Source organism: Streptomyces sp. NPDC056061 (assembly GCF_042266885.1).
In the GTDB taxonomy this organism is placed as follows: Bacteria; Actinomycetota; Actinomycetes; order Streptomycetales; family Streptomycetaceae; genus Streptomyces.
The window spans coordinates 1-209,541 of the sequence record NZ_JBHJWQ010000003.1 but is presented as its reverse complement, the minus strand read 5'-3'; the positions used below and the strand labels follow the sequence as shown (position 1 = coordinate 209,541).

The 209,541-nt window shown below is 70.3% G+C and carries 174 protein-coding genes, 3 tRNA genes, 4 pseudogenes and 1 CRISPR repeat array; of the genes and pseudogenes, 87 read left to right on the top strand and 94 right to left on the bottom strand.

The genetic code is table 11. From position 1 onward, the window contains the following. Positions 1 to 172 precede the first annotated feature (172 nt). Positions 173 to 1,615, bottom strand: coding sequence for a CCA tRNA nucleotidyltransferase (locus ACFC79_RS06985; RefSeq protein ID WP_376236236.1), 1,443 nt, complete (start codon positions 1,613 to 1,615; stop codon positions 173 to 175). A 182-nt stretch (positions 1,616 to 1,797) separates the two neighbouring features. On the opposite strand from ACFC79_RS06985, the gene ACFC79_RS06980 reads away from it, so the two are divergent. The 7 genes from ACFC79_RS06980 to trxA all read left to right on the top strand — a co-directional run bounded on the left by ACFC79_RS06980 (position 1,798) and on the right by trxA (position 11,769). Then, the gene (locus ACFC79_RS06980) at positions 1,798 to 4,107 is read left to right on the top strand and encodes a DUF6049 family protein (protein WP_376236233.1); all 2,310 of its coding nucleotides are present in this window, start codon (positions 1,798 to 1,800) and stop codon (positions 4,105 to 4,107) included. Positions 4,108 to 4,156: 49 nt separating this feature from the next. Beyond that, positions 4,157 to 6,316, top strand: coding sequence for a murein biosynthesis integral membrane protein MurJ (gene murJ, locus ACFC79_RS06975; RefSeq protein WP_376236231.1), 2,160 nt, complete (start codon positions 4,157 to 4,159; stop codon positions 6,314 to 6,316). Positions 6,317 to 6,442: 126 nt separating this feature from the next. Next, on the top strand, positions 6,443 to 8,164 hold the full coding sequence (locus ACFC79_RS06970; protein ID WP_376236229.1) for a protein kinase family protein: 1,722 nt from the start codon (positions 6,443 to 6,445) through the stop codon (positions 8,162 to 8,164). Positions 8,165 to 8,605: 441 nt separating this feature from the next. Then, positions 8,606 to 9,349: an RNA polymerase sigma factor SigM gene (gene sigM / locus ACFC79_RS06965; RefSeq protein WP_376236227.1), complete on the top strand. Its 744-nt coding sequence runs from the start codon at positions 8,606 to 8,608 to the stop codon at positions 9,347 to 9,349. After that, the gene (locus ACFC79_RS06960) at positions 9,346 to 10,293 is read left to right on the top strand and encodes a hypothetical protein (RefSeq protein ID WP_376236224.1); all 948 of its coding nucleotides are present in this window, start codon (positions 9,346 to 9,348) and stop codon (positions 10,291 to 10,293) included. Before sigM ends, ACFC79_RS06960 begins: the two co-directional genes overlap by 4 nt. A gap of 132 nt (positions 10,294 to 10,425) precedes the next feature. Continuing rightward, positions 10,426 to 11,388, top strand: coding sequence for a thioredoxin-disulfide reductase (gene trxB / locus ACFC79_RS06955; protein WP_376236222.1), 963 nt, complete (start codon positions 10,426 to 10,428; stop codon positions 11,386 to 11,388). A gap of 48 nt (positions 11,389 to 11,436) precedes the next feature. After that, positions 11,437 to 11,769: a thioredoxin gene (gene trxA / locus ACFC79_RS06950; RefSeq protein ID WP_376236220.1), complete on the top strand. Its 333-nt coding sequence runs from the start codon at positions 11,437 to 11,439 to the stop codon at positions 11,767 to 11,769. 90 nt (positions 11,770 to 11,859) lie between these two features. Here the strand turns inward: trxA and ACFC79_RS06945 are convergent, their stop codons facing one another. The 9 genes from ACFC79_RS06945 to rpmH all read right to left on the bottom strand — a co-directional run bounded on the left by ACFC79_RS06945 (position 11,860) and on the right by rpmH (position 18,783). Beyond that, entirely contained in the window at positions 11,860 to 12,477 is a 618-nt protein-coding gene (locus tag ACFC79_RS06945; RefSeq protein WP_376236217.1) for a GNAT family N-acetyltransferase, read from the bottom strand. Between the two features lie 296 nt (positions 12,478 to 12,773). Beyond that, on the bottom strand, positions 12,774 to 13,874 hold the full coding sequence (locus ACFC79_RS06940; RefSeq protein ID WP_376236215.1) for a ParB/RepB/Spo0J family partition protein: 1,101 nt from the start codon (positions 13,872 to 13,874) through the stop codon (positions 12,774 to 12,776). Next, positions 13,871 to 14,947: a ParA family protein gene (locus ACFC79_RS06935; RefSeq protein ID WP_376236212.1), complete on the bottom strand. Its 1,077-nt coding sequence runs from the start codon at positions 14,945 to 14,947 to the stop codon at positions 13,871 to 13,873. Before ACFC79_RS06935 ends, ACFC79_RS06940 begins: the two co-directional genes overlap by 4 nt. 298 nt (positions 14,948 to 15,245) lie before the next feature. Further along, positions 15,246 to 15,962 carry a 16S rRNA (guanine(527)-N(7))-methyltransferase RsmG gene (rsmG, locus tag ACFC79_RS06930; RefSeq protein WP_376236209.1) on the bottom strand — a complete coding sequence of 239 codons (717 nt, stop codon included), beginning with the start codon at positions 15,960 to 15,962 and terminating at the stop codon, positions 15,246 to 15,248. Positions 15,963 to 16,070: 108 nt separating this feature from the next. After that, positions 16,071 to 16,580, bottom strand: coding sequence for a protein jag (locus tag ACFC79_RS06925; protein WP_376236206.1), 510 nt, complete (start codon positions 16,578 to 16,580; stop codon positions 16,071 to 16,073). Positions 16,581 to 16,594: 14 nt separating this feature from the next. Beyond that, on the bottom strand, positions 16,595 to 17,896 hold the full coding sequence (gene yidC / locus ACFC79_RS06920; protein ID WP_376236204.1) for a membrane protein insertase YidC: 1,302 nt from the start codon (positions 17,894 to 17,896) through the stop codon (positions 16,595 to 16,597). 3 nt (positions 17,897 to 17,899) lie between these two features. Beyond that, positions 17,900 to 18,259: a membrane protein insertion efficiency factor YidD gene (gene yidD, locus ACFC79_RS06915; RefSeq protein ID WP_376236202.1), complete on the bottom strand. Its 360-nt coding sequence runs from the start codon at positions 18,257 to 18,259 to the stop codon at positions 17,900 to 17,902. Beyond that, positions 18,256 to 18,627, bottom strand: a complete 372-nt coding sequence (rnpA, locus tag ACFC79_RS06910) for a ribonuclease P protein component (protein ID WP_376236200.1) — start codon at positions 18,625 to 18,627, stop codon at positions 18,256 to 18,258. Before rnpA ends, yidD begins: the two co-directional genes overlap by 4 nt. An 18-nt stretch (positions 18,628 to 18,645) precedes the next feature. After that, positions 18,646 to 18,783, bottom strand: coding sequence for a 50S ribosomal protein L34 (gene rpmH / locus ACFC79_RS06905; protein ID WP_073790753.1), 138 nt, complete (start codon positions 18,781 to 18,783; stop codon positions 18,646 to 18,648). Between the two features lie 379 nt (positions 18,784 to 19,162). Between rpmH and dnaA the strand changes: the two genes are divergently transcribed. From dnaA to ACFC79_RS06855, 10 genes are all read left to right on the top strand, one after another. Further along, entirely contained in the window at positions 19,163 to 20,962 is a 1,800-nt protein-coding gene (gene dnaA / locus ACFC79_RS06900) for a chromosomal replication initiator protein DnaA (RefSeq protein WP_376236198.1), read from the top strand. Positions 20,963 to 21,987: 1,025 nt separating this feature from the next. Beyond that, positions 21,988 to 23,118: a DNA polymerase III subunit beta gene (dnaN, locus tag ACFC79_RS06895; RefSeq protein WP_376236195.1), complete on the top strand. Its 1,131-nt coding sequence runs from the start codon at positions 21,988 to 21,990 to the stop codon at positions 23,116 to 23,118. Positions 23,119 to 23,318: 200 nt separating this feature from the next. Next, positions 23,319 to 24,197 carry a phosphogluconate dehydrogenase (NAD(+)-dependent, decarboxylating) gene (gene gnd / locus ACFC79_RS06890; RefSeq protein WP_376236192.1) on the top strand — a complete coding sequence of 293 codons (879 nt, stop codon included), beginning with the start codon at positions 23,319 to 23,321 and terminating at the stop codon, positions 24,195 to 24,197. Between the two features lie 78 nt (positions 24,198 to 24,275). Further along, positions 24,276 to 25,415 (top strand): DNA replication/repair protein RecF, encoded by a 1,140-nt coding sequence (recF, locus tag ACFC79_RS06885; RefSeq protein ID WP_376236190.1) that lies wholly within the window; start codon positions 24,276 to 24,278, stop codon positions 25,413 to 25,415. Beyond that, the gene (locus ACFC79_RS06880; protein ID WP_376236187.1) at positions 25,412 to 25,999 is read left to right on the top strand and encodes a DUF721 domain-containing protein; all 588 of its coding nucleotides are present in this window, start codon (positions 25,412 to 25,414) and stop codon (positions 25,997 to 25,999) included. The genes recF and ACFC79_RS06880 overlap by 4 nt, the downstream gene beginning before the upstream one ends. A 450-nt stretch (positions 26,000 to 26,449) precedes the next feature. Further along, positions 26,450 to 28,564, top strand: a complete 2,115-nt coding sequence (gyrB, locus tag ACFC79_RS06875) for a DNA topoisomerase (ATP-hydrolyzing) subunit B (protein WP_376236185.1) — start codon at positions 26,450 to 26,452, stop codon at positions 28,562 to 28,564. 46 nt (positions 28,565 to 28,610) lie between these two features. Next, positions 28,611 to 31,244, top strand: coding sequence for a DNA gyrase subunit A (gene gyrA, locus ACFC79_RS06870; RefSeq protein ID WP_376236182.1), 2,634 nt, complete (start codon positions 28,611 to 28,613; stop codon positions 31,242 to 31,244). A 93-nt stretch (positions 31,245 to 31,337) separates the two neighbouring features. Next, entirely contained in the window at positions 31,338 to 31,946 is a 609-nt protein-coding gene (locus ACFC79_RS06865; RefSeq protein ID WP_376236179.1) for a DUF3566 domain-containing protein, read from the top strand. 70 nt (positions 31,947 to 32,016) lie between these two features. Continuing rightward, a tRNA-Ile gene (locus ACFC79_RS06860) sits at positions 32,017 to 32,093 on the top strand. A gap of 260 nt (positions 32,094 to 32,353) precedes the next feature. After that, positions 32,354 to 32,734, top strand: coding sequence for a hypothetical protein (locus tag ACFC79_RS06855; RefSeq protein ID WP_376236176.1), 381 nt, complete (start codon positions 32,354 to 32,356; stop codon positions 32,732 to 32,734). Positions 32,735 to 32,857: 123 nt separating this feature from the next. Here the strand turns inward: ACFC79_RS06855 and ACFC79_RS06850 are convergent, their stop codons facing one another. After that, the gene (locus ACFC79_RS06850; RefSeq protein ID WP_376236174.1) at positions 32,858 to 33,247 is read right to left on the bottom strand and encodes a DUF6344 domain-containing protein; all 390 of its coding nucleotides are present in this window, start codon (positions 33,245 to 33,247) and stop codon (positions 32,858 to 32,860) included. A 371-nt stretch (positions 33,248 to 33,618) separates the two neighbouring features. On the opposite strand from ACFC79_RS06850, the gene ACFC79_RS06845 reads away from it, so the two are divergent. After that, a complete protein-coding gene (locus ACFC79_RS06845; protein WP_003958712.1) occupies positions 33,619 to 33,753 on the top strand; it encodes a DLW-39 family protein in 135 nt (44 codons plus the stop codon). 415 nt (positions 33,754 to 34,168) lie between these two features. Beyond that, positions 34,169 to 35,518 (top strand): hypothetical protein, encoded by a 1,350-nt coding sequence (locus tag ACFC79_RS06840; RefSeq protein WP_376236171.1) that lies wholly within the window; start codon positions 34,169 to 34,171, stop codon positions 35,516 to 35,518. Positions 35,519 to 35,707: 189 nt separating this feature from the next. On the opposite strand, the gene ACFC79_RS06835 is transcribed toward ACFC79_RS06840, so the two are convergent. Next, the gene (locus ACFC79_RS06835; RefSeq protein ID WP_376236169.1) at positions 35,708 to 37,093 is read right to left on the bottom strand and encodes a serine/threonine-protein kinase; all 1,386 of its coding nucleotides are present in this window, start codon (positions 37,091 to 37,093) and stop codon (positions 35,708 to 35,710) included. Between the two features lie 162 nt (positions 37,094 to 37,255). Next, the gene (locus ACFC79_RS06830) at positions 37,256 to 37,804 is read right to left on the bottom strand and encodes a helix-turn-helix domain-containing protein (protein ID WP_376236167.1); all 549 of its coding nucleotides are present in this window, start codon (positions 37,802 to 37,804) and stop codon (positions 37,256 to 37,258) included. Positions 37,805 to 37,977: 173 nt separating this feature from the next. On the opposite strand from ACFC79_RS06830, the gene ACFC79_RS06825 reads away from it, so the two are divergent. Continuing rightward, positions 37,978 to 38,050: transfer RNA gene (locus tag ACFC79_RS06825), tRNA-Ala, on the top strand. Positions 38,051 to 38,187: 137 nt separating this feature from the next. Here the strand turns inward: ACFC79_RS06825 and ACFC79_RS06820 are convergent. Beyond that, the gene (locus tag ACFC79_RS06820; RefSeq protein WP_376236165.1) at positions 38,188 to 38,883 is read right to left on the bottom strand and encodes a DUF5324 family protein; all 696 of its coding nucleotides are present in this window, start codon (positions 38,881 to 38,883) and stop codon (positions 38,188 to 38,190) included. A 300-nt stretch (positions 38,884 to 39,183) separates the two neighbouring features. Here ACFC79_RS06820 and ACFC79_RS06815 point away from each other — a divergent pair, with 300 nt between their 5' ends. Together ACFC79_RS06815 and ACFC79_RS06810 are read left to right on the top strand one after the other, a co-directional pair. Continuing rightward, a complete protein-coding gene (locus ACFC79_RS06815) occupies positions 39,184 to 39,711 on the top strand; it encodes a peptidylprolyl isomerase (RefSeq protein WP_376236164.1) in 528 nt (175 codons plus the stop codon). 154 nt (positions 39,712 to 39,865) lie between these two features. Further along, positions 39,866 to 40,756, top strand: coding sequence for a rhomboid family intramembrane serine protease (locus tag ACFC79_RS06810; RefSeq protein WP_376236680.1), 891 nt, complete (start codon positions 39,866 to 39,868; stop codon positions 40,754 to 40,756). A gap of 495 nt (positions 40,757 to 41,251) precedes the next feature. Here the strand turns inward: ACFC79_RS06810 and crgA are convergent, their stop codons facing one another. After that, positions 41,252 to 41,506 carry a cell division protein CrgA gene (gene crgA, locus ACFC79_RS06805; protein ID WP_376236161.1) on the bottom strand — a complete coding sequence of 85 codons (255 nt, stop codon included), beginning with the start codon at positions 41,504 to 41,506 and terminating at the stop codon, positions 41,252 to 41,254. A 140-nt stretch (positions 41,507 to 41,646) separates the two neighbouring features. Between crgA and ACFC79_RS06800 the strand changes: the two genes are divergently transcribed. The 6 genes from ACFC79_RS06800 to ACFC79_RS06775 are packed head-to-tail and all read left to right on the top strand — an operon-like array spanning position 41,647 to position 46,304. Further along, positions 41,647 to 42,414: a DUF881 domain-containing protein gene (locus ACFC79_RS06800; protein WP_376236158.1), complete on the top strand. Its 768-nt coding sequence runs from the start codon at positions 41,647 to 41,649 to the stop codon at positions 42,412 to 42,414. Positions 42,415 to 42,440: 26 nt separating this feature from the next. Further along, the gene (locus ACFC79_RS06795) at positions 42,441 to 43,163 is read left to right on the top strand and encodes a class E sortase (RefSeq protein ID WP_376236156.1); all 723 of its coding nucleotides are present in this window, start codon (positions 42,441 to 42,443) and stop codon (positions 43,161 to 43,163) included. A gap of 56 nt (positions 43,164 to 43,219) precedes the next feature. Further along, positions 43,220 to 43,402 carry a hypothetical protein gene (locus tag ACFC79_RS06790; RefSeq protein WP_376236153.1) on the top strand — a complete coding sequence of 61 codons (183 nt, stop codon included), beginning with the start codon at positions 43,220 to 43,222 and terminating at the stop codon, positions 43,400 to 43,402. Next, positions 43,399 to 44,037 (top strand): aminodeoxychorismate/anthranilate synthase component II, encoded by a 639-nt coding sequence (locus tag ACFC79_RS06785; protein WP_376236151.1) that lies wholly within the window; start codon positions 43,399 to 43,401, stop codon positions 44,035 to 44,037. Before ACFC79_RS06790 ends, ACFC79_RS06785 begins: the two co-directional genes overlap by 4 nt. Then, positions 44,034 to 45,548, top strand: a complete 1,515-nt coding sequence (locus ACFC79_RS06780; protein ID WP_376236149.1) for a class E sortase — start codon at positions 44,034 to 44,036, stop codon at positions 45,546 to 45,548. The genes ACFC79_RS06785 and ACFC79_RS06780 overlap by 4 nt, the downstream gene beginning before the upstream one ends. A 27-nt stretch (positions 45,549 to 45,575) precedes the next feature. After that, a complete protein-coding gene (locus ACFC79_RS06775) occupies positions 45,576 to 46,304 on the top strand; it encodes a class E sortase (protein WP_376236147.1) in 729 nt (242 codons plus the stop codon). A gap of 105 nt (positions 46,305 to 46,409) precedes the next feature. On the opposite strand, the gene pknB is transcribed toward ACFC79_RS06775, so the two are convergent. From pknB to ACFC79_RS06745, 6 genes are all read right to left on the bottom strand, one after another. Further along, positions 46,410 to 48,392 (bottom strand): Stk1 family PASTA domain-containing Ser/Thr kinase, encoded by a 1,983-nt coding sequence (gene pknB, locus ACFC79_RS06770; protein WP_376236144.1) that lies wholly within the window; start codon positions 48,390 to 48,392, stop codon positions 46,410 to 46,412. A 166-nt stretch (positions 48,393 to 48,558) separates the two neighbouring features. Next, positions 48,559 to 50,013: a peptidoglycan D,D-transpeptidase FtsI family protein gene (locus ACFC79_RS06765; protein ID WP_376236141.1), complete on the bottom strand. Its 1,455-nt coding sequence runs from the start codon at positions 50,011 to 50,013 to the stop codon at positions 48,559 to 48,561. Continuing rightward, positions 50,010 to 51,419: an FtsW/RodA/SpoVE family cell cycle protein gene (locus ACFC79_RS06760; RefSeq protein ID WP_376236138.1), complete on the bottom strand. Its 1,410-nt coding sequence runs from the start codon at positions 51,417 to 51,419 to the stop codon at positions 50,010 to 50,012. Before ACFC79_RS06760 ends, ACFC79_RS06765 begins: the two co-directional genes overlap by 4 nt. A gap of 22 nt (positions 51,420 to 51,441) precedes the next feature. After that, the gene (locus ACFC79_RS06755; RefSeq protein ID WP_376236135.1) at positions 51,442 to 52,938 is read right to left on the bottom strand and encodes a PP2C family protein-serine/threonine phosphatase; all 1,497 of its coding nucleotides are present in this window, start codon (positions 52,936 to 52,938) and stop codon (positions 51,442 to 51,444) included. 129 nt (positions 52,939 to 53,067) lie between these two features. Beyond that, on the bottom strand, positions 53,068 to 53,583 hold the full coding sequence (locus ACFC79_RS06750) for an FHA domain-containing protein (protein ID WP_376236133.1): 516 nt from the start codon (positions 53,581 to 53,583) through the stop codon (positions 53,068 to 53,070). A 10-nt stretch (positions 53,584 to 53,593) separates the two neighbouring features. Beyond that, the gene (locus ACFC79_RS06745) at positions 53,594 to 54,475 is read right to left on the bottom strand and encodes an FhaA domain-containing protein (RefSeq protein WP_376236130.1); all 882 of its coding nucleotides are present in this window, start codon (positions 54,473 to 54,475) and stop codon (positions 53,594 to 53,596) included. A gap of 316 nt (positions 54,476 to 54,791) precedes the next feature. Here ACFC79_RS06745 and ACFC79_RS06740 point away from each other — a divergent pair. From ACFC79_RS06740 to ACFC79_RS06715, 6 genes and pseudogenes are all read left to right on the top strand, one after another. Then, a tRNA-Leu gene (locus ACFC79_RS06740) sits at positions 54,792 to 54,874 on the top strand. A gap of 213 nt (positions 54,875 to 55,087) precedes the next feature. Then, positions 55,088 to 56,809 (top strand): sensor histidine kinase, encoded by a 1,722-nt coding sequence (locus ACFC79_RS06735; RefSeq protein WP_376236128.1) that lies wholly within the window; start codon positions 55,088 to 55,090, stop codon positions 56,807 to 56,809. Between the two features lie 16 nt (positions 56,810 to 56,825). Further along, a pseudogene (locus tag ACFC79_RS06730) lies at positions 56,826 to 57,501 on the top strand (response regulator). Between the two features lie 734 nt (positions 57,502 to 58,235). Further along, positions 58,236 to 59,717, top strand: coding sequence for a DUF2252 domain-containing protein (locus ACFC79_RS06725; protein WP_376236125.1), 1,482 nt, complete (start codon positions 58,236 to 58,238; stop codon positions 59,715 to 59,717). 80 nt (positions 59,718 to 59,797) lie between these two features. After that, positions 59,798 to 60,763 carry a hypothetical protein gene (locus tag ACFC79_RS06720; RefSeq protein ID WP_376236122.1) on the top strand — a complete coding sequence of 322 codons (966 nt, stop codon included), beginning with the start codon at positions 59,798 to 59,800 and terminating at the stop codon, positions 60,761 to 60,763. 46 nt (positions 60,764 to 60,809) lie between these two features. Beyond that, on the top strand, positions 60,810 to 61,154 hold the full coding sequence (locus ACFC79_RS06715) for a rhodanese-like domain-containing protein (RefSeq protein WP_376236120.1): 345 nt from the start codon (positions 60,810 to 60,812) through the stop codon (positions 61,152 to 61,154). A gap of 124 nt (positions 61,155 to 61,278) precedes the next feature. On the opposite strand, the gene ACFC79_RS06710 is transcribed toward ACFC79_RS06715, so the two are convergent. The 6 genes from ACFC79_RS06710 to paaA form a co-directional block, all read right to left on the bottom strand. Next, a complete protein-coding gene (locus ACFC79_RS06710; protein WP_376236118.1) occupies positions 61,279 to 62,448 on the bottom strand; it encodes an acyl-CoA dehydrogenase family protein in 1,170 nt (389 codons plus the stop codon). Between the two features lie 135 nt (positions 62,449 to 62,583). Continuing rightward, a complete protein-coding gene (locus tag ACFC79_RS06705) occupies positions 62,584 to 63,639 on the bottom strand; it encodes a 2Fe-2S iron-sulfur cluster-binding protein (protein WP_376236115.1) in 1,056 nt (351 codons plus the stop codon). Continuing rightward, positions 63,640 to 64,155 (bottom strand): 1,2-phenylacetyl-CoA epoxidase subunit PaaD, encoded by a 516-nt coding sequence (gene paaD, locus ACFC79_RS06700; RefSeq protein ID WP_376236112.1) that lies wholly within the window; start codon positions 64,153 to 64,155, stop codon positions 63,640 to 63,642. After that, positions 64,149 to 64,850, bottom strand: coding sequence for a 1,2-phenylacetyl-CoA epoxidase subunit PaaC (gene paaC, locus ACFC79_RS06695; protein WP_376236109.1), 702 nt, complete (start codon positions 64,848 to 64,850; stop codon positions 64,149 to 64,151). The genes paaD and paaC overlap by 7 nt, the downstream gene beginning before the upstream one ends. After that, positions 64,847 to 65,137, bottom strand: coding sequence for a 1,2-phenylacetyl-CoA epoxidase subunit PaaB (gene paaB, locus ACFC79_RS06690; RefSeq protein ID WP_350979482.1), 291 nt, complete (start codon positions 65,135 to 65,137; stop codon positions 64,847 to 64,849). The genes paaC and paaB overlap by 4 nt, the downstream gene beginning before the upstream one ends. Further along, positions 65,134 to 66,138: a 1,2-phenylacetyl-CoA epoxidase subunit PaaA gene (paaA, locus tag ACFC79_RS06685; protein ID WP_376236106.1), complete on the bottom strand. Its 1,005-nt coding sequence runs from the start codon at positions 66,136 to 66,138 to the stop codon at positions 65,134 to 65,136. Before paaA ends, paaB begins: the two co-directional genes overlap by 4 nt. A 118-nt stretch (positions 66,139 to 66,256) precedes the next feature. On the opposite strand from paaA, the gene ACFC79_RS06680 reads away from it, so the two are divergent. From ACFC79_RS06680 to ACFC79_RS06670, 3 genes are all read left to right on the top strand, one after another. Then, positions 66,257 to 67,237: a DUF5819 family protein gene (locus ACFC79_RS06680; RefSeq protein ID WP_376236103.1), complete on the top strand. Its 981-nt coding sequence runs from the start codon at positions 66,257 to 66,259 to the stop codon at positions 67,235 to 67,237. Continuing rightward, complete coding sequence (locus ACFC79_RS06675; protein ID WP_376236101.1) at positions 67,234 to 68,556, top strand: HTTM domain-containing protein; 1,323 nt, start codon at positions 67,234 to 67,236, stop codon at positions 68,554 to 68,556. The genes ACFC79_RS06680 and ACFC79_RS06675 overlap by 4 nt, the downstream gene beginning before the upstream one ends. Positions 68,557 to 68,756: 200 nt before the next feature. After that, the gene (locus ACFC79_RS06670; protein ID WP_376236677.1) at positions 68,757 to 69,440 is read left to right on the top strand and encodes a TrmH family RNA methyltransferase; all 684 of its coding nucleotides are present in this window, start codon (positions 68,757 to 68,759) and stop codon (positions 69,438 to 69,440) included. A gap of 204 nt (positions 69,441 to 69,644) precedes the next feature. Here ACFC79_RS06670 and paaN read toward each other — a convergent pair whose 3' ends face one another. After that, positions 69,645 to 71,345: a phenylacetic acid degradation protein PaaN gene (paaN, locus tag ACFC79_RS06665; RefSeq protein WP_376236099.1), complete on the bottom strand. Its 1,701-nt coding sequence runs from the start codon at positions 71,343 to 71,345 to the stop codon at positions 69,645 to 69,647. Between the two features lie 123 nt (positions 71,346 to 71,468). Here paaN and ACFC79_RS06660 point away from each other — a divergent pair, with 123 nt between their 5' ends. Next, positions 71,469 to 72,062, top strand: a complete 594-nt coding sequence (locus ACFC79_RS06660) for a TetR/AcrR family transcriptional regulator (protein ID WP_376236096.1) — start codon at positions 71,469 to 71,471, stop codon at positions 72,060 to 72,062. 175 nt (positions 72,063 to 72,237) lie between these two features. Here ACFC79_RS06660 and ACFC79_RS06655 read toward each other — a convergent pair whose 3' ends face one another. Further along, the gene (locus ACFC79_RS06655; protein ID WP_376236674.1) at positions 72,238 to 72,744 is read right to left on the bottom strand and encodes an Lrp/AsnC family transcriptional regulator; all 507 of its coding nucleotides are present in this window, start codon (positions 72,742 to 72,744) and stop codon (positions 72,238 to 72,240) included. 263 nt (positions 72,745 to 73,007) lie between these two features. Here ACFC79_RS06655 and pdhA (ACFC79_RS06650) point away from each other — a divergent pair, with 263 nt between their 5' ends. The 7 genes from pdhA (ACFC79_RS06650) (at position 73,008) to ACFC79_RS06620 (ending at position 81,898) form a co-directional block, all read left to right on the top strand. Beyond that, positions 73,008 to 74,168, top strand: coding sequence for a pyruvate dehydrogenase (acetyl-transferring) E1 component subunit alpha (gene pdhA, locus ACFC79_RS06650; protein ID WP_376236094.1), 1,161 nt, complete (start codon positions 73,008 to 73,010; stop codon positions 74,166 to 74,168). Beyond that, on the top strand, positions 74,165 to 75,196 hold the full coding sequence (locus ACFC79_RS06645; RefSeq protein WP_376236092.1) for an alpha-ketoacid dehydrogenase subunit beta: 1,032 nt from the start codon (positions 74,165 to 74,167) through the stop codon (positions 75,194 to 75,196). Before pdhA (ACFC79_RS06650) ends, ACFC79_RS06645 begins: the two co-directional genes overlap by 4 nt. Then, positions 75,196 to 76,716 (top strand): dihydrolipoamide acetyltransferase family protein, encoded by a 1,521-nt coding sequence (locus ACFC79_RS06640; RefSeq protein WP_376236090.1) that lies wholly within the window; start codon positions 75,196 to 75,198, stop codon positions 76,714 to 76,716. Before ACFC79_RS06645 ends, ACFC79_RS06640 begins: the two co-directional genes overlap by 1 nt. A gap of 103 nt (positions 76,717 to 76,819) precedes the next feature. Next, positions 76,820 to 77,668: an NTP transferase domain-containing protein gene (locus ACFC79_RS06635; RefSeq protein WP_376236088.1), complete on the top strand. Its 849-nt coding sequence runs from the start codon at positions 76,820 to 76,822 to the stop codon at positions 77,666 to 77,668. After that, positions 77,665 to 79,578, top strand: a complete 1,914-nt coding sequence (locus ACFC79_RS06630; protein ID WP_376236086.1) for a molybdopterin-binding protein — start codon at positions 77,665 to 77,667, stop codon at positions 79,576 to 79,578. Before ACFC79_RS06635 ends, ACFC79_RS06630 begins: the two co-directional genes overlap by 4 nt. Next, entirely contained in the window at positions 79,536 to 80,672 is a 1,137-nt protein-coding gene (locus ACFC79_RS06625; protein WP_376236083.1) for a potassium channel family protein, read from the top strand. Before ACFC79_RS06630 ends, ACFC79_RS06625 begins: the two co-directional genes overlap by 43 nt. 239 nt (positions 80,673 to 80,911) lie before the next feature. Further along, positions 80,912 to 81,898 carry an NAD(P)H-quinone oxidoreductase gene (locus ACFC79_RS06620; RefSeq protein WP_376236081.1) on the top strand — a complete coding sequence of 329 codons (987 nt, stop codon included), beginning with the start codon at positions 80,912 to 80,914 and terminating at the stop codon, positions 81,896 to 81,898. Positions 81,899 to 82,294: 396 nt separating this feature from the next. On the opposite strand, the gene ACFC79_RS06615 is transcribed toward ACFC79_RS06620, so the two are convergent. From ACFC79_RS06615 to ACFC79_RS06595, 5 genes are all read right to left on the bottom strand, one after another. After that, entirely contained in the window at positions 82,295 to 82,843 is a 549-nt protein-coding gene (locus tag ACFC79_RS06615) for a bacterial proteasome activator family protein (RefSeq protein ID WP_376236080.1), read from the bottom strand. Between the two features lie 227 nt (positions 82,844 to 83,070). Beyond that, the gene (locus ACFC79_RS06610) at positions 83,071 to 85,917 is read right to left on the bottom strand and encodes an FtsX-like permease family protein (RefSeq protein ID WP_376236078.1); all 2,847 of its coding nucleotides are present in this window, start codon (positions 85,915 to 85,917) and stop codon (positions 83,071 to 83,073) included. Beyond that, on the bottom strand, positions 85,914 to 86,693 hold the full coding sequence (locus ACFC79_RS06605) for an ABC transporter ATP-binding protein (protein WP_376236075.1): 780 nt from the start codon (positions 86,691 to 86,693) through the stop codon (positions 85,914 to 85,916). The genes ACFC79_RS06610 and ACFC79_RS06605 overlap by 4 nt, the downstream gene beginning before the upstream one ends. A gap of 265 nt (positions 86,694 to 86,958) precedes the next feature. Continuing rightward, a complete protein-coding gene (locus ACFC79_RS06600; RefSeq protein WP_376236072.1) occupies positions 86,959 to 87,597 on the bottom strand; it encodes a PadR family transcriptional regulator in 639 nt (212 codons plus the stop codon). Between the two features lie 1,518 nt (positions 87,598 to 89,115). Further along, positions 89,116 to 90,765 carry a protein kinase gene (locus ACFC79_RS06595; RefSeq protein ID WP_376236070.1) on the bottom strand — a complete coding sequence of 550 codons (1,650 nt, stop codon included), beginning with the start codon at positions 90,763 to 90,765 and terminating at the stop codon, positions 89,116 to 89,118. Positions 90,766 to 91,073: 308 nt separating this feature from the next. Here ACFC79_RS06595 and ACFC79_RS06590 point away from each other — a divergent pair, with 308 nt between their 5' ends. Then, positions 91,074 to 92,726, top strand: a complete 1,653-nt coding sequence (locus ACFC79_RS06590; RefSeq protein WP_376236067.1) for a protein kinase — start codon at positions 91,074 to 91,076, stop codon at positions 92,724 to 92,726. An 81-nt stretch (positions 92,727 to 92,807) separates the two neighbouring features. On the opposite strand, the gene ACFC79_RS06585 is transcribed toward ACFC79_RS06590, so the two are convergent. From ACFC79_RS06585 to ACFC79_RS06575, 3 genes are all read right to left on the bottom strand, one after another. Further along, positions 92,808 to 93,800 carry a phosphotransferase gene (locus ACFC79_RS06585; protein ID WP_376236671.1) on the bottom strand — a complete coding sequence of 331 codons (993 nt, stop codon included), beginning with the start codon at positions 93,798 to 93,800 and terminating at the stop codon, positions 92,808 to 92,810. Between the two features lie 67 nt (positions 93,801 to 93,867). Next, a complete protein-coding gene (locus tag ACFC79_RS06580; RefSeq protein ID WP_376236065.1) occupies positions 93,868 to 94,320 on the bottom strand; it encodes a pyridoxamine 5'-phosphate oxidase family protein in 453 nt (150 codons plus the stop codon). A 113-nt stretch (positions 94,321 to 94,433) separates the two neighbouring features. Continuing rightward, on the bottom strand, positions 94,434 to 95,093 hold the full coding sequence (locus ACFC79_RS06575; RefSeq protein WP_376236670.1) for a response regulator: 660 nt from the start codon (positions 95,091 to 95,093) through the stop codon (positions 94,434 to 94,436). A gap of 341 nt (positions 95,094 to 95,434) precedes the next feature. Here ACFC79_RS06575 and pdhA (ACFC79_RS06570) point away from each other — a divergent pair, with 341 nt between their 5' ends. From pdhA (ACFC79_RS06570) to ACFC79_RS06560, 3 genes are read left to right on the top strand one after another with little or no spacing between them, the layout of a single operon-like run. Then, positions 95,435 to 96,628, top strand: a complete 1,194-nt coding sequence (gene pdhA, locus ACFC79_RS06570) for a pyruvate dehydrogenase (acetyl-transferring) E1 component subunit alpha (protein WP_376236062.1) — start codon at positions 95,435 to 95,437, stop codon at positions 96,626 to 96,628. Positions 96,629 to 96,630: 2 nt separating this feature from the next. Then, a complete protein-coding gene (locus ACFC79_RS06565; RefSeq protein WP_376236060.1) occupies positions 96,631 to 97,611 on the top strand; it encodes an alpha-ketoacid dehydrogenase subunit beta in 981 nt (326 codons plus the stop codon). Between the two features lie 10 nt (positions 97,612 to 97,621). After that, positions 97,622 to 99,067: a dihydrolipoamide acetyltransferase family protein gene (locus tag ACFC79_RS06560; protein WP_376236057.1), complete on the top strand. Its 1,446-nt coding sequence runs from the start codon at positions 97,622 to 97,624 to the stop codon at positions 99,065 to 99,067. 37 nt (positions 99,068 to 99,104) lie between these two features. On the opposite strand, the gene ACFC79_RS06555 is transcribed toward ACFC79_RS06560, so the two are convergent. Beyond that, positions 99,105 to 99,611, bottom strand: coding sequence for an ATP-binding protein (locus ACFC79_RS06555; RefSeq protein WP_376236054.1), 507 nt, complete (start codon positions 99,609 to 99,611; stop codon positions 99,105 to 99,107). Between the two features lie 275 nt (positions 99,612 to 99,886). On the opposite strand from ACFC79_RS06555, the gene ACFC79_RS06550 reads away from it, so the two are divergent. The 4 genes from ACFC79_RS06550 to ACFC79_RS06535 all read left to right on the top strand — a co-directional run bounded on the left by ACFC79_RS06550 (position 99,887) and on the right by ACFC79_RS06535 (position 102,312). Continuing rightward, the gene (locus ACFC79_RS06550; RefSeq protein WP_376236051.1) at positions 99,887 to 100,732 is read left to right on the top strand and encodes a helix-turn-helix domain-containing protein; all 846 of its coding nucleotides are present in this window, start codon (positions 99,887 to 99,889) and stop codon (positions 100,730 to 100,732) included. Further along, positions 100,729 to 100,917 (top strand): DUF397 domain-containing protein, encoded by a 189-nt coding sequence (locus ACFC79_RS06545; protein WP_376236049.1) that lies wholly within the window; start codon positions 100,729 to 100,731, stop codon positions 100,915 to 100,917. The genes ACFC79_RS06550 and ACFC79_RS06545 overlap by 4 nt, the downstream gene beginning before the upstream one ends. 317 nt (positions 100,918 to 101,234) lie before the next feature. Then, positions 101,235 to 101,624: a VOC family protein gene (locus ACFC79_RS06540; protein WP_376236046.1), complete on the top strand. Its 390-nt coding sequence runs from the start codon at positions 101,235 to 101,237 to the stop codon at positions 101,622 to 101,624. Between the two features lie 49 nt (positions 101,625 to 101,673). Next, entirely contained in the window at positions 101,674 to 102,312 is a 639-nt protein-coding gene (locus ACFC79_RS06535) for a hypothetical protein (RefSeq protein WP_376236044.1), read from the top strand. Positions 102,313 to 102,466: 154 nt separating this feature from the next. On the opposite strand, the gene ACFC79_RS06530 is transcribed toward ACFC79_RS06535, so the two are convergent. Further along, the gene (locus tag ACFC79_RS06530) at positions 102,467 to 103,366 is read right to left on the bottom strand and encodes a D-alanyl-D-alanine carboxypeptidase family protein (RefSeq protein WP_376236041.1); all 900 of its coding nucleotides are present in this window, start codon (positions 103,364 to 103,366) and stop codon (positions 102,467 to 102,469) included. Positions 103,367 to 103,744: 378 nt separating this feature from the next. Here ACFC79_RS06530 and ACFC79_RS06525 point away from each other — a divergent pair, with 378 nt between their 5' ends. After that, entirely contained in the window at positions 103,745 to 104,437 is a 693-nt protein-coding gene (locus tag ACFC79_RS06525; protein WP_376236038.1) for a GntR family transcriptional regulator, read from the top strand. Then, positions 104,434 to 105,744 (top strand): nitrate/nitrite transporter, encoded by a 1,311-nt coding sequence (locus ACFC79_RS06520; RefSeq protein WP_376236036.1) that lies wholly within the window; start codon positions 104,434 to 104,436, stop codon positions 105,742 to 105,744. The genes ACFC79_RS06525 and ACFC79_RS06520 overlap by 4 nt, the downstream gene beginning before the upstream one ends. A gap of 286 nt (positions 105,745 to 106,030) precedes the next feature. Here ACFC79_RS06520 and ACFC79_RS06515 read toward each other — a convergent pair whose 3' ends face one another. Further along, positions 106,031 to 106,855 carry a maleylpyruvate isomerase family mycothiol-dependent enzyme gene (locus ACFC79_RS06515; protein WP_376236033.1) on the bottom strand — a complete coding sequence of 275 codons (825 nt, stop codon included), beginning with the start codon at positions 106,853 to 106,855 and terminating at the stop codon, positions 106,031 to 106,033. Between the two features lie 187 nt (positions 106,856 to 107,042). Between ACFC79_RS06515 and ACFC79_RS06510 the strand changes: the two genes are divergently transcribed. Further along, positions 107,043 to 107,843, top strand: coding sequence for a carbon-nitrogen family hydrolase (locus tag ACFC79_RS06510; RefSeq protein ID WP_376236030.1), 801 nt, complete (start codon positions 107,043 to 107,045; stop codon positions 107,841 to 107,843). A 162-nt stretch (positions 107,844 to 108,005) separates the two neighbouring features. Here the strand turns inward: ACFC79_RS06510 and ACFC79_RS06505 are convergent, their stop codons facing one another. After that, complete coding sequence (locus tag ACFC79_RS06505; protein ID WP_376236028.1) at positions 108,006 to 108,500, bottom strand: LURP-one-related/scramblase family protein; 495 nt, start codon at positions 108,498 to 108,500, stop codon at positions 108,006 to 108,008. A gap of 64 nt (positions 108,501 to 108,564) precedes the next feature. Between ACFC79_RS06505 and ACFC79_RS06500 the strand changes: the two genes are divergently transcribed. Then, positions 108,565 to 110,391 (top strand): NHL domain-containing thioredoxin family protein, encoded by a 1,827-nt coding sequence (locus ACFC79_RS06500; RefSeq protein ID WP_376236025.1) that lies wholly within the window; start codon positions 108,565 to 108,567, stop codon positions 110,389 to 110,391. A gap of 109 nt (positions 110,392 to 110,500) precedes the next feature. Here ACFC79_RS06500 and ACFC79_RS06495 read toward each other — a convergent pair whose 3' ends face one another. The 4 genes from ACFC79_RS06495 to ACFC79_RS06480 all read right to left on the bottom strand — a co-directional run bounded on the left by ACFC79_RS06495 (position 110,501) and on the right by ACFC79_RS06480 (position 118,017). Next, positions 110,501 to 111,250 (bottom strand): DUF4232 domain-containing protein, encoded by a 750-nt coding sequence (locus ACFC79_RS06495; RefSeq protein WP_376236023.1) that lies wholly within the window; start codon positions 111,248 to 111,250, stop codon positions 110,501 to 110,503. Between the two features lie 211 nt (positions 111,251 to 111,461). Further along, positions 111,462 to 114,377 carry a BTAD domain-containing putative transcriptional regulator gene (locus ACFC79_RS06490; protein ID WP_376236021.1) on the bottom strand — a complete coding sequence of 972 codons (2,916 nt, stop codon included), beginning with the start codon at positions 114,375 to 114,377 and terminating at the stop codon, positions 111,462 to 111,464. A 326-nt stretch (positions 114,378 to 114,703) separates the two neighbouring features. Next, positions 114,704 to 116,002: a M18 family aminopeptidase gene (locus ACFC79_RS06485; protein WP_376236019.1), complete on the bottom strand. Its 1,299-nt coding sequence runs from the start codon at positions 116,000 to 116,002 to the stop codon at positions 114,704 to 114,706. A 188-nt stretch (positions 116,003 to 116,190) separates the two neighbouring features. Then, positions 116,191 to 118,017: an acyl-CoA dehydrogenase gene (locus tag ACFC79_RS06480; RefSeq protein ID WP_376236017.1), complete on the bottom strand. Its 1,827-nt coding sequence runs from the start codon at positions 118,015 to 118,017 to the stop codon at positions 116,191 to 116,193. Between the two features lie 172 nt (positions 118,018 to 118,189). On the opposite strand from ACFC79_RS06480, the gene ACFC79_RS06475 reads away from it, so the two are divergent. The 3 genes from ACFC79_RS06475 to ACFC79_RS06465 all read left to right on the top strand — a co-directional run bounded on the left by ACFC79_RS06475 (position 118,190) and on the right by ACFC79_RS06465 (position 120,961). Then, a complete protein-coding gene (locus ACFC79_RS06475; protein WP_148836880.1) occupies positions 118,190 to 118,630 on the top strand; it encodes an SseB family protein in 441 nt (146 codons plus the stop codon). A 195-nt stretch (positions 118,631 to 118,825) separates the two neighbouring features. Then, a complete protein-coding gene (locus ACFC79_RS06470; RefSeq protein ID WP_376236014.1) occupies positions 118,826 to 119,782 on the top strand; it encodes a pirin family protein in 957 nt (318 codons plus the stop codon). A 123-nt stretch (positions 119,783 to 119,905) separates the two neighbouring features. Beyond that, the gene (locus ACFC79_RS06465; RefSeq protein WP_376236011.1) at positions 119,906 to 120,961 is read left to right on the top strand and encodes an AI-2E family transporter; all 1,056 of its coding nucleotides are present in this window, start codon (positions 119,906 to 119,908) and stop codon (positions 120,959 to 120,961) included. Positions 120,962 to 120,963: 2 nt separating this feature from the next. Here the strand turns inward: ACFC79_RS06465 and ACFC79_RS06460 are convergent, their stop codons facing one another. Beyond that, complete coding sequence (locus ACFC79_RS06460) at positions 120,964 to 123,174, bottom strand: SpoIIE family protein phosphatase (RefSeq protein ID WP_376236008.1); 2,211 nt, start codon at positions 123,172 to 123,174, stop codon at positions 120,964 to 120,966. A 226-nt stretch (positions 123,175 to 123,400) separates the two neighbouring features. On the opposite strand from ACFC79_RS06460, the gene aspS reads away from it, so the two are divergent. The 5 genes from aspS (at position 123,401) to ACFC79_RS06435 (ending at position 130,081) form a co-directional block, all read left to right on the top strand. Then, on the top strand, positions 123,401 to 125,203 hold the full coding sequence (gene aspS / locus ACFC79_RS06455; RefSeq protein ID WP_376236005.1) for an aspartate--tRNA ligase: 1,803 nt from the start codon (positions 123,401 to 123,403) through the stop codon (positions 125,201 to 125,203). A 576-nt stretch (positions 125,204 to 125,779) separates the two neighbouring features. Continuing rightward, the gene (locus tag ACFC79_RS06450) at positions 125,780 to 125,950 is read left to right on the top strand and encodes a hypothetical protein (protein WP_376236003.1); all 171 of its coding nucleotides are present in this window, start codon (positions 125,780 to 125,782) and stop codon (positions 125,948 to 125,950) included. Positions 125,951 to 126,035: 85 nt separating this feature from the next. Then, complete coding sequence (locus ACFC79_RS06445; protein ID WP_376236714.1) at positions 126,036 to 126,188, top strand: hypothetical protein; 153 nt, start codon at positions 126,036 to 126,038, stop codon at positions 126,186 to 126,188. A 762-nt stretch (positions 126,189 to 126,950) separates the two neighbouring features. After that, positions 126,951 to 128,077: direct repeats of the CRISPR family, unit length 29 nt; unit sequence GGGACCACCCCCGCACGCGCGGGGACCAT. A 469-nt stretch (positions 128,078 to 128,546) separates the two neighbouring features. Beyond that, complete coding sequence (locus ACFC79_RS06440) at positions 128,547 to 129,389, top strand: L,D-transpeptidase family protein (protein ID WP_376236668.1); 843 nt, start codon at positions 128,547 to 128,549, stop codon at positions 129,387 to 129,389. Between the two features lie 110 nt (positions 129,390 to 129,499). Beyond that, positions 129,500 to 130,081 carry a Uma2 family endonuclease gene (locus ACFC79_RS06435; protein WP_376236000.1) on the top strand — a complete coding sequence of 194 codons (582 nt, stop codon included), beginning with the start codon at positions 129,500 to 129,502 and terminating at the stop codon, positions 130,079 to 130,081. 161 nt (positions 130,082 to 130,242) lie between these two features. Here the strand turns inward: ACFC79_RS06435 and metG are convergent, their stop codons facing one another. Then, the gene (gene metG / locus ACFC79_RS06430) at positions 130,243 to 131,847 is read right to left on the bottom strand and encodes a methionine--tRNA ligase (RefSeq protein WP_376235998.1); all 1,605 of its coding nucleotides are present in this window, start codon (positions 131,845 to 131,847) and stop codon (positions 130,243 to 130,245) included. A gap of 334 nt (positions 131,848 to 132,181) precedes the next feature. Here metG and ACFC79_RS06425 point away from each other — a divergent pair, with 334 nt between their 5' ends. After that, the gene (locus ACFC79_RS06425) at positions 132,182 to 132,874 is read left to right on the top strand and encodes a response regulator transcription factor (protein ID WP_376236665.1); all 693 of its coding nucleotides are present in this window, start codon (positions 132,182 to 132,184) and stop codon (positions 132,872 to 132,874) included. Between the two features lie 218 nt (positions 132,875 to 133,092). Beyond that, on the top strand, positions 133,093 to 134,307 hold the full coding sequence (locus tag ACFC79_RS06420) for a sensor histidine kinase (RefSeq protein ID WP_376235995.1): 1,215 nt from the start codon (positions 133,093 to 133,095) through the stop codon (positions 134,305 to 134,307). Here ACFC79_RS06420 and ACFC79_RS06415 read toward each other — a convergent pair. Continuing rightward, the gene (locus tag ACFC79_RS06415; RefSeq protein WP_376235992.1) at positions 134,241 to 136,073 is read right to left on the bottom strand and encodes a VWA domain-containing protein; all 1,833 of its coding nucleotides are present in this window, start codon (positions 136,071 to 136,073) and stop codon (positions 134,241 to 134,243) included. The two genes, ACFC79_RS06420 and ACFC79_RS06415, sit on opposite strands and share 67 nt — an antisense overlap. 570 nt (positions 136,074 to 136,643) lie before the next feature. On the opposite strand from ACFC79_RS06415, the gene ACFC79_RS06410 reads away from it, so the two are divergent. Together ACFC79_RS06410 and ACFC79_RS06405 are read left to right on the top strand one after the other, a co-directional pair. Continuing rightward, on the top strand, positions 136,644 to 138,161 hold the full coding sequence (locus ACFC79_RS06410) for a hypothetical protein (protein ID WP_376235989.1): 1,518 nt from the start codon (positions 136,644 to 136,646) through the stop codon (positions 138,159 to 138,161). Between the two features lie 187 nt (positions 138,162 to 138,348). Next, positions 138,349 to 138,750: an RNA-binding S4 domain-containing protein gene (locus tag ACFC79_RS06405; protein WP_376235986.1), complete on the top strand. Its 402-nt coding sequence runs from the start codon at positions 138,349 to 138,351 to the stop codon at positions 138,748 to 138,750. An 86-nt stretch (positions 138,751 to 138,836) separates the two neighbouring features. Here ACFC79_RS06405 and ACFC79_RS06400 read toward each other — a convergent pair whose 3' ends face one another. From ACFC79_RS06400 to ACFC79_RS06390, 3 genes are all read right to left on the bottom strand, one after another. After that, the gene (locus ACFC79_RS06400; RefSeq protein ID WP_376236663.1) at positions 138,837 to 140,849 is read right to left on the bottom strand and encodes an FUSC family protein; all 2,013 of its coding nucleotides are present in this window, start codon (positions 140,847 to 140,849) and stop codon (positions 138,837 to 138,839) included. 320 nt (positions 140,850 to 141,169) lie between these two features. Continuing rightward, complete coding sequence (locus tag ACFC79_RS06395) at positions 141,170 to 142,120, bottom strand: NADP-dependent oxidoreductase (protein WP_376235985.1); 951 nt, start codon at positions 142,118 to 142,120, stop codon at positions 141,170 to 141,172. Positions 142,121 to 142,132: 12 nt separating this feature from the next. Beyond that, positions 142,133 to 143,101: a hypothetical protein gene (locus ACFC79_RS06390; protein WP_376235983.1), complete on the bottom strand. Its 969-nt coding sequence runs from the start codon at positions 143,099 to 143,101 to the stop codon at positions 142,133 to 142,135. A gap of 118 nt (positions 143,102 to 143,219) precedes the next feature. On the opposite strand from ACFC79_RS06390, the gene ACFC79_RS06385 reads away from it, so the two are divergent. Beyond that, positions 143,220 to 143,636, top strand: coding sequence for a hypothetical protein (locus tag ACFC79_RS06385; protein ID WP_376235981.1), 417 nt, complete (start codon positions 143,220 to 143,222; stop codon positions 143,634 to 143,636). Positions 143,637 to 143,883: 247 nt separating this feature from the next. On the opposite strand, the gene ACFC79_RS06380 is transcribed toward ACFC79_RS06385, so the two are convergent. From ACFC79_RS06380 to ACFC79_RS06370, 3 genes are all read right to left on the bottom strand, one after another. Beyond that, positions 143,884 to 144,306, bottom strand: a complete 423-nt coding sequence (locus ACFC79_RS06380; protein WP_376235978.1) for a universal stress protein — start codon at positions 144,304 to 144,306, stop codon at positions 143,884 to 143,886. Positions 144,307 to 144,469: 163 nt separating this feature from the next. Further along, positions 144,470 to 145,141, bottom strand: a complete 672-nt coding sequence (locus ACFC79_RS06375) for an FMN reductase (RefSeq protein WP_376235976.1) — start codon at positions 145,139 to 145,141, stop codon at positions 144,470 to 144,472. Positions 145,142 to 145,146: 5 nt separating this feature from the next. Beyond that, on the bottom strand, positions 145,147 to 146,238 hold the full coding sequence (locus ACFC79_RS06370) for an LLM class flavin-dependent oxidoreductase (protein WP_376235974.1): 1,092 nt from the start codon (positions 146,236 to 146,238) through the stop codon (positions 145,147 to 145,149). A 186-nt stretch (positions 146,239 to 146,424) separates the two neighbouring features. Between ACFC79_RS06370 and ACFC79_RS06365 the strand changes: the two genes are divergently transcribed. From ACFC79_RS06365 to trpS, 4 genes are all read left to right on the top strand, one after another. Beyond that, entirely contained in the window at positions 146,425 to 146,571 is a 147-nt protein-coding gene (locus ACFC79_RS06365; protein ID WP_376235972.1) for a DUF6126 family protein, read from the top strand. Positions 146,572 to 146,990: 419 nt separating this feature from the next. Next, positions 146,991 to 147,377, top strand: coding sequence for a type II toxin-antitoxin system RelE/ParE family toxin (locus ACFC79_RS06360; RefSeq protein ID WP_376235970.1), 387 nt, complete (start codon positions 146,991 to 146,993; stop codon positions 147,375 to 147,377). Further along, positions 147,374 to 147,937, top strand: coding sequence for a helix-turn-helix domain-containing protein (locus ACFC79_RS06355; RefSeq protein WP_376235967.1), 564 nt, complete (start codon positions 147,374 to 147,376; stop codon positions 147,935 to 147,937). Before ACFC79_RS06360 ends, ACFC79_RS06355 begins: the two co-directional genes overlap by 4 nt. Before the next feature lie 268 nt (positions 147,938 to 148,205). After that, a complete protein-coding gene (trpS, locus tag ACFC79_RS06350) occupies positions 148,206 to 149,309 on the top strand; it encodes a tryptophan--tRNA ligase (RefSeq protein ID WP_376235964.1) in 1,104 nt (367 codons plus the stop codon). A gap of 188 nt (positions 149,310 to 149,497) precedes the next feature. On the opposite strand, the gene ACFC79_RS06345 is transcribed toward trpS, so the two are convergent. The 7 genes from ACFC79_RS06345 to ACFC79_RS06315 all read right to left on the bottom strand — a co-directional run bounded on the left by ACFC79_RS06345 (position 149,498) and on the right by ACFC79_RS06315 (position 163,697). Continuing rightward, positions 149,498 to 150,103, bottom strand: a complete 606-nt coding sequence (locus ACFC79_RS06345) for an exonuclease domain-containing protein (RefSeq protein WP_376235962.1) — start codon at positions 150,101 to 150,103, stop codon at positions 149,498 to 149,500. Between the two features lie 69 nt (positions 150,104 to 150,172). Next, complete coding sequence (locus ACFC79_RS06340; protein ID WP_376235960.1) at positions 150,173 to 151,369, bottom strand: serine hydrolase domain-containing protein; 1,197 nt, start codon at positions 151,367 to 151,369, stop codon at positions 150,173 to 150,175. A 421-nt stretch (positions 151,370 to 151,790) separates the two neighbouring features. Then, on the bottom strand, positions 151,791 to 153,005 hold the full coding sequence (locus tag ACFC79_RS06335; RefSeq protein WP_376235958.1) for an IS110 family transposase: 1,215 nt from the start codon (positions 153,003 to 153,005) through the stop codon (positions 151,791 to 151,793). A 370-nt stretch (positions 153,006 to 153,375) separates the two neighbouring features. Beyond that, positions 153,376 to 155,397 (bottom strand): NAD-binding protein, encoded by a 2,022-nt coding sequence (locus ACFC79_RS06330; RefSeq protein ID WP_376235955.1) that lies wholly within the window; start codon positions 155,395 to 155,397, stop codon positions 153,376 to 153,378. A gap of 38 nt (positions 155,398 to 155,435) precedes the next feature. After that, on the bottom strand, positions 155,436 to 160,409 hold the full coding sequence (locus ACFC79_RS06325; protein WP_376235952.1) for a DNA repair ATPase: 4,974 nt from the start codon (positions 160,407 to 160,409) through the stop codon (positions 155,436 to 155,438). Between the two features lie 191 nt (positions 160,410 to 160,600). Further along, a complete protein-coding gene (locus tag ACFC79_RS06320) occupies positions 160,601 to 162,784 on the bottom strand; it encodes a flotillin family protein (RefSeq protein WP_376235950.1) in 2,184 nt (727 codons plus the stop codon). A gap of 229 nt (positions 162,785 to 163,013) precedes the next feature. After that, positions 163,014 to 163,697 (bottom strand): hypothetical protein, encoded by a 684-nt coding sequence (locus ACFC79_RS06315; protein ID WP_376235947.1) that lies wholly within the window; start codon positions 163,695 to 163,697, stop codon positions 163,014 to 163,016. Positions 163,698 to 163,992: 295 nt separating this feature from the next. Here ACFC79_RS06315 and ACFC79_RS06310 point away from each other — a divergent pair, with 295 nt between their 5' ends. Next, positions 163,993 to 165,063 carry a PucR family transcriptional regulator gene (locus tag ACFC79_RS06310; protein WP_376235945.1) on the top strand — a complete coding sequence of 357 codons (1,071 nt, stop codon included), beginning with the start codon at positions 163,993 to 163,995 and terminating at the stop codon, positions 165,061 to 165,063. 220 nt (positions 165,064 to 165,283) lie between these two features. Here ACFC79_RS06310 and ACFC79_RS06305 read toward each other — a convergent pair whose 3' ends face one another. From ACFC79_RS06305 to ACFC79_RS06285, 5 genes are all read right to left on the bottom strand, one after another. Further along, complete coding sequence (locus tag ACFC79_RS06305; RefSeq protein WP_376235942.1) at positions 165,284 to 165,739, bottom strand: tellurite resistance TerB family protein; 456 nt, start codon at positions 165,737 to 165,739, stop codon at positions 165,284 to 165,286. Positions 165,740 to 166,093: 354 nt separating this feature from the next. After that, positions 166,094 to 167,359 (bottom strand): cation:proton antiporter, encoded by a 1,266-nt coding sequence (locus tag ACFC79_RS06300; RefSeq protein WP_376235939.1) that lies wholly within the window; start codon positions 167,357 to 167,359, stop codon positions 166,094 to 166,096. Positions 167,360 to 167,361: 2 nt separating this feature from the next. Beyond that, entirely contained in the window at positions 167,362 to 167,832 is a 471-nt protein-coding gene (locus ACFC79_RS06295) for a cation:proton antiporter regulatory subunit (RefSeq protein ID WP_376235937.1), read from the bottom strand. A 785-nt stretch (positions 167,833 to 168,617) separates the two neighbouring features. Continuing rightward, complete coding sequence (locus ACFC79_RS06290) at positions 168,618 to 168,935, bottom strand: 4a-hydroxytetrahydrobiopterin dehydratase (RefSeq protein WP_376235935.1); 318 nt, start codon at positions 168,933 to 168,935, stop codon at positions 168,618 to 168,620. A 1-nt stretch (position 168,936) separates the two neighbouring features. Further along, entirely contained in the window at positions 168,937 to 170,178 is a 1,242-nt protein-coding gene (locus ACFC79_RS06285) for a Twin-arginine translocation pathway signal (RefSeq protein ID WP_376235933.1), read from the bottom strand. 361 nt (positions 170,179 to 170,539) lie between these two features. Between ACFC79_RS06285 and ACFC79_RS06280 the strand changes: the two genes are divergently transcribed. From ACFC79_RS06280 to ACFC79_RS06265, 4 genes are all read left to right on the top strand, one after another. After that, entirely contained in the window at positions 170,540 to 170,743 is a 204-nt protein-coding gene (locus ACFC79_RS06280) for a hypothetical protein (RefSeq protein WP_376235931.1), read from the top strand. Beyond that, positions 170,740 to 171,399 carry a hypothetical protein gene (locus tag ACFC79_RS06275; RefSeq protein WP_376235929.1) on the top strand — a complete coding sequence of 220 codons (660 nt, stop codon included), beginning with the start codon at positions 170,740 to 170,742 and terminating at the stop codon, positions 171,397 to 171,399. The genes ACFC79_RS06280 and ACFC79_RS06275 overlap by 4 nt, the downstream gene beginning before the upstream one ends. Before the next feature lie 7 nt (positions 171,400 to 171,406). Next, entirely contained in the window at positions 171,407 to 171,583 is a 177-nt protein-coding gene (locus ACFC79_RS06270; RefSeq protein ID WP_376235928.1) for a hypothetical protein, read from the top strand. A gap of 367 nt (positions 171,584 to 171,950) precedes the next feature. After that, positions 171,951 to 172,346 (top strand): nitroreductase/quinone reductase family protein, encoded by a 396-nt coding sequence (locus tag ACFC79_RS06265; RefSeq protein ID WP_376235925.1) that lies wholly within the window; start codon positions 171,951 to 171,953, stop codon positions 172,344 to 172,346. 63 nt (positions 172,347 to 172,409) lie between these two features. On the opposite strand, the gene ACFC79_RS06260 is transcribed toward ACFC79_RS06265, so the two are convergent. Together ACFC79_RS06260 and ACFC79_RS06255 are read right to left on the bottom strand one after the other, a co-directional pair. Further along, positions 172,410 to 173,867 carry a flotillin family protein gene (locus tag ACFC79_RS06260; protein WP_376236662.1) on the bottom strand — a complete coding sequence of 486 codons (1,458 nt, stop codon included), beginning with the start codon at positions 173,865 to 173,867 and terminating at the stop codon, positions 172,410 to 172,412. A 135-nt stretch (positions 173,868 to 174,002) separates the two neighbouring features. Next, positions 174,003 to 174,512, bottom strand: a complete 510-nt coding sequence (locus ACFC79_RS06255) for an NfeD family protein (RefSeq protein WP_376235923.1) — start codon at positions 174,510 to 174,512, stop codon at positions 174,003 to 174,005. Positions 174,513 to 174,988: 476 nt separating this feature from the next. Here ACFC79_RS06255 and ACFC79_RS06250 point away from each other — a divergent pair, with 476 nt between their 5' ends. Beyond that, positions 174,989 to 175,801, top strand: coding sequence for an alpha/beta hydrolase (locus ACFC79_RS06250; protein ID WP_376235921.1), 813 nt, complete (start codon positions 174,989 to 174,991; stop codon positions 175,799 to 175,801). Between the two features lie 194 nt (positions 175,802 to 175,995). Then, positions 175,996 to 176,268 (top strand): DUF1876 domain-containing protein, encoded by a 273-nt coding sequence (locus ACFC79_RS06245; RefSeq protein ID WP_376235918.1) that lies wholly within the window; start codon positions 175,996 to 175,998, stop codon positions 176,266 to 176,268. A gap of 214 nt (positions 176,269 to 176,482) precedes the next feature. Here ACFC79_RS06245 and ACFC79_RS06240 read toward each other — a convergent pair whose 3' ends face one another. Together ACFC79_RS06240 and ACFC79_RS06235 are read right to left on the bottom strand one after the other, a co-directional pair. Beyond that, complete coding sequence (locus ACFC79_RS06240) at positions 176,483 to 177,331, bottom strand: GNAT family N-acetyltransferase (protein ID WP_376235916.1); 849 nt, start codon at positions 177,329 to 177,331, stop codon at positions 176,483 to 176,485. Positions 177,332 to 177,519: 188 nt separating this feature from the next. After that, positions 177,520 to 178,284: an SDR family oxidoreductase gene (locus ACFC79_RS06235; RefSeq protein WP_376235914.1), complete on the bottom strand. Its 765-nt coding sequence runs from the start codon at positions 178,282 to 178,284 to the stop codon at positions 177,520 to 177,522. A gap of 512 nt (positions 178,285 to 178,796) precedes the next feature. On the opposite strand from ACFC79_RS06235, the gene ACFC79_RS06230 reads away from it, so the two are divergent. Next, positions 178,797 to 180,311: an alpha/beta hydrolase gene (locus tag ACFC79_RS06230; protein ID WP_376235911.1), complete on the top strand. Its 1,515-nt coding sequence runs from the start codon at positions 178,797 to 178,799 to the stop codon at positions 180,309 to 180,311. 332 nt (positions 180,312 to 180,643) lie between these two features. On the opposite strand, the pseudogene ACFC79_RS06225 reads toward ACFC79_RS06230, so the two are convergent. Together ACFC79_RS06225 and ACFC79_RS06220 are read right to left on the bottom strand one after the other, a co-directional pair. Further along, positions 180,644 to 181,270: pseudogene (locus tag ACFC79_RS06225) on the bottom strand (phosphoribosyltransferase); the annotation flags it as partial. Between the two features lie 219 nt (positions 181,271 to 181,489). Beyond that, positions 181,490 to 182,287 carry a VOC family protein gene (locus ACFC79_RS06220; protein ID WP_376235909.1) on the bottom strand — a complete coding sequence of 266 codons (798 nt, stop codon included), beginning with the start codon at positions 182,285 to 182,287 and terminating at the stop codon, positions 181,490 to 181,492. Positions 182,288 to 182,385: 98 nt separating this feature from the next. Here ACFC79_RS06220 and ACFC79_RS06215 point away from each other — a divergent pair. After that, positions 182,386 to 182,475 (top strand): annotated as a pseudogene (locus ACFC79_RS06215) (IS630 family transposase); the annotation flags it as partial. A gap of 99 nt (positions 182,476 to 182,574) precedes the next feature. Here ACFC79_RS06215 and ACFC79_RS06210 read toward each other — a convergent pair. Together ACFC79_RS06210 and ACFC79_RS06205 are read right to left on the bottom strand one after the other, a co-directional pair. Further along, positions 182,575 to 183,048 carry a GNAT family N-acetyltransferase gene (locus ACFC79_RS06210; protein ID WP_376235907.1) on the bottom strand — a complete coding sequence of 158 codons (474 nt, stop codon included), beginning with the start codon at positions 183,046 to 183,048 and terminating at the stop codon, positions 182,575 to 182,577. Beyond that, positions 183,045 to 183,557: a GNAT family N-acetyltransferase gene (locus tag ACFC79_RS06205; protein ID WP_376235904.1), complete on the bottom strand. Its 513-nt coding sequence runs from the start codon at positions 183,555 to 183,557 to the stop codon at positions 183,045 to 183,047. The genes ACFC79_RS06210 and ACFC79_RS06205 overlap by 4 nt, the downstream gene beginning before the upstream one ends. Before the next feature lie 131 nt (positions 183,558 to 183,688). Between ACFC79_RS06205 and ACFC79_RS06200 the strand changes: the two genes are divergently transcribed. After that, positions 183,689 to 184,126 carry a GNAT family N-acetyltransferase gene (locus ACFC79_RS06200; protein WP_376235902.1) on the top strand — a complete coding sequence of 146 codons (438 nt, stop codon included), beginning with the start codon at positions 183,689 to 183,691 and terminating at the stop codon, positions 184,124 to 184,126. On the opposite strand, the gene ACFC79_RS06195 is transcribed toward ACFC79_RS06200, so the two are convergent. Further along, a complete protein-coding gene (locus tag ACFC79_RS06195) occupies positions 184,102 to 184,242 on the bottom strand; it encodes a hypothetical protein (protein WP_376235899.1) in 141 nt (46 codons plus the stop codon). The two genes, ACFC79_RS06200 and ACFC79_RS06195, sit on opposite strands and share 25 nt — an antisense overlap. A gap of 176 nt (positions 184,243 to 184,418) precedes the next feature. Then, positions 184,419 to 184,796, bottom strand: a pseudogene (locus tag ACFC79_RS06190) (helix-turn-helix domain-containing protein); the annotation flags it as partial. 197 nt (positions 184,797 to 184,993) lie between these two features. Here ACFC79_RS06190 and ACFC79_RS06185 point away from each other — a divergent pair. After that, a complete protein-coding gene (locus tag ACFC79_RS06185) occupies positions 184,994 to 186,052 on the top strand; it encodes an ion transporter (RefSeq protein ID WP_376235897.1) in 1,059 nt (352 codons plus the stop codon). A gap of 226 nt (positions 186,053 to 186,278) precedes the next feature. Here ACFC79_RS06185 and ACFC79_RS06180 read toward each other — a convergent pair whose 3' ends face one another. From ACFC79_RS06180 to ACFC79_RS06130, 11 genes are all read right to left on the bottom strand, one after another. Beyond that, entirely contained in the window at positions 186,279 to 186,962 is a 684-nt protein-coding gene (locus tag ACFC79_RS06180; protein WP_376235894.1) for a response regulator, read from the bottom strand. After that, positions 186,934 to 188,292 carry a sensor histidine kinase gene (locus tag ACFC79_RS06175; protein ID WP_376235892.1) on the bottom strand — a complete coding sequence of 453 codons (1,359 nt, stop codon included), beginning with the start codon at positions 188,290 to 188,292 and terminating at the stop codon, positions 186,934 to 186,936. The genes ACFC79_RS06180 and ACFC79_RS06175 overlap by 29 nt, the downstream gene beginning before the upstream one ends. Positions 188,293 to 188,474: 182 nt before the next feature. Beyond that, positions 188,475 to 190,712 carry an MMPL family transporter gene (locus ACFC79_RS06170; RefSeq protein ID WP_376235890.1) on the bottom strand — a complete coding sequence of 746 codons (2,238 nt, stop codon included), beginning with the start codon at positions 190,710 to 190,712 and terminating at the stop codon, positions 188,475 to 188,477. A gap of 494 nt (positions 190,713 to 191,206) precedes the next feature. Further along, the gene (locus ACFC79_RS06165; protein ID WP_376235888.1) at positions 191,207 to 191,518 is read right to left on the bottom strand and encodes an RNA polymerase sigma factor; all 312 of its coding nucleotides are present in this window, start codon (positions 191,516 to 191,518) and stop codon (positions 191,207 to 191,209) included. Between the two features lie 416 nt (positions 191,519 to 191,934). Continuing rightward, positions 191,935 to 192,756, bottom strand: a complete 822-nt coding sequence (locus ACFC79_RS06160) for an enoyl-CoA hydratase/isomerase family protein (RefSeq protein WP_376235885.1) — start codon at positions 192,754 to 192,756, stop codon at positions 191,935 to 191,937. Further along, a complete protein-coding gene (locus ACFC79_RS06155) occupies positions 192,753 to 193,883 on the bottom strand; it encodes a cytochrome P450 (protein ID WP_376236659.1) in 1,131 nt (376 codons plus the stop codon). The genes ACFC79_RS06160 and ACFC79_RS06155 overlap by 4 nt, the downstream gene beginning before the upstream one ends. A gap of 362 nt (positions 193,884 to 194,245) precedes the next feature. After that, positions 194,246 to 195,649, bottom strand: coding sequence for a cytochrome P450 (locus ACFC79_RS06150; protein WP_376235883.1), 1,404 nt, complete (start codon positions 195,647 to 195,649; stop codon positions 194,246 to 194,248). Positions 195,650 to 195,930: 281 nt separating this feature from the next. After that, the gene (locus ACFC79_RS06145; protein ID WP_376235881.1) at positions 195,931 to 196,521 is read right to left on the bottom strand and encodes an ATP/GTP-binding protein; all 591 of its coding nucleotides are present in this window, start codon (positions 196,519 to 196,521) and stop codon (positions 195,931 to 195,933) included. Further along, positions 196,496 to 196,870, bottom strand: a complete 375-nt coding sequence (locus ACFC79_RS06140) for a DUF742 domain-containing protein (protein WP_376235879.1) — start codon at positions 196,868 to 196,870, stop codon at positions 196,496 to 196,498. The genes ACFC79_RS06145 and ACFC79_RS06140 overlap by 26 nt, the downstream gene beginning before the upstream one ends. Beyond that, entirely contained in the window at positions 196,867 to 197,271 is a 405-nt protein-coding gene (locus ACFC79_RS06135) for a roadblock/LC7 domain-containing protein (protein WP_376235877.1), read from the bottom strand. Before ACFC79_RS06135 ends, ACFC79_RS06140 begins: the two co-directional genes overlap by 4 nt. Further along, positions 197,268 to 198,500 (bottom strand): ATP-binding protein, encoded by a 1,233-nt coding sequence (locus tag ACFC79_RS06130; protein ID WP_376235874.1) that lies wholly within the window; start codon positions 198,498 to 198,500, stop codon positions 197,268 to 197,270. Before ACFC79_RS06130 ends, ACFC79_RS06135 begins: the two co-directional genes overlap by 4 nt. A gap of 1,860 nt (positions 198,501 to 200,360) precedes the next feature. Here ACFC79_RS06130 and ACFC79_RS06125 point away from each other — a divergent pair. After that, the gene (locus ACFC79_RS06125) at positions 200,361 to 200,951 is read left to right on the top strand and encodes an isochorismatase family protein (RefSeq protein ID WP_376235871.1); all 591 of its coding nucleotides are present in this window, start codon (positions 200,361 to 200,363) and stop codon (positions 200,949 to 200,951) included. A gap of 429 nt (positions 200,952 to 201,380) precedes the next feature. Here the strand turns inward: ACFC79_RS06125 and ACFC79_RS06120 are convergent, their stop codons facing one another. Next, positions 201,381 to 202,520, bottom strand: a complete 1,140-nt coding sequence (locus ACFC79_RS06120) for a hypothetical protein (RefSeq protein WP_376235869.1) — start codon at positions 202,518 to 202,520, stop codon at positions 201,381 to 201,383. Between the two features lie 262 nt (positions 202,521 to 202,782). Between ACFC79_RS06120 and ACFC79_RS06115 the strand changes: the two genes are divergently transcribed. After that, complete coding sequence (locus ACFC79_RS06115; RefSeq protein WP_376235866.1) at positions 202,783 to 203,565, top strand: polysaccharide deacetylase family protein; 783 nt, start codon at positions 202,783 to 202,785, stop codon at positions 203,563 to 203,565. 515 nt (positions 203,566 to 204,080) lie between these two features. Here the strand turns inward: ACFC79_RS06115 and ACFC79_RS06110 are convergent. The 6 genes from ACFC79_RS06110 to ACFC79_RS06085 form a co-directional block, all read right to left on the bottom strand. Further along, positions 204,081 to 204,710: a sigma-70 family RNA polymerase sigma factor gene (locus ACFC79_RS06110; RefSeq protein ID WP_376235863.1), complete on the bottom strand. Its 630-nt coding sequence runs from the start codon at positions 204,708 to 204,710 to the stop codon at positions 204,081 to 204,083. Between the two features lie 249 nt (positions 204,711 to 204,959). Continuing rightward, complete coding sequence (locus ACFC79_RS06105) at positions 204,960 to 205,844, bottom strand: hypothetical protein (protein WP_376235860.1); 885 nt, start codon at positions 205,842 to 205,844, stop codon at positions 204,960 to 204,962. Between the two features lie 136 nt (positions 205,845 to 205,980). Further along, complete coding sequence (locus tag ACFC79_RS06100) at positions 205,981 to 206,499, bottom strand: copper chaperone PCu(A)C (RefSeq protein WP_376235857.1); 519 nt, start codon at positions 206,497 to 206,499, stop codon at positions 205,981 to 205,983. Then, positions 206,499 to 208,787 (bottom strand): heavy metal translocating P-type ATPase, encoded by a 2,289-nt coding sequence (locus ACFC79_RS06095; RefSeq protein ID WP_376235854.1) that lies wholly within the window; start codon positions 208,785 to 208,787, stop codon positions 206,499 to 206,501. The genes ACFC79_RS06100 and ACFC79_RS06095 overlap by 1 nt, the downstream gene beginning before the upstream one ends. Continuing rightward, a complete protein-coding gene (locus tag ACFC79_RS06090) occupies positions 208,787 to 209,014 on the bottom strand; it encodes a hypothetical protein (protein WP_376235852.1) in 228 nt (75 codons plus the stop codon). Before ACFC79_RS06090 ends, ACFC79_RS06095 begins: the two co-directional genes overlap by 1 nt. A 203-nt stretch (positions 209,015 to 209,217) precedes the next feature. Beyond that, positions 209,218 to 209,382 carry a hypothetical protein gene (locus ACFC79_RS06085; protein ID WP_376235850.1) on the bottom strand — a complete coding sequence of 55 codons (165 nt, stop codon included), beginning with the start codon at positions 209,380 to 209,382 and terminating at the stop codon, positions 209,218 to 209,220. Between the last annotated feature and the right edge of the window lie 159 nt (positions 209,383 to 209,541).

The window sequence follows — 209,541 nt, the reverse complement described above, 5'->3', positions numbered from 1 at the left end:
GTTGTGTTTTTTTTTTTTTATACCCCACGGCCCGGGCCCCCTCGCGGGTTGGGGGGGGGGGGGGGGGTTTGTTCCCCTAAAAACACCCCCCCCCACCCACACCAACCACCCTCACGTTTCACGTGAAACAAGGCAGCACACCCCGGTCAGCGGCAAGCCGGGGTCCAATGACTCATCCCTGAGCGGCCCACCACGCCTTGAGCCGGTCGACGGCCATGTCATGCCCCATCGGCCCGTGCTCGAGCCGCAGATCCAGCAGAAACGCGTACGCCTTGCCGACCACCGGCCCGGGACCGACGCCCAGGGTCTTCATGATCTCGTTGCCGTCCAGGTCGGGCCGGATCGCATCCAGTTCTTCCTGCTGCTGCAACTGCGCGATGCGTTCCTCAAGACCGTCATAGGTCCGGGAGAGTGCGGCGGCCTTGCGTTTGTTCCTGGTGGTGCAGTCCGAACGGGTCAGCTTGTGCAGCCGCTCCAGCAAGGGCCCGGCGTCACGGACGTACCGACGCACTGCGGAGTCGGTCCATTCGCCGTCGCCGTAGCCGTGGAAGCGCAGGTGGAGCTCCACCAGCTTGGACACATCCTTGACCATGTCATTGGAGTACTTGAGGGCGGTCATGCGCTTCTTGGTCATCTTGGCGCCCACCACCTCGTGGTGGTGGAACGAGACCCGCCCGTCCTTCTCGAACCGTCGCGTCCTCGGCTTACCGATGTCATGGAGAAGCGCGGCAAGCCGCAGAACCAGGTCGGGCCCGTCCTCCTCCAGGTCGATCGCCTGCTCCAGCACGGTCAGCGAGTGCTCGTAGACATCCTTGTGGCGGTGATGCTCATCACTCTCCAGCCGCAGGGCGGGCAGCTCCGGCAACACCCACTGCGCCAGCCCCGTATCGACGAGCAGCGCCAGGCCCTTGCGCGGGTTGCCGGACAGGAGCAGCTTGTTGAGCTCCTCCCTGATGCGTTCCGAGGAAACAATCTCGATACGTCCGGCCATTTCCGTCATCGCCGCGACCACGTCGGGGGCCACGTCGAAGTCCAGCTGTGCGGCGAAGCGGGCAGCGCGCAGCATCCGCAGCGGGTCGTCGGAGAAGGACTCCTCGGGGGTGCCCGGGGTTCGCAGCACATGCCGGGACAAGTCCTCGAGTCCACCGTGGGGGTCGATGAATTCCTTCCGGGGCAGCGCCACGGCCATCGCATTGACCGTGAAGTCACGACGGACGAGGTCCTCCTCGATGGAGTCTCCGTAGGAGACCTCCGGCTTGCGCGAGGTCCTGTCGTACGCCTCCGACCGGTAGGTGGTGACTTCGATCTGGTAGCCGTCCTTCTGGGCGCCCACCGTGCCGAAGGCGATACCGACCTCCCAGACCGAGTCGGCCCAGGGACGCACGATCTTCAGCACGGCTTCGGGGCGGGCGTCCGTCGTGAAGTCGAGGTCGTTCCCGAGCCTGCCCAGAAGGGCGTCCCGGACCGAACCGCCGACCAGAGCGAGACCGAATCCGGCATCCTGGAAACGGCGGGCGAGGTCGTCGGCGACCGGTGACACCCGCAGCAGTTCACTGACTGCGCGGTGCTGCACCTGGGTAAGGGCGCTGGGGCTGTCTTCGTTGGCGTTCGACACAACAGAAAAGGGTACGTGCCCGGACCGGCCCGGTCGTCCGAGTTCCGCCCCGCCCCATGAGGCTTTCCGATCTTGTGGCCCACTCCGCAGCACTGGGCACCCGCGTACATCGTTACCATGCGTGGACGCAACAACCGACAACCATCGACACCAGCTGACAACGACGAGGGACGGGCAGGCGCGTGGCCGAGGCGGCAGACAATCAGGGAATCAGTCCCTCTCCTGCCCGCCGCTGGCTGCGGCGCACAGCATCCCTGATCGTCGGGGCCCCGCTCGTCGCGGCGCTGCTGACCGCGCCGACCGCCCCCTCAGCCCACGCCGACCCGGCCGCGAAGGCACCCTCCGGCTCCGAGACGGTGAAAGTGTCCTTGGACACCATCGCTCCCAGCGCTCCGGTGAAGGGGGACACACTGACCGTCGCCGGCACGGTGACGAACCGGGGCAAGGCAACGGTCACCGATGCGACGGTGGATCTGCGGGTGGGACCAAGGCTCACCGGCCGGACGATGATCGATGCCGCCTCCAAGCGCACCGGATACGTTCCGGGCGGTGATCCCGCCCCGCTCGGTGGCAAGTACACGGTGAAGCTGCCGAAGCTCCGCTCGGGGATCAGCCAGGACTTCACGCTGTCCGTCCCGGTCTCCAAGCTGGACCTCGGCGACGACGGCGTCTACCAGATCGGTGTCTCCCTGTCCGGGCAGACCTCCCGGGCGCAGTACGACCACGTGCTGGGGATCCAGCGCACCTTCCTGCCCTGGCAGGAGGAGGAACGCGACACCCGGACGAAGTTCACCTACCTCTGGCCTCTCATCGCGCCGGCCCACGTCACCGCCGAGACCGGAGCCGACGACGAGCAGACGGCGGTATTCGCCGACGACGGCCTGGCCGCCGAGCTCGCCCCGGGCGGACGCCTTGAGCAGATGGTCGCGCTCGGCAGCCAGCTGCCGGTGACCTGGGTCATCGATCCCGACCTGCTGGCCAGTGTCGACGCGATGGCACGGGGTTACCGGGTCAAGTCCGGAGACACCACCGTCGCCGGGCAGAACCAGGCCGTCGCGAAGAAGTGGCTCGCCGCCCTGGAGGCCGCGGTGTCCGACGGCAAGGTGGTCGCGCTGCCTTTCGCCGACCCCGATCTGGCGGCCATCGCGCACCGCGGCAAGAGCGTGTCGGGAACCCTCAGCCATCTGCAGACTGCCACGGAGGCGGCCGGGTCGACCGTGCAGACCGTCCTGCACGTGACGCCGTCGACGGACTTCGCCTGGCCCGTCAACGGAGCGATCGACCCGGCGATCGTCGATGTCGCCACCTCGGCCGGCGCCCACAAGGTGATCGCCCGCAGCGACAGCCTGGAGGAGAGCGACAACCTGTCGTACACGCCGACCGCGGCCCGTCCGATCGGTGGCGGCACCACGGCGGTGGTCTCCGACGCCCGGCTCTCCACGGCGTTCCAGGGCGACATGTCGAAGGCGGGGAGCTCCACTCTCGCGGTGCAGAAGTTCCTCGCCCAGACCCTGGCCCTGACTGAACAGGACACGGGGACGGACGCGGAACGCAGCATCGTCGTCGCGCCGCAGCGCATGCCGACGGTCGCCCAGGCCCACTCGATGGCGACCGCCCTGCACGCACTCGACGACGGGCGCTGGACCCAGCCCCTGGGGCTCGTGGACGCGGCCGAGGCGAAGCCCGACGCCGACGCGACGACCAGCGTTCCCGGCGCGTCCCACTACCCGAAGAAGCTGCGCAGCCAGGAACTGCCCACCCAGGCATTCCAGGACATCAAGTCCACGCAGGTCTCGCTCAACAAGTTCCAGGTCATCCTCACCCTGCCCGAGCGTGTGGTCACCCCCTTCGGCAACGCCGTGAACCGGTCCATGTCGACGTCGTGGCGAGGCAAGCCCCTGGAGGCCCAGCAGTACCGGGACTCCGTTCGCACCTATCTCCAGGGCCTCATCAACGAGGTGCAGCTGATCTCGAAGTCCGACGTCACCCTGTCCGGCCGCAGCGCCACGATCCCGGTGACCGTGCAGAACAGGCTCCTGCAGGGCGTGGACAATCTGGTCCTGCGCCTGAAGTCGGACAACGCGACCCGGCTGAAGCTGAACGACGGCGGAGCCGTGGCGGAACAGCCGATCCGGATCGCCGGCGGCCACAGCCAGTCCGTGAAGTTCGACGCCGCGGCCAACATCAACGGCCAGGTGCAGATGACGGCCCAGCTCTACACCGAGGACGGCACACCGTACGGCGAGGAGATGACCTTCACCGTGAAGGTCTCGGAGCTCACCCCGACCGTGCTGCTCGTCATCGCCGGCGGACTGCTGCTGCTGGTCCTCGCGGGCATCAGGATGTACACCCAGCGCAAGCGGGCCGCCGCGGTCGGCGCGGATGCGGACGGAGACGACGGCGAGGAACCCGAGCACCCGAGTGACCCCGCGCCGGACACCGGTCCGGAAAGCCGGGAGGCGTCGGGCTCGGGTGAGAAAGTGGAACGTTGAGCGATGTCTGTCGTGGCCGGTCGGCCGGGGACGATGAGGTGGGGTTTCGATGAACGCGCCGTACGACGGTGACCGCGGTCAGGGTGCGGGCGGAGCCGGGCCTTCCGACGGTCCGCCGATGCCTCCCGGACCGGGCGGGGTTCCATCGACGCCCGATCCGTACCTGCAGACCGCGTACGGCCACGATCCCTACCGGGCTCAGGACCTGTCGTCCCAGGACCCGGTGGCCGAGGCGCTCTACGACCGCGCCGCGCACCCGCCGCCGCCCCCCGGCACGTACGAGCAGCCCCAGCCGATGTACCAGCAGCCGTCCCCGGCGCAGTACCCGCCGGATCCGCGTGTCTGGGCCCAGACGCCGCCTCCCGAGCCCGACGGTCCGTCGCGGTATCTGCCGTACGGCGACAGCGCGGCGACCACCCAGTACGTCGGGGTGGACGACCTCGTCGGCCAGGCGTCGCAGGGCCAGGAGCAGCCGGATGCCTTCGCGCACCTGTACCGCGACCAGGAAGGTCCGGCGAGCACCTCGCCCGTTCCGGCCGAGCCCGAGCCCGCACCGGCGCCCGCGCCCGCCAAATCGGGTGGCCGGGCCTCCGGCCTGCTGAAGTCCAGTGCGCTGATGGCCGCCGGCACCCTCGTGTCCCGGCTCACCGGCTTCGTCCGCACACTCGTGATGACCGCCGCACTCGGAGCGGCCCTGCTCGGCGACAGTTTCACCATCGCGTACACCCTGCCGACGATGATCTACATCCTCACTGTGGGCGGCGGCCTCAACTCGGTGTTCGTGCCCCAGCTCGTCCGTTCCATGAAGGACGACGAGGACGGCGGCGAGGCATACGCCAACCGGCTACTGACTCTGGTGATGGTCGCGCTCGGTGTGATCGTCGCGATCGTCGTCCTCGCCGCCCCGTGGCTGGTCCACGCGATGTCGCCGACCATCGCACGGGATCCGGCGGCCAACAGCGTCGCCGTGACGTTCGCCCGGTACTGCCTGCCCACCATCTTCTTCATGGGCATCCACGTCGTGATGGGGCAGATCCTCAACGCCCGCGGCAGGTTCGGCGCGATGATGTGGACCCCGGTCCTCAACAACATCGTCATGATCTTCACGTTCGGCATGTTCATCTGGGTCTACGGCACCTCCGCCGAATCCCGGATGGGGGTCCAGACGATCCCGCCGGACGGCATCCGGCTCCTGGGCATCGGCACCCTTCTCGGCCTCGTCGTCCAGGCACTGGCCATGATCCCGTACCTGCGCGAGGCAGGCTTCCGGTTCCGTCCGCGCTTCGACTGGCGGGGGCACGGCCTCGGCAAGACGATCAAGCTGGCCAAGTGGACCGTGCTGTTCGTCCTGGCCAACCAGGCGGGCGTGCTCGTCGTGACCCAGCTGGCGACCTCGGCGGGCAAGCTGTCCGGAAAGGACGGCGCGGGGTTCCTCGCCTACTCCAACGCCCAGCTGATCTGGGGCATGCCGCAGGCGATCATCACGGTGTCGGTCATGGCGGCCCTGCTGCCCCGCATCTCCCGAGCCGCCCACGACGGCGACCCGGGTGCCGTCCGTGACGACATCTCCCACGGCCTGCGCAACTCGGCGGTCGCCATCGTGCCGGTCGCCTTCATGTTCCTCGCCCTCGGTCTGCCGATGTGCACCCTCATGTACTCGTCGGCCGGCAACGAGGCAGCGCGTTCCATGGGATACATCCTCATGGCATTCGGGCTCGGCCTCATCCCGTACTCCGTCCAGTACGTGGTGCTGCGAGGCTTCTACGCCTACGAGGACACCCGGACGCCCTTCTACAACACGGTCATCGTCGCCGCCGTCAACGCGGCCGCCTCGGCCCTCTGCTACGTGATCCTGCCGGCCCAGTGGGCCGTGGTCGGCATGGCCGCCGCATACGGGCTCGCCTACGCGGTGGGCGTGGGAGTCGCCTGGCGACGGCTGCGCAACCGGCTGGGCGGTGACCTGGACGGTGCGAACGTCGTACGCACCTACGCCCGGCTGTGCCTGGCGGCCGTCCCGGCGGCCGTGCTCGGCGGCGGAATCGGCTTCGCCGTTCTCCAGGGTCTCGGTGAGGGCGCCTTCGGTTCCCTGGTCGCGCTGATCTGCGGGGGAGCCGTTCTGATGGGCGTCTTCGTGGTCGCGGGCAAGCGGATGCGCATCGAGGAGATCAACGGCATGGTCGGCATGGTCCGCGGGCGACTCGGACGCTGAGGATCACCGGTGCACAACCATCACCGCCCCTTGCGTGTCGTGCATTGCGTCGGAGTGTGGGCACAATTGGCGTGACTGTGCAGAGCTGGCTGGCATCGCGCAACGGATGGGGAGGCAGGAACGACGGTGGCGGAACGTAGCACGGCTGCCGTCGACGTGGCCGACAACAGCGGTGACGAACCGCTGACCGCCAAGGCGGATGAGACCACGGCCGACGGTACGGCAGAAGTTCAGGACTCGACGGGCCCGAAGTCGCAGGACAAGGACGACGAGCGTCACCGTTCCGAAACCACCCTGCCTGCCCCCGACCTGCACAGCGGGCACAAACTCGCGAAACGCTACCGGCTGGAGGAGTGCGTCACCCGGCTGGACGGGTTCAGCAGCTGGCGTGCCGTCGACGAGAAGCTGCGCCGCGCGGTGGGCGTTCACCTGCTCCCCGCCGACCACCCTCGCGCCCGCTCCGTGCTGGCCGCCGCACGGTCCGCAGCGTTGTTGGGCGACCCGCGTTTCGTGCAGGTGCTCGACGCGGTGGAGGAGGACGACCTCGTCTACGTCGTCCACGAATGGCTCCCCGACGCCACCGAGCTCACCTCCCTGCTGGCCTCGGGGCCGATGGAGGCGCACGACGCGTACCAGCTCGTCAGTCAGGTCTCCCAGGCCATGGCGGCGGCCCACCGGGAGGGGCTCGCCCATCTGAGGCTGACGCCGGGGGCAGTCCTGCGGAGCTCCACGGGCCAGTACCGGATCCGCGGCCTCGCGGTGAACGCCGCCCTGCGCGGCATCACCTCCGACGGACCGCAGCGGGCGGACACCGAGGCGATCGGGGCCCTGCTCTACGCCGCACTCACTCGGCGCTGGCCGTACGAAACCGATGCCTACGGTCTGTCCGGTCTGCCCAAGGGCGTGGGCCTGATCGCTCCGGACCAGGTGCGGGCCGGAGTGCACCGTGGTCTTTCCGAGCTCTCCATGCGTGCCCTCGCCAATGACGGCGCCACTGCCTCCCGGCAGGAAAAACCGTGCACCACCCCGGACGAACTTGCCAAGGCCGTCGCGGCGATGCCTCGCATCCGCCCGCCGGAGCCCGTCTTCACCGCGCCCCCGGAGTACCAGCGCACCACCTACCAGCAGGGAAACTATCGGCGTCCGGCCGCCGGGCCCGGCGTCGCCGCGACCGCACCCGTGATCGCCGTGCCGCCGCCTCCGCTGCAGAGCCGCACCGGCAAGGCTCTGAAGTGGGCGGTCTCCGCCCTGCTCATCGCCGCGCTGGGACTTGGCAGCTGGCAGCTGGCAGACGCCCTGCTGCACCACGACAAGGGGTCCGACGACCAGCAGACGACGCAGACCACCGACGACGGCGGCAAGCCGAAGGCGCCCGCCCCGGTCAAGATCACGGAAGCGCGGGAGTACGCCCCGGACGGATTCCCGCAGGCGCCGGGCGAGGTCGACAAGACGTACGACGGCAAGAGTTCGACCTTCTGGCGGTCCAAGACCTACATGGACGGCCCCGAACTCGCCCCGTACAAGAAGGGCGTCGGCATCGTCTACGACCTCGGCTCGGAGAAGAATGTCTCCAACGCGTCCATAGGACTCCTGTACAGCGGGAATCACACCACGGTTTCGCTGTACGCGGAGGACGGCATGTCGCCGAGCGCCCCCGTCGAGTCGCTGAAGCCGTTCGCGACACAGAGCACGAACGGCGTGTCGGTCCAGCTGAAGGCCGGAACACCGACAAAGACGCGTTATGTACTCGTCTGGATCACTGCCGCACCGTATGCGTCGGGTGATTCCTACACCCAATCCGGCTACAAGCAGGCCATCACGGACGTCACCTTCTCCGCCGCGGAGTAATCACATCGGCCTTGTCCGCCACGGCGTGGAAAGCCGGGCCCGCCAGGAACGAAAGCTCCGGCGGCCCCGGCTTCTTCGATCGGCGCGAAGGCGTCTTCGAGCGCGGGCACAAATCCTCAGGAATTCCATGCAGGAAAGGCATGCGCAACCGCCACCCTTCCCATCCGAATTGCCCACGATGCGCGCCCGCGCGGCATGGCTCCCCACGGATTCCCGCAACTCAGCGGCTTCCAACACCCAGCACGACAACAAGAGTTGGGCAGGCAAAGGTGACAACGCCGCATGGCACGCTCACCCATACGAACATTTCTCTTCATTGGTGATCAGATATCCCATTACGGGGCAGGCGGACTCTCAGCCTTTTTGGTGAAGGATGTTTCTCACCATCCTTACCTGTGCGATTGATCCTCATCATTTACTTTCCGGGACGGATCGGTTTCAATGCACGCATGGCGTCGGCCGAGGAGGGAACCCGTGAGTCCTGGGGCGGACACCCCCCACACGGCAAGCGACCAGGACCTCCTCCACCGTCATGTCGCCGGCGACGCCGACGCCTTCGGCGAGCTCGTACGACGGCACCGTGACCGGTTGTGGGCGGTGGCCCTGCGAACCCTTGGCGACCGCGAAGAAGCCGCCGACGCGGTTCAGGACGCCCTGGTCTCCGCCTTTCGTGCGGCTCACACCTTCCGCGGGCAGTCCGCCGTCACCACCTGGTTGCACCGCATCACCGTCAATGCCTGCCTCGACCGGGTCCGTAAGGCGGCCACCCGCAAAACCTCACCCATCGACGACAACGAGAGGTTCGAGCAACTCCTCGAACCTCATGAATCCGCTGAAGCACCGGCGGAGCGTCAGGACCTCCATCGCGAACTCCTGGCCGCGCTCTCCACCCTTCCCGCCGAACAGCGTGCGGCACTCGTCCTCGTGGACATGCAGGGATACCCGGTGGCCGAAGCGGCGCTCATCCTCGACGTGCCGACAGGCACCGTGAAAAGCCGCTGTGCACGGGGCCGGGCGCGGCTCGCTCCCTTGCTCAGACATCTGCGCCATGAAGGCATGAGAGTCGATGAATCCGAGAGGGAAAGGAACCGGACGTCACATGCATCCGTCCCACCCGCATCGGGACCGAAAGATACGGGCACGAGTGATCCCGCTGCGGTGAAGGGCGGAGGTGGACACGCATGACATCAACGACCGACACGAGCAGCCATCCCGACGTTTCGGAGATCTCCGATTTCACGGAGGGTCTTCTCCCGTCGGCAAGAGCGGACACGGTACGCGGCCATGTGGACGACTGCACGCTGTGCAGTGATGTCCACGCCTCGCTCATCGGGATTCGCCAACTGCTCGGTACTGTGCCTGTGCCGCAACGCATGCCCACCGATGTCGCTGACCGGATCGATGCCGCTCTCACCGCTGCGGCCCTCCACGACACGATCACCGACGACGTGGCACATGTTTCACGTGAAACAGAGCCGCTCCCAGCGTCGAAGTCCGATGTCCCCCTCACCACCGACCGCCCGGCAGGACGCCCCAGCGCTGCCACCGGGCCCGGCCGTCGCCCCACACGCCGCCGCCGTCGCACGGCTGTTCTGGGCACCGCTCTCGGCGCGGCCCTCGTCGGCGCAAGCTTCCTCATGTTGCAGGGCGTCCACACGACGCAGGACACTGCCACCGGTCCCAAGACCACGACCCGTGATACCGGCTCCGCGGCGAACGACGCGTCGACGTTCTCGGAGTCCACGCTGGAGAACCAGGTCCGAAGCCTCCTGCATGCCGAGTCGGAACCGTCGCCCCCGGACGGGGTCACCACCGAGAAGCGGGCACCGTCGCTCAAGATGCAGTCGACGCCCGAGAACGAGCCTCCCGTTTCCGGGTCGTCCCCATCCCCACTCCGGGCACCCATCGTGTCCGTTCCATCCTGCGTACAGCGAGGAACCGGCCGCGATGCCGCGGCCCTCGCTATGGAGAAGGGCAGCTACGAAGGGACGGACGCTTTCCTCGTCGTCCTGCCTCATCCCTCCGACTCTTCCCGGGTGCAGGCCTACGTCGTGGACGCGGCCTGCACCCGGGAAGAGGGCACGACCACGGGAAAGCTCCTGCTCACCCACGTCTACGCACGCCCCTGAGAACCGGACCGGATGCCGTCCGGCACGTCGGGAATGCATCCCCCGTAGGATCCGTTGGGTGGGGTGAGAGTCGTTGAACCGCCCCCGGTAGGCGTGGACAGTAGGCAGTCTGCAGAAACGAGGAAGAGACCCGTGAGCGACGTCCGTAATGTGATCATCATCGGCTCCGGCCCCGCGGGCTACACGGCCGCCCTTTACACAGCACGTGCCTCGCTGACGCCGCTGGTGTTCGAGGGCGCCGTCACCGCCGGTGGCGCACTGATGAACACCACAGACGTGGAGAACTTCCCCGGCTTCCAGGACGGGATCATGGGTCCCGAGCTCATGGACAACATGCGTGCCCAGGCCGAGCGCTTCGGTGCCGAACTCGTCCCGGACGACATCGTCTCCGTAGACCTCACGGGCGACATCAAAACGGTCACCGACACCGCCGGTACGGTGCACCGTGCCAAGGCCGTCATCGTGACGACCGGATCCCAGCACCGCAAGCTCGGCCTGCCCAACGAGGATGCACTCTCCGGACGCGGTGTCTCCTGGTGCGCCACCTGCGATGGCTTCTTCTTCAAGGATCAGGACATCGCCGTGGTCGGTGGTGGCGACACTGCGATGGAGGAGGCCACCTTCCTTTCCCGCTTCGCCAAGTCGGTCACCATCGTCCACCGCCGTGACACGCTGCGTGCCTCGAAGGCGATGCAGGACCGCGCCTTCGCCGACCCGAAGATCAAGTTCGCTTGGGACAGCGAGGTTGCCGGGGTGCACGGCGAGCAGAAGCTCTCCGGCCTGACCCTTCGCAACACCAAGACCGGCGAGACTTCGGAACTCGCGGTGACCGGCCTCTTCATCGCGGTGGGGCATGACCCGCGCACCGAGCTCTTCAAGGGACAGCTCGACCTGGACGACGAGGGCTACCTGAAGGTCGACGCCCCCTCCACCCGCACCAACCTGACCGGTGTCTTCGCCGCCGGTGACGTCGTCGACCACACCTACCGGCAGGCAATCACCGCAGCCGGCACAGGTTGCTCGGCCGCTCTGGACGCAGAGCGCTTCCTCGCCGCGTTGGCGGACGAGGAGAAGGCCACCGCTGCCACCGTCTGATCTTTCTTTCCCACCTCACACCCCAGTAGCTGAATGAAGGAGGCCGCCGTGGCCGGCGCCCTGACAAACGTGACCGACGAAACCTTCGACGAGGTCGTCCTCAAGAGCGGAAAGCCTGTCCTGGTGGACTTCTGGGCTGCCTGGTGCGGGCCGTGCCGCCAGATCGCGCCCTCCCTGGAGGCCATCGCCGCTGAGCACGGCGACCAGATCGAGATCGTCAAGCTCAACATCGACGAGAACCCTGCCACAGCAGCCAAGTACGGCGTCATGTCCATCCCGACCCTGAACGTCTACCAGGGTGGCGAGGTTGCCAAGACCATCGTGGGTGCCAAGCCGAAGGCCGCGATCCTCCGTGACCTCGAAAGCTTCATCGGCGCATAGAACCGCTGTCCGCTGTTTCACGTGAAACGGTCCGTCCTCATCAGGAGGACGGACCGTTTCTCATTGCCCGGACCGGAGCGAGCGGCTGAATCACAGTGGCCGCAGAGCCGGTTCCTTCTGGACGACGCCGAGCAACCGGTCCAGCGCCAGCTCGACGTCTTCCTTCCAGGAGAGTGTCGTCCGGAGTTCCAGTCTCAGCCGGGGATGCACAGGGTGCGGCCGCACCGTCTTGAAGCCGACCGCAAGAAGGTGATCAGCGGGAAGTACACAGGCGGGCTGCTTCCACCGGGCATCCCCGAAAGCCTCGATCGCCCTGAAGCCACGACGCAGCAGGTCCTTGGCGACGGTCTGCACCATCACCCGGCCCAGTCCTTGCCCCTGGTATCCGGGCGAGATCCAGGCAGTCATCAGCTGAACGGCATCAGGAGCCACGGGGCTGGTGGGAAAGGCCGTCGAACGTGGCACATACGCCGGCGGCGCATACAGAACGAAGCCCACCGGTGCGTCATCGACGTAGACGACCCGGCCACATGATCCCCACTCCAGGAGAACGGCCGAGATCCACGCCTCCTTCTCCAATTCGGGCGTGCCAGCCTTTACCGCAGCTTCTCCGCTGACCGGATCGAGCTCCCAGAAGACACACGAGCGGCAGCGTCTGGGAAGGTCGGAAAGGTTGTCCAGTGTGAGCGGTACGAGCCGACGCCCCATAAAGGCTGTTCCTCGCTTCCTTCGCCCGTCGCATCGCGTATGACACTCACTGCGCGCCGTTCAGGTGCGGGAGCCGATGGCTCCCGAGCACTCCTGAGTCCGGTCACACCGCCACCGGTCGCCTGCGGCTCCACCACCGCATGGTCGCCCTCAACCCAGGTGGCTCAAGCAGTATGTGCCATACCAGAACGCATCGTATCCACCCGGACATCAAATCGGCACCGAGAGAAAGCAATGGGCGGGCTGTGTTCCGGTCGACACCGGAGCACAGCCCGCCCATTGCTCGTCCCGGAGGATCAGCCTTCGCTGTCCTTGGCCTCGTCCTCGGGCGGAGCCCCGTCGAGAACCCGGCCCTCGCCCGGTGCCAGGCTGCCGAGAATACGGTCGAGATCCTCCATCGACGCGAACTCGACGACGATCTTCCCCTTCTTCTGCCCGAGGTCGACCTTCACCCTGGTCTCGAAGCGATCCGAAAGACGGGAAGCGAGATCCGACAGGGCCGGTGAAACTCGGCCGCCGGCCCGCGGCCCCTTGGGCTTCGCGGAGCTCGTGGAATCGGAGCCCATCAGCTTCACGATCTCTTCGGCCGCACGCACCGAAAGACCCTCCGCCACAATGCGATGCGCCAGCTTGTCCTGCTCCTCCGAGTCCTCCACCGAGAGCAACGCCCGCGCATGACCGGCTGACAGCACTCCGGCCGCTACCCTCCGCTGAACCTGTGGCGACAGCTTCAGCAAGCGCAAGGTGTTCGACACCTGCGGGCGGGAGCGCCCGATCCGATCGGCAAGCTGGTCGTGCGTGCAGCTGAAGTCCTTGAGCAGCTGGTCGTACGCGGCCGCCTCTTCCAAGGGGTTCAGCTGAGCCCTGTGAAGGTTCTCCAGGAGAGCGTCCAGGAGAAGCTTCTCGTCCTCGGTGGCCCGGACAATGGCCGGGATCCGGTCCAGGCCCGCCACGCGACAGGCCCTCCACCGCCGCTCACCCATGATGAGCTCATAGCGATCCGGTCCCGCCTTCCGTACGACGACGGGTTGCAGGAGGCCGACTTCCTTGATCGAGGTCACCAGCTCGTCCAGCGCATCCTCGTCGAACACATCACGAGGCTGCCGCGGATTGGGAGTGATGGCATCGAGAGGAATCTCGGCGAAGTACGCCCCGGCGACCCCCGTCGGTTCTGCGGCTGCCACGGGCTCCGCAACCGGGCTACTGGGCTCCGGCACCACCGGAGTGGAGACAAGGCCGGCCACCTTGGCGGCTGCCACTCCGCGCCCCGATGCCATGACCGGCCCCGCACCGGCAGAGGCCGTGCCCGGTCCTGCGGACGGCACCTGCTTCTCCTGCGGAGCGGCGGGGATCAAGGCACCCAGCCCACGCCCCAACCCTCTTCGACGCTCGCTCACTGAATCCCCTCCGAAATGTTCTGCTGGCTGATCCCACTGCCCGTATGGGCATGCTGGGCGTCGTATTGCACCCCGACACCTCGCAGGGCGATCTCACGCGCCGCTTCGAGGTAAGACAGCGACCCGCTCGAACCGGGGTCGTAGGTCAGCACGGTCTGCCCGTAACTCGGCGCCTCCGAAATGCGCACCGACCGCGGAATGCTGGTCCGCAGGACTTCCTTGCCGAAGTGACTGCGCACCTCCTCCGCGACCTGCGAAGCGAGCCTGGTCCTGCCGTCGTACATGGTGAGCAGAATCGTCGATACATGAAGATCGGGGTTGAGATGCCCCCGGACCAGTTCCACATTGCGCAGCAACTGTCCAAGCCCTTCCAGCGCGTAGTACTCGCACTGGATGGGAATCAACACCTCTGCACCGGCGACCATGGCATTGACGGTCAGCAGACCGAGCGACGGCGGGCAGTCGATCAGGATGTAGTCCAACGGCTGCTCATACGCCTGGATCGCCCGCTGGAGACGGCTCTCCCGCGCCACCAACGACACCAGTTCGATCTCGGCACCGGCGAGATCGATGGTGGCGGGAGCGCAGAAGAGTCCTTCGACGTCCGGGACCGGCTGAACCACTTCCGAGAGCGGCCTGCTCTCCACCAGGACGTCATAGATGGAGGGAACTTCGGCATGGTGGTCGATGCCCAGGGCCGTGGACGCATTGCCCTGAGGATCGAGGTCGACTACGAGAACGCGCGCGCCGTGGAGCGCAAGCGAAGCGGCAAGATTGACCGTCGTGGTCGTCTTGCCCACTCCACCCTTCTGGTTGGCCACCACCATGACGCGCGTACGGTCAGGACGGGGCATGCCCTCGCCGGCGCGGCCGATGGCCTCGACCGCCAGTTGGGCCGCACGACCGATGGGGGTGTCGTCCATCGGCGGCGGTGTTTCACGTGAAACACCCTCCCCCGCCGATTCGGTTCGGGGACCGGGGACCGGATCGGTCATCGGTCCCGCAATGTTGGCGTCGGACCGCAAGGATTCACTCTCCTCGACTTCAGGCTCGCAATGAACAGAGCCTGCCATGCTTTCAGGGTCGTGAACCAGCGAGGCCCGCTCTTCTGTGGACGAATCCATTTCTGTGGACAACTCCGTAGCCCTAACGGGCCTGCTACGCCTCGGTGTGCCGGCGGCGCGACCACGGCTGATGATTCCATGCAGCAGAGAGCGACGTTTCACGTGAAACACGATGCCTCCGCAACGTTGCTACGGAGGCACGACACTCCGCATCGTGTACGCACGGCAGCGCTCCAGGAACATCATCTGGAAGCGGCCGAAGCAGACCGCGCAAGGCAGATCGCCTCTGCGCGTGCGCTCAAGCGGATCAGCGGCGGCGCCTCGTACGACTCGTCCGCGCGGCCTTGGCCCTCTTCGCCGCGAACCGCACGCCCCCGGGGCTCTCTCCGACCACCACACGCACCACCGTGGACATCGGATCGACAATGCCTTCTCCGACATGCAGCACTTCGGTCTCCACCACCCCGAGCTTGCTCAGCGCAGCCCGCGCACCGGCAAGCTCCTCCTCGGCGGTGTCCCCCTTGAGAGCCAGCATTTCTCCGTACGGCCGCAGGAGTGGAACCCCCCAACCGGCCAGTCGATCGAGCGGCGCCACGGCGCGAGCCGTCACCACATGGACGGGCTGGACCGTCCCCAGAACCTCCTCGGCCCTGCCACGCACCACCGTCACATGGTCCAGCCCGAGCAGTTCGACGACCTCTTGAAGGAAGTTGGTGCGCCGCAACAGCGGCTCCAGCAGAGTGATCTTGAGGTCGGGACGCACCAGCGCCAGCGGGATGCCCGGCAGACCCGCGCCGGAACCCACATCGCAGACCGTGACCCCCTCCGGCACGACCTCGGAGAGCACCGCACAGTTCAGCAGATGCCGCTCCCAGAGCCGAGGCACTTCACGCGGACCGATCAGCCCCCGTGTCACCCCGGCATCGGCCAGCAGTTCCGCGTACCGGACAGCTTCCGGGAAGAAGTCACCGAAAACTGCCTGCGCGCCCTCGGGCGCCTGGGGAAGCTCTACTTCCGCCGTCACGGGAACCGTCCTTCCATACCGCACGACCGCACTGTGGCGGCTGACTATCAGGCTGACAAAGATCGGCCCCGCCTGTGAACAGACGGGGCCGACAGAACAAGGGTCCGGTCAGGCCGGGAGAACGACGACGAAGCGCTGCGGCTCCTCGCCCTCGGACTCGCTGCGCAGGCCCGCGGCTGCCACCGCATCGTGCACGACCTTGCGCTCGAACGGTGTCATCGGGTCCAGCTTCACCGGCTCACCGGTGCTCTTGACCTCATCCGCGGCCTTGGCGCCCAGCTCGGCGAGCTGGGCCCGCTTCTTGGCCCGGAAGCCGGCGATGTCCAGCATCAGCCGACTGCGGTCCCCGGTCTCCCGGTGCACGGCGAGCCGCGTCAGCTCCTGGAGCGCCTCCAACACCTCACCGTCACGGCCCACGAGCTTCTGCAGATCACGTGCCGAGTCGCTGATGATCGAGACCGCGGCCCGGTCCGCCTCGACGTCCATGTCGATGTCGCCGTCGAGATCGGCGATGTCGAGCAGGCCCTCGAGGTAGTCCGCTGCGATCTCGCCCTCCTGCTCAAGGCGGGTCAAGGTGTCGCTGCCCTCAACGGCCGTGGAGGTGGTGCCTTCCGTCACGGATGGACTCCTTCTTACTTCTTGGACGGGTGCTTGGGCCGCTGCGGACCCTTGCGCTGTCCGGACTTGGCTTGGCGTGAGGAGCCGGACGCGGCCTTGCCCGCCGGCTTGTCGTCCTGCGAGGCGTCCGACGTCTTGGCCCGCGCCTGGGAACCGCCGGTGGCCTTCGAACGCGTCGGGGTCGTACCGCCGGTCTTGGTACCGGCCTGCTGCGTCGTACCGGCGCCGGTCCCGGTGGCGGCACCGGTCTGGCGCTGGGACTTCGTCTGGCGCTTGGGCTGCTGGCGTCGCTGCGCGGCGCCGCTCTCGGCCTCGGCGAGGGCGGTGTCGCTCTTGACCACCGAGCCGTCCTCCTGGGCCGCGAAGCCCTGCTTGGCCAGGCCGGTGATGAACTTCCGCTCGATGTCGTTGCGGTCCGGGCCCTTGGACACGATGCGCTTGACCATGTTCCGCCTGGTCCGGCCGCGCACCTCGCCATGAGCCATGACGCTCTTCAGCAGACGTCCCAGGTACTGGTCCTGCGCCTTGCTGCCCGGCGTCGGGTTCTGGTTGATCACGTACATCTGCTGACCCATGGTCCAGACGTTGGTGGTCAGCCAGTAGACGAGGACACCGACGGGGAAGTTGATACCCATGACGGCGAAGATCACCGGGAAGATGTACATCAGCATCTTCTGCTGCTGCATGTACGGCGTCTTGACCGTCAGGTCGACGTTCTTCGTCATCAGCTGGCGCTGGGTGAAGAACTGCGAGGCCGACATCATCACGATCATGACCGCGGTGACGACCCGGACGTCGGTCAGAGAGGCTCCGAGAGCCTGGACCTTCTCCTCGCTGTCCATGAACTTGGCAGCGAGCGGCGCGCCGAAGATGTGTGCCTGACGGGCGCTGTCGAGCAGCGACTGGTCGATGACACCGATCTTCTTGTTCGACGCGATGGCCGAGAGCACGTGATACAGGGCGAAGAAGAACGGCGACTGCGCCAGGATGGGAAGGCACGAGGAGAGCGGGTTGGTACCCGTCTCCTTGTACAGCTTCATCATCTCTTCGGACTGACGCTGCTTGTCGTTCTTGTAGCGCTCCTGGATCGCCTTCATCTTCGGCTGGAGCACCTGCATGTTGCGGGTCGACTTGATCTGCTTGACGAACAGCGGGATCAGGCAGATCCGGATCAGCACCACCAGGGACACGATGGACAGGCCCCAGGCCCAGCCGGTGTCATTGCCGAAGATCGCTCCGTACAACCTGTGGAACTGGACAATGACCCATGAAACAGGCCAGGTGATAAAGCTGAACAGACTGGCAATCGTGTCCACTAATCAGGCTCCTTGAGCATTGGGCGAAGTCTCTGCGGCCGGGCTCGGGGGCTCGGAAACCGACCCTCCGGGAGGCACATCAGCGGTGGAGTCCCCGCCCTTGCCGCCGCGCATGGCATGGCGCAGCAGTTCGTGCCAACGCGGACGTTTGCGTGGTGGAACATGGTCCACGCCACCGGGTGACCACGGATTGCACCGCAGGATGCGCCAGGCCGTCAGCGCTGTTCCCTTGATCGCTCCGTGCCGGTCGATCGCCGTATATCCATAGTGGGAACACGACGGGTAGTAGCGGCAGACGGGTCCCAGAAGCGGGCTGATCGTCCACTGATAGAGCTTGATGAGAGCCAGCAGCGGGTACTTCATCGCGCGCCCCCTCCCAGCAGCCGCTGGAGTGCGGCGTCCAGGTCTCGGGCCAGTTGTGCGTGGTCGGCGTCACCCGCTCCGGGCAACGCTCGTACGACAACCAGGCTACCGGGGGGCAGCAGGGCCAGCCGTTCTCGGACCAGGTGGCGAAGCCTGCGCTTCACCGCAGTACGCACAACCGCTCCACCCACGGCTTTGCTGACAACGAAACCCGCACGTGTCGGGGGAGCGTTCTCCCCAGTCACGTGCGGGTCCGTGGCACCGCTGCGTAGATGAACGACGAGAAGCGGGCGGCCGGCCCGGCGTCCTCGGCGTACTGCGGTCGCGAAGTCCTCGCGCCGCCTCAGCCGATTCTCGGTAGGCAGCACGTCATGACCTGTAAGCGATCAGGCGGAAAGGTTGGCGCGACCCTTGGCACGGCGGGACGCGAGAATCGCGCGGCCGGCACGGGTGCGCATCCGCAGCCGGAAGCCGTGGGTCTTCGCGCGACGACGGTTGTTCGGCTGGAAGGTGCGCTTGCTCACTCGGGGGCTCCAGAAATGACTCGGGTTTTGGCGGGACATCGTCTGGCTGTCACCGTGCGCCCACGAGAGACTCGGTAAACGCTCAAGTGCACCGCTTCACGACCACAGATCGTGATCTTTGCCCATCGGAGGCAGGCGGCAGCAGCCATCGACAACTCGACCTGGTCACGGTACGCGCGGCTACGCCATCCGGTCAAACCGGCTCCGTGACGCCCGCACTGTGCACAGGCTGTGGACAACAACTTGAACCGTGCGGGTCGCCCTGGCTACCGTGGCTGAACCCCGGTTCTTTTTCTTCCTGCCTGCCGGTCCTCACCCATCCCGACCCACCCCGTCCCGAGAACCACACATTCGTGGGACCAGCGAGAGAGCGTGCCCTGTGGCTGACGTACCTGCCGATCTTGCCGCAGTGTGGCCACGCGTGCTGGAGCACCTCCTCGGGGAGGGGCAGCAGGGCATCGAGCCGAAGGACAAGCAGTGGGTCGAGCGCTGCCAGCCGCTCGCGCTGGTCGCCGACACCGCGCTGCTCGCCGTCCCCAACGAATGGGGAAAGCGGGTGCTGGAAGGCCGGCTGGCGCCGCTCATCAGCGAGACGCTGAGCCGTGAGTGCGGCCGTCCGATCCGCATCGCGATCACCGTCGACGACTCCGCGGGGGAGCCCCCGAGCCCGCCCGCGCCCCCGATACACCAGTCCCCGCAGGCCCAACAGCAGCGCTACCCGGAACCGCCGCACGACGAGCGCCGGCACAACGACGCGTACGACGGATACGGGCACCGGCCCTCGGACGACGGCATGCCGACCGCCCGGCCCGCCTACCCCGACTACCAGCAGCAGCGTCCCGAACCCGGTGCGTGGCCGCGCACCCAGGAGGATCTTTCCTGGCAGCAGCCCAGGCTCGGGGGATTCCAGGACCGCGACTCGTCCGTGGACCAGTGGCGGGAGCCCTATGCGGGTGGGCACTCCTCGCACGACTACCGGCCGCAGCCGCCCGAGCGCCAGGCGTACGAACAGCAGCGTCCCGAGCGCCACGACCTGCCGGGCCCCCAGGCCCAGCACCGTCCCCCGGCCGCCGGAACCGGCAGGCCCGGGGGTCCGGGCGGGCCGATGGGCGGGCAGCCGTCGTCGACGCCCGGTCCCGGGGAGCCGGCGGCCAGGCTGAATCCGAAGTACCTCTTCGACACCTTCGTCATCGGGGCGTCCAATCGGTTCGCGCACGCCGCCGCGGTCGCGGTCGCCGAGGCGCCCGCCAAGGCGTACAACCCGCTCTTCATCTACGGGGAGTCCGGGCTCGGCAAGACGCACCTGCTGCATGCCATCGGGCACTACGCCCGCAGCCTCTATCCGGGCACCCGGGTGCGGTACGTGAGCTCCGAGGAATTCACCAACGAGTTCATCAACTCGATCCGCGACGGCAAGGGCGACACCTTCCGCAAGCGCTACCGCGATGTGGACATCCTGCTGGTCGACGACATCCAGTTCCTGGCGAGCAAGGAGTCGACGCAGGAGGAGTTCTTCCACACCTTCAACACGCTGCACAACGCCAACAAGCAGATCGTGCTCTCCTCGGACCGGCCGCCCAAGCAGCTGGTGACGTTGGAGGACCGGTTGCGCAACCGCTTCGAGTGGGGGCTGACCACCGATGTGCAGCCGCCGGAGCTGGAGACGCGGATCGCGATCCTCCGCAAGAAGGCGGTGCAGGAGCAGCTCAACGCCCCGCCGGAGGTCCTGGAGTTCATCGCCTCCCGTATTTCCCGGAACATCAGGGAGCTGGAGGGTGCACTGATCCGGGTCACCGCGTTCGCCAGCCTCAACCGCCAGCCGGTGGACCTCGGGCTGACCGAGCACGTACTGAAGGATCTGATCCCCGGTGGTGAGGACTCGGCACCGGAGATCACGGCGACGGCCATCATGACGTCGACCGCGGACTACTTCGGTCTGACCGTGGACGATCTGTGCGGAACCTCGCGCAGCCGCGTACTGGTGACGGCCCGGCAGATCGCCATGTACCTCTGCCGCGAACTCACCGATCTCTCGCTGCCCAAGATCGGGCAGCACTTCGGCGGCCGTGACCATACGACGGTGATGCACGCGGACCGGAAGATCCGCGCGCTGATGGCGGAGCGACGTTCCATCTACAACCAGGTCACCGAGCTCACCAACCGCATCAAGAACGGCTGACGCGGCGCCGACGCCGCTCCGCGTCCACAGCAGGGGCGCCGGTGGAACTTCGACGGGTTCCACCGGCGCCCTTGTGCGTGGCCGCGGTCGGCCGACGACGGCCCGGAACGCGCCGCAGCCCCCAACAACCGCCTCCTGCTCCTGGACGGCCCCGTCGTGGGCTGCCGGACGGCCTTCGGGCGGGCCGATGCCTCCGCCCGCCCCGTCCGGGGACCGTTCCGGGCCCGCCTCCGCCGCTGCGGCACGGCTGCGCTGTTCGAATACCTGCCGTCGGCAGCCTGTTCTCCACAGATCTGGGGAGTTTTCCCCTTCCACAGCCTGGGGATCCGGAAGTTGTCCATACTGCTTCCACAGGCATGGCTCCCGACATGCCATCAGGCCAGGTCATGAGTCTGGGGATTTGTGGCAAACCTTGATCCACAGCCTGTGGAAAAAATCTTCGTCCACAAGACACTGCTGATGTTGTCCACTGGCAACCCACAGCTACGCACGTGTTGTCCCCAGCTGGGCCGGGCTTCTCCACACCGCTGTCCACTGTTCGGCAACGTGACACCACTCTTCACTGCGCCGAGTGAAAGGCGTCACACCAGAAGGGGCGGTTGGGCTGTGGGGAACGTGGGTAAAACTGGGGACAGCCCTGGGGAGAAACCCCCCTGTCCTGTGTATCGGGTGTGCAGAACTTTCATGTGTCCACAGAGACACCAGGTTGTCCACTGCTGTCGCCCACAGGGCCGGTGGACAAAAAATCGGGCCTGAGCTGGGAAAACAGCGTTATCCACGGTTTCCACAGGCCCTACTACTACTGCCACATAGAGTTAGCTCAGGATTCGGTTTGAAGTGGGGGCTGTGCACAACTTGGGCCCGGCGCCGACCGAGCCTCTTGGCACGACTTGACCCCGAGCCGCACCGAGTGTCGGTGCCGTACGTCAGACTGGTCCCCGGCGTCCTCCCGCCGTCATGGGAGGGGACGCAGTCAGAAGACGAAGGCCGGCAGGGCGAGCGAGCAACAGCAGGAGGCGGTTCCGGTGAAGATCCGGGTGGAGCGCGATGTACTCGCGGAGGCGGTGGCCTGGGTGGCCCGCAGCCTCCCGGCCCGTCCGCCGGCGCCCGTTCTCGCGGGCCTTCTGCTGAAGGCGGAGGACGGTGCCCTCAGCTTCTCCAGCTTCGACTACGAGGTCTCGGCGCGGGTCTCGGTGGACGCCGAGGTGGACGAGGACGGCACGGTCCTGGTCTCCGGTCGGCTGCTCGCCGACATCTGCCGCGCGCTTCCCAACCGGCCGGTGGAGATCTCCACCGACGGTGTACGGGCGACCGTGGTCTGCGGCTCCTCGCGGTTCACACTCCACACCCTTCCTGTGGAGGAGTACCCGGCGCTCCCGGAGATGCCGACCGCGACCGGGACCGTCCCCGGTGAGGTCTTCGCCTCCGCCGCCGCCCAGGTGGCCATCGCCGCAGGCCGCGACGACACGCTCCCGGTGCTGACCGGTGTGCGGATCGAGATCGAGGGCGACACCGTCACCCTCGCCTCCACCGACCGTTACCGCTTCGCGGTCCGCGAGTTCCTGTGGAAGCCGGAGAACCCCGACGCCTCCGCCGTGGCCCTGGTCCCCGCCAAGACGCTGCTCGACACCGCCAAGGCCCTGACCAGCGGTGACACGGTCACGCTGGCGCTCTCGGGCTCGGGTGCCGGTGAGGGCCTGATCGGTTTCGAGGGCGCGGGCCGCCGGACCACCACGCGGCTGCTCGAGGGCGATCTGCCGAAGTACCGCACACTGTTCCCCACCGAGTTCAACTCGGTCGCGGTCATCGAGACCGCCCCGTTCGTCGAGGCCGTCAAGCGCGTGGCCCTGGTCGCCGAGCGGAACACCCCGGTGCGGCTCAGCTTCGAGCAGGGCGTGCTGATCCTGGAAGCGGGTTCCAGCGACGACGCACAGGCTGTGGAAAGGGTCGACGCGGTGCTGGAGGGCGACGACATCTCGATCGCCTTCAACCCGACCTTCCTGCTGGACGGCCTGAGCGCGATCGACTCCCCGGTCGCCCAGCTGTCCTTCACGACGTCGACCAAGCCCGCGCTGCTGAGCGGTCGTCCGGCCGTGGACGCCGAGGCCGACGAGGCGTACAAGTACCTGATCATGCCGGTCCGCCTGTCCGGCTGACCCGGGCAGACCGACCCGGCACGGACCGGCCCGGGGCGGCCCGCCGGCCGGTGGACGAAACCGGTTGGCAGACCGCTGCCGGACCGGCCGGGACCGCCGCGGCGGTCACGTTCGTCGACGGGTGTGACCGCGGCTCCGTCCGCCGCCGGGCGTAGGCTCGGTCCCGGGTACGCATCGGCACAACGCTTAAGGATTCTCTGATGGAGCTCGGTCTCGTCGGCCTCGGCAAGATGGGCGGCAACATGCGCGAGCGCATCCGCCGCGCAGGCCACACCGTCATCGGTTACGACCGCAACCCGGACGTCTCCGATGTCCACAGCCTCGAAGAGCTTGTGGGCAAGCTGAAGGGCCCGCGGGTCGTCTGGGTGATGGTGCCGGCCGGTGCCCCGACCCAGGCCACGGTCGACGAGCTGGCCGGGCTCCTCTCCCCCGGCGACATCGTCGTGGACGGCGGGAACTCCCGCTGGACCGACGACGAGAAGCACGCGGTCGAGCTGGGCATCAAGGGCATCGGCTTCGTGGACTGCGGAGTCTCCGGCGGCGTCTGGGGCCTGGAGAACGGCTACGCGCTGATGTACGGCGGTGACGCCGAGCACGTGGCGAAGGTCCAGCCGATCTTCGACGCGCTGAAGCCCGCAGGTGAGTTCGGTTCGGTCCACGCGGGCAAGGTCGGCGCCGGTCACTTCGCGAAGATGGTCCACAACGGCATCGAGTACGCCATGATGCAGGCCTACGCCGAGGGCTGGGAGCTGCTGGAGAAGGTCGACTCCGTCACCGATGTGCGCGAGGTCTTCCGGTCCTGGCAGGAGGGCACGGTCATCCGGTCCTGGCTGCTGGACCTGGCGGTCAACGCGCTGAACGAGGACGAGCACCTCGACGAGCTCCGCGGTTTCGCCGCCGACTCCGGCGAGGGACGCTGGACGGTGGAGGCCGCCATCGACAACGCGGTGCCGCTGCCCGCGATCACGGCGTCGCTCTTCGCGCGTTTCGCCTCGCGCCAGGAGGACTCCCCGCAGATGAAGATGATCGCCGCGCTGCGCAATCAGTTCGGCGGCCACGCGGTCGAGAACAAGAAGTAACGCACCGGGGAGCGGGCCGGGAGACCGGTCCGCCACCGCGGAGCACGGAGCAGGAAGCCGGGAAGGTCGGCGCACACCATGCATGTCACGCATCTCTCGCTGGCCGACTTCCGCTCGTACGCCCGGGTCGAGGTACCTCTCGATCCGGGCGTCACCGCTTTCGTGGGGGCCAACGGCCAGGGCAAGACGAATCTGGTGGAGGCCGTCGGATATCTGGCGACGCTCGGCAGCCACCGGGTCTCCTCCGACGCACCGCTGGTGCGCATGGGCGCGGACCGGGCCGTGATCCGGGCGGCCGTCACCCAGGGCGAACGGTCGCAGCTCGTCGAGCTGGAGCTCAATCCGGGCAAGGCCAACCGCGCAAGGATCAACAGATCGTCGCAGGTCAGACCGCGTGACGTGCTGGGGATCGTGCGCACGGTGCTGTTCGCGCCGGAGGATCTGGCGCTGGTGAAGGGCGATCCGGGGGAGCGCCGACGGTTCCTCGACGAGCTGATCACGGCGCGTTCGCCGAGGATGGCGGGCGTGCGGTCCGACTACGAGCGGGTGCTGAAGCAGCGCAACACCCTGCTGAAGTCGGCGGCGATGGCGCGTCGGCACGGCGGTCGGTCGATGGATCTGTCCACGCTCGACGTATGGGACCAGCATCTGGCCCGGGTGGGCGCGGAGCTGCTGGCGCAACGGCTGGACCTGCTCACGACCTTGCAGCCGCTGGCCGACAAGGCGTACGGGGACGTCGCGCCGGGCGGTGGGCCGGTGACGTTGGAGTACCGCGGTTCGGCGGGTGCGGCGGTCGGTGCCGCCGGTTCGGCGGGGACGCGCGAGGAGCTGTACGAGCAGGTGATCGCGGCTCTGGCGGAGGTCCGCAAGCAGGAGATCGAACGGGGCGTGACGCTGGTCGGGCCGCACCGGGACGAGCTGCTGCTGGGACTGCGCGGGATGCCGGCCAAGGGGTACGCGAGTCACGGCGAGTCCTGGTCGTACGCCTTGGCGCTGCGGCTCGCCTCGTACGAGTTGCTGCGCGGCGAGGGCAACGAGCCGGTGCTGGTGCTGGACGACGTCTTCGCCGAGCTGGACGCCCGCCGACGCGAGCGGCTGGCGGAACTTGTCGCTCCGGCCGAGCAGGTCCTGGTGACGGCCGCGGTGGACGACGACGTGCCCGGTGTGCTGGCGGGCACGAGGTTCGCGGTGTCCGCGGGTGAGGTGGAGCGGCTGTGAGCGGACGGGACGAGGCGGCCGCGACTCCCGGTGCCGGACGGACATCCGCGGACCGGCCGTCGGGTGCGGGGCAGCCGGAGCCGACGGGTGTCGATCTGGCGCGGGTGGCGTTGCGCGCGGCGAAGGAGCAGGCCCGGGCGCGTGGTGCCGCGGCGCAGCAGAAGAAGCAGGCGAGGCGGGGCGGGGGGCTGCGTTCCGGGGCGCGGGCCGACGGGCGGGATCCGTTGCCGCTGGGCGCCGCGATCCATCGTCTGATCGCCGAGCGCGGCTGGGAGACGCCTGCCGCGGTGGGCGGGGTGATGGGGCGCTGGCCGCAGATCGTGGGTGACGATCTGGCCAATCACTGTGTGCCGTTGCGGTACGACGAGGACCCGGACGAGCGGGTGCTGACGGTGCAGTGCGACTCGACGGCGTGGGCGACGCAGCTGCGGTTGCTGGCGCCTCAGCTGGTGGCCCGGCTCAACGCGGATCTGGGGGCGGGCACGGTGCGGATGATCAAGGTGCTGGGGCCGGGTGGTCCGCAGCGCAGGTTCGGTCCGCTGCGGGCGCCCGGAAGTACGGGCTCCGGTGACACCTACGGCTGATGCCGGGGCGGTCGATGCCTTCAGCTGACACGTGCCGACCTGGAGTTTTCCCGGTTCTCGGGTGAAGCGGGGCGATTTTTCGGCAGGCGGCGGGCGGAGTTCCGGGCCGGTGCGCGGTGCTGCGGGGCGTGCCGGGGAGCGACCCCGTCCACCTGTGTCGAACGGGTGCGCAGTGGTCGAAACCGTGAAGCGGAAGGGGAGCGTCCCTCACGGTAGCGGGAGGTTGACAGCCCGAAGCGCACAATGCCGGTGTGGGGCTCTTGAGGGGCCTTCCTGAATATGGGGAGTCGTCAGCCGCTTATTCAGGGCGGCACATGCGTACTCAGGTGCCCGCAAACCCCCATGAGTGTCTGCGCTACCGGTAGACTGGTGCACAATCCCGCATCTCGCGGGAGTCGTCGATTACAAGCCGAACGACGCAGCCGTTCCGGACTGTCCGGAGGACGGCCTGTGCTGTGCCAGAAAGGGCGCTTCGTGGCCGAATCCGGCAACCCCAACGAGAACATTCCGTCCACCTCGGGTGAGGGCGGCGACGCCGCCGTCCCGGCCGGGGCGCCCACCTCCGGCGAGACCGTCGCCCCGGCCGAGGCATCGGCCTCGTACGACGCCAGTGCGATCACCGTCCTGGAGGGCCTGGACGCGGTCCGTAAGCGACCTGGCATGTACATCGGTTCGACCGGTGAGCGCGGCCTGCACCACCTCGTGTACGAGGTCGTCGACAACTCGGTCGACGAGGCCCTGGCCGGGCACGCGGACACCATCGACGTCACGGTCCTCGCCGACGGCGGCGTCCGCGTGATCGACAACGGCCGCGGCATCCCGGTCGACATCGTCCCGTCGGAGAAGAAGCCGGCGGTCGAGGTCGTGCTGACGGTGCTGCACGCCGGCGGCAAGTTCGGCGGCGGCGGCTACGCGGTCTCCGGCGGTCTGCACGGTGTCGGCGTCTCCGTGGTGAACGCCCTGTCGTCGCGGGTCTCCGTGGAGGTCAAGCGGGACGGTTACCGCTGGACCCAGGACTACAAGCTCGGCGTCCCCACCGCGCCGCTGGCCCGCAACGAGGCCACCGACGAGTCCGGCACCTCGGTCACCTTCTGGGCCGACGGGGACATCTTCGAGACCACCGATTACTCCTTCGAGACCCTGTCGCGCCGCTTCCAGGAGATGGCGTTCCTCAACAAGGGCCTCACGATCAGGCTCACCGACGAGCGCGAGTCGGCGAAGGCCACCAGCGGCGCCGACGAGGCGGGGGCGGACGAGAAGGCCGAGGTCAAGTCGGTCACGTACCACTACGAGGGCGGCATCGTCGACTTCGTGAAGTACCTCAACTCCCGCAAGGGCGACGTCATTCACCAGTCGGTGATCGACATCGAGGCCGAGGACAAGGAGCGCATGCTCTCGGCCGAGATCGCGATGCAGTGGAACACGCAGTACAGCGAGGGCGTCTACTCCTTCGCGAACACGATCCACACGCATGAGGGCGGTACGCACGAGGAGGGCTTCCGTGCGGCGCTGACGACGCTGGTCAACAAGTACGCGCGGGACAAGAAGCTGCTCCGCGAGAAGGACGACAACCTCACGGGCGACGACATCCGCGAGGGCCTGACGGCGATCATCTCGGTGAAGCTGGGCGAGCCGCAGTTCGAGGGCCAGACCAAGACCAAGCTGGGCAACACGGAGGCGAAGACCTTCGTCCAGAAGGTGGTCCACGAGCACCTCACGGACTGGTTCGACCGCAACCCGAACGAGGCCGCCGACATCGTCCGCAAGGGCATCGCGGCGGCCACCGCCCGTGTCGCGGCCCGCAAGGCGCGCGACCTGACCCGCCGCAAGGGGCTGCTGGAGAGTGCCTCGCTGCCGGGCAAGCTCAGCGACTGCCAGTCCAACGACCCGACGAAGTGCGAGATCTTCATCGTCGAGGGCGACTCCGCCGGTGGTTCGGCGAAGTCCGGCCGCAACCCGATGTACCAGGCGATCCTGCCGATCCGCGGCAAGATCCTGAACGTCGAGAAGGCCCGGGTCGACAAGATCCTCCAGAACACCGAGGTCCAGGCACTGATCTCGGCCTTCGGCACCGGGGTCCACGAGGACTTCGACATCGAGAAGCTCCGCTACCACAAGATCATTCTGATGGCGGACGCCGACGTCGACGGCCAGCACATCAACACCCTGCTGCTGACGTTCCTCTTCCGCTTCATGCGTCCGCTGGTCGAGGCCGGGCACGTCTTCCTCTCGCGTCCGCCGCTCTACAAGATCAAGTGGGGCCGGGACGACTTCGAGTACGCGTACTCGGACCGTGAGCGCGACGCCCTGGTCGAGCTGGGCAAGCAGAACGGGAAGCGGATCAAGGAGGACTCGATCCAGCGCTTCAAGGGTCTCGGCGAGATGAACGCCGAGGAGCTGCGCGTCACCACGATGGACGTCGACCACCGGGTCCTCGGCCAGGTCACGCTCGACGACGCGGCGCAGGCCGACGACCTCTTCTCGGTGCTCATGGGCGAGGACGTCGAGGCACGGCGCTCGTTCATCCAGCGCAACGCCAAGGACGTCCGCTTCCTCGACATCTGAGTCGGCCGCACCAGCCAGCCGCCGCTCGAAAGGACTTTGACCAGCAATGGCCGACGAGAACACCCCTGCCCCCGTGACACCCGAAGAGGAGCCCGCCACCGCCGGTGTGGGCATGCGTGTCGAGCCCGTCGGGCTCGAGACGGAGATGCAGCGCTCCTACCTCGACTACGCGATGTCCGTGATCGTCTCGCGTGCGCTGCCGGACGTGCGGGACGGCCTCAAGCCCGTCCACCGCCGGGTGCTGTACGCGATGTACGACGGCGGCTACCGGCCCGAGAAGGGCTTCTACAAGTGCGCCCGCGTCGTCGGTGACGTCATGGGCACGTACCACCCGCACGGCGACTCCTCGATCTACGACGCCCTGGTCCGCCTGGCGCAGCCGTGGTCGATGCGGATGCCGCTGGTGGACTCCAACGGCAACTTCGGTTCCCCGGGCAACGACCCGGCCGCCGCCATGCGGTACACCGAGTGCAAGATGATGCCGCTGTCCATGGAGATGGTCCGGGACATCGACGAGGAGACCGTCGACTTCCAGGACAACTACGACGGCCGCAACCAGGAGCCGACGGTCCTGCCGGCGCGCTTCCCGAACCTGCTGGTCAACGGTTCCGCGGGGATCGCGGTCGGCATGGCGACCAACATCCCGCCGCACAACCTGCGCGAGGTCGCGGACGGCGCGCAGTGGTATCTGGAGCACCCGGAGGCCTCGCAGGAGGAGCTCCTGGAGGCGCTGATCGAGCGCATCAAGGGCCCGGACTTCCCGACCGGCGCCCTGGTCGTGGGCCGCAAGGGCATCGAGGAGGCGTACCGCACCGGCCGCGGTTCGATCACGATGCGCGCGGTCGTCGCCGTCGAGGAGATCCAGAACCGCCAGTGCCTGGTGGTCACGGAGCTTCCGTACCAGACCAACCCCGACAACCTGGCGCAGAAGATCGCCGACCTGGTGAAGGACGGCAAGATCGGCGGCATCGCCGACGTCCGCGACGAGACCTCCTCGCGCACCGGCCAGCGGCTCGTCGTCGTGCTGAAGCGGGACGCGGTCGCCAAGGTTGTGCTGAACAACCTGTACAAGCACACCGATCTCCAGTCCAACTTCGGTGCCAACATGCTGGCGCTGGTCGACGGCGTGCCGCGCACCCTGTCGATCGACGCGTTCATCCGCCACTGGGTGACGCACCAGATCGAGGTCATCGTCCGGCGCACCCGCTTCCGGCTGCGCAAAGCCGAGGAGCGGGCGCACATCCTGCGCGGCCTGCTCAAGGCCCTGGACGCGATCGACGAGGTCATCGCCCTCATCCGCAGCAGCCAGACGGTCGACGTGGCGCGCGAGGGCCTGATGGGCCTGCTGGAGATCGACGAGATCCAGGCGAACGCGATCCTGGAGATGCAGCTGCGCCGGCTCGCCGCGCTGGAGCACCAGAAGATCACCGCCGAGCACGACGAGCTCCAGGCGAAGATCAACGAGTACAACGCGATCCTGGTGTCGCCGGAGCGGCAGCGGAAGATCGTCAGCGAGGAACTGGCGGCGATCGTCGAGAAGTTCGGCGACGACCGGCGTTCCAAGCTGGTGCCCTTCGAGGGCGACATGTCCATCGAGGACCTGATCGCCGAGGAGGACATCGTCGTCACGATCACGCGCGGCGGCTATGTGAAGCGCACGAAGACGGACGACTACCGCTCGCAGAAGCGCGGCGGCAAGGGCGTGCGCGGGACGAAGCTCAAGGAAGACGACATCGTCGACCACTTCTTCGTCTCGACGACGCACCACTGGCTGCTGTTCTTCACCAACAAGGGCCGGGTGTACCGGGCGAAGGCGTACGAGCTGCCGGACGCCGGACGGGACGCGCGCGGTCAGCACGTCGCCAACCTGCTCGCCTTCCAGCCGGACGAGCGGATCGCTCAGATCCTGGCGGTCCGCGACTACGAGGCCGCGCCGTACCTGATCCTGGCCACGAAGGGCGGCCTGGTGAAGAAGACCGCGCTGAAGGACTACGACTCGCCCCGTTCCGGCGGCGTCATCGCCATCAACCTGCGTGAGACGGCGGACGGTTCGGACGACGAGTTGATCGGCGCGGAGCTGGTGTCGGCCGAGGACGACCTGCTGCTCATCAGCAAGAAGGCCCAGTCGATCAGGTTCACCGCGACGGACGAGGCGCTGCGGCCGATGGGCCGTGCCACCTCGGGCGTCAAGGGCATGAGCTTCCGCGAGGACGACGAACTGCTCTCGATGAATGTGGTCCGGCCCGGTACGTTCGTGTTCACCGCCACCGACGGCGGGTACGCCAAGCGGACGGCCGTCGACGAGTACCGCGTCCAGGGTCGTGGCGGCCTCGGCATCAAGGCTGCGAAGATCGTGGAGGACCGGGGTTCGCTGGTCGGCGCGCTGGTGGTGGAGGAATCGGACGAGATTCTCGCCATCACGCTCGGCGGCGGTGTGATTCGTACGCGAGTCAATGAAGTCAGGGAGACGGGCCGTGACACCATGGGCGTCCAACTGATCAATCTGGGCAAGCGCGATGCCGTCGTCGGTATCGCACGCAACGCCGAAGCCGGCCATGAGGCCGAAGAGGTCGAGGGGTCCGAGGAGGACGCCGCGGCTGCGACGGCGGAGGCTGCCGAGAGCACGGTCGACGCCAATGTCGAAGGCACGTCGCCTTCGGCCGGGGAGCACGAGGAGTAGAGCGTGAGTGGAGCCACGGGCGCCGGTTCGGCCGCTTCCGGAGCTGGAGCGCACGGTGCCCGTGGCCCCGCCACGGACTCCCAAGGGGGCACAGTGACGGACACCCGGGGGCCTCAGCCCCAGTACGAGGGTTACGCGACCGGGCCGTTGCCCGGTGAGCGCGAGCCCGCACCGGGGAAGGCGAGCGGGCCGTACCACCCGCCGCAGGCGTACCCCTCGCCCGCGGGCGGGACCGAGGGCGGCCGATCGCACGGCACGCAGGGTGGTGCACAGGGCGCCGGAGCCGCGCAGGCGGCCCGGTTGCCGCGTACGGGCGCGCGGACGACCCCGCGTACCCGCAAGGCGCGTCTGCGGGTGGCGAAGGCCGACCCGTGGTCGGTGATGAAGGTGAGCTTCCTGCTCTCGATCGCCCTCGGCATCTGCACCGTGGTGGCGTCCGCGGTGCTGTGGATGGTGATGGACGCGATGGGCGTCTTCGAGACGGTGGGCGGCACGATAAGCGAGGCCACCGGCTCGAACGACAACAACGGCTTCGATCTGGAGTCGTTCCTGTCGCTGCCGAGGGTCCTCATCTTCACGTCGGTCATCGCCGCGATCGACGTGGTGCTCGCGACCGCGCTCGCGACGCTGGGTTCGTTCATCTACAACATCTCGGCGGGTTTCGTGGGCGGCGTCGAGCTCACGCTCGCCGAGGACGAGTAGGTCGCGCGGTATCGATTTTGGGACTGGCCCCGACGTGCGCTAATCTTCAGAGGTCAGCGCGCAGCGCGGCGGGGCTATAGCTCAGTTGGTTAGAGCGCATCCCTGATAAGGATGAGGCCACAGGTTCAAATCCTGTTAGCCCCACCAGCACGAAGGCCCCCACTGGAAACGGTGGGGGCCTTCGGCGTTTTCGGGGGCGGTGGGGTCCTCGATCGTTCGTGCCGTGGCCGCTGACGTCCGATTGCCATGCGCGCGGCAGGCCGCCGCGCGTCCGGCGCGCACATGGTCCGGAGCCGGACCGATCCCGGACCGATCCCGGGGCGATCCCGGGGCGGGACGCAGGATGCGTGCGGTGGGGTGGGCCGCGATGTCAAGCGCTGCGTGCGGCCCTGGAACAGGGCAAGTTCGTGGAGTACCACGAGGTGCTGTACGCCAATCAGCCCGACGAGGAGGCCGACGGCTGCACCGACGACTTCCTGCTGAAGATCGCCGAGCAGGTGGAGGGGCTGCGCGGTCCGGAGTTCGACGCGGCGGTCAGGACCATGAAGTACCGCTCCTTCGGTACCGCTTCCCAGAAGGCGTACGAGCGGGCCGGCGGCGAGGAGGAGCCAGAGGGCCCCGGCACGCCCACCGCGGTCATCAACGGCAAACGGATCCCGGTGGAGCACACCGAGTTCCTGATGGACCGCCGGGGATTCGGCGGCGTGTTCAAGCTGATACACGGCACTCCCGCGGGATGGGACACCGTGCAGCTGGGAGAACCCACGACCGGGATCGTCAGCCGGTAGGGGCCGTCCCGCGATCCCGGCAGGCGCACGCTGTCCGAGGTGCGCGGCCGCTCCCCGGCGCACGAAGAAGCCCCCGTCCGGTGCGAACCGGCCCGGGGGCTCTGGGTGTCAGCCGTGCCGCTCTCAGGGCGGGAGGAGGGACGCGTCTCCGGCCGGGGCCCGGTGGAGGGTGTGGGCGGAGCCGCCGGTGTTCGCGGCGTTCGAGGCATGCGCGGTGTTCAGGGGCACGTGCCGGGTGGCCGGCGAGGAGCCGTGCGCCTCCGCGTGGATGCGCTGCTTCATCGTGGGCGGCAGTGCTCTGTCCCGCGGAAGGGTCCACCGCACGGACGGGGCGCTCGCGGTTGCGGAGGTCGTGGTGGCCGGGGCCGTCTGCTCCTGGTTCGTGGTGGCCGGCTCCATGGCGCTCTGCTCCGTGGCCGCCGCCGGGGTGCTCATGAATCCCAGGGCGGCGAGGAGGGCGAAGAAGGCGGTGACGAAGGCGGTCCAGATGTTCTTGGCCTTGGAGCTGCTCATGGCCCCTCGCTTTCGGGTGGTCCGGTTTGCTTACCTTTCCGATGATGTGGAAGCGCCCCGAGATTTCGTGGACCGACGCCTCGAATTCGGCGATCTTCAGATGAACACCACTCGTATGGTTCAACCGGTCTTGACGGGCCCGTGCGGGGCGATCGAGGGCGATGTGTCCCCTGGGGCCGGGTCGTCGCCCGGAGCGCCTCACAGGGCCGTTCCCGGGGTGATTCCCGAAAGCCGTGTCCGGGGCGGTACCGCGGGTGATCGCTATTCCTGTGGCCCCAGTTGGGTTGCCGGTAGGTCACCGATCGATATCGGCCGGTGTGTATAGTCGGGCGGCAGAAGTCCCCTACGTCAAGGAAAGACGAGGTCGCGCGGTGAAGAAGCTTCTCCTGGTCGCACTGGCCGCCATCGGCGGGCTCCTCGTGTACCGCCAGATCCAGGCGGATCGCGCCGAGCAGGATCTGTGGACGGAGGCGACTGACTCCGTGCCCGCAGGTTCGGGTGTGTGAGACAGAACAGTCTGATTGCGAGCCCCGGTCGTCGAGCGACCGGGGCTTCGTGCTGTTGCGGGGCGGTGGCGCGTGTGCTCGGTTCGATTCGGGTGGACCGGTCGGGGCGGGCAGGGGCACGGCGGCCGGGGGCTCCGGTCGGCCCCGGGGACGTTCCGGTTGGTGCTCCGTCGGGAGGCAAGTCCGGCGTCCCGTCGGCGTCCCGTGCCCCGTCGGTGGGAAAGTGCCATGTCCCGTCGGTGGGAAAGCGAAGAACCGGGGCAATCCGGTCGGCGTCCGGGACAGCGGTGGCGCGGTCGGGGCAGGATGGACCGGCATCGTGGCCGCCGCCCGGCGGACGCCGTGCCGGTGACGCGGGGCCGCGGCCGTGCGCCGGTGTCGCGGGCGGGCCGCAGGGACGACGAGGGGGTAGCGCGTGATGAGGCAGCGCAACAGTGGCTGGGTGACGCTGGCCGCGGTCGTGGCGATGTGCGCGGTGGCGGCGCTGCCGGGGCAGGCGCATGCGGCCGGGGAGGACACCGCGTACGCCTTCGATCCCGGGGCGAAGAAGGTCGACGGCGCGGAGGTCAGCACCGAGGCGCCGCCGCTCACGCCCGGGTCCGTCTACCGGAGCTCGATCGGGCGGGGCGAGAAGCTCTACTACCGCCTGAACCTCGACGCGGGCACCAACGCCTACGTGTCGGCGGTCGTCGTGCCCGAGGGCGGCGGCAAGGTCGCCTACGGGGACGGCATCACGGTCAGCATCCGTGACAGCACGGACCGGCAGTGCAGTTCCGAGAGCGCCCGGTTCCAGTCGGCGGAATTCCCGCGTCCGATCGCCGCGTACGCCCACCGCATCGTCGAGAAGGACAGCAGTTCCTGCCAGGAGGCCGGAACGTACAACGTTCTGATCGAGCGGGAGAGCAAGGCGACGTCGTCGCCCGGGGCATGGGGCCTGGAACTGCGCTACGCCGCGGAGCCCCGGACGAAGCCGGGCGGCGCGATGCCGACCGAGGCGCCGGAGAACTGGCCGTCGGAGTCGCCCGCGCCGCCGACGGCCGAACCGCGAAAGCGGTCGGGCGGCACCAGCTACCACGACGCCGCCGGTCTGGAGACCGGTGAGTGGCACGACGACATCGCCCCGGGCCAGACCCGTTTCTACCGGATTCCGGTGGACTGGGGGCAGCAGATCTTCGCGAGCGCGGACCTGGGGAACAGCAACGCCTCCACCGAGTACATCAGCGGCGCGCTCACGATGTCCCTGGACAATCCGGCGCTCGGCCACGTCGACAGCGCCTCCCCGCTCTCGTACTCGGGCAAGCCCACGTCCGTGTCGTTGGACCCGCTGCCCCCGGTGGCGTACGAGAACCGGTACGACTCCTCAGGCCGCGTCGGCGCCATGAGGTTCGCCGGCTGGTACTACCTGTCGGTGTCGCTCAGCCCCGAGATCGCGAAGGCGTACGGCGACAAGGCGATTCCGCTCAGCCTCAAGGTCACGGTGAAGGGGACGGCGGAGAAGTCGCCGTACGAGGGGAACGCCGGGCTCTTCTCCGTCACCCAGAACGACAAGGACATGGCGAGCAGCGGCAGGAGCGCCTCCGAGGCGGCCCGGAGCAGCACCATGAAGACGGTCGGTGTGGCCGGGATCAGCGCGGGTGCCGTGCTGGTGATCGGGCTCGGGGTGTGGACGCTGCTGGCACGGCGCCGTGCCGCGGCGGTTCCGGCCGGTGGGCCCACGGTTGGGGACGGCCGGGCGCCGTACGGAGGGCCGCCGCAGAGCTGGTAGGCCGGGTCGGCGGACGGCGCACCCTTGCGGGGGCCGAAGCCCCGCCGTGCGGGTACGGGCGCCCCGATACGACCGCGCGGGCCGGGCCCATCGCCCCCTGTCTGTGTACGGACGGGGCTTACGGGCGGGGCTTCTGCGTATGGGCGGGGCTTCGGGTCTCTTCCGGGTCTCTTCCGGGTCAGCTCTGGGTCAGCTCTGGGTCAGGGCCCAGATGCCCACGGCGAAGCAGATCAGCGCCACCACCAGGATCGCGGCCGCCATCTTCGGGGGCGGTCCCGGACGGCTCCGCGGCGCCACTGCCGGAACCGCGGCCGGGACGGGCTCCGGCCCCGCCGCCCCGGGGCCGGAGAACTGCGGCTGCCCGGCGGTGTACGCGCGAGTGAGGGCCGGGTCGCGCGGTACCGCGGACGTGGGGAGCTGCGAGAGGTCCGGGGCGGGTGCGACCGGCGGGAAGGGGGCGTCCGTGTGCGAGGGGTGAGGTGCGGGCGGAGCGACCGCGTGCTCCTGCCGGGGCGGCGTCGCGGGCTGCCGAGGCGGCGGCGGAAGATGGAAACTGCCGGTCTCCGACATCGAGACCGGGGGCTGTGGCTGAGGCTGGGGCGACGGAGTGGAGTGCTGCGTCGAGGGGCCTTCGTCCGTACGCCCCTGGTCCGGCTGTCCGGGCCGGGCGGCGTCCTGTTCGGCCGGCGACGCCGCCGACGGGCCTTCGGGGCCGAACCCGGCCGGCAGCGGGCCGATCTGGTCGAAGACCTCCACCGGCTCGTCGTCGCCGCCGGACTCCGGCAGCATCTCGACCGCGGCGGACAGCGCCTTGCGCGCCCCCGTCGCCGTACGGAACCTGGCCTGCGGGTCCGGTTGCAGCAGACCGGCGAGGACCTGCCACAGCGGCTCGGGAATGCCCTCCGGGGCGCCGGGGGTGCCGTGCAGGGCGAAGTACTCGACGAGGGCCTGGGAGTCCGGCTTCTTCCCCTGGAGCAGATACAGCGCGACGAGGCCGACCGCGAACAGGTCCGCGGGGAAGTCGGGTTCCGCGCCCATCATCTGCTCGGGCGCGAAATAACCCGGCGTGCCCACCACGTAGTTGGTCTCGGTGAGACGCGGCTCGCCCTTCCGCATGGAGATCCCGAAGTCGGACAGCCGCAGATGCGGTCGTCCGGTGCCGGTGGCCTCCAGCAGGATGTTGGCGGGCTTGATGTCCCGGTGGACCACACCCTCCGCGTGCACCGTGGAGAGCCCGGACAGCAACTGGTCGAGCAGCACGCAGACGAAGCGCGGCGGCAACGGGCCGTAGTCGCCGATGAGATGGGCGAGCGAGCCGCCGCTCACCAGGTCCATGGTGAACAGGACCTTGTCGTCGTCCGCGGCCCAACTGGCAGGGGCGAGCACGTGCGGATGCTCGATCCGCAGCGCCTGCTCGCGGACGAAGCGCAGCAGGGTGTGGGCGTCGCTCTGCTGGAGGACCTTGGCCGCCACATAGCGGCGTCGTCGGTGGTCCCAGGCGCGCCAGACGGCGCCGACCCCACCACGTCCGATCGGATCGATCAGTTCGTACCGACCGGCGAAGACCTCACCCATGGTGTTGCGCCCGCTCCCCGTTCCTGGTCTCGGCTCGTTCCCGGTTTCGGCTCGTTCCCGGTTTCGGCTCGTGCCCGGCTTCCGCGGGGCGGTGCCCCGGGAACTGCCGGACCGCCCCCGGCCGTGCGGTTCCCCGTTCCCGGGGATCCCGCTACGGCGTCGTCAGTTCTGGTGTCCTTCGTAGTGCGCCACCGCGTCCGCGGTGCGCCCCGCGCCGTACACCTTGAGGAACTCTGCCAGTTCCGGATGGGTCGGGGCGAGGGAGTCCGCGGCATCGATGATGTCGCCGGCGGCCGCGACCGACCTCAGCAGCGACTGGATCTCGCGGACCACGCGCCGGACGGTGGGGGCGCCGCCGGTGTGGGTGGTCTGGCTGGTAGCGGTGAGGACGGAGCCGCCCTGGGACTTCTTGATCTCCTCCATGCGGTTGGTGGCCTCGCCCGCGCTGACACTGCCGTCGGCCACCTGACCGGACAGCTCCTGCAGTGCCTGGACGCGCTGGACGACCGCGGGATTGCCGATCTTCGCCCGCTGGCCGCTCATCAGCTGGGAGAGCATGGGGGCAGACAGCCCGAGGACTGCGGCGAGCCGGGCCTGGTTCAGGCCGAGATCATCGATCAGTCGACGGAACAGCGCTCCGAGGGGCTCTCCGTACCAACTGCGCTGAAGTTCCCTGGCTCTTGCCGTAGCCTCTTGCTGCGCTGCATCCATGGCGTCTCCCCTTCGCTGCCGCTTCGCTGCTGCGAACCTCGTCGTGCATCTTACGGAGAGTGGTCGCCGACCGGGAGTCCCCATCTTTTTTGCAGGATTTCCGGGAGTACCCGGTACTCTGGTTCCCGGCGGTGGCCGAGGCGCTGAAACGTCCGGTGTTGTCCGCCCTTTTAGGGGCCTTAGCTCAGTTGGTAGAGCGCTGCCTTTGCAAGGCAGATGTCAGGAGTTCGAATCTCCTAGGCTCCACAACGGACGAAGCGGGCTCCGGAGGATCTCAGGATCCTCCGGAGCCCGCTTCGTCGTACGGGGCGGGGTGTGCGTGCGCGGACGGCTCGGACGCGGGTGGCTCGGTCGCGCCGGTGCGGTCGGTGCTCCCCAGGTCGTCAGCGGTTCTCCCCGTCCTCCTCGTTCGGCGGGGTCCTGGGCTCGGTGTCCGGGGCGGGCGAGGACGGGCCGGAGCCGTCGACCGAGGACAGCGGGGTGTGCTCGGAGACCTCCGTGGGGGCGGACGGTTCGACCAGCCAGTCCGGATTGGCCTGCTTGTCCCACCACCTCCAGGCGGCGTAGGCGGCGCCCGCCACGACGCCGGCCACGAGGAAGCCCTTGCACAGCCGCCCGGCCCTCGCCCGCCGCTCGTGCTTCCTGGCCAACTGCCTGATCTCCGCCGCGGTGACCTGACCGCGCAGAGCGGCCAGCGCCGCGGCGCTGCGGGCCGATGCCTCCTCGGCCACGGGCTGGGCCACGGCCATCGCGTGTTCCACGCGCGGAACGGTGTACTCCGCCGCAGTACGGGCGGCCCGGCGGGTCTGGTGTGCGGTGCGCCGGGCGGCCTCGTCGATCCTGAGCGGTACATGGGCCCGGGCGAGTTCGATGCGCGGCGCGACGTGTGCTCCGTACTGGACACGGGCCTGATGGGCTGCCTTCGACACCTTCGGCGCCAGCCGTGTGCGGGCCTCGTACGCGAGGTGCGCGGCCTGGACCCTGGCGGTGTCGGCGTAGGGCGCCACCACGTCCGCGGCGTGCTGCACGCTGTCCTTGGCCGAGTCGGTTGCGGCACGCACGCTGTCGATGCGGGTCACGGGATCCTCCTCCTTGGTGGCGGGTGGTTGGTCCGCCTTTCCACCCACTGAGAGATCATGCCTGCCGGAGACGGGTCCGGCATGTGGGGCGGGCATACGGGTCATCCGGACAGCGGGGTGATGCGCGCGGTCGGCGGAACGGCAGTGCCGGGTGGCACCCGCGGCCGGGCGGTTGTCGGGCAACGAGGTGAGCCCGGCGTGTACGGAGCGGCAGCCGCGCGCCACCCGGCGCGGGCCGTGCGAGGATCGATGGACGTCACTGAAGACTTGACGTCATCGAGGACTTACGGAAGGCAGATCGTGGCTGAGCAGCTTTACGCCACCTTGAAGACCAACCAGGGCGACATCGAGATCCGGCTCCTGCCGAACCACGCGCCCAAGACGGTCAAGAACTTCGTCGAACTCGCCAACGGCGAGCGCGAGTGGACGCACCCCGAGACCGGCAAGAAGTCCACGGACAGGCTGTACGACGGCACGGTCTTCCACCGCGTCATCAGCGGTTTCATGATCCAGGGCGGTGACCCGCTGGGCAACGGCACCGGTGGCCCGGGGTACGAGTTCGGTGACGAGTTCCACCCCGACCTCGGCTTCAACAAGCCCTACCTGCTGGCCATGGCCAATGCCGGCCCGGGCACCAACGGCTCGCAGTTCTTCGTGACCGTCGCGCCGACCGCCTGGCTGACCGGCAAGCACACCATCTTCGGCGAGGTCGTCGACCCCGCCAGCCAGAAGGTCGTGGACGCCATCGCGTCCACCCAGACCAACCCCCGCACCGACCGTCCGCTGAAGGACGTCGTGATCGAGTCGGTCGTCGTCGAGACGCGCTGATCACCGATGGTCAATGGATGATCACGTTCTGATCGTCCTTTCGGGAACCAACCGCCCTGCCCGTCCGTACTTGTTACATAGCGGACGAGCAGGGCTGCGTTGTGCGTGCTGCCGCCACGACGAGGACCGAAGGGACCGGAAAGCCATGGGACCGATGGACCAGCAGCCGCCGGGAGATCACGCCACGGACGGTGCGACCGGCTGCTACCGCCATCCCGACCGCGGTACGCACATCCACTGCACGCGCTGCGACCGCCCGATCTGCCCCGACTGCATGGTCAGTGCCTCGGTCGGTTTCCAGTGCCCGGACTGCGTCCGCCGGGCGACGGGCACGGGGCACGACCCGGCCGCCGGCCGGCCGCGCACCGTCGCGGGCGGCACCATCACGGCCGATCCCCGGCTCGTCACCAAGATCCTTCTGGGGATCAACGTCGCCGTGTACATCGCCGTCCTGGCGAAGGGCAACGAGCTGGTCAACGAGCTGCTGCTGCTCGGCCGCGCCACCACCCACTACGGCGGCCCGCTGGAGGGCGTCGCCGAGGGGCAGTGGTACCGCCTGGTGACGTCGATGTTCCTGCACCAGGAGATGTGGCACATCCTCTTCAACATGCTGGGGCTCTGGTGGCTCGGCGGCCCGCTGGAGGCGGCGCTCGGCCGCGCCCGCTACCTCACGCTCTACCTGCTCTCCGGCCTCGCGGGCGGTGCTCTCACCTACTGGCTCTCCGCGCCGGTGCAGGGATCGCTCGGTGCCTCCGGGGCGATCTTCGGCCTGCTCGGCGCCACCGCCGTGCTGATGCGCAGGCTCAACTACGACATGCGCCCGGTCTTCGTGCTGCTCGCCGTGAACCTGGTCATCACCTTCAATCCGTGGGGCGGCATCGCCTGGCAGGCGCACGTCGGGGGTCTGATCGCGGGCACGCTGATCGCGATCGGCATGGTGCACGCGCCACGTGAGCGCCGTGCGCTGGTGCAGTACGGCACCTGCGCCCTGGTCCTGCTCGCCGTCGTCGCCGTCGTCGTGGCCAGAACGGCCGCGCTGACCTGACCCGCCCGGTGATGTGTCCGGGGCACGCCCCGGTGACGTGTCCGGTGTGGTGTCCGTGATGCGCCCGCCGACGCGCCCGCCGACGCGTCCGCCGACGCGTCCGGTGACGCGGCGCGGGACGACGCGTCGGGCGCGCGCGGGAAGTGCGGTGCGCGTTCGGCAGCGGGTTCAGTTCCGGCAGCGGGTTCAGTTGTCCACAGCATGTACCGGATCTTGTGCGTTCTGTGGGAACAACTGAGCCCCTTGTCGCTGAGCTGGGTTTTTCCAGGAGGGACAAGGGGCGTTCCCTCTGGCGAGGAGGGGGGATGTAGTCACATCGGCGTCAACCGACAGTGAGTTATCCACAGATCTTCTGACCTTTTCCCCTGGCTGTGGATAACGCTGTGGGTAACTAGGGGCAAGGGTTGCGGAACCCGGGCGCGCTGTGGGATGGGCGCACCGCCCACCGGGCCCGCCACGGGCCTGGCCCGGTGGGGGATCAGACCCCTGGCGCGACTACTTCCACTGGGTGGAGACGCCGAAGCCACCGGCGATGAAGCCGAAGCCGACGACGATGTTCCAGTTCTCCAGCGACTTGATCGGCAGATCGCCGTCGGTCACGTAGAAAACGACGATCCAGGCCAGACCGATCAGGAAGAGCGCCAGCATCACCGGCGCCACCCAGCTGCGGTTGGTCAGCTTTATGTTGGTCGTCTGCTTCGCCGGAGGGGGCGTGAAGTCGGCCTTCTTGCGGATACGTGACTTCGGCACGAGGAACTCTCCTGTCGATGCGCTGCGTGACCGCGCAGGTACTGTGGCTGGCGCCGGGGCAAGGCGCGAGGGGGAATGCTGCCTCCCCCGGGCGTCCGTTAGCGTAGTGCTTCCGTGGCGCCGAAGGAGATAAGGGTACGTTGAGCAATTCTGCCGACTCCTCCTCAGGACCGGGCCGACGCCTCTTCCGGCACCCGGCCCGGGTGCTCACCGCTGCGGTCTTCGCGCTCGCCGGACTGATCTTCGTCACCAGCGCCAACACCGCCAAGGGCACCAACCTCCGTACGGATTCCTCGCTGCTGAAGCTCTCCGACCTCATCCAGCAGCGCAGCGGCAAGAACGCCGACATGGAGGGGACCAACGCCGCCGCGCGCAAGGACGTCGACGCCCTCGTCCGGCGCGACGACGGCAGCACCGAGGCGGAGAACGCCCGGCTCAAGGCACTGGAGCAGGCCGCGGGCACCGCGAAGCTCTCCGGCCGTGCGGTCTCCGTCACCCTCGACGACGCCCCGCCGGACGCCACCGCCAACCCCGGCTACCCCGACCCGCAGCCCAACGACCTGGTCATCCACCAGCAGGATCTCCAGGCCGTCGTCAACGCCCTCTGGCAGGGCGGTGCCCGCGGCATCCAGGTCATGGACCAGCGGCTGATCTCCACCAGCGCCGTCCGCTGCGTCGGCAACACCCTGATCCTCCAGGGCCGGGTCTACTCACCGCCGTACAAGATCACCGCGGTCGGTGACCCGGCCGGTCTCAAGCAGGCGCTCGACGACTCCCCGGCGATCAGCAACTACCTCCTCTACGTGAAGGCGTACGGGCTCGGCTGGAAAGTCGACCAGCACCGGGCGGTGACTCTTCCCGGGTACTCCGGCACAGTGGAGCTCCACCAGGCGGAGCCGGTGAAGTAGCGAACAGCTGTGGGGAGGCCCACGAGGTGTCGGTGCGACTGATCGTGCGGACGTTCAGCGAACTGTGCATCACCGTCGGTGCCCTGATCGTGCTCTTCGTGGTGTACGTGCTGTTCTGGACCGGGGTGAGGGCCACCGACGAGGCCGCGGGTCAGCTCGACACCCTGCGCGGCCGGTGGGCGCGCGGAACGGCCGCCCCTGCACCGCCGGTGCCCTCCGCGTCCGCCGCGCCGTCCGCGCACCCGTCACCGGCGCCGCCGCCCGCCCCGACGGCGTACCGGGACGGCAAGCCCTTCGCGATGCTGTACATCCCTCGCTTCGGCAAGGACTGGGAGTGGCCCGTCCTGGAGAACACCGAGGTCAGGACCTTGCAGAAGGGAATCGGTCACTACGCGGGGACCGCCCGCCTCGGCGCACGGGGCAACTTCGCCCTGGCCGGCCACCGCCGCACCTACGGAGACCCGTTCAAGGACTTCCCGAAACTCCGTCCGGGTGACGAGGTGCTGCTCACGGACGGGACGACATGGTTCACGTACCGGATCGACAGGAAGCCCTACCGGACGGTGCCGACCGACGTCGGGGTCATCGACCCCGTGCCCCGCAAGTCCGGTTTCGACGGGCCGGGCCGCTATCTGACGCTGACCACCTGCGAGCCCGAATGGGGCAGCAGCCACCGGCTGATCGCCTGGGCGCACCTCGATGCGACCCGGCCGGTGACCGACGGTGAGCGGGCAGCTTTCCACAGCTGACCCACGTCCCTGCCTTGGCCCTTTAGTCTGGTCCCGTACCGAATGGAGGGGACTGCATGTACGGCTGGATCTGGCGGCATCTGCCGGGCAACGCGTGGGTGCGTGCGCTCATCTCGCTCGTGCTGGTGCTGGCCGTCGTCTACGCGCTTTTCCAGTACGTCTTCCCATGGGCCGAACCACTGCTCCCGTTCGGAGACGTGACGGTCGACGGCGCGAGCGGATCGGGGGCCGGACGATGAGTGCCCGCATTCTCGTCGTGGACAACTACGACAGCTTTGTCTTCAACCTCGTCCAGTACCTCTACCAGCTCGGTGCCGAATGCGAGGTGCTGCGGAACGACGAGGTGACCACGGCGCACGCCCAGGACGGCTTCGACGGGGTCCTGCTGTCCCCCGGCCCCGGCACCCCCGAGCAGGCGGGCGTCTGTGTCGAGATGGTCCGCCACTGCGCGGCGACGGGTGTCCCGGTCTTCGGGGTCTGCCTCGGCATGCAGTCGATGGTGGTGGCGTACGGCGGGGTGGTGGGCCGTGCCCCCGAGCTGCTGCACGGCAAGACCTCACTGGTCACTCATGAGGGCACCGGCGTCTTCACCGGCCTGCCGTCCCCCTTCACCGCCACCCGATACCACTCGCTCGCCGCCGAGCCGGACACGGTCCCGGCGGAGCTGGAGGTGACGGCCCGTACCGCCGACGGCATCATCATGGGGCTGCGCCACCGCGAACTGCCGGTGGAGGGTGTCCAGTTCCATCCGGAATCGGTGCTGACCGAGCACGGTCACCTGATGCTGGCCAACTGGCTGGTGCGGTGTGGAGACAGCGGGGCCGTCGCGAGGTCGGCCGGACTCGCACCGGTGGTGGGCAAGGCCGTCGCGTGACCGGGCTCCGTCCCGGGCCCGACGCCGGAGGGGACGGCCCCCACGAGCGGAACGGGTACGGGGCCGCGGGCCCGGACGAGGCGACGGGCGCGTTCGAAGCAGCTGTCGACCGGCTGGCGGATCCGCTGAACGATCCGCTCCCGGGGCGGCACGCCTCGCCGTGGTTCCGCGCGGACAACCTGCCCCCGGACGGCCCGGGAACGGGGCACGGACGGGGACGGGGACAGCACCGGGCCCCGGACAGCCCGGACGGGCGGACGCGGGAACCGGGGCCGCAGGCGCCGCCGGGAGCGCACGGCCGCCAGGAGGCCCCGCAGGAGTGGTACGACCCCGAGGGGTTCGAACGGGACTGGTACGGGCCGCGGAGCCCCGTGCCGACGCCCGACGGCCGGCCTGCCGCCCCGCCCGCCCCCGCCCCGGTCGCCCCGGTCGCCCCGGAGAACGAGGTCGCCGTACCGGGCACGGCTCTCCCCGGCCGTCCGGATTTCCCCGGCCGTCCGGACGAGGACGGTGCGCCGACGCGGCTGTTGGACCCGATCTCCGTCTCCACCCCTGCCCCGGGGCCGGAAGCGGTGTTCGCACGCCACCGGGCTGCGGGTGTCGACGACGGCCCCGCCGAGCCCGGTACGGCTGCGGACACGCATGCGCGTACCGGCCCGGAGCGGCCGGAAGCCGAGCCGGGACCGACCACCGGCGGTCGCGCCGAGCGTCGGCGCGCGGCGAAGGGGCGGGGCCGTCGGAGGGGCGAACCGCGGCCGGGGCCCGCGCACCCCACGTCCGCGGCGCCGGGGAAGCCGATGTCGCGTGTCGAGGCCCGGCGTGCGGCACGCGCGGCCAAGGACAGCCCGGCCGTGGTCGCGAGCCGCGTCGTCGGAGAGCTGTTCATCACGCTCGGCGTGCTGATGCTGCTGTTCGTCACGTATCAGCTGTGGTGGACGAACGTGCGCGCCGATCTGTACGCCGGCAAGGAGGCGCACAAGATCCAGGACAACTGGGCGAAGGGCGACCGCAATCCCGGCACGTTCGAAGCGGGTCAGGGCTTCGCGATCATCCACATCCCCAAACTGGATGTGGTCGCTCCGATCGCCGAGGGCATCAGCAAGGAGAAGGTCCTCGACCGGGGCATGGTCGGGCACTACAGCGAGGGCACGCTGCGCACCGCGATGCCGTCCGCCGCGCAGGGCAACTTCGCGCTGGCCGGCCACCGCAACACACACGGTGAACCCTTCCGGTACATCAACCGGCTGAACCCCGGCGACCCGATCGTGGTCGAGACGCAGGACGCGTACTACACGTACGAGATGACGAAGATCCTTCCGCAGACCACACCGTCGAACGTCTCGGTCATCGGTCCCGTGCCGCCCGAATCGGGGTTCACCGAACCCGGGCGGTACATCACGCTGACGACCTGTACACCGGAATTCACGAGTACGTACCGTTTGATCGTCTGGGGCAAGATGGTCGACGAACGACCGCGCAGCAAGGGGAAGCCCGACGCGCTCGTCGGCTGAGGCATCATCACGACAGGGACGGGTGCGGTGACATCGAGGACCGAGCACGAACAGCCGACCGGCGAGTCCGCGCCCCCGCGGCGCAGTGGCGGCCGGCATCCCGTCGCCGCCGTCGTCAGCGTCTTCGGTGAACTCCTGATCACCGCGGGCCTGGTCCTGGGCCTCTTCGTCGCGTACTCCCTGTGGTGGACGAACGTGCTCGCCGATCGTGAGGCGACGAAGCAGGGCCACACCGTCCGCGACCGCTGGGCGGGCGGGCCGGGTGCGCTGGACACCAAGGACGGCATCGGCTTTTTGCACGTTCCGTCGATGAAGAACGGCGAAGTGCTGGTCAAGAAGGGCACCGACACCGACAACCTGAACGACGGCATCGCGGGTTACTACACGGAACCGGTGAAGTCGGCCCTGCCGTGGGACGAGAAGGGCAATTTCACCCTTGCCGCGCACCGCGACGGCCACGGCGCCAAGTTCCACAACATCGACAAGATGAGGACGGGCGACGCGATCGTCTTCGAGACCAAGGACACCTGGTACGTCTACAAGGTCTTCAAGGAACTCCCCGAGACGTCGAAGTACGACGTGGACGTGTTGCAGCCGGTGCCGAAGGGATCGGGCGCGAAGAAGCCGGGCCGGTACATCACGCTGACGACCTGCACCCCGGTCTACACGTCCAAGTACCGCTACATCGTGTGGGGCGAGCTGGTGCGTACGGAAAAGGTGGACGGCGACCGTACGAAGCCGGCGGAGCTGCGCTGAGGCGACTTTGCGGCCCCGCCGGGCACCCTCACGACGGCGACGACAAAGGACCCCGGTCGCCCGTTGGCGGGTGACCGGGGTCCGATGGTGTCGGTACGGCGGGGATCAGTGCTGGTGTGAGCCGGACGGGCCGCCGAACATGTTGCCGTCGCCCCCACCCGGAATCGTCTTCACGTTGACCGCACTGTCCTTGGCGACCTGCTGGCCCGTTCCGGGTTCGAAGACGACGATCCTCGCGTTGTCGTCGTTGGGCCCCTGCACCTGTCCGAGCTGCAGTCCCGCGCCGCCGAGCAGGTTCTTCGCTTCCCCGATGGTCTTGCCCATCAGGTCCGGAACCGTGGTCTGCTCAGGCTGCTGAGGCCCCTTGGAGACCTTCAGGACGATCTGTGCGTCCTTGGGCTGCTTTCCGGCCCCCGGGCTCTGCTCGATCACGGTGTTCGCCGGCTCGTTCGAGTCGACGTCCATGCGCGAGATGTTCGTGAACCCGATGTTCTTGAGCTGGGTCTCGGCGTCGTTCCACGAGCGGCTGACCACGTTGGGGAGGTCGAGGGATGCCTTCTTGGCGACCGTGATGGTGACCTCGGAGTTCTTCTCGGCCTTGGAGTTGCCCGGAGGGTTCTGGTTGATGACCGTACCCTCGTTGCTCTCGGACTCCTCCGTGGTGACCTTGACCGTGAAGCCCTTCTCCTCAAGGTACTTGCGGGCGTTCTCCTCGGACTTCTCGGTGACGTCCGGGACCTCGACCTTCGGCGCGCCGGTGGAGACGACGACCGTGACGGTCTCCTTCTCCGCCATCTGGTCGCCGGCGCTCGGAGTCTGACTGCAGATCTTGTCCTTGGGCTGTTCCTCGCAGGGCTCGCGCGAGCCGACCTTGAGGATGACACCCGCGCTGTCCGCGAGTTTCTGTGCCTCCTCCATGGTCGAGCCGACCAAGTTGGGTGCGTCGATCTTGCCGTTGTCGCTGTTGTCCTTGAACAGCGACTGGCCGATCAGGACCGCACCTATCAGCACCAGGACGCCCGCGACGACCAGCAGGATCGTCGAGGTGTTGTTCTTCTTCTGGCGGCGCCGGTCGGGGCGGTCGTCGTAGCCGTAGCCGCCGTCGTCCGGGTTGACCGGGGGAAGCATGGAGGTGGCGGCGCCGTTCGGGTCGGCGGGGCGCAGCGCGGTGGTGGGCTGGTCGTTGCCGTACCCGCCGTCGTAGCCGCCGTAACCGGGCGCGCCCATCGCCGCGGTGGCGGCGACCGGCTGCCCGTCGAGGCACGCCTCGATGTCGGCCCGCATCTCGTCGGCCGACTGGTAGCGGTAGTCGGGGTCCTTGACCAGGGCCTTCAACACGATCGCGTCCATGGCGGGCGTGATCTCGGGGTCGAAGTTGCTGGGAGGCTGCGGCTCCTCCCGTACGTGCTGGTAGGCGACCGCGACGGGGGAGTCCCCGACGAACGGCGGCCGGACCGTCAGCAGTTCGTACAGCAGGCAGCCGGTCGAGTACAGGTCGGAGCGCGCGTCCACCTGCTCGCCCTTCGCCTGTTCCGGGGAGAGGTACTGGGCGGTTCCGATGACGGCCGCGGTCTGGGTCATGGTCATGCCGGAGTCGCCCATGGCACGGGCGATGCCGAAGTCCATGACCTTGACCTGACCGGTGCGCGTCAGCATGACGTTCGCCGGCTTGATGTCACGGTGGACGATGCCCGCCCGGTGCGAGTACTCCAGCGCCTGGAGGATGCCGACGGTCATCTCCAGTGTGCGCTCGGGCAGCAGCTTGCGGCCGGAGTGCAGAAGCTCCCGGAGCGTCGAGCCGTCGACGTACTCCATCACGATGTACGGGATGGAGACGCTGTCGACGTAGTCCTCGCCGGTGTCGTAGACAGCGACGATCGCCGGGTGGTTGAGCGAGGCGGCGGACTGGGCCTCACGGCGGAACCGGGCCTGGAAGGACGGGTCGCGGGCCAGATCGGCCCGCAGCGTCTTCACCGCCACGGTGCGGCCGAGCCGGGTGTCGTGTGCGAGGTAGACCTCGGCCATGCCACCACGGCCGAGCACCGAGCCCAGCTCGTACCGGCCGCCGAGGCGACGCGGCTCTTCCATAACTGTTCCAGCCCTCTCCGTCAGTCCCGACCGCACCGGTGTGCGGTCCGGCGGTGTGCTGCTCGCGCATACGCTACCGGCCCCGCACTGCCCGGTCGGCCCGGAATTCGGACCTGATACCCGACCGGTATCGAAGGCGCAGGTATGGCACCGGGTGTGATGGTCATCACCTCTTGTCGATGACCGCCTTCATGACCGCCTTGGCGATCGGGGCGGCCAGCCCGCCACCGGAGATGTCCTCACGGTTGACGTCGCCGCCCTCGACGACCACGGCCACGGCCACCGGGGAGCCCTTGTCGGTCTTGGCGTACGAGATGAACCAGGCGTACGGCTTCTTGCTGTTGTTGAGACCGTGCTGGGCCGTACCGGTCTTGCCGCCGACGGTGACGCCCTGGATCTGGGCGTTCTTCCCGGTGCCGTCCTGGACGACGGTCTCCATCATCTTCTGGACCTTCTGGGCGTTCTCGCCCGAGAGGGGCTGGCTGAACTGCTCCTTCTTGTGGGTGTAGAACGTGTCCAGGTTGGGTGCCTGACGCTTCTCGACCATGTACGGCTGCATCAGCTTGCCGTCGTTGGCGATCGCGGCGGCGACCATGGCCATCTGGAGCGGGGTGGCGCGGTTGGACGCCTGGCCGATGCCGGCCATGGCGTTCTGCGGCCGGTTGTCCTTGGGGTAGGCGCTGGCGTCGGCCCGTACCGGGGTGAAGATCTCCTTGTTGAAGCCGAACTTTCCGGCCTCGTCCATCATCTTCTCGTTGCCGAGATCGTCGCTGATCTTGCCGAAGACGGTGTTGCAGGACCACCGCAGCGCTTCCCGGAGCGAGGCGTTCTGGCACGGGATGTTGCCCTCGTTGTCCAGGTTCATGGTCGACTGGGGCAGCCGCCAGGGCAGCGGGGAGTCCGTCTTCGCGTCGATGTCGGTGTACAGCCCGTTCTCCAGGGCTGCGGCGGCGGTGACGACCTTGAACGTCGAGCCGGGCGGGTAGGTCTCGCGCAATGCCCGGTTGAGCATCGGCTTGTCCTTGTCCTTCAGGAGCGCCTGCCGGGCCTCCTCGTCCTTCTTGGAGTTGCCGGCGAAGGTCGAGGGGTCGTACGAGGGGGTGCTGACGAGGGCCAGGATGGCGCCGGTCTGCGGGTCGATCGCCGCGACGGCGCCCTTCCTGTTCCCGAGCCCCTTGAACGCGGCCTTCTGGGCGGCGGAGCTGAGGGTGGTGACGATGTTGCCGCCCTGCTTCTTCTCACCGGTGAACATCGACAGCGTCCGGTCGAAGAAGAGCTGGTCGTCGTTGCCGGTGAGGATGCCGTCCTCGATCTTCTCGATCTGGGACGCGTCGAAGGCCTGCGAGGAGTACCCGGTCACGGGGGCCCACATGGGGCCGTCCTTCCAGACCCGCTTGTACTTGAAGTCGCCCGACTTGGTCTCCACCGAGCCGGTCACCGGGTTGCCGTCGACGATGATGTCGCCGCGCTCGTGCGCGTAGCGCTCGATGCGGACGCGGCGGTTCTCGTCCCGGCTGTTCAGCTCGTCGGCCCGCACGTACTGGAGGTAGTTGGTGCGGACGAGCAGGGCGAGGACGAGGACGCCGCAGAAGATCGCGATCCGGCGCAGGGGCTTGTTCACGGTCGGACCACCTGGGTCATCTCGGCGTCGGGTGAGGGTGCGGGGGCCGGGGCGGGGCGGCGGGCGGTATCGCTGATCCGGATCAGGATGGCGATCAGTGCCCAGTTGGCGAGCACGGACGAACCACCGTAGGCGAGGAACGGCATCGTCATACCGCTGAGGGGGATGAGCCCCATGACGCCGCCGGCGACCACGAAGATCTGGATCGCGAAGGCGCCCGACAGGCCGATGGCGAGCAGCTTGCCGAAGGGGTCCCGGGCGGCGAGCGCCGTGCGCACGCCCCGCTCGACGATCAGGCCGTAGATCAGCAGCACGGCCATCATCCCGGCCAGGCCCAGCTCCTCGCCGACGGTGGCGAGGATGAAGTCGGCGTTGGCGGCGAACATGATCAGGTCGGAGTGGCCCTGGCCGAGCCCGGTGCCGAGCGTGCCGCCGGACCCGAAGGCCATCAGCGACTGCGCGAGCTGGTCGCTCTGGGCCAAGGTCGCCTTGGCGAACGGGTCGAGCCAGGCGTTCACACGGGACTGCACATGGGGCTCGAAGGACGCGACGCCCACCGCACCGACCGCGGACATCAGCAGACCGAAGACGATCCAGCTGGTCCGCTCGGTGGCGACGTACAGCATCACCACGAAGAGGCCGAAGAACAGCAGCGAGGTACCGAGGTCGGTCTCGAAGACCAGGATCAGGATGGACACGGCCCAGATCGTGATGATCGGCCCGAGGTCGCGCCCACGCGGCAGGTACATCCCCATGAAGCGGCGGCTGGCCAGCGCCAGCGCGTCACGCTTCACCATGAGGTAGCCGGAGAAGAACACCGCGATCAGGATCTTGGCGAACTCACCGGGCTGGATCGTGAACGGGCCGAGGCTGATCCAGATCTTCGCGCCGTTCACCGGCTTGAAGAACATCGGCAGGATCAGCAGGACCAGGGCCACGGCCATCGAGATGTACGTGTAGCGCTGAAGGATGCGGTGATCCTTGAGGATCATCAGCACCGCGACGAAGAAGGCGACCCCGATCGCCGAGTACAACAGCTGCTTGGGAGCGTCCGGGCTGTACTCCCCGTACAGGTACTCCGCACGCTGGATCAGTCTCTGCGACTGGTCCAGGCGCCAGATCAGCACCAGCCCGAGACCGTTGAGCAGGGTCGCCAGCGGCAGGAGCAGCGGGTCCGCGTACGGCGCGAACTTGCGCACCACCAAGTGGGCGACGCCGCCGAGCAGGATGAGCCCGGCGCCGTAGCCGAACATGCCGGACGGCAGCTTGCCGTCGATGGCGAGTCCGACGTTGGCGTAGGCGAAGACCGAGATGCCGATGGCGAAGACCATCATCATCAACTCGGTGTTGCGGCGGCTCGGTGCGTCGATCGCGCCGATCGTGGTCGTATTGGTGACTACGCTCATGGTGCTGAAGGCCCCCTACGGCTTACTGCTTACCGCACTGCGGGACCAGCTTTTTCTCTTCCGCCGAGAGGCTGGGACCAGGAGTGGGAGTCGTTTCGGTCGACTTGGTCTTGGGATCGCGCGGCTTGTCGGTCGTCTTGGCGGCGTCCGCGTCCGTGCTGCCGGCCTGGCTCTCGTCCGAGTGGTTCTTCTCGGCCGCGCGTCGCTGCTCGTCCTTCTTGCAGGCGGAGGCCTGGACGGCGAGCTCGTCGATCTTCTCGCGGGCGGAGACGAGGTCGCCCTCGGCGATGGTCGACTCGACCTGCTTGCGCTGGTAGGCCGGGAGGTACTTGAGTTCGATCTCGGGATGGTCGGTCTCGACCTCCGAGAGCGAGACCCATCCCAGGTTCTGGCTGATGCCCCGGAACAGCGCGACGTTCTTGTTGTTCGCGCCGACGTAGAACTGGTTCTGCGTCCAGCGGTATCCGCCGTAGACGCCGCCGCCGATGACGGCGAGGGCGAGGACCGTGTAGAGGGACCTCTTGAGCCACTTGCGACCGCCACCGGGCTTGACGAAGTCGTCGTCGGTGTAGCTGTCGAAGGAGCCCTCCGGCATGCCGCCGTAGCCGCTGTCGTCGCCGCTGCCGGGCGGGCCGAATCCACCTGCGGGCGGGGGCACCGGACGCCCGAGCCCGGCCGCTCGTCCGGCAGGGGTCTGCATGGCGCCGCCGTCGTTCAGCTGGGCGGCCTGGTTCTCGGCGACCGCGCCGACGACGACCGGGGTGTCGTTGAGCTGGGCGGCGAGGGTGTCGTTGTTGTCGACGTCTAGGACATCGGCGACGATGCACGTGATGTTGTCCGGACCGCCCCCGCGCAGGGCGAGCTGGATCAGTTCCTGGATGGTCTCCTGGGGCCCCTGGTAGCTGGCGAGGGTCTCCTCCATCGTCTGGTGGGAGACGACACCGGAGAGCCCGTCGGAGCAGATCAGGTAGCGGTCGCCGACCCGTACCTCGCGGATGGAGAGGTCGGGTTCGACGTGGTCGCCGCTGCCCAGCGCACGCATCAGGAGAGCGCGCTGCGGGTGGGTGGTGGCCTCTTCCTCGGTGATCCGGCCCTCGTCGACGAGGCGCTGCACCCAGGTGTGGTCCTGGGTGATCTGGGTGAGCACTCCGTCGCGCAGCAGGTACGCGCGGGAGTCGCCGACGTGGACGAGGCCGAGGCGCTGTCCGGTCCAGAGCAGGGCGGTGAGCGTGGTGCCCATGCCCTCCAGCTGGGGGTCCTCCTCGACCATCAGGCGCAACTGCTCATTGGCGCGCTGGACCGCCGTGCCGAGCGAGGTGAGGATGTCCGAGCCAGGGACGTCGTCGTCGAGCTGGACGAGCGTGGAGATCACCTCGGAGCTGGCGACCTCGCCGGCCGCCTGGCCGCCCATGCCGTCGGCGATGGCGAGAAGGCGCGGGCCGGCGTAGCCGGAGTCCTCGTTCCCCTCCCGGATCATGCCCTTGTGCGATCCGGCGGCGAAGCGCAGGGAAAGACTCATGCGCACCTCGCCCGTCGGCTCGGGGTACAGCCGGTCTCGAGCCACACTGCCCACCCTCCGGTCGGGAGCCGGGCCGGGTCCGTTGCCCGGGCCGTCGCGGCTCGCTCGCTCCGCTCGCTCATTGTCGTACTACTTCCGCAGCTCGATGACGGTCTTGCCGATACGAATCGGCGCGCCCAGCGGAACAGGCGTCGGGGTGGTGAGCCGGGCCCGGTCGAGGTACGTGCCGTTGGTGGATCCGAGATCCTCGACGATCCACTGGCCGTCACGGTCGGGGTAGATCCTGGCATGCCTGCTGGACGCGTAGTCGTCGTCCAGCACGATCGTCGAGTCGTGCGCCCGGCCCAGCGTGATGGTCTGCCCCTGGAGCGCCACCGTGGTGCCGGTGAGGGAGCCCTCGGAGACGACCAGCTTTGTGGGCGCTCCCCGGCGCTGGCGGCCGGGCTGCTGGCGCTGCTGCGGGGGAGCCGCGGCATTCTGGCGTCCCTGCGGCGGTCGTGCGTCGGTCGCGGTGCGGCGTGAGCCGCGCTGCGTGACACGCGTTCCGAACAGGTCGCTGCGGATGACCTGGACGGCCACGATCACGAACAGCCACAGAACGGCCAGGAAACCCAGCCGCATGACCGTCAGGGTCAGCTCTGACATTGCCCCCGCTTCACCCTTCGGCTTGCCGGTAAACGATGGTGGTGCTGCCCACGACGATCCGCGAGCCGTCGCGGAGCGTAGCGCGGGTGGTGTGCTGCCCGTCCACCACGATCCCGTTGGTGGAACCGAGGTCCTGGATCGTCGAGGGCGTTCCGGTCCGGATCTCGCAGTGCCGACGCGATACGCCGGGGTCGTCGATCCGTACGTCGGCGTCGGTGCTGCGTCCCAGCACCAGTGTCGGGCGGGAGATCTGATGGCGGGTGCCGTTGATCTCGATCCAGCGTCGCACCTGCGCGTTCGGCAGGGGGCTGGGGCCGGCCGGCGGGTGCCGGTCGGCATTGGGTGCTCCGGGCCTGCCGGCGCCCGGCGGCGGTGCCGAAGGCCTGGGCGGGGCGGAGCTGGGCGGGTAGCCGTAGCCGCCGGTGGGCTGCGGAGGCCGTCCCTGGCCCGGGTGGGGGGACTGTCCGTGCTGTTCCGGGTGGTCCGGCGCTCCCTGGAAGTCCTGCTGCTGTGACGAACTCGACGCCATGGTGCGGCTGCGTACGCGGTAGAGCCCGGTGTCGAGGTCGTCGGCCTTCTCCAGATGGACCTTGATGGGGCCCATGAAGGTGTACCGCTGCTGCTTGGCGTAGTCGCGGACCAGACCGGAGAGCTCGTCTCCCAACTGGCCGGAGTACGGGCTGAGTCGCTCGTAGTCGGGAGTGCTCAGTTCGACGATGAAGTCGTTGGGGACGACGGTCCGCTCGCGGTTCCAGATCGTCGCGTTGTTGTCGCACTCGCGCTGGAGGGCTCCCGCGATCTCCACCGGTTGGACCTCGGACTTGAAGACCTTGGCGAAGGTGCCGTTGACCAGACCCTCGAGACGCTGCTCGAAACGCTTCATGACTCCCATGGGGCACCTCCTCCGTCGTAGTCGTCCCGGTACTGCTTACTGATCGTATCCACGCGTCGGGAAATCGGCTGGTTCCCCTTGTCTGCCCAGCGGATGAGTGTCACCTCTCACACGGATCGTAGAGGCGGCCTCTCCTCACAGTGTCCCGCACCGGGGGCGTACTGAGGAGGAGTGGGGGCGGCCGCTCGGCGTTCCCGGTTCCCGCCGGGCGTTCGGTCAAACAACGGATGTGAATCCACCCTGTCCAGCGTGCTAATCTTCCGGTGTCGCCAGGCGCTCCCACCGAAAAGTGAGAGAGTCTGGAAACACCGCTCATGCGCGAGTGGCGGAACGGCAGACGCGCTGGCTTCAGGTGCCAGTGTCCTTAGGGACGTGGGGGTTCAAATCCCCCCTCGCGCACAGGAGAGAAGCCCCACAGGTCAACGATCTGTGGGGCTTCTTCGTTCCCTGATGTCCTGCGAGATTTTCGGGCGTGGCCCGAGCTCCTCCCGGATCTTCTCGATTCCTTCGTGCCGGTCTTCTCGATGCCTCGTTCCGGGACGACTTTCGTCGCGGGCGGATGCGACGAAAGTGGGGCGTCACGTACATGTGGGGCTGTCTAGGGTGCAGGACGTGTACGCGATATCGAGGCTTCGTGCCGGGTGGCGGTGGTGGGTGGCGCCGGAGCTGTGGTCCCGGCGCAGGACGGCCGGAGAGGCCGTTCTGGCCGCGGTACTGGGCCTGCTGGCGGCCGGGACGGAAGAACTGCTGAGGGGCGGGCAGCTGCGGCTGTGGGCCGTGTCGGCCGCGGTCGTGGTGCTGTCGCTGATGAGGCGCCGACTGCCGGTGACCGTGCTGGTGGTGACATCCGCCCTGGCCGGTCTCTCCGGCGGCTTCGCGTTGTTGCTCATGGTCGTCGCGTGGAGCTCGGGTCGCCGGATCGCCGGAGCGGGACGGGCCCTGGGTGCCTTCACCGCCTCGTACGCGCTCTACACGGGGCTGACGGTCGCGGTGAACTGGTCGTCGATGTCGCCCCTGACCCAAGTGCTGTTCACCACTCTCTACTTCTTGGCGACGACCCTCGTGCCCGGCCTCGCCAGCCGGTACTGGACGCAGCGCAGGACCCTGTTGCACGCCCTGCAGGAGCGCAATGCGCGGCTGATCAGGGAACGGGCCATGATCGTGGATCAGGCGCGCCTCATGGAGCGCCAGCGGATCGCTCAGGACATGCACGACAGCCTCGGTCACCAGCTGGCACTCATCTCCGTCCACACGGGGGCGCTGGAGGTCGACCGCGGACTGACGGAGCGGCAGCGGGAAGTGGTCGGGGTGCTGCGGGATGCCTCGGTCCACGCGATGCACGAGCTGCGGGAGGTCGTCGGCCTGCTCCGGGACGGTGTCGAGGCACCGGCGAACGGCGCCGAGGGGGCACAGCCGACGGCGCGCGGGACGGCGGGCATCGAGGAGCTGACGGCGGAGGCACGGGGTGCCGGGAGCACGGCGGAATTCCGTCGCACCGGGGAGGTGCGGGCGCTCTCGGGACCGGCGGACCGTGCGGCGTACCGCATCGTCCAGGAGTCGCTGACCAATGCGTACAAGCATGCGCCCGGTGCGGCGATCACGGTGGAGCTGCGCTACGAACCGGATTCCCTCGTCGTCGAGATCGTCAACGGGCCGCCGAGCCACGCGAGGCCCGCGGTGGAGGTCGTCAGCGGAGGGCAGGGGCTTCCCGGTCTGCACGAGCGGGCCCGGCTGGCCGGCGGGATGGTGCACACCGGACGGACCGGGGACGGCGGCTTCCGGGTGGCCGGGGTACTCCCGTACGGCGCCGAGAGCCCGGCCGGGGGCACGGCGGGCGCACCGATGGTTGATGTCGAGGACGACTTTCGGCAGCAGTCCCAGAACACCCCGTGGGGGAACGGTGGTCCGGTCACGGACTGGACGGTTTCGGAACGGGAGTTGGCTGTGGGCGGCAACAGGAGAAGCACGAGCGGTGGGATCGTGCTGGGCTGCGGCCTAGGAGCGGGAGTACTGCTCCTGCTGGCGCTGGCCTGCGGCTTCGGCCTGTACTTTCTGGTGAAGGAACTGGACAAGGCGGCGATCGACCCGAGCGAGTACCAGTCGATCGAGCTCGGTACGCCCGAGGACGAGGTGCGGGAGCAACTGCCCGACGGGGATACATTCGTTGCGGCCGGGCTGGACAAGGAAGGGCCCGAGAGGCCGGCCGGGGCGCGGTGTCTGGTCCTGATGTCCTCCGAGCTGGGCGAGAAGTTCAACACCGAGCCGGTGTTCCGGTTCTGTTTCCGGGACGGCAAGCTGATCGAGAAGAAGTCCTACGAGGTCGCCGCGAGATGAGGCGCCCGGGACGAGCATGGGGTGCAGTGAAGTGACGGGGCAGGCGATCAGAGTCGTCATCGCCGACGACGAGCCCCTCATTCGGGCCGGTATACGGATGATTCTCACCTCCGACCCCTCCATCGAGGTGGTCGCGGAGGCGGCGAACGGGCGCGAGGCCGTCGAGCTGGTCCGCGCCCACGCCGTGGCTGTGGTGCTGCTCGACATCCAGATGCCGGTGATGGACGGGCTCTCGGCGCTGGCGGAACTGCGCGTGGCGGCACCGAAAGACGCGGGTGATCGTGCTCACGACGTTCGGCGAGCGGGAGAACGTTCTGCGGGCCCTGGAACAGGGCGGGGCCGGATTCCTGCTCAAGGACACCGCCCCGGCCGAGCTGATCCAGGCCGTGCGCGCGGCGGCGGCCGGAGACGCCTATCTCTCCCCCGGGGCCACTCGGCATGTGGTGGACCAGTTGACCCTGGGTGGGGCTGCGGCGCGGGGCGAGAAGGCGCGGCAGCGGGTGGCTGCGCTCAGCGAGCGGGAGCGTGACGTGCTGGCACTGCTCGGTGAGGGGCTCTCCAATGCGGACGCGGGCCGTCGCCTGCACATGAGCGAGGCGACGGTGAAGACGTACGTGAGCCGGATTCTGGCGAAGCTGGGGTGCGAGAACCGGGTGCAGGCCGCGTTGCTGGCGAGGGACGCGGGGCTGTAGCGGAGCGCCTCGCCGACATGGGGGTGGTGAGGCGGAGCGCGGAGGCTCGTGCGGCGGGGCCGTAGGCCGGGTCCATAGGCCGTCCGTGGGTTGCTCGGGTCCATACCGTCCGTGGGTTGCTCGGGTCCATAGGCCGTCCGTGGGTTGCTTTCGAGGGCCGGGGTTGTGGGTCGTGTTCGTGGGGCGCTTTCGGGGGTCGGAGGGCGGGGGCCGTCGGGCGTGTCCGTGCCGGTGGGCCGTGTTTCACGTGAAACACCCGCATTGGGGCGATCTGGTGCGTACGCCTGAGGGGCAGCGGAATCACGCGCAAGGCGCCGAACCGGTGGGATCGACTGACGGTGACGGGGCCGACCGGCCTGGCCGAGGCCACACGGCGGAAGGCGGCAGTGGTGGGCGGAGCGGTGGCCGCCGGATCGGTCGGGGCCGGGGGATCGCGCGGACACGGGTGGCACGCGAGGGCTGGGAACCGGGCCGGTGTGGGCAGCGGGGAGTTGGAGGAAGAACTGGCGGAGGCCGTCGGTGTCCGAGCCGGCTCCGGTGCCCGTTCCGGGCCGGATCCCGAGAGAATCCGGCCCCGCACATCCGGGGCCCACACAGGGGAAGGCGGGTTTTCCACAGCGTTTTCCACAGGGGGAGACGGTTTTGGGGCGTCGGTTGTAGCGTCGTCGTACTTGATCTGCGACAGGGCGGTAGGGGCCGGGTGCGCAGGACGATGCCGGGGGAGGCTGCGCGCCATGCGTGACACCGAAGTGACAGTGCCGGTTCAGCGGAGCGGGACGGGGCCGGGTCGACGGGGTGGGGCGGACGGACCGCGCATTCCGGTCGTGCCCGGGTTCGCCGTCCGGGCGGGCGGGGCGGCTGCGGCGGGCGGCGGGGCCCGGTCGCCCAAGGCTGTGGGCAAGGCGCTGCGGGACAGAGTGCCGAGGGCCTCCCACTCCTCCTTGGTCCTGCCTGCCGGGCGACCCGACGCCGTGCGCGCCGTCGAGGAGTCGAGCCTGGGCAGGGTGTCCGCTCTCGCCCCGATCCGGGTGGGGCGGATGGCGGCCACCCCGTTCGCCTTTCTGCGGGGCTCGGCGGGACTGATGGCGCATGATCTCGTGGGAACGCCGGTCAGCGGGGTAGGTGCTCAGCTCTGCGGTGATGCGCACGCCGCCAATTTCGGGCTGTACGGCGACGCGCGGGGCAGCCTCGTCATCGACCTGAACGATTTCGACGAGACGGTTTTCGGCCCCTGGGAATGGGACCTCAAGCGCCTTGTCACCTCGCTGGTGCTGGCCGGTCGGGAGGCCGGGGCGGATGAGGCGACCTGCCGCCGGGGCGCGTACGACACGGTCGGTGCGTATCGGCGGACCATGCGGTTGCTGGCCCGACTGCCCGCGCTCGACGCCTGGAACGCCATCGCGGACGAGGAACTGGTCTCGCACACGGACGCGCGAGATCTGCTCGGCACGCTGGAACGTGTCTCGGAGAAGGCCCGCAACAACACCAGCGCCCGTTTCGCGGCCAGGTCCACCGAGGATTCCGGCGACGGCGGGCGCCGTTTCGTCGACGCGCCCCCGGTGCTGCGGCGGGTTCCGGACGCCGAGGCTGCGGCGGTGGCCGCCGGGCTCGGCGACTACCTGGGCACGATCTCGGAGGACCTGGTTCCTCTCCTGGGCCGGTACGCGATCCACGACGTGGCGTTCCGGGTGGTCGGCACGGGGAGCGTCGGCACCAGGTCGTACGTGGTGCTCCTGCTCGATCACCGGGGCAAGCCGCTGGTGCTGCAGGTGAAGGAGGCGCGGCCCTCGGTACTGGCGCCGTACCTGCCGGTCGTCGGGTTCGATGTGCCGGACGTGGCGCACGAGGGGCGCAGAGTGGTGCTCGGGCAGAAGCGGATGCAGGTCGTCAGCGACATTCTGCTGGGCTGGGCCACGGTGGACGGACGCCCTTTCCAGGTGCGGCAGTTCAGGAACCGGAAGGGCAGCGTGGATCCGGCGGGCCTGGCGGCCGACCAGGTGGACGACTACGGCCGGATGACCGGTGCGCTGCTGGCGCGGGCCCATGCGCACACCGCGGACCCGAGACTGATCGCGGGCTACTGCGGCAAGAACGATGAGCTGGACGAGGCGATGGCCGCGTTCGCGGTGACCTATGCGGACCGCACGGAGGCGGATCACGCGGAGTTGGTGCGGGCCATCGGTTCGGGGCGGATAGCCGCCGAACCGGGCGTGTGAGGGCGCCGTTCGGCCACCGCGTGTCCGGCGACTCCGCCACCGCGTGTTCTACGACCGGGAGAGGGCCATACGCTGGACAGGTGACCCACGAAGCCGCCGGGGTGCCGACCACCCGGAACGACGAAGACCGGCAGGACAACGACCGGCAGGACGAACAGCACGCACACCCCGAGCAGCCCGAGCCTGACGGGCGGGGCGGGGCGGCCGGTGGTGCTTCGGGGGCGGCTGCCGCCGCCGGGACCGACGGGGGCGCGGGCGGAGCCGATGAAGAAGCCCGGCCCGAGGCTCGGCTCGCCAGGGCCGTGAAGGTGGCGGAGCAGGCGCTGATCGAGTTCGAGATCGCGGTGGAGACCTTCCGGGTCGAGGTCGAGAACTTCTCCCGGTTGCACCACCAGAAGCTTGGGCCCATGTACACCCGTCTCGACGAACTCGACGCACAGATCGCCGAGGCCAGGGCTGCCAGGACAGGTGATCCCGAGGACCTTCGCAAGGCGCAGGAGGCACGGGCAGTAGTCATGCCTATGCCGGGGGTCGACGAGTTGTTCCACGACTGGATCGACTCCGACGGGCTGTCCCCGGAGGCGGCGGCGATGCTGACCGATCAGCCGGTCCGACCGCCCAAGCGCGTCCGGCCGACCGAGGAGGTCCGCAAGCTCTACCGCGAGCTGGCACGCAAGGCCCACCCGGACCTGGCCCAGGACGAGACGGAGCGGGAACGCCGGGAGGAGTTCATCACCCGTGTCAACGCCGCCTACGGGCTCGGGGACGAGGCGATGCTGAGGGAGCTCGCGCAGGAGTGGGCTTCCGGGCCGTCGGTGCCGGAGACGGAGCTGAACGAGAGCGAGCAGCTCTACGCCCGGCTGAACTGGCTGACCCAGCGCAAGGAACTGTTGACGGTATTGGCGCGGGAGCTTGAGGAGAGCGCGATCGGGGCCATGCTGAGGATGGCTCCCGACGATCCGGACCGGCTGCTCGACGAGATCGCCGAGCAGTTGCTGGGCGAGGTCGCCCGGCGCGAGGAGGAGCTGGCCGGGCTGGTGCAGTAGCGTTTCCGGTGTCCCAGGAGCGTACGTACGAGAGAAGGCATGTCCCATGAATTTCGCCCCGCTGCCCTCGGTGGACGTCGCGGCGGTTCCGTCGGACGGCCTTGTGCTGGACGTCCGGGAGGACGACGAATGGGCGGCCGGTCATGCCGAGGGCGCCCTGCATATTCCGATGAGCGACTTCGTGGGGCGCTTCGGTGAGCTGACCGAGGCCGTCGAGGACGGTCGGCGCGTGCATGTGATGTGCCGGGTCGGCGGACGTTCGGCGCAGGTCACCCAGTATCTGGTGGGGCACGGGATCGACGCCGTGAACATCGACGGAGGGATGGTCGCCTGGGAAGGTGCCGGACGTCCGATGGTCGCGGAGAACGGCAGCCAGGCGTTCGTGCTCTGACACGATCCGCCATTCCGCGCCCGGGGCGGCGACTCGTGCGGCTGTCCGGCGATGCGCCGAGGCCCCTGCCGCGGGGCAGGGGCCGGGCACGAGGCAGGGGCGGGCGAGGTACGGGCGGGCCGGGTCAGCCGAGTGGGTACGCGGCCAGGAGATCCCCCAGGGCCTCCTCGTGCGCGGCGGCCGGGCCGAGGGAGAGCTCGACCTGTTTCGCCCAGGCGTGGAAGCGGTGCAGGGGATAGTCGGTGTCCGCGCCGAGGCCACCGTGCAGATGCTGTGCCGTCTGCACGACCCGGCGCACACCCTCCGAGGCCCAGATCTTCGCCACGGCGATGTCCGCCTCGACGGGCAGGGCACCACCGGCTCCGGCGGAGAGCCGCCAGGCCGCCTGCCAGAGCGTGACCTCCATGGCCCGGAGGTCGATGTAGCGGTCCGCGGCCTGTACGGCGACGGCCTGAAAGGTCGCGATCGGAAAGCCGAACTGTTCGCGCTTGCCGGTGTATTCACTCGTCATCGCGAGCACGGCCTCGCCCAGACCCAGCGCGCGTGCACATGTCCCGGTGGTGAGCAGGGACCGTAGCCACTCCCAGGCCCCGGCCTCCTCGATCAGCGTGCTGCTGCCCGTACATACGGAATCGAGACGGACCTCGGCGAACGGTTCGCCGTTCGTGGAGACCTGCTCGGCCAGGGTGACGCCTTCGAGGGAGGGCCGGACGAGTGCGATGACGGCTCGGCCGTCCTCCGTGGCGGCGGGCACGGCGATCCAGTCCGCGGCCCGTGCCCATGGCACGCCCGACTGCACCCCGTCGAGCACCCAACCGCCGGGACCGTTTTCCCACTGGCCGGGGCCGGCCGCGTGGCTTGCCCGGCGGGCGGTGACGGCGAGTTCGGCCGGATCATGACCGGAGCGGCCGTTGGCCCCGACGGTGAGGACCGACTCGCCGCGACCGACCAGCGGTAGCAGCTCGGCGGCGAACTCCGGGGCGCCGTAGCGCCCGATGGCCATCGCGACCGCGCACGTCTCCAGCAGCGGCACCCGTGCGAGCATCTTGGCCGATTCCCGCAGCACCAGGCAGAGCGCGACGAGATCGAGTCCCGCCCCACCGTGCTCCGGCGGCAGCGTCAGGTTCAGCAGATCTCCTGCGGCGAGTCGTGCCCACAGCGGCCGGTCGATGTCCTGCGCCACCGCACCCCGCACCAGAGCGGGACTGGGAACGCCGTCGGGCGCGATGTCCGAGAAGATCGCCCTTGCCGCTTCCACGGCCGCCTGTTGTTCCTCGGTGAAGGTGAAGTCCATTGCTTCGGCCTCCCGTGAACGGTTGCCCCGCACCTGTATCTGACGGACCGTCAAGATAGAACAGGTTCTACGAGAAGGGAACAGGCTGGGGCGGGGCGTCGGCACGGACGGCGGGAGGTCGGGGGAGGGACGTGATCAGCGGTCGAAGTCCAGCTCCACCTCCGGGGTCGCTGGATGCGACTGGCATGCCAGCACGTACCCGGCGTCCGTCTCCTCGGGTTCCAGCGCGAAGTTGCGGTCCATCCGGACCTCGCCCGACACCAGGAACGCCCGGCAGGTTCCGCACACTCCGCCCTTGCACGCGTACGGCGCGTCGGAGCGGCTGCGCAGGACGGTCTCCAGCAGTGATTCGCCCTCCTGCACCGGCCAGGTGCCGGAGCGGCCGTCCAGGGTTGCCGTGAGCCTGCTGTGAGCGGGAGCTTCGGGCCGGGGACGGGCGGGTGCGACGTCGTCCACATGGAAGATTTCCTGGTGGATACGTGTCCGGTCGACGCCGAGGCCGCGCAGTGCACCCTCGGCCGCACGCACCAGCCCGAATGGTCCGCACAGGAACCAACCGTCCATCTCCGCCACCGGGAGCAGCGCCGGCAGAAGCTCGTCGAGCCGGGCACGGTCCAGTCGGCCCGAGGGCAGACCTGCCTGCTGCTCCTCCCGGGAGAGCACCGTGACCAGCTGGAACCGGTCCGGGTAGCGGTCCTTCAGGTCGGCGACCTCGTCCAGGAACATGGTCGACCCCGCTGTCCGGTCGCTCCGGATCAGGCAGAACGTCGCGTCGGGCTCCCGTTCCAGCAAGGTCGACGCGATCGACAGCACCGGGGTGATCCCGCTGCCGCCGACGATCGCGGCGAAGCGTCCGGCACGCGGCACGAGCACGAAGCGGCCCATGGGCGGCATGGCCTCGACCAGGTCGTCGACGGCGAGTTCCTTCAGCGCATAGGTGGAGAACGCGCCGCCGTCGACGAACCGGATCCCGATCCGCAGTGCTGCCGGATCGCCCGTTTCCCCGGTGGCCGGGGAGCAGATCGAGTACGAGCGGCGGATCTCCTCGCCGCCGGCGGCGTAACGCACGTTGAGGTGCTGTCCGGGCGCGTGGCGGAAGGTCTCGCGCAGCTCGGGCGGCACGGCGAGTGTGACGGCCACCGAATCGTCCGTGAGCCGTTCGATCGCGTGGACCCGGAGCGGATGGAACATCTACAACTCCTTGAAGTGGTCGAACGGTTCCCGACATGTCGCGCAGCGGCGCAGTGCCTTGCAGGCGGTGGAGGAGAACCGGCTCAGCAGCTCCGTCTCGGTGGAGCCGCAGTGCGGGCACCGTACGGACAGCGCGAGGGGCACCGGGCCCTTCTCGGGGGCACCGTTCGCGACGCCGTGCGGGCGCGGGGGCGCGATGCCGAACTCCGCCAGTTTGCGCCGTCCTTCCGCACTGATGTCGTCCGTCGACCATGGCGGTGAGAGCACGGTGACCACGGAGACATCCGGTATGCCGTGGTCGTGCAGCACCCGCTCGATGTCGGCGGACATGGCCTCGATCGCGGGGCAGCCGGTGTACGTCGGGGTGAGGCGCACGGTGACCCGGCCGGGCGCGACCACGTCCACGCCACGCACCACGCCCAGTTCGTCGAGGGTCAGCACGGGCAACTCGGGGTCGGGCACGGAGCCCGCCAGCCGGTGCAGCTCGGTTTCGAGAGGTGTTTCGGTGGTCACCATGTCGCCCCCGGATGACTGCGATGCAGATGCTGCATTTCGGCGATCATTCGGCCGAAGGGCTCGGTATGGATGCCCTGGCGTCCCGCGCCGGCCGTCCACGCTCCGTGCTGCGGGCCTTCCGGCACGGTCAGGGTGGCGCGCGTCAGTATTCCGGTGACGGCTTCCAGCCAGTTCTTCCGCAGCGACGGCCGGTCGACGTCCACGCCCTCGACGGGCTGGAACAACTCCCCGGTGAACCGCCACAGCGCGTTCACCCCGTGCTGCATCCGCTCATGGCTCTCCGGCGTTCCGTCACCGAGCCGCAGGGTCCAGTGCTCCGCGTGGTCCTGGTGGTAGGCGACCTCCTTGACCGCCTTTGCCGCCAGTCCGGCGAACGGGCCGTTCCCGGCTGCCAGCTGTTCGTACAACAGGTGCTGGTAGGTGGAGAAGTAGAGCTGCCGGGCGATGGTGTGGGCGAAGTCGCCGTTCGGCTGCTCGACCAACTGGACGTTGAGGAAGGCGCGTTCCTCTCGCAGATAGGCCAATTCGTCCTCATCCCCCGCGAGGGAGAGGAGCACCCGGGCCTGCCCCAACAGGTCCAGGGCGATGTTGGCCAGGGCCACCTCTTCCTCCAGCACGGGGGCGTGACCCGCCCACTCCCCCAGCCGGTGCGAGAGCACCAGCGCGTCGTCTCCGAGGGCGAGTGCCGCGGTCACAGGTGCTTCACCCCCTCGGGGATCTCGTAGAAGGTCGGGTGCCGGTACGGCTTGTCTCCCGCGGGCTCGAAGAAGGAATCCTTCTCGTCCGGCGACGAAGCCGTGACCTGGGAGGAGGGAACGACCCAGATGGAAACCCCTTCGGATCGGCGCGTGTACAGATCACGGGCGTTGCGCAGGGCCATCTCCGCGTCCGGGGCGTGCAGGCTGCCCGCGTGTGTGTGGGACAGCCCTCGGCGCGAACGCACGAACACCTCCCACAGTGGCCATTCGGTCGAACTGCTCATGCTGCCGCCTCCCCGTTCCGTACCGGCGTGTGCTTCGCGGCGTATGTGGCCGCCGCCTCCCTGACCCAGGCGCCTTCCTCGTGCGCCCGGCGGCGCCGGTCGAGGCGCTGCTCATTGCACGGACCGTTGCCCTTGAGGACCTCCTGGAACTCCTGCCAGTCGATCGCCCCGAAGTCGTGGTGTCCACGTTGCTCGTTCCACCGAAGATCCGGGTCCGGGAGGGTGAGCCCCAGTGCCTCGGCCTGCGGGACACATATGTCCACGAAACGCTGCCGCAGCTCGTCGTTGGAGTGACGCTTGATCTTCCACGTCATCGACTGAGCCGAGTGCGCCGATGCGTCATCCGGCGGGCCGAACATCATCAGGGACGGCCACCACCAGCGGTTCACCGCGTCCTGCGCCATCTCGTGCTGGGCCGTGGTGCCACGGCTGAGTGCGAGCAGGAGCTCGTACCCCTGACGCTGGTGGAACGACTCCTCCTTGCAGATGCGCACCATCGCCCGGGCGTAGGGCCCGTAGGAGCAGCGGCAGAGCGGGACCTGGTTGGTGATCGCGGCGCCGTCGACGAGCCAGCCGATCGCCCCGACGTCCGCCCAGGTCAGCGTGGGGTAGTTGAAGATCGATGAATACCGCTGCTTGCCCGCGTGAAGCTTGTCGAGCAGCTCCTCGCGACCGGCGCCGAGCGTCTCCGTGGCGCTGTACAGGTAGAGGCCGTGCCCTGCCTCGTCCTGCACCTTGGCCATCAGGATGGCCTTGCGGCGCAGTGAGGGCGCTCGCGAGATCCAGTTGGCTTCCGGCTGCATTCCGATGATCTCGGAGTGGGCGTGCTGGGCCATCTGCCGGATCAACGAGGCGCGGTACGCGTCCGGCATCCAGTCGCGCGGCTCGATGCGCTCGTCGGCGGCCACCGCGGCGTCGAAAGCCGCCTTCAGGGCCTCGTCCGCATTTTCGGGCCCCTCCGTTCCCCTCTGCGTCGTCTGGCCCGCAGTCACTGCCGTCATCCCGGACTCCCTAGCGACCGACCGATCGTTCGGTTCATTGTCTTCAATGGTTAGTCGGCGGCCCGTAGGGTGTCAACCCTGTGGATAACTCACCGGGATCGACGGGGATCGGGGCGGGATGGATTCGTACGACGACGCGGGCGGCGAGCACGGGAACGGGAACGCCGTACCGAGGGATGGACAGCGGGAGGGGCAGCAGGAACGTGCGGCGGGGCGGGACGAGGACGTCCTTCCGGTCCTGCCCTCGGTTTCGGTTCCGCCCTCGGATTCGGCTCTGACGTCGGTTTCGGCCGGGGGGCCTGCTCCGGCCCTGCCCTCGGTCACGGTTTCGGCCGTGAGTCCGGATCCGGTCCCGGCCTCGTCCCCGGCAGGGGGCTTCGCTCCGGTTCCGCCCTCGGATTCGGTTGCTTCCCGGGACCGGGCTCCGGCCCCGGTCCCAGCGGCCGGTTCCCGGGCCGGCATGGCCGCGCTGTCGCCTCCGTACCAGATAGCCGCGGCGATTGCCCTGTCGGTCATCGGGCTCGTCGCCTGCGGCCATCTGGCCATGATCTTCCTGTACGTCTCGCCCTCCAACACCCTGACCAAGCAGCACGGCGAAGCGGTGAACGAGTGGATCGATCCGGAGTTCGAGCGGAACTGGAAGCTGTTCGCCCCGAATCCGCTCCAGCAGAACGTGGCCATCCATGTGCGATCCGTGGTGGTGAGCGCCGATGGCGAACGCACCACGCCGTGGATGAGCCTGTCGGCCGAGGACAGCAAGGCGATACGCGGCAACTTCCTCCCCAGCCACGTCCAGCAGAACGAGCTGCGCCGCGGCTGGGACTTCTACCTCAGCCACCACGACCGTGAGAACCGGGCGAACGGCCTGCGCGGTGAGCTTTCCGAGCGCTACATGCGGCGCCTCGCGATGCTGCGGCTGAGCGAGCACGACTACGGCGGCACCATCGAGCGCATCCAGCTCCGCTCCGAGGTGCGGACCGTGGCGGCGCCGCCGTGGAGCAACGAACAGGTCAGCACGGAGCCGTCCTACTGGGAGCTGCCGTGGTGGACCGTGACCGAGGCCGACCTTCCCGAGGGCGCAGAGGGGGTCGGCAAGTGAGGACGAACAACACGGACACGTTCGACCGCAAGCTTGCCCGCGGCATCCAGCGCGTCACCTCCACTGCTCTCGGCCCGTACCAGAGCGCCGTCGTCCGCATCGGCATCTCCGCCACGTACCTGCTGTTCCTGCTGCGCGAAGTACCGAACCGCCACGAGATGTACGGCCCCGATGCCCCGTGGCGCTGGGACATGGCGCAGCAGCTGATATCCGGCAATCAGGCATTCACCGCGCTCATGTGGTCCGACAGCACCGTCTGGTTCGAGATCGTGTACGCGGTCGCGGTGCTCTCGGCCGCGCTGCTGATGCTCGGCTGGCACACCCGTGCCATGTCGGTCCTTTTCATGGCCGGGGTGCTCTCCCTGCAGAACCGCAGCATCTTCATGGGCGACGGTGGCGACAACGTCATCCACCTGATGGCCATCTATCTCGTGCTGACGCGCTGCGGACAGGTCTGGTCGTTGGACGCCCGGCGCAAGGCCCGAGCGGCGCGGGCTGCCGATCGCGCGGAGTCTCTTCGGCCGACGGGTGCGGACGTCGAAGAGGACGCCGATACGGCGCCGGGGGCAGGGGTGGACCCGTCCGGAAAGGTGGCGCGGGGGAATGTGGCCGGTCCTGTCCTGTGGGGCGTACTCGGCCTGGTCCTGATCGCGGCCACGGCGACCGATGGGCTCGGCGGCACGTGGTGGTTGCCGACCCTCTTCTGGGTCCTCTGGGCCGGTCAGGGGGCCTGGTGGATCCTGGACCGGCGCACTCCGCACAGCCAAGCACGCATCCTGCTCGATGTGGTCGCCAACCTCGTCCACAACGTGACCCTCGTCGTGATCATGGCTGAGGTCTGTGTGATCTATGCCACGGCCGGCTGGTACAAGATCCAGGGGTCGAGGTGGCAGGACGGAACCGCGCTCTACTACCCGCTGAAGCTCGACTACTTCACACCGTGGCCTGCTCTCTCGGACATGCTCGCTTCCAACGGTGTGATGGTGATGCTGCTGACGTACGGCACGGTCATCGTTCAGGTCGCTTTCCCGTTCACCCTGCTCAACCGGCGGGTCAAGAACGTTCTGATCGTCGTCATGATCTGCGAGCACGCAGGCATCGCCCTGCTGCTCGGCCTTCCCTTCTTCTCCATGGCGATGATCGCGGCCGACTCCGTGTTCCTGCCGACGGCCTTTCTGGTGTGGCTCGGGAACCGCGTGGGCCGCGGACGGGAGAGGCTGTTCGGGCGCGGGCACAAGGTGCCCGCGCAGAGGCGGGCCACCGAGGACGAGGAGGCCCCGCAGCACAGCGACGGCGGGGGCCATACGCTCGTCGGGTGAGTAGCGAGAGCGGCAGCAGTACCGGCGGGTCCGGTCACATCGGCGGGATCAGCGGGATCGGTGACGGCGGGGAAGCGCGGGGTGAGGACGTCTTGGCGCGTGAACCGTCCGTCGCTCCCGTGTCGGACGGCGGCACCGGGCGGGCGGAGGGCCGCGGACGGACCGGTGACCCGGGTCCGGTCGTGGACCCTGGCAGTGCCGTGGACCCGGGCAGTGCGGAGGAACCGGCGCAGTACGACGAGGGGTACGGGACGCAGGTCGGTGTCGGGCCGCACCCGCTGCCCTGGCCCGAGGACGAGCGCTACGATCCCGAGCTGCTTGCCCACGGTGACCGGCGCAATGTGAGCGATGCCTATCGGTACTGGACGCGGGAGGCGATCGTCGCCGACCTGGATCTGCGGCGTCACGACTTTCACGTGGCGGTCGAGAACTGGGGCCACGATTTCAACATCGGCTCCGTGGTACGTACCGCGAATGCCTTCCTCGCCAAGGAGGTCCACATCGTGGGGCGGCGGCGCTGGAACCGGCGCGGCGCGATGGTCACCGACCGGTACCAGCACGTGAGGCACCACCCCGATACGGAGTCGCTGACCGCATGGGCGGCGACGCAGGGGCTGCCGATCATCGGGATCGACAATCTGCCGGGCGCGGTGCCCCTGGAACGGACCGAGCTGCCACGCCGGTGCGTACTGCTTTTCGGGCAGGAGGGCCCCGGGCTGACCGAAGAAGCCCGCGAACACGCGGCGATGGTGTGCTCCATCGCGCAGTTCGGGTCGACACGGTCGATCAATGCGGGCGCCGCGGCCGCGATCGCCATGCACGCATGGGTGCAGCGGTACGCGGTGATCCCGGCGGAGACCTCGGGGACGGCTCAGGAGCTCTGACCTGGACGGGGCGGGGCGAGGCGGTGGAGTGCCCGCGCCGACTCGCCCTCCCGCTCATCTCGCCCTTTCTGCCCCGTGGGTTCTGCTTCTTGTCCGTCGCCTCCTCGCTGCCCGACAGCGCGGCAGCGAGGAGACGAGGAAGCAAGGAGACGAGGAAGCAAGGAGGCGAGAAAGCGTGGAAGCGTCCCGGGGCGGGGTTCCGGATCACGCCTGGCGGCGGACCTCCACCATGCGGAAGCGGTTCGCCACGAAGGCTCCGTCGCACAGGGCCGCGTTCGCGGCCGGGTTTCCGCCCGAGCCGTGGAAGTCGGAGAATGCGGCGGTCTGGTTCACGTAGACCCCTCCGGTCAGGTTCAGCGACAGCTGGGCCGACTCGTCCAGACAGATGTCCTCCACAGCGCGTTCCACCGCCGGTGAGGTGGTGTAGGCGCCGATCGTCATGGCGCCCTTGTCGCGGATCGTCCGGCGGAGCAGGTCCAGGGCGTCGGCCGTCGAGTCGACCGCCACGGCGAAGGAGACCGGTCCGAAGCACTCGGCCATGTAGTGATCCGCGTCGTCCGGCTTCGTGCTGTCCAGCTTGACGATCGCGGGGGTGCGCACCACGGCGTCGGGGAATTCCGGGTTGACCACCGCGCGGGAGGGCAGGGCGGTTTCGCCCAGCTCTGCGGACCCCTCCAGCCGGGCCTTCACATCGGGGTTGACGAGGGCACCGAGCAGAGCGCTCGCCCGGCCGTCGTCGCCCAGCAGGCCGTTCACCGCGGCGCCGATGTCGGCGACGACTTCGTCGAACGACTTGTCGCCGACGTCGGTCCGGATGCCGGCACGGGGAATGAGCAGGTTCTGAGGGGTGGTGCACATCTGGCCGCTGTACAGCGAGAGGGAGAAGGCCAGGTTGGCGAGCATGCCCTGGTACTGGTCGGTGGAGTCGATGACGATCGTGTTGACCCCGGCCTTCTCCGTGTAGACCTGGGCCTGGCGCGCGTTGGCCTCCAGCCAGTCGCCGAAGGCGGTTGACCCCGTGTAGTCGATGATCTTGATCTCGGGGCGTACGGCGAGGGTCTTCGCGATGCCCTCCCCCGGCCGTTCGGCGGCCAGGGCGACCAGATTGGCATCGAATCCCGCTTCGACGAGCACCTCGCGGGCCAGCTGCACCGTGAGCGCGAGCGGGAGCACGGCGCGCGGGTGCGGCTTGACCAGGACGGGGTTGCCGGTGGCCAGGGAGGCGAACAGACCCGGGTAGCCGTTCCACGTGGGGAACGTGTTGCAGCCGATCAGGAGCGAGATGCCGCGCGGGGCCGCGGTGAACGACTTGTGCAGTCGGAGCGGGTCGCGCTTGCCCTGCGGTTTGGACCAGTCGGCGTTCTGCGGGGTGCGGGTCTGTTCCGCGTACGCGTACGCCACGGCTTCCATTCCGCGGTCCTGGGCGTGCGGACCACCCGCCTGGAACGCCATCATGAAGGCCTGCCCGCTGGTGTGCATCACGGCGTGGCCGAACTCATGGGTCCTGGCGCTGATCCGCGCGAGGATCTCCAGGCAGACCAACGCTCTGACTTCCGGTCCCGCCTCGCGCCAGGCGGCCATTCCCTCGCGCATCGCGGGGAGCAGGACGTCCAGGTCGGCGTGCGGATATTCGATGGCCAGCTCGGGACCGTACGGGGAGATCTCGCCGCCCGTCCAGCCGTCGGTGCCCGGCTGTCCGAGGTCGAGGCGAGTGTGCAGGAGGGCGTCGAACGCCGCCTTGCCCTCGGCGGCGCTCAGGCTGCCGGGTGCGCCGCCCTCGCCGTACGCCTTCGGATGCTCAGGATGCGGGGACCAGTAGGCGCGCGAGCGGACCGCGTCGAGGGCCTGGTCGAGCGTGGGACGGTGCTTCTCGGAAAGCAGGTGTGGGGTGAGCTCGGCGGCCATGACGGACCAACTCCTCAGCGAGCTGGGCAGGGACGGGCGGACAGAGTTAGAGTAACCGAACGATCGGTCGGGACAAGGGGGCCCGCCACACCTGTGGACAACGCGTAGGGGAGGATCGCGGGCATGACCACGGCCAAGCGGGACACGTACACCCCGGAGACCCTGCTCACCGTTGCCGTGCGCGTCTTCAACGAGCGCGGCTACGACGGCACGTCCATGGAGCATCTGTCCAAGGCGGCGGGAATCTCCAAGTCCTCCATCTACCACCACGTCGCGGGCAAGGAGGAACTGCTCCGCCGTGCGGTGAGCCGGGCGCTGGACGGGCTCTTCGGGATCCTCGACGAGCCGGGAGCGACGTGTGGGCGGGCGATCGAGCGCGTCGAATACGTCACGCGTCGTACCGTCGATGTGCTGATAGCCGAGCTTCCCTATGTGACCCTGCTGCTGCGCGTGCGCGGCAACACGAAGACCGAGCGCTGGGCCATGGAGCGGCGACGCGAGTTCGACCAGCGAGTGACCGATCTTCTCGGGGCGGCCGTCACGGACGGGGATCTCCGCTCCGACGTGGACATACGGCTGGTGACGCGGCTGCTGTTCGGAATGGTCAATTCTCTGGTGGAGTGGTATCGGCCGCAGCCGGACGGCGGGGTCGACGGGGAGCAGCTGGCCGACACGCTCGTACGGGTCGCCTTCGAAGGGATGCGGTCCAGTCGGTGAGAGCCGGCTGAGGGGTTGGCCGACGAGAAACCGGTGTGCGGGTTACGGCTCGCGGATGTCCGGTGGCGGGTTCCGGTCGCTCCCGGGTCGAAACCGGATTCCGCCCGCGCTTCCGGTCGGTGCTTCACGGTTGTGCGTTCCGTGTCCGGAATCTCCCGCCGCCTTCCGGCGCGCGTCAGGTGAGCTCGGCGGGCCTGTCCGGGCCGGGGGCCAGGTCCGTCTCCTCGAACACGAGGAGAGTGCGGGTGGACAGCACCTCCGGGATGGCCTGGATCTTTGTCAGGACCAATTCGCGCAGTGACCGGTTGTCCGGAGTGTGCACCAGCAGCAGGACATCGAAGTCGCCGCTGACGAGTGCGATGTGAGTGGCGCCCGGCAGGGCCTGGAGCTGCTCGCGGACGGTTCGCCAGGAATTCTGGACGATCTTGAGCGTGATGTACGCGGAGGCGCCCTGTCCCGCCCGCTCGTGGTTGACACGGGCGCTGAAACCGCGGATCACGCCGTCGTCGATGAGCCTGTTGATCCGGGCATACGCATTGGCCCGGGACACGTGGACGCGATCGGCCACCGAGCGTATCGACGCGCGGCCGTCCGTCTGGAGCAGTCGCAGGATGTCGCGGTCGATGGCGTCGAGCGGGCGTGCGGGCGGGAGCCGTCCGGGGTCCCCGGTCCCATCGGCCATTTGTTCAGCTGTCATGTGCCCGCGCCTCCCCGTCCTGGACGACCTGCGCCTATCTCAGGCTGTGGAGAACCGTTTGTCCACAGGCTGGAGGTGCCTGTAGCCAAAATGCGCTCACGACCGAACAATCGGTAGGTGAGGCGCGCCACAATCGCGCCCTGAACACCGCTCGACATTTCGATGTATTTCGACACCTGTCGGTAACGGACGATCCTCGATGCCGACAGCCACCGCTCGGAAACCCTCGATGCCAGGAGGTGCTTGTCATGACGGTCCAAGAGCTGCCCGGCGCGGCTGCCTACCGCCCCACGCCGCCCCCGGCCTGGAAGCCGCTCACCGATCCCGCGCCGCTGCTCCCGGACCCCGAGCCGTACCGCGTGCTCGGTACGGATGCCGCGGGCGATGTCGACCCCGAGTTGCTGCTCCGGCTCTACGCGGAGCTGGTCCGCGGCCGGAGGTACAACGCGCAGGCCACCGCACTCACCAAACAGGGACGGCTTGCCGTCTACCCGTCGAGCACCGGGCAGGAGGCCTGCGAGATAGCGGCCGCCCTGGTACTGGAGGACCGGGACTGGCTCTTTCCGAGCTACCGCGACACGCTGGCGGCGGTGGCCCGCGGCCTGGATCCGGTCGAGGCGCTCACGCTGCTGCGCGGCGACCGCCACACCGGATACGACCCGCGCGAGCACCGCATCGCACCTCTGTGCACGCCGCTCGCCACCCAGCTGCCGCATGCCGTGGGCCTGGCACACGCGGCACGCCTCAGCGGTGACGACACCGTGGCGCTGGCCATGGTCGGTGATGGCGGCACCAGCGAGGGAGATTTCCACGAGGCGCTCAATTTCGCCGCTGTGTGGCAGGCCCCGGTCGTCTTTCTCGTGCAGAACAACGGCTTCGCGATCTCGGTGCCGCTGGCGAAGCAGACGGCTGCGCCGTCTTTGGCGCACAAGGCCGTGGGGTACGGGATGCCGGGCCGGCTGGTGGACGGCAACGACGTGGCCGCCGTGCACCAGGTCCTCGGTGAGGCGGTCGTGCGGGCGAGGAACGGCGGTGGTCCGACGCTCGTCGAGGCGGTGACGTACCGCATGGACGCCCATACGAACGCCGACGACGCCACTCGCTATCGCGCCGACAGCGAAGTGGAGGCGTGGCGGGCACACGATCCGATCCAGCTCCTGGAGCGGGAGCTGACCGGGCGGGGGCTGTTGGGCGACGACGGCATGGAGGAGGCACGCGCGGAAGCCGAACGGATGGCCGCGGCGCTGCGCGAGCGGATGAATGCCGACCCGGTGCTGGACCCGATGGACCTGTTCGCCCACGTCTATACGGAACAGACCACACAACTGCGGGAGCAGGCCGCCCGGTTGCGTGCCGAATTGGATGCCGGGCAGGACCAGTACACGGATGAGTCGGAGGAGGGGCGATGACCACCGCAGCGGCGCCGGCCGGGACGCGAACGGCGAAGGCCAAACCGGCCACGATGGCGCAGGCCCTGGGGCGGGCGTTGCGCGATTCGATGGCGGAGGACCCCTCGGTGCACGTCCTCGGCGAGGACGTCGGCACGCTCGGCGGGGTCTTCCGGATCACCGACGGGCTGGCGAAGGAATTCGGCGAGGAACGCTGCACGGACACTCCACTGGCCGAGGCGGGCATACTCGGCACGGCTGTCGGCATGGCGATGTACGGGTTGCGGCCGGTGGTGGAGATGCAGTTCGACGCGTTCGCCTATCCGGCATTCGAGCAGCTCATCAGCCACGTCGCCAAGATGCGGAACCGGACGGGCGGCGCGATGCCGCTGCCGATCACGGTCAGGATGCCTTATGGCGGCGGGATCGGCGGGGTCGAGCACCACAGCGACTCCTCGGAGGCGTACTACATGGCTACGCCCGGCCTGTATGTCGTCACACCCGCCACGGTCGAGGACGCGTACGGGTTGCTGAGGGCCTCCATCGCCTCCGACGATCCGGTGGTCTTCATGGAGCCGAAGCGGCTCTACTGGTCGAAATCCGACTGGTCCCCCGAGGCGCCGGCAGCCGTGGAGCCGATCGGCCGGGCCGTCGTCCGCCGTTCCGGACGCAGCGCGACGCTGATCACCTACGGACCGTCGTTGCCGGTCTGCATGGAGGCGGCGGAAGCGGCTGTCGAGGAAGGCTGGGATCTCGAAGTCGTCGATCTGCGTTCGCTCGTGCCGTTCGACGACGAGACCGTCACGGCTTCCGTGCGACGTACGGGACGTGCGGTCGTCGTCCATGAGTCCTCCGGTTTCGGCGGTCCGGGCGGCGAGATAGCGGCTCGGGTGACCGAGCAGTGCTTCCACCATCTGGAGGCCCCGGTGCTTCGGGTCGCCGGGTTCGACATCCCCTACCCGCCGCCGATGCAGGAACGGCACCATCTGCCGGGTGTGGACCGGGTGCTCGACGCGGTCGCCCGCCTGCAATGGGAGGCGGAGAACTGATGGCCCAGGTACTCGAATTCACGCTGCCGGACCTCGGTGAGGGGCTCACGGAGGCCGAGATCGTGCGCTGGTTGGTGGAGATCGGCGATGTCGTGGCCATCGACCAGCCCGTGGTCGAGGTCGAGACGGCCAAGGCGATGGTGGAGGTTCCATGCCCGTACGGGGGTGTGGTCACCGCGCGGTTCGGCGAGGAGGGGGAAGAGCTTCCGGTCGGCGCACCGCTGTTGACGGTGGCGGTGGGGTCCGCCGGAGACGGGAAGACGTCGGGTGCTGCCGCGGGCACGGGGCTCGGCGCGGGTACGGCGCCTGCCGTGGTGACGGGTTCGGCAGCGGTGACGAGCGAGGGCGCCGCTGCTGGACGGGCGGCCGCCGGGACCGGCGCCGGGGCGGCGGCCGGGGGCGCTGAGGCCGAGTCGTCCGGCAATGTGCTGGTCGGGTACGGGACGGGAGCGCCGACAGCGCGCCGACGCCGAGTCCGTCCCCAGGCATGGGCGGCGCCGGTTGTCGCGCGGGAGAAGGCCGCGTCGGCCGGTGCTGCCCGGGGGACGGCCTCCGTCTCCTCCCCGGACGCGGCACAGGGACCGGTGCCGGTGGTGTCACCGCTGGTGAGGAAGCTGGCACGGCAGCATGGCCTCGATCTGCGCCGGCTGACGGGTTCCGGGCCCGACGGGCTCATCCTGCGGGCCGATGTCGATTCCGCCATCAGCGCGTTGGCCGGGTCCTCGGGAACGCCGATGTCCTCGGCACCGAAACCGGTCGCCGCTGCGTCCGCACCTTCCCCGGTGCGGCAGTCGTCGGCGGGCCGCGACGCGGGGACGGGCGCGGAGCGCATCCCGCTGCGCGGTGTGCGGGGCACGGTCGCCGACAAGTTGGCGCGCAGCCGACGGGAGATCCCCGATGCCACGTGCTGGGTCGATGCCGATGCCACGGAGTTCATGGCGGCCAGAGCGGCGATGAACGGCGCGGACGGGTCGGCAGCCGGACCGAAGGTGTCGGTGCTCGCTCTGCTGGCGCGCATCTGCACGGCGGCTCTGGCCCGATTCCCCGACCTCAACTCCACGGTGGACTCGGAAGCACGGGAAATAGTGCGGTTGCCGGAGGTCCATCTCGGCTTCGCGGCCCAGACCGACCGGGGGTTGGTCGTCCCCGTCGTACGGGATGCGCAGGACCGGAACGCGGAGTCGATCGGGGCCGAGATCGCCCGGCTGACCGAGGCGGCTCGGACAGGGCGGCTCACCCCGGCGGAGCTGACCGGTGGCACGTTCACGCTGAACAACTACGGGGTGTTCGGCGTCGACGGATCGACGCCGATCATCAACCATCCGGAAGCGGCGATGCTCGGTGTCGGCCGGATCGTGCCCAAGCCGTGGGTACACCGGGGCGAGCTCGCGGTGCGCCAGGTCGTGCAGCTCTCGCTCACGTTCGACCACCGGGTCTGCGACGGCGGCACGGCAGGGGGATTCCTGCGCTACGTGGCCGACTGCGTGGAGCAACCGGCGGTTCTGTTGCGCACGTTGTAGCGGGACGACCGAGGCTTCCTTCGTCGCCGTTCGCGGCTCCGCAGAGGGCGCGTGAGGGGGGACGGGGGATACGAGTGAGGCCGCGGCCCGCATACTCGGACGCATGACCGCGTATGACGCCATCGTTCTTGCCGGAGGGGCCGCCAGACGGCTCGGCGGTGCCGACAAACCCGGGATACGGGTCGGCGGCCGGACGCTGCTCGACCGGGTGCTCGTCGCCTGCGCGGGGGCCACGAGCACCGTGGTCGTGGGTGCGCGCAGGCCCACCACGCGCACGGTGACCTGGACGCGTGAGGTACCGCAGGGCGGCGGACCGTTGGCCGCGTTGGACGCCGGGGTCCGTCGTACCGATGCGGAATGGGTTCTGGTGCTTTCCGCGGATCTGCCGTTCCTCGCGGAGAGCACCGTCGCGGTGCTGCTGGACGCTGTCGGCGGCAGCCGACGGGAGGGGGCCCTGTGCACGGATCGGGAGGGTCGCGATCAGCCTCTCGCCGCCGTCTACGGTGCGGAACCGTTGCGCCGTGAGCTCGCCCTGATAGCCACCGAGCACGGTGGTCTGTCCGGGTTGCCGCTGCGGTTGCTGACGGAGGAGCTCGACCTCGTGCGGGTGGCGGCAGATCCCCTCGCTTCCTTCGACTGCGACACCTGGGAGGACATCGCGGCGGCCCGCGCCCGTATCAGAGAACATGGGACCGTGCTGGACGAATGGATCACCTCGGTCAAGAACGAACTGGGCATCGAACTCGACGTCGATACTGACGTCCTGCTCGACCTCGCCCGTGATGCCGCACACGGCGTCGCCCGACCCGCCGCCCCCCTGACGACCTTCCTGGTCGGATACGCGGCTGCGAAGGCGAGCGGTGACGGCAACAGCACGGAAGCGGTGGCCGAGGCCGCCCGCAGGGCTGCGGCGCTGGCCCTGCGGTGGGCGGACGAGAACGAAAGTCGATGACCGTCCCGGAGGGTGGGTTCGCGCCCCTGCCGACCGGTGACGGCATGACGTCGCCGGGGACCGCGACCGCTGCGGGGGAAGGTGTCCCGGGGCGGGACGGCCGGTTGCCGGACGGGAAAACGAGGGAATGCCCGGTGTCGGAGGAGGCGCGTGCCGCCGAGGTGGACCGGGCCCTGGAGCAAGCTCTTGCTCTGGTCCGGAGCCAGTCGCCAGGTGAGCCCCGTTCCACGGACGAGGCTCCTGCCACGGACGGGCCTCGTGCCGCAGACTCACCGGACGAGGCTCCTGCCACGGACGGGCCTCGTCCCGCAGACCCACCTTCCTCCACGGGCCGTTTCCCTTCCGCGGGCTGTTTCCCTTCCGCGGACCAGCCTCTGCCCGCAGATTGGTATGCGTTCGCGGGCCAGGACTCCACGACCGGCCCTAGTTCTTCCGCCGGTGAGGAGGAATCCGCCCGTCAGCCCTCCTCCGGACCGGGAAGCACCACCGCGCAGCCGGACTCCGCAGGGGCGTGCGCACCCGACACACCCTTCTCGTTCTCGAACCGCGGTGCCGACCGCTCCGACGGCCGGGAGCGACATCAGCGGACGGTGTCCTGGCAGGAGGCGCGCGCCGTTGCCGCTCGGGCGGGCCGCGATGTTTCCGGTCGTACTCGACGTCTCCCGCTCGACCAGGCGCTCGGGCACGTTCTGGCCGACCCGCTCGTCGCACTCACTGACCTGCCCCCCTTCGACACCTCTGCCATGGACGGCTGGGTCGTCACCGGGCCGGGGCCGTGGACCATCCGCGAGTTCGCAGAGACCGAGGATGCTCCCCGGGGGAGCGGTGAGGACCGTCGAGAAGACGGCGACGACTCGGCAGCGGACAGAGCAGACGTCGGAGAGGTCGGGGCCCGGGGAATCCTTGCCGGACACCACGTCCCCGTCAGGCTGCCCGACGGGGACGCCGTACGGATCGCCACCGGTGCACGCATCCCGGTCGACGCCAACGCCGTGATCCGCAGTGAACACGCTCACGTCGACGAGGCCCAAGGGCTGCTCCACGCTCGGCACCACGTGTACCCCGGACAGGACATCAGGCCACGGGGCCAGGAGTGCCGCCGCGGGGAGCGACTGCTGTCGGCCGGTGTCGTGGTGACGCCCGCAGTCCTGGGGCTGGCCGCTGCCGCCGGGTACGACGAGCTGGCCACTGTTTCCCGCCCCCGCGTCGATGTCCTCGTCCTCGGTGACGAGCTGCTGACCAGCGGTCTGCCGCACGAGGGGCTGATCCGTGACGCGCTCGGGCCGATGATCGGTCCCTGGCTCAGTGCGCTGGGCGCGTCTGTTTCCGCTCCTCAGCACCTCGGCGACGACGCGAAGGCCCTCCGGCGTGCTCTCGTCGGCTCCACTGCGGATGTGGTCATCACCACAGGTGGGACGGCATCGGGCCCGGTGGACCACGTGCACTCGGTTCTGTCGGTACTCGGGGCCGAATTGTTGGTCGACGGAGTCGCCGTACGCCCCGGCCACCCGATGCTGCTGGCCAGGCTCGGCGCGGAGGAGGCGGGAGGCGGTCGGTACGTCGTCGGGTTGCCCGGCAACCCCCTGGCCGCCGTGTCCGGGCTTTTCACACTCGCCGAGCCGTTGCTCCGCGGCCTGGCCGGTCACGTTCCGGAACAGCCCTGCCGGTCCGTCGTTCGCGACGAGGTGTCGGGGCACCCGCACGACACCCGTCTGATACCTGCGGTCCACGGCACTGGTGAGCACGTCGTACCCCTGCGATACAGCGGTCCGGCGATGCTCCGGGGAATTGCCCTGGCGGACGGACTGGTCGTGGTGCCACCGGGCGGGGTACGGTCCGGCACCGAGGTGCAGATCATAGAACTACCGTGGGCCTCGGCGACGCCGTGGACGGAAGGGTGTTTCACGTGAAACTTCCCGGCCACGATGCGATGGCCAGGCGAGCGGACGAGCACGTCATACCCACACGGGTACAGCTCCCGCGCAGGGTCGTCGACAGGCCGGCGCGGCAGGTCGCCAAGCGGTTGCTGATGGCGCTGCTGGTGCTTGCCATAACCGTGCTGATCGTCTGGATCGATCGCGACGGATACCACGACGCCGCCGATGACACGGTCGATCTGCTGGACTCGGTGTACTACGCGACGGTCACCCTCTCCACGACCGGCTACGGCGACATCACCCCGTACAGCGACAGCGCCCGGCTCAGCAATGTGGTGCTCGTGACACCACTGCGGGTGCTCTTCCTGATCATTCTGGTCGGCACCACTCTTGAGGTCCTCACGGAACGGACTCGGGAGGACTTCCGGCTGAAGCGTTGGAGAACCAACTTGCGTGACCACACCGTTGTCGTCGGTTTCGGTACGAAGGGCCGCTCGGCCATCCAGACTCTGCGTGCCACCGGGCTGAGCAACGAACAGATCGTCGTCGTCGACCCGGCGTCCAAGGTGATCGAGATCGCCAATGCCGAGGGGTACGTGGGCGTGGTCGGTGATGCGACGCGCAGTGACGTTCTGCTGCGGGCCGAGCTTCAGAAGGCACGGCAGGTCATCATCGCCACCCAGCGTGACGACACGGCGGTGCTGGTGGCATTGACGGCACGACAGCTCAACCGAGGCGCGAAGATCGTCGCTGCGGTGCGCGAGGAGGAGAACGCGCCTTTGCTGCGGCAGTCCGGCGCCGATGCCGTGATCACCAGTGCCAGCGCGGCCGGTCGACTGCTCGGACTCTCCGTCCTCAGCCCCAGCGCCGGCACGGTGATGGAGGACCTGATCCAGCAGGGCAGCGGGCTCGATCTCGTCGAACGGCCGGTGATAAAGGCCGAGGTGGGCAAGAGCGTGCGGGAGACCGACGATCTCGTGGTGAGCGTGCTGCGTGGGCATCGGCTGCTGGCCTACGACGACCCGGCGGCCAGTCCCTTGCAGTTGACGGATCGTGTGATCACCATCGTGCGTGCCTCGAAGGAACCGCCGGGGCACCATCCGGCACCGGGCGGCCTTCGTCCGTAGCCGGGACTGCTTCGCGGCGCCCCGTAGCCGGGACTGAGCCCGCGGCGCCCCGTAATCAGGATTGTGCCGCGGCGTCCCGTAACCGGGACCGAGCCGCGGCGTCCTGTCATCAGGACCGTGCCGGGGCGCCCCGAGAACCGGATCGTGCCGCAGGGCGGGGCAGCCGGGCCTGTGCTGCGGCGCCGCCCGGTCCGCGTCACGACATCGCCGGGTGTGTGCCACGGAGTAGCCTCGCCGCCATGTATGCGATCACGATCCCCGAACCCGGTGGCCCCGAGGCGTTGGTGTGGGCCGAGGTGCCCGATCCGGTGGCGGGTGAGGGCGAGGTCCTCGTCGATGTGGTGTCCAGCGCCGTCAATCGTGCCGATGTGCTGCAACGGCAGGGGTTCTACAACCCGCCGCCCGGTGCGTCCCCGTACCCGGGCCTGGAGTGTGCGGGCCGCATCGCGGCCATCGGCCCGGGTGTCAGCGGCTGGTCGGTCGGCGACGAGGTGTGCGCGCTGCTCGCCGGTGGCGGCTACGCGGAGAAGGTCGCCGTGCCTGCGGGACAGGTGCTGCCGGTGCCGGGCGGCGTCGATCTGGTGTCGGCCGCGGCGTTGCCCGAGGTGACGGCCACGGTCTGGTCGAACGTGTTCATGGTGGCCCATCTGCGCCCCGGCGAGACGCTGTTGGTGCATGGCGGATCCAGCGGCATCGGCACGATGGCGATCCAACTGGCCAAGGCCGTGGGGGCACGTGTCGCCGTGACCGCCGGCGGCCCGGAGAAGCTTGCGCGGTGCGCGGAACTCGGGGCCGACATCCTGATCGACTACCGGGAGCAGGACTTCGTCGAGGAGCTGAACAAGGCGACGGGCGGCGCGGGTGCGGACGTCATTCTCGACATCGTCGGGGCGAAGTACCTGGAACGCAACGTCAAGGCGCTCGCCGTCAACGGTCGACTGGCCGTCATCGGCCTTCAGGGCGGCGTCAAGGGAGAATTGAACCTGAGCACCCTGCTGAACAAGCGGGCCGCCGTCACCGCGACTTCGTTGCGGGGACGCCCGCTCGCCGAGAAGGCGGCGATCGTCGCGGCCGTACGCGAGCACGTCTGGCCGTTGATCGCCGACGGTGTCGTGCGCCCCGTCGTGGACCGTTCGCTGCCGATGCCGGACGCGGCCGAGGCCCACCGGGTGCTGGAGTCCAGCGCACACGTCGGAAAGGTACTGCTGCGGGCCCCTGCGGGCTGACCCGCAGCCGGGGACGATATCGGCGGCCGGGGGACAGCCGGACCTCCCCCGGCCGGGGCAACGGCGTTGTCGACGGGGCCACCGGAGCCGGGCTGTATCGAACCGGCCCGCGGCCGGAGCGCCGTACGGTCCACCGTGCCCCCGCGACGGCGCCCGCGCGGCGTGCGGCCTTTACGAGTTCTTCGACTGCAAGTCGCTCGGCTACGGTTCGCTCGGCCACGACTTGCTCGGCTGCGGCTCGCTCGGCCACGAGTCTCTTGGCTACGGGACGACCTCGGCGACGGCCTCGGTGAAGAGGCTCAAGAAGCTCGAATGGACCTCGGGCGACGTCTGCCCCGTCGACGACCGGCGCGCAGGCGCAGATCGTCGACGGGGCAGATGCCGCCCGTTGTGGTGCTAGAGGTACGGACCGGTCCTGATGGCGCCGTGCTGGTCGCCGCCGCCGTCCTCCTCCTCGTGCCCGCTGCCCGACGGCAGAGCGCGACGCATCTGCTCCAGCTGGGCCCGCGCGGCCATCTGCTGGGCGAACAGCGCCGTCTGGATGCCGTGGAACAGGCCCTCCAGCCAGCCCACCAACTGAGCCTGGGCGATCCGGAGTTCCGCCTCGGACGGCACCGAGTCCTCGGTGAACGGGAGGGAGAGCCGCTCCAGCTCCTCCACCAGCTCCGGCGCGAGGCCATCCTCCAGCTCCTTCACGGAGCCTGCGTGGATCTCCTTCAGCCTGACCCGGCTCGCCTCGTCGAGAGGTGCCGCCCGGACCTCCTCCAGGAGTTGCTTGATCATGCTTCCGATGCGCATGACCTTCGCGGGCTGTTCGACCATTTCCGTCACCGGGACCTCACGCGACTCGTCGTCAGTGCCACCGCCGCCGATCGCCATGCCGTCCTGCCCCACCACGAGGACTTGGGGGTGCTCCTGCGACCGTTCATTCCTCGGCATCTCCATGGCGCCATTGTCTCCCACACCTGCCGTACTACACGGTGGTGCCCCCGCAAACGGTTGATCCACCGTTTGCGGGGGCACGGGAGCACCCGGTCGGGCCGACGAACGCACCGCGGTCACAACATCAGAACCGTCCGAACTGTCAGAACCGTCCGAACCGACCGGTCGCGCGCTGCGTCAGCCGCCAGAGGCCAGAGGCCAGAGGCCCGGATCCCGGGGCGGCCGACCCGTCACCCGGCGCGTCGGGCCAGCTTCAGGCGCGACCGGGTGAAGGCCGCGGCGAGCACCCCGGCGACCAGGGGGACGGCGACAACGAGCAGGGCGAGGGTGTCCCAGGGCAGCACGATCGGCGTGTACGCCGACTCCATGGGCTCGTGCCGCATCGTCTCCAACGCGTCGCGCAGGTCGACGAGACGCAGCGCCACTGCGGGCACCAGGCCCGCCAACGAGCCCAGCACCACACCTGTGAGCGCCACCACCACGCACTGGAAACCGGACAGCGAGCGCCGTACCCGTGGCGGTGCGCCGACCGCGCTGAGCGTGTTCAGGTCGGCTTCCGCGTCGGCCTTGGCCAGGCCCGTCGTGATCGCCGCCGCTCCCACGGTCACCATTCCGGCGAACAGCGCAAGGATCAGCATGATGGTGTCCCGAACCTGACTGGGACCGGACTCGGACTGGGCCCAGAGCCCGTCGCCGGACTGCTGGAACGCGGCCGAGACCCGCTGCTCCTCGGCGTCCGTCGGCAGTCGCGAGACGGTGTACACGCTGCCCTGCGGCTCCACATGCAGACCGAGTCGCTTCGCGGTCTTCTCCGGGAGGATCATGCGGATGCCGGGGGTCGCCGCGTACTTCTCGGGGGCCACGTACACCTTCAGGCGGTCCGTGGTGGTCCGGGCCTTGCCCGGGTGCAGCTTCCGGTTCTTCTTGTCCCGGTCGTTGTACGTGTGGACGGCCTTGAGGGTGACCTCGCCGTTCTTCGCGTAGGCGGGGTTCAGCAGCACCGGGGTGCCCGCCGCCAGGGCCTTCGCGGCATCCGGATCGTCGAGCTTCACGTAGGTGCTGAGCATGTCCGCGTCCGCCACGAGGATGTTGTGCTCACTCATGCTGAGCATGCCGAAGGACCTGAACTCGCCCAGGCAGGCGGGCGTGTTCATCAGCTTCTTGTGCTCGTCGCCGGAGAGCCGCGCGGCGAGGTCCTTGGCGCCCTCGCCCTTCAGGGCGCAGTCATGACCCTTGCCGGTGGGCTTGACCAGTTCCAGGGTGCCGCAGCCGTTCTCCTCCTCGTAGTAGACGTTGCAGTCGCTGCCCGCCCAGACCCGCTTGAAGTCGGCGTGCCCGCCGCTGACGGGCATGTTCCGTTCGATGGTGGTGCGGGCGAGCGGGAGCCGATCCACCGCCTTGCCGTCGGAGGCCATGACGGCGACCGTTCCCGGCGTGAGGCTCGGGGTGTAGTCGTAGTTGTTCTCGGCCGTCTGGCTGACCGTGTACGTGGCGATCGCCACCGAACCCGCGACGGCCGCCATCACCGCGGCGACGGCGGGGGCGGTGCGACCGCGGTTGCGGGCCGCGTCGCGCAGCGCCATCCGCGGCGAGAGCGGCAGCCTGCTGCCGAGCCGTCCGAGGAAGCCGACGATCACCGGGATGCAGGCGAGCAACCCCAGTTCGGCGACGATCGAGCCGCCGGCGACCAGCGCGGAGTGCCCGATCGTGCCGCCGTAGACGGCGACGACCGTGCCGAGGGCCAGCACGCAGAGGCCCAGGACGGGCAGCACCCGGGAGGATTGACGGACACCGCGGCGTCCGGTGAGCGACTCCAGGACGGACTGCCGACTCGCCACGATCGCCGGGGCGAACGCCGCCAGGAGGCCCGTGACCAGACCGATCACGGCGATCAGGAGCAGTTCCGTCGGCTTCAGGACGAGGGAGCCGAACCGGTTGCCGGCCCATTCCTCGATCAGGGGTCGGAACAGCACGGTGAGCCCGAGGCCGGACACCACACCGGTCACGGCGCCGACGCCGCCGAGCACGATGCCGCCGCCGAGCACCACGGCGCGGACATGCCGCTGGTCCCCGCCGCAGGTGCCGAGCAGCCCGAGCTGGCGGCGGGAGCGGCGCGCGCCGACCGCGAAGGCCGGTCCGGCGAGCAGCACGATCTCCAGGACCGCCATGGAGACCACGGTGATGAGCGCGGTGCTCATCTCCCCGGAGCCGCCCGCGTACCCGGAACCGTTGTACTTGGCCATCGGGACCTCGGAGTCCGGCGGCGGGTCGAGAACGAGCTGGCGGGACTTGACGAGGACGCCTGACGCGTTGGCCCGCATCACGTCCGGCCAGGTCACCCCCACCCCGTCGGGGCCCTTGACCAGCCACTCCTTGGCACCGACGTTCGGCGGCAGGATCTTCTTGTCGCGGTCGGCCTTGGCCTTCCACGGGGCGATGACCGTGTCCGGGTCGGCGAACAGTGCCTTGGACTGCAGGTCGAGCGGTTGCTCGATCACGCCGGTGATCGTGTACTTCTCACCGGAGTTGCGCACGGTGGTGGTCGAACCGACGTGCAGCCCGGTCGATTCCAGGAACGGCTCGGTGGCGGCCATTTCGCCCGCGCCGTGCGGGTAGGAGCCGCTGATGAGGACGGCCTTGCCACGGGCCAGCTTGTCCGACAACGGGAACTCGTAGATGTCGGTGTCGGCGATGCCGTACTCGGTGGTGACGTTCGCCGGGACGGACTGGATGCTGATCGCCCGCGAGCCCTTGGGGAACGTGGCCGGGATATCGACCGGAGGTGCGGTGCCGTCCATCGGGGAGTCCTGGTCGACCCGCTCGAAGGACTCCGCGTCGGGCATCTGCAACAGCGGGCCCATTCCCTCGTCGCTGAACAGCGCGTCGGCGGAACCCATCTGATCGGTCAGCCGCTCCGCGACGGTCGGCTCCATGCTGCGGTACGTGACGTCGAGGGCCGTGACGCCGAGTACCGGTACGGCGATCATCGCGACCACCAGCGCGCTGCGGCCCTTGGCGCGCATCGCGTCGCGCCTGGCTATGCGGAGGGAGGCGCGCCAGCCCGTGAAGACGTTCACTTGGCGCCCTCGGCGGCCAGCAGCGCGTCGGCGCCGGACGTGAGCGTCTGGTCGACGATCGAACCGTCCCGGAGGAACACGACCCGGTCCGCCCAGGCCGCGTACCGGGGCTCGTGCGTCACCATCACGGCGGCCGCTCCCCGGTCGCAGCGGGTGCGCAGCAGTGCGAGCACGGCCTCGCCGGTCTCGGAGTCGAGTGCCCCGGTCGGTTCGTCGGCGAGCACCAGACGCCGGTCGCCCACCAGGGCGCGGGCGATCGCGACACGCTGCTGCTGGCCGCCGGACATCTCGTCCGGGAACCGGTCGGCGATCTCCAGGAGCTTCATCTCCTCCAGCGCCGCGCGTGCCTCCTTGCGGGCCTTCCGCACGGAGACACCGTCGAGCTCGCGCGGCAGGGCGATGTTCTCGGCGGCGGTGAGGGCGGGGATCAGGTTGTAGTCCTGGAAGACGTAGCCCACGCTGCGGCGGCGCAGGGCGGCGATGCCCTTGCGGCCGAGGCCGGATATCTCCTGCCCCTCGATGATGACCTGGCCGCTGGTCGCGGTGTCGAGCCCGCCGGCGATGGTCAGCAGGGTGGATTTGCCGGAACCGGACGGTCCCATCACCGCGACGAGTTCACCGGCGTGCACGGACAGGTCGATGCCGCGCAGGGCGTGCACCTCGGCGATGCCGCTGCCGTGGGTGCGGGTGAGGGCCCGGAGTTCGAGGACCGGTTCCCCGCTCGTGGACGGCGAACCGGCCGGGGAGGCGGGGCGGGACGGGGCGGGTGAGGACATGACGGGTGGTTCCCCCTAGGAACGTTTCTGTGGGGCGGCGCCGGGCCACCGAAGTGGGCCCGTTGCCGGTGTGCGGCGTGCGAGGCATACGGCACGCGGTCCGCGGCGGAGCCGGGCGCTGTGCGTACGCGCGTGGTCTGCGGTCGTGCGTGGGTGGCGCTGCTCTGTCCCGGGCGGCCCGGCGCGGGGCAGGTGCTGCGCGGGCGGTACGCCCCGAGCGGGCGCCGTGGCCGGTCCGGGACGTGTCCCCGGCCGTGGTGACCGGTCAGCCGCGACCGCGTGGGCGGCCGATACGGGCCGGGGTGCGGGCAGGCGTACGCGCCGGGGCTCGGCCGGCGGTACGCGCCTCGGGCTCCGGTTCCGTGGCGGCGGCCTCGGCGAGGCGGACCAGCCGGGACTCGCAGTGGTCCAGCCAGCGTGCCTCGGCCTCCGCCTGGAAAATGAGCTGTTCGAGCACGAGAAGCCAGGCCACCTCGTCACGGTTGGCCGGGACGTCGACGAGGGCCTGTGCCTTGAGCCGGGTGTAGTCCTGCATCGCCTTCACGGTGTGGTGGCGCTGGGACTGGATGACGGCCCGGACGTCCACCCCCGGCGCGCCAACCGCCATGGCGAGCTTGATGGCCAGTTCGTCGCGGGGCGGACTGGTGCGGTCGACGGGTGTCTCGAACCAGCTCCGCAGCTCGGTCCGACCGGCGTCGGTGATCGCGTACAGGGTGTGTCCCTGGTCGTCCTCGTCGTTCTGGGCGACCAGGCCGTCGCGCTCCAGCCGACTCAATGTCGTGTACACCTGGCCGACGTTGAGCGGCCAGGTGGAGCCGGTGCGCGACTCGAATTCTGTGCGGAGCTGGGAGCCGTATCTGGGGCCCCGTTCCAGCAGGGCCAGCAGCCCGTGGCGGATCGACATACTGGGTATGTATACCGAGTATGTCGATCCGTGCAAGTTCCCGCCCGGAGCGGGAGCGCGAGCGGGAAGGGGGTGGGGTGGAGAAGGTGTGCCGGAATCGTGGGGACGGAGAGGGGGAGGAGGAGGCCGTGCGGCGTCTTCATGCTGCGGTCTGCCGTCTGCGGTCTGCCGTCTGCCGTCTGCCGTCTGCCGTCTGTGGTCTGACGTGCGACGTGCGACATGACGCGTGCCACGGCACGTGCCACGTGCGGTGTGCGGTGTGCGGTGTGAAGACGCTGCGGTGCCTGGGGTGGCCCATGCTCCCCGGGTCGTCAGTCCGCCCGGCGTATGCGGAGGGCCAGGAAGCCCAGCCCCAGTCCTATCAGCGCGACTCCCGCGCCCAGTGAAACCCGCTGGATGTCCTGTACGGCAGGTGTGCCGAGCGCCCGAGACGTGAGTGGACCGCCTGCCGGGGACGTGCTCGGCGTCGGTCTTCCCGCAGGCGCTTCCGGTGCCGGATCGGTTGCCGCGGGGCGGGTGTCCGACTCGTCGAGGGCGTTGTCCATTCGCGTGAGCTCCTGGGGCGAGACCGGTCGGCCGGGTCTCGTCCGGCCTTCCCCGGCCTCGCGTCCGGCGAGCGGGGGCTGCGCCCCGGGGTGGGCCGGTCGTTCGGCTGGGGCGGCTGGGGCGGGTGAGGAAGGCGAGGCGGGCGAGGCGGGCGTCGAGCCCTCCGAGGGCTCCGGGGGCTCCGGGGGCGTCGAGCCCTCCGAGGGCTCCGGGGGCGTCGAGGGCTCCGAGGGCGAATGGGGCGCGGAAGGTGCGGGTGCGGGGGCAGTGGCAGGAGCGGAGGCGGGAGTGGAGAGGGAGGTGAAGGGGGGTGCACTGGAAGGAGGCGCGGGTGCGGGAGCGGAGGACGGGCGGGATGCCGTATGTGCGGGGGCGAGGGTGGCCGAGTCGCCGTCGGGGGGCGCGGCCACCGATATCGCGGACGGGGCGGCCGATTGGGTGAGGGCGGTGCTCGACGGCTCGATGTCGGCGGCGGCGAGCAGGGCGGAGAGGCGGAGGGCGAAGTCGGCGGGTGATGCGGATGCCGTGCTCGTGGGCGTCGCCGCCGGGGCGCCGGCCGCCCCCGGTATCTCGCCGGGCGTGCGTCGCGCGAGGTGCGTCCCACCGGCGGCGGCTCCCAGTGCCGCGCCCGCCGAGAGTATGAGGCAGGCCACACACCTCGTGCATCGTGAAGGCAGAAGTCCCTGAGCCATGTGGTCAGGGTCACATGTGGTGATATGTCCGGCATCTCGGATGAATCGGGCCACGCGAGGAGCAGGCCCGCAGCCCCGCAGCCCCGTCGTGGGCCCCGCCGCAGGAACCCGCCCCGCCGCAGGAACCTGCCCAGGGAACAGGAACCCGCCCAGGGACGGAACCCGCCCAGGGACGGAACCCGCCCAGGCGCAGACACCCCGCGGGGACAGGAACCCCGCCCGGAGACGGACAACGCGCCCAGGGGCACGAACTCCGTCAGCCCCCGGCAGGACGCCCGGCTCAGGCCGGGTCGCCGGTCGCGACGCGCAGCTCGAACTTGGCGCCCACCTTGTCCACGGCGGTCCCGGCGGACGGGAACTGGTCGATGATCTGGTCCTCCGCGTACGTGTTCCCCGGTACCTCGACCCGCTTGACGACCCAGCCTGCCGCGTCCGCGCACGCCTTGGCGGAGAGGTAGTCCTTGTACAGGAACTTCGGCGCGTCGACCTTGTCCGGGTCGTCGCTGCTCTCCAGGGCGTCCGTGCACTTCTCGGTCTTCATCGTGCGGTTCCGCTCCGGCCCCTTGTGCTCGCTCGCGGCAGCGGATTCCTTCGCGGTGGGATCGCCCTTGTCCTTGCCGTTCAGCGAGAGGACCGTGATCAGGCCGCCGATCGCGACCAGCGCGACCACGATCGCGCCGATGATCACCGGCATGTTCCGCTTCGATCCGCCGCCGGAGACAGGCTGGGGCTGCGTCTGGGGCGTGGCCGCGTACGGCGGCGGGGTGTGCTGCTGCATCGGCGGCGCCGGAGCCTGGCCCTGGTACGCGGGCGCCGCCTGCGGGTAGCCGTACGACGGCGCCGGCGTGGGCGCCGGGGTCGCCGGGCCGTAGGGACCTGGGTGGGCGCCGGACTGGTACGGCCCGGGCTGGTACGGGGTCTGGACGCTCTGCGGCGCCTGCGCGGACTGGCCGACCGGCGGGAAGACCGCCGAACCGACGCCCGAGCCGCTGTTCGGCGACGCCCCACCGCCCGCGACGATCACCGGGGCGCCCGTCTGACCGCCCGCGTTCAGCACGCGCGCGATCTCGTCCTGCATCGCCGCGGCGCTCGGGAAGCGTTCGTTGGGATTCTTCTTCAGCGCCCGGGCGACGAGCGCGTCCACCGCGGGCGAGACCGACCGGTTGATGGTGGACGGCGCGACCGGCTCCTCCTGGACGTGCGCGTACGCGATGGCGAGCGGCGAGTCCGCGTCGAACGGCAGGCGTCCGGTCAGCAGCTGGAACAGCATGATGCCGACCGAGTACAGGTCGGAACGCGCGTCCACGCCGCGCCCCAGGGCCTGCTCGGGCGAGAGGTACTGCGGGGTGCCGACGACCATGCCGGTCTGCGTCATCGACGTGACGCCCGACTGCATGGCGCGGGCGATGCCGAAGTCCATGACCTTCACGACACCGCGCTTGGTCACCATGACGTTGCCGGGCTTGATGTCGCGGTGGACCAGCCCCATCTCGTGGCTGGTGTCCAGCGCGGCCAGCACGTCGTTCGTCACCTTGAGCGCCTTGTCGGCGGGCATGGCACCGTAGCTCTGGATGTCCGCCTGGAGCACCGAGCCGAGCGGTTGGCCCTCCACGTACTCCATGACGATGTACGGCATCAGCGCGCCGCCGAGTTCGTCCTCGCCGGTGTCGAAGACCGAGACGATGTTGGTGTGCTGCAGTTTGGCAACAGCCTGCGCCTCGCGGCGGAACCGCTCGCGGAACGACTGCTCGCGTCCCAACTCCGTGTGGAGTGTCTTGATTGCGACCTGGCGGTCCAGCGCGGCGTCGTACGCCAGGTATACGGACGCCATCCCGCCTTCGCCGAGCAGGTCGCGCAGCTGGTACCGGCCGCCGGCGACCGAACCGCCCGCATAGCGCCCCTGAGCGCCGTGTGCGCCGTCCTGGCTCATGACTTGCTTCCCCCTCGGCGTGCGACGCACGCTGATCGCTTATTACACGCCAAGTCTGCCCGAGGGGTACGACACGTCAAGCCGGGTGCCCGTTCCGTGACCCTACGCACAAGAAGAGTCTCGGAAGCGTTACAGGAAATGTGTGGGATGTGCGTGGGCGGTGCGTCCACGGGCTGGACGGCCGGTCCCTCCAGGAATCGGTGTGTCCCGCGGAGGCTGTAGCGTGACGGGGAAATGCAGCCAGACGCAATGCAGCTGGACACCGTGAGAACCCGCGGACGCGCGGACAGATACGACGGCGAGGACTGATGGCACCCGGTTCCGAAGCAAACGGCGGCGGAGTCTCGGATGGCACCGACTCCTGGGGCATCGGCGGCGTCGTCGGTGACGGGCGCTACCGGATGACCCACCGCCTCGGCCGCGGTGGTATGGCGGAGGTCTTCGCGGCCGAGGACGTCAGGCTGGGGCGCACGGTTGCGGTGAAGCTCCTGCGCTCGGATCTCGCCGAGGACCCGGTCTCCAAGGCCCGGTTCACGCGGGAGGCGCAGTCGGTCGCCGGCCTCAACCACCATGCGATCGTCGCCGTGTACGACTCCGGCGAGGACGTCGTGGGCGGTCAGACCGTGCCCTACATCGTGATGGAGCTCGTCGAGGGCCACACCATCCGCGATCTGCTGCTCAGCGCCGAGGCCCCGCCCCCGGAGCAGGCGCTGATCATCGTCTCGGGTGTGCTGGAGGCGCTCGCCTACTCGCACCAGCACGGCATCGTGCACCGGGACATCAAGCCCGCCAACGTGATCATCACGAATTCGGGCGCGGTCAAGGTGATGGACTTCGGCATCGCCCGCGCCCTGCACGGGGCGCAGTCGACGATGACCCAGACCGGCATGGTCATGGGCACGCCGCAGTACCTCTCCCCCGAGCAGGCACTGGGCAAGGCCGTCGACCACCGCTCCGACCTCTACGCGACCGGCTGCCTGCTGTACGAACTCCTCGCGCTGCGGCCGCCGTTCACCGGCGAGACCCCGTTGTCCGTCGTGTACCAGCATGTGCAGGACACCGCGATCCCGCCGTCCGAGGTGCTGGAGGCGGCGCCTCCGGAGCTGGACGGGCTGGTCATGCGCTCACTGGCGAAGGACCCGGACGACCGGTTCCAGAGCGCCGAGGAGATGCGCGGGCTCATCCAGTACAGCCTGCAGATGCTCCAGGCGCAGGGCGGCCACACCGGTACATGGAACACCGGACCGGTCGCGGCGCACGAGGCCGGTCACACCCCGCCCATGGGCCTCACCGGCCGCACGATGGCGATGAACCACCCGCCGCACGGCGACACCTCGCAGGGGCCGATCCTGCCGCCGATGAACCCGGACGACGGGGGCTACGACGGCGGGTACCAGGGTGGCGGCGGGCGCGGCAAGCTGTGGCTGTTCGTCGTGCTCGCCCTGATCGCGATCGGCGCCGGTGTCGCCCTCGCGGTCAACGCCGCGAACGACAACGAGAAGCAGCACGAGAAGAAACCGGCCACGACGTCCGAATCGCCGTCCGCGCCGGAGAGCACGTCCACGCCGAGCGACGAGCAGACCGAGCAGAACCAGCAGCCGGAGAACTCCTCCGGTGACCAGCAGAACACGTCGCCGCGCAACCCCTACACCCCGCCGGTCCGGCCGAGCCAGACGGCCGACGTGCCGTCCAACGAGCCGTCGACGCCGTCCGACGGCAACACCGACTCCGGTACGGGCACGAGCGAGGGCAGCAGCAACGGCACCGGCGAGAGCGGCAGCAGCAACGGCACCGGCGAGACCAACGGCAGCAACGGCACGAGCGAGGGGAGCAGCAACACCGGCGCGAGCGAGGGCAGCAGCACCGGCACGAGCAGCGGGGCCGGCTCCGGGGGCGACTCGACCGGAACCAGCAACGGCGCGGCCGGCAGCACCGGCACCACGGGCGGCAGCAGCACATGACCGGCTCGGTCGCCGCGAGCCGACGAGGCCCGCGGCGACCGGTCGCCGGCGCTCGCCGTGAGTCACCGGCCGCCGCCGGTCTCACCCCGTGAACGCCTCGCACACCGCCTCGTACTCGCGCGTCCACCAGACCGCCAGGGCCGACACCGCAGGAAACTGCGGGTCGGCCCTTCGGTCGTGGAGGCAGTACCGCCAGCGCAGTATCCAGAAGTCGTTGAGCCGCTCCCACCACACCCGGTGCACCGCCGCGGCCAGTTCCGCCGCGCCCGCCCCGGCCGCCCGCCGGTACGCCCCCGCGTACGCCCGGACCTTCGTCAGGTCCAGCTCCCCGTCCGGCCGCACGAAGAAGATCGCCGCCGCCCGCACCGTCTCCTCGGCGCGCGGCTGGACCCCCAACCGGTCCCAGTCGACGATCGCGACCGGTTCGGCGCCCCGGTAGAGCACGTTCAGCGGGTGGAAGTCGCCGTGCACCCAGCCGGTGGCCGGGGTGTCCGGAGTGGGCGGTCTGCGGTCGGCGTGACGTTCCAGCAGGGCGCGCCGTTCCAGCAGCCGGTGCTCGGCGAGTTCGTCGAACGAGTCGCGGGTGCACCGTTCGCGCGTGGCCGCCAGCAGCTCGTCGATCAGCGCGAAGGTGTCGACGGGGTCCGGGCTCAGGTACCCGCCGGGCGGGCCTGCGGGCTCGGTGGCCGCCCCTATGACCCGCTCCAGACCGGTGTGCACGGTTCCGAGCAGTTCGCCCAGCCGCCGGGATTCGGAGGTGGTGAGCTCGGCCCCGGCCCGGTGCAGCCCGTCGACCCAGGGGTGCAGGGCGTAGCACCGGCCCCCGATCTCCGCGACCGTGTCGCCCCCCGCGTCCTCGACGGGCGGGGCGACCGGCACTCCGAGTGACTGGAGCCGTCGGGTGGCCCGGTGCTGGCGGACGATCGTGGCACGGTCGCCGGTGGAGGCGTCGAGGTGGTGCTTGAGGAAGAAGGAGCCGCGCGTGGTGGAGACCCGGTAACCGTTGTTGAGCAGGCCCTGCGTGATGGGTTCGCAGGCGAGCGGCTCACCGGCGTCCGGGTAGCGGCGCAGCACCTCGTCCACCGGCGGGACCGGCGGAGCGGGCGGAATGAGTACAGATGAGCGCGGCACTCGCCAGATGTTAGATCACGCTGCGTTGCGGTTCGACGGACTTGCGTGACGCACCGGAGTGTGCGTGGAAGCCCAGGGTGTGCACGGTGACGAAGCGCGGGGCGACCGCGAGGTAGGCCGGGGCGAAGGGTTCGCCGTTCACCAGGGTGGGAGCGGAGCCGAAGAGCGCTCGCTGCCCGGCGGTGGGGTGCACGATCTCCGCGGGGCCGGTGAACTGGACGGACCACAGCGCGCCGTCGTCCCCCGCGGGCGCGGTGTTGTAGTTGTCCGCCCCGTACGCGACCACCGTGCCGTCGCAGGCGTCGTGGTAGCCGAGCCCCTCGTGCATGCGCAGGACGACGCGGCCGTCGGCCACGATGTGGCGGGCCACCGCGAGTATCGGAAGGGCCCGCATGCTCGTCGCCAGTCGGCCGTATGCGACGCGGCCGAGCAGATCGAGCGCGTGGAGATCCTCTGAGGGCATGCCCACCACTCTCCGCCACCGTCGCGGCGTCAGAAAGAGGCCGCGGCCCCGGGTGGCACGGGACCAAAGTCCCGTGCGCCACCGCGGCCGCCGGGCACGGCGGTCCCGGCGACTCAGCGCTTCTCCGCCTGGAGCCTGGCCACGTACGCGGCGGCCTGCGAGCGCCGCTCCATGCCCAGCTTGGAGAGCAGGCTGGAGACATAGTTCTTGATCGTCTTCTCGGCGAGGTGCAGCCGCTCCCCGATCGCGCGGTTGGTCATCCCCTCGCCGATCAGATCGAGGATCTTGCGCTCCTGCTCGGTGAGACTGGCGAGCCGCTCGTCCCCCCGGCCCTTCTTGCCCTCCCGCAGCCGCTCCAGCACCTGGGCCGTCGCGACCGGGTCCAGCAGCGACTTCCCGGCCGCCACGTCCCGTACCGCGCTCAGCAGTTCGTTGCCGCGGATCGCCTTCAGCACGTACCCCGACGCGCCCGCCATGATCGCGTCGAACAGGGCCTCGTCATCGGCGTACGAGGTCAGCATCAGGCACTTGATGTCGTCGTCCTGGGAACGGATCTCCCGGCACACCTCCACCCCGCTGCCGTCCGGCAGACGCACGTCGAGCACGGCGACGTCCGGCCGGGTCGCCGGAATACGGACCAGGGCGTCCGCCGCCGTGCCGGCCTCGCCGACCACCTCGATGTCGTCCTCGACCGACAGCAATTCATGGACTCCGCGCCGGACCACTTCATGGTCGTCCAGCAGAAAAACAGTGATTTTTCCTTGTTCGCGCACAAAACGCAGTCTCACACACTCGCCTCTTCCCTGCCGCCGAACGGCGGGATAACGTGCGCTTGTTCCGGTAGCCCGCAAGGCTGTTCCCGGCGCCGTGACCAGCGAGAGTTCCCGACTTTTTCGATTTACTTGGAAATCCAAGCAAAATTGCAGGTCAGATGGGGTTTCGCAGTTATGCGGTGCACTGGGTAACGTGCTTTTGACAGGGCGCTCGCCGGGGCACCTGTCACGCCTGTTTTCCGGACCGAGCGGCACCCACCCCGTGCACGGGTACGGACGCAGGCGAGCCGCACTGGCTTCCCGGCAGACCCCGGGGGCCGGACCGACGGAGGAGCACGCACGTGACCGTGGAGAGTACTGCCGCGCGCAAACCGCGACGCAGCAGCAAGCGGACCAGCGCCGTGAAGACGACCGCGAAGAAGCCCGCCCGTACGCCACAGAGTTCCGATCCCGAGCTCGTACAGCTGCTGACGCCCGAGGGCGAGCGCGTGGAGCACCCGGACTACAGCATCGACCTGACCGCCGAGGAACTGCGCGGTCTGTACCGGGACATGGTTCTCACCCGGCGCTTCGACGCCGAGGCGACCGCCCTGCAGCGCCAGGGCGAACTGGGCCTGTGGGCATCGCTGCTCGGCCAGGAGGCCGCCCAGATCGGCTCCGGCCGGGCCCTGCGCGACGACGACTACGTCTTCCCGACCTACCGCGAGCACGGTGTCGCCTGGTGCCGGGGTGTGGACCCGACCAACCTCCTCGGCATGTTCCGCGGCGTGAACCACGGCGGCTGGGACCCCAACAGCAACAACTTCCACCTGTACACGATCGTCATCGGCTCGCAGACCCTGCACGCCACCGGCTACGCCATGGGCGTGGCCAAGGACGGCGCGGACTCGGCCGTGATCGCGTACTTCGGCGACGGCGCCTCCAGCCAGGGGGACGTCGCCGAGTCCTTCACCTTCTCCGCGGTCTACAACGCCCCGGTCGTCTTCTTCTGCCAGAACAACCAGTGGGCGATCTCCGAGCCCACCGAGAAGCAGACCCGCGTCCCGCTCTACCAGCGCGCGCAGGGTTACGGCTTCCCCGGCGTCCGGGTCGACGGCAACGACGTGCTCGCCTGCCTCGCCGTGACCCGGGCGGCGCTGGAGCGCGCCCGCCGGGGCGAGGGCCCCATGCTCGTCGAGGCGTTCACCTACCGCATGGGCGCGCACACCACCTCCGACGACCCGACGAAGTACCGGGCCGACGAGGAGCGCGCCGCATGGGAGGCCAAGGACCCGATCCTGCGGCTGCGCGCCTACCTGGAGAAGGAGGGCGCCGCCGACGAGGCGTTCTTCACCGAGCTGGAGGCCGAGAGCGAGGCCCTCGGCAAGCGGGTGCGCGAGGCCGTGCGCGCGATGCCCGACCCGGACCCGATGGCCATGTTCGACCACGTCTACGCCGACGGGAATCCGCTCGTCGACGAGGAGCGCGCGCAGTTCGCCGCGTACCAGGCATCGTTCGCGGACTCCGCCGAGGGCTCCGTCGAGGAGGGCAAGTAGCCATGGCCATGGAAAAGATGTCCATCGCGAAGGCGCTCAACGAGTCGCTGCGCAAGGCCCTCGACACCGACCCCAAGGTCGTCATCATGGGAGAGGACGTCGGCAAGCTCGGCGGCGTCTTCCGGATCACCGACGGGCTCCAGAAGGACTTCGGCGAGGACCGGGTCATCGACACCCCGCTCGCCGAGTCCGGCATCGTCGGCACCGCGATCGGGCTGGCGCTGCGCGGCTACCGCCCGGTCGTGGAGATCCAGTTCGACGGCTTCGTCTTCCCCGCGTACGACCAGATCGTCACGCAGCTCGCCAAGATGCACGCCCGCGCGCTCGGCAAGATCAAGCTGCCGGTCGTCGTGCGGATTCCGTACGGCGGCGGCATCGGTGCCGTCGAGCACCACAGCGAGTCCCCCGAGGCCCTGTTCGCGCACGTCGCGGGTCTGAAGGTGGTCTCGCCGTCGAACGCGAGCGACGCGTACTGGATGATGCAGCAGGCCGTCCAGAGCGACGACCCGGTGATCTTCTTCGAGCCGAAGCGCCGCTACTGGGACAAGGGCGAGGTGGAGACCGACACCATCCCCGGCCCGTTGCACCGGGCCGCGGTGGCACGTCCCGGCACCGACCTCACGCTCGTCGGCTACGGCCCGATGGTGAAGGTCTGCCTTGCCGCGGCGGACGCCGCCCAGGAGGAGGGCCGGTCGATCGAGGTCCTCGACCTGCGCTCGATGTCCCCGATCGACTTCGACGCCATCCAGAGCTCCGTCGAGAAGACCGGCAGGCTCGTCGTGGTCCACGAGGCACCGGTCTTCTACGGTTCCGGGGCCGAGATCGCCGCTCGCATCACGGAGCGATGCTTCTACCATCTGGAGGCACCCGTGCTGAGGGTCGGCGGCTACCACGCCCCGTACCCGCCGGCGCGACTGGAGGACGAGTACCTGCCGGGTCTCGACCGCGTGCTCGACGCCGTCGACCGCTCGCTGGCGTACTGAGGACTGGGACGTGACAACGATGACCGACACTTCCAACGCGGCCCGCTTCCGCGAGTTCAAGATGCCCGACGTGGGCGAGGGCCTGACCGAGGCCGAGATCCTCAAGTGGTACGTCCAGCCCGGCGACACGGTCACCGACGGCCAGGTCGTGTGCGAGGTCGAGACGGCGAAGGCAGCCGTGGAGCTGCCCATTCCGTTCGACGGCGTGGTGCACGAACTGCGCTACCCCGAGGGCACGACGGTCGATGTCGGCCAGGTGATCATCGCGGTGGACGTGGCCCCGGGCAGCGATGACGCGGCCCCGGCGCCGGTTCCCGCACCGGCCGCCGGGTCGGCGGCCCCGTCCCCGGCCGAACCGGAACCCGAGGCCCCCAAGGGCCGCCAGCCCGTCCTGGTCGGGTACGGCGTCGCCGAGACGTCCACCAAGCGCCGCGCCCGCAAGGGCGACAGCGCCGCCCGGACGGCTGCCGCGGCAGCGGTGCAGGGCGAGCTGAACGGCCACGGCCGCGGCCCCGCCGTCCCGGTCCGGGAGAGCCGGCCGCTGGCCAAGCCGCCGGTGCGCAAGCTGGCCAAGGACCTGGGCATCGACCTGGCGACGGTCGTCCCGACCGGAGAGGGCGGGATCATCACCCGCGCGGACGTCCACGCGGCGGTCACGCCCGTACCGGCCCAGGCGCAGGCTCCGGTGTCCGTCGCCCCCGCCCCGGTGGCGGCCTCACCCGCTGCCGAGGCGCCGACCGAGGTCGTCGCGGGTGCCCGGGAGACCCGGATCCCGATCAAGGGCGTGCGGAAGGCCATCGCCCAGGCGATGGTCGGCAGCGCGTTCACCGCCCCGCACGTCACGGAGTTCGTGACCGTCGACGTGACGCGGACGATGAAGCTGGTGGCCGAGCTCAAGGACGACAAGGACATGGCGGGGGTGCGGGTCAACCCGCTCCTGATCATCGCCAAGGCGCTCCTGGTCGCGATCCGCCGCAACCCGGACATCAACTCCGCCTGGGACGAGGCGAACCAGGAGATCGTGCGCAAGCACTACGTCAACCTGGGCATCGCCGCCGCCACCCCGCGCGGACTGATCGTGCCGAACATCAAGGACGCGCACGACAAGACCCTCCCCGAACTCGCCGCCGCACTGGGTGAGTTGGTGTCCACCGCACGTGAGGGCAAGACGTCCCCCGCCGCCATGGCGGGCGGCACGGTCACGATCACCAACGTCGGCGTCTTCGGCGTCGACACGGGCACGCCGATCCTCAACCCGGGTGAGTCCGCGATCCTCGCGGTCGGCGCGATCAAGCTCCAGCCGTGGGTTCACAAGGGCAAGGTGAAGCCTCGTCAGGTCACCACGCTGGCCCTGTCGTTCGACCACCGTCTCGTCGACGGCGAGCTCGGCTCCAAGGTCCTGGCGGACGTCGCCGCGATCCTGGAACAGCCGAAGCGGCTGATCACCTGGGCCTGACGGCCCCTCGACCACGCCTCACCGACGGGCCCGCGCGTCATGCGCGGGCCCGTCGGTGCGTACGTCCCTCGTGGGTGAGGGCGAGTTCGGCGAAGACGGTCTTGCCCACGACCCGGGACTCGGCGCCCCAGCGGTCGGCCACCCGGTCGACGACCAGCAGCCCCCGCCCGGTCTCGTCACCGGCACCCATGCGTTCGCCGGGCCCGTGCGGGTGCTCGCCGCAGGCGTCGCTCACCTCGATCCGCAGGACGCCCGGCACGAGGGCGAGCCGGACCCGGAACAGCCGCTCGGGCACGGCCCCGTGCAGCAGCGCGTTCGTGGCCAACTCGCTGACCAGCAGCGCCGCGTCACCCGACAGCTCCGGATACCCCCACTCCGCGACGAGCCGGGCGGTGCGCCGACGGCTGAAGCCGACATTGCGGGGGTGCGGGGTGTAGTCGAGCCGGTCCTCGCGGAGGACGGGGACGAGGGCGGGGAGCGCGGGGCCGGGCGGCGGAACCTCCTGGGCTGCGGACACGGGCGCGAGCTCCTCGGGTGCGGTCATGGACACGTGCCTCCGTGGGTGCGGGCGGTGGCGATGCCGCGCCTGCGTGGGGGCAGGGCGGTGCACTTCCGCCGATGGGTGTGCCGCTGGGTGAGCGGCCGTGTGCCGAACGTAGCGGCATGTTGTTCTCGGGCTCAAGAGGCGTAGGGAATATCTTCCCCGTTCGAGCGAACGGGATGTCATCAGACCGTGCTTGCTGACACACTGACCGTGTTCAGCGGGAGGGCGGCATGCAAAAATCTGGTACCGGCAGGTCCGGGGGTCGAGTATCGACCGTGCTCGGCCGACGTCTGGGCGGCGAGCTCCAACAACTGCGGCTGGCAGTCGGCATGACGCAGCAACAGGCGGCCGAGTACTTGAGTGCCACAGCGACCAAGGTCGTCAAGATAGAGAGCGGCTGGGTGCCGGTCCGGGACCCGGACGTCAGGGCACTGTGCCAGCTGTACGGCGTCACCGACAGCAAGGTTCTGTCGGGCCTGCTGGATCTCGCGAAGACTGACCGGGAACGCAGGAAGGTCCGGGGCTGGTGGGAAGACAGGATGCTCCACAGCGGACAGGTGGACTATGTCGCCATGGAAGATGCGGCGCTGCGTAACCGCCAATGGCAGGTCGCTCTGATCCCGGGGCTGTTCCAGACGGCCGAGTACACGCGGGCCATGGGCGTGGCGGACATGTGCTGGGAAGACCTGGATCAGCTTGAGGCGGTTGTGAGTCTGCGCGCCCGGCGCCAACAGCGCCTGTACGGCGACAGGCCCTTGCAGATGCACGCTGTCATTTGGGAAGCGGCGCTTCGCCAGCTGATGGGCGGCCCGGCAGTTATGAAAGGTCAGTTGGAGCATCTGCGCGAGCTGGCCGAGCTGCCGAATATCCACATTCAGGTGCTACCGTTCCGGGCCGGCGGTCATGCGGGTGTGAGCGGGCCGTTCAACATCCTCTCCTTCGGGGAGGAGGGCGCTGTCGACGTGGTCCACATGGACGTGCCCCGCACTGGGGCTTGGGTTGAGGATGCGGAGCGGAGCGTCCTCTTCGTCGACATGTTCAACGCCATTTCGCGGGCCGCCGTATCGCCGTACGACTCGACGCGACTCATCGAGGACATCGCCAAAGGAATGAGTGAGTGAAAGTGTTCCGGTTCGTCAAATCGTCCTACAGCACCTTGGAAGAGGACTGCGTCGAAGTGGCCCGCAACATCCCCCACACCGTCGCCGTCCGCGACTCCAAGAACCCCACCGGCCCCGTCGTCGTCCTCGGCCCCGCCGCCTGGGACGCCTTCCGGGGCGGGCTGGTCCGGTCCGCCCGCCCCTGAACGGCCGGTCCCGGCAGTGGTGCCGACTGCCGTGGGACTGCGGCAGGTGCTGAGGGTCGGCCAGGAGGGACGCGACGCCGAGCGGTGCGCGGAGCGCCGCCCCGAGGGCAGCGGGCCGGAGAACGGCAGGCAGACTCCCACCCCCGATGGCCCGAGCACATCGGGACGGCGCGCGACTCCTCGGAGAGGGCGAACCGGCATCGGTTCACCCCGTGCGACCGCCCGGCGCAGCAGCGGTTCACGCGGGAGATTCGCTGGTCAACAGGGGTGTGGTTAAAAAGATTTGGGGTGCTGGGGCACGTTGTTAGGGTGACTCCATGGCATCGGTCAAGAAGGTCCAGGTCACTTTCGACTGCGCGGAACCCGAACGTGTGGCTCGCTTCTGGTGCGAGGTGTTGGGGTACGTCATCACGCTGCCCTCCGAGGGCCAGGGTTCATGGGCCGTGTGCTCCGACCCCACGGGTGAGGGCCCGCGCATGTACTTCCAGCGCGTTCCCGAGGGGAAGGTCGCCAAGAACCGGGTGCATCTCGACGTGCGGGCCGGCACCGGGCTCGTGGGCGAGGAGCGCCTGGCCACCCTTGAGGCCGAACGCGATCGGCTGATCGCGCTCGGAGCGGTGTGCGTGAACGTGCTGTACGCCGATGAGGAGAACGAGTCCTGCATCTGCATGCAGGACATCGAGGGCAACGAGTTCTGCCTCGACTGAGCGTCCTTCGCGCGACGGGCCTGTCACTGCCTCCTGCCATGCTGCGCCCATGGCATTTCCCGGCTCCCGCACGAAGAAGACCGATGTGTGGTTGCTGCCCGAGGACGAGCGGGACGTCGGGCGGAGCATCGGCGAGGCCCTGCCCCGGGCCGGGTGGCTGTGCAGCCACCCGGGCCCGAAGGGGCTTCACCAGGTGCACCTGCACCCATCGCTCGGGGATGCCCTGAGCTGCGGGGGCCGTCAGGCGTTCATGCTGCTGCCGGAGGGGGCCCGGGCGCCCGAGGACGTGCCGGTGGTCGGGGGAGCCGCGGCCGGTGCCGATCTCTCGCGCTCCGCCGTGCTGCAGTTCCTGTGCGCTCGCCGGTTCCGGGACGACGAGGGCGAAGCCTTCGAGGCAGGCCGCCTCGCGGTGACATGGAACGAACCGGAGGTGGGGCCGGAGCGGCATCGACTCCTGACCGACCAGACGCGTCTGGCCTGGCAGGCCCTCCGGTCTGCGACCCGTCCGGCCGTTTTCGGGAGCCGGCACGGCCAACGGGTTTCCGGCACGCGGATCGGCCCTGCGGCGTACGACCTCGTGGCCACGACCGGGATGCCGCTGACCCGGGGCGGCTCCCAACGCCTGCGGCCGGTCGTCGAACAACGCCCTGCCGGCACCGGTCGCGGGCGGGTGCGGGACAGTCTTTGAGGGCTGCCACGCAAGCGCCCCGGCGGACGCCCGACGACACGGCCGTGCGCGCCGATCCGCCACGGACCACGGACAGCCCCTGGGCCGGCGGCCGTGCGCACGAGAGAGGGGGCCCGCGTGGCGCGGGCCCCCTTCGCGGGTGTTGCGGGACGGGCTACTTCTTGAAGCCGTAGTCCATGATCTTCTTCATGTCCGCCGACCGGTTGGTCGCGTTGGTCGAGGCCAGCACGGTGCCGACGATCGTCTTGCCGTTGCGGGTCGCGGCGAACACCAGGCAGTACTTGGCGGTAGGGCCGGAACCGGTCTTCACGCCGATCGCGCCGCTGTAGCTGCTGAGCATCGTGTTGGTGTTGGACCACGACATGTAGCGGTAGCCGCCGGACTTCGTGGTGACCTTCTGCTTGGTCGACTTGGTCTTCACGATCGACCGGAACGTGGAGCTCTTCATCGCGCTGGAGGCGATCTTCGTCAGGTCGCGCGGCGTCGAGTAGTTCGAGCCGTTCCCTATGCCGTCGAACGAGTCGAAGTGGGTGTTCTTCAGGCCGAGGGACTTGGCGGAGGCGTTCATCTTGCCGACGAAGGACTTCACGCGGGCCGCGCGGGTCGAGCCGGAGCCGAACTTGTCGGCAAGGGCGTACGCGGCGTCGCAGCCGGACGGCAGCATCAGGCCGTAGAGCAACTGGCGGACGGTGACCTTGTCGCCCACGATCAGACGGGCCGACGAGGCGCCCCGGGAGACGATGTAGTCGCTGTACGCCTTCTGGATCGTGACCTTGGAGTCCAGGTTCAGGTTCTTCTGGTCCAGGACGACCTTGGCGGTCATGATCTTGGTGGTGGAACCGGTGGAACGGCGGGTGTCCGCGGTCTTGGTGTACAGGGCTTTGCCGTTCCCGCTGTTCATCACGAAGCCGCCCTTGGCGGTGATCTTCGGGACGGGCGGTGCGGCGGCCTGCGCGGAGGAGGCGAACACGCTGCCCGCGATGACAGCACCTGCGGTGAGGGCCACCGTGGCAGTGGCGGAAACGCGGTTTATGCGCTTAAAGCCGATTTTCAACTTGGTTGCTCCAAATGCCCCTGAAATGCGGCCACATGAAGGTGCCGCTCGGTGATGAGACTCACGAGGCACGGGAATGGATGCGCTGTTTCCCGGGGTTTTCGGGGCAATTTCGGAGTCAAGAGCGGTTCAGGGGCCGGCCAAGGCGGTGTCCGCCGGGCGCCGGTCGGCCGGGCGCGTGCGCTGCCATGGCCGGGCGCATGCGCTGCCGTGGCTGGGCGGATTGTGCCGCCGTGGGGCGGGTGTGCGGCTCTGTCGTGCCCGGTGGGGGCCTCGCTCCGCCCCGCCGTGCCGGGGTGGCTGCCTCCGTCGCGCGCTCCGGCGTCCAGAGTCCGGACGGAATTCGTTATGTACGCATGTTGTATCTATCCTGTGTGCATGCCTGCCTCGCCCCCTGCCGTGAAGCCCTCTGCCCACTCGCTCGCGCCCGGCGCCAAGCGGCCACCCGCCGCCGAGCGCGTCTACACCCACATCAAGGAAGCGGTCCTGGAGCGCCGCTACGAGGGCGGCACGCTGCTCACCGAGGGCGATCTCGCCGAGGCCACCGGGGTCTCCCGCACCCCGGTGAGGGAAGCACTGCTCCGGCTGGAGGTCGAGGGGCTGATCAAGCTGTACCCGAAGAAGGGTGCCCTCGTACTCGCCGTTTCCGCGCAGGAGATCGCCGATGTGGTGGAGACCCGGCTGCTGGTCGAGGAGTTCGCGGCCCGCAAGGCCGTGCCCGCCTCGGCGCAGTTGATCGAACGGCTTGAAGAACTGCTCGATGAGCAGCGGCAGTTGGCCCGGGATGGCGATCTGGCCGCCGTCTCCGTGAAGGACCGCTGCTTCCACGCGGAGATCGTGCGCAACGCGGGCAACGACATTCTCTCCCGCCTCTACGACCAGTTGCGGGACCGGCAGTTGCGGATGGGAGTCGCTGTGATGGAGGCGCACCCGGACAGGATCGCCGCGAACATCACCGAGCACGGCGAACTGCTGGACGCGATCAGATCCGGTGACGCGGACGGCGCGGCCCAGGTCGTACGGCGCCACGTCAGCCGGGTCAAGGTGCTGGTCAGGGGTGAGGACCGGTGAGCTCGGCCGCCGCGCCCACCCTGTCCCTGCCCGGCGATCCACCCGGCGGCCGGCGTGCCGTGTGGGTGTGGGGCATCGGTGTCGCCGTCTATTTCGTCGCCATCATCTTCCGTACCAGCCTGGGCGTCGCCGGTCTCGACGCCGCGGACCGCTTCCACGTCAACGCCTCCGCGCTCTCCACGTTCTCCATCCTTCAACTGCTGGTCTACGCGGGCATGCAGATACCCGTCGGCCTGATGGTCGACCGGCTCGGCACCAAGAAGGTGCTCGCCTTCGGGGCCGTGCTGTTCACGCTCGGGCAGCTCGGCTTCGCGCTGTCGCCCTCGTACGGCATGGCGCTGGCCTCCAGGGCGCTGCTCGGCTGCGGGGACGCGATGACGTTCATCAGCGTGCTGCGGCTCGGCGCCCGCTGGTTTCCGGCCCGGCGCGGTCCGCTGATCAGTCAGGTCGCGGCACTCATCGGCATGGCGGGCAACCTCGTCTCGACGCTCTTCATCGCGCGGGCCCTGCACGGATTCGGCTGGACCACCACCTTCGTCGGCAGTTCGGCCGCCGGGGTCGTGGTCCTGGTCCTTCTGCTGACCTTCCTGAAGGACCACCCCGAGGGCCACGAGCCGCCGCCCGTCGAGCACGCGGGCGCCGCCTTCGTACGCAGGCAGATCGCCGACGCCTGGCGGGAGCCCGGCACCCGGCTCGGCATGTGGGTGCACTTCACCACGCAGTTCCCGGCCATGGTGTTCCTGCTGCTGTGGGGGCTGCCGTTCCTGGTGGAGGCGCAGGGGCTGAGCAGGTCCACCGCGGGCGAGCTGCTCACCCTGGTGGTGCTCTCCAACATGGCGTTCGGGCTGGTCTACGGGCAGATCATCGCCCGGCACCACGCGGCCCGCGCCCCGCTGGCGCTCGGGACGGTCGGGGTGACGGCCCTGGTCTGGGCGTCGGCAATCTTCTGCCCCGGCGGTCATGCGCCGATGTGGCTGCTGATCGTCCTGTGCGTGGTGCTAGGCGCGTGCGGACCGGCCTCGATGATCGGCTTCGACTTCGCCCGTCCCGCCAACCCGCCGGAGCGTCAGGGCACCGCCTCGGGCATCGTCAACATGGGCGGCTTCATCGCGTCGATGACCACGCTGTTCGCCGTCGGTGTGCTGCTGGACGCCACCGGGGACGACTATCGGATCGCGTTCGCCTCGGTCTTCGTGCTGGAGGCGCTCGGCGTCGTCCAGATCCTGCGCCTGCACTCCCGGGCCGCGCACCGCGAGCGGGAGCACCATGTGATCAGCCGAGTGGAGGCCGTGCACGTGCCCGTGTGACGGGTGCCCGGACGGGCCTGTCCGGGCGATTCCTGATCGGGCAGTCCCCGTCCGGACGCGAACTCGGACGCGACCTGTCCGGACGTGACCTGTCCGGACGTGACCTGTCCGGGCGTGACCTGTCCGGGCGTGACCTGTCCGGACGCGATCTGTCCGGGCGTGAACTCTCCGGTGCGCCCGGTCGGCGGCGCGCCCGTCCTGGCCCGACGGGCGCCGCCGACAGCGGTGGCGCGGAACCCGGTACGCGATGGCGTCGGACCGCCGTGGCGGTCACGGCGTCACGGCGTCACGGCGTCACGGCGAAGTTCCGCAGGATCGCCTCGGCCAGCTCCGGGTCGCCCTCGACCTTGATGCGGTCCGCGACCGCGCCCGCGCGCACCCGTCCGCAGGCGAGACGTGAGTAGGTCTCCCAGTCCATCGCCAGAGTCACGGCCGGGCCGAGCGACGGCGAACCGTCCACCGAACCGCGCCCCTCCGCATCGACCCTCACCGTGCGCAGGAATTCCACCGGCCCGTTCACATCGATCACCACCGCCGAATGGGCGGGCGCCCCCGCGTCCTTGGCGACGACCTTCGGCAACTCGTCGAGCAGGGCGTCCCGGACGATGGTGGCGCCGGGGGAGTCGAGGTTGCCGGGCCGGCCCAGCGCCGCACGCAGATCCTGCTCGTGCACCCAGATGTCGAACGCCCGCATCCGCAGCGCCACTTCGAGGGTCTGCTCGGCGCCGAGCGGAGCCCGGATCATGGTCTGGGGGTCACGGTTCTCGTTGCGCAGCTGACGTGCGCGGCGAATGATCGTGTACTCCAGCTCGGCGAGCATCTCCGGAGAGGTGTGGTGGCGCCGCACATCGACCTGCATCTCCATGTAGCGGGCGAGGTCGTTCTGCATGTGGTACAGGTCGCGCGGCAGTGTGTGGATCGGGCGCGGATCGCCGAGCTGCTCGCACTCCATACCGATGATGTGCGAGACGATGTCGCGCACGGACCAGGCGGGACACGGAGTACGGCCGTTCCACTCCCCTTCGGCGAGCGGCTTCACCAGCTCGACTATCGACTCGATGGAATGGGTCCAGGCATCGGCATAGGTCTGGAGGCTGGGATGGACGGTCACGGGACCCCTCGTGCGGTTCTGCGGTGCGTGGGCTGGAGTGCTGGGCGCGGGCGGGCTGCGGACGGCGGGCTGCGGGCTGCGTGGGAGGTTCGATCGCTAAGTTACGCTGCGATCAGGCACCCCGGCAGTGCTTTCGTGTGACGATCGTAGGCTGTGTTGACGGCTTGAATGCCAGGACGGTGGTAGTGTGCGCGCCTCCCTCATCCAGATCGCAGTAGACCCGGACGAATCCGTCGATTCCCGCAGGCGGCGGGCGGCGGCGCTGATCGGCGCCCAGCGCGGCGCGGATCTGGTGGTCCTTCCCGAACTCTGGCCGGTCGGAGCCTTCGCCTACTCCGCCTTCGCGGACGAGGCCGAACCGCTCCAGGGGCCCACCCACGAGATCATGGCGAAGGCCGCCGCCGATGCCGGGGTCTGGCTGCACGCGGGCTCCTTCGTCGAGCGCGCGCCCGACGGCACGCTCTACAACACCGCGCTCGTCTTCACGCCCGAGGGCGAGCGGGCCGCCGCCTACCGCAAGATCCACCGCTTCGGCTTCGACAAGGGGGAGGCGGTGATGATGGGGGCCGGCGAGGAACTGGTCACGGTTGCCCTGCCGCGGACCACCCTGGGCCTCGCCACCTGCTACGACCTGCGATTCCCGGAGATGTTCAGGGGACTCGTGGACGCGGGCGCCGAGACGCTGGTCGTCGCGGCAGGCTGGCCCGAGCGGCGGCGTGCCCACTGGACGCTGCTGGCGCAGGCGCGGGCCGTGGAGAACCAGGCATTCGTCCTGGCCGTCGCCACCGCCGGTACCCACGGCGGGATCCAGCAGGCCGGACACAGCATCGTCGTCGACCCCTGGGGTGAGGTCCTCGCCGAGGCGGGAGCGGAGGAGGAGGTGCTGAGCGTGGAGTTCGACCCGGCGAAGGTGGCGACGACGCGCGAGCAGTTCCCCGCGCTCAAGGACCGCCGCCTCGGGCTGACCCCGCCCGTTGTCGACGCGTAGGGCCTCGCGGGAACCGTCCGGCGAACGGTCCCGCGGACGGAACCGTTCGTGGGACCGTTCGCCGTGGATCTCGGGGCCCGGTCCCCGGATGCCCCGTTTCACGTGAAACAGGGCGGATCGGCAGACCGCGGACCGCAGGTCGGTGGATCAGCGGGCGGCGAGTCAGTGGTCGTCGTGTTCCTTCTCCGCGAGCACGATGACGCACACCGATACCGCGATGAGCAGGGCGATGTCGGCGTCCTCCCGCACGACATCGATGCCGTAGGTGTCACGGACGGTCAGCCAGCGCCGCGAGATCTGGGCGAGCAGTTCTCCGTCGTAGTCGATGGCGAACTCGCGGTCCAGGATCTTGCCGCTGACGTCCAGTTCGGTGCCGTCCACCAGCGTGACCCGGTAGTGGTTGCGCAGCAGCGACAGGCGTTTGCGCTTGACCTTGGCGAGCTGTTCGCCGTCGCGCTCGATGAGCATGGTCTCGCGCAGACTCAGCAGCTTCTGCCGGATCTCGACCAGCACGCGGCCCTCGGCGTCCTTCAGCTCGAAGGTGTCGCGCACCCGCATGGCCTTGCCGTCGACGAGGAAGACCTTGCGGCCGTCCGCGTCCTCGATCCAGTAGTCGTCACCGATGGCGAAGAGGCGTTCACGCACCTGGAATCTCATGGCTCACAGGTTCCCCCATGACCCGCCGGAATGCGTGCGGGCCGCGGTGATGTTGACTGTCCACATGGCAACACGCGCGCGCGTCAGGGCCCCCGAGCTGATCGGCAAGGGCGGCTGGCTCAACACAGGCGACCAGCAGTACACCCTCGCCGACCTGCGAGGACGCATCGTCGTTCTGGATTTCTGGACCTTCTGCTGCGTGAACTGTCTGCACGTCCTCGACGAACTGCGCGCGCTGGAGGAGAAGCACCGCGACACCGTCGTGATCATCGGTGTCCACTCGCCGAAGTTCGTCCACGAGGCCGAACACCAGGCGGTTGTCGACGCGGTCGAGCGCTACGAGGTTCAGCACCCGGTCCTCGACGACCCGGAACTGGCGACCTGGAAGCAGTACGCCGTACGGGCCTGGCCCACGCTGGTCGTCATCGACCCCGAGGGCTACGTCGTCGCGCAGCACGCGGGCGAGGGCCATGCGCACGCCATCGAGAAGCTGGTCGAGGAACTGGAGGCCGAGCACGCGGCGAAGGGCACGCTGCGGCGCGGCAACGGCCCCTACGTCCCGCCCGAGCCGGTCGCGACGCATCTGCGGTTCCCCGGCAAGGCACTGCTGCTGCCCGATGGCGGCTTCCTCGTCTCCGACACCACCCGCCACCGCCTGGTCGAGCTCGAATCCGACGGCGAGACGGTCCGTCGGCACGTCGGCACCGGCGACCGGGGATACGCCGACGGAGGTGTCGACGAGGCCCGGTTCTCCGAACCACAGGGACTCGCCGTGCTGCCCGACGGCCGGATCGCGGTCGCGGACACCGTGAACCACACCGTGCGGGCCCTGGACCGTGCCACGGGAGCGGTGACGACCCTCGCCGGTACCGGCCGCCAGTGGTGGCAGGGATCGCCGACGTCCGGTCCGGCCGGAGAGGTCGCCCTCTCCTCGCCCTGGGACGTCGCCTGGTTCGCGGACCGGCTGTGGATCGCCATGGCCGGGGTCCACCAGTTGTGGATGTACGACCCGGCGACGGGGACCGTGCGGGTCGCGGCGGGAACGACCAATGAGGGACTCGTCGACGGACCGGCCGAGGAGGCATGGTTCGCCCAGCCCTCCGGGCTCGCCGTGTCGACCGACGGGGAGCGGTTGTGGGTCGCCGACTCGGAGACGTCCGCGCTCCGGTACGTCGAACGCGACGGCGACGGCTTCGCCGTCCGCACGGCCGTCGGCACCGGCCTGTTCGACTTCGGGCACCGGGACGGCGCCGCTGACCAGGCCCTGTTCCAGCATCCGCTGGGCGTGACGGCCCTGCCCGACGGCTCCGTCGCCGTCTGCGACACGTACAACCAAGCGCTGCGCCGCTACGATCCCGCGAGCGACGAGGTCACGACGCTCGCCACGGACCTGCGCGAGCCCAGCGATGCCGTACTGGTGGACGGTGACCTCGCGGTCGTCGAGTCCGCCCGGCACCGGCTGACCCGGCTGCGACTGCCGGAGGAGGCCGTGCGGGTCGCGGACCGCGCGCACCGCACCCGGCGTGCAGCCACCGAGATCGCTCCGGGCACGCTCCGGCTCGACGTCGTCTTCCAGGCGCCCGCCGGGCAGAAGCTGGACACCCGGTACGGTCCCTCGACCCGGCTGCTCGTCTCGGCGACGCCGCCGGAACTCCTGGCCGAGGGGGCCGGGACCGGTACCGACCTCTTCCGTGACCTGGTCCTTGCCGACGGAATCACCGAGGGGGTCCTGCACGTCTCCGCGATGGCCGCCTCCTGCGACGACGATCCGTCGAACGAGTACCCGGCCTGCCACGTCCACCAACAGGACTGGGGCGTCCCCGTCCGCGTGAGTGCGGAGGGAACGCCCCGTCTGCCGCTGGTGCTGGCAGGCATGGACGACCGGGCCTGACGGCGCGTGGAGCCCTGAAACCGGAGGGCCTTCCGCGCGCCGGGTGCGGTGTGCGCGGCGGGGCGGTACCGCGTCCCGCAGGACCCGTCGTACGGCCCGGCTCAGCAGGTCAGCCCGCCTGCTTCATGGAGCTCACCGCGTCGGCGACCGTGCTCCGGTACAGGCCCAGCTTCGGATTGTTCACCTTCACATCGGGGCCGAGGCCGAAGTTCTGCGTGTCCGCGTTGGGCATGTGGTCGCCGTCGGCGAGCACATTCATCTCGTCGACCCAGGTCACGCCATTCGCACCGCTCGGGTTGAGGTCGATCACCGCAATGGCGGCGGTCTTGGGCCCGACCGGGTACGCGGGGGCGCCGCCGAGGCCGCCGGGAACGGCCGGCCGGATGTCGGAGCTGTGGTCCGAGGCATTGGCCGCGCCCAGGCTGACCTGCGGGTAGTAGCTCAGGCCGCAGGAGTTCGCGCCGACGTTGTTGACCTCGATCACGTGCTGGGTGGACGAACCCTCGCGGGGGTACACCCGCACCGAGAGGTCGCCGCTCTTGCACGGGTGCTTGTAGGCGTAGCTGTCGCTGGTGTCGCCGCCCGCCTTGGTACCGCCGTTGGACGTGCCGGTCTTCGAGGCGCCCGTCTTCGCGGCTCCGGTGTTCTGCGTGGTACCGCCGGTCTTCCCGGTGCTCGTGGTCGTCGCGTCGGTGGTCGACTGGGAGGCGTCCGTCGAAGCCCCGGCCGACGCGGCTTCGTTCGCCGGGCCCGCGGACTTCGTGCCGGTGTCGTCCCCGCCGCAGGCGGTGAGGGCGAGGGCGAGCACAGCGGTGGTAGCGGCGGCGAGGGCGGCGGGCCGGAAGCGGAAGGTGTTCATGGAAATTCCCCCGAGTGTGATGGGAAGCGGACGCCTGGTCTCGGGCGAACGCCTCTGACCTGCTGACATCCATGAGTCTGGGCCCCGGCGCTCACGTTCTGCTGGTGTCCGGCTGACGTCCCGCTGACGTCTTCGGCAGCCCTTCCGCAACGCCCTCGCCACCGCCTCCGCCGCGGACGCGGGACGGTACGGCGCGCAGGGCGGGCCTGGATCAGCCGTCGTCGGCGAGCCGTCGCACCGCTTCTTCGTACCGCCTGCGGTACTCCGCGCGTGCGGTGACCCGCAGCAGCGCTTCGAGGGCCCGGACCGCGCCCTGGCCGTACTCGGCGCGCTCCGCCTCCGCGGCCGCCAGGTCCAGCAGCCGGATGCCCTCCTCCTCGTCGCCGAGCGCCAACAGGGCCTCCCCGCCGACGGTCAGCAGCAGTACCCGGCGGGCGCCCTCCTCGTGTTCGGGCCCGAGATCGAGCGCCGCGCGGGCGGAGTCGAGGGCGTCCTGCGGTCGGTTCGCGGTGAGTTGCATCCGGGCGAGATGCTGCAGGGCGAGCATCTCGGTGTGCGCGTCGGCCTCCTCGCGGGCCAGGTCGACGGCGCGTGCGCAGTCCTCCAGCGCCGCATCGAGTTCGCCCTCCTCGGCCTGGACGACCGCCAGGTTGATCAGCGCGGTCGCCTCGCCGAGCCGGTCACCGGCCCGTCGGGCGAGACCGGGCGAGCGTTCGAGCAGGGCGATGGCCTCCGCGGTCCTGCCCTCCTCGGTGAGCACCCAGCCCAGCAGATTGAGCACCCGTGACTCGGCGTACGGATTCTTCTCGGCACGGGCGGAGTCGAGGGCGAGTTGCAGCAGCGGGGACCAGTTGTCCCGGACCCGCCACACGACCTGCGGCCACTGGAGCAGGATGATCCGCCAGGCCCGGTCGTGGTGTCCTGCGGCGCGGGCGGCGACGGCGGCCAGGCTCAGATCGTCGCGCTCGGTGGCCAGCCAGCGCATGGCCGTCGCCCGGTCGGTGAAGTCCCGGACGGCGGCGGGCACACGGAAGCCCTCCGGCAGGACGAAGCAGGGCTCGCCGCCGGGTTCGGCCGTGTCGGCGGCGGCGAGCGCGGTGGCGATGTAGTGGTCGAGGACATGGAGGAGCGTCGCGTCCCCGGCGGCGGGGTCCAGGCCGCGGGCGTAGAGGCGCACCAGGTCGTGCAGCACCCAGTGCCCCGGGGCCGTCTCGGTGACGAGGTGGGCGGTGGCGAGCCGCTCCAGTGCCGTCGCGGCGGCGACCGGGTCCGTGTCGGCGAGCGCGGCGGCCGTGTACGGGTCGAAGTGGCTGCCGGGGTGGTGCCCGAGCCGGGTGAACTGGTGGACGGCGTCCGGGGGCAGCTGCTGCACGGTCAGCCGCAGCGCGGCCGGGACACCGGTGTCGTCCACGTCGAGATACGTCAGCCGGCTCCGTTCGTCGGCGAGTTCGTCGGCGAGGCCCGCCAGCGTCCACCGGGGGCGCCCCGCCAGCCGGGCCGCGGTGACCCGCAGGGCCAGCGGCAGGCCCCCGCACAGCTCGGCGAGGCGACGGGCCGCCACGGGTTCGGCGAGGACCCGTTCCTCGCCGAGCACTCCGGCCAGCAGGGCGGTGCCGTCCTGCGGTTCGAGGACGTCGACCGGCACCGGACGGGCCGCGTCCGAGGCGATGAGGCCCTCCAGCCGGTTCCGGCTGGTGACCAGCGTGACGCAGTCGGCGCCGCCCGGCAGCAGTGGCCTGACCGCGGCGGATTCCCGGGCGTTGTCGAGGACGACGAGCAGTCGGCGCCGATCGGTCAGTGACCGGAAGAGCGCGGCCGCGGCGGGAACGGACTCGGGGACGCGACGTGGGGCGACGCCCAGCGCCAGCAGGAACTCGCGCAGCACCTCCATGGGCTCGGGCTCACCGGTGTCGCTGAACCCGCGCAGATCGGCGAAGAGCCGTCCGTCCGGGAACGCGGCGGTGTTGCGGTGCGCCCACTGGAGGGCCAGCGCGGTCTTTCCCACTCCGGCCGGTCCGGTGACCAGGCAGACGGGGGCCTCGCCCGCCGCGGCCCGGCTGAGCGCGGCGAGTTCACCGGCCCGCCCCTGGAAACCGCGTGGCGCGCGGGGCAGCAGATCGGTGGGGTGCGGATCGCCGACGGCGGGGGCAGGGACGGGGACGATGGACGGACGGGGCAGGGGGCCGACGGGCATGCCCTCCGTACCGGCTGCCCGGCCCGCGCCGGGCGCTGCACGGTCCCCGCCGCATAGCGGCCCGGTGCCGTCCTTCGGGGCCGGTGCCTGGATCGGGATCGAGCCCGGAGCCGGAACCGAGGTGTTCTCGGCCGCTCTGTCGCTGCCCGGTTCGGTGGTGCGGTCGCCCGGTTCGGCGGGGGTCTCCGGCCCGGGGTCGCCGCGAAGGATCAGCGCGTACGCGTCGGCGAGTTCGTGTCCCGGGTCGATGCCCAGCTCGTCGGCGAGAAGCCGCCTGGTGCGGTGGAACCAGTCCAGCGCCTCCGACTGGCGCCCCGCCCGGTAGAGCGCCGTCATCAGGGCCGCGGCCAGCGACTCCCGCATCGGGTGGGCGACCGCTTCCGCGCGCAGCACGGTCGCGGCCCGGCTGTGCTCCCCCAGCGCCGCGTAGGCGCGCGCCAGTTGCTCGACCGTCGCCAGTCGCGATTCCTCCAGCGAGTGCGCGGCGGCCTGGAGCGGTGGAGCGGCGAACACGCCGGTGAGTGCCGGTCCCTGCCACAGCGACAGGGCCTCCTTGAGCATCAACACCGAGTCGGCGGGGTTGCGCTGTTCCCGCGCGAGCATCAGCAGTTCCTCGAACCGGTGCGCGTCCAGCAGCGTCTCCGGCAGCCGCAGCAGGTATGCGTCGCCGAGCGTGACCAGCTCCACCCCGTACGCCTCGGCGTCGGCGCCCACCAGGAGGGCGCGGAGCCGGGACACGTGCCCCTGGATGACGCTGCGGGCATGCAGCGGCGGCGCGTCGTCCCACAGGGAGTCGGTGAGCCGGGCGATGGAGACGGGCGTGTTCGCGGACAGCAGCAGGGCGGCGAGCAGACTGCGGCGTTTGGCGGGACCGAGCGGCAGCGGTCCGGTGAATGTGTCGACGGAGACCGTGCCGAGCAGCCGGAACTCCACGGGCGTCTCCCCTCCCGGGCGGATGCCCCGGAGGGGGCACTGACAAAGCCCCAGGATATCGGGGGTACCGGGAAGTATTGGAGCCGCAGACCGCCGATCTCGGCCGGACACCGGGCCGGGTGAGCGGTCGCCGCCCACCCGGCGAACGGCTGCCGCCCACCCGGCGAACGGTCGCCGCCGGACAGCCACCGGAACCGATGCCTGGCCGCTGCCGACCGGACGGGACGGCTCCGCTCGGCCGGGCCCCGGAACGGAACGGAGCCGAGCCCCGTAACGGAACGGGAACGGGAACGGCCCGGCCGTCGCCGGGCCGGTGAACGGTCCGCTCAGCCCGCCAGGAACGCCGACAGCGCGTTGGCCAGCAGATACGGGTCGTCCGCCCCGCACAGTTCCCGGGCGCTGTGCATCGACAGGATCGCGACGCCGATGTCCACGGTCTGGATGCCGTGCCGGGCGGCGGTGATCGGGCCGATGGTGGTGCCGCACGGCATCGAGTTGTTGGAGACGAACGTCTGCCACGGGATGCCCGCCTTGCGGCACGCCTCGGCGAACACGGCCCGGCCGCTGCCGTCGGTCGCGTACCGCATGTTGACGTTGACCTTGAGGATCGGTCCGCCGTTGACGACCGGGTGGTGGGTCGGATCGTGGCGCTCGGCGTAGTTCGGGTGGATCGCGTGGCCGGTGTCGGAGGAAAGGCAGACGGTCCCGGCGAAGGCCCGCGCACGGTCCTCGTACGTGCCGCCGCGTGCGAAGACGGAACGCTCCAGGACCGTGCCGAGCAGCGGTCCGTCGGCGCCGGTGTCGGACTGGGAGCCGTTCTCCTCGTGGTCGAAGGCGGCCATGACCGGGATGTACGGGAGCTCGGCGTCCGGCTGACCGGCGACGGCGGCGAGCGCGGCCGTCGCCGCGTGCACGGAGAGCAGGTTGTCCATCCGGGGCCCGGCAAGCAGCTCGCGGTCCCGACCCAGGTAGGCGGGCGGCTCGACGGGGTGCGGCATCAGGTCCCAGCCGATGACCTCGTCGGCGTCGACGCCCGCCTCCTCGGCCACGAACCGGATCAGGTCGCCCTCCTCGACGTCCCCGAGTCCCCAGATCGGCTGCATGTGCTTCTGCCGGTCGAGCTTCAGGCCGTCCGGGTTGGCCGACCGGTCGAGGTGCACGGCGAGCTGCGGCACGCGCAGCAGCGGTCGCTCGATGTTCACCAGCCGGTGGGTGCCTCCGGCCAGCGAGATCCGGCCGGCCAGCCCGAGATCGCGGTCGAGCCAGGTGTTGAGGAGCGTTCCGCCGTAGATCTCCACGGCGACCTGGCGCCAGCCGTACGCCCCGGTGTCGGGCAGTGGCTTGACGCGCAGGTTCGGCGAGTCGGTGTGCGCCCCGACGATCCGGTACGGGGTGTGCGCCTCGGCGCCCTCCGGCACGTACCAGGCCACGATCGCGCCGCCGCGCAGGACGTACTTCCCACCGCTGGTGCCGTCCCAGGACGCGGTCTCCGCCACCTGCCGGAATCCGGCCTTCTCCAGCCGCTCGGCCGCGGTGGCGACCGCGTGGTAGGGGGAGGGGGAGGCCATCAGGAAGGCCATCAGGTCGTCGGTGTGACCGCGATCGAAGCGGGGGGAGGAACTCATGTTCCACACTGTAACGAGGCCGGAGCGGGGAGATTCCACCGTTGACCGAGGGCGCCTGTCGCGTTGATTCCGGCCACGAACCCGGGCGCGACCGGGTGGGAACGACGGCACCGCCACCCGGAAGCGCTTCCCGGGTGACGGTGCGTGTCGGCGGTGCGTGTCGGCGGTGTGCGCCGACGGCCGGCGGACTAGAACGCGGCCTCGTCCAGCTCCATCAGCGAGTTGTCGACGGACTCGGCGAGCGCCCGCTCGGTGGCGACGCCCGGCAGGACGTTCGCGGCGAAGAACTTCGCGGCGGCGATCTTGCCCTGGTAGAAGGCGACGTCCTTCGCGGACGCGGTAGGCAGCTTCTCGGCCGCGACGAGCGCGCCCCTGAGCAGCAGGTATCCGACCACGACGTCACCGGAGGCCATCAGCAGGCGGGTGGTGTTGAGGCCCACCTTGTAGATGTTCTTGACGTCCTCGCCGGTCGCGGTGAGGTCGGTGATCATCGTGCCGACGATCGCCTCCAGGTCCACGGCCGCCTTCGCGAGCGAGTCCAGCGCACCGGCCAGCTCCTCGTTGCCCTGGGCGCCGGTGAGGAACTTCTTGATCTCCTCGGACAGGGCGTTCAGCGAGGCGCCCTGGTCACGGACGATCTTCCGGAAGAAGAAGTCCTGGCCCTGGATCGCCGTGGTGCCCTCGTAGAGGGTGTCGATCTTGGCGTCGCGGATGTACTGCTCGATCGGGTACTCCTGGAGGTACCCGGAGCCGCCGAAGGTCTGGAGCGACTGGGCGAGCTGCTCGTACGACTTCTCGGAGCCGTAGCCCTTCACGATCGGGAGCAGCAGGTCGTTCAGGCCGTGCAGCGCCTTGGCGTCCTCGCCCGCGGCCTCCTTCTCCTGGATCGCGTCCTGGACGGTGGCGGTGTACAGCACGAGGGAGCGCATGCCCTCCGCGTACGCCTTCTGCGTCATGAGCGAGCGGCGCACGTCGGGGTGGTGCGTGATGGTGACCTTGGGGGCGGACTTGTCCATGAACTGCGACAGGTCGCTGCCCTGGACGCGCTCCTTGGCGTACTCCAGCGCGTTGAGGTAGCCGGTCGACAGGGTGGCGATCGCCTTCGTGCCGACCATCATGCGGGCGAACTCGATGATGCGGAACATCTGGCGGATGCCGTCGTGCTTGTCGCCGATCAGCCAGCCCTTGGCGGGGTGCTTGTCGCCGAAGGTCATCTCGCACGTGTTGGACGCCTTGAGGCCCATCTTGTGCTCGACGTTCGTCGCGTACACGCCGTTGCGCTCGCCCAGCTCGCCGGTGGTCCAGTCGAAGTGGTACTTGGGGACCAGGAAGAGCGAGAGGCCCTTGGTGCCGGGGCCGGCGCCCTCGGGGCGGGCCAGCACGTAATGGAGGATGTTCTCGGACATGTCGTGCTCGCCCGAGGTGATGAAGCGCTTCACGCCCTCGATGTGCCAGGAGCCGTCCTCCTGCTCGACGGCCTTCGTGCGGCCCGCGCCGACGTCCGATCCGGCGTCCGGCTCGGTCAGCACCATCGTCGAGCCCCACTGCTTCTCGACGGCGATCTCGGCGACCTTCTTCTGCGCCTCGTTGCCCTCCTCGAAGAGGATGCCGGCGAAGGCCGGGCCGGAGGAGTACATCCAGACAGCCGGGTTCGCACCGAGCAACAGCTCCGCGTAGCCCCAGATCAGCGAGCGCGGGGAGGTGGTGCCGCCGATCTCCTCGGGCAGGCCCAGGCGCCAGTACTCGGAGTCCATGAACGCCTGGTACGACTTCTTGAAGGTGTCCGGGACCGGCGCGGTGTTGGTCTCCGGGTCGAAGACCGGCGGGTTGCGGTCGGCGTCGGCGAAGGAGTCGGCCAGCTCGTTCTCCGCGAGGCGGGTGATCTCGTCGAGGATGCTCTTCGCCGTCTCGACGTCCATCTCGGCGAACGGACCGGTGCCGTACGTCTTGTCGCGACCGAGCACCTCGAAGAGGTTGAACTCGATGTCGCGGAGATTCGACTTGTAGTGCCCCATGGAAGGCTCCGTAATCAATAGCAGTGGCACGCAACGCCCCGGGCGCGGGGTGCGGGCCGGGCGGGCGACGAGCTGGCGGTGCGGATATCAGCTGACCTCTCCGATGATGCTACCCGCCAGTAATAAGACGCAACCCCTCAAGGGTCTGATGTGTCCGATTACTCTTTGCTGCATGTACGGCTACGACCAGAACCCGGGCGCGCAGCAGCAGATGGGCGGCGGCTACGGCGAGCAGCCGCTGTATCCCGAGCCCTCGCCGCCGTCCCTGGGGGACGCGGTACGCGCCTTCACGACCGGCTCGCTGTCCGCCGAGGACTTCCAGCAGATCTTCGCGACGTCGAAGGTCTACTGCCCGCGCGGCGACAATCCGGGGTTTCTCGCGCTGCACAACACGCAGCAGCCGGTGATCCCCATGTTCACCACGCTCAAGGAGCTGCGGCGGTACGCGGGCAAGGAGTCCAAGTACTTCGTGATCACCGGGGCCGAGGTGATCGACCTGCTGCCGACCGGCTACGGCTTCGTGCTCGACATGGAGGGCGAGCACCGCATGGTCTTCGACGCCAAGGCCGTGGAGCAGATGGTCGACTTCGCGATGCGCCGCATGTACGGCTGATGCGCCGCATGTGCGGCTGATCTCCCACGTTCCCGCTGTTCTTTCCGCTGCTCCGCCGAGGGCCCGCATCGTCCGATGCGGGCCCTCGGCGTTGTCGCCGTCGGCCCGGCGGGGCGCTGCGGGAATGAAGGGCGCCTTGCAGGATGTTCAGCATTCAACTAAATTGAGTGCAGAACAACATCCGGAGGTGGCGCCATGCCCGCAGTAACCGTCGACAACCCGCTGACCCTGCCCAAGGTCGCCGCGTCCGGCGACGCGGTGGCCCGTCCCGTGCTCGCCGTCACCACGGCACCGAGTGGGTTCGAGGGCGAGGGATTCCCGGTTCGCCGCGCGTTCGCCGGGATCAACTACAAGTACCTCGACCCGTTCATCATGATGGACCAGATGGGCGAGGTGGAGTATCAGCCCGGGGAGCCGAAGGGGACCCCGTGGCACCCGCACCGGGGCTTCGAGACCGTCACGTACATCATCGACGGGATCTTCGACCACCACGACTCCAACGGCGGTGGCGGCACCATCACCAACGGCGACACCCAGTGGATGACTGCCGGGAGCGGTCTCCTCCACATCGAGGCCCCGCCGGAGTCCCTCGTGATGTCGGGCGGCCTCTTCCACGGCCTCCAGCTCTGGGTGAACCTGCCCAGGGCGGACAAGATGATGGCGCCCCGGTACCAGGACATCCGCGGTGGCCAGGTCCAGCTCCTCACGTCCCCGGACGGCGGCGCGCTGCTCCGTGTCATCGCCGGTGAGCTCGACGGTCACGAGGGCCCCGGCATCACCCACACCCCCATCACGATGATCCACGCCACCCTGCGTCCCGGTGCCGAGGTGACCCTGCCGTGGCGCGAGGACTTCAACGGGCTCGCGTACGTACTCGCCGGGCGCGGCAGCGTCGGCGCGGAGAACCGCCCCGTCCACATGGGGCAGACGGCGGTCTTCGGCGCCGGTTCCTCGCTGACCGTCCGCGCGGACGAGAAGCAGGACGGCAACGCTCCGGACCTGGAGGTCGTGCTGCTCGGCGGTCGCCCGATCCGGGAGCCGATGGCGCACTACGGGCCGTTCGTCATGAACAGCCAGGCCGAACTGAAGCAGGCATTCGAGGACTTCCAGGCCGGCCGGCTCGGCACGGTGCCCGCCGTCCACGGCATGTGACGACCGGCGCCGGCCGAAGCGGTGCCCGAAGCTGCGCCCGAAACGACGCCCTGATGTGACAGTCCGTCACCCATACGGCTGCGCGCGCGGGACACGGCACGCGCACCGTGGTCGGGTGGGAGGGTGCAGACTCCCAAGCCCCTCCTGCCCGACGGTGCGCGGCGCACGGCCGCCTGGTGCGGTGTCGTCCTCCTCGTCACCGGAGTCGCCGCGGTCGCCATCTGGCTGTGCGTCGTGCTCAAGACGGCCGTCACGCCCGTACTGCTGGCTCTGCTGGGCACGGCCCTGCTCGGCCCGGTCCACCGCCGGCTGACGCAGCACGGCATGAACCGTTCCGTGGCCGCGGTACTCACCTGCGCCCTGCTCGTCGTGGTGGTCGGCGGCGCCGGATACATCGTCGTCACCGCACTCGTCGACAACGGCGAGCAGATCATCCGCTCGCTGAAGCACACCGGGCAGTGGCTCGTCGACCACTTCGGTATCGCCAAGCACACCGATGTGGACAGCCTCGTCACCAACGCCCGGAAACTCGCCGAGAAGTTCGGCGCGAGCGCCGCCGGCGGGCTCCTTACCGGGATCAGCCTGATCGGTTCGCTGATCGCGGCAAGTGTCCTGGCCCTGCTGCTCACCTTCTTCTTCCTGCGCGACTCCGACCGGGCGGCGGGCCTCGCCCACGCCATCGCCCCACGCGGAACGGGGGACCTGGTCGAGGCCATGGGGCGGCGGGCGTTCGAAGCCGTCGAGGGTTTCATGCGCGGCACCACGTTCATCGCGCTGATCGACGCGGTCTGCATCACCGTCGGCCTACTGATCCTGCGGGTGCCCGGCGCGGTCGGCCTGGGGGCGCTGGTCCTCGTCGGCGCCTACATCCCGTATCTCGGGGCGTTCATCTCCGGCGCGGTGGCGGTCCTCGTGGCACTCGCCGACCGGGGGTTCGTGATCGCGCTCTGGGCGCTGGGGGTCGTGGTCGCCGTGCAGCTCCTGGAGGGCCACATCCTGCAACCGGTGATCCAGAGCCGCACGGTCCAGATGCATCCGGCCGTGATCATGATCGCGCTCACCGCCGGGGCCTCCGTCGCGGGCCTGCTGGGCATGCTGCTCGCGGTGCCGGTCTGCGCGGCGGCCTTCGGGATTCTCGGCGAACTGCGCGGGAGGAACGCGGGCCCGGTCGGCGACTGAGGTCAGTCCCCGCGGTCTCCCCGTTCCGGTGCCTCTGGTGCCTCTGGTGTCCCTGGTGTCCCCGGTGTCCCCGCTCCGGGGATTCCGGTGCCCGATGTCCCCGTTCCCGCGGCCTCGTCCCCCGGCGCCTCCGCGTTCGACTCGTACAGCTCGAACCAGATCGATTTCCCCGCGCCCCGGGGGTCCACCCCCCACGCGTCGGCGAGCATCTCCATCAGCACCAGTCCCCGCCCGCTGGAGGCCATCTCCCCGGGGCGCCGCCGGTGCGGCAGTTCGTCGCTGCCGTCGGCGACCTCGACGCGGAGCCGCCGTTCACCGTGCTCCCCCGTCGCCTTGGCCACCAGCAGCGCGTCCCCGTCCGTGTGGACGAGGACATTGGTCGCCATCTCGGAGGTCATCAGCACCGCCGCGTCGACCTGTTCCGGATCCGCCCAGTCCCGCAGCAGCTCCCGCAACTGCTGCCGCGCCACCGAGATCTGCTCCGGCTCGGCCTGCGCGATGGTCAGCGTGGTGCGCCGTCCCACCAGCCCCTGCGGTGCTCCGCCGTCCCGTCGCAGCAGCAGTACGGCGATGTCGTCCTCCCGGCGGTCCGCAAGCGGTCCCGTCGTGTAGTGCGCGGTCGGCCCGTGCACGGCCTGGACGAGGGCGTCCGCAAGCTTCTCCAAGTCGTCCGTCTGCTGTTCCAGGATCGGTCGCAGCCGGATCCAGCCGGTCGCCATGTCGTGGCCGCCGGTCTCGATCAGCCCGTCCGTGCAGAGCATGATCGTCTCCCCGGGGCCCAGCGTGAGCCGGCTCGTCGGGTAGTCGGTGTCCGCCTCGACGCCGAGCGGCAGCCCGCCCTCGGTCTGACGGATCATCGCCGTCCCGTCGGCCGTCACCACGACCGGGTCGGGGTGGCCGGCCCGTGCGATGTCGAGGACACCGGTCTCCGGATCGGCCTCCGCGTACAGGCAGGTGGCGAAGCGCGGTCCGGTCTCCTCCCCGTCCTCGTACGCGTCGGTGAGCCCGATGAGGAACCGGGACGCGCGGGAGAGCACCGCGTCCGGCCGGTGCCCCTCGGCCGCGTACGCGCGCAGGGCGATCCGCAACTGCCCCATCAGTCCCGCCGCGCGCACATCATGGCCCTGGACATCGCCGATGACGAGGGCGATCCGGCCGTTGGGGAGCGGGATCATGTCGTACCAGTCGCCCCCGACCTGGAGTCCGCCACCGGTCGGGACGTAGCGGGCGGCGACGGTCATGCCCGGGACGGCGGGCCCGAGGGACGGCATCATCGAGCGCTGGAGCCCCAGCGACAGTTCCCGTTCGGTCTCGGCGATCCCGGCGCGGGCCAGCGCCTGGGCGAGCATCCGCGCGACCGTGGTCAGGACCGACCGCTCCTCCGCGGAGAACGACACCGGGTGACGGAACGCCGCCAGCCAGGCGCCCGTCGTCCGCCCCGCCACCGTCAGTGGAAGGAAGGCCCAGGACTGGCGCGCGAACGGGCCGGCGAGCGGCCAGGTGGTCGGGTAGCGCCGCCGGTACTCCTCGGGCGAGGGCAGGTAGATCGCCCGGCCCGTACGTATGACCTCGGCGGCCGGGTAGTCGGCGTCCAGCCGTATCTCGTTGAACGGGGCCTCGTCGCCCGCCTTGTGCCCGTGGTGCCCGGTGATCGACAGCCGGTCGCCCGCGATGCCGAAGACCGCCAGGCCGTCCGGGGAGAACCCGGGCATGGACAGCGAGGCGGCGACGCGCAGCACCTCCTCGGTCGACCGGGCCTCGGCCAGCGCACGCCCCGCGTCCAGCAGGAACGCCTCGCGGGAACGGCGCCAGTCCCCGGTGATGGTGGTGTGCGCCCCGGCGGTGCCCGGCTGCGGCTCGGCGACCTCCTGAAGGGTGCCGACCAGCGAGTAGTCCATGCCGCCCGGCTCCTGCGGCGGCAACAGCTTGGCCCGGCTGCGCACGGTGCGCAGCACCCGCCCCTGCGGGTCCACGATGCGCAGCCGCGCCTCGGCGAGGGTGCCCTCGGCGAGCGCGAGGCTCACCACTCCGTATATCTCGTTCCAGTCGACCGGGTGGAATCGGGAACGCACCGCCGACTCGCGGAGGACACCGGCCGCCGGGGGCAGCTCCAGCAGCCGGGCCGCCTCCGCGTCGAGCGTCACGGTCCCGGCTCCGTTGTCCCAGTGCCACAGACCGGTCGCGGTCGCGGCAAGGACATCGTCGGTGCGCATTGTCCCACTTTAGGAATATCCGAACCGAGAACGCCAGTGTGGTCGGCCACCCGGTGGCGCCCGGTTCCGGTGGAGGTCGGGGGTGGGGCGCGCTCCGGCCCGGACGCGGTCCGTCGACCCGTTCCGGATGATCTTGAAATGGCAATGTCAATGAAGAGGTGCGGGCGCGGGCGGTAGCCTTGGGTGGTTGAATCCACCCCGAACCGCGAAGACTGGATGAACGACGATGCATCGGTACAGGTCACACACCTGCGGCGAGCTCCGCGCCTCTGACGTCGACACCGACGTCCGGCTGAGCGGCTGGCTGCACAATCGCCGAGACCTGGGCGGCATCCTCTTCATCGATCTGCGCGATCACTACGGTCTGGTGCAGCTCGTCGCCCGCCCCGGCACCCCTGCCAACGAGGCCCTGGCGAAGCTCACCAAGGAGACCGTCGTACGGATCGACGGCAAGGTCTCCGCGCGCGGCGCCGACAACGTCAACCCGGAGCTCCCGACCGGCGAGATCGAGATCGAGGTGTCCGAGGTCGAGGTGCTGGGCGAGGCCGCGCCGCTGCCCTTCACGATCAACACCGAGGACGGGGTCAACGAGGAGCGTCGTCTGGAGTACCGCTTCCTCGACCTGCGCCGCGAGCGCATGCACCGCAACATCATGCTGCGCTCGGCCGTCATCGCCTCCATCCGCTCCAAGATGGTGGCCCTCGGCTTCAACGAGATGGCGACCCCGATCCTCACCGCGACCTCCCCCGAGGGCGCCCGTGACTTCGTCGTCCCGTCCCGCCTGAACCCGGGCAAGTTCTACGCCCTGCCGCAGGCCCCGCAGCAGTTCAAGCAGCTGCTGATGATCTCCGGCTTCGACCGCTACTTCCAGATCGCTCCGTGCTTCCGCGACGAGGACGCCCGCGCCGACCGCTCGCCGGGCGAGTTCTACCAGCTCGATGTCGAGATGTCGTTCGTCGAGCAGGAGGACGTCTTCCAGCCGATCGAGAAGCTGATGACCGAGCTCTTCGAGGAGTTCGGCAACGGCCGCCACGTCACCTCGCCGTTCCCGCGCATCCCGTTCCGCGAGTCGATGCTGAAGTACGGCAACGACAAGCCGGACCTGCGCGCCAAGCTGGAACTCGTCGACATCTCCGACATCTTCGCCGACTCGGAGTTCAAGGCGTTCGCCGGCAAGCACGTCCGTGCCCTCCCGGTCCCGGACACCGCGGGTCAGTCCCGGAAGTTCTTCGACGGCCTCGGCGACTACGCCGTCCAGCACGGTGCCAAGGGCCTGGCCTGGGTCCGCGTCGGCGAGGACGGGGCACTGGCCGGCCCGATCGCCAAGTTCCTCACCGAGAACGACGTCAAGACGCTCACCGAGCGCCTCTCCCTCGTCCCCGGCCACGCCGTCTTCTTCGGCGCGGGCGAGTTCGACGAGGTCTCCAAGATCATGTCCGTCGTCCGCGTCGAGGCCGCCAAGCGCGCCGGCCACTTCGAGGAGGACGTCTTCCGGTTCTGCTGGATCGTCGACTTCCCGATGTACGAGAAGGACGAGGACACCGGCAAGATCGACTTCTCCCACAACCCCTTCTCGATGCCGCAGGGCGGCATGAAGGACCTGGAGGAGAAGGACCCGCTGGACATCCTCGCCTGGCAGTACGACATCGTCTGCAACGGCATCGAGCTGTCCTCGGGCGCCATCCGCAACCACGAGCCCGACGTCATGCTCAAGGCGTTCGAGATCGCGGGTTACGACCGCGAGACCGTCGAGCACGAGTTCGCGGGCATGCTGCGCGCCTTCCGCCTCGGCGCCCCGCCGCACGGTGGCATCGCCCCGGGCGTCGACCGCATTGTGATGCTCCTCGCGGACGAGCCCAACATCCGCGAGACGATCGCCTTCCCGCTCAACGGAAACGCCCAGGACCTGATGATGGGTGCCCCGACGGAGCTGGACGAGTCCCGCCTGCGCGAGCTGAACATCCAGCTCCGCAAGCCTGCCGCATCGGCGAAGGACGCGGCGTCGGCGAAGGACAAGGCGGAGAAGTAGCCTGCCTACTGTGAGCCCAGTGATCGCTGGGCTCACGGCTCCGGGCGTTTCAGGTTCCACGTGAAACAGCTCCCGGCCGGACTCCTCCGGCCGGGAGCTGTTCGCTGTCATGCCGCGTGTGTGGCGGGCGACGGATGGCCCTCGCGTGCGGGGATACGCAGGACAACGGGGTGTAACTCACGCCGTGGCACAGTGAGACCGAGCGAGATACGTCCGGATTGGAAGTGGCACGCTCACCGAGAGCGTCTCTGCTCTTTGGGTTGGATCACCATGGCATACACGCTTCCCATCACGAGAAGCAATCCCAGTATGCCGATCCCGAGGAATGAAAGGATTTCGCCGACCCCTGCCGCATCGGAGATTCCGAATACCGTCCCCATCACACCCGCTGCGATCCCGATAAACCCCATAAGCAGGGTTCTGTGATTCCCGAGGAACCCACAGATCAAGAACTGTCTGGTTCGTCCGGACATACTCTGCATCCCCTTTCTTTTTTCGCCCTCTCGGCTCTTTTTTCGCCCTCTCGGCATCATCCCGGCGGCATCCGGCGCGATGTGGCCGCTGGAGACGTACACCGTGTTCGACGGTGAGCAGGTGGCGGTGGAACTCCTGACGGCGGCAATCACTATCACCGCGCCCTCCGAGGTGGCCCAGTATCTGGCCGCACATGAGGCGATGGGCGCGGCGGCGGTGCACGGCTCCGGGGCTTTGCGGCTGATTGCCGAGGCTTTCTCCGCACTCGCGTAGAAACGCGTAGAAAACCGGGTCGGCCTGCTGCGTTCTCGCCCCTACCGTCAGCAGTGTTGTGCACCGACCGCGACGGGGGCTGCCCGTGACGATGGTGATCAAGGTGTACGAGGTGGACCGGTATGGCCGGACGCGTGTCGTCCGGCCGAAGGCCGAGGTGGTTCCGGCCGAGACGGTGGAGCCGTCGACCGAGTTCCCGGCCTGCCGGTGCGACCAGCGCGAGGGTGGGCAGCGGTGAGTGTGCGCCCCGTCCGCCCGGTGCCGGACTCGGAGGTGACGGAGACCGGCTGGAGACCGGCTGGAGACCGGCTGGTGTGACTGGCACCAGGGCCCGTCCGGGACTGCGGCGCTGATCGAGATCGTTGAGCAGGGCTCGGGCCCCGGAGCCGCCCTGTACGCGTGCGACGGATGCCGCGAGCAGCGCCGCCTGGTCCTGTACGAGGAGCAGCCGTGATGGGGCCGAGGCCCGCCCGGGAGGGGCTTGCGCCCGCATGTCGGACCGGGGAGCACGGGGAGTGCCCGGGGCCGGGTGTCACACGGCGGGCGGGGGCCCGGAGTGGGAGGCGCCCATCGAGGTGGGGCGGTGCGCCTGTCCCTGTCACCGGCCCAAATGACACCGCCGCCAACAACCCGACCGAACGGGAGGTCGTATGCAGTGTCCCCGGTGCGGAAGGCAGATGAGCCAGAACGTCGGTGGCTGGTAGACGTGTTGGAGCTGCGGCAACACCGCGCCCGGACGCTGGGCCGGAGAGATCGGTGGACTGGCCTCGGTGCGGCGGACGACTGCGCACGTCCCGAGGAGACGCGTATCGGTGCACGCGGTGTCCGTACGAGATCAACGCTGACGCCTGGCATGTCCACCAGGGGCTGTTGGCCGGCCTCGACGCCGACGAGGCGGCGTTCTTCGACCAGTTGAGGCGGCGCACGGCGCACCTGCGGGCGCTGGAACCTGCTTGGCACAGACCTGTCCCGGCAACTTGCGGTGGCTCCTTCGCGCGTCCTATCGGGTCCCGCACGCGCGGGGACCATGACGCGCTCTTCGATGGCGAGGACGCCGCCGAGGGACCACCCCCGCACGCGCGGGGACCATCCACGCCTCGGTCGGGCGTACTTCGTAGCCCAGGGACCACCCCCGCACGCGCGGGGACCATGCAGGCCCTCCAGCGGCTCGTGAAGTTCTACGGGGACCACCCCCGCACGCGCGGGGACCATTCCAGGTCAGACCTGCGCACGCGGAGCTGACCGGGACCACCCCCGCACGCGCGGGGACCATCGGACGCGGTCGGCGTCGGACGGCATGAGCATGGGACCACCCCCGCACGCGCGGGGACCATTGGGCCCCGCCCCGCCAGTGCACCACCGCCGTGGGACCACCCCCGCACGCGCGGGGACCATACGCTACGGCGACCGAGCCACAGCGCGGCCGAGGGACCACCCCCGCACGCGCGGGGACCATGAGGACCGGGACCCGGATGGAGATCACGGCTGGGGACCACCCCCGCACGCGCGGGGACCATCCTCGGCGCGCTGGGGGTCACGTGCGGGCATCGGGACCACCCCCGCACGCGCGGGGACCATCCCAGCCAGTACCCGGCCCCGGCCGCCCCCGCGGGACCACCCCCGCACGCGCGGGGACCATGTGCGACCCGTTCGCCGCCTGACAATCGCCAAGGGACCACCCCCGCACGCGCGGGGACCATGAGGTTCCACGCGCGGGCGACGGCGCCGGGCGGGGACCACCCCCGCACGCGCGGGGACCATAAGGGCTTCAGCGAGGTCTTCACCAGCGGCGCGGGACCACCCCCGCACGCGCGGGGACCATCTCGTCGTCGTTGAGCCGCACCGAGATGGTGTGGGACCACCCCCGCACGCGCGGGGACCATGGAGCTTCGAGCGCAGCTCGTCCTGGGAGATCGGGACCACCCCCGCACGCGCGGGGACCATATGACGTCCGGGGCGGTGCGGGGCCGCAGCGAGGGACCACCCCCGCACGCGCGGGGACCATGGTTGCACTCCCGGGTTGCGCCCCGGTTGCGGGGGACCACCCCCGCACGCGCGGGGACCATAGCCGGTAGAGCATCTGGAAGGGCACCATCGAGGGACCACCCCCGCACGCGCGGGGACCATACTTCCTGACCTGCGGGTTTATCTCAGGGAAGAGCTGTTTTTACTTACTTCTTCGGATCGCGACATTAGGGGCATATCGCTCACTCTCGTGTGGCCCGGAGGCTGTGCCTCGGGCTGGTGGCCGCTGTGCGTCGGTGACGAAGTTATGGGAAAGCAAGGTTACTTGGCGGGGGTTCGCTCGTATGGCGCGGCGGACCGGCGTGCCGGGTGGAAGAGGGGTGGGGCTCGGGAGCGGGGGTGCGTACCGCCGTATGGCCCTGGTGCGGATTCGCGGTCTCGTGGCTCGGCGTTAACTGGGGTCGAAAGGGGCAAACGTGACGGCGAGTCGTTCTGTCGTCTCCGCATGCCCTCCGAACGATCCGAACGTTCACGTTGATCCGAACGCTCCCGACGACCCGAGCGCCCCGAAGGCTCCAACGCCCCGAGCGCCCCGCAGCCGACCCCATCGCTGAGGAGAGAGTCCGTGTCCGTGTCCCATACGTCGGCCGTCCGGCGTCGTCCCCCGTATGCCGTTCGGGCCGGTACCTGTGTTGCCGCGATCGTGTTGCTCGCGGCCTGCGGTGATTCGGCCGGTACCGACGCGGACACCGCCGGCGGCTCACCCCGAAAACCGTCGGCGGCCGCGTCCTCCGCCGCGCCCCGGACGGGGCACCGGCAGGCGGACGGGCCACCCGGGCGGGCCGCCGCGTCGGCGCCCCGTGCCCCGGGCGCCCGGCCCGCCCGGATTCCCGGGCTGGGGTCACTGACCCGGGGCAGGATTCCGGCGGGCGCCCGGCAGGCTCTCGTCGTCACCGGTGACTCCTACGACTCCAGCCTGTCCACCGCCGTTCTCTACGCCCGCGACGATCCCACAAAGGGCTGGCGGGCGGTCACCCCCCGCTGGGAGGCCCACAACGGGCTGAACGGATGGGCCGACAAGCACTGGGAGAACGACCTGCGCACCCCGGTCGGGGTCTACGGGCTGACGGCGGCGGGCGGTCTGTTCGCGCCACCGAACACCGTGTTCCCCTACGAACGGGACCCCGCGTACTCCGTGAGTGGCGAGGGCTTCGACGGGGAACCCCTCGAAGGTTCCTTCGACTATGTCGTCGCGATCGACTACAACCGGACCCCCGGAGTCTCGCCGCTGGACCAGGAACGTCCGCTCGGCCAGGAACGAGGCGGCGGCATCTGGCTCCACGTGGACCACGGCGGACCGACGCAGGGCTGTGTCTCGCTCTCCGAGGGCCACATGCGGGAACTGCTGAGGCTCCTCGATCCGAGGAAGAACCCGGTGGTGGTGATGGGGGACGCCGAGTGGCTGGAAGGGTGACCGGAGGGGGATCGGAGCGGTGACCGGAGGCGTGGTGAACCGGAGCCGGGTCCGGGTCCGGGCGTGGGCCCGTACGCTGGGGCCAGTCCGGTTTCTCCCAGGAGGGAGTGATGACCGTGGTTGAGGAGAATGTGCTGACCCAGGAGGTCTTCGAGGACCTCGCCCGCCACGCCATACGCGCCGAGGAAGCGCTGCGTCTGGAGTTCGTGAACGGGAAACTGGGGGTCAAGGCTTTGCCGGACGGGGATCACGGGCGGATCATCGAGTGGTTGACGCGTCTGTGCATGCAGGCCGACCCGGCTCGTTGGCTCTATCCCGAGCAGGGGCTCCGCATCGAGACGTACCGCAAGGGCAACGCGCGCCCGGACGGCGCGCTCGCCCGCAGCGGCGCCTTCGTCGGCCAGGGCGAGTGGGCCAGCCCCGACGATGTCCTGATGGTCGTTGAGGTCACCTCCTACGACGAGGACACCGACCGACGGGACCGGGTGGAGAAGCCGCGCGCGTACGCCGAGACCGGGATTCCCGTCTACCTGCTGATCGACCGGGACACCTGTGAGGTCAAGGTGCACTCACAGCCCGACGGGGTGCGGTACGAACAGGTGGTGACGGTGCCGTACGGGAAGACCGTCGAACTGCCGGACCCGGTGGGCATCGAGCTGGACACCGAGCCGCTGAAGAACTGGGTCCGCTGACCGACGGACAGCGAAGCACGGACAGCGAAGCACGGACAGCGAAGCACGGACAGCGAAGCACGGACAGCGAAGCACGGGCACGGAGCACGGCCGAGGGCCGGGACCACCTGGCGGTGGTCCCGGCCCTCGGCCGTGTACGGGTGTGCGGACGGGCGGCCCGGTCAGGCGGGCTTCTCCTCCAGGCGGGGGAACAGCACTGCGCCCTTGGTGACCGTGGCGCCGGCCGGGAGCCGGCCCCAGCTGCCCGCGTCCTGGATGCGCTGATCGGACAGTGCGCCCAGGGACGCCTCGGCGCCGAGGGAGTCCCACAGCTTCTGCGAGGTCTCCGGCATCACGGAGTTCAGCAGCACCGCGACGCCGCGCAGCGACTCGGCGGCGGTGTAGAGGATCGTCGCGAGGCGGGCCCGGCCCTCGGGGGAGTCGTCCTTGGCGACCTTCCAGGGCTCCTGCTCCGTGATGTAGCCGTTGACCTGCTTCACGAAGTCGAAGACCGCAAGGATGCCGGCCTGGAAGTCCAGTTCCTCGCCGATCTTCCGGTCGGCCGTGGCGACGGCCTTGGCCAGGCCCTCCTGGACCGCCTTCTCGGCGTCCCCCGGGGCAGTGGCCTCCGGAAGAGCGCCGTCGAAGTACTTGCCGACCATGGCGGCGACGCGCGAGGCGAGGTTGCCGTAGTCGTTGGCCAGCTCGGAGGTGTAGCGGGCGGAGAAGTCCTCCCAGGAGAACGAGCCGTCGCTGCCGAACGCGATCGCCCGCAGGAAGTACCAGCGGTACGCGTCCACGCCGAAGTGCGAGGTCAGGTCCTGCGGCTTGATGCCGGTCAGGTTCGACTTCGACATCTTCTCGCCGCCGACCATCAGCCAGCCGTTGGCAGCGATCTTGCCGGGCAGCGGCAGCCCCTGCGCCATCAGCATCGCGGGCCAGATCACCGCGTGGAAGCGGAGGATGTCCTTGCCGACCAGGTGCACGTCGGCGGGGAAGGTGGCGTCGAACTTCTCCTGGTTCGCGCCGTAGCCGACCGCCGTGGCGTAGTTCAGCAGGGCGTCGACCCACACGTAGATGACGTGGTTCTCGTCCCACGGCACCGGGACGCCCCAGTCGAAGGTCGAGCGGGAGATGGAGAGGTCCTGGAGGCCCTGCTTGACGAAGTTCACGACCTCGTTGCGGGCGGACTCGGGCTGGATGAAGTCCGGGTTGTTCGCGTAGAACTCCATCAGCTTCGGGCCGTAGGCGCTCAGCTTGAAGAAGTAGTTCTCCTCCTTGAGGATCTCCACCGGCTTCTTGTGCACCGGGCACAGCTTGACGCCGTTCTCGTCCTCGATGAGGTCGCCGGGGAGCTTGTACTCCTCGCAGCCCACGCAGTAGGGGCCCTCGTACCCGCCCTTGTAGATCTCGCCCTTGTCGTACAGGTCCTGCACGAACTCCTGCACCCGGTCGGTGTGGCGCTTCTCCGTCGTACGGATGAAGTCGTCGTTCGCGACGTTCAGGTGCTCCCAGAGGGGTTTCCATGCCTCCTCGACGAGCTTGTCGCACCACTCCTGTGGGGTGACGTCGTTCGCCTCGGCCGTGCGCATGATCTTCTGACCGTGCTCGTCCGTGCCGGTGAGGTACCACACCTTCTCGCCACGCTGGCGGTGCCAGCGGGTGAGCACGTCGCCTGCGACGGTCGTGTAGGCGTGGCCCAGGTGAGGAGCGTCGTTGACGTAGTAGATGGGGGTCGAGACGTAGTACGCCTTCGCCCCCTGCTTCTCGGATCCAGTGGCCGCCATGGTCGAAATCCTAACGGCCTGCCGGAGACCGACTCACACGCCCGAACCCCGGGCGCACCTCGTGGGGACGCCGCGGCAGTCCCGCTACCGGCCCCGCTACCGGCCCCACGACCGGCCCCGTGACCGACCCGCGGCCGCCGCGGAAGTCTGCCGTCCGCTCGGGCTCCTCCACGGGTCCTCCCCGGTCCACAGGCGCCCCACAGGGTTCCCGAAGCGTCCCCACAGGGTTGCCCGTGACGGGCCGGAAAGAGACCTCTGCGAAACATTCTTTGCCCTGACGAGGACGCATCCTGGGAGGGAGTGGACACGCATGGACGAGGCAGAGGACATCACGATGCGGGTACTGGTCGCCGAGGACGAAGAGAGCCTGGCGGAGCTGGTCGCCACCGGGCTGCGGCGGGCCGGGTTCGCCGTCGACACGGTGTACAGCGGTGACGCCGCTCTCGCCTACCTGGGGCTGCACGACTACGACGTCGTCGTCCTCGACCGCGATCTGCCACGGGTGCACGGCGACGACGTGGCACGGCGGCTGGTCGCCACCGGCTCCCGGACCAGGATTCTGATGCTCACGGCGGCCGGCTCCATGGAGGACCGGGTCGCCGGGCTCGATCTCGGCGCCGACGACTACCTGGGCAAACCGTTCGAGTTCCCCGAACTGGTGTCGCGGGTACGGGCGCTGCGCCGTCGCAGCGCCCGCCCCGTGCCGCCGCAGTTGGAACGGCACGGCATCCGGCTCGACACCGTGCGGCGCACCGCCTCCCGGGAGGGCAGGGAGCTCGACCTCTCGCCGAAGGAGTTCTCGGTGCTCCAGCTGCTGCTGGAAGCGGACGGCGGCACCGTCAGCGCGGAGGAACTGCTGGAGCGGGCCTGGGACGCCAACGCCGATCCTTCCCAGAGCTCTCAGCTCCGTTCGAGCAGGGAGATGCCCCACCTCGGCGCCGTCCGGGTCTGCATGAGCAAGCTGCGGGGGAAGCTGGGAGAACCGGCACTGATCCGTACGGTGCAGGGCGTGGGGTACGTCCTGTGAGGCGATCATCGCGCGATCCCCGTGCCGTGCGCGCCTCGCGCCTGTCACCCGCATCCCGCACGTCACCCGCATCCCGCACGTCGCGCTCGTCCCGCACGTCACCCGCATCCCGCACGTCGCGCTCGTCCCGCACGTCGCGCTCGTCCCGCACGTCGCGTCCGTTCCGCACGCCGTGTTCGTTCCGCGCCCGCGTCTCCCGTGTCTTCCGAGTACCGCACGTGCAGCACTCCACGATCCGGACCCGGATCGCGCTCGTGTACGGGGGTGTCTTCCTGGTCCTGGGTACGGCGCTGCTCGCCACCGTCAACCTGGCCTCCCGCGCGGGCACGGACTCCCAGGCACGGGACATCGCCCGCACCGCCGCGGTCGTCCAGCCCGGATACGCGGTGAACGGTCCCCTCGTCACCCGGCGCGCGCTCGGACCGCCCACCGTCTACGACCTCACCGACCATGTCAGCGACGCGGCCGGCCACCAGCTGCTGATCTGGTCCATCGCCGCGCTGCTCGTCATGACCGCCTGCGCGGTCGGTGTGGGGTGGTGGATCGCGGGGCGGGTCCTGCGGCCCGTCCACGCCATGACGGCGAAGGCCCGCCGGCTGTCCGAGCACACGCTCCACGAGCGGATCGCCTCCAGCGGCCCCGACGACGAGCTGAAGGAGCTCGGCGACACGCTCGACGCGCTGCTGGCCCGGCTGGAGAAGGCGTTCGACAGCCAGCGACGGTTCATCGCCAACGCCTCGCACGAACTGCGGACGCCGCTCGCCACCCAGCGGGCCGCGATCCAGATCGGCCTGGAAAACCCGTCCCAGGAGGACCTGGTACGGACCCGGCAGACCCTCCTGGACAACAACCGGCGCAGCGAACGGCTCATCGAGGGGCTGCTGGTCCTGGCCCGCAGCGAGCGCGGGCTCGCGAAGGGCGAGCAGGAGGCGGTGGACTTCGCGCGGGTGGTGGTGGAGGAGACGGCCCGGCGACCGGTCGCGAACGGTCGGTACCCGGCCATGAACGTCGACGCCGGGCCGTGCACGGTGCGGGGAAACCGGATGCTGCTCGCCCAGCTGGCGGCCAATCTGCTGGCCAACGCCGTGACCTACAACGTGCCCGAGGGCACCGTGGACGTGTCGGTGGTGACGGTGGGCGACGGGGTGTTGCTGGAAGTGCGCAATACCGGGCCGGTGGTGGAAGCGGCGGACATTCCCGGGCTGTTCGAGCCGTTCCGGCGGGGTGAGGGGAAGGACCGGATGGGGCGGGGATCGGGGCTCGGCCTCTCGATCGTGCGGTCCATCGCGGTCGCGCACGGCGGTACGGTCACGGCGGTGCCGGGCCCCGGGGGCGGGCTCGCCGTGACCGTACGCCTGCCGTCCGATCAGCCCGCGGTGCCCGCCGCGCGGTCCGCGATCCAGGCGGGGAGGGCGGCAAGGACCTCGCGGTAGAACGTACGGTCCGCGACCTCGCGGGGGGCGGGCCCCGCGTGGAAGAACCCGGCGTTCGGCGCGTCCAGCTTGCGCAGGAAGTCGAAGCCCTTCGCGTCCTCGTCACCGAACGCGACGAACTGGAAGAACAGTGGCAGCCGCGCCGCGTCGGCGAGTGCCTGCTTGGCGGCCTGTCTGACGTCCGGGGGGCCGTCCGTCTGGAAGACCACCAGGGCGGGACCGGTCGTGCCCGACTTCTCGTAGTGGGCGACGACCTCCTCGACGGCACGGTGGTAGTTCGTGCGGCCGAGGCGTCCCAGGCCCGCGTTCAACTCGTCGATCCGGCCCTCGTGGTCGGCGAGTTCGATGGTGCCGGTGCCGTCGATGTCGGTCGAGAAGAAGACGACCTGGACGGTGGCGGACTCGTCAAGGTGCGCGGCGAGCGCCGCGGTGCGGTCGCCGAGGTGCTGGGCGCTGCCGTCCTTGTAGAACGGGCGCATGGAGCCGGAACGGTCCAGGACCAGGTAGACGGTGGCCCGCAGCCCGGTCAGGCCGTGCGCCTTCAGCCCGGACTGGGCGGCCTTGTACGCGTCGACGAGCCCGGGGGCGCGGGTCTTGACCCGGGCGAGGGACAGCGCCGGCTTCGCGGGTGCGGCGGGAGTCGTGGGGGCGGCTTCGGGCTTCGGCTCGGGGGCCGGCTCCGGCTCCGTGGACGTGGCCTCGGGCCCCTGCTCGGGTTCGGTCTCGGACGCGGCGGACTCCGTCTCCGACGTCGCGGACTCGGTCTCGGACGCGGCGGACTCGGCCTCCGACTTCGTGGGTTCGGTCTCGGACGCGGCGGGTTCGGTCTCGGACTTCGTGGGTTCGGCCGTTGCCGTGGCCGGCTCGGGTTCCGGCTCCGCGCGGTCGGGTTCCGGCTCCGTGGACGTGGCCTCGGGCTCCGTTCCGACCGCGGGTTCGGTGACCGGCTCCGGTTCGGTCGACTCGGAGTTCGTGGAAACCGCTTCGGGCTCGGGCGTCGTTTTGGTGTCGGACACGGTCTCGGTGTCGGACACCGCTTCGGGCTCAGGCGTCGCTTCGGGCTCGGACACGGCCTCGGGCTCGGACACGGCCTCGGGCTCGGACACGGCCTCGGGCTCGGGCTTGGGCTCGGGCTTGGGCTCGGCGGAAGGCTCCGTCTTCGCCTCCGTCTTCGCCTCCGTCTTCGCCTCCGTCTTCGCCTCCGGCATCGGCGTTGATTCGGCGGGAGCGTCGGCGAAGACCTGGTCGTCGGCCCTCTCCGCCGCCGTCGCTTCCTCCGTCACCGTCACCGTCACCGTCTCGGACTCGGTGGCCACCGAGTCCGGGGCCTCGGTCTGCGGTTCCGGGGCCTCAGCCTTCGGTTCCTTCTCCTTCTCCGGCTCCGGTTCGCGTTCCGTGCTCTCGGCCTTCGGCTTCGACTCCGGTTCCGGTTCCGGTTCCGTGGTCCTCGGGGACGACCCCTGGGACGGGACCGTGGGGAGCGACGCCTTGTCGAAGGCGGCAGCCACCAGATCCGAGGCCAGGCCACCTTCGTGCTCGACGGACCGGGGCGCGGCGGGGGCCGGGATCGAAGCCTTGGCGGCCGGGGCGGATTCGCGCACCGAGGGGGTCTCCGCGGACGACTCGTCCGCCGTTGTCGTGACCGCCTCCGACTCCGCGGGCGCAGTGCGTTCGGCCTGGGACGGAACCGTGGCCGTCGGTGCCGGCACGTCCTGCTCCGCGCGCTCGCGACCGAACACCTTGCGCAGCAAGCTCCGAATGCCCATGAACGAGGCCTTTCGCGTGAGTTGAGTGCGATGAAATGTCCGACCTGCGGGAATTGATCCCTGGCCAGGGCGGATACGTAAGGTTAGCGGCCGGATCCGGCCCTTCGTCGGCACGGCCCGCCCGTGTGAACGGCGATCCCGCGATCGGTCCACAGGCGACTCCTCCCGCCCCATCCTGGCAGCTCGCCCGTCGTGTCCTGTGCGCATGGCGTGCGGGCCTGATGTACGTCGTTCGCATGCGTTCCCGCGGCCCGGAACCGTCTCGTTGACGTGAACGGACGGTGCGTTCGGTCCAAAGTCGAGCGCACCGTTGTCCGTTGTTCACACCGTGGTCGAGAAGGGCGATCAGGTGGGAAAACCATCTCGTAGAACACGTCTTGAGGCGTGTGCCGTTGCGGCAGGGGCGATGCTCTCCTGCCTTGCTGCGGCACCGGCACCGGCACCGGCACCGGCACCGGCACCGGCACCGGCACCGGCACCGGCACCGGTGCCGGTGCCGCAGCCGCTCCGGCGACGGTGCCGCCATCCTCCGCGCGAGCCGCCGCAGATCCCGCGGCGGGCCATGAGGGCATGCCGGACGACGGGGTCGACAACGAATCCGGGGCCGAGCAGGACGACTTCGCGGGTGCGGGGTCCGACGCCTCCTCGGCGGCTCCGCGAGCTGCCGTCGCCGCCGCTCCCGTGCCCGGCCGGGCCGCCGACTTCAAGCTGGCGAAGGGCACCGATATCTCCGGGCTCGTCGCGAAACTCGACGCCGCGCTGCCCAAGCAGGGCCTCACCGCGCTGATGGAGCAGGCCAACCGGCCCTCCAACTGGGAGGGCGCCTGCGGAACAACCGGTATCCACGGCCCCGATCTGGCGGTCAACCACCGCGTCTGCTGGAAGAGCGACGACGCGACCTCCTCCGAATGGGTACCGCAGGCCATCACCGGTGTTTCGGACGCGCAGGAGGACGAGGACTGGGGCACGTCCGACGCCGAGCCCATCGCCGTGGCCGGCTACGACGCGCAGAACCCCGGCCGGAGCGACTACGCGGCGGGCCGCGACAACTGCGTCCAGGACTCCGCGTCGGACGCCTCCAACGAGAAGGGCATCCGGGTCAGCTTCTTCAACCAGGCGACCAGGATGTACCGCCATGTGCTGCTGGTCTGGCCGTACATGAACTCCAAGGACCACATCTCCTTCGACGCGCTGCACGCGCGCGAGGGCACGTGCACCACGACCGTCACGTCCTCCTGCGCCGCGCAGAACGGCATCCACGCCGGTGGAATGGTCTGGTACGGCAACTACCTGTACGTCGCGGACACCGCCAACGGCATGCGCGTCTTCGACCTGCGCAAGATCATGGACCTCGACCCGGACAACAACGCCGACGTCAACGACCCCACCCCGGACGGTCTGGTCAGTGATGTCCTGGACAAGAAGCGGGTCGGCCGGCAGGGCAACGTCTGGTACGCGTACGGATATCGCTATGTCATGCCGCAGGTCGCCACGTTGAAGTTCACCACGGCGAAGAACGGCGGGACCACCAGTGGCAACCAGTGCTACGCCACCGGGCGGCCGAAGGCCCCGTACATCTCGCTGGACCGTACCGGCACCGGCCACATGATTCCGGGCGAGTACTGCAACACCAACAACGGTGGCACGAGCCCCGGCCGTGTCGGCACGTATCCGATGACCGCGCTGACGGCGGCGGTCGAGGGCGCGACGGGCACGGTCGCCACCGCCGACCTCGCCCACGGCCTGCCCACCGGCGCCACCTTCGGCAACGAGGCGCTGTGGCACAAGATCCAGGGCGTGACGCGGTACGAGGACAGGTGGTACTTCCACCGCAGCAACGGCTACGACAACGGCCGACTGCTCCAGGCCACGCCGGGCACGGTCGACGGGACCGGCCAACTCGTCGGCGACACGAAGATCCTTCAGTCGGCGTTCGGGCCCGAGGACCTGTACCTCGCACACGGGCGCGGTGACGGTTTCGCGCCGCAGCTCTGGTCGCTGAGCGAGCATGCGCCGAGCGCGTGCGGGGCGTGCAAGCGCGAGCTGTACAGCTACAACATGTCGGAGGTCATCGCCGACTTCGGCTGAGGCACCACGGTCCGGACCGGCACCCAGGCCGACAACCCGGCTGCCGGTCCGGACCGGCACCCCGGCCGACGGTCCGGTCGTCGGGCCGACAGTCCGGTCGTCGGGCCGACAGTCCGGTCGTCGGCCGGGTACGACAACCGGGCTGCCGGTCCGGTCCGATGTCTCGGGGCGCACTACAGTCGGACGCATGGTTTCCGGTGAGGCGCCGCAGGCGGAAGGCAGCGTTCGGGTCGACGTCTGGATCTGGTCGGTCCGTCTGACGAAGACCCGTTCGCAGGCCACCGCCGCCTGCCGCGCGGGTCATGTGAAGGTCGCCGGCGAGCGCGCCAAGCCCGCCCAGACGGTGCGTGCCGGTGACGAGGTGCGGCTCCGGCACGCGGGCCGGGACCGGATCGTGGTCGTGTCCAAGATCGTGAAGAAGCGGGTGGGGCCGCCGGTGGCGGTGGAGTGCTTCGTCGACAACAGCCCGCCGCCACCGCCGCGCGAGATGGCGGTCCAGGTGCCGGTGCGGGACCGGGGTGCCGGACGGCCGACGAAGCGGGACCGGCGCGAGATGGAGCGGCTGCGCGGGAGCGGGCCCGCCCTGTGACGATCCGGCCGCAGCCGCAGCCGCAGCCGCAGCCGCAGCTGTCGTTGTAGGTGCAGCCGCTTGCCGCGTGGCGGCGGCCGCACCGCCTACGGTTGCGGTGAGGCGATCGCCCGGGCCGCCGCCACCTCCTGGCGCAGTGGGGCCAGTACTCCCCGCTCGTCGCCGGGCAGCTCCGTGCGGACGCCGACCAGGACCTCGCTGGCGCGTATCCCGTCCGACAGTTCCCGCAACTGCCGTCGGATCTCCGCGACCTCCTCGGCGGGCGGTTCGGGTGCTCCGTGGTCGACCCGGACCCGGGCCGCCGTCGCCGCGTCCACGATGCGTTCGACCGCGACGACCAGTGGCCACCACGCGGCGGCCCGGGTGCCGACGGGTGGCGGTTCCGTCAGGGCGCGCTGGAACTCGGAACGCACGACCGACAGGTCGCGGTAGATCCGGCGCCGGGCCCGCACCCGCTCCGCGGCGGTCGACTCGCCGCCGACGGCGGTGCCATCGGTGGCGGCGAGTCCGTCCGGCCCGCTGGTGCCGCCCCGCTCGAACGCGCACGCCACATAGTCGGCGATGTCCGCCACCGCGTCCGCGAGCCGATGCCCGACCCGGACGTGCCAGCTCTCCGGCCACAGCAGATAGCCCGCGACCAGCACGATCGCGCAGCCGATCAGACTGTCCAGGAAACGCGGCAGGACCAGGTGGACGCCCTCGTGGTTCAACAGGTCGGAGAGAAGCAGGATCACCGGGGTGATGGCCGCGGTCTGGAAGGCGTACCCCTTCGCCGTAAGTGCCGGGATCAGCGCCGCGAGCACCACCATCACCGGTACGTCCCACCAGCCGATCGGCACCTCGGCGAGCACCGGCGCGGCGATCACCAGGCCGGCCGCGGTGCCCACCGAGCGCAGCACGGCCCGGGAGAACACCGAGCCGAAGTCGGGTTTCAGGACGAACGTCACGGTCAGTGCGACCCAGTAGGAGCGCGGGACCGGGATCAGCGAGGTGAGTGCCTGGGCCAGACCGATGCACAGGGCCAGGCGCAGCCCGTACCGCCACGAGGCCCCGGAGAACAACATGGCGCGCGTCGTACGGCGCACGCGTACGCCGAGGGCGGCGGGGCGTCCGAGCCGGTCGTCGACGTTGTACGGGTCGGGATCGGCCTTGTGCACGACCGCCGCCGCGTGCCGCAGTGCGGCGTCCACCGCCCGGGTGGCGGGGAGGTCCGGCGCGGGGAGGGCGAGCGCGGGGTCGCCGGTGCGGCTCTCCTCGACGGCGGCGGCGAGGTCGCGCACCGCGGCCGGGACGGCGTCCGGCAGCACGCACCGCCGCACGTGCACCGCGGGCGCGGCCTCCACGAGCGGGATGACGACGTTGAGCTGGGCGAGCAGCCGCACCATGGCGTTGCTGCGGCCGTGGTAGCGGGCCCGGCGGGCCAGGATCAGGTCGTAGGAGGTGTTGAGGGACTGGGTGACTGCCTGCCGCCGCTCCTCGTACGCGTCGGTGCCGGCGGCCTCCAGCATGTCGGCCACGGCGAGGTAGGTGTGTGCGACCGCCACCCGTTCCGGCAGTTTGCCGCGCCACGGCCATGCCAGCAGGGTCAACGCGAGGACGAACAGGCCGCCGACCGTGAGCAGCAGCGGTGCCACCCACCACGGCTCCGGCATCGGGAGTCCGGCGCCGACCACCGCGTTGAGCAGGAGCAGCAGGCCGGACACGGAGGCGATGGCGCCGATCGTCGACATCATCCCGGAGACCAGGCCGACGAGCGTCAGCGCGGCGACCGCCGTCCAGCCCGTCCCGTACACCAGCGTGCCGAGCATGATGCCGAGGGCGCCGAAGAGCTGCGGCACGGCGATGTTGAGGACGCGCATCCGGTACGCGTCGGCGGTGTCGCCGATGACGCCGGAGAGCGCGCCCATGGAGACCAGCGCCCCGAACACGGGACGGTCCAGTGCGAAGCCGACGGCGAGCGGGGCGGCCAGGGCGATCGAGGCGCGGACGACCGCGGCGCGGGCGATGGGGGTGGACGGCTGGGGGCGCAGTCCGCTCAGCAACCACGGGGGCGGGGCGGAACGTTTGCGTCCGGATTCGGCCTCCGTGTCGGTCACGATGTCCCCCTGTGCGGTGTTCCCAGAGCCTGTCGGGCGGCCTCCGATCGGGCGTGGCCGCACGATCGGTGGTCTCCCGACAGGCTCTCAGCCCCGGTGGTCCTCCGCCTCGTCGGCCTGCCGCACCCGAGCCTCGGAGGGGGTCCTTGCCGGACTTGCGGGTGCGCTGCCCTCGGGGACGAGCACGCCGATGTGCTCGACGGCGTGGTGTCCGGGGGCGCGTCGCCGGTCGTCGTCCGCGGGCGTCCTTGCACGGCGTCGTCCGGATCGGGCGGCCGGGACCCACGACGTCGGACGCCCGCTCCCTCCTGCTCCCCGGGGCGTCAGAGCACCAGGACGGTCTTGCCGCGTGCGCCGCCCGTCCGGTTGCGGTCGAGGGCTTGCGCGGCCTTCTCCAGCGGGAGTTCGATGTCGATGGGGACGCGCAGCACGCCCTCGGCGGCGCCCGCGGCCAGGACGTCGAGCAGCACCGGGTTGGGTTCGAGTCGGAAGTCGATGCCGGTCACGTCGGCGGGGAGCACGCTCCGCCCGGCGACGCCGCGGGTGGTGAGGGCGGTGCCCCCGGCGCGCACCAGCGCGGCACGGGCGGCGAAGTCGTCCGGGTCGGTGGCGACCAGGTCGGCCAACGCGTCCACACCGTCCGGGAACAGCTCCCGCACCGCCGTTTCGAGGGGGTGGTACACGGTGTCGATCGTGACGGCGGCGCCCAGGTCTGTCATCCGCGCCCGCTCGTCGCCGCGGACGGCCGCGACCACGCGGACGTCCCGGGCCGCCGCGAGCTGGGTCAGCAGGCTGCCGACACCGCCCGCCGCCCCGACGACCAGCAGACTCTCGTGGCCGCGGAATGCCAGGGTCTCCAGGATCTGGGCGGCCGCCGTCCCGGCGGACGGCAGCGCCGCCGCGACGTCGAGGGGCAGGCCGGGCGGGACGAGGGCGACGGCGGAGTCCTGCGCCACGGTCGTGTAGTCGCAGTACGTGCCGGGACCGGTGCCGGACACGGGACCGGCGGTCCGGCCGAAGACCTGGTCGCCGACCCGGAAGCGGTTCGGTCCGCTGCCGATCATGTCCACCCGGCCCGCGAAGTCCACCCCGACGACCAGCGGGAACACCCGGGGGGTTTCGTCGTCCGGGGAGTCGTGTGCGGCCTGCCAGTCGCACGGGTTGAGTGCGGTGTACGCGACCCGGACCCGGACCTCCCCGGCTCCCGGCTCCGGCTTGGGCATCTCGACGAGTTCGGGCTCGGCCCGGAACGCGCTGACGGCTATCGCTCGCATGTGGATGACCTCTCAGTCGTCCCCGATCCGGCGGTCACGAGAACCACTTTTCCCCGGCTCGTCCACCGCCGCACGTCGAGCCCGGCCCGGCCGCCACCGGGCGCGTACGGCCCACAGCGCCGCCGCACACAGCGCCACCGCGAGCCCCGCCCCGAACACGGCCCACGCCGTCGTGCGCAGCGAGTCGGTCAGCGCGTCGTACACCGCCGCCGCACCGCCCGTCTCGCCGTCCGGCACCTCGGCCAGCACCCTGTTCCGGGCGATCGCGACCACCGCGCGCAGCACCAGCGCCCCCAGGGCGAAGCCGAACCCGACCACCGCCGTGGCCGCCGACGCGGCGCGGACGCCGTGTCCCCGGCCCGGCCCGCCGCGCAGCCGTCCCACGACCGCGGCCGCGACCACGACCAGCACCGCGAACACCATCGTGCCGACGGCCGGCCGGACGCTGCCGGAACGCAGCAGCCGGAAGGTCTGGCGCAACTGGTCGGCCCGGCCGGCGGAGATGAGCGTGATGTCGGTGTGCTGGACCGGAATCCGGTCGGCGAACGGCACCCCGTTGTCCTCCAGGTTCTTCCTGACCTGCTCGGTCACGGGGGCCAGATCGATGGTCACGGCCTCGCCGGTTTCGCCGTTCAGCGCGGCCGTGACGGCCTCGTGGGCGGTGCGGTTGGCGGCGTTCCAGACGTCCTGGAAGGCGTCGGTGGTGGTGAAGGACAGCACCGCCCGGTGCAGGAAGTCCCGCACGGTGCTCTGGAGCGGACCGGCGTCGACCTGCTTCATCGTCGCGTCGGTGATCTGTTCGGCGACGGTGTCGCGGACCCGGGGATCGGAGGCGAGCGGGGCCACCGCGGCGACGTACCGGTCGGTGTCGTCGATCTCCAGGTCCACCCAGGCCGACAGCGCGCTCAGCGGGACGAGCAGGGCGAGCAGGACCGGCACCAGCACCGCGCCCGCCCGGGTCGCCGAGAAATACGTCCGCATCCCTCCAGGGAATCCCGTGCCCCGGCGCCGCGCCCCGGGCCGTACGCCATCCGAGTTGCCGGGCGGGGCGGCCGGGTGTGCCCTGGATGGAGACCGGCGACGGAAGGAGTTCTCCGCCATGGCCATTCACGCAATGATGCCGACACGTCGACGGGCCCGGGGCCGGGGCCCGGCGCACGCGCGGCGGAGCAACATGTCCGCCTGGGCCGTACCCGCCGTGCTGGGCGCGGTGTACGGCCTGTACGCGTCGTTCATCCTCCGCAACCACGGCGCGACCGGCTACCGGCAGTTCTGGTACGGCCTTCTCACCGCGGTGGTGCTCGCCGTGCTCTGCTTCGCCCTGGGGCGGACCCAGCGCTCCATGCTGCCGCTGGTGCGAGGGGCGGCCTACGGGGCGCTGACGGCCGCGGCGATCGGCCTGCTGGTGGGGCTGACGGGGTCGAGCGTGCTGAGGTCCTCGGCGCTGGGGCTGTCGGTGGGGCTGGGGATGTTCGTCACCGCGTTCTACATCTTCTACACGCACGAGAGAACCTGAAATCCCGTACGTGCACGAGAGGATCCGCACCCCCTGCGCGTACGGGAGATCCCGGGTTCTCTGCGCGTACGGGAGAACCCGACCGGCCTCCGGGAGACAGGACGACGGGCCCGCACGCAGATGTGCGGGCCCGTCGTCCTGTGGCTTCCGTCGTCGTCCGGCCGAGCACTGAGCCGTTCCCGGCAGCGCTGCGCCGTTCCCGGCAGCGTTCGCCGGTCACGGCACCGGTGCCGCTCCGGGACAGTCCTCAGTCGCGCACGACCGTCACCGGGCACGGGGCGTGCTGGGTGACGTGGAGGCTGACCGAGCCGAGCAGGGTGGCCTTGAAGCCGCTGTACCCGCGCGCCCCGACGACCAGCAGGTTCGCGCCCTTGGCCCGTTCGAGCAGGGACTGGGCCGGGTTGCCGATCACCACGACCTTGCTGACCGCGGCGGCTCCCTCGGCTCCCAGGGCCTCCTCCAGTGCCTCGGTCAGCGACACCGTCGCCAGGGCCTGCGGGTCGAAGTCCTCCGGCATGCCCGGCATCATGGACGCCCAACTGGTCGCCGGGTACTCCCAGCTGTTGACGGCCTCCACCGTGTCACCGGTCAGTTCCGCCTGGCGTACGGCCCAGTGCAGTGCCTTGATCGACGACTCGGAGCCGTCAACGCCCACCACGATCCTGCCCATCACTGCCTCCAGCTCGGTTCGGCTCAGTGCGAAGAGGCGTCGTGCGAGGACATGCGAAGGAACCCCGCACATGTCCTTCGTACGACGCATCTTTCACGGCAACTCTAATCAAACCGGACAGCCCGGCCGGGACGGGGGTCCCCGGCCGGGGCCGAGTGGCGGATCAGTCCAGTCGCAGGTCGGCGAGCTGTTGCTCGAACGGCACCACCTCGTCGTCGAGGCCGCGTGTCCTCGACGCCCCGGAGGCCGCCCGGCCGCCGGTGATCATGGTGGCGAGTTCGCCGCCCGCCCGGCGGATGCGGGACGGCAGGCCGTCGGTGTACTCGTCGCCGGACGCGCCCCAGTCCTCCGACGCCGCGTACACGGATGTCGGTACGACGGTGGCGCGCAGGTAGGCGAAGAGCGGGCGCATCGCGTGCTCCAGCACCAGCGAGTGGCGGGCGGTGCCGCCGGTCGCCGCGACGACGACGGGCTTGCCGGTCAGCGCCGTGTTGTCGATCAGGTCGAAGAACGACTTGAACAGCCCGCTGTACGAGGCGGTGAAGACGGGCGAGACGGCGATCAGGCCGTCGGCCTCCACGACCTCCTTGATCGCCTCGTCCAGAGCGGCCGGCGGGAACCCGGTCACCAGGTGGTTGGCGATGTCGACGGCGAGGTCGCGCAGCTCGATCACCCGGACCTCGACCGTGCGGTCCTGCTCGGCGAGCAGCCGTTCACGGGCGGCGCCGGCCAGCCGTTCGGCCAGCAGCCGGGTGGACGAGGGGCTGCTCAGCCCGGCCGAGACGGCGACGATCCGCACGGGTTCGGTGGCGAAGGCGCGGGGTGCGGTGGACACGGTGGTCAGACCTCCTTCGTGGTGGCGCGGGCGGCGGCGACGGCCGGGTGGACGGGCGCGGAGTCCGGGACCCCGGCCGGGCGCAGGTTGGCGAACTCCTTGCGCAGCACCGGGACGACCTCCTCGCCGAGGATGTCGAGCTGCTCCAGGACCGTCTTCAGCGGCAGTCCCGCGTGGTCCATCAGGAACAGCTGGCGCTGATAGTCGCCGACGGCGTCCCGGAAGGACAGGGTCCGCTCGATGACCTCCTGCGGGGAGCCCACGGTCAAGGGGGTCTCCCGGCTGAAGTCCTCCAGCGAGGGCCCGTGCCCGTAGACCGGGGCGTTGTCGAAGTACGGGCGGAACTCCCGTACCGCGTCCTGCGAGTTCTTCCGCATGAACACCTGACCGCCGAGGCCCACGATGGCCTGCTCGGCGGTGCCGTGGCCGTAGTGCGCGTACCGCTGCCGGTAGAGGTTCACCATCTTCTTCGTGTGTTCCACCGGCCAGAAGATGTTGTTGTGGAAGAACCCGTCGCCGTAGTAGGCGGCCTGCTCGGCGATCTCCGGGGAGCGGATGGAGCCGTGCCAGACGAACGGCGGGACGCCGTCCAGCGGGCGCGGGGTCGCGGTGAAGGACTGCAACGCCGTACGGAACTTGCCCTCCCAGTCGACGACGTCCTCGCGCCACAGCTTGTGCAGCAGGGCGTAGTTCTCGATGGCGAGCGGGATGCCCTGGCGGATGTCCTTGCCGAACCAGGGGTAGACCGGGCCGGTGTTGCCGCGGCCCATCATCAGGTCGACGCGGCCGTCCGCGAGGTGCTGGAGCGTCGCGTAGTCCTCGGCGATCTTCACCGGGTCGTTGGTGGTGATCAGCGTGGTGGACGTCGACAGGATCAGCTTCTCGGTACGGGCGGCGATGTAGCCGAGCGTGGTGGTGGGCGAGGACGGGACGAACGGCGGGTTGTGGTGCTCGCCGGTCGCGAAGACGTCCAGGCCGACCTCCTCCGCCTTCTGCGCGATGGCGAGCGTGGCCTTGATCCGCTCGTGCTCGCTCGGTGTCCTGCCGGTCGTCGGGTCGGTGGTGACATCCCCGACGGTGAAGATCCCGAACTCCATGGCGCCCGCCTCCTGAGCTGATGAGTAGTTTTTGTTGAATGTTGAACTACGTGAGCACACCCTACAACGGGGTGGGCCTCCGGGCTATTCCGGGCCGTTCCGAGGGGGGCGTGCCGGGGGCGCGCGTACTCTGGACGGGATGTACGGGCCCGCTGTACGGCCCGCGCCGGGCGGAGGTGGTGACGTGTGAGCGGGGGCGACCGGAGCGGCGACACCGAGCGCTGGAAGGAGCGCGGAGTCGCGCTGCGCGTCTTCGTCTACGTCTTCGCCACGCACCTCTTCGCCGGCTTCGTCTACCTCCTGTTCTACGTGGGCGAGCACGCCAAGAAGTGACGGGGGCCGGCCGGGTGTCTTGTCCCGGGCCCGGCTTCCTGGCTCCTGTCCGGCCCTTCGCCCGCTCCGGCCCTGCTGGATCGCACCGTCGTGGGTGTGGAGGGATTCGGTGTGACGTGTGTGGCTTCCCCTTGCGGTCTGGGCTCCTCTCCCGGCGGACGCTTGGTGATCCGAACAGGTGGATCTGATGAAGCGCGCGGCGATTGCGCACGTGACGGGTCGTGGGTCGTCTCGTTGAACCCGACGCGCGACTCGTTGGGGCGGAAGGGGAGCGGGGGCGCGCCGGCAGTGGCTGTGCAGGGCTGTCGCGCCCAGACGGAAAACCAGAGGGGTCGCTGCCTCGACCCCTCTCGCCACCGCATTCCTGCCCCGAACGCCTTACTGCCCCGGCCGGGCACTGAGCAGGAGGAGGAACCCGCTTGGCACCGCAGAGCCCAAGCAGTTACCGGCTTGAGATCGTTCCCGAGGTGCGCGACTGGCTGCACCGGCTTCGCCGCGAGGATCCGGAAACCCTGGAACACATCAGCGAAGCGATCAAGCGTCTTACGGAACGGGGGCCTGCCCTCGCCCGGCCGACCGCAGACTTGATCAAGGGGTCGAAGTACGCGATGAAGGAGCTTCGGCCACGCTCCGGCCAGAGAGTGTCTGTCCGTATGCTGTTCGTTTTCGACCCTGCGCGCCGTGCCGTCATCCTCGCTGCGGGAAACAAAGCGGGAAACTGGTCCAGGTGGTACGACGAGACAGTACCGATTGCCGAAGAACGTTATGAGCGACACTTGAAGGAGATGCAGGAGGGCCGCGAATGACCACTGAGTCCGGCACGTACGACAGCTTCGATGACTTCCTGGACGAGTTCTTCCCGGACGATTCAGCGGCCCGTGAACGTATCGAGCGGGGAGCCGAGGCCCTGGCCGCCGAAGAGCGTGGTGTCCGCCTTGTCGAGCTCCGTGAACGTGCGCGAGCCACCCGCGAAGACGTCGCCCTCCGCATGGGTGTGGAACTCCAACGTGTCATCGATCTGGAGACTGGTGCCACCGGCTTCGATTTTCACCGTATCGATGAACTCACCCGGACAGACGCTGACGAGGCGGATGAGGAACTGCGTGATCTCGCCCGATACATCACCGAACTGTCTTCCTACATCCGGGCCGTCGGCGGAGACGTTCAACTTGAGGTCTCCGGTGCCACGTTGGAGGTCGCCGACCCGGTGACCGGTGCGAGGACGACCAGTACGGGACCGCTCTTCGTACCCGCACCCGCAGACAGCTTCACCCCGGACCTGATCTTCGCCGTGCTCAGGAAGAAACCCGCAAGACTGATCATCTGGGCCGAGGTGGAAGGCTGGCGCACGGATATCGCCGCCTGACCGTGCCGTCGCGTAGCGTGACCGGTGTGGTCGTGGAGTGTGAACCGTGCCCGTACCGGCGGGCGTACTCGCGCTACTATCGCGCCCATGACCTCCGTACCGTGCCGTAACTGGTGGCGCTCCTCCTAGGAGCGGCCACCCCATCTGCACGGAACCAGGGCCGTTCGAAACGGACGGCCCTCTTTCTCTGCCCTCGTACGGGTGCGGATGCCGCCGAAGGCGGCGGGCCGTCCTCCACGCAAGCCGTACCCGCAAGGAGAGAAGCCCCATGAGCACCGTGAACACAGCCGCAGCCGCAGCCGCAGCCCCGGCCACCGGCCCCGCCCCCGTCATCGACGTCGATCCCGCCCGGCACCGCTCCGCCGAGCTGGAGCGGCAGATCCTCCGGGCGCCGGAGCGGTTCCGGGTGATGACCGGGGACCGGCCCACCGGGCCGTTGCACCTCGGGCACTACTTCGGCACCCTCCACAACCGGGTCCGGCTCCAGGACCTCGGTGTGGACGTCTTCGTGATCATCGCCGACTACCAGGTGCTCACCGACCGGGACGTGGCCGACCGGCTCACCGAGCACATGGAGGCCATGGTCCTGGACTACCTGGCCGTCGGGATCGACCCCGAGCGCTCGACGATCTTCCACCACAGCGCCGTGCCCGCGCTCAACCAGCTGATGCTGCCCTTCCTCAGTCTGGTCTCCGTCGCCGAACTGAACCGGAACCCCACGGTCAAGGACGAGATCGCGCACTCCCGGCAGTCCTCCGTCAGTGGGCTGATGTTCACCTATCCCGTGCACCAGGCCGCCGACATCCTGTTCTGCAAGGGCAATCTGGTGCCGGTCGGACGCGACCAGCTGCCGCACCTCGAAGTGACCCGGACCGTAGCGCGCCGGTTCAACGAGCGGTACGGGGAGGTGTTCCCGGAGCCGGACGCGCTGCTCTCCGCCGCGCCGCTGCTGCTCGGCACCGACGGCACCAAGATGAGCAAGAGCCGTGGCAACTCCATTCCGCTGGCCGCCACCGCCGACGAGACGGCGCGGCTGATCAGGAGCGCGACGACGGACGCCGACCGGTGCATCACCTACGACCCGGAGGCCCGGCCCGGGGTGTCCTCGCTCGTCCTGCTGGCCGCGCTCTGCCTGGACCGCGACCCGCACGCGGTGGCCGAGGAGATCGGCGACGGGGGCGCCGCCGCCCTCAAGCGGACGGTGACCGAGGCCGTCAACGACCGGATGGCGCCGGTCCGGGCACGGCGGGCGGAGCTCGCGCGGGACATGAGGTACGTGAGGGCGGTGCTCCGGGCCGGGAACGTGCGCGCGAACGAGGCCGCCGAGGCCACGCTGGAGGAGGTGCGCAAGGCGATGCACGGCGTGGTGTGACGGCGGCGGGCGGGCCCGCGTCGCGCGGGCCGGAGCGCGTGGGCCGGACCGCGTGGGTCGGAGCGTGTGGGGCGATCCCGTGCCCGGATCGCGCGGGCCGGTCCCGTGGCCCGTCGGGGCCTGTGATCCGTCGGCGGCATGCCGCCGACGGCGCTCTCGTCCGCGGCACACTGTCCGCGGCGCCCTCGTCAGCCTTCGGTCGGCCAGGCGCCCCGGGCCGCCGTGTCCAGGATCAGGGCGGCGATGTTCCAGGCGTCGTCGGCGCCGCTGTGGTGGCGGCCCTCCAGGGGGAGGCCCGCCACCCGGAGCGCCTGGGCCATGCCGGGACGCTTGCGCAGACCGTGGGCGGCGGTGAAGGGGATCTTGGCGTTGGTGTGGCGGTGGCCGAACGGGTAGCGGGTGCCGGTGGCCCGGCACTGGCGGGTGAACTGGTTGCGGTCGTAGTCGCCCCAGCTCGCCCAAGGGCGTATCCCCGCGTCGTGCTCGGCCGCCAGTATGCGGCAGGCATCCGCGAAGGAGACGCCCGTACTCACCTCGGCCTGGGTCAGGCCGGTGAGTTCGGTGCAGAACGCGCTGACCGAGGACCGGGCCGGGCGGACCAGGATGCGGTGCCGGGCGATCCTTCCCGGAGCTCCCGACTTCGTTCGAGCAGGGGAGCCCCCCTCGGCCGCCCGCAGGTCGACGACGGTCAGCCCGATTTCGATGATCTCGCTGACCGCCCCGGCCGGGGGCTGCCCGTCCCAGCAGGTCGCCTCGATGTCGATGACGTTGAGAAGCTCCTGATCCGCGCGCATGCGGGGAACGTATGCGGCGGAACCCGTGCGGGCAATCCGATTACGGCCCCGCCGGCGGGCGGGAGGCCCTCACGCGCCCTGCCGCCCGCGGGAGGTTGGCGCCGGGATCGTGCCGCAGAACTCGGCCTCGATCACGTCGGTGTACAGCGAGCTGTCGCGCAGCCAGTCGCCGTTGATGTCGAACGTCAGCTGGTGCCTGCCGTCCGCCGTGCCGACCATCGCCGACAGCGAGCCGTTGGTGCGGCCGCTCTTGCCCACCACCCGCACCCCGCAGGACAGCTCGGCGAACTCGACGCCGAGCCCGTATCCGAGGACCTCTCCGTCCGGCACCTCTTCGAGCATCTCCTTCATCTGGGCCCGTGGCAGCAACTCGCCGCGCATCAGGGCGCGTTGGAAGCGGTTGAGGTCGCCGGTGGTGGAGATGAGGTCGCCCGCCGCGCCCAGCCAGGTCATGTTCTGTTCGGTGGCGTCGATCACCTCGGTGTCGGGGGCATTCCGGTGGAGCCGGGAGTACCCGACGGGGTGCGGGTCCGGCAGTTGTGGCGCAGTGCCGGGGAACGACGTCCCGCGCAGCTTCAGCGGGTCGATGATCCGCCGGGTGATCTCCTGCGCGTACCCGTGGCCGGTCGCCTTCTCGATGACCATTCCGGCGATCACGAAGTTGGTGTTCGAGTACAGCGGCGACTTCTCCGGGTCGGGGCGCGGCGGCTGCTTCAGCGCGACCGCCACGAGCTCCTCGGGCGTGTAGGTGTCGTACCGGTGCTCCGGGAAGCCGGGGCCGGCCGAGTTGTGGGCGATGGCGGGGTCGTCGGTGTGATTGGCGATGCCGCTCGTGTGGTTGAGCAGTCGGCGCAGTGTGATCGTGCTGCCGTCGTAGCCGTTGCCCCGGACCAGGCCCGGCAGCCATGTCTCGACGGTGTCGTCCAGGCTCAGCCGCCTCTCCGCCTCCAGTTGGAGCAGGACGGTCGCGATGAACGTCTTGGTGATGCTCGCCCCGCGGAAGTGCTCGGCGGGCGAGCGCTCGCGCCCCGTGGCGGTGTCGGCGTACCCCGCAGTGCCGGACCAACTCCCCTTGCCGTCACGGGCCGTGGCGACGACTCCGGGCAACTCCCCCTTCTCGACCAGCGCCCGCAGTGCGGTACGGGTCGCCTCGTGACCCCGGTCCGTCCGCTCCGCCGCGTGCGCCGAGGGCGCGGCGGTGGCCGTTCCCAGCAGTGCGACCGCCACCATCGCCAGTGAGGTGGTGCGCGCAGCCCGCTGCTTCATGGCTTGCCTCCAGATCGTCTCCGCGGGGGCAGGACGTGCCCCCGCGGTGTGTGACGACGGCCTCGGGCCGCACGGTTGATCACTGGGGCAAGGACGGGACCGTGGTACTGCGTGAACGGGACCGGGGTGCTACGGCGCCCCGCCGGGTCCGTCCGGGGCATGATGCCGGTCCCGGGGGGCGGGCATCATGCCCCGGGACCGGTGGCGAGCCTGCGGCGATCGGGGGGGTGCCCCTATCTGTTTCGTCAACCCTGGTGGGGCTGGTTCGTAGGGGTTCGCGCTGGTTTTCGGGAACGTCACGCGAAGCGTGACGTTCCCGGCGGGTCGGGTGCTGTGTGGGCAGGCCGGTGGCCGGCTTGGCGGGGGGTGGCGTGCCGGTGCGCGGGCGTGACGGGGTGGAGAGGGTAGGCGGGTGGAGTGTTCAGGCAGCGATGTCGAGGGTGCGGGGCTCGTAGAGGGTGCCGGTGCGGATCATCGCGTGGATGACGTTCACGCGTTGCCGCGCCAGACGGAGGATCGCCTGGGTGTGGGTCTTGCCGCGTGCGCGCTGGCGGTCGTAGTAGATCCGTGAGGACGGGTCGGTTTTGCAGCCGATCGCGGCGAACGCGGCCTGGAACAGTGCGCGTTTGAGGAGCCGGTCGCCGCGGTGGGGTGCGTGCTCGCCGCGGATCGAGGTGCCCGAGGACTTCGTGGCCGGGGCGAGTCCGGCGTAGGAGGCGAGGTGCCCGGCGGTGGGGAAGCTGGTGCCGTCACCGATCCCGACGATCACGGCGGCCGTGGTCCTGACGCCCAGGCCGGGCAGGGACGTCAGGAGGTGGAAAAGAGGGAGGGCCTCCAGCAGGGCGGCGATCTCCTGCTCGGTGGCCTGTCGCTGGGTGTGGGCGGCGGCGAGCTGGGCAGCCAGGCCGGGCACGATCAGAGCGGATGCCTCGGTGCCGGGAACGACGAGGGTCTGCTCGGCGAGCGCGTCGTAGATCTCGGTGGTGAGGTGGTGGGCCTTGCGGGAACCGTGTGTCTTGAGCAGGGTCTCGCAGCGGGCCCGGCCGAGTCTCTTCAGCCTGGCCGGTGAGCCGTGCCGGGACAGCAGGGCCTGAATGTAGGGGTAGGCCAGGCGCGGGCCGAGCACGCGCTCGAGGGAGGGGTGGATCTGGGAGAGCAGGCCGCGCAGCCGGTTGGTGGTGCGGTTGACCTCGCCGGCCAGGTCGTTGTCGTAGCCGGTGAGCATGGTCAGTTCGGCCAGCGTCTCGTCGTCACGGTCCACCGCGCGCAGGGTGTGTGGCATGGACCGGGCGGTCTCGGCGATCACGAAAGCGTCGCGGGCATCGGTCTTGGCCTCACCCGGGTGCAGGTCGGCGGCCCGTCGCATCGACAGGCCGGGCAGGTAGGCGACCCGGCAGCCCGCCGCGCGGGCCACCGTCAACGGCAGCGCGCCGATGTTGGCGACCTGGTCCACGACCACAAGAACGGTGCCGAACTTCGCCACCAGCTTGCTGAACAGCTCCAGCAGTTTCGGTTCGGTGTTGGGCAGCCGCTTGTCGTGCACGGTTCTGCCGTCCCCGGTCCGGCCATGGGCGTGATGGAACTCCTTGCCCAGGTCCAGGCCGAGGAAGAGATCTATCGCGGTCGTGTCGACCATGTGCGCGTGCCCCTCGCCTCTCGTCTCCTCAACTCCCGGCCGTCCCTGCGGCACCACACGCCGGCAACCACGTTACGCAGACATCCCCACCCTCAGCGGTCCGGCGTTGCACCGGACCAGGCGGTCGTCAGGCCCCTCATCAGCGGTCAAGCGGTGCCCCGAAGCCCGGCGGCAACACCCCCCAGGTCATGCGTACGACAGGGGGCAGACAGCCATACCGGGCCCGGGGGCCAGGCGCCCCGTTGCGGGGCCACGAGAAAGGTAACGGGCGAGCCTGCGGCGAACGGCCCTTGCGACGACGGGCCGGACCCGGACCCGCACGGACCGGAGGCCCTCAAGCGCTGTGCCGTTCTCACCCGCTGCGCCGTCCCTACCCGCTGCGCCGCCCCCGCAGGAGTTCGGCGAGGCCGCGTCGGGTCGCGGCGATCACCACGCGGTCCTGCGGGCGCAGCACGTACCCCGGATGCAGGTCCCAGACCAGCCCGGACGGGCGGTCCGGGGCGCCGGGGGCGGCCGTCGTCAGGTCCGGGCTGCGGTCCTCGGGCGGGGTGGCGTCCAGGGCCAGCACCCGCCAGGCGCCCGGCTGGAACGCCTGCTCCACCGTGCGCCCCTCCAGGTGCCGGTGTCCCGCCACCTCGACCGCCGCGAACAGCATCACCTTCCGCTCCACCGGAATGGCACCCAGGATCTGGCGCCCCATCATGGCGACGGCGAACGACGGGGCCGCCAGGTGGGAGACCGACCGGGAACGGGTGACGGCCTGCGGATGCGCGGTGCGCAGGGTGCGGTAGACGGCGGTCGCGAACTCGTCGTCGAACAGCCGCAGTGCCACCCGCAGGTCCTGCTTGACCGAACGGGCGTAGAGCGCGGCCTCCAGGTTGGTGGTGTCGATGCTGGTCAGGGCGAGCAGGGCGCGGGCGCGATGGATCTTCGCCGCCTCCAGCACCCCCTCCTGGGTGACGTCACCGATGACCACCGGGACGTGCAGCCGCCGGGCCACCGGGATGCCGCGCGCGTCCGGGTCCTCCTCCACGCACACCACGGGAATGTCCAGCTCGCGCAGGCGGACCAGGACCCGGGTGCCGATCTTGCCGAGACCGAGCAGCACCACATGGCCCGACAGCCCCCGGGGCGGGCGGCGCAGCGACGACACCGTGCGCAGCGAGCCGAATGCCTCCAGGACGGCCGCCACGAGGAGCGGGAGCAGCATCAACCCGGCGACGCCGGAAAGGAGTTGGATGATCTGGCGCGGCCTCTCGTCCTCGACGGCGGGGTCGCCCATCGCGAACAGGTCCAGCAGCGTCAGGTACGCGGCGTGCAGCGGGCGGTCGCCGGTGGTGAGCGTCGAGGCGACGGCAAGGGCGACGACGGCGAGGCCGACGCCCAGTGCGGACCAGCGCAGCCGCCGCGAGAAGATCTGGCTGAGCGGTGCGCCCCTGCCTCCCATCCGGGTCGGTGGTGCGGTCGGGTCGGCCCGGCTGACCGCCTCCAGGACGATCGTGCCCCGGCCGGTGGCCGAGGCGATGTCCCGTGCGTCCGGCAGGAGTTGGGGACCGTCGGCGCTGCTGTCGGAGCCCTCGGCGCCCGCCGGGTCGTGCGTGGTGGAGGACAGCAGGGCGAGGGTGCACAGGCCGGGGTCGGCGAGCCTGCCGTCCTGGGGCGGGGTGCGTTCGGCGGCGCGCAGCAGCAGGCCCTCGGCCTGGATCACCTTGCTGGAGCCGGTGAGCGCGGTCGCGGCGAGGGCGGGTGCGGCGGTGTCGGCGTCGGACAGCACGGTGGTGGAGGCGTCCAGCGCGGCCCGGTCGAGGCCGGGGGCGGCGACGGCCGCGGCCTGGTCGAGCAGCGCTTCCAGGTGCTGGCCCAGCTTGCGGTTGTAGAGCCGGATGACCAGCCGGAGGCGGGGATTGAGGCGGCGGGCGGTCAGTGCGGCGCGGATGTTGCGCTCGTCGTCGTCGTAGACCAGGGCAAGTGCGGTGGCCGATTCGACGCCCGCCTCCTCGAACGCCTCGTCGGAGGGTTCGGGGGCCTCCAGGATGCGTACCGCCTCCACTCCGGCGTTGGTGTCGGAGCTGTCGATGGTGAGCACGCCGGAGGCGGTGTCGGACTGGCCGTCGCCCGGGGCGCCCCCGCCGCCGAGGCCGCCCAGGTTGCGGTTCATCGCCGCCGACATCCGGCCGAAGAGGGTCGCGGCCCGTCCGCGCCCGGTCAGCGGCAGTTCGGAGCGGCGCGCGTCGGGCCCCGGCGGGAGCAGCAGGGTGACCCGCTCGCCGTACACGTAGCGCAGCTCCACCGCCAGTCGGCGGGCGAGTGCGTCGTCGCCGCAGACGACCATGTGGCCGCGGGACGAGGACCGTTGGGGTTGTGGGGGGAGTGTCGACACGTGTCCCAGCATGCCTTGCCCTCCCCGTGTGTTCGAGTGTTCCGGACCCTTCAGTGATCGTCGTCGACCGCGGGGCGGGGGGCCGCGTGCCGGGGTTGCGGGGTGGTGAGGACGTGGCGCGGATCGGCGACCCGGACGATCGCCGATTCGACCGCCGCGATCCGGTCCGCGAGCAGCCCCAGCGCGGCGACGGCACGCGCCATGGGGTCGCCGTCCGGCCCGCCGAGCGCCTGCGTGCGGACGTAGGAGGCGGTGATCTCGGCCCAGCGGGCGGCCTGTTCGGCGGTGAGCCGGCCGCGCAGCGCGGCCAGCTTCAGCAGATTGGACTCGGCGCCCGTGGTCAGGGTCTGCGCCTCGCCGGTGTAGTGGTCGTCGATGACGGCCGCGAGCTCCGCGTCGTTCATCACCGGCACGATCCGTTCGGCGATCTTGTTCATGTTGCGGTACGAGCCCTGGAGCCGGAACGGCGGTTCGGTGCGGGTCTCGTCGGTCTGCGCGGCCGAGGCGATGTACGCGGCGTTCACGGCCAGCACCGTGTCCCGGGCGGTCAGCAGATGGCGCAGCACCGCCGTGATCCGTTCCACCTCGGCGGGCGCGTACGGGTGGTCGAGCCGGTCCGGGCGGGCGTCGGGGTCGGTGCCGGAGGCGAGCCGCACGAACAGGGCGAGGTCCTCGCGGGAGCGCCCGGCGAGCGGTGCCAGCACCGGGTTCGCGGTGAGCGCGTTCTCGACGAAGCTCAGGGCGAAGACGTCCTCGCGGCCGGTCAGTACGTCGCCGAGGTTCCACACGTCGGCCCGGTTGGCGAGCATGTCGGGGATGCGGAACCTGGCCCCGGACTCGGTGTAGGGGTTGCCCGCCATGCACACCGCGAACCGCTTGCCGCGCAGGTCGTAGGTGCGCGGCTCGCCGTCCCGGACGCCCTCGATCCGGCGGGTGGCGTCGCACAGCGGAATGAACTTCTGGAGCAGTTCGGGCGAGGTGTGCTGGATGTCGTCCAGGTAGAGCAGGGTGTTGTTGCCCGCCTCCAGCGCGAAGTTGATCTTCTCGATCTCCTGGCGGGCGGTCGCGCTGCGCGCCTGGGCCGGGTCGAGCGACGTCACGTCGTGGCCCAGGTTCGGGCCGCTGATCTTCACGAGGACCAGGCCGAGCCGGTCGGCGACGTACTCCATCAGCGTCGTCTTGCCGTAGCCGGGCGGCGACACCAGGAGCAGCAGGCCCTGCGAGTCGGTGCGCCGGTCGGCGTCGGCGGTGCCGAGCTGCTTGGCGAGGCTGTCGCCGATCAGCGGCAGGTACACCTCGTCCAGCAGCCGGTTGCGGACGAAGGCCGACATGACGCGCGGCCGGTGGTCGTCCAGGCGCAGCCGGGAGCGCTCGGCGGCGACGAGCTCGGTGCGCAGGCGCTGGTAGGCGCGGAAGCCGGGCACGGCGGTGGCGCGGAACTCCGCGGTACGGGCGAGGAGTTCGTCGAGCCGGATGGTCATCCTGCCCCGGTCGATCCGGGGGTGGGTGCCGAGCAGGCCGTCCACGGTCGTGGTGAGCGGCTCCTCGCAGTCGTACCGGTCGAGCAGCGGGGCCGGGCACAGCTCCACGGCGACGGCCTCCGCCAGGTCGCCCGGCTCGATGTCGTGGCCGCTCGCCGACGCGTAAGAGGTGAGCCAGCCCTCGACCAGCTGGCGGCGGGCCGGCAGGTCGTCGTGGAGGGCGGCCAGGTCCTCGTCGTACGCCGAGGAGCCGATGGCGCGGCGGAACTTCTCCAGGAAGGTGCGGGCACCGGCGCTGGTGACGAAGCCGTCCGGGCCGCCGGTCAGTTCCTCGAAGAGGTACCCGGCCACGTCGAGCGGGGCGGCGGCCCCGAAGTCCCCGTCGGCGATGACGGCCGCCCACTCCTCCTGGAGGGCGGCGACGGCCGGGGCCAGGCCGAAGGTTTCCCGGGCGCGGGCCAGCGACACGGCCCGCCGGGTCCAGGAGGTGCGTCGGGCCTCGTCGGTGCCGTGTGTCCAGAACAGCTGGGCGGCGGCCCGGACGGCGGGCGGGAAGCGCAGCAGCCCGGCCCCCGCGCGCAGGCCGAGGAGCGCGGCGAGGATCGCGGCGGCGTCCTCGTCGTGCACCCCGCGCTGATGCCCCTCGTCGTAGGCGGCGGCGGCCGACTCCCTTACCAGGGAGGTGAGTTCGGCGGGTGCCAGGGCGGCGAGGGCGTCCGCGCCGTGCTCGTCGAGCAGCCGGGCGGCCAGGTGCTCCGCGCGGTAGACGTGCGCCGACTCGGAGGGCAGCGTCCGGTCCCAGTACGGGCGGGTCGCCGCGAACTCCGGGTCGGTGACCGGGGCCCGGTAGTCGGTGCCGGTCAGCGCGAAGGAGAGGTCGTCGCCCTGTGGGACGAGCGTCAGGTCGAAAGGCTGGGTGTTCACCGCGAACCGGTGCCGGCCCAGCCGGATCGTGGCCCCGCCGTCCGCGTACAGCTCCCCGCGGTCGCGCAGCGCCCGCCCGGCCTCCTGGCGGGCGGCCAGCAGCCGGCCGTCGAGCTCCTCGGCGCGCACCGGGTCGCCGAGCTCCCGCAGCTCGTCCGCGGTGCGGCGGACCTTCGCGACCATCGGGTCGGAGGCGAAGTAGGTGTGCACGGCGTCCGGGTCGGGCAGCGCGGCCACCCGCCGGGACACCGTCTCCAGGACCCGGGCCGCCGAGTCCGCGAGGCGTTCCGCGCGCCGGGCGCGGGCGTCCTGGAGGCTCTGCCGGCGGGCCGAGAACGCCTCGTACACCTCGGTGCGGCGCTCGGCCAGCTCGGCGAGGAAGTCGTCGAACTCGGCGAACCGCGACTCCAGGTTCTCCAACTGGAGCAGCAGACGGGAGAGCTGTTCGTCGCAGGCGTCGGGGGTGTCGGCGGCGGCCAGGGCCCCGGTGACGGCCTGCCCGAGCAGCGCGAACTCGGCGGCGAACTCGGCGCGCCCCTCGTGGTCGAGGAGTTCGCGGCGGCGCGCGTCCAGGGTGGCGCGGGCCCGGTTGACCCCGCCGAGGACCTCCGCGATCCGCTCCAGGATCGACGTGCGGACGGTGGCGTCGCCGATGTCCAGCCCGGCGACGACGTCCGTGACGGTGCTCAGGCCGTCCGTCATCCCGGTCAGCCGGTCGCCGAGCGCGGCGGCGTCCGCGACGGTGGCGAGCGCCGCCGCCTCGGCCGTGAGCCGGGCGATGTCGGCGTGGTGGTCGGCGAACGCGTCGTCCCGGCCGAGGAAGGCGACGGCCCGCCGGCCGGCCGCCTCGATGTCCTCGGCGGTGGCCGCGGTCAGTTCGGCGATCTTCTCGGTGTCGGCATACCGCATCTCGGCCAGCGACGCCAAGTGGCCCTGTGCCTTGCGGAGCTCGGTGAGCTGGGCCACCCAGTCGGCGGCCGAGCGCGGTGCCTCGCCGCGAACCCGGCGGACCAGGGCGGTGAGCCGGTCGGCGGTCCCGGTCAGCGCCTCGGCGGCCTGCCGGGTCAGTTCCCGCACGGTTTCGAACTCGCCGACGACCTGCTGCGCGGTGGCCCGCAGTTCCGCCAGCGGCGCGGCGAGATCGCCGAGTTCGGCGTCGCCGAGCCAGTGGTAGCGGTCGGTGGTACGGGCGCAGTCGGCGACCAGCTGCGCGTACACGGCGGAGGTCGGGGTGGTCTCGGTGGCGCTGTGCGCGAGCGCCAGGCAGTCGGAGATGCCACGTACCAGGTCGGCGTTGCCGACCCGGGCGAGCGGTCCCGTCCCGGCGGGCCGGGAGGCGGCGTGCGTGTCGGAGACGAACGGGGTCAGCCAGCGCTGCACCGGGTGGACCCGGGCCGGTTCGTCGCCCGCGGTGCCCGCCCGCAGCAGGACGAGGGTGCCGTCGTCGAGCAGGGCGTGGCCGCGGCCCTGGAGCGGGGTGGCGACCTCCTGCCGGATCAGGTTGTACGGCAGCAGCAGGCTGCGCCCGTCGACGGGGGAACGGAAGACGTACAGGACGTCCTCGCCGTTCGGGGAGCGGACCGCGCCCTCGAAGACCGGGTCGGTGAGCGGTTCGGCGACGTCGAAGGTCTTCGCGGTGCCGGTGGTGAGGTAGTAGCCGCCGGGGAAGATGATTCCCTGGTCCTCCGGGAGCCGGTGGCAGGCGGGCCCGATGCCGTCCAGGCGCTCCACGGTGCCGAGCAGCGTGTTGAAGACCAGGTGCCGCCGGTTCTCCTCGTTGTACGGGCGGACGCGCAGCAGGACCAGCGGGCCGATGACGGCGTACTCGACCTCGGCGTCGGCCAGCGACTGGAGGGGTTCGGCGACCGGCTCCTCGTAGATCCCCTCGGGGGTGTCGGTGTCGTCGACCGTCTTGACGGTGAGGGTGCCGCCCAGGGTGTCGACGAAGAGGATTCCGTCGGCGCCGTCCCGGTCCCCGCCGATCGCGATGTGCGGGTGCCTGCCCGGGACGTGGGACTCGCGGCCCGCGACGGTCCAGGCGAAGTCGTGCGAGGCCGGGAAGACGTGGTCGCGGTCGCCGCGCGCGTCGAGGAACGGACCGGGCGAGCCGTCCGGCCCGAGCGCCCAGCGCAGCACCCGGACGTCGTCGGCGTTCTCGCCGGTGCGGAAGACGGCGAGCAGCTTGCCGTCCACCCGGCGCAGCCGCAGCAGGCGGGCGTTGCGGTAGTAGCGGTGCAGGGAGGTGAACTCGCGGACGAACCCCTCGTCGGCGAGCAGGCCGTCCGCGTCCGGCGCCGCCAACTCGGGCCCGTAGAGGGCGAGTACGTCGGCCACCGGGACCGGGTCCGCCGCCCCGGGGCCCCGTTCGAAACCGAACAGCAGCCGCCCGCCGACGGCCACCAGGTCGCGCGGCACGCACGCCTGCTCGGTGCGGATCTGCTCGGTACCGGCCAGCCGCAGCTCGGTGGAGCCGAACTCCTCGGTGCGGCGCGCGTTGAGCTTCTCGGCGCGGCCCGCGAGTTCGGCGGCCCGGTCGTGGAGCCGACGGCGCAGCACCTCGTACGTCCCCGCGTCCACGGGGCCGCCGGCGGGCGGTGCGGTCGTGGTCTCGGTGTCCATGCGTACGGCTCCCTACGAGGTGTGCGGTGCGGGTGGTGCGGGTGGTGGGGCCCGTCCGGCGCTGGGGACGTGAGCGGTTGCCGGACGGGACCCGGATCGCCCGGGGCCGGGCCCACCGGGCCCGTCGGGCCGGGTCCGGGCCGTCCCGCCGTTCCTCCGTGGGCACGGGGCGGGACGGCCCGGACGGCGGCCTACGCGACCGGCGACCCGTTCTGCGCGGCGGGCACGTCCGGGGTGCCCGCACCGGGCACGACGGCCCCGGGCAGCGTTCCGCCCGTCGCGGCCCCGCCTGCCGCCCCCGCCGTTCCGGCAAGTTCGGACACCGGCAGGTCGGCGAGACCCAGCTTCTGCGCGGCGGCCAGCAGCTGCTGCACCTGCCCGGGGGCGACCCCGGCGCCCGGCGCCCGCATCATCCGCATCAGCAGCGCCGACACGGTCAGGTTCTGCACGTCCCCGGTCGACACCGGGCCCAGCACCTTGGTCAGGTCCTCGGTGAACGACGAGGTGCCGTCCAGCCACGGCCCGGCCAACGCCTTCGCGGTGTCGGAGTTCTGCACGAAGCCGTCCAGGCTCTTGCCCATCGAGATGGACGAGACCAGCCGGTCGAAGAAGACCGACTCCCCGCCGACGATGTCGATGTCGGCGTTCTCCAGACCCGTGGCCAGCACCGTCGCCTGCGCCTCGGCGACCTGCCGCTGCACGTCGAGTCCGGCCAGCCGGATCTCCTTCTCCGCGGCGAGCCGCAGCCGGTACTCCTCGTGCCCGCGCGACGCGTCGTCCAGCGCCGCCATCGCCGCGGCCTTCTCGGTGAGTCCGGCCGCCTCGGCCTTCAGCTTCTCGCCGATCATCGCCGCGTCGGCGGTCGCCTGGGCCTGGGTGCCCTCAGCCTCGGCGAGGGCCTTCAGCCTGGCCCCCTCCGCCTCGGCCCGGAGCCGGGCGGACGTGGCCTCGGCCTCGGCGAGGCCGGTCTTCTCGATGACCTCGGCCGCCGCGTCCTGGACCTCGACCTCCGCGAGACCGGGCGCCGCGGACTCGGCCCGGACGCCCTCGGCCAGCCGCAGCTTCGCCTGGGCGTCCAGGTCCGCCGTCTTCAGCCGGGCCTCGGCGAGCGTCAGCTGCTCGGCGGCCAGGTGGGAGGCCGCGGCCTCGGCGGCCTCGGCGGCCTTGATGTCCTTGACCAGCTTCTCCTGCGCCTCCGCCTCGGCGGCGATGATGACCGACCTGCGGGTGCGCTCCGACTCCTCGACGGCCCGCAGCGTCTTGATGGACTCCTCCTGCTCGGCGACCGTGCGGTCCACCGCGATCCGCTCCCGGATCACGTCGGCGACCTCGCGGCGCTCGGCCTCGACCTCCTTCGTCGCGGCGATCCGGTCCAGCTCGGTCTGCCGCTCCCGTCCGATGACCTCGATCAGCCGGTCCTTCTCGATGCGCTCGTTCTCCACGGCGATGACCCGCTCGCGGTTCTTCTGCGCGACGGCGATCTCCCGGGCCTGGTTCTCGCGCTGGATGCCGAGCTGCTCCTCGGTGCGGATGAACGCCGCCTGGGCGCCGAGCCGTTCCTCCTCCTGCACCTTGGCGGTCGCGGCCTCCTCGCGGGCCCGCAGCGTCTCGACCTCGCGGCGCTGCTTGATCTCGGCCTCCGACTGCCGGCGCTCCAGCTCCAGGATCGTCTCCCGGGCGTCGACGTTCTGCCGGGTGATCTCCTTCTCCTCGGTGCGCTGGTACTCGTTGGTGCGCACGTGCTCGATCGCCGTCAGCTCGGTGATCTTGCGGATGCCCTGCGCGTCGAGGATGTTGGCGCCGTCGAGCTGCGCCATGGGCGTCTGTTCCAGGAAGTCGATCGCCGCGTCGTCGAGGTGGTAGCCGTTCAGGTCGGTGCCGATGACCCGGATGATCCGGTCCCGGAACTCCTCGCGCTTGGTGTACAGGTCGACGAAGTCCAGCTGCTTGCCGACGGTCTTGAGCGCCTCGGCGAACTTCGCGCCGAAGAACTCCTGGAGCGCGGCCTCGTCGCTGGCCCGCCCGGTGCCGATGGACTGGGCGACCTTGATGACGTCCTCGACGGTCTTGTTGACCCGGACGAAGAAGGTGATGTGGATGTCGGCGCGGATGTTGTCCTGGCAGATCAGGCCCTCGCGCCCGGTGCGGCGGATCTCGATGGTCTTCACCGAGATGTCCATGCTCTCGGCCTTGTGCAGCACCGGAAGCACGACGGCCCCGGTGAAGGTGACATCGACCTTCTTGGTCTTGGAGATGATCAGCGCCTTGCCCTGCTCCACCTTGCGGAAGAGTCGCGTGATGACGAGGAGCAGGGCGACGGCGACGAGCAGGACGACGGCGACGAGCACGCCGAAGCCCAGGGTGATGGCATCCATGGCAGTCCTTGACGGCTGGTGAGGAGGGTGGAGATGAGGTGGGGAGGCCCGCCGGGCCGTGGGCGCGCGTCCACCGGGCAGGTCGCGGCACGGCCGGTAGCGGCCGTCGCGCGCGGTGGGCGGTGCCGGCCCGGCCGCGACGGGCGGCCCCGAACGGGCCGGGTTCCGCTCGCGGTCCGGTCGGCGGACGGTGCCCGGCGCGGCTGTGCGGGCCGGCGCGGGGGGCCGGTCAGCCGGAACGGTGCGGGGCGCGGGGCGCAGCGGGCCGGGCGGCCGTGCGCGGGCCCGTGCGTGGCTCCGGCGGTCCCGGATCCAGCGCCTTGTCGTACGGCGAGACCCAGAAGAACTCGCCGTCGTCGTCGTACGCGTACAGCAGCCCCGTGCTGCCCGAGGTGAGCGGTGGTTCGTCCGGCGGGCGCAACAGCCTGACCTGGACCATCGCGGTGGAACCGTCGTCCGACACGACCTCGGCCTGTCCGAAGTCGGAACTCACGGAACCGGTGCGGATCGTGCAGACCCGGCCGAGGAAGTCCTGCCGTGACGGAGGAGGCACCTCCGGGAGCCGCCGTCGCAGCAGGCGCACCAGCGCCCGGGTGACGGTCCAGGCGATCAGCAGCGCCCCGGCGAGCACGGCGCAGGCGAGCACCGCGCGGATTCCGCCGGTGGTACCGCTGCGGTGCAGCAGGACGGTGCCGGTCAGGCTCGTGAACCAGCCGACGACGACCATCGCGGACACCGAGACGGTGACCGGTACTCCGCCGATCCCGGCAAGGCCGGTGTCGAGATCCGTGTCGAACGAGTGGTGGTCGGCCGCGCCGGCCAGTACGAGGAGCCAGAAGAAGACGACGACGGCAAGTGCCGCGCCGAACAGCACGGCCGGAAAGGCGGTCGCCGCACTCAGGAACTCCTGCATCGGTCCACCCCTGTCTGTGTTGCGGCGGGGGTCCGGTGGCCGTCCGTGCGACGGGCCGGGTGACGCCGGCGCCGCGGCACGCGTCGAGCGTGCCGCGACAACCGGGTCATTCCCCCGTGATTCCCCCGTGTTCCCCCGTGGTGCTGAAACGATCGTGCCATCCGGGACTCGCACATCGCACTGCCGGGATCCGGCAAACTTCATACGTCCTCGGTGCCGGGCACCGGCAGCGTCCCACGGGCGCCGGGCGGTCGCCGGACGGACACCGGAAGCATGTCGAGAGTGAGGGGTGCGCATGGCCGCGCCGGAGATACCCGAGGAGTACTTGGGTGACTATGCCCGTATTCTGGCCGAAGTCGCCGCCACCGGGCGGCGGTTGACCCGGGACGAGCTGGAGGGCCGTCGACTGGTGGGGAAGCAGGCCGCCGAGGAGGGCTTCCAGATACGGGCCCTGGTCGGCCTCCACCTCGCGGCCACCCGCACGCACTGGCCCTGCGGCCCGTCGGCCGACGCCGCGACGACCGACTCGGTGCTGGCCGCGGTCGAGCAGGCCGTCGACGCCTTCGCCGACGGGTTCGAGCGGGCCCAGCGGCTCACCGTGCGCCGGGAGGAGGCCGCGCGCCGGGAGTTCATCGACGACCTGCTGTACGGGCGCAGCGACCTGGGGCGGCTCGCCGAGCGGGCCACCCGCTTCGGCCTGCGGCTCTCGCGCGCCCACGCGGTCGCGGTGGCCACCGGCCCGGACGCGTACACGGAGACCGACTCCGTGCCGCGCGTGGTCGAGTCGGCGATGCTCGCCCGGTTCAGCGGCCGGAAGATCCTGATCACGACGAAGGACGGGCGGTTGGTCTGCATCGCGCCGGGCACCCAGCCCGACGTGCTGCGGTACTTCGCCAAGCAGGCGCACGCGGCGACGGACGGCGGCCGGGCCGCGGTGGGACGCCCGCATCCGGGGCCCGGGGGCGTGGTCCATTCCTACGAGGAGGCGCTCGACGCGCTCGATCTCGCGGAACGGATGGATCTGGACGATCCGGTGCTGTACGCGTCCGACCTGCTGGTCTACCCGGTGCTGACCCGGGACCGGCAGGCCATGGCCGATCTGGTGCGCAGTCAGCTGGGCCCGCTCAAGCAGGCGCGCGGCGGTGCGGAGCCGTTGCTCAACACGCTCATCACCTACTTCGACGCGGGCTGCGTGGCCGCCGAGACGGCCCGCCGGCTGTCGTTGAGCGTGCGGGCGCTGACCTACCGGCTGGAGCGGATCCACCAGCTGACCGGCGCCGACCCGTCCGATCCGATGCACCGCTACACGCTCCAGACGGCGGCCATCGGCGCCCGGCTGCTGGACTGGCCGACCAAGGAGCTGTGACCGGGAGTCACGCGGTGCGCCGGTTGGGGAAGACGCCGGGAAGGTACCGCGGAGCGAGACGCGGAAGCGGCCGGGAGTGCGCGTCGGGGGAGGGCGCGCACCCCCGGCCTGCCGGACGCCGACCGGTGGTCAGCCGGTCCACGGGCGTTCCGGCGGTACATGGGCGGACCGGGCGACCGGCCCGCCGGGCGGGGTGGTCCGGGACTTGCTCCCCGGGTCGTTACAGGTCGAACTCGTGCGGCGGCAGGTCGAGCGCGAAGCACGCCTCCCGCACGACTGCCCGCTCCGACGCGTCGAAGTCGCCGTCGGCGCCGCCGATGACGATGCCGATCTGCACGACGGCACGCGCCTCGGCCGGCTTCTTCTTCGCCTTGCCGATCTCCTGGAGGATGGAGACCTTGCCGAAGTCGAAGTCGGCGGTGAGCTTGTTCACGTAGTCGTTGAAACGACGCTGGAGGTCGTCGGCCGGGAAGTTCTGCAGAACGTTGTTGGAGGCGATCAGCGCGGCGACACGCTGGCGCTCGGACGGGTCGACGGAACCGTCGGCGGCTGCGACGAGGGCGCACATGGCCATGCTCGCGTCACGGAACGCCCCGCTCTTCAGGTCGTTCTTCTTCGCTTCCAGCTGCGACTGCATCGACGAAGCGGATTCCTTGATCCGATCCCACAGTGCCATGTCGTCTCCATACGTTGTGTTGCGTTGTGTTGCCGGAACCAACTGAACTCTACAGGCGTGTAGAAGTTAGCAGGGGAGTGTTCCCGAAGTCCCGGAGTGTTCGTCCGCGTTCCCCGTGTTCCCTCGTGTTCCCCCGTGTTCTCCGTGTTCCATGAACAGCACTGAGCACAACGGGCGGATCGCCGGAAAAGTGCCCCGACGTCCCACGACGCGCGAGGGCGGTGCGACGTCCCGTGCCGCACCGCCCTCGTCGTGCCGGGTGATTCCCGGCCGGCCCTCATGGCCGCGCTCCCCACTTGTGATGCACCACATCTGACGCCGCGCGCCGATCCACCACGGATTACGGGACAGCCCCTACTCGGCTGAGGCCGTGATCCCCTCCCGCGCGGTGGGCACGGTGGCGGAGGCCGTCGGGGCGTCGCCGCTCGTGCCCGAGGGGCCCGCGGCGGCCGGAGCGGCGGCACGGGAGCGCCGGCTCAGGATCTTGGCGGCGATCGGCTGGGTCCAGCGGGCGGTGAGCGGTCCGGCGATCACGAGGATGAGGACGTACGCGGTGGCGATGGGTCCGATCCGGGGCTCGGTCGCCACGGCCAGACCGGCGATGACGATGGAGAACTCGCCGCGGGCCACGAGCGTTCCGCCGGCCCGCCAGCGCCCGTTCGACCCGATACCGGCCCGGCGGGCCGCGTACCAGCCCGTGCCGATCTTCGTGAAGATGGTGACGACGGCGAGGATCGCGGCCGGGAGCAGCACCGGCGGGATCGCGGCCGGGTCGGTGGAGAGCCCGAAGAACACGAAGAAGACGGCGGCGAACAGATCGCGCAGCGGTGTCAGCAGCTCGCGGGCGCCCTCGGCGACCTCGCCGGAGAGCGCGATCCCGACCAGGAACGCGCCGACGGCGGCGGACACCTGCAACTCCTGGGCGACACCGGCCACCAGGACCGTCAGCCCGAGCACGACCAGCAGCAGCATCTCGGGGTTGTCGGAGGACACGGCCCGGCTGATCAGCCGTCCGTGCCGCAGGGCCAGATAGAGCACGAAGCCGACGGTGCCGAGTGCGATGAGGAGCGCGATGCTGCCTCCGGCGAGCCCGACTCCGGCGAGCATCGCGGTCAGCAGCGGCAGGTACACGGCCATCGACAGGTCCTCGATGACCAGCACGCCGAGGATGACGGGCGTTTCACGGTTGCCCAGCCGCCCGAGGTCGGTGAGCACCTTGGCGATCACGCCGGACGACGAGATCCAGGTGACCCCGGCGAGCGCGACCGCGCCCACGGGGCCCCAGCCGAGCAGCAGCGCGGCCACCGCTCCCGGGGTGGCGTTGAGGACGAAGTCCACGGCACCGGAGGGGTATTGCGTCTTGAGACTGGTGACCAGCTCCGAGGCGCTGTATTCCAGGCCGAGCAGGAGCAGCAGCAGGATGACGCCGATCTCGGCGCCGACGGCGGTGAATTCCTCGCTCGCGCCGAGGGGCAGCAGCCCGCCTTCCCCGAAGGCGAGCCCTGCCAGCAGATACAGGGGGATCGGTGAGAGTCCTATCCTCCCCGCGAACCGCCCGATGATTCCCAGCCCCAGAATGACGGAGCCGAGCTCCACCAGCAATGCGGTCGTGTCGTGCACTGTCAGCCCTCCACAATGATCTCGGAGAGCGCATCGACGCCCTCCCTCGTTCCGACGACGACGAGCGTGTCCCCGATGGCCAGCCGGAAGTCCGGCCCGGGCGACGGATGCGCACTGTGCGTGCGCAGCACCGCGACGATCGAGGCCCCCGTGCGGGTGCGCGCCCGGGTGTCCCCGAGCAGGCGTCCGGCGTACGGGGAGCGCTTCCCGAGCGGGACATGCTCGGTGACCAGGTCGATGCCCTCGGTGCGTACGGCGTCGATGGGTGCCGCGTCGATGAGGTGCGCGAGGCCGGTGGCCTCCTGCGGTGTCAGCGGTACCGAGAGACGGCACGAATCAGGATCGTCCTGGTCGTAGAAGCCGATGAACCGACGCCCGTCGTGGTGCACGACGACGGAGATGTGCTGACCCGACTCGGTGGTGTAGTCGTACTGCACGCCGACTCCGGGCAGAGTGGTGCGGTGGGTTCCCATGGTGTCCTCCCGAGGTGCGCGACGGCGGAACGCGCCGCACTTGGTGATCTCTTTAACTTGGCATTACTTTATCCGGAGGGTCCCGCCGCCTCCGGGGCGTGGGACTGCCGAGCGCGGAGGACGTGGGATTTTCCGGCTCGACCTGGACCATGGCTTGCTTCCCCCGCACCGGTCGTGTCCATGCCGCCACGCAGCGCCTCGCAGCAGACAGCCCCGCTGAACGCACACACCCCGTCGCCCTTCTCGGGCGGCGGGGTGTTTCGTCGTGCTGGATCAGGCAGAACTGATGAAGAATGCTGTGCTGGCCGGGTGAAGTCCCAGGTCAGCCAGCCTGCTCCCCGCGCACGTGGGGATGGTCCGAGGGCCTCCAGAGAGTCCGGCCGCTCACGCTTCTGCTCCCCGCGGACATGGGCCTTCGCCCCTTGGAATGCGCCGGCGCGAGGAGGGGTGGTTCCGTGCGTTCGGGGTCAGTCCTTCGCCTCACCGAGGGCCGTGGCCTCGTTCTCCGCGGCGACGTCGCGAGCCAGGAGAGGCAGAGGGCTTTGTCGCGTGCGCGGTCGTCGGGGTACCGGCTCAGTGCGTCGATGAGAACGGGAACAACTCGGAGAGGCCGACGGAGTTCCGCCCAGCACCGGTCGGTCATGATGTCGAGCTCGGTCTTGTCGACCCGCGCCGCCCCGACGTGGTTGTCGTGGAGCTCGTCTGTCTGCCGGTGCGCTGGGCGGCCGTTGCGACGACCACGAGAAATCAAGGCGCGCGCGGAGGGACGGTCTCGTACGTTTGGGTCAGTCGAGCGGAGTGGATTGGTGCGCTGCCGCGATGGCATCGATCCGAGCCGCAAGGTCGAAGTCCGCCTCGGTCAGCTTGTAGTCGGCGTCATGCGTCGTGATGGCGATGTGCAGATGGTCGATCCGCAGGTCGATGTCTGCGTGGTGACCGATGCGTCGCTCCCGGTCGGCGATGTGCACGATCATCGCCACCCCTGCGTGATACCGGATATCCACCCGTCGCGTGATCTCGTCGCCGTCACGAGTCCACTCCGGAAGCTCGGCCAGCCGCGCCTCGATCTCCTCGTCCGTCAGCGGCTTCGGTACGCCTGCCACGTCATTCCCTCTCGGTCACGAGATCCAGGATCTCCGCGAAATTCCGGCCGACCGGGGCATTCTGCCACGGCCGCATCGCCCGTTCGAGGGTTACCAACTCCCCCCGCATCCGGGCCGAACGGGTCTCCACCGCGATCGTTGCCACGGTCCGGGCGATCTCCACCGCCTGATCCGGCTCACGTGCAGCAGCCGCAGCTGTTGCCTGCCGGGCCATGTACACCCCGCGGTCGCGGCGGGCTGTCTCCGGGACGATTGCGAGGACCTGTGACCAGAGCGCACCAGCCTCCGTGCCGAGGCCGAGCCGCCCGTAGCAGGTGGCCCTCTGAACTTCGAGGTATCCGGGGGTTCTCCGGCACGCGTTGCCCCATGGCAGATCGTCGTCCACGCGCGGCAGCAGCCGGTCGGCCCGGTCGATGAGCTGGTCGACCATGTGCCGTTCCCCTGTGAGGCTGGCGCCGTGCGCCTGCTGCTGCATGGCCATGATGCGCACTTTCGGAACGAGCTGGTCGGCGTCTTCCAGGACGGCTTCGCACAGGTCGACGACCGCGTGCCCGTCACCGAGATCGGTGCGTACTTGGGCCTGGTTGACGAGTGAGTAGCCGATGAGGTGTGGATCACGTGACCGCATCGCGATCTCCTGGGTGACGCCCCGCCAGAACGCCGCTCCGTCCATGTCCCCAGCGTCCTGGTACAACCAGCCGACGAGCGCCGCGTAGGCCGTACCGACCCGCAGGAGACCGCGGCGGGTCTCGCCCTGCGCCGAGCGGACCAGTTTGTCGATGAGCTGGTACTGCGCGGACACGGTGCCGATCAGGTCGTGCGGGCCGAGGAGCATATCGGCCCGGTAGTGGCCCTCCAACTGCTGCTGGAAGTAGTCGATCAGGGCAGGGTCGACGTGCTGCGGCGCAACCGGTCCCGCAACGAGCGCGGCAGCGGTGACAGAGGCGAATCGGCGGCGCACCTGTTCCTCTTCGTGGTGCTCAGGCCGGATCCATCCCGGCGGAGTCGTGAAGCCGAGGTCCTCCGGCCAGCGACCGAGCGCGTCGTGAATCACGATTGCTGTCTCCTCGGCCGGCCACCCGGGTCGATCGCCCTCCCAGCGCCTCCAGGTGCGGGCTGAGACGGTGAACTGGCGGTCGTCGAGCAGCCGCTGACCGTGCTCTGTGAGAGCTCTGGCTGCTGCCTCGATGGTCCGCCACCCCCCGCATAGCCGTGCGGCCCTCAGCGCTTCGTTGCGGCTCATGGGTTCGGTCTGAGGTGTCATCATTCGCGCTTCCGGCCGTGGCCGCTACGTGGCCACGCGTGGCCACCCGGCGACCTATTCGCTGTTCACCGTGCACACACATCATCGGAGTGTGACAGTGCGGACGTACAGCGAACTGGCCGCACTCCCCTCAATCGACGTAGGCCGGGAGCCAGCGCATGGCGATGACGATCAAGGTGTACGAGGTCGACCGGTTCGGTCGGACGCGCGTCGTCCGGCCGACGGCCGAGGTTGTTCCGCTCAGGTGTCCGCCGATGACGGCCGACTATCCGGCCTGTGAGTGCGATCGGTGCGGTGGCCGCCGTCCGGCCGGGCAGGGGGCGTTGGCGGGTGCGCCGCGATGACAACCTGGCAAGAGCCGGTGATCGAACTGCCTCACTACAGCCTTCCCGACGCTCCCGGCCCGGTCGATGGCTGTGACGTCTGCGCCGCCCTGGCCGACCAGCGGGCGGCGGCACAGCGGGCGGGCGACCTGTCGCGGGTGGTGGACTGCAACGTGGAATTGCGCAGGCACCCGCATCCGAGCCGACGGGGGCGGCGATGACGGTCCGGTCCAGGTACCGGTTCGCGGTGCACGGCATCGGCACCGCACCCCGCGTCCGGTTGCTGATGACGGCCCGGTGCCTCGCCCCCGACTGCGACTGGGCGTTGGTCCCGACCGACGACGAGGACGCGGGCAACATCGCGTGCATGACGCACACGGGCTTGCACTCCGGCCATGACGAGTTCCGACGCGAGTGGTCCGACGTGGCCCTCGTCCGCCGACTGGAGAACGATGTGAGCGCCCAAGTTCCCCGCCGGTACTGCTGGGCCGAGTGCCCGGACTACGACGCGCACTGCGTCCTGCCGCCCGGCCATGACGGCGACCACAGCGACCCGCACGGGAAGAGCCGGGATCTGCCGGTCCTGACATGGCCGCAGGCTCCAGCGCATCTACGGGCGGTCGGGGCGGTCGGTGACAAGACGCAGGGTGGTGAACTGGCGGCTGCGGTACGTGGTGTCGTGGACAGTGCCGCCGTGGTCATGGCCGGCGAGGTGGCTGCGGCACGGTACCCGGACGCACGCGAGCGGTACGCGGCAATGGCGGCGGAGCCCACCGCGTTGCGTGTCAGCCGATTGTGCGCCGTGGCCGTACGCACCTGCGTGGCCGAGGCGCATCGGGGCTGCCGCCTGCCCGGCTGCGAATGCCCGTGCCACTGACCCGCACGTGTCCTGCCCTCGTTGCAGAGGCCCGCTGTCCGCGACGCAGCCCGTCGGCACGTACAGCTGCGCGGTGTGCCGCTACGAGATCGCTGCCGAGGCGTGGCACCTGCACCAACGACTGCTCGCCGAACTCGCTGCGGACGAGGACGGGTTCTTCGCACGGCTGCGGGCGCCGACGTGACGCATCCGCCCGTAAGGAGTTCGTCGTCTGCGCGGGGGAGGGCGGGGACCATGTGTTCCGTCCCGTCGAGGACGAGGACCTGTGTGCCCCGTGTGCTCGCGAGGCGAACCAGGCCCACGGGGCCGCCCGGCGGGCCGAGAGGCAGAACGAACCCGATCCGCTGCCGTGGCGTGAGCGGATCGCGGCGGTCATCGAGAGCGAGCAGAGGCCGGAAGAAGGGCCGTCCAGGTTCTCGCCGCCACGCGTGCTTCCGGAAAACGTTCAGGGCGCGGGGGCGGGGTCCTGACGACCCGGAGAGCGAGAGAGCGCGGGCTTCCCCATTGCTTCCAGGCCGTAAGCTCACGGCCACCGGTGGAAGGAGCGCGCGATGGCGGGCTTTCGGGATATGAGGTTCAGGGCGGTCACTTCGCTCCAGCGGCATGTCGTCAATCCGCTCGCCAGACGGTCGAGGTCGCAGATCCTGCTGGAGACGACCGGCCGTACGTCCGGGCTGCGGCGCAGTACCCCCGTCGGCGGCCGACGCATCGGGCGGGAGTTCTGGCTGGTCTCGGAATTCGGCGAGAGGTCCCAGTACATCCGCAACATCCGGGCCGACCCACGGGTCCGGGTCCGCATCGCGGGACGCTGGTACGACGGGGTGGCACATCCGCTCCCCCAGGACGATGCGCGCGCCCGGCTCAAGACTCTGCCGCGTTACAACAGCGCCGTCGTGCGGGCGGTGGGCGCGGACCTGCTGACCGTGCGGGTGGATCTCGCGGACTGAGTCCGGACATGGGTGTGCCCAGGTGGTGTGTGACCACCTGGGCACGTGAGGGGCGAGCCCCGGTCAGTCGGTGATCTCGATCTTCCCGTCGGCGGGTGCGGCTGCCGGCGTGTCACCCGGCTTCGCGGGCGCGACGGTCGAAGCGGCGTCGGTCGTACCGCTCTTGAGGTTCTTCAGCAGCGAGGCGAGGTCGACCCCGGTGGTGGCGTTGAGGAGTTCCATGCCCTGGGCGACGTTGTCGGTGACCGTGCGCGACAGCCGGCTCGCGCCGTCCGTGGAGATCACGGTCATCTTGTCGACGGCGCTCAGCGGCTCGGACGCCTTGGCGACGACGTTCGGCAGGACCTCGACGAGCATCTGGAGGACCGCCGCGTCGCCGTACCGGGCGAAGGCGTCCGCCTTCTTCTGCATGGCCTCGGCCTCGGCCGAACCCCGTGCCGCGATGGCCGCGGCCTCCGCCTCACCCTCGATGCGCACGGCGTCGGCGAGGGCCGAACGGTGCAGCTTCTCGCCCTCACCGGTCAGGCGGGCGCGCTCGGCGTCCGCCTCGGCCTCCTTGACCTGGGCGATCCGGCGGGCCTCCGCCTCCTGCTCGGCCTGGTAGCGGGCGGCGTCGGCGGGCTTGCGGACCTGCGTGTCGAGCTGACGGTCGGTCAGTGCCGCCTGCCGTGCCGCCACCTTCTCCTGCTCGGTGAGGATGTCCTGCTGACGGGCGGCGTCGGCGAGCGGACCTGCCGCGTTGGCCTGGGCGGCGGCCTCGTCCGTCTGCGCCTTGATCTCGGCCTGCTTCAGGTAGAGGGTCCGCTGCGCGACCGCGATCTCCTCCTCCGCCTTGAGCCGGGCCTGCTCGGCCGCACGCCGGGCGACCGCCTCGGCGATGTCGGCCTCCTGCTTGGCGCGGGCGGCCTCCGGACGGCCGAGGTCCTCCAGGTACGAGCCCTCGGTGGTGATGTCCTGGATCTGGAAGGCGTCGAGGATCAGTCCCTGGCCGGAGAGGCTCGCCTCGGCCTCCTCGGCGACCTGGCTGGCGAACGCCGCCCGGTCGCGGATGATGTCCTCGACCGACATCCGGCCGACGATGGCGCGCAGCGCACCGGAGAGCACTTCCTGGGTGAAGCGGACGATGCCGTCCTGCTGCTGGAGGAAACGCTGGGCCGCGGCCCGGATCGTATCCTCGCTGCCGCCCACCTTGACGATCGCGACGCCGTCGAGGTTGGACTTCACCCCGCGCAGGGTCACCGCGCCGCGCACGGCCACCGGGATCTGCCGGCTGGACAGGTCCAGGGTGAACTTCTGCTGGACGAACGGGACCACGAAGACCCCGCCGCCGACGACGACCTTCTGGCCGCTGTTGTCGATGCTGGTGCGGCCGGTCACCGGGTCCGTCGACTTCTTGCCGCGGCGTCCGGTGATGATGAACGCCTCGCTGGGCCCGGCGACCTTGTAGCGGGTGATGACGGCGAGGGCGAGGAATACCAGGAGTACGACGACTCCGATGACGGCGATCACGACTGGGCTCATGGACATGTCCCCCCTGCCTCCCTGAGGGGACGGCAGTTCGAGTCGGGCGGTACGGGCGCGGGCCGGTGCGGCGCACCGCGGGTGTGTCGGGTCGGGCGGTACGGCATGGCGCACCGCGGGTGTGTCGGTCGGGGGTCAGCGCTCGACGGGGCGGACCGCGACCGAGGTGGTCGACAGCGCGGCCTCCACCCAGACCTCGGTGCCGCGTTCGACCGGCACCGGACTCTTCGCCGCCAACTTCACCGGTTGGCCGCCGAGTCGCAGCAGGACCTCGCCGTAGCCGTTGGCCGGGATGGCCGTGACGACCGAGCCGGACGTGCCGACCAGATCGTCGCCGCGCGGCGTGGAGTCGGTCTGGTCCCGCATCAGGACTTTGCTGAACTTCCAGATCAGCGTAGCCGCGAAGATTCCGGCGAGACCTCCGGCGACGATCGCGGCCATGGTGCCGAGTCCGGTGGTGCCGAGCACGATCGCGCCTCCGAAACCGAGCATCGAGAGGAAACCGGCGATGACCGGGAGGGACAGCAGGCCGTCGAAGAAACCGCTCAGGGCGCCCCCGAAGAGGCCCTCGAATATGCCGTCGAAGATCAGGGACAGGACGAGCAGGACGATTCCCGCAATACCGAGACCGAGGAACAAGGTCACACGATCACCTCTCCCGGTCCCCGAAATCCCCCGAACATGCTTCCCCCGAACATTTCCGTCGAGCTGGCTGGATGATCCCATATACGCACGGTCGTGCACACTGCCGAGATCCGGAAATCTTTTACCCGTCCTTTATGCCGGATCATTGCCGGAGGGCACGTTCGGCAATCGGGTGCGTCCCGGAGTCGCACCCGTACCTGTCTTCACGCTCGCGTCCGGGCTTCGGTTGCGGTCGTGTTCAGGTTTCGGGGCTCCGACCGCGTCCCGGTCGCGGCCGGAGCCCCGTCCGGGGCCATGGCCGGGCGGGTACGGCCCGTGGCGGGCACGAATCGCGGGCCGCGTTCGTCCACACCCTGTGGACGACGGGGCGTGCGCCGGACACCGCGGTCGGGGCAGTCCGGCACACACCGCCGCGCCCGGTGCGGCATCCCCGTCACGAACCGGCCTCCACGCCAGGAGGCAGGCAGGAGAGGCGTATGACAGACCGAGGACCGACGCCGTCCGCGGCCGTGCTCCTGCTGCACGGCGGCCGCGAGACCGGCCTGGGGCCCCCGCCGCCCGGCCCGCTGAACCTTCCCGGCCTGCGGATGCTGCCGTTCGCCCGGGTCGTCGCCGGGGCACCGGGCGAGGAACTGGGGGACGACGTCCTGGTGCGCTCCGTCCGCTACTCCCACCAGGGCTGGAACGGCCCCCGCGAGGACCCGCTGCACGACGCGACGGACGCCCTCGACGCCCTGCGGGACGAGGCGGGCGAGATCCCGGTGGTCCTGCTCGGCCACTCGATGGGCGCCCGCGCCGCCCTGCGTGCCGCCGGGCATCCGCTGGTGCGCGGCGTGGTGGGCCTCGCCCCCTGGTGCCCGGCGGACGACCCGGTCGCCCAGCTCGCCGACCGCGACGTGATCCTGGTCCACAGCACCCGCGACCGGATCACGAGCCCCCGGGAGTCCCAGTCCTTCACCGTCCGCGCCCGTCGCGCCGGGGCCCGCGCCTGCCTGGTCGCGATCCGGGGGAGCGACCACGCGATGCTGCGCCGCGCCGGGTCCTGGCACACGCTGACGGCCCGGATCGTCGCCGGCCTGCTGGGCATGGCCCCGCTGCCCGAGGAGATCGCGACGGCGTTCCGGCTTCCGTCGGCCGCCCCGGCGACGCACGGCACGCTCGACTTCGACCGCCTCGATCCCGCGCGCACCCCGCCCGCCTCGCCGTCCCCGGCCCCCTCCGCGCGCCCTTCGGCGTCCCCGCCCCCGGACCTGCCCCCGGCCTTCTCGCCCGGCCCGGCCGGGAAGTGAGGGGGTGGGAGCGGAAGTGAGGGGGTAGGAGCGGACGCGGCGGGGGCGGACACGGCAGGACCGGGCCGGTGTCGGCGGGCCGCCTGCGGCGGGGGGCGCGGTATCCGCTCCGTGCGTGGGGGCGTTCCGTGGTGCAGGGGCGCCGGAACGGGCGCACCCTGGTAGATGCACACCCTGGTGAAGAGGTGATCGAGATGACGCACACAGCCGTCGGTTGGCATGTGGATCTCGAATTCGAGGAGGACACCCGCCGCACCCGTGCCGCCGCCCTGGTGAGACTGCCGGACGGCAACGAGGTGAGGGCCCACGGATACGCGAGCCGTCACCCCTCCGACAAGGACCAGCCGAGGGTCGGCGAGGAGATCGCGGGAGCCAGAGCGCTCAACGAACTGGCGATGAAGATGCTGACCAAGGCACACGACGAGATCGACGAGGCATCCGGCAGGACATCGCACCCGCTGAGCTGAGGACATCGCACCCGCTGAGCTGAGGACATCGCACCCGCTGAGCTGAGGACGTCACACCTGCTGAGCCGAGGGGGACACATGGCCCCGCTCGGCTGAAGGCACCCGTTGCCCTTGTCGCACCTGTCGCAACCGCTCGGCCGAGTGCGTCGTATCCGCGCCCGGCCGAGGGCGGCTCCGGCAGTCCGGCCGGGGACGGCTGCCCGGTCGGGCGGCCTCAGCCCAGTTCGAGGCTGGTGATGCCGAAGAGTCCGGCGTGGTCGATGTCCGGCGACGGGCCGGTGTACATCCGGGCGGTCTCGAACGACGGGCTGAGGCCCAGCCGTTCCACGAGCCGCACGGCCGCCGGGTTGACGTCGGGGACGTCGACCGCCACCGGGGTGTCCGGATCGGCGGCGGCGAGTGCGCCGATCAGGGCGCCCGCCACCTCGGGCGACTCCGCGTACACGGGGCCGATCCGCGATGCCGTGCGGCAGGGGCGCCGCACGGCGAGGCCCCGGAGTTCCCCGTCGCGGACGGCGGCGAGCGGGATACGGGCGGGGTCGGCGATCCACGGCGCGAGGAAGCTGTCGCGCTCGGCGGGGAAGAACCGGCGGTCGTAGGCGGCGAGCCGGTCGAAGGGGATGGTGCGGGCGTCGACCAGGACGGTGCCGGGCGGGGCGGTCGGCGCATCGACCGGATGCCCCTCCCAGCGCATATTGGTCCAGAAGGAACGGAACCCGGACTTACGGTAGTTGGGCTGCTGGGCGACCACGCCGTCGAGTCCGACGTTGCGGCCTTCCAGCCGTGCCATGCCCGCCTGCCAGGTCCGGAGGCCGTAGCCGCGACCGCGCAGTTCCGGCCGGGTGAGGTAGAAGCCGAGGAACCCGAAGCCGGTGCCGTAGCGGACCACGGAGACGCAGGAGATCGGATCGCCGTCGAGCCGACCGACGAGGAAGCCGCGCGGGTCGGCGGCGAAGAAGGCGTGGCGGTCGGTCAGTCCCGGGTTCCAGCTCTCCTCATGGGCCCATTCGGCCAGCATCGTGAGGTCGTCGGCGCTCGCTGTGGTGATCTCGAAGTTCGGCACGGGGCACCTGTACCCGGGTGCGGATCGGCTCAATGGTGGATTTTTCGTCACCGTTCGCCATTCCTCCTGAGGACTCAGGAACGTTGCGTTCCGCTCGCCGGGACCGACGCGGGCGTCGGCCACGCCCCCCGCCCGCGCTCCGGTCACCGCCTGCCCGACGACGCTCCGGTCGCCGCCCGCCCGTGAACTCAGCGCCCGCCCGCGACCCGCAGGACGGCCCCGGTCGCATAGGACGCCTCGCCGGACAGGAGCCAGGCGACGGCTGCCGCGATCTCCGTCGCCGCCCCCGGTCGGCCGAGGGGGATTCCGGCCGCGGCGGCGTGCGCCCGGTCCGGGTCGCCCGCAGTGGCGTGCATATCGGTGTCGATCATCCCGGGGGCGACGGCGTTGACCCGGATGCCGTCCGGTCCCAGCTCCTTGGACAGCCCGACCGTCAGGGCGTCCACCGCGGCCTTCGTCGCCGCGTAGTGGACGAAGTCCCCGGGGCTGCCGAGGGTGGCGGCTGCCGAGGAGACGTTGACGATCGCGCCCGACCCGGTGGCCGCCATGTCCTTCGCGGCCCGGCGGCAGCACAGCAGCACGCCGAGCAGATTCACGTCGAGCACGCGGCGCAGGGTGTCGGTGGTGGTGTCGGCGAGCCGTCCGAGCGGCCCGGTCACACCGGCGTTGTTGACCAGTCCGGTGACCGGGCCGAGCCGGTCGGCGGCGGTGTCGAAGAGCCGCTCCACATCGGCTTCCACGGCGGTGTCCGCCCGTACCGTGACGCAGCGCGCGCCGTGGTCCCGGACCGCGGCGGCGGTCCGCTCGGCGGCCCCGGCGTCGCTGACGTAGCCCAGCACGAGGTCGTGCCCGTCGGACGCCAGACGGACGCAGGTCGCCGCACCGATGCCCCGGCTGCCGCCGGTGATGACGGTGACGGGGCGGGGCCGCGGAGTGTTGTCCTCGATGGCCACTGGAACCTCTCGTTCTCGGGGAGAACCGTTCGGACCGGTCGTGCCGGTCACCCCGGTGGTGCTGGTCGTATCGGTGGTGCTGGTGGTTGCGGTGGTGCTGGTCGTATCGGTGGTTCCGGTGGTGCTGGTCGTGCCCGTGGTGCCCGTGGCGCCGTGGTCGGTACGCGGATTGTATGGAGCTGCCGCCGCTCGGGTGGCGTGCGCGGCCCGGCGCCGCCGGGTGGCGCCGCCGTTGGAGTGGAGCGGGCGCGGCCGTTGGCGTGGGTACGCCGCGGGGAGCCCGCGGGTGTCTAGGGTCGACGGCTGACGGACCGCTGTCGGCGTGCCCCGGGTTGAATCGCCCGACGCCGGTGACGGCTCCTCCTCAACGGCGTTCCCCTGCCATCGCCTCGCATTGCGGTGGCAGGGGGCGCCGACCGGCTGGTGCCGCGGCGGGGCCGGGGGATTGCCCCACCGCGGGGTCTCGTGCCTGCCGGATGGGCCGACGAGCCCGGCGCGGCAAGGCTTGTCGCATGAAGACCAACCGCAGGACCCTCACGTTCGCCGCCCTGACCGCCACCGTCGCGGTCACCACCCTGACCGGGGCCGCAACTCCGCCGGCACACGCCGGCGACTCCTTACCGGCACTCGACTGGAAGCCCTGTGCCCGGGCGGACGGGCCCGCCGCACAGGAGTGTGCCGAGCTGCCCGTGCCGCTCGACTACCGGGCCCCGGACGGTCCGAGCATCTCGCTCGCGGTGACCCGGGTGCGCAGCGACCGCCCCTCGGCGCGGCGCGGGACGCTGCTGGTGATCCCCGGCGGTCCCGGTTCGTCCGGGGTGCAGCGGGTGACGCAGAAGGGGGAGGAACTGCTGCGGGAGACGGGGGGCCGGTACGACATCGTGGGCCTCGACCCGCGCGGCGTCGGCGGCAGCCCGAAGGCGAGCTGCGAACTCGCCCCGGAGGACCGGGATTTGGTGAACCTCCGGTCCTGGCCCGCCGCCGACGGCTCGATCACCGGGAACGTGGAGCGGTCGCGGCGGACCGCCGAGGCGTGCGCCCGCAACGGTGGGGCGATGCTGCGCGGCCTCACCACGGCCAACGAGGTGCGGGACATCGACCGCTTCAGGCAGGCCCTGGGCGAGGAGAAACTGTCCGCCTGGGGGACCTCGTACGGCACCTACGTGGGTGCGGTGTACGCCCAGAAGTACCCCGGCCGCACGGACCGTTGGGTGCTCGACAGCAACGATGACCCCGATCCGTCCCGGGGCGCGCGCGGCTGGCTGGCGAACATGGCGGTGGGCACGGAGGACCGGTTCCCCGACTTCGCACGGTGGGCCGCGGACCCGGCCCGGGAGGCGGAGGGGCTGCGACTCGCCGAACGGGCCGAGGACGTACGCCCGTGGGTGCTCGCGCTGGCCGCACGACTGGACCGTGAGCCGAAGGAGTCCACCACGCCCGGTGTGCCACTGACCGGCAACCGTCTGCGGCAGGCGCTGCAGAACGCGCTGTACGACGACGACTTCTTCGCCCCGTTGGCCACGCTGCTCCGGGCGGCCGCGGACGCCTCCGCGAAGCCGGTCCTGCCCGCCGCGCTGGCCCAGCCGCTCCCGGACCCGGACGCCGCCGTCACGATCGCCGTGATCTGCAACGACGTCCGCTGGCCGGCCGCGGACCCGGCGTACCGGCGCGCCGTGGCCCGCGCCGTGGCCGAGGACCGTGCCGAGCACCCGCTCTCGGCCGGGATGCCGAGGAACATCACCCCCTGCTCCTTCTGGAAGGACGCCCCGGCCGACCGGCCGGCCAGGATCACCGACGAGGGGCCGTCCAACATCCTCATGATCCAGAACCTGCGCGACCCGGCGACCCCGTACTCCGCGGCGATGAAGATGCGCCGGGCCTTCGGCGACCGGGCCCGCATGGTCGCTGTCGACCACGGTGGGCACGGCGTCTACCTGGGGAACGGCAACGCCTGCGGGGACCGCGCGGTCACCACGTTCCTGACGACGGGAGTCCGGCCGGAGCGGGACACACTCTGTCCGAACTGACCGCCGGAACCCGCCCGAACCGACCGCCGGAACCCTCCCGAATCGACCGCCGGAACCCGCCCGAACTGACCGCCGGAACTGACCGCCGGAACCCGCCCGAATCGACCGCCTGAACCCGCCCGAATCGACCGGAGCCGTGTGAACCGACCGGTGGAAGCCTGCGCGAACCGACCGGAGCCGTGTGAACCGACCGACCGGAACCGTGTGAACCCCTCCGGCGGGGAGTGGCCCGCTCCCCGCCGGAGGGGCCTGCCGCGTCCCGTGCCGCCGCGGTTCCGAGCGGGCTCTCAGCCGTCCTCGTCGGTGCCGGGCGTGACGTGCCCGCCGTCCCGGGCCCGGGCCAGCAGCGCGACGACCTCCTCGTCCGAGGTCTGCGAGAAGTCGCGGTACCACTCCCCGACGGCGCGGAACAGACGGGGCACGGACAGGCACACCACCTCGTCCGCGCACCTCCGGAGCCGGTTCAGCGCGTCCGGCGGCGCCACCGGGACGGCGGCCACCACGCGCGCCGGGGCCTGTTCCCGGACCACCCGGCAGGCCGCCTCGGCGGTGGCGCCGGTCGCGACACCGTCGTCCACGACGATCACGGTCCGGCCCTCGACCGGCATGCGGGGCCGGCCCGCCCGGTACGCCTGGGCGCGCCGCACCAGTTCCGTCGCCTCGACCCGCTCGACCGCGGCCAGATCCTGTTTCCCGGCCCGCAGATGGCTGACGACGTCCTCGTTGACGACCCGCACCCCGCCCTCGCCTATGGCGCCGAACGCCACCTCCTCGTGGTGCGGTACGCCGAGTTTGCGGACCACGATCACGTCGAGCAGTCCGCCGAGCGTCTGCGCCACCTGGAAGGCCACCGGGACCCCGCCGCGCGGCAGGCCCAGCACGATGGGGTGTTCACGCTCCAGATGACGCAGTGCCTCGGCAAGTTGCTGTCCCGCGTCCGCGCGATCGACGAAGAGCACGGTGCCTCACCCCCGGACGAGGGGACCGACAGGGAAGGACGGGGGACGGGGATTGAGGGGACGGGGCGGGCGACCGTTGTCGCACGGGCTCCCGCGGTACCCGCCTCACGTCACGGGTGCCGCCCGTCTCCTCTTCGAACCAACCCCATGTGCGCGGGCCCCGCAACTCGGGCGGGGCCCGCGGGGGACGGCCTCGCCCGTCACCCGGTCGCGGCCGGGTCAGGACACCGGCGACATCCTGGGCATGTCGCCCTCGGTCGTGTCGACGTCGATCACGGAGAACGCCGCACCCTGCGGATCCGTCAGCGCCGCGAACCGGCCGAACGGCATGCTCATCGGGCCGAACCGCAGGATCGCGCCGCGCTCGGTCGCCCTCGCCACGGCCGCGTCGCAGTCCGCGACGGTGAAGTACACGTTCATGTGCGGCGGCACCTCGGGCGGGAAGTCGTCGCCCATCCGCATCCGCCCCAGGACCGTCGCGTCACCGAGGTTGTACAGCCTGAAGTCGACGTGCTCGTCGGCCATGCGCATCATGCTGTACGGGAACACGGCGGAGAAGAAGGCGTCGGCCTCCTCCGGCTTCCGGGTGAAGATTTCGGACCAGCAGTACGCGCCGGGCACCCTCTGTGCCTCGAAGCCCTCGTGGGAGCCCGCCTGCCAGACGCCGAAGACGACGCCGGAGGGGTCGCGGGCCATCAGCATCGTGCCGAAGTCGCCGACCCGCATCGGGTCCATCAGCGTCTCGCCGCCGTTGTCGCGGATCTTCGTGGCGGTGGCGTCGGCGTCCGATGCGGCGAGGTACAGGCACCAGGCCGCCGGGGTCTCCTGGCCGGGCATCGGCGGCACGACGGCCGCGACCGCCTTGCCGTCGGCGTACGCCTGCGTGTAGTTGCCGTACTCCTCCGCCGACTCGCCGAACGTCCAGCCCAGCACGTCACCGTAGAAGCTCTTGGCCGCTTCGAGATCGGGGAACATCGCGTCGGCCCAGCACGGCGTGCCCTCCGGTTGTACAGCCATGGCTCCTACTCCTTCGCGCTCGGCGGATTCGCCCGATACATCCGGTATGTCCGGCTCATCCACAGTCCCACGCCAGTGCTGTGACCGCATGAGGTCCGCTCCGCGCCGCCCGGCCCGACGGCGCACCGATCCACGTGATCCTGGACGACCTGTCCGCCCACAAAGGCACCGACATCCGCCGCTGCGCGCTCGCATCCGCAGCGAGAAGGGCATCCGCTGGGGCGGACTCCCACTCGCCAACGCGGCGTAACCGCCGGGCACGCCATGCGGCTCGTCGGCGGCGCGGTTCACCGGGCGTGGGCGGGTGTCCAGCGAAGGGTCATGTCCGGCAGGTTCTCCATGTTGCGGTCGCCGTCGCTGGTGTCGAGGACGGTGAAGCCGTGGCGCTCGTAGAACGCGCGGGCTTCGGTGTTCTGCTGAAAGACGTGCAGGGACACCCCGTCCGGGCTGTGTCGCCTGACCTCGTTGAGCAGTAGCGTGCCGATGCCCTGCCGACGGACGTCGGGGCGCAGATAGAGGTGTTCGAGCATGTCGCCGTCAAGGGCGGCATAGCCGGTGATCTCTGTATCACGCACTGCGACCCAGGTGCGGCATTGCTTGAGCAGGACGTCCCGGACCCATCGGGTCACCTGCTCGTGATTGCGTTTCTGCGGCGGCAGATAGGGCATGGTCGCCGACCGAGAAGTCATGTGGATGTGCGCGATCACGCCTGCGTCCGCCTGCGCCGCGAATCGAACCCGAGTTTTTCCGTCGTCACTCACGCCGGGAACCTACAGTTCATCAGGTCCTTGGCCATGACCCGTTCCCTACCCAGGCCATCAGGCAGGAGGTCACCCGGCACACCGGTGTCCGTGAAGCCGTGGCGCTCGTAGAGAGCGGCAGCCCTCTTGTTGTCCGGCATCACGGACAAGCGCAGAGACTTGGCACCTCGCTCCGCGGCCCACCGTGCAACCTCCCGGATCAGGCAGTCGCCGACCCCTCTGCCCCGGGCCGCGGGACTGACCCACATCGAGATCAGCTCAACGCTGTCCTCTGCCTGCTCGACTGGAACGCCGCTGGCCATGCCCGCAGGACGACCATCAACCATCGCAACGACATTGTGTGCGCCGGGAATCTCCAGACGGGCACGCCAGCGGTCTTCGCGATCACCGGTTCCCTGCCACTGGGCAAGCGTCGACCCGAACGCGTAGGGCGCCTCCGCCAGGGCTGCCTGCCGCAGTTCCCGCCAGATCGGCCAGTCGTCTGATTCCAAAGTGCGCAGTTCAAACATGACGCAGACTCTGCCGCACTGACGGAAGCAACATGGTGGTAAGGACGGCTATTCGTCAGGGGTGAGTGGTCGGCAGCGACCCATCCTGCTGGAGTGACTGTGCAGTGTCGGTCGACGGATAGGCTCCTGGCATGGACATCCGTGTAGAGATCATCCGGGCGGCGAGTCAGGAGCTCGTCGACGCTTTCGGCAGGTTGCTTCCGCAGTTGTCTTCGACCGCCAAGCCCCTCGACTACGAAGCGCTCGACCGGATGGTGACTTGTGATGCCAACACCGTGCTCGTTGCCCGCACTCCTGACTCGATCGTCGGCACCCTGACGCTGGTGCTGTTGCCCTTGCCGTCCGGCTTGCGCGCCCGCGTCGAAGACGTGGTCGTGGACAGCGCGGCACGAGGCCAGGGAGTCGCGGGCCTTCTCACCCAGGAGGCCCTGCGGCTCGCCCGGGAAGCGGGTGCCCGGACGGTTGATCTCACTTCCCGACCGGATCGTGCGGCGGCGAACCGACTGTATGAGCGTCTCGGCTTCCAGGTCAGGCAGTCCACGGTCTACCGCTTCGCGATCGACGCGTAGGCGAGGTAGTCGGGGCCGGCTTGTTCCGCGTAGCGCATCGCGGTGGTGGCGCTGATGCCCAGGGCATTCGCGAGGACGGAGGGCGGGGCCTCGCGGATCATCTGCAAAACAGGCACGCGACCGGGCTGCCAGGGGCCGGATGCCGATCGCACGGAGGATATTCGCGACTGCGTTGACGTGCATCGGGCGGCCCGGCATGAAGCCGGGAATCAGCAGTTGGGAGGTGGGGTTCGCAGCTGTGTTGAGCCCCGGTCGGGCCGTGAGGTGAACGCGGATCAGGGCTGCCGCCGGTGTGGACTTTCCGCAGGTGGGCGACGAGCTTGCGCAGGGACCAGCGGCTGAAGGGCTGGCCGAGTTTGGTGGGGTGGGTGGTGGCCGTCTGGATGACGAAGTCTTCTTCTTCAGGGCCGAGTTGGCGGGTACGGCCTCCCGCCCACCGAGGGGCCGGGGCCAGGCCGATTTCGTCGAACCGGTGGATCACGTCCCGGACGGTGTCCTCGTCGGTCTGCACCAGCTGGGCAATCACCGGCTCCCGGTTCCCGCCGGCCGAGGCCGGCAGCATCGTCGTGCGCCGACAGCGCACCGAGGTGGTGCTGCCCCGGCGCACGATCTGCTGCGGCTTCTGCCCCTCCTGGCCGGTCGGTCTGCGCATACGGACAGGCTCGGCCACCGCACCTCCAGCGCTCGGATCGGACGTCACCGCATGTCCAGCCGCCACGACCACCAACTCGGCGAACCCATGCGGTCCCAGCACCGGCCATGCGGACGCGGAGGCGCGCGCCGGAGAGGTCGTAAGATCCACTTCTGCCGGTGAGCGGGAGCCGGCCTGCGGGGGCACCGTACGTCTGCGAGGAGACACGTCACACCATGTCCGACCAGGTCGCCGCACCCTTACGGCGTGCGATCGCCGTGCGCAGCCGCGGAATCGTGGACTCCCCGGCCTTCACCGGTGCCGTGTTCTGTCTCATCGTGACCAACGCGGCGCTGCTGGGCGTCGAGACGTACAGCGGTGTCGTGCAGCAGTGGCACGGTGCGCTCAAGACGACGGAGCACGCCTTTCTCGCCGCGTTCACCGTCGAGATCCTGTTGCGGGCCGCCGCCCATGCCGACCGGCCCCGGGACTTCTTCCGTGACCCGTGGAACGTGTTCGACGTGCTCGTCGTCGTGCTCGCCTTCCTGCCGTTCGCCCGCGAGAACGCCACGGTGCTGAGACTGCTGCGGCTGGCCCGGGTGTTGCGGGCCGCGCGTTTCCTGCCCCAGCTCCGCATCGTGATCGTGGCAGTGGGCAAGAGCCTGCCCGGCACGCTGAGCTTTCTGCTCGTCGGCACGCTCCTGCTCTACGTCTACGCCATGGTCGGCTGGGTGTTCTTCGCCGCGGACAACCCCGAGCACTTCGGCTCGCTCGGCCGCGCGGCACTCAGTCTCTTCCTCCTCATCACGCTCGACGGCCTCGGGGACGCGGTCCGCGACGGGCTGGAGATATCCCGCTGGACGATCGTCTACTTCGCGTCGTTCGTTCTCCTCGGCTCGTTCCTGCTCGTCAATCTCCTCATCGGAGTGGTCATCAACTCTCTCGAAGAGGCAAGGGAGTTGGAGAAGGAGCGCGATCGGATGGAGGAGGCCGGGCAGCGACCGCACCCGGACGGCGGTGACGTCCGGGAAGACGCCGGGGGCTCCGGCGCCGACGGGCCCGTCACAGGTCTCGGGGCCGTCGACGTCATGGGCGCGGTGGGGGCCATGGGCGCGGTGGGGGCCATGGAGGCCATCGACACCGCGGAGTCGGCCGAGGCGTTGCGGGTCCAGATCGCCGCTGCCCGAAGGGCGCTGGACGGCATCGAGGCGAGCCTCGGACGAACCGGACGTCCCTGCACCTGCGGGGGAGTCGGAGAGGAACGACTCGTGGCGGTCGCGGAACCCGCCCCGTAGGCGGCGCCGCCGAACCGTCACCACCGAACATCGTGCCGTCGTGCCGGCGTTGTCGGGTTCGGGTCGTCCAACCGGTGCCGCCGGGCATCGTGCCGCCGGACAACGTGCCCTCGAACCGGCGCCGTTGTGGTCGCGCCGTCGAGGTCATGCCGCTGCGTGGACGTGTGTCCCGACCGGCGGCCGGGACACACGTCTCAGCCGGTGCCGCCCGCGACCGTGACGCCCCTCATCCGTCGCCCGGCTGCGGAAGGTTCACCCGCACCAGGCCCGACTGGTAGGCCATGGCGACGAGTTGGGCCCGGTGCCGCGCCCCCAGCTTCGTCATCGCCCGTCCGACGTGGGTGCGCACCGTCAGCGGGCTGACGTGCATCCGCGCGGCGATCTCGTCGTTCGACAGGCCCTCGGCGACCTGCGCCATGACCTCGCGCTCGCGTGCCGTGAGGACGTTCAGGACCTCGGGCGCGGCGACTCTGCCTTCGGGAAGGGCCAGGTATCGGTCGATCAGGGCCCGGGTCGCGGTGGGCGACAGCAGGGTGTCGCCCACCGCGACGGTGCGGATGGCGGCCAGCAGCTCCTCGGGGGCGACGTCCTTGCCGAGGAACCCGCTGGCGCCCGCGCGCAGGGCCCGGGTCACGTACTCGTCGATCTCGAACGTGGTGAGGATCAGGATGCGGGTCTCGTGCAGGTCCTCGTCGCGGCAGATCCGCTCCGTCGCCCCCACCCCGTCGAGCCCCGGCATGCGGATGTCCATCACGACGACATCGGGTCGCGTGGCCCGGGCCTGTTCCACCGCCTCCCGGCCGTCCGCCGCGACACCGACGACCTCCATGTCGTCGTTCGCGTCGATCAGCAGCCGGAAGGTTCCGGCCAGCAATGCCTGGTCATCGGCCAGCAGTACCCGGATGGTCACCGTGCCGTCCTCTCGTCCCGTCGTCGTCCCGGTGGGGCGCGGACCTGTCCGCCCCCGTCTCCCCCCGTGCCTCCTCCTCCGCCCGTTCCTCCCTCTCGTCCTCTTTCTCTTCCTCCGCCTCCTTCTCCTTCTCCTTCTCCTTCTCCTCGGCCTCCGCCTCCAGCGGGAGTTCCGTGGTCACTTCGAAGCCACCGGTCTCCCGGTGCCCGGCGGAAAGCCGCCCGCCGACGGACAGGGCCCGTTCCCGCATGCCGATGAGGCCGTACCCGGCAGTGCCCGCCGCCCGCGAGCCGTCCCCGTCGTCGCTGACCGTGAGCGTGAGCAGTCGGCGCGAGTAGCCGAGCCGGACCGAGGCCGTCGCGGAGTCCGCGTGCTTGGTGACGTTGGTCAGCGCCTCCTGCACGATCCGGTACGCGGTGAGGTCCGTGCCCGGCGACAACGGCCGCACCGTCCCCTCCACCGACACCTGGACGACCAGGCCCGTCTGCTCGAACGATGCGATCAGCTCGGGGAGCTGGGCGAGGCCGGGGGAGGGCTCCAGGGGCGTCTCCGGGTCGCCCTCGCTGCGCAGCAGACCCACGGTCGCCTTGAGTTCGCGCAGCGCCGATGAGGTGGTCCCGGCGAGCTGGTCCATCATCTGCTGCGCCTGGGCCGGCCGGGTGCGCAGCAGGTACGAGGCGGTGGATGCCTGGGCGTGGGCGAGGGCGATGTGGTGCGCGACGATGTCGTGGAGTTCGCGGGCGATCCGGGTGCGTTCCTCGCTCACCCGGTGGCGTGCCTCCTCCTCACGGGTGCGTTCGGCGAGTTCGGCCCGCGCCTCCACGGCGGCCACGTAGTCGCGGCGGCTGCGCACCGACTCGCCCACCGCGCCCGCCAGCAGCACGCAGGACAGGATGCCGATCTGGTCGGGCCGCAGCAGTGCGCCATGCCCCCAGAAGATGGAGACGACGGCGAGGGCGACGGTCGCCCCGGCCGTGTACACCGTGGTTGTGCGCAGGTCCGTGCGCAGGGCCAGCAGGTACAGGGCGACCAGCGCGGCACCGGCGACGCTGGGGCTGGGGTCGGAGCCGATGGCGTTGCTCATCAGCCCGAGGGCGCCCCCGCACGCCGTGGTCACCACCACCACGGCGCGCGGATGGGCGCGGTGGCCCAGCAGCAGGACGAGGGAGGGCACCGCGGCGGCCAGGCAGAAGGCGAGCGTCGGCGCACGGACGATCCGGGCGCCGGTCAGGGTGCTGGAGAAGACCGCGAAGATCCACAGCAGCACCGCCACCGCCACATCGATGGTCCGGGGGTGCTGTCGGGTCCACTGCCGCCAGTCGGTGAACATGAAAGGCTTCTTTCCTTCTCGGCCACCACCATGGTCGCCGACCCGTCCGTCGGACGTGAGGTGTCGGGGCCGCCCGCCGCGGTATCCGGCGAACGGCCCCGAGACCCCGGCCCCGTCCGTTCCCGTACCCGGTGCCGGTCGTGCTCGGGGGCCGGGTGCGGGAACGGATCCGGGGCGGGTCGTCACACGCGTACGGGGTCGGGTGCCGTTTCCGCCGCGTCCGTGGGCACGGCCGTCGGCCCGCTCCGGCCCAGGCGCTCGCCCTCCACGTCCACCTGGGGCACGAACCGGTCCAGCCACCGGGGCAGCCGCCACGCACGGTCGCCGAGCAGGGCCAGAACGGCGGGGACGATCGTCATGCGGACGACGAAGGCGTCGAAGAAGACGGCGGCGGCGAGGCCCACGCCCATCATCTTGATCATCGAATCGCTCATCCCGATGAAGCCGGCGAACACCGCGATCATGATGACGGCGGCGGCCGCGACCACCCGGGCGCTGTGCCGGAACCCGGTGACGATCGCCTGACCGGGCCGTTCGCCGTGGACGTACGCCTCCCGTATCCGGGTCACCAGGAAGACCTCGTAGTCCATGGCCAGGCCGAAGACCACACCGATGAGGAAGATCGGCATCATGCTCATCACGGGACCGGTCTGCTCGACACCGAGGGCGTCGGCGAGCCATCCCCACTGGAAGACCGCCACGATCACACCGAAGGCCGCCGCCACGGACAGCAGGAAGCCGAGCGCCGCCTTGAGCGGGACCAGCAGGGACCGGAAGACGACCATCAGGAGCAGGAACGCCAGGCCGACGACGAGCGCGAGGTAGGGCACCAGGGCGTCGCTGAGTTTCTGCGACACGTCGATGTTCACCGCGGTGGTGCCGGTGACGAGCATGGTCGCGCCGGTCTCCGACTTCAGCCCGGGTGCTTCGTCGCGGATCGTGCGGACGAGGTCCGTGGTGTCCGAGGAGCTCGGGCCGGTGGAGGGCACGGCGGTGAGGACGGCGGTGTCGCCGGCCTCGTTGAAGGCGGGGGGTGTCACGGCAACGATGCCGTCGGTGCCGGTGAGCTCCTTCGCGGCCCGCGCCGCAGCGCCCTTCCGGTCGCCGGACGCCTTGGCGTCGATGACGACGGTGAGCGGCCCGTTGAACCCGGGGCCGAATCCGTCGGCCAGGGCGTCGTAGGCGCGGCGCTTGGTGCTGGAGGTGGGCTGCGACTCGTCGCCGGGCATGCCGAGCTGGAGATCGAGGGCCGGTACGGAGACCAGGCCGAGGCCGAGGATGCCGAGTACGAGGACCATGAGGGGGCGACGGACCACGAAGCGGGCCCACCGGGTGCCCAGCCGGGGCCCGGCGGCGTCCGTGCCCCCGGCGCGGGGGTTCCGGGCGCGGCGCCCGCTCCCGGAGGAGCCCCTGCTGCCGCGCGGCAGGACGGCCCGCTGGAAGAAACCGAGCAGCGCGGGCAGCAGGGTCATCGCGACAAGTACGGCGATCACGACAGTGCTCGCCGCGGCGAGGCCCATCTTGGTGAGGACGGGAATGTTCACCACGGCCAGCCCCGCCAGGGCGATGACCACGGTGAGGCCAGCGAACACCACGGCGGAACCCGCCGTCCCCACGGCGCGGGCGACGGCCTCCTCGGCGTCGTGCCCCTCGGCACGTTCCGTCCGGTAGCGGGAGACGATGAACAGGGCGTAGTCGATGCCGACCGCGAGCCCCAGCATCATGGCGAGCGTGGTGGTCGTGGTGGACATCCCGATGGCGATGATCGACGCCACGCCGACACCGACGCCGATGATCGCGGTGAGCAGCGGGAGGCCCGCCGCGGCCAGCGAACCGAAGGTGATCAGCAGGACGACCGCCGCGGCGGCGATACCGACGAGCTCCGTCGTGCCGCCCAACTCGGCGTCCGCCTGGAGCGCCGAACCGCCGAGCTCGACCGTCAGACCGGCCTTGCGCCCGTCCTCCGCGGCGTCCTCCAGCGCCTTGGTGGTGGCGTCGGTGAGGTCGATGCTCTGGACGTCGTACGAGATGGTCGAGTACGCGGTCCTGCCGTCCTTGCTGATGGCCCCGGCCATGTCGAACGGGTTGAGGGCACCCTTGACCTGCGGGCCGCCCGCGACGTTTGCGACGACCTTCTCGACGGCCGCCCTGTTGGCGCCCGCCGTCACCTTCTGGCCCTCGGGGGCGACGAAGACGATGCGGGCGTCGGCGCCGTTGGAGTTCTGGCCGGGGAACCGCTGGTCCAGCAGGTCGAACGCCCGCTGCGACTCCGTGCCGGGCATCGAGAACCCGTCCTCGGCGGCGGTGGGTGCCTTGGCCGCGGCGAAGGCGCAGGCGGCGAGGACGGCCACCCAGAGCAGGGCGACGAGCCGCCGCCTCCGGAAGGAAAAGCGTCCTAGTCGGTAGAGGAAGGTGGCCACGAAGAGGCGCTCCAGTCTGGATCGGGCGACGGATCGACGGCACGAGTGCCGCTCTCCGGCCGTGCCGGGGCCGCGCCGGGACACGGCGGGGGAACGGCGGGGCCGGAGGAATACCTCAATCCTTCGTGGCCGGGGGCGTCATCGTCGTCGTGCACCTGCATGGAGTCCTGCGTACTGTCGATGCAGTACGTACCGCGCCCGCCCTCCGCCCTGTTCAGGACGGTGGGAGTACGCCGTGTCGTCCCCGCGACGACGGGGCCGGTGGGTTCCCGACGGGCCGGTGGCTCCCCGACAGGGCCGGTGGGGCCAGTGGGGCCGGTGGTCCCTGACGGGGCTGGTGGGGCCGATGGGAGAGGCATCACGGCGGGGCATCGGCCGAGAGCGACCGGGACCGGCCGAAACGGACCGGGACCTGCTGAAGCGGACCGTGCCGACCGGGATTCCGAGCGCCTCCGCGGCGGCCGTGTACTCCAGGCCCTCCCACAGGCAGAGAGTCAGAACCTCGCTCGGGGCGGCGCAGCGCGGCCGGCACGGCACAGCGCGGCCGCCGGACGCCGTCGGTCGTCGACCCGGCCGGCGACCTCCTCCGCGTGGTCGGGCACCGACATCTCGGCCCTGGCCGCGGCGGTGGCCGCCGCCCGGTGGCGCCGGTTGCTCCTGGTCTGGTTGCGCGCCGTGTTGGTGGCGATGCCCAGCAGCCAGGGACGCAACGAGCCGCCCTCCGGATCGACGCGCTCGTGCAGCCGCCACGCCTCCATGAACGTCGCCGCCATCACGTCCTCGGCCGTGGCCCAGTCGGCGGTCATTCGGAACGCGTGGTTGTACACCGAGCGGGTGTAGCCGTCGAAAAGCTTCGCGAACGCGCCGGGCTCCCCGTGCCCGTATCCGGGTACGCATATGTGTGCTCACCCCTCTCGGCTGTCCGGCACCCCGAGCGAGGGAGGTTTCCGTGACCTGTGTCACGGAGGTGGTGGGGTGGGGTCCACCCGGCGGCGGCAGAGCGGCGCGGCGCGGCAACGGTTCCGGACCGCAGCAGGGGCGCGGGCGTACCGGGCCGCCCGGAATCGGCGCAGGGGACCCGCGTCCGGAACAGGCGGGCGGACGAGGGCGGCGTCGGCCGCGGGGCCGGCGCAGGCGGCTCGTGTTCGGCGGGTCCGTCGGGTCCGGCGGGTCCGTCGGGTCCGGCGGGTCCGTCGGGTCCGGTGCGGCGGCGTCGCCGGATTCAGCGCGCCCGTGCGGCTCCCGCCGCGCTCCCCCCGGTGTCCCGCGGCCTGCGGGTCGCGGCGGCGACGGTGGCCATCAGTTCCGCGTCCAGGACGGCGGGATCGGCCAGCCGGGTCGGGGCGGCGTACGAGTTGAGCAGGGCCTTCGTGACCCGCAGCGCGGCCTCCGGGCGGCGCACGAGGGGCTTGGCCCAGGCGGTGACGGCGGCGTCGAGCTCGTCCTCGGGCACGACGCGCTGGAGGATCGACAGCTCGTGCGCCTCCGCGGCGTCGAAGGCGCGCCCGGTCAGGATCAGTTCACGGGTGCGTGCGGCGCCGACCTCGTGGATCAGCCGCGGCAGCACGCCGCCCCAGGCGGTGGGCAGCCCGAGCGCCAGTTCCGGCAGGCGGAAGCCGGAGGTGTCGGCGCCGACCCGCAGGTCGCAGGCGAGCGCCAGGGCCAGCCCCGCGCCGATCGCCTTGCCCTGGATCCGGGCGATGGTGACGGCCTGCCCGGTCGAGAGTGCCTCGCAGACCCGACGGGCCTTGTCGCCGGCGACCCGGATTCCCCGCCCGGTGGGGTCCTCGTCGAGCCAGTCGGCGAACTCGCCCCGGTCGCCGCCGAGGCAGAAGTCGTCCCCGGCCCCGCTGAGCACCAGTACCCGCACCTCCGGATCGGGCACGGCCAGCACGGCCAGCAGGTCGTCCAGCATCGCCTCGGTGACGGCGTTGCCGGAGGCGGGGCAGTTCAGTTCCACGCGCAGGACGGGGCCCTCGCGCACGGTGCGCACGGTGCGGGCGCGCATGCGCGCGGACAGCCGGTCGGCGAGCGAGAGCTTCATATCGCCACACCCATCGAGACCACGCGCCGGAAGACCAGGCGGGAGGCGTAGGCGGGCGGTGTCGCGACCCGCAGAGTGGGGAAACGTTTCAGTAGCTGGGTGAGGAGGGTGCGCGCCTCCAGCCGGGCCAGTGCCGCGCCCAGGCAGTAGTGCACGCCGCCGCCGAAGGTGAGGTGGGTGCCGCTGCGCTCGATGTCGAAGGCGTCCGGGTCCTCGTTGCGCCGCGGGTCGTGGTTGGCGGCCCCGTACAGCACGTGGACCATGCTGTCCTTCGCGACCGGGACGCCCGCCAGCACGGTGTCCTCGGCGGCGACCCGGGTGTTGATCTGGATGGGCGGGTCGTACCGGAGAACCTCGTCGACCGCGGCGTCGATGTGCCCGGGGTGCTCCGCGAGCCACTCCCAGCGGCCGGGCTCCCCGAGCAGCAGTCCCACCATGGCCGACAGCAGCGTCGCGGTGGTCTCCAGCGAGGCGATGGTGACGAACATGGTGAGGCGGTAGAGGATCTCGTCGGCCTTCTCGCGGTCCGGCTCCGCCGCGTCCCAGTGGTGGATCCAGCCCGTCAGGACATCGTTGCCGGGGTTCGCGCGGCGCTGTCGCAGCAGCTCGGTGAAGTACCTGCGCAGCCGCAGGGTCGCCTCCGCGGAGACGTTGAGCTCACTCCTGGTGGGGAGCAGTTCCTGGGCGTGCACCTGGTTGTGGGTGATCTCCAGGATGTGCGGGTAGTCCTCGGGCGGGATGCCCAGCCAGGAGCCGATGGTGCTGATCGGGAGCTGCTCGCTGACCGTGCTGACGAAGTCGGCCTCGCCCCAGCGCAGCTTGTCGGCGAGCTCGTCGAGCAGGCGCGTGACGTGCGCCTCCACCTGCGGGGTCAGCCGCTGGATGGTGGAGCGGTCGAAGAGGTTGCCGAGGCTGCGGCGCTGGCAGGTGTGCTCGGGCGCGTTGAGGCGGGAGAGCGTCTTGGTCATCTCCCGGGTGGCGACCGCGTCCCAGCGCTCGGTGTCCGCCTGGCGTTCCTGCCAGGCGAAGTCCGGAGCGAGCCAGTCGCGGCCGCGAAGCACTTCGCTGCACGTGTCGTAGCCCGTGACGAAGTACGCGTCCCAGGGAGCGCGTACGACGTCCCCCATGCCTCTCAGCTCGGCAAGCAGGCCGTAGGGATCGGCCTGCCCCTCGGGCGATTTGAGGCGGCGTAGGAGGGAGATCAGGGCACGGCGGTCGTCGACGGGCCGTTCGGTGCCGCTTGCAGCGCTCACGCAGTGTTCCTTGATCGGGGCTCATGGTAGTTACGGCCAGAACCTACCCCTCCGTATATCGCCGCCAAGCGTCGATCTCTGTTGTCCCTATCACAGAGAAATGCCCCGGTGACCCCTTGTCATATGTCGATCGTCGGTCAACTCCCTTTTAGATCAAGGCAAGTTATGAGTAAAAGCTGCCCGATTTCGGTCACTGTTCACCTTGGCCGCACCGGAAATCGGATATCGGACGGTGGTCACACCCGGAAGACGTCGAGGAAGGAACTCCACCAGCCCTTGGTCTTCCGCTGCGGTTCCACGGCCTCGTGGCGCGCCGCGGGTATGCCCTCGGAGGCGGCGACACGGGGGGAGACGGCGGATGTCGCGCTCGCCGAAGCCGCGACGTGCGTGGTACGGCGCGGAGCGCTCGGGCTGAACCGGACCGGCAGCGCCACCAGCGCGCGGTGGAACGGGCCCGGCCGCCACTCGACGCCCGAGGCCGGGACGGCGAGAGCCAGGTCCGGCACGCTGTTGAGAACCTTCTCGATCGCGGTCAGGGCGATGAGCTGGGCCGGGGACTTCGCCGGGCAGACGTGCGGGCCGGCGCCCCAGGCCAGATGCGCGCCCTTGCTCAGGGTCTGGCGGGCGCTGGTGAGCGCCGGGTCGCTGTTCGCCGCGGCGAAACTGATCAGCACGGGCGTTTCCGCCTTCAGCGTCACGCCACCCAGGTCGATGTCCTGGACCGGGAAGTGCGTCGCGTAGTTGGCGATCGGCGGGTTGTTCCACAGCACGTCGTCGAGGGCGTCCTCGACGAGCATCCCGGCACCGCGCCGCTGCTGGTGTCCGGTCTCCTCCGACAGCAGCAGGAGCAGGGCGTTGGCGATGAGGTTGCGCTCCGGCTCGATGCCCGCGCCCATCAGCATGACGAGCTGGTCCTTGAGCTCCTCGTCCCGCAGGCCCGCCGGGTGCTGGATGAGCCAGGAGGTGATGTCCTCGCCGGGCTGCCGCCGCTTGAGCGCCACCAGCTCCATCAGGCACTCCGTCAGCTCCGTGTTGGCCCGCAGCACGTCCTCGCCGTCGAAGATCGCCGACATGCTGCGGGTGAGCCGGTCGCCGATGTCGCCGGGGCAGCCGAAGAGCTGGTTGAACAGCAGCAGCGGCAGCAGCTTGGCGTAGTCGCCCAGCAGGTCCGCGGAGCCGCGCTCGATGAACTGGTCGATCAGGTACTCGGCGATCCGCTCGACGTCCCGGCTGAGCCGGGTGGTGTTGAGACGGCTCAGGCTCTCGGTGACCGCCTTGCGCAGCCGCAGATGCTCGGTGCCGTCCGTGAACAGGCAGTTGGGGCGGTACGCCATCATCGGCAGCACCGGGCTGTCGAGCGCGATGCGCCCTTCCCGGAGCGCCGCCCACCGCCGCGAGTCGCGGGCGAAGTACGACGGGTTCTGCAGCACCCGGAGCGCGGCCTCGTGCTGCACGACCAGGGTGGCATCCACCCCGGGGGCCAGCTCGATCGGGGCCGCGGGCCCGTGCGCCCGGAACGCGTCGTACGCGCGCTGCGGATCGGACGCGAACTCGGGCCCGTAGAGCGAGGTCTGCCGCTCACCGTGCATCGGGCACCCGGCGGGGGCGCTGTACGGGCTGGTGCCCGGAGACGAGTCCATGTGTTGATACCTCGATGTGATCGCGGGCCCGCGGGACCCGGACGGGGGACGGGGGAAGGCGGTTCGGGCCACCCGTACCGCAGCATGACGGAGCGACAAAACGGTGGGCGCGGCGGGGGCCGTACGACCGTGCGCGACGGTGCCGGGCGGCACGGCCGCAGACGCACGCACGGGCACGTACGAACGGGCACGCACGGCCGACGGCGTACGGCGGCCGTCGCGCACACCGGCCCGGCCGCCGCCGCGCCGGTCCGGCGACCGGCCGCGGCGGACGACGCGGGTCAGGCCACGCGCGCGAGAAGGTGCTGGACCAGGGTGATCAGGGCCTGCGCGGACGACTTCTCGTCCCGGGCGTCGCAGTACACGACCGGGGTGTCCGGCAGCAGATCGAGCGCCTCGCGCAACTCCTCCTCGGCGTGCCGGGAGTACGGGTCGAAGCTGTTGACCGCGACCGCGTACTCCAGCCCGTACGTCTCGACAAGGTCGATCACCGGGAAGGTGTCCGCGAGCCGGGCCGGGTCGACGAGGAGCAGCGCGCCGAGCGAGCCGCGCGCCATGTCCTCCCACAGCTCGACGAAGCGCTGCTGGCCCGGCGTGCCGAACAGGTACAGCACCAGTTCTTCGCTGAGGGTCAGTCGGCCGAAGTCCAGCGCGACCGTCGTGGTGACCTTGTCGGGCGCGCCGCGCAGGTCGTCGACGTGCGCCCCCGCCTGGGTCATCCGCTCCTCGGTGCGCAGCGGGGTGATCTCGGAGAGGGTGCCGATGAGCGTCGTCTTGCCCACCGCGAAGTGTCCGACGACGAGGATCTTCGCCGCACGCCGCACCGCGTCCGGCACATAGATGTTCTCAGCCGAACCGGACGTGGAGTCCATGCAACACCTCTTCGAGGATCTTCCTGTCAACTAGCTGAGCCGGCGGTGGCGCCTTGCGGCGCATCAGGTGACCTTGTTCCGCTAAATCGTTGAGCAGCAGCCTGGCGACCCCCACCGGCAACGCCAGACGGCCCGCGACCTCGGCCACCGCCAGGAAGCCGCCCGAGCACAGGTCCCAGATCGCCCGGACCTCCGGACTCTGGTTCGGGGGCCGCTGACGGTCGGGGGCGATGGTGACGAGAGTGACGAGGGACAGCCCCTCCGCGTCGGGCAGGCCGCGCCCCCCGGTGATGACGTAGGACCGGACGAACCCGCTGTTGACCGACTGCTCCTCGCCCGGCGCCGTCATATGTCGCTGCCGACGTTCAGGCGGGGAGGCGTGGTCATGGCCTTCCCGAGCGCGGTGACCTGCTGCTGCATGCGGAACGACATGGCCTCCATGTCCACGTCCGCGGCGGCGGCCGCCGCCAGGTAGGCGCCGGAGCCCGCGGCGATCAGGAAGATCCAGCCCTGCTCGTACTCCAGGAGGGTCTGGCGCCAGCGGCCCGGGGTCTGGGCCCCGATGAACGGCGCGACGGCCCGGCTCAGCGACTGCATGGAACTCATCGCCGCCGCCACGGTCTCCGCGTCGTCCCGGCCGATCTCGCTGGAGTTGGCCAGCAGCAGACCGTCGGCGGAGACGAGGATCGCATGCCGCGCGCCGGGTACCTGGAGCACATCATTGAGTACCCAGGAGAGATCGGGGTTCACTGGATCTCGGGTCCTTCCATCGTCGTCGTGTCACGTCCGGACCGGGTTCCGCGCTGGAACGCGCCCAGGCGGGAGGCGGTCTCCTCGTTGCTGCGCATCGGCGCGGGCTCGGCCGAAGGCACCGCCGACACCGGGCTCTTGCGACGACGCTTGGGCAGGCCGCCGGCGGTGGTGAACGGCGCCGGGGAGTGCGCGGCGGGGGCCGGCTGCGGATGCGGGGGGAACAGCGGGGTCGGGGCCGGAGCGGGCTCCTGGCGGCGGGGCAGCGTCGACACTCCGGCGTCGTGGGGGACCGGGGCCGGGACGGCCGGTGCGGGTGCGGGCGCGTCGGCGGTGAGCAGCTCGTCGGGCAGCAGGACCACCGCGCGTACACCTCCGTAGGGGGACACGGAGTCCACCGAGACCTTGAAGCCGTAACGGGCGGACAGCACGCCGGAGACGGCGAATCCGAACTGCGGCGGGATGCCCAGGCTGGAGACGCTGATCGCGGCCTGGGGGGCGAGGAGGGCCGCCGCGCGGTCCTTCTCCTCCTGGCCCATGCCGAGGCCCGCGTCGTCGATGATGAGGCAGACGCCCTTCGGCACGGCCTGGATGTTGATCTCGACCGGGGTGCCGGGGGCGGAGTAGTTGGTGGCGTTGGCCAGCAGCTCGGCGAGGACCACCGCAACCGGTTCCACGGCCTTGCTGACCACCGAGAAGTTGACCTGGCCGTTGACCCGGACCCGGTCGAACTGCCGGATGCGGCCCTGGGCGCTGCGCGCCACGTCGAAGACGGAGGCCACGGTCTCCCGGCGGCCGAGCCAGCCGCCGCACAGTACGGCGATGCCCTGCGCCCGGCGCCCGAACTGGCTGTTGGCGTGGTCGATGGCCATCAGGTCGGCGAGCATGTCGGGGTCGTCGCCGTGCTTCTTCTGGGCGTTCTCGATGACCACCTGCTGCTCGTCCGCGAGCCCCTGGAGCGTACGGACAGCCGCCTTGAGGACGGCCTTGGTCTCCTCCTCGGCGTCCTTGCGGACCTCCGACATCTCGGCGGTCTGACGGTGGAGCAGGCTCGTGTGCGCAGAGTGGAGTTCGTCCCGTTGGCGTTGCAGGGCATCGCGTTCGCCCCGTAGTTGGGAGTTCTGTCTGCGCAGACCGATGTTGGTCTTGCGAGCCCGCAGGACGGCACCGACGGCGACCAGTGCTACGACAACCAGCGCCCAGAAGAGCGGGCCCTGTACAAATGTCATGAGACTCACTTCAAGTGCCATGGCTGGGAAAGCGGCTTGACGCTCCCTCAGGTGTCCCGCCCCGGGCTGGTCGAGCCACGGCTTGGTTCACGCAGGGAGGGCCCCTCCGAAAACGGGGCCGAGGAATTCATTCCTGCCGGAATGCCCCCACATGCCATCAGCCCACTGGAAGTTAGATGATCTTACCATCGGCATGTTGGGTAATTGTCAAGACGGCCATGCCTGTTGCACTTTTGGCGCGGAATGTTCACATCCGGCACCGAAACCCTGGACCGCGCGGCCTTCGGTAACGGGCGGGAATGTTTACACGAATGTGACGGAAATTCAGCAGCGTCCGACGGCCCCGGGGCGCGGGATGCCGGTCGGGACCCCGACCGCTCCGACCGCCCACGACGCGACGCGGCCGCCCCGCCCCCCACCGGCCTCCATCCGCTCGGCCGCCCACTCTCCGCGTACCCTCCGCGTACTGCCAACCGGCCCCGGGGTGCCTGGCCGAATCGAACCGCTGTCGCATGGTGTCTGCCGTATTGCCCCCTGCTTCGCGGCGTGCGAGGAGCGGCGAGCGCTTCGCGACGGGAGGCCGTGGCGGGAGGCCGCGACGGGGGCCGTGGCGGTGCGTGCCACAGCAATGCGTCACGGCGTCGGCGTGGGGCGCATGAGTCGGGACGCATGGGGTGGGGCGCATGGGGTGGAGGACGCGGTTCGGAGAGCGCGGTGTGAGGGATGTGCGCCCGGCACCGGACGGTCGGACGGCCGGATGGCGTCCGGGTACCGGGCGCAGGGGCGAACACCAGGTGCAAGGCCGAGCGCCAGGGGCGGGAGTGAGTACCGGGGACGTCATGTCGTGAACCACGGAGGGCGTCGCGCCGGACTCCCCGAGGGGAACGGCGACGGGGCGGTTGCCTCGGGGGCGCACCGGGGCCTCACCTGGTGCACGTCGGGGAACACGCCGGGCGCCGCGTCGGGCACGGCGACCTGGCGGGCCCCCGGCCTCGGGCGTCGTCCGTCGTCCCATGTGTACGCGACGCGGTCGATCACGGTCCGGACGCTCGGCGCGACGCTCACGACGCGCTCCGCCAGGGCGTGGGTGGGGGCGCCGGGAAGATGGCGATCCGGGTGAGCCGCCACGTACCCGGCAGACACGGCCCGCAGCAGCCGACGGATTCCCGACGCGACCCGTGGGCTGCTCCCGGAGCGCGGTCTCGACGCGCCACTGGGCTTGATCGTGCGCCGAACCGGGTGCGGGCCGGACGCCCCGCACCGGCGCCACGCCGACCGGAGGCGCCGGTCCGTGACCTCACCGGCGACCTGCTGCCGGAACAGCGGCACGCGGCAGACGGTCGGCGACACCCCGGACACGTGCGCCGCGACCACCCCCGTCGTCCTGCGGCTCGCAGACCGCGCCCTCCGTCTCCCCGCCCTCCTCGGCACCGCCGACCCGCCCGACCGTGTCGGGAGACCGCGACCGGCCGGGCCCGACCGGTCTCCCGACACCTCCGCCGCAGTCCGGACCACAACCACGGAGACCGCCGTACGCGATCCGAGGGCGATCCGCATGCGTACGAGGACATTCCCAAAGAGGCCCGCAAGCAACGGTCAACAGGCAACGGGCAACGGGCAACAGGCGGCAGGCAACGGGCAACAGGCAACGGGCAACAGGAGACAGGCAACAGGAGACAGGCAACAGGAGGCAGGCAACAGGCGGCAGGCGGTCCACGGACATCGGACAACGCTCGGCGTCCCCGATTCTCGCTGATCGGGTGAATGCGGACACATGCCGCCGTCGCGCCCTGCCGTCACACCCCACCGGAGACGGAACCATACGCAGGCGATGGTTCCACTCCGAGGAAAGGGATCCCCGTGCGCCGTGCCCTGATCGTCGTCGATGTGCAAAAGGACTTCTGCGAGGGTGGCAGCGTCCCCGTGAAAGGCGGTGCCGATCGCGCCGTGGCCATTGCCGATCTGGTCCGACGCGGCGACGGGGCGTACGCGCATATTGTTGCCACTCGGGACCACCACATCGATCCGGGTAAACATTTCTCCGAACATCCGGACTTCGTGGATTCCTTTCCCGTGCACTGTGTCGTCGGGGGCGAAGGCGGCGAATTCCATCAGAACTTCGCCCCCGCCGTCGATTCCGGTGCCGTGGACGAGATCTTCTACAAGGGGGCCCACTCCGCCTCGAAGAGCGGTTTCGAGGGGGCGACGGAGGACGGCACACCACTGGCCGACTGGCTGCGCGCCCACGACGTCACCGATGTCGACGTCGTCGGGATCGCCACGGACCACTGCGTCAAGGCCACCGCGCTGGACGGTGTGCGGGCGGGTTTCACGGTCCGGGTCCTGCTCGACTACACCGCCGGTGTTGCCGCCGACTCCACCGACACCGCGGTGAACGAACTCCGCCGGGCGGGCGTCGCGCTGAGCGGCGAGCCCGTCGTCATCGCCTGAGCCGGGCGGGCCCGAAGCGTCGGCGAAGTCGGCTGCCGTGGTACCCGCTCACCGGCCGTGACGGAATCGTGTGCGGCAGAAGATTTCATATGAGCCCATATGAGTTCATGTGCCATGGATGTCGAGGCCGGGTTGCCGTGTCCGCTCCCCCGGAGGCAGTCGAAGCGTCGGTCCGGGTCAAGTCGGCGCGCCCAGGACATCGGGTGACGCCGACAATTCCTCATCCCCGCCCGGTCATTCACGCTTTCGGTGATTCGGTGATTCGGTGATTCGGTGATTCGGCGGGAAAGGTGATGCGGTCACTCGTTTTCGGGCGCTCGGCACAGGGCGGGAAATATGTACGGAAGGCGTGCCGGCCCGGTCGGCGAGGTCGACTGACCCGCCCAGCCGCCACCGGACCACGACAACCCGCGGGCAGAAGCTGACGTCTCAGGGCTTCGCCGGCAGCTTCAGGTCCGCGCAGTTTCCGCGTCGTACCCGGTCGTTCGCGAACGCCGCCACGTACTCGCGCAGCAGTACGCGCTGCTCCTTCCGTTCGGCGGCTGTCGGAGGCTCGTACTTCTCTCCCGTCTCCCGTTGGGGGCGGTAGTCGTAGCCCCAGTGCGCGGCGAAGCCGACGTTCTCGCCGTCGCACGTGGCGACGGCCCAGGCCCTGTCCTCGGTCAGTGCGGGTTTCCAGTCGGCTCCCCTGCCCAACGGCAGCGGACCGGGTCCCGATCCGAACTCGCGTATCCCGGGGGCCCAGTCACCGCGCCAGTGGGTGAGCTCGACGAGCGGTCTGCCCGTCCTGCTCTTGCGCCGGTACGCGTCGTCGGCGTCCGTCTTCGGCGCGTACAGGGTGCACCGTCCGACGACTCCGCCGTCGGCGATGGCGATACGGACCTGCCCGTCGCGCCCCTCCTCCGGGACACGGGTCGTGGCGAGGGCGTTGCAGGCCGTCCCCTTCGCCTTGGCCCGCGGCACGTACGCGCCCGTGTCCGGCACCGCCCCGTCCTCCGGCGCGGGCAGCGGCTCGCCACCGCATCCGAGCTTCCCGGTCACCTCGTTCGTCATCCGTACCGCGAGCCGCAGCATGGCCGCCTTCTCCTCGCGGGTCTTCGCGAAGTACGTCCAGGTGCTCACCAGCAGTCGGCGGGGCTTCCCGGACGGCCCGTCGCCGTCGCGCGGGCACTCGGGCATGAGGTGGACGAGGCTGTTCTCGTCCTCGAAGCCCGGCAGCCCACCCGGGAGCACGGCGTGCGGCGGATGCGCACTGCCGACGGACGACAGCTTCCTGTCCCGCTCCCATCCTTCCGGATACGTGTCGACGGCGACCACGACCTTGTCCCGCTCGTCCTTCAGCACACAGTGGTACTGGCCCGAGTCCAGGTCGAAGGACTCCCGTTCCGTCCCGAGCCGCGCGTCCGTCCGTACCGTCCTCAGATCGCCCTGCGGCAATTTGCCGCCGCACGCCTCACGTGCCAGCCACCAGTCCTTCACCGGCGCCCGGACCGAGAACCCGACGACGACCAGGACGACCAGCGCACAGGCCGATCTCCACCACCACCGGTGCCGTGCCCCGTTGCCCACCCGTTCCTCCGCTCAGTGCTACGCCACTTCCGGCCAGTGACGCGGCGTTGTATCTCACCCGGTGGAGGCGTCCGACGCAAGGCAGTTGCCGATGCCCGAGGCAGTCGCGCCCCTGGAATTCGCCTCTGTCGCGAGGCTCCTGCGTTTGTCGCCGGTCCCTTGCGGCTTCGTCCGCGATCGGTAACAGAGGGATCCCGTAGGGGCCTTCGCATCTCTTCATGAGTGCACGGCATCGGTGGAGACGACAAAGGGGCGGGCGGACATGGCAAGGCACAAGGGAAGGGGATGGCACGGCCGGCTTCTCGGGGCGGCGCTCGGGGTGACGGCGGTGGCCGCTGCGGCCTCGGTGTGGACCGCGCAGGCCGACACCGCCGGGGGACGGCGGCCGCAACCGCATGCCTCGGCGCCGGACGCCCGGCAGCAGGACCGGACCGTGGCCAAGGTGTCGGCGGACATCGCGCACGCCTCGGAACGCGGCCCCCGGGGCGTCAACATCACCATCGACGACGGACCGGACCCGGTCTGGACGCCGCAGGTGCTGCAACTGCTGGAGGACAACGGTGTGAAGGCCACGTTCTGCATGGTGGGCACGCAGGCCGAGGCATACCCGGACCTGGTCAAGGAGGTCGTGGCGGCCGGACACCGGCTGTGCAACCACACGGTCTCGCACGACACCGCCATGGACACCAAGTCCGAGGCCTACCAGTCCCAGCAGATCCTGGACGCCGAACGCATGATCACCAAGGCGTCCGGAGGCGTCCGGCCGCAGTACTACCGGGCCCCGGGCGGTGCCTTCACCCCGTACAGTCGGCAGCTCGCCGCGTCCCGGGGGATGCGACCGCTGGGCTGGAACGTCGACACCAAGGACTTCGAACATCCTGGTGCGGACACCATGGTCGCCACCGTCAAGAAGGAGATCTCCAACGGGCCGACCGTCCTCTTCCACGACGCGGGAGGCGAACGTTCCCAGACCCTGGCCGCCTTGCGCGAGGTCCTGCCCTGGCTGAAGCAGCAGGGGTACTCCTTCGGCTTCCCCGTGCGGTGAGTGAGGTTCGCCCGCACCGACATCAGGACCCGCCACCCCCGGCACAGGCGTGAACGCGTCGGCCGTCGCACCTTCCGACCGGTCCCGGACGATCGGGGCCGGCCACGGCAAGACCGCCGAGCCGAGGCAGCCTCCTCCCCGCCGAGGCTTCTCATCCGCCCGGACATCCGTCGCGCTCCGGCGCATCGTCCCGGTGCGCGACTGCCCGGCGGGCCCGCCCCGGTGAAGGACGCCGTACGGCGGCCGAGAAGACCGCGCGGCGGGACCGGGGCCGCCCCGGAGTGGGAAGCGGCCCCGGTGGTGTCGCGCTGAGAGCCGTCCTGTCATCCCTGGCAGGCGCGCGACGACAGATGGGACACCTCGCCGTGTTGTCGGAACGCCCGCATACGTCCCGCATACGTCCCGCACACGTCCCGCACACGTCCCGCATACGTCCTGTATGCGGGCGGCCCTCCGCCTTGCGATGCATCACATCCGACGCCGCGCGCCGATCCACCACGGATGACGGACAGCCCTCAGGCGGCCCGTGCCAGGGCCTCCTCCTCGCCGCGTTCCAGCTGTGCGGTCAGGGCGGTACGCGCGCGGGCCACCCGGGAACGGACCGTGCCGACCGGGCAGCCCGCGGCGCGGGCCGCCTCCGCGTAGGAGAGCCCGAGCAACTGGGTGAGTACGAAAGCCTGTCGGCGGTCGTACGGGAGCTCGGCCAGGAGTTCCTGGAGTGCCACCTCGTCCTCGAAGCCGGGCAGCCCCGTCGGCTGGGCGCGCTCGACGGTCGCGCTCCAGTCGTCGGTGTCGGCGAGCAGGGGACGCGCGGCGGCCCTGCGGAAGTCGTCGACGACGGCGCGGCGCGCGATGGTGAGGAGCCAGGTACGGGCCGAGGAACGGCCCTCGAAGCGGTGCAGGGTGCGCAGCGCGCGCAGGAACGTGTCCTGCGCGAGGTCCTCGGCGGCCTGCGGGTCGGCGGACAGGTGGGCCACATACCGCACGACATCGCGGTGCAGGGCCCGTACGAAGGCGTCGGCAGCCTCTCGGTCCCCGCCGCGGGCGGCGAGCGCCCAGCCGGTCGAGACGGCGTCCTCCGCCGTTCTGTCGCGCGGGCCGGAGGCGCGCTGCGACCCGCGCGGGGCGGGCAGGGTGGTGTTCATCGCCAGGTGTGTCCTTCACGGATCGGTCCGGCACCCGGGCGTCCGGTCACTGCGCGGGGTCGCGCGTCGCGGCCACGGCATGCGGGGCGGCGTGCGGGACGGGTCCGGGTCTCCGGTGAATGGGGCACCCGGGCCCTTCGGGGCCGGGTGTGCCGGAGGACTCCCGCCGCGTGCGGGTACGCCGACGAGCCGGTCGGCGACCGGCCGCGGGCCAGGGGGTGTACGTCCTCCGGAATGCCTGCCGCGTCCTCAGAACGCGGCGAGCACCCCGGGCGGCCCGCGCCGGTCCCGCGCGCGGGCGCACCGCAGGCCCAGCGGCAGCCGGTCGCTCAGACCCCGGTGGGGGCGCAGGCGGCGGCGCGGGGCCGGCAACGGCGCTGTGAGGAGGGGGTGCAGGGGAGCGAGCAGCCGTCCCGCGACCGCGCGCAGGACCTGGAAGGCGGCGCGTTCGCCGCGGGCCAGCCATATGCCGCAGACAAGGGCGGCGAGGACGTGCGCGGCGAGCATCCCCATCGAGGACATTCCGGCCATGTCGTGGCCCATGTGGACCATCGAGTCCATGTGGCCCATGGCGGAGGCGTGTTCCATGCCGGCCGTGTGTTCCATGCCGGTCATCGCGCCGCTCGCGGCCGAGTGGCCCATGCCCGCCATGTGTTCCGTACCGGCCGTGTGGTGCATGCCCGCCATGTGGTGCATGCCCGCCATGTGGTGCATGCCGGCCATGGCGTCCGTCGGTGCCGCGCCCGCTCCGGCCCCGTACGAGCCCGTACCGCCGTACTCCGTGCTGCCGCCGTCCGTTGCGGACAGGCCGTCGTACCGGAGGCGCGCGGGTGATCTCGTGGCGACGGTCTGCTCGACCGCACCCCCGACGGTCCCGAGGGCGGACTGCGCGGCGGCGAACGCGTTGTGCAGCACGCCCTGGGCCGCGACGGCGAGGCCCGTGACGAGCCAGGGGCCTCGCTCGCGGACGGCGAACCACCAGCCGGGGACGGCGAGTGCGAGAAAGCCGGTGGCGAGCACCCAGAGGGGAAGCGGGGCCCCGGACATGAGGACGTGCCCGGTCGCGGCGAGCGTGACGGAGACGGCGGCGAACATCGCCGCTCTCACCACGCGTCCGACCGGTCCCGCTTCCATGGCGCCTCATCCTTCCATCGCGAGGGGCCGGGCGACATGGCAGGGTATCCGGCTTGTCGTCAATGCCGGACAAGCGTCTGCCGGAGAGGAGTTCCGGCATATGCGGTGGGAACGGGTGGTGATGCGGAACATGGCGCTACGGGCTGAGGGGCCGGTCCGTCCTCGTGCCCGGCCGGACCACCACCGCCCGGACCTCCAGCGGCTTCCCGTGCGCGAAACGCAGCGTGAAGGAGACCTCGTCGCCGGGCCGCCACGTCCCCTTCGGCCGTACGGTCACGTCGATCCCGTGCGGGTCCATCGTGAGCCCGTCCCCGGCCGGAACGGTGGCGGAGTCCACCGGCTGCCGGTAGGCGCTTCCGAAGGACGTCATGCGGTGTTCGCTCAGGGCGGGAGGCACGGCCGTGCCGGGCGAGGTGATCTCCACGAGCCGGTCGGCGGAGCCGCCGTCGTTGGTGACGGTGAAGAAGGCGGCGGTCTCCGGCGTCGAGCCGAGCGGTTGGTAGACGTACGCCTCGGTGACGGCCACGTGCGGCGGGCTCCCGGCGCGTCCGATTGCCGTCCAGGTGCCGAGACCGCAGAGGGCGAGCACGCAGGCGAGGACGGGAACACCGGCGGCGGCGAGCGGGGCGCGCAGGCGCGCGGGGACAACGGGCATCAGAGGGCCGCCCTCGGGGAGCGGCGCCGGCGTCGCGCCACGGCTGCTGCTGCGGCGGGCTGCCAGTGGCGCAGGCGGAGGCTGCCCAGCACGACGAGGACCGAGCTGAGGGACATCGCGGCGGCGGCGAGCATCGGGTTGAGCAGGCCCACCATGGCGAGCGGGATGGTGACGACGTTGTAGCCGAAGGCCCACAGCAGGTTGCCGCGGATGGTGACGAGGGTGCGGCGGGCGAGGCGTACGGCATCGGCGAGGGCTTCGATGTCGTCGCGGACGAGGGTGACGTCGGCGGCGCCGATGGCGACATCGGTGCCGGTGCCCATCGCGATACCGAGGTCGGCCCCGGCGAGCGCCGCCGCGTCGTTGACACCGTCCCCGACGACCGCGACCCGTTTCCCCTCCGCACGCAGGGCGCGGACGAGCTCCGCCTTGCGCTCCGGGGTGCAGCGGGAGTACGTCTCGTGGATGCCGAGCGCGGTGGCGACGGCCCGCGCGGGCTCCTCCCGGTCCCCGGTGGCGAGGACGGGGTGCACGCCGAGGCGCCGGAGCCGGTCCACGGCGTGGTAGCTGCCGGGCCGTACGACGTCGCCGAGCGCGAGGACCGCCTCGGGCCGCCCGTCGATACGCACCAGGACGGGGGTGTGGGCGGCGTCCAGAGCGGCGGTGAGGGCCGCGCCCAGTTCCTCGGGCAGTTCACCCTCGGGGGTGCCCACCTCGACGAGCCGCCCGTCCACGTGCCCGCGCACGCCGTTGCCGGGCGTCGCGGCGAAACCGGTGAGCGCGCCGGGTCGTACCGCGCCCTCGCCGAGGGCGCGCTCGGCGTGGAGGACGAGGGCGCGGCCGAGCGGATGCTCGGAGCCGGTCTCGACGGTCGCCGCGAGCCGCAGCACCTCCTTCGCGCCGGGACCTTCCGTGCGCGCGGTGAGCGCGGTGACGGTGAGGTGCCCGGAGGTGAGGGTGCCCGTCTTGTCGAGCACGACGGTGTCGATCTCCCGGAGGGCTTCGAGGGCTTGCGGTCCCTTGACGAGGATGCCGAGCTGGGCGCCTCGGCCGGTGGCCGCCATGAGTGCGGTGGGGGTCGCGAGCCCGAGCGCGCAGGGGCAGGCGACGACGAGGACGGCGACGCACGCCGTGAAGGCGGGCTGAGGATCCGCGCCCGCGCCGAGCCAGAAGCCGAGCACGGTGACGGCGAGGGTGAGGACGACGGGCACGAAGACCCCGGCCACGATGTCGGCGAGCCGCTGGGCGCGGGCCTTCCCGGCCTGGGCCTCGGTGACGAGGGCCGTGATGCGGGCGAGCTGGGTGTCGGCGCCGACGGCCGTCGCACGTACGAGCAGGAGCCCGCCCGCGTTGACCGAGCCGCCCGCGACGGCGGAGCCGGCCGCGACCTCCACGGGCCGCGTCTCACCGGTCACGAGGGACAGGTCCACGGCGGATGTGCCCTCCACGACCTCGCCGTCCGTCGCGACACGCTCCCCGGGCCGTACGAGGAAGACCTGCCCCACCGCGAGGCCCGCGGCCGGGATGGTGCGCTGCACGGCCCCGTCCCGCACCGTCACCTCCTTCACGCCGAGTTCGGCGAGCGCACGCAGGGCGGCCGAGGTGCCGCGCCGGGCGCGGGCCTCCAGGTGGCGGCCGAGGAGGACGAAGAGCGGGACGCCGACCGCTGCTTCGAGATAGACGTGCGCCATCCCGTCCGCGGCGGTGGGCAGCAGGGTGAAGGGCATCCGCATGCCGGGGACACCCGCGCCGCCGAGGAAGAGCGCGTACGAGGACCAGCCGAAGGAGGCGATGACGCCGAGCGAGACGAGCGTGTCCATCGTTGCCGCGCCGTGCCGCAGCCCGCGCCAGGCCCGCTCGTGGAAGGGCCAGGCGCTCCAGAGGGCCACGGGCGCGGCGAGCACGAAGCACAACCACTGCCAGTTGCGGAACTGGAGCGAGGGCACCATCGACAGGACGAGGACCGGGACGGCGAGCAGCGCGGTCACCAGCAGCCGCTGCTGGACACCGGGGCCGGTCTCCTCGTTCTCCCGGTCCTCCCCGGGGGCGGGTGGCTCGGCGAGACGGGCGGTGTAACCGGCCTTCTCGACGGCGGCGACGAGCGCGTCCGTACCGAGAGCCGCCGGGTACTCGACGCGGGCCGTGCCGGTCGCGAGATTGACGGTGGCACGCACGCCCTCCAGGGCACCGAGCTTCTTCTCGACCCTGCGCACGCAGGCCGCGCACGTCATGCCGCCGACGACGAGATCGGTCGTGGCGAGGGTGCGCGCAGCGGTCCGACGGTCCATCAGTGGCCCATTCCGCTCATGTCCCCCATATCGCCCATGTCGTGCGGGCCGGGAGCGTCGTCGTGGCGCGGGACCCCGCGCATGTCGGGGGCGACGGGCCCGGCGAGGTGCCCCACCCCGTACGAGACGGCGAAGAGCGCGACGAGCAGGAGCAGGAAGCCCCCGAGCGGCGCGTACGGCACGGGAACGGAACGCCGTCGGGCGGAGGGCGTCACCGAGTGGTCCATGGGGGAGGCTCCGGCGAGAGTGCGGGTTGTACGGCCCAGAGGTCGGACGGGCCGGCCCGCGAGTTCCCCCGCACTCGGGTGACGCGTGCCACATCACGGTCTCCTGTCACGCGCGTCCCAGGAGCATCACGGCCCGGGACGCGCGCCCGGCACCCGGGAACGCATGAGCCGAGGCCCGTTCGGCCGACGTCGGTCCCCGCGGATCACACCATCACGACGAACATCACCGCCATGCCCAGCGCCATCAGCCCGTGACACCCGAGGAGGACCGACGCCGCATCGAACAGTGGAAGGAATCCGGCCTCGTAGCGGCGTTCGGCGGACCGGGTTGGTACGGGTTCGGCACGACACAGATCGTTATGTGGCATCCCAAGCGCCTTACTTCCGTCTACCTGGCAGAAGATGCCGATCGGCTCCTGCGCCACAGCAAGTTGAGGTTCCCCCGAGATGCGGGGAAAGGTGACAGCAGGTCAGATGGGTTTCATGAGAGGAGCCCAGACGATGCCTGCCCCGAGGAAATATCCGCT

Excerpts from the sequence above, each read along its gene's own strand:
- murJ (WP_376236231.1), top strand. The coding sequence starts at position 4,157 with ATGAACGCGCCGTACGACGGTGACCGCGGTCAGGGTGCGGGCGGAGCC.
- sigM (WP_376236227.1), top strand. The coding sequence starts at position 8,606 with ATGCACGCATGGCGTCGGCCGAGGAGGGAACCCGTGAGTCCTGGGGCG.
- ACFC79_RS06960 (WP_376236224.1), top strand. The coding sequence starts at position 9,346 with ATGACATCAACGACCGACACGAGCAGCCATCCCGACGTTTCGGAGATC.
- ACFC79_RS06945 (WP_376236217.1), bottom strand. The coding sequence starts at position 12,477 with ATGGGGCGTCGGCTCGTACCGCTCACACTGGACAACCTTTCCGACCTT.
- ACFC79_RS06935 (WP_376236212.1), bottom strand. The coding sequence starts at position 14,947 with ATGGCAGGCTCTGTTCATTGCGAGCCTGAAGTCGAGGAGAGTGAATCC.
- yidD (WP_376236202.1), bottom strand. The coding sequence starts at position 18,259 with ATGAAGTACCCGCTGCTGGCTCTCATCAAGCTCTATCAGTGGACGATC.
- gnd (WP_376236192.1), top strand. The coding sequence starts at position 23,319 with ATGGAGCTCGGTCTCGTCGGCCTCGGCAAGATGGGCGGCAACATGCGC.
- recF (WP_376236190.1), top strand. The coding sequence starts at position 24,276 with ATGCATGTCACGCATCTCTCGCTGGCCGACTTCCGCTCGTACGCCCGG.
- gyrA (WP_376236182.1), top strand. The coding sequence starts at position 28,611 with ATGGCCGACGAGAACACCCCTGCCCCCGTGACACCCGAAGAGGAGCCC.
- ACFC79_RS06850 (WP_376236174.1), bottom strand. The coding sequence starts at position 33,247 with ATGAGCAGCTCCAAGGCCAAGAACATCTGGACCGCCTTCGTCACCGCC.
- ACFC79_RS06835 (WP_376236169.1), bottom strand. The coding sequence starts at position 37,093 with ATGGGTGAGGTCTTCGCCGGTCGGTACGAACTGATCGATCCGATCGGA.
- ACFC79_RS06830 (WP_376236167.1), bottom strand. The coding sequence starts at position 37,804 with ATGGATGCAGCGCAGCAAGAGGCTACGGCAAGAGCCAGGGAACTTCAG.
- ACFC79_RS06810 (WP_376236680.1), top strand. The coding sequence starts at position 39,866 with ATGGACCAGCAGCCGCCGGGAGATCACGCCACGGACGGTGCGACCGGC.
- ACFC79_RS06790 (WP_376236153.1), top strand. The coding sequence starts at position 43,220 with ATGTACGGCTGGATCTGGCGGCATCTGCCGGGCAACGCGTGGGTGCGT.
- ACFC79_RS06785 (WP_376236151.1), top strand. The coding sequence starts at position 43,399 with ATGAGTGCCCGCATTCTCGTCGTGGACAACTACGACAGCTTTGTCTTC.
- pknB (WP_376236144.1), bottom strand. The coding sequence starts at position 48,392 with ATGGAAGAGCCGCGTCGCCTCGGCGGCCGGTACGAGCTGGGCTCGGTG.
- ACFC79_RS06760 (WP_376236138.1), bottom strand. The coding sequence starts at position 51,419 with ATGAGCGTAGTCACCAATACGACCACGATCGGCGCGATCGACGCACCG.
- ACFC79_RS06755 (WP_376236135.1), bottom strand. The coding sequence starts at position 52,938 with ATGAGTCTTTCCCTGCGCTTCGCCGCCGGATCGCACAAGGGCATGATC.
- ACFC79_RS06750 (WP_376236133.1), bottom strand. The coding sequence starts at position 53,583 with ATGTCAGAGCTGACCCTGACGGTCATGCGGCTGGGTTTCCTGGCCGTT.
- ACFC79_RS06745 (WP_376236130.1), bottom strand. The coding sequence starts at position 54,475 with ATGGGAGTCATGAAGCGTTTCGAGCAGCGTCTCGAGGGTCTGGTCAAC.
- ACFC79_RS06725 (WP_376236125.1), top strand. The coding sequence starts at position 58,236 with ATGCGTGACACCGAAGTGACAGTGCCGGTTCAGCGGAGCGGGACGGGG.
- ACFC79_RS06715 (WP_376236120.1), top strand. The coding sequence starts at position 60,810 with ATGAATTTCGCCCCGCTGCCCTCGGTGGACGTCGCGGCGGTTCCGTCG.
- ACFC79_RS06710 (WP_376236118.1), bottom strand. The coding sequence starts at position 62,448 with ATGGACTTCACCTTCACCGAGGAACAACAGGCGGCCGTGGAAGCGGCA.
- ACFC79_RS06705 (WP_376236115.1), bottom strand. The coding sequence starts at position 63,639 with ATGTTCCATCCGCTCCGGGTCCACGCGATCGAACGGCTCACGGACGAT.
- paaD (WP_376236112.1), bottom strand. The coding sequence starts at position 64,155 with ATGGTGACCACCGAAACACCTCTCGAAACCGAGCTGCACCGGCTGGCG.
- paaB (WP_350979482.1), bottom strand. The coding sequence starts at position 65,137 with ATGAGCAGTTCGACCGAATGGCCACTGTGGGAGGTGTTCGTGCGTTCG.
- paaA (WP_376236106.1), bottom strand. The coding sequence starts at position 66,138 with ATGACGGCAGTGACTGCGGGCCAGACGACGCAGAGGGGAACGGAGGGG.
- ACFC79_RS06680 (WP_376236103.1), top strand. The coding sequence starts at position 66,257 with ATGGATTCGTACGACGACGCGGGCGGCGAGCACGGGAACGGGAACGCC.
- paaN (WP_376236099.1), bottom strand. The coding sequence starts at position 71,345 with ATGGCCGCCGAGCTCACCCCACACCTGCTTTCCGAGAAGCACCGTCCC.
- ACFC79_RS06660 (WP_376236096.1), top strand. The coding sequence starts at position 71,469 with ATGACCACGGCCAAGCGGGACACGTACACCCCGGAGACCCTGCTCACC.
- ACFC79_RS06655 (WP_376236674.1), bottom strand. The coding sequence starts at position 72,744 with ATGGCCGATGGGACCGGGGACCCCGGACGGCTCCCGCCCGCACGCCCG.
- pdhA (WP_376236094.1), top strand. The coding sequence starts at position 73,008 with ATGACGGTCCAAGAGCTGCCCGGCGCGGCTGCCTACCGCCCCACGCCG.
- ACFC79_RS06645 (WP_376236092.1), top strand. The coding sequence starts at position 74,165 with ATGACCACCGCAGCGGCGCCGGCCGGGACGCGAACGGCGAAGGCCAAA.
- ACFC79_RS06640 (WP_376236090.1), top strand. The coding sequence starts at position 75,196 with ATGGCCCAGGTACTCGAATTCACGCTGCCGGACCTCGGTGAGGGGCTC.
- ACFC79_RS06635 (WP_376236088.1), top strand. The coding sequence starts at position 76,820 with ATGACCGCGTATGACGCCATCGTTCTTGCCGGAGGGGCCGCCAGACGG.
- ACFC79_RS06630 (WP_376236086.1), top strand. The coding sequence starts at position 77,665 with ATGACCGTCCCGGAGGGTGGGTTCGCGCCCCTGCCGACCGGTGACGGC.
- ACFC79_RS06620 (WP_376236081.1), top strand. The coding sequence starts at position 80,912 with ATGTATGCGATCACGATCCCCGAACCCGGTGGCCCCGAGGCGTTGGTG.
- ACFC79_RS06615 (WP_376236080.1), bottom strand. The coding sequence starts at position 82,843 with ATGGAGATGCCGAGGAATGAACGGTCGCAGGAGCACCCCCAAGTCCTC.
- ACFC79_RS06605 (WP_376236075.1), bottom strand. The coding sequence starts at position 86,693 with ATGTCCTCACCCGCCCCGTCCCGCCCCGCCTCCCCGGCCGGTTCGCCG.
- ACFC79_RS06600 (WP_376236072.1), bottom strand. The coding sequence starts at position 87,597 with ATGTCGATCCGCCACGGGCTGCTGGCCCTGCTGGAACGGGGCCCCAGA.
- ACFC79_RS06595 (WP_376236070.1), bottom strand. The coding sequence starts at position 90,765 with ATGAGCCAGGACGGCGCACACGGCGCTCAGGGGCGCTATGCGGGCGGT.
- ACFC79_RS06590 (WP_376236067.1), top strand. The coding sequence starts at position 91,074 with ATGGCACCCGGTTCCGAAGCAAACGGCGGCGGAGTCTCGGATGGCACC.
- ACFC79_RS06580 (WP_376236065.1), bottom strand. The coding sequence starts at position 94,320 with ATGCCCTCAGAGGATCTCCACGCGCTCGATCTGCTCGGCCGCGTCGCA.
- ACFC79_RS06565 (WP_376236060.1), top strand. The coding sequence starts at position 96,631 with ATGGCCATGGAAAAGATGTCCATCGCGAAGGCGCTCAACGAGTCGCTG.
- ACFC79_RS06555 (WP_376236054.1), bottom strand. The coding sequence starts at position 99,611 with ATGACCGCACCCGAGGAGCTCGCGCCCGTGTCCGCAGCCCAGGAGGTT.
- ACFC79_RS06540 (WP_376236046.1), top strand. The coding sequence starts at position 101,235 with ATGGCATCGGTCAAGAAGGTCCAGGTCACTTTCGACTGCGCGGAACCC.
- ACFC79_RS06535 (WP_376236044.1), top strand. The coding sequence starts at position 101,674 with ATGGCATTTCCCGGCTCCCGCACGAAGAAGACCGATGTGTGGTTGCTG.
- ACFC79_RS06525 (WP_376236038.1), top strand. The coding sequence starts at position 103,745 with ATGCCTGCCTCGCCCCCTGCCGTGAAGCCCTCTGCCCACTCGCTCGCG.
- ACFC79_RS06505 (WP_376236028.1), bottom strand. The coding sequence starts at position 108,500 with ATGAGATTCCAGGTGCGTGAACGCCTCTTCGCCATCGGTGACGACTAC.
- ACFC79_RS06500 (WP_376236025.1), top strand. The coding sequence starts at position 108,565 with ATGGCAACACGCGCGCGCGTCAGGGCCCCCGAGCTGATCGGCAAGGGC.
- ACFC79_RS06495 (WP_376236023.1), bottom strand. The coding sequence starts at position 111,250 with ATGAACACCTTCCGCTTCCGGCCCGCCGCCCTCGCCGCCGCTACCACC.
- ACFC79_RS06485 (WP_376236019.1), bottom strand. The coding sequence starts at position 116,002 with ATGAGTTCCTCCCCCCGCTTCGATCGCGGTCACACCGACGACCTGATG.
- ACFC79_RS06480 (WP_376236017.1), bottom strand. The coding sequence starts at position 118,017 with ATGGGGCACTACAAGTCGAATCTCCGCGACATCGAGTTCAACCTCTTC.
- ACFC79_RS06475 (WP_148836880.1), top strand. The coding sequence starts at position 118,190 with ATGTACGGCTACGACCAGAACCCGGGCGCGCAGCAGCAGATGGGCGGC.
- ACFC79_RS06470 (WP_376236014.1), top strand. The coding sequence starts at position 118,826 with ATGCCCGCAGTAACCGTCGACAACCCGCTGACCCTGCCCAAGGTCGCC.
- ACFC79_RS06460 (WP_376236008.1), bottom strand. The coding sequence starts at position 123,174 with ATGCGCACCGACGATGTCCTTGCCGCGACCGCGACCGGTCTGTGGCAC.
- aspS (WP_376236005.1), top strand. The coding sequence starts at position 123,401 with ATGCATCGGTACAGGTCACACACCTGCGGCGAGCTCCGCGCCTCTGAC.
- ACFC79_RS06435 (WP_376236000.1), top strand. The coding sequence starts at position 129,500 with ATGACCGTGGTTGAGGAGAATGTGCTGACCCAGGAGGTCTTCGAGGAC.
- metG (WP_376235998.1), bottom strand. The coding sequence starts at position 131,847 with ATGGCGGCCACTGGATCCGAGAAGCAGGGGGCGAAGGCGTACTACGTC.
- ACFC79_RS06425 (WP_376236665.1), top strand. The coding sequence starts at position 132,182 with ATGCGGGTACTGGTCGCCGAGGACGAAGAGAGCCTGGCGGAGCTGGTC.
- ACFC79_RS06415 (WP_376235992.1), bottom strand. The coding sequence starts at position 136,073 with ATGGGCATTCGGAGCTTGCTGCGCAAGGTGTTCGGTCGCGAGCGCGCG.
- ACFC79_RS06410 (WP_376235989.1), top strand. The coding sequence starts at position 136,644 with ATGCCGGACGACGGGGTCGACAACGAATCCGGGGCCGAGCAGGACGAC.
- ACFC79_RS06405 (WP_376235986.1), top strand. The coding sequence starts at position 138,349 with ATGGTTTCCGGTGAGGCGCCGCAGGCGGAAGGCAGCGTTCGGGTCGAC.
- ACFC79_RS06395 (WP_376235985.1), bottom strand. The coding sequence starts at position 142,120 with ATGCGAGCGATAGCCGTCAGCGCGTTCCGGGCCGAGCCCGAACTCGTC.
- ACFC79_RS06390 (WP_376235983.1), bottom strand. The coding sequence starts at position 143,101 with ATGCGGACGTATTTCTCGGCGACCCGGGCGGGCGCGGTGCTGGTGCCG.
- ACFC79_RS06385 (WP_376235981.1), top strand. The coding sequence starts at position 143,220 with ATGGCCATTCACGCAATGATGCCGACACGTCGACGGGCCCGGGGCCGG.
- ACFC79_RS06380 (WP_376235978.1), bottom strand. The coding sequence starts at position 144,306 with ATGGGCAGGATCGTGGTGGGCGTTGACGGCTCCGAGTCGTCGATCAAG.
- ACFC79_RS06370 (WP_376235974.1), bottom strand. The coding sequence starts at position 146,238 with ATGGAGTTCGGGATCTTCACCGTCGGGGATGTCACCACCGACCCGACG.
- ACFC79_RS06355 (WP_376235967.1), top strand. The coding sequence starts at position 147,374 with ATGACCACTGAGTCCGGCACGTACGACAGCTTCGATGACTTCCTGGAC.
- trpS (WP_376235964.1), top strand. The coding sequence starts at position 148,206 with ATGAGCACCGTGAACACAGCCGCAGCCGCAGCCGCAGCCCCGGCCACC.
- ACFC79_RS06345 (WP_376235962.1), bottom strand. The coding sequence starts at position 150,103 with ATGCGCGCGGATCAGGAGCTTCTCAACGTCATCGACATCGAGGCGACC.
- ACFC79_RS06340 (WP_376235960.1), bottom strand. The coding sequence starts at position 151,369 with ATGAAGCAGCGGGCTGCGCGCACCACCTCACTGGCGATGGTGGCGGTC.
- ACFC79_RS06335 (WP_376235958.1), bottom strand. The coding sequence starts at position 153,005 with ATGGTCGACACGACCGCGATAGATCTCTTCCTCGGCCTGGACCTGGGC.
- ACFC79_RS06330 (WP_376235955.1), bottom strand. The coding sequence starts at position 155,397 with ATGCTGGGACACGTGTCGACACTCCCCCCACAACCCCAACGGTCCTCG.
- ACFC79_RS06325 (WP_376235952.1), bottom strand. The coding sequence starts at position 160,409 with ATGGACACCGAGACCACGACCGCACCGCCCGCCGGCGGCCCCGTGGAC.
- ACFC79_RS06320 (WP_376235950.1), bottom strand. The coding sequence starts at position 162,784 with ATGGATGCCATCACCCTGGGCTTCGGCGTGCTCGTCGCCGTCGTCCTG.
- ACFC79_RS06315 (WP_376235947.1), bottom strand. The coding sequence starts at position 163,697 with ATGCAGGAGTTCCTGAGTGCGGCGACCGCCTTTCCGGCCGTGCTGTTC.
- ACFC79_RS06310 (WP_376235945.1), top strand. The coding sequence starts at position 163,993 with ATGGCCGCGCCGGAGATACCCGAGGAGTACTTGGGTGACTATGCCCGT.
- ACFC79_RS06305 (WP_376235942.1), bottom strand. The coding sequence starts at position 165,739 with ATGGCACTGTGGGATCGGATCAAGGAATCCGCTTCGTCGATGCAGTCG.
- ACFC79_RS06295 (WP_376235937.1), bottom strand. The coding sequence starts at position 167,832 with ATGGGAACCCACCGCACCACTCTGCCCGGAGTCGGCGTGCAGTACGAC.
- ACFC79_RS06285 (WP_376235933.1), bottom strand. The coding sequence starts at position 170,178 with ATGAGCCGCAACGAAGCGCTGAGGGCCGCACGGCTATGCGGGGGGTGG.
- ACFC79_RS06280 (WP_376235931.1), top strand. The coding sequence starts at position 170,540 with ATGACAACCTGGCAAGAGCCGGTGATCGAACTGCCTCACTACAGCCTT.
- ACFC79_RS06275 (WP_376235929.1), top strand. The coding sequence starts at position 170,740 with ATGACGGTCCGGTCCAGGTACCGGTTCGCGGTGCACGGCATCGGCACC.
- ACFC79_RS06265 (WP_376235925.1), top strand. The coding sequence starts at position 171,951 with ATGGCGGGCTTTCGGGATATGAGGTTCAGGGCGGTCACTTCGCTCCAG.
- ACFC79_RS06260 (WP_376236662.1), bottom strand. The coding sequence starts at position 173,867 with ATGAGCCCAGTCGTGATCGCCGTCATCGGAGTCGTCGTACTCCTGGTA.
- ACFC79_RS06250 (WP_376235921.1), top strand. The coding sequence starts at position 174,989 with ATGACAGACCGAGGACCGACGCCGTCCGCGGCCGTGCTCCTGCTGCAC.
- ACFC79_RS06245 (WP_376235918.1), top strand. The coding sequence starts at position 175,996 with ATGACGCACACAGCCGTCGGTTGGCATGTGGATCTCGAATTCGAGGAG.
- ACFC79_RS06230 (WP_376235911.1), top strand. The coding sequence starts at position 178,797 with ATGAAGACCAACCGCAGGACCCTCACGTTCGCCGCCCTGACCGCCACC.
- ACFC79_RS06220 (WP_376235909.1), bottom strand. The coding sequence starts at position 182,287 with ATGGCTGTACAACCGGAGGGCACGCCGTGCTGGGCCGACGCGATGTTC.
- ACFC79_RS06205 (WP_376235904.1), bottom strand. The coding sequence starts at position 183,557 with ATGTTTGAACTGCGCACTTTGGAATCAGACGACTGGCCGATCTGGCGG.
- ACFC79_RS06200 (WP_376235902.1), top strand. The coding sequence starts at position 183,689 with ATGGACATCCGTGTAGAGATCATCCGGGCGGCGAGTCAGGAGCTCGTC.
- ACFC79_RS06185 (WP_376235897.1), top strand. The coding sequence starts at position 184,994 with ATGTCCGACCAGGTCGCCGCACCCTTACGGCGTGCGATCGCCGTGCGC.
- ACFC79_RS06175 (WP_376235892.1), bottom strand. The coding sequence starts at position 188,292 with ATGTTCACCGACTGGCGGCAGTGGACCCGACAGCACCCCCGGACCATC.
- ACFC79_RS06165 (WP_376235888.1), bottom strand. The coding sequence starts at position 191,518 with ATGACCGCCGACTGGGCCACGGCCGAGGACGTGATGGCGGCGACGTTC.
- ACFC79_RS06160 (WP_376235885.1), bottom strand. The coding sequence starts at position 192,756 with ATGAAGCTCTCGCTCGCCGACCGGCTGTCCGCGCGCATGCGCGCCCGC.
- ACFC79_RS06155 (WP_376236659.1), bottom strand. The coding sequence starts at position 193,883 with ATGGGGGACGTCGTACGCGCTCCCTGGGACGCGTACTTCGTCACGGGC.
- ACFC79_RS06150 (WP_376235883.1), bottom strand. The coding sequence starts at position 195,649 with ATGGACTCGTCTCCGGGCACCAGCCCGTACAGCGCCCCCGCCGGGTGC.
- ACFC79_RS06145 (WP_376235881.1), bottom strand. The coding sequence starts at position 196,521 with ATGGACTCCACGTCCGGTTCGGCTGAGAACATCTATGTGCCGGACGCG.
- ACFC79_RS06140 (WP_376235879.1), bottom strand. The coding sequence starts at position 196,870 with ATGACGGCGCCGGGCGAGGAGCAGTCGGTCAACAGCGGGTTCGTCCGG.
- ACFC79_RS06130 (WP_376235874.1), bottom strand. The coding sequence starts at position 198,500 with ATGACATTTGTACAGGGCCCGCTCTTCTGGGCGCTGGTTGTCGTAGCA.
- ACFC79_RS06115 (WP_376235866.1), top strand. The coding sequence starts at position 202,783 with ATGGCAAGGCACAAGGGAAGGGGATGGCACGGCCGGCTTCTCGGGGCG.
- ACFC79_RS06110 (WP_376235863.1), bottom strand. The coding sequence starts at position 204,710 with ATGAACACCACCCTGCCCGCCCCGCGCGGGTCGCAGCGCGCCTCCGGC.
- ACFC79_RS06105 (WP_376235860.1), bottom strand. The coding sequence starts at position 205,844 with ATGGAAGCGGGACCGGTCGGACGCGTGGTGAGAGCGGCGATGTTCGCC.
- ACFC79_RS06100 (WP_376235857.1), bottom strand. The coding sequence starts at position 206,499 with ATGCCCGTTGTCCCCGCGCGCCTGCGCGCCCCGCTCGCCGCCGCCGGT.
- ACFC79_RS06095 (WP_376235854.1), bottom strand. The coding sequence starts at position 208,787 with ATGGACCGTCGGACCGCTGCGCGCACCCTCGCCACGACCGATCTCGTC.
- ACFC79_RS06090 (WP_376235852.1), bottom strand. The coding sequence starts at position 209,014 with ATGGACCACTCGGTGACGCCCTCCGCCCGACGGCGTTCCGTTCCCGTG.
- ACFC79_RS06085 (WP_376235850.1), bottom strand. The coding sequence starts at position 209,382 with ATGCCACATAACGATCTGTGTCGTGCCGAACCCGTACCAACCCGGTCC.